At 59.2% G+C, this 199,383-nt stretch carries 177 protein-coding genes, 2 tRNA genes and 1 pseudogene (1 of these 180 running past the window's edge); 94 read left to right on the plus strand and 86 right to left on the minus strand.

The genetic code is table 11. The features are described from left to right. From CKW38_RS22450 to CKW38_RS22460, 3 genes are all read left to right on the plus strand, one after another. Positions 1-1,360 carry the 3' portion of a heavy metal sensor histidine kinase gene (locus CKW38_RS22450; RefSeq protein ID WP_095113902.1) on the plus strand. It extends 29 nt beyond the left edge of the window, so only the last 1,360 of its 1,389 coding nucleotides appear in the window; the start codon falls outside the window, past its left edge; the stop codon is at positions 1,358-1,360. A 110-nt stretch (positions 1,361-1,470) separates the two neighbouring features. Continuing rightward, positions 1,471-1,719, plus strand: a complete 249-nt coding sequence (locus CKW38_RS22455; RefSeq protein WP_007917667.1) for a helix-turn-helix domain-containing protein — start codon at positions 1,471-1,473, stop codon at positions 1,717-1,719. After that, the gene (locus CKW38_RS22460) at positions 1,712-2,935 is read left to right on the plus strand and encodes a type II toxin-antitoxin system HipA family toxin (RefSeq protein ID WP_007917665.1); all 1,224 of its coding nucleotides are present in this window, start codon (positions 1,712-1,714) and stop codon (positions 2,933-2,935) included. The genes CKW38_RS22455 and CKW38_RS22460 overlap by 8 nt, the downstream gene beginning before the upstream one ends. A gap of 3 nt (positions 2,936-2,938) precedes the next feature. On the opposite strand, the gene CKW38_RS22465 is transcribed toward CKW38_RS22460, so the two are convergent. Continuing rightward, a complete protein-coding gene (locus CKW38_RS22465; protein WP_095113903.1) occupies positions 2,939-3,943 on the minus strand; it encodes an AraC family transcriptional regulator in 1,005 nt (334 codons plus the stop codon). 100 nt (positions 3,944-4,043) lie between these two features. Between CKW38_RS22465 and CKW38_RS22470 the strand changes: the two genes are divergently transcribed. Then, positions 4,044-5,114 (plus strand): fatty acid desaturase, encoded by a 1,071-nt coding sequence (locus CKW38_RS22470; RefSeq protein WP_095113904.1) that lies wholly within the window; start codon positions 4,044-4,046, stop codon positions 5,112-5,114. 214 nt (positions 5,115-5,328) lie between these two features. On the opposite strand, the gene CKW38_RS22475 is transcribed toward CKW38_RS22470, so the two are convergent. The 3 genes from CKW38_RS22475 to CKW38_RS22485 are packed head-to-tail and all read right to left on the minus strand — an operon-like array spanning position 5,329 to position 9,364. Next, complete coding sequence (locus CKW38_RS22475; RefSeq protein ID WP_095113905.1) at positions 5,329-6,939, minus strand: arylsulfatase; 1,611 nt, start codon at positions 6,937-6,939, stop codon at positions 5,329-5,331. A 14-nt stretch (positions 6,940-6,953) separates the two neighbouring features. Next, positions 6,954-7,769, minus strand: a complete 816-nt coding sequence (locus CKW38_RS22480) for an ABC transporter ATP-binding protein (RefSeq protein WP_007917657.1) — start codon at positions 7,767-7,769, stop codon at positions 6,954-6,956. Further along, positions 7,766-9,364, minus strand: coding sequence for an ABC transporter permease (locus CKW38_RS22485; protein WP_095113906.1), 1,599 nt, complete (start codon positions 9,362-9,364; stop codon positions 7,766-7,768). Before CKW38_RS22485 ends, CKW38_RS22480 begins: the two co-directional genes overlap by 4 nt. Before the next feature lie 390 nt (positions 9,365-9,754). Here CKW38_RS22485 and CKW38_RS22490 point away from each other — a divergent pair, with 390 nt between their 5' ends. Beyond that, on the plus strand, positions 9,755-10,768 hold the full coding sequence (locus CKW38_RS22490) for an ABC transporter substrate-binding protein (RefSeq protein ID WP_095113907.1): 1,014 nt from the start codon (positions 9,755-9,757) through the stop codon (positions 10,766-10,768). A gap of 42 nt (positions 10,769-10,810) precedes the next feature. Here the strand turns inward: CKW38_RS22490 and CKW38_RS22495 are convergent, their stop codons facing one another. Then, entirely contained in the window at positions 10,811-11,731 is a 921-nt protein-coding gene (locus tag CKW38_RS22495; RefSeq protein ID WP_007917649.1) for a LysR family transcriptional regulator, read from the minus strand. Positions 11,732-11,912: 181 nt separating this feature from the next. Here CKW38_RS22495 and CKW38_RS22500 point away from each other — a divergent pair, with 181 nt between their 5' ends. Then, positions 11,913-12,821 (plus strand): TauD/TfdA family dioxygenase, encoded by a 909-nt coding sequence (locus tag CKW38_RS22500; protein ID WP_095113908.1) that lies wholly within the window; start codon positions 11,913-11,915, stop codon positions 12,819-12,821. Between the two features lie 167 nt (positions 12,822-12,988). On the opposite strand, the gene CKW38_RS22505 is transcribed toward CKW38_RS22500, so the two are convergent. Next, on the minus strand, positions 12,989-14,605 hold the full coding sequence (locus tag CKW38_RS22505) for an alkaline phosphatase family protein (protein WP_095113909.1): 1,617 nt from the start codon (positions 14,603-14,605) through the stop codon (positions 12,989-12,991). 190 nt (positions 14,606-14,795) lie between these two features. Beyond that, positions 14,796-15,740 (minus strand): LysR family transcriptional regulator, encoded by a 945-nt coding sequence (locus CKW38_RS22510; RefSeq protein ID WP_095113910.1) that lies wholly within the window; start codon positions 15,738-15,740, stop codon positions 14,796-14,798. A gap of 165 nt (positions 15,741-15,905) precedes the next feature. Between CKW38_RS22510 and CKW38_RS22515 the strand changes: the two genes are divergently transcribed. From CKW38_RS22515 to CKW38_RS22575, 13 genes are all read left to right on the plus strand, one after another. Continuing rightward, positions 15,906-18,266, plus strand: a complete 2,361-nt coding sequence (locus tag CKW38_RS22515; RefSeq protein ID WP_095113911.1) for a TonB-dependent receptor — start codon at positions 15,906-15,908, stop codon at positions 18,264-18,266. A gap of 23 nt (positions 18,267-18,289) precedes the next feature. Continuing rightward, positions 18,290-19,633 (plus strand): aryl-sulfate sulfotransferase, encoded by a 1,344-nt coding sequence (locus CKW38_RS22520; protein ID WP_095113912.1) that lies wholly within the window; start codon positions 18,290-18,292, stop codon positions 19,631-19,633. A 190-nt stretch (positions 19,634-19,823) separates the two neighbouring features. Then, positions 19,824-20,150: a hypothetical protein gene (locus tag CKW38_RS22525; RefSeq protein ID WP_007919145.1), complete on the plus strand. Its 327-nt coding sequence runs from the start codon at positions 19,824-19,826 to the stop codon at positions 20,148-20,150. Positions 20,151-20,533: 383 nt separating this feature from the next. After that, positions 20,534-21,343 (plus strand): energy transducer TonB, encoded by an 810-nt coding sequence (locus CKW38_RS22530; RefSeq protein WP_007919146.1) that lies wholly within the window; start codon positions 20,534-20,536, stop codon positions 21,341-21,343. 44 nt (positions 21,344-21,387) lie between these two features. After that, on the plus strand, positions 21,388-22,113 hold the full coding sequence (locus CKW38_RS22535) for a MotA/TolQ/ExbB proton channel family protein (RefSeq protein ID WP_095113913.1): 726 nt from the start codon (positions 21,388-21,390) through the stop codon (positions 22,111-22,113). A 1-nt stretch (position 22,114) separates the two neighbouring features. Next, on the plus strand, positions 22,115-22,516 hold the full coding sequence (locus tag CKW38_RS22540; protein WP_003220570.1) for a biopolymer transporter ExbD: 402 nt from the start codon (positions 22,115-22,117) through the stop codon (positions 22,514-22,516). A 366-nt stretch (positions 22,517-22,882) separates the two neighbouring features. Next, positions 22,883-23,464, plus strand: coding sequence for an alpha/beta hydrolase (locus tag CKW38_RS22545; RefSeq protein ID WP_007918704.1), 582 nt, complete (start codon positions 22,883-22,885; stop codon positions 23,462-23,464). A 53-nt stretch (positions 23,465-23,517) separates the two neighbouring features. Then, entirely contained in the window at positions 23,518-24,450 is a 933-nt protein-coding gene (locus tag CKW38_RS22550) for a sigma 54-interacting transcriptional regulator (protein ID WP_095113914.1), read from the plus strand. Between the two features lie 166 nt (positions 24,451-24,616). Further along, on the plus strand, positions 24,617-25,414 hold the full coding sequence (locus CKW38_RS22555) for a MetQ/NlpA family ABC transporter substrate-binding protein (protein ID WP_007918708.1): 798 nt from the start codon (positions 24,617-24,619) through the stop codon (positions 25,412-25,414). A 596-nt stretch (positions 25,415-26,010) separates the two neighbouring features. Next, positions 26,011-26,676, plus strand: a complete 666-nt coding sequence (locus CKW38_RS22560; protein ID WP_095113915.1) for an amino acid ABC transporter permease — start codon at positions 26,011-26,013, stop codon at positions 26,674-26,676. Beyond that, entirely contained in the window at positions 26,657-27,316 is a 660-nt protein-coding gene (locus CKW38_RS22565; RefSeq protein WP_007918714.1) for an amino acid ABC transporter permease, read from the plus strand. Before CKW38_RS22560 ends, CKW38_RS22565 begins: the two co-directional genes overlap by 20 nt. Next, positions 27,313-28,095 carry an amino acid ABC transporter ATP-binding protein gene (locus tag CKW38_RS22570; protein WP_095113916.1) on the plus strand — a complete coding sequence of 261 codons (783 nt, stop codon included), beginning with the start codon at positions 27,313-27,315 and terminating at the stop codon, positions 28,093-28,095. The genes CKW38_RS22565 and CKW38_RS22570 overlap by 4 nt, the downstream gene beginning before the upstream one ends. Next, a complete protein-coding gene (locus CKW38_RS22575) occupies positions 28,092-28,964 on the plus strand; it encodes a transporter substrate-binding domain-containing protein (protein WP_095113917.1) in 873 nt (290 codons plus the stop codon). The genes CKW38_RS22570 and CKW38_RS22575 overlap by 4 nt, the downstream gene beginning before the upstream one ends. 359 nt (positions 28,965-29,323) lie before the next feature. Here the strand turns inward: CKW38_RS22575 and CKW38_RS22580 are convergent, their stop codons facing one another. Next, positions 29,324-30,520, minus strand: a complete 1,197-nt coding sequence (locus CKW38_RS22580; protein WP_095113918.1) for an AAA family ATPase — start codon at positions 30,518-30,520, stop codon at positions 29,324-29,326. A gap of 200 nt (positions 30,521-30,720) precedes the next feature. Between CKW38_RS22580 and CKW38_RS22585 the strand changes: the two genes are divergently transcribed. From CKW38_RS22585 to CKW38_RS22600, 4 genes are all read left to right on the plus strand, one after another. Beyond that, complete coding sequence (locus CKW38_RS22585; RefSeq protein WP_007918719.1) at positions 30,721-31,824, plus strand: efflux RND transporter periplasmic adaptor subunit; 1,104 nt, start codon at positions 30,721-30,723, stop codon at positions 31,822-31,824. Further along, a complete protein-coding gene (locus CKW38_RS22590) occupies positions 31,821-32,885 on the plus strand; it encodes an efflux RND transporter periplasmic adaptor subunit (RefSeq protein ID WP_095113919.1) in 1,065 nt (354 codons plus the stop codon). Before CKW38_RS22585 ends, CKW38_RS22590 begins: the two co-directional genes overlap by 4 nt. Then, positions 32,882-35,947: an efflux RND transporter permease subunit gene (locus CKW38_RS22595; RefSeq protein ID WP_007918721.1), complete on the plus strand. Its 3,066-nt coding sequence runs from the start codon at positions 32,882-32,884 to the stop codon at positions 35,945-35,947. The genes CKW38_RS22590 and CKW38_RS22595 overlap by 4 nt, the downstream gene beginning before the upstream one ends. A gap of 90 nt (positions 35,948-36,037) precedes the next feature. Continuing rightward, positions 36,038-38,290: a glycoside hydrolase gene (locus tag CKW38_RS22600; protein WP_095113920.1), complete on the plus strand. Its 2,253-nt coding sequence runs from the start codon at positions 36,038-36,040 to the stop codon at positions 38,288-38,290. Position 38,291: 1 nt separating this feature from the next. Here CKW38_RS22600 and CKW38_RS22605 read toward each other — a convergent pair whose 3' ends face one another. The 12 genes from CKW38_RS22605 to CKW38_RS22660 all read right to left on the minus strand — a co-directional run bounded on the left by CKW38_RS22605 (position 38,292) and on the right by CKW38_RS22660 (position 50,619). Beyond that, positions 38,292-38,918, minus strand: coding sequence for a bifunctional 2-polyprenyl-6-hydroxyphenol methylase/3-demethylubiquinol 3-O-methyltransferase UbiG (locus tag CKW38_RS22605; protein WP_095113921.1), 627 nt, complete (start codon positions 38,916-38,918; stop codon positions 38,292-38,294). Positions 38,919-39,088: 170 nt separating this feature from the next. Next, the gene (locus CKW38_RS22610) at positions 39,089-39,733 is read right to left on the minus strand and encodes a methionine ABC transporter permease (protein ID WP_034151854.1); all 645 of its coding nucleotides are present in this window, start codon (positions 39,731-39,733) and stop codon (positions 39,089-39,091) included. After that, complete coding sequence (locus CKW38_RS22615; protein WP_095113922.1) at positions 39,723-40,844, minus strand: methionine ABC transporter ATP-binding protein; 1,122 nt, start codon at positions 40,842-40,844, stop codon at positions 39,723-39,725. Before CKW38_RS22615 ends, CKW38_RS22610 begins: the two co-directional genes overlap by 11 nt. A 2-nt stretch (positions 40,845-40,846) precedes the next feature. Next, the gene (locus CKW38_RS22620; protein ID WP_095113923.1) at positions 40,847-41,656 is read right to left on the minus strand and encodes a MetQ/NlpA family ABC transporter substrate-binding protein; all 810 of its coding nucleotides are present in this window, start codon (positions 41,654-41,656) and stop codon (positions 40,847-40,849) included. 119 nt (positions 41,657-41,775) lie between these two features. After that, complete coding sequence (locus tag CKW38_RS22625) at positions 41,776-43,134, minus strand: LLM class flavin-dependent oxidoreductase (RefSeq protein ID WP_095113924.1); 1,359 nt, start codon at positions 43,132-43,134, stop codon at positions 41,776-41,778. Beyond that, positions 43,134-44,327, minus strand: a complete 1,194-nt coding sequence (locus CKW38_RS22630) for an SfnB family sulfur acquisition oxidoreductase (RefSeq protein WP_095113925.1) — start codon at positions 44,325-44,327, stop codon at positions 43,134-43,136. The genes CKW38_RS22625 and CKW38_RS22630 overlap by 1 nt, the downstream gene beginning before the upstream one ends. 25 nt (positions 44,328-44,352) lie before the next feature. Further along, the gene (locus CKW38_RS22635) at positions 44,353-45,594 is read right to left on the minus strand and encodes an SfnB family sulfur acquisition oxidoreductase (protein ID WP_095113926.1); all 1,242 of its coding nucleotides are present in this window, start codon (positions 45,592-45,594) and stop codon (positions 44,353-44,355) included. A gap of 268 nt (positions 45,595-45,862) precedes the next feature. Next, a complete protein-coding gene (locus tag CKW38_RS22640; RefSeq protein WP_007918737.1) occupies positions 45,863-46,627 on the minus strand; it encodes a hypothetical protein in 765 nt (254 codons plus the stop codon). Positions 46,628-47,092: 465 nt separating this feature from the next. Next, the gene (gene tcyN, locus CKW38_RS22645; RefSeq protein ID WP_007918739.1) at positions 47,093-47,842 is read right to left on the minus strand and encodes an L-cystine ABC transporter ATP-binding protein TcyN; all 750 of its coding nucleotides are present in this window, start codon (positions 47,840-47,842) and stop codon (positions 47,093-47,095) included. A 2-nt stretch (positions 47,843-47,844) separates the two neighbouring features. Further along, entirely contained in the window at positions 47,845-48,510 is a 666-nt protein-coding gene (gene tcyL / locus CKW38_RS22650; RefSeq protein ID WP_007918741.1) for a cystine ABC transporter permease, read from the minus strand. Continuing rightward, positions 48,510-49,310 carry a cystine ABC transporter substrate-binding protein gene (gene tcyJ, locus CKW38_RS22655; RefSeq protein WP_095113927.1) on the minus strand — a complete coding sequence of 267 codons (801 nt, stop codon included), beginning with the start codon at positions 49,308-49,310 and terminating at the stop codon, positions 48,510-48,512. Before tcyJ ends, tcyL begins: the two co-directional genes overlap by 1 nt. A gap of 316 nt (positions 49,311-49,626) precedes the next feature. Continuing rightward, entirely contained in the window at positions 49,627-50,619 is a 993-nt protein-coding gene (locus CKW38_RS22660) for a D-cysteine desulfhydrase (protein ID WP_095113928.1), read from the minus strand. A 190-nt stretch (positions 50,620-50,809) separates the two neighbouring features. On the opposite strand from CKW38_RS22660, the gene epsC reads away from it, so the two are divergent. Together epsC and betT are read left to right on the plus strand one after the other, a co-directional pair. Further along, the gene (epsC, locus tag CKW38_RS22665) at positions 50,810-51,736 is read left to right on the plus strand and encodes a serine O-acetyltransferase EpsC (protein ID WP_007918747.1); all 927 of its coding nucleotides are present in this window, start codon (positions 50,810-50,812) and stop codon (positions 51,734-51,736) included. A 467-nt stretch (positions 51,737-52,203) separates the two neighbouring features. Further along, on the plus strand, positions 52,204-54,165 hold the full coding sequence (gene betT, locus CKW38_RS22670) for a choline transporter BetT (RefSeq protein ID WP_163030199.1): 1,962 nt from the start codon (positions 52,204-52,206) through the stop codon (positions 54,163-54,165). 24 nt (positions 54,166-54,189) lie between these two features. On the opposite strand, the gene CKW38_RS22675 is transcribed toward betT, so the two are convergent. Both CKW38_RS22675 and CKW38_RS22680 read right to left on the minus strand, forming a co-directional pair. Beyond that, the gene (locus CKW38_RS22675; protein ID WP_093440654.1) at positions 54,190-54,450 is read right to left on the minus strand and encodes a hypothetical protein; all 261 of its coding nucleotides are present in this window, start codon (positions 54,448-54,450) and stop codon (positions 54,190-54,192) included. Between the two features lie 189 nt (positions 54,451-54,639). Further along, positions 54,640-55,677: a LacI family DNA-binding transcriptional regulator gene (locus CKW38_RS22680; protein WP_095113929.1), complete on the minus strand. Its 1,038-nt coding sequence runs from the start codon at positions 55,675-55,677 to the stop codon at positions 54,640-54,642. Positions 55,678-55,882: 205 nt separating this feature from the next. On the opposite strand from CKW38_RS22680, the gene CKW38_RS22685 reads away from it, so the two are divergent. The 3 genes from CKW38_RS22685 to mgrA all read left to right on the plus strand — a co-directional run bounded on the left by CKW38_RS22685 (position 55,883) and on the right by mgrA (position 60,577). After that, positions 55,883-58,108: a TonB-dependent receptor gene (locus CKW38_RS22685; protein WP_095113930.1), complete on the plus strand. Its 2,226-nt coding sequence runs from the start codon at positions 55,883-55,885 to the stop codon at positions 58,106-58,108. Between the two features lies 1 nt (position 58,109). Then, entirely contained in the window at positions 58,110-59,429 is a 1,320-nt protein-coding gene (locus CKW38_RS22690; protein ID WP_095113931.1) for an LLM class flavin-dependent oxidoreductase, read from the plus strand. Positions 59,430-59,539: 110 nt separating this feature from the next. Beyond that, a complete protein-coding gene (gene mgrA / locus CKW38_RS22695) occupies positions 59,540-60,577 on the plus strand; it encodes an L-glyceraldehyde 3-phosphate reductase (protein ID WP_007917913.1) in 1,038 nt (345 codons plus the stop codon). 226 nt (positions 60,578-60,803) lie between these two features. On the opposite strand, the gene tauD is transcribed toward mgrA, so the two are convergent. The 7 genes from tauD to CKW38_RS22730 form a co-directional block, all read right to left on the minus strand. Continuing rightward, the gene (gene tauD, locus CKW38_RS22700) at positions 60,804-61,646 is read right to left on the minus strand and encodes a taurine dioxygenase (RefSeq protein ID WP_095113932.1); all 843 of its coding nucleotides are present in this window, start codon (positions 61,644-61,646) and stop codon (positions 60,804-60,806) included. 83 nt (positions 61,647-61,729) lie between these two features. Continuing rightward, entirely contained in the window at positions 61,730-62,569 is an 840-nt protein-coding gene (gene tauC / locus CKW38_RS22705) for a taurine ABC transporter permease TauC (RefSeq protein ID WP_095113933.1), read from the minus strand. Then, positions 62,566-63,360 (minus strand): taurine ABC transporter ATP-binding subunit, encoded by a 795-nt coding sequence (tauB, locus tag CKW38_RS22710; protein ID WP_007917917.1) that lies wholly within the window; start codon positions 63,358-63,360, stop codon positions 62,566-62,568. Before tauB ends, tauC begins: the two co-directional genes overlap by 4 nt. Before the next feature lie 16 nt (positions 63,361-63,376). Continuing rightward, positions 63,377-64,354, minus strand: coding sequence for a taurine ABC transporter substrate-binding protein (gene tauA / locus CKW38_RS22715; RefSeq protein ID WP_095113934.1), 978 nt, complete (start codon positions 64,352-64,354; stop codon positions 63,377-63,379). A 314-nt stretch (positions 64,355-64,668) separates the two neighbouring features. Further along, entirely contained in the window at positions 64,669-66,252 is a 1,584-nt protein-coding gene (gshA, locus tag CKW38_RS22720; RefSeq protein ID WP_095113935.1) for a glutamate--cysteine ligase, read from the minus strand. 246 nt (positions 66,253-66,498) lie between these two features. Beyond that, positions 66,499-66,882, minus strand: coding sequence for a PaaI family thioesterase (locus CKW38_RS22725; protein ID WP_007917925.1), 384 nt, complete (start codon positions 66,880-66,882; stop codon positions 66,499-66,501). Then, a complete protein-coding gene (locus tag CKW38_RS22730) occupies positions 66,882-69,206 on the minus strand; it encodes a Tex family protein (protein ID WP_095113936.1) in 2,325 nt (774 codons plus the stop codon). The genes CKW38_RS22725 and CKW38_RS22730 overlap by 1 nt, the downstream gene beginning before the upstream one ends. Positions 69,207-69,563: 357 nt before the next feature. On the opposite strand from CKW38_RS22730, the gene ompR reads away from it, so the two are divergent. Next, positions 69,564-70,304: a two-component system response regulator OmpR gene (ompR, locus tag CKW38_RS22735; RefSeq protein WP_007917928.1), complete on the plus strand. Its 741-nt coding sequence runs from the start codon at positions 69,564-69,566 to the stop codon at positions 70,302-70,304. 113 nt (positions 70,305-70,417) lie between these two features. Then, positions 70,418-71,731 (plus strand): ATP-binding protein, encoded by a 1,314-nt coding sequence (locus CKW38_RS22740; RefSeq protein ID WP_095113937.1) that lies wholly within the window; start codon positions 70,418-70,420, stop codon positions 71,729-71,731. Between the two features lie 323 nt (positions 71,732-72,054). Here CKW38_RS22740 and rimK read toward each other — a convergent pair whose 3' ends face one another. Both rimK and CKW38_RS22750 read right to left on the minus strand, forming a co-directional pair. Next, positions 72,055-72,960: a 30S ribosomal protein S6--L-glutamate ligase gene (gene rimK, locus CKW38_RS22745; RefSeq protein ID WP_007949201.1), complete on the minus strand. Its 906-nt coding sequence runs from the start codon at positions 72,958-72,960 to the stop codon at positions 72,055-72,057. Next, the gene (locus CKW38_RS22750; RefSeq protein ID WP_171057267.1) at positions 72,957-73,418 is read right to left on the minus strand and encodes an ATP-dependent zinc protease; all 462 of its coding nucleotides are present in this window, start codon (positions 73,416-73,418) and stop codon (positions 72,957-72,959) included. The genes rimK and CKW38_RS22750 overlap by 4 nt, the downstream gene beginning before the upstream one ends. Before the next feature lie 236 nt (positions 73,419-73,654). On the opposite strand from CKW38_RS22750, the gene CKW38_RS22755 reads away from it, so the two are divergent. Continuing rightward, a complete protein-coding gene (locus CKW38_RS22755) occupies positions 73,655-74,062 on the plus strand; it encodes an RNA-binding S4 domain-containing protein (protein ID WP_007917939.1) in 408 nt (135 codons plus the stop codon). Between the two features lie 111 nt (positions 74,063-74,173). Here CKW38_RS22755 and CKW38_RS22760 read toward each other — a convergent pair whose 3' ends face one another. After that, complete coding sequence (locus tag CKW38_RS22760) at positions 74,174-74,974, minus strand: phosphatase PAP2 family protein (RefSeq protein WP_007917940.1); 801 nt, start codon at positions 74,972-74,974, stop codon at positions 74,174-74,176. Between the two features lie 105 nt (positions 74,975-75,079). Between CKW38_RS22760 and hslO the strand changes: the two genes are divergently transcribed. Next, on the plus strand, positions 75,080-75,982 hold the full coding sequence (gene hslO / locus CKW38_RS22765) for an Hsp33 family molecular chaperone HslO (RefSeq protein WP_007917941.1): 903 nt from the start codon (positions 75,080-75,082) through the stop codon (positions 75,980-75,982). A gap of 181 nt (positions 75,983-76,163) precedes the next feature. Further along, positions 76,164-77,705 (plus strand): phosphoenolpyruvate carboxykinase, encoded by a 1,542-nt coding sequence (locus tag CKW38_RS22770; protein WP_007917942.1) that lies wholly within the window; start codon positions 76,164-76,166, stop codon positions 77,703-77,705. Positions 77,706-77,822: 117 nt separating this feature from the next. On the opposite strand, the gene CKW38_RS22775 is transcribed toward CKW38_RS22770, so the two are convergent. The 5 genes from CKW38_RS22775 to CKW38_RS22795 all read right to left on the minus strand — a co-directional run bounded on the left by CKW38_RS22775 (position 77,823) and on the right by CKW38_RS22795 (position 81,039). Continuing rightward, positions 77,823-78,422 carry a Fic family protein gene (locus CKW38_RS22775; protein ID WP_095113938.1) on the minus strand — a complete coding sequence of 200 codons (600 nt, stop codon included), beginning with the start codon at positions 78,420-78,422 and terminating at the stop codon, positions 77,823-77,825. Continuing rightward, on the minus strand, positions 78,422-78,592 hold the full coding sequence (locus CKW38_RS22780) for a YhfG family protein (RefSeq protein ID WP_007917944.1): 171 nt from the start codon (positions 78,590-78,592) through the stop codon (positions 78,422-78,424). The genes CKW38_RS22775 and CKW38_RS22780 overlap by 1 nt, the downstream gene beginning before the upstream one ends. A 292-nt stretch (positions 78,593-78,884) precedes the next feature. Continuing rightward, positions 78,885-79,184 carry a hypothetical protein gene (locus CKW38_RS22785; RefSeq protein WP_095113939.1) on the minus strand — a complete coding sequence of 100 codons (300 nt, stop codon included), beginning with the start codon at positions 79,182-79,184 and terminating at the stop codon, positions 78,885-78,887. 342 nt (positions 79,185-79,526) lie between these two features. Continuing rightward, positions 79,527-80,669: a hypothetical protein gene (locus CKW38_RS22790; RefSeq protein ID WP_095113940.1), complete on the minus strand. Its 1,143-nt coding sequence runs from the start codon at positions 80,667-80,669 to the stop codon at positions 79,527-79,529. 94 nt (positions 80,670-80,763) lie between these two features. Then, positions 80,764-81,039 (minus strand): hypothetical protein, encoded by a 276-nt coding sequence (locus CKW38_RS22795; RefSeq protein WP_007917948.1) that lies wholly within the window; start codon positions 81,037-81,039, stop codon positions 80,764-80,766. A 303-nt stretch (positions 81,040-81,342) separates the two neighbouring features. Here CKW38_RS22795 and CKW38_RS22800 point away from each other — a divergent pair, with 303 nt between their 5' ends. From CKW38_RS22800 to CKW38_RS22815, 4 genes are all read left to right on the plus strand, one after another. Further along, positions 81,343-81,846: a hypothetical protein gene (locus CKW38_RS22800; protein ID WP_007917950.1), complete on the plus strand. Its 504-nt coding sequence runs from the start codon at positions 81,343-81,345 to the stop codon at positions 81,844-81,846. 182 nt (positions 81,847-82,028) lie between these two features. Then, positions 82,029-83,957, plus strand: a complete 1,929-nt coding sequence (locus CKW38_RS22805) for an ATP-dependent DNA helicase RecQ (RefSeq protein WP_095113941.1) — start codon at positions 82,029-82,031, stop codon at positions 83,955-83,957. A gap of 213 nt (positions 83,958-84,170) precedes the next feature. Then, positions 84,171-85,397 (plus strand): 3-hydroxyacyl-CoA dehydrogenase, encoded by a 1,227-nt coding sequence (locus CKW38_RS22810; RefSeq protein WP_042705072.1) that lies wholly within the window; start codon positions 84,171-84,173, stop codon positions 85,395-85,397. A 213-nt stretch (positions 85,398-85,610) separates the two neighbouring features. After that, on the plus strand, positions 85,611-86,036 hold the full coding sequence (locus CKW38_RS22815) for a thioesterase family protein (protein ID WP_095113942.1): 426 nt from the start codon (positions 85,611-85,613) through the stop codon (positions 86,034-86,036). Positions 86,037-86,091: 55 nt separating this feature from the next. Here the strand turns inward: CKW38_RS22815 and CKW38_RS22820 are convergent, their stop codons facing one another. From CKW38_RS22820 to CKW38_RS22835, 4 genes are all read right to left on the minus strand, one after another. Beyond that, positions 86,092-86,574: a glycine zipper domain-containing protein gene (locus tag CKW38_RS22820; protein ID WP_007909074.1), complete on the minus strand. Its 483-nt coding sequence runs from the start codon at positions 86,572-86,574 to the stop codon at positions 86,092-86,094. A gap of 290 nt (positions 86,575-86,864) precedes the next feature. Then, positions 86,865-89,213: an FdhF/YdeP family oxidoreductase gene (locus tag CKW38_RS22825; RefSeq protein WP_007909075.1), complete on the minus strand. Its 2,349-nt coding sequence runs from the start codon at positions 89,211-89,213 to the stop codon at positions 86,865-86,867. Continuing rightward, positions 89,210-90,049, minus strand: a complete 840-nt coding sequence (fdhD, locus tag CKW38_RS22830) for a formate dehydrogenase accessory sulfurtransferase FdhD (RefSeq protein ID WP_007909076.1) — start codon at positions 90,047-90,049, stop codon at positions 89,210-89,212. Before fdhD ends, CKW38_RS22825 begins: the two co-directional genes overlap by 4 nt. Before the next feature lie 92 nt (positions 90,050-90,141). After that, entirely contained in the window at positions 90,142-91,029 is an 888-nt protein-coding gene (locus tag CKW38_RS22835) for a LysR family transcriptional regulator (protein ID WP_007909077.1), read from the minus strand. A 139-nt stretch (positions 91,030-91,168) separates the two neighbouring features. Here CKW38_RS22835 and lysM point away from each other — a divergent pair, with 139 nt between their 5' ends. Continuing rightward, the gene (gene lysM / locus CKW38_RS22840; protein ID WP_007909089.1) at positions 91,169-91,609 is read left to right on the plus strand and encodes a peptidoglycan-binding protein LysM; all 441 of its coding nucleotides are present in this window, start codon (positions 91,169-91,171) and stop codon (positions 91,607-91,609) included. A 100-nt stretch (positions 91,610-91,709) separates the two neighbouring features. On the opposite strand, the gene yrfG is transcribed toward lysM, so the two are convergent. Next, complete coding sequence (gene yrfG, locus CKW38_RS22845) at positions 91,710-92,372, minus strand: GMP/IMP nucleotidase (RefSeq protein WP_007909091.1); 663 nt, start codon at positions 92,370-92,372, stop codon at positions 91,710-91,712. 88 nt (positions 92,373-92,460) lie between these two features. Here yrfG and nudE point away from each other — a divergent pair, with 88 nt between their 5' ends. Both nudE and cysQ read left to right on the plus strand, forming a co-directional pair. Next, on the plus strand, positions 92,461-93,027 hold the full coding sequence (gene nudE / locus CKW38_RS22850) for an ADP compounds hydrolase NudE (protein ID WP_007909093.1): 567 nt from the start codon (positions 92,461-92,463) through the stop codon (positions 93,025-93,027). 5 nt (positions 93,028-93,032) lie between these two features. After that, on the plus strand, positions 93,033-93,866 hold the full coding sequence (gene cysQ / locus CKW38_RS22855; protein WP_095113985.1) for a 3'(2'),5'-bisphosphate nucleotidase CysQ: 834 nt from the start codon (positions 93,033-93,035) through the stop codon (positions 93,864-93,866). A 201-nt stretch (positions 93,867-94,067) separates the two neighbouring features. On the opposite strand, the gene CKW38_RS22860 is transcribed toward cysQ, so the two are convergent. The 4 genes from CKW38_RS22860 to rfbC are packed head-to-tail and all read right to left on the minus strand — an operon-like array spanning position 94,068 to position 98,298. Next, positions 94,068-94,523: a YiiD C-terminal domain-containing protein gene (locus CKW38_RS22860; RefSeq protein ID WP_007909095.1), complete on the minus strand. Its 456-nt coding sequence runs from the start codon at positions 94,521-94,523 to the stop codon at positions 94,068-94,070. After that, on the minus strand, positions 94,520-95,905 hold the full coding sequence (locus tag CKW38_RS22865; protein WP_007909097.1) for a sigma-54 dependent transcriptional regulator: 1,386 nt from the start codon (positions 95,903-95,905) through the stop codon (positions 94,520-94,522). Before CKW38_RS22865 ends, CKW38_RS22860 begins: the two co-directional genes overlap by 4 nt. Continuing rightward, positions 95,902-97,710 (minus strand): ATP-binding protein, encoded by a 1,809-nt coding sequence (locus CKW38_RS22870; RefSeq protein ID WP_095113943.1) that lies wholly within the window; start codon positions 97,708-97,710, stop codon positions 95,902-95,904. Before CKW38_RS22870 ends, CKW38_RS22865 begins: the two co-directional genes overlap by 4 nt. A gap of 42 nt (positions 97,711-97,752) precedes the next feature. Next, positions 97,753-98,298 (minus strand): dTDP-4-dehydrorhamnose 3,5-epimerase, encoded by a 546-nt coding sequence (gene rfbC / locus CKW38_RS22875; protein ID WP_095113944.1) that lies wholly within the window; start codon positions 98,296-98,298, stop codon positions 97,753-97,755. Between the two features lie 165 nt (positions 98,299-98,463). On the opposite strand from rfbC, the gene CKW38_RS22880 reads away from it, so the two are divergent. The 4 genes from CKW38_RS22880 to CKW38_RS22895 all read left to right on the plus strand — a co-directional run bounded on the left by CKW38_RS22880 (position 98,464) and on the right by CKW38_RS22895 (position 104,117). Further along, positions 98,464-101,376 carry an aminotransferase gene (locus CKW38_RS22880; RefSeq protein WP_095113945.1) on the plus strand — a complete coding sequence of 971 codons (2,913 nt, stop codon included), beginning with the start codon at positions 98,464-98,466 and terminating at the stop codon, positions 101,374-101,376. Positions 101,377-101,667: 291 nt separating this feature from the next. Beyond that, the gene (aguB, locus tag CKW38_RS22885) at positions 101,668-102,546 is read left to right on the plus strand and encodes an N-carbamoylputrescine amidase (RefSeq protein WP_095113946.1); all 879 of its coding nucleotides are present in this window, start codon (positions 101,668-101,670) and stop codon (positions 102,544-102,546) included. A gap of 5 nt (positions 102,547-102,551) precedes the next feature. Then, complete coding sequence (aguA, locus tag CKW38_RS22890) at positions 102,552-103,658, plus strand: agmatine deiminase (protein ID WP_095113947.1); 1,107 nt, start codon at positions 102,552-102,554, stop codon at positions 103,656-103,658. Between the two features lie 246 nt (positions 103,659-103,904). Continuing rightward, entirely contained in the window at positions 103,905-104,117 is a 213-nt protein-coding gene (locus CKW38_RS22895) for a hypothetical protein (RefSeq protein WP_095113948.1), read from the plus strand. Positions 104,118-104,304: 187 nt separating this feature from the next. On the opposite strand, the gene CKW38_RS22900 is transcribed toward CKW38_RS22895, so the two are convergent. Beyond that, a complete protein-coding gene (locus CKW38_RS22900) occupies positions 104,305-106,398 on the minus strand; it encodes a TonB-dependent siderophore receptor (RefSeq protein ID WP_095113949.1) in 2,094 nt (697 codons plus the stop codon). Between the two features lie 254 nt (positions 106,399-106,652). Here CKW38_RS22900 and CKW38_RS22905 point away from each other — a divergent pair, with 254 nt between their 5' ends. From CKW38_RS22905 to CKW38_RS22930, 6 genes are all read left to right on the plus strand, one after another. Further along, positions 106,653-107,321, plus strand: a complete 669-nt coding sequence (locus CKW38_RS22905; RefSeq protein ID WP_095113950.1) for a DsbA family protein — start codon at positions 106,653-106,655, stop codon at positions 107,319-107,321. A gap of 297 nt (positions 107,322-107,618) precedes the next feature. Next, positions 107,619-108,905, plus strand: a complete 1,287-nt coding sequence (locus tag CKW38_RS22910; RefSeq protein ID WP_007909120.1) for an OprD family porin — start codon at positions 107,619-107,621, stop codon at positions 108,903-108,905. Positions 108,906-109,137: 232 nt separating this feature from the next. After that, positions 109,138-109,884, plus strand: coding sequence for a 2OG-Fe dioxygenase family protein (locus CKW38_RS22915; RefSeq protein WP_007909122.1), 747 nt, complete (start codon positions 109,138-109,140; stop codon positions 109,882-109,884). Between the two features lie 79 nt (positions 109,885-109,963). Beyond that, positions 109,964-110,341, plus strand: coding sequence for an N-acetyltransferase (locus CKW38_RS22920; protein ID WP_007909123.1), 378 nt, complete (start codon positions 109,964-109,966; stop codon positions 110,339-110,341). Further along, positions 110,338-111,054, plus strand: coding sequence for an AzlC family ABC transporter permease (locus CKW38_RS22925; protein ID WP_007909125.1), 717 nt, complete (start codon positions 110,338-110,340; stop codon positions 111,052-111,054). Before CKW38_RS22920 ends, CKW38_RS22925 begins: the two co-directional genes overlap by 4 nt. Next, positions 111,033-111,350 carry an AzlD domain-containing protein gene (locus tag CKW38_RS22930; protein WP_007909127.1) on the plus strand — a complete coding sequence of 106 codons (318 nt, stop codon included), beginning with the start codon at positions 111,033-111,035 and terminating at the stop codon, positions 111,348-111,350. The genes CKW38_RS22925 and CKW38_RS22930 overlap by 22 nt, the downstream gene beginning before the upstream one ends. On the opposite strand, the gene CKW38_RS22935 is transcribed toward CKW38_RS22930, so the two are convergent. Continuing rightward, on the minus strand, positions 111,267-112,193 hold the full coding sequence (locus tag CKW38_RS22935) for a LysR family transcriptional regulator (RefSeq protein ID WP_007909129.1): 927 nt from the start codon (positions 112,191-112,193) through the stop codon (positions 111,267-111,269). The two genes, CKW38_RS22930 and CKW38_RS22935, sit on opposite strands and share 84 nt — an antisense overlap. Positions 112,194-112,890: 697 nt before the next feature. On the opposite strand from CKW38_RS22935, the gene CKW38_RS22945 reads away from it, so the two are divergent. Both CKW38_RS22945 and CKW38_RS22950 read left to right on the plus strand, forming a co-directional pair. Beyond that, positions 112,891-113,298 (plus strand): MbcA/ParS/Xre antitoxin family protein, encoded by a 408-nt coding sequence (locus tag CKW38_RS22945; protein WP_095113951.1) that lies wholly within the window; start codon positions 112,891-112,893, stop codon positions 113,296-113,298. Between the two features lie 11 nt (positions 113,299-113,309). Next, a complete protein-coding gene (locus CKW38_RS22950; protein ID WP_095113986.1) occupies positions 113,310-113,975 on the plus strand; it encodes an RES family NAD+ phosphorylase in 666 nt (221 codons plus the stop codon). 42 nt (positions 113,976-114,017) lie between these two features. Here CKW38_RS22950 and CKW38_RS22955 read toward each other — a convergent pair whose 3' ends face one another. Then, positions 114,018-114,299, minus strand: coding sequence for a DUF3077 domain-containing protein (locus CKW38_RS22955; protein WP_007909136.1), 282 nt, complete (start codon positions 114,297-114,299; stop codon positions 114,018-114,020). Positions 114,300-114,782: 483 nt separating this feature from the next. Here CKW38_RS22955 and CKW38_RS22960 point away from each other — a divergent pair, with 483 nt between their 5' ends. From CKW38_RS22960 to CKW38_RS22970, 3 genes are all read left to right on the plus strand, one after another. After that, positions 114,783-115,100: a hypothetical protein gene (locus tag CKW38_RS22960; RefSeq protein WP_007909143.1), complete on the plus strand. Its 318-nt coding sequence runs from the start codon at positions 114,783-114,785 to the stop codon at positions 115,098-115,100. Next, positions 115,090-115,374, plus strand: a complete 285-nt coding sequence (locus CKW38_RS22965) for a DNA-binding transcriptional regulator (RefSeq protein ID WP_007909144.1) — start codon at positions 115,090-115,092, stop codon at positions 115,372-115,374. Before CKW38_RS22960 ends, CKW38_RS22965 begins: the two co-directional genes overlap by 11 nt. 191 nt (positions 115,375-115,565) lie before the next feature. Continuing rightward, positions 115,566-115,991 carry a type II toxin-antitoxin system HicB family antitoxin gene (locus tag CKW38_RS22970; RefSeq protein WP_095113952.1) on the plus strand — a complete coding sequence of 142 codons (426 nt, stop codon included), beginning with the start codon at positions 115,566-115,568 and terminating at the stop codon, positions 115,989-115,991. 183 nt (positions 115,992-116,174) lie between these two features. On the opposite strand, the gene CKW38_RS22975 is transcribed toward CKW38_RS22970, so the two are convergent. From CKW38_RS22975 to CKW38_RS23010, 8 genes are all read right to left on the minus strand, one after another. After that, positions 116,175-116,399 (minus strand): hypothetical protein, encoded by a 225-nt coding sequence (locus CKW38_RS22975; RefSeq protein ID WP_095113953.1) that lies wholly within the window; start codon positions 116,397-116,399, stop codon positions 116,175-116,177. A gap of 385 nt (positions 116,400-116,784) precedes the next feature. Next, positions 116,785-116,860: transfer RNA gene (locus CKW38_RS22980), tRNA-Thr, on the minus strand. A gap of 75 nt (positions 116,861-116,935) precedes the next feature. After that, complete coding sequence (locus CKW38_RS22985) at positions 116,936-117,772, minus strand: FkbM family methyltransferase (protein ID WP_095113954.1); 837 nt, start codon at positions 117,770-117,772, stop codon at positions 116,936-116,938. 345 nt (positions 117,773-118,117) lie between these two features. After that, positions 118,118-119,353: a methyltransferase gene (locus tag CKW38_RS22990; protein WP_095113955.1), complete on the minus strand. Its 1,236-nt coding sequence runs from the start codon at positions 119,351-119,353 to the stop codon at positions 118,118-118,120. Beyond that, complete coding sequence (locus CKW38_RS22995; protein ID WP_007909164.1) at positions 119,334-120,023, minus strand: ABC transporter permease; 690 nt, start codon at positions 120,021-120,023, stop codon at positions 119,334-119,336. The genes CKW38_RS22990 and CKW38_RS22995 overlap by 20 nt, the downstream gene beginning before the upstream one ends. Beyond that, the gene (locus tag CKW38_RS23000) at positions 120,023-120,715 is read right to left on the minus strand and encodes an ABC transporter permease (RefSeq protein WP_095113956.1); all 693 of its coding nucleotides are present in this window, start codon (positions 120,713-120,715) and stop codon (positions 120,023-120,025) included. The genes CKW38_RS22995 and CKW38_RS23000 overlap by 1 nt, the downstream gene beginning before the upstream one ends. Positions 120,716-120,793: 78 nt before the next feature. Further along, a complete protein-coding gene (locus CKW38_RS23005; protein ID WP_007909166.1) occupies positions 120,794-121,543 on the minus strand; it encodes an ABC transporter substrate-binding protein in 750 nt (249 codons plus the stop codon). A gap of 13 nt (positions 121,544-121,556) precedes the next feature. Continuing rightward, positions 121,557-122,330 (minus strand): ABC transporter ATP-binding protein, encoded by a 774-nt coding sequence (locus CKW38_RS23010; RefSeq protein WP_007909167.1) that lies wholly within the window; start codon positions 122,328-122,330, stop codon positions 121,557-121,559. Between the two features lie 554 nt (positions 122,331-122,884). Here CKW38_RS23010 and gabP point away from each other — a divergent pair. Next, positions 122,885-124,276 carry a GABA permease gene (gene gabP / locus CKW38_RS23015; protein WP_095113957.1) on the plus strand — a complete coding sequence of 464 codons (1,392 nt, stop codon included), beginning with the start codon at positions 122,885-122,887 and terminating at the stop codon, positions 124,274-124,276. A gap of 70 nt (positions 124,277-124,346) precedes the next feature. On the opposite strand, the gene CKW38_RS23020 is transcribed toward gabP, so the two are convergent. The 4 genes from CKW38_RS23020 to CKW38_RS23035 form a co-directional block, all read right to left on the minus strand. Next, positions 124,347-124,799 (minus strand): hypothetical protein, encoded by a 453-nt coding sequence (locus tag CKW38_RS23020; RefSeq protein ID WP_007909169.1) that lies wholly within the window; start codon positions 124,797-124,799, stop codon positions 124,347-124,349. A gap of 6 nt (positions 124,800-124,805) precedes the next feature. Further along, a complete protein-coding gene (locus CKW38_RS23025; RefSeq protein WP_007909170.1) occupies positions 124,806-125,219 on the minus strand; it encodes a hypothetical protein in 414 nt (137 codons plus the stop codon). Between the two features lie 28 nt (positions 125,220-125,247). Further along, positions 125,248-126,222 (minus strand): alpha/beta fold hydrolase, encoded by a 975-nt coding sequence (locus tag CKW38_RS23030; RefSeq protein WP_095113958.1) that lies wholly within the window; start codon positions 126,220-126,222, stop codon positions 125,248-125,250. A 68-nt stretch (positions 126,223-126,290) separates the two neighbouring features. After that, positions 126,291-127,349 (minus strand): YhcG family protein, encoded by a 1,059-nt coding sequence (locus CKW38_RS23035; RefSeq protein WP_007909172.1) that lies wholly within the window; start codon positions 127,347-127,349, stop codon positions 126,291-126,293. Positions 127,350-127,608: 259 nt separating this feature from the next. Here CKW38_RS23035 and CKW38_RS23040 point away from each other — a divergent pair, with 259 nt between their 5' ends. Together CKW38_RS23040 and CKW38_RS23045 are read left to right on the plus strand one after the other, a co-directional pair. Beyond that, a complete protein-coding gene (locus CKW38_RS23040; protein WP_007909173.1) occupies positions 127,609-128,058 on the plus strand; it encodes a hypothetical protein in 450 nt (149 codons plus the stop codon). Positions 128,059-128,134: 76 nt separating this feature from the next. Further along, on the plus strand, positions 128,135-128,425 hold the full coding sequence (locus CKW38_RS23045) for a YceK/YidQ family lipoprotein (RefSeq protein ID WP_007909175.1): 291 nt from the start codon (positions 128,135-128,137) through the stop codon (positions 128,423-128,425). On the opposite strand, the gene CKW38_RS23050 is transcribed toward CKW38_RS23045, so the two are convergent. From CKW38_RS23050 to CKW38_RS23090, 9 genes are all read right to left on the minus strand, one after another. Then, on the minus strand, positions 128,422-128,775 hold the full coding sequence (locus CKW38_RS23050) for a hypothetical protein (protein WP_007909177.1): 354 nt from the start codon (positions 128,773-128,775) through the stop codon (positions 128,422-128,424). The two genes, CKW38_RS23045 and CKW38_RS23050, sit on opposite strands and share 4 nt — an antisense overlap. After that, positions 128,772-129,653, minus strand: coding sequence for an alpha/beta hydrolase (locus CKW38_RS23055; protein ID WP_095113959.1), 882 nt, complete (start codon positions 129,651-129,653; stop codon positions 128,772-128,774). The genes CKW38_RS23050 and CKW38_RS23055 overlap by 4 nt, the downstream gene beginning before the upstream one ends. After that, entirely contained in the window at positions 129,650-130,441 is a 792-nt protein-coding gene (locus tag CKW38_RS23060) for a TSUP family transporter (RefSeq protein WP_007909181.1), read from the minus strand. The genes CKW38_RS23055 and CKW38_RS23060 overlap by 4 nt, the downstream gene beginning before the upstream one ends. A gap of 75 nt (positions 130,442-130,516) precedes the next feature. Then, positions 130,517-131,596, minus strand: coding sequence for a hypothetical protein (locus CKW38_RS23065; RefSeq protein WP_095113960.1), 1,080 nt, complete (start codon positions 131,594-131,596; stop codon positions 130,517-130,519). A 581-nt stretch (positions 131,597-132,177) separates the two neighbouring features. Beyond that, positions 132,178-132,253 (minus strand) — tRNA-Phe (locus CKW38_RS23070). A 104-nt stretch (positions 132,254-132,357) separates the two neighbouring features. Further along, positions 132,358-132,630, minus strand: a complete 273-nt coding sequence (locus CKW38_RS23075) for an oxidative damage protection protein (RefSeq protein ID WP_016772129.1) — start codon at positions 132,628-132,630, stop codon at positions 132,358-132,360. Continuing rightward, positions 132,627-133,694 (minus strand): A/G-specific adenine glycosylase, encoded by a 1,068-nt coding sequence (gene mutY / locus CKW38_RS23080; protein WP_095113961.1) that lies wholly within the window; start codon positions 133,692-133,694, stop codon positions 132,627-132,629. The genes CKW38_RS23075 and mutY overlap by 4 nt, the downstream gene beginning before the upstream one ends. Next, entirely contained in the window at positions 133,691-135,916 is a 2,226-nt protein-coding gene (locus CKW38_RS23085) for an AsmA family protein (protein ID WP_095113962.1), read from the minus strand. The genes mutY and CKW38_RS23085 overlap by 4 nt, the downstream gene beginning before the upstream one ends. Before the next feature lie 78 nt (positions 135,917-135,994). Next, complete coding sequence (locus tag CKW38_RS23090; RefSeq protein WP_095113963.1) at positions 135,995-136,399, minus strand: acetyl-CoA sensor PanZ family protein; 405 nt, start codon at positions 136,397-136,399, stop codon at positions 135,995-135,997. 224 nt (positions 136,400-136,623) lie between these two features. Here CKW38_RS23090 and CKW38_RS23095 point away from each other — a divergent pair, with 224 nt between their 5' ends. The 7 genes from CKW38_RS23095 (at position 136,624) to CKW38_RS23125 (ending at position 142,442) form a co-directional block, all read left to right on the plus strand. Further along, on the plus strand, positions 136,624-138,288 hold the full coding sequence (locus tag CKW38_RS23095; RefSeq protein ID WP_007909202.1) for an OFA family MFS transporter: 1,665 nt from the start codon (positions 136,624-136,626) through the stop codon (positions 138,286-138,288). 264 nt (positions 138,289-138,552) lie between these two features. Beyond that, a complete protein-coding gene (gene hisB, locus CKW38_RS23100) occupies positions 138,553-139,146 on the plus strand; it encodes an imidazoleglycerol-phosphate dehydratase HisB (RefSeq protein ID WP_007909204.1) in 594 nt (197 codons plus the stop codon). After that, a complete protein-coding gene (gene hisH / locus CKW38_RS23105; RefSeq protein WP_007909206.1) occupies positions 139,146-139,784 on the plus strand; it encodes an imidazole glycerol phosphate synthase subunit HisH in 639 nt (212 codons plus the stop codon). The genes hisB and hisH overlap by 1 nt, the downstream gene beginning before the upstream one ends. Beyond that, positions 139,785-140,045 carry a DUF2164 domain-containing protein gene (locus CKW38_RS23110; RefSeq protein ID WP_003220751.1) on the plus strand — a complete coding sequence of 87 codons (261 nt, stop codon included), beginning with the start codon at positions 139,785-139,787 and terminating at the stop codon, positions 140,043-140,045. A gap of 42 nt (positions 140,046-140,087) precedes the next feature. Continuing rightward, positions 140,088-140,825, plus strand: coding sequence for a 1-(5-phosphoribosyl)-5-[(5-phosphoribosylamino)methylideneamino]imidazole-4-carboxamide isomerase (hisA, locus tag CKW38_RS23115; RefSeq protein WP_095113964.1), 738 nt, complete (start codon positions 140,088-140,090; stop codon positions 140,823-140,825). Positions 140,826-140,834: 9 nt separating this feature from the next. Beyond that, on the plus strand, positions 140,835-141,605 hold the full coding sequence (gene hisF, locus CKW38_RS23120; RefSeq protein WP_007909211.1) for an imidazole glycerol phosphate synthase subunit HisF: 771 nt from the start codon (positions 140,835-140,837) through the stop codon (positions 141,603-141,605). A gap of 81 nt (positions 141,606-141,686) precedes the next feature. Then, positions 141,687-142,442 (plus strand): ABC transporter substrate-binding protein, encoded by a 756-nt coding sequence (locus CKW38_RS23125; protein ID WP_007909212.1) that lies wholly within the window; start codon positions 141,687-141,689, stop codon positions 142,440-142,442. Here CKW38_RS23125 and CKW38_RS23130 read toward each other — a convergent pair. The 5 genes from CKW38_RS23130 to gpmI all read right to left on the minus strand — a co-directional run bounded on the left by CKW38_RS23130 (position 142,423) and on the right by gpmI (position 149,131). Beyond that, positions 142,423-143,799, minus strand: coding sequence for a Vps62-related protein (locus CKW38_RS23130; RefSeq protein ID WP_095113965.1), 1,377 nt, complete (start codon positions 143,797-143,799; stop codon positions 142,423-142,425). The two genes, CKW38_RS23125 and CKW38_RS23130, sit on opposite strands and share 20 nt — an antisense overlap. Before the next feature lie 117 nt (positions 143,800-143,916). Continuing rightward, positions 143,917-144,693, minus strand: a complete 777-nt coding sequence (locus CKW38_RS23135; RefSeq protein ID WP_007909220.1) for a divergent polysaccharide deacetylase family protein — start codon at positions 144,691-144,693, stop codon at positions 143,917-143,919. A gap of 2 nt (positions 144,694-144,695) precedes the next feature. Beyond that, a complete protein-coding gene (locus CKW38_RS23140; RefSeq protein WP_007909222.1) occupies positions 144,696-146,015 on the minus strand; it encodes a S41 family peptidase in 1,320 nt (439 codons plus the stop codon). Positions 146,016-146,046: 31 nt separating this feature from the next. Then, on the minus strand, positions 146,047-147,333 hold the full coding sequence (locus tag CKW38_RS23145; protein WP_042705011.1) for a murein hydrolase activator EnvC: 1,287 nt from the start codon (positions 147,331-147,333) through the stop codon (positions 146,047-146,049). 268 nt (positions 147,334-147,601) lie between these two features. Beyond that, positions 147,602-149,131, minus strand: a complete 1,530-nt coding sequence (gene gpmI / locus CKW38_RS23150; protein ID WP_095113966.1) for a 2,3-bisphosphoglycerate-independent phosphoglycerate mutase — start codon at positions 149,129-149,131, stop codon at positions 147,602-147,604. A 153-nt stretch (positions 149,132-149,284) separates the two neighbouring features. Here gpmI and CKW38_RS23155 point away from each other — a divergent pair, with 153 nt between their 5' ends. From CKW38_RS23155 to secB, 3 genes are read left to right on the plus strand one after another with little or no spacing between them, the layout of a single operon-like run. Then, positions 149,285-149,698 carry a rhodanese-like domain-containing protein gene (locus CKW38_RS23155; RefSeq protein ID WP_016986346.1) on the plus strand — a complete coding sequence of 138 codons (414 nt, stop codon included), beginning with the start codon at positions 149,285-149,287 and terminating at the stop codon, positions 149,696-149,698. 1 nt (position 149,699) lies between these two features. Next, positions 149,700-149,954 (plus strand): glutaredoxin 3, encoded by a 255-nt coding sequence (gene grxC / locus CKW38_RS23160; protein WP_038359971.1) that lies wholly within the window; start codon positions 149,700-149,702, stop codon positions 149,952-149,954. Positions 149,955-150,011: 57 nt separating this feature from the next. Next, positions 150,012-150,497, plus strand: coding sequence for a protein-export chaperone SecB (secB, locus tag CKW38_RS23165; protein ID WP_007909233.1), 486 nt, complete (start codon positions 150,012-150,014; stop codon positions 150,495-150,497). Positions 150,498-150,620: 123 nt separating this feature from the next. Here the strand turns inward: secB and CKW38_RS23170 are convergent, their stop codons facing one another. After that, entirely contained in the window at positions 150,621-151,076 is a 456-nt protein-coding gene (locus CKW38_RS23170; RefSeq protein WP_007909235.1) for a tRNA (cytidine(34)-2'-O)-methyltransferase, read from the minus strand. Here CKW38_RS23170 and CKW38_RS23175 point away from each other — a divergent pair. Both CKW38_RS23175 and CKW38_RS23180 read left to right on the plus strand, forming a co-directional pair. Continuing rightward, positions 151,075-151,515, plus strand: a complete 441-nt coding sequence (locus tag CKW38_RS23175; RefSeq protein WP_095113967.1) for a hypothetical protein — start codon at positions 151,075-151,077, stop codon at positions 151,513-151,515. The genes CKW38_RS23170 and CKW38_RS23175 overlap by 2 nt on opposite strands. 192 nt (positions 151,516-151,707) lie before the next feature. Beyond that, the gene (locus tag CKW38_RS23180) at positions 151,708-153,705 is read left to right on the plus strand and encodes a leucine-rich repeat domain-containing protein (protein WP_256588443.1); all 1,998 of its coding nucleotides are present in this window, start codon (positions 151,708-151,710) and stop codon (positions 153,703-153,705) included. Positions 153,706-154,202: 497 nt separating this feature from the next. On the opposite strand, the gene ntrC is transcribed toward CKW38_RS23180, so the two are convergent. The 5 genes from ntrC to glnA form a co-directional block, all read right to left on the minus strand. Next, positions 154,203-155,639: a nitrogen regulation protein NR(I) gene (gene ntrC, locus CKW38_RS23185; protein WP_007909238.1), complete on the minus strand. Its 1,437-nt coding sequence runs from the start codon at positions 155,637-155,639 to the stop codon at positions 154,203-154,205. Continuing rightward, positions 155,636-156,721 (minus strand): nitrogen regulation protein NR(II), encoded by a 1,086-nt coding sequence (gene glnL, locus CKW38_RS23190; protein ID WP_007909240.1) that lies wholly within the window; start codon positions 156,719-156,721, stop codon positions 155,636-155,638. The genes ntrC and glnL overlap by 4 nt, the downstream gene beginning before the upstream one ends. Positions 156,722-156,952: 231 nt before the next feature. After that, positions 156,953-157,576 (minus strand): DUF4124 domain-containing protein, encoded by a 624-nt coding sequence (locus CKW38_RS23195; RefSeq protein WP_007909242.1) that lies wholly within the window; start codon positions 157,574-157,576, stop codon positions 156,953-156,955. Beyond that, positions 157,573-158,088 (minus strand): DUF4124 domain-containing protein, encoded by a 516-nt coding sequence (locus tag CKW38_RS23200; RefSeq protein WP_095113968.1) that lies wholly within the window; start codon positions 158,086-158,088, stop codon positions 157,573-157,575. The genes CKW38_RS23195 and CKW38_RS23200 overlap by 4 nt, the downstream gene beginning before the upstream one ends. A 289-nt stretch (positions 158,089-158,377) precedes the next feature. Beyond that, positions 158,378-159,784 carry a type I glutamate--ammonia ligase gene (glnA, locus tag CKW38_RS23205; RefSeq protein ID WP_007909254.1) on the minus strand — a complete coding sequence of 469 codons (1,407 nt, stop codon included), beginning with the start codon at positions 159,782-159,784 and terminating at the stop codon, positions 158,378-158,380. 329 nt (positions 159,785-160,113) lie between these two features. Here glnA and thiI point away from each other — a divergent pair, with 329 nt between their 5' ends. Beyond that, the gene (gene thiI, locus CKW38_RS23215) at positions 160,114-161,568 is read left to right on the plus strand and encodes a tRNA uracil 4-sulfurtransferase ThiI (protein WP_007909256.1); all 1,455 of its coding nucleotides are present in this window, start codon (positions 160,114-160,116) and stop codon (positions 161,566-161,568) included. A gap of 139 nt (positions 161,569-161,707) precedes the next feature. Further along, entirely contained in the window at positions 161,708-163,528 is a 1,821-nt protein-coding gene (typA, locus tag CKW38_RS23220; protein ID WP_003220792.1) for a translational GTPase TypA, read from the plus strand. A gap of 87 nt (positions 163,529-163,615) precedes the next feature. On the opposite strand, the gene CKW38_RS23225 is transcribed toward typA, so the two are convergent. Both CKW38_RS23225 and CKW38_RS23230 read right to left on the minus strand, forming a co-directional pair. Next, entirely contained in the window at positions 163,616-164,143 is a 528-nt protein-coding gene (locus CKW38_RS23225) for a hypothetical protein (RefSeq protein WP_095113988.1), read from the minus strand. A gap of 188 nt (positions 164,144-164,331) precedes the next feature. Next, positions 164,332-164,769, minus strand: a complete 438-nt coding sequence (locus CKW38_RS23230; protein WP_038359983.1) for a YkgJ family cysteine cluster protein — start codon at positions 164,767-164,769, stop codon at positions 164,332-164,334. Between the two features lie 259 nt (positions 164,770-165,028). Between CKW38_RS23230 and CKW38_RS23235 the strand changes: the two genes are divergently transcribed. The 5 genes from CKW38_RS23235 (at position 165,029) to CKW38_RS23255 (ending at position 174,548) form a co-directional block, all read left to right on the plus strand. Next, the gene (locus tag CKW38_RS23235) at positions 165,029-167,479 is read left to right on the plus strand and encodes a glycogen/starch/alpha-glucan phosphorylase (RefSeq protein WP_095113969.1); all 2,451 of its coding nucleotides are present in this window, start codon (positions 165,029-165,031) and stop codon (positions 167,477-167,479) included. Between the two features lie 167 nt (positions 167,480-167,646). After that, positions 167,647-171,231 carry a DUF2339 domain-containing protein gene (locus CKW38_RS23240; protein WP_095113970.1) on the plus strand — a complete coding sequence of 1,195 codons (3,585 nt, stop codon included), beginning with the start codon at positions 167,647-167,649 and terminating at the stop codon, positions 171,229-171,231. Next, the gene (locus CKW38_RS23245) at positions 171,228-172,592 is read left to right on the plus strand and encodes a DUF3999 domain-containing protein (RefSeq protein ID WP_007909264.1); all 1,365 of its coding nucleotides are present in this window, start codon (positions 171,228-171,230) and stop codon (positions 172,590-172,592) included. The genes CKW38_RS23240 and CKW38_RS23245 overlap by 4 nt, the downstream gene beginning before the upstream one ends. 339 nt (positions 172,593-172,931) lie before the next feature. Then, positions 172,932-173,942: a class 1 fructose-bisphosphatase gene (locus tag CKW38_RS23250; protein ID WP_007909265.1), complete on the plus strand. Its 1,011-nt coding sequence runs from the start codon at positions 172,932-172,934 to the stop codon at positions 173,940-173,942. Between the two features lie 3 nt (positions 173,943-173,945). Beyond that, complete coding sequence (locus tag CKW38_RS23255; protein ID WP_095113971.1) at positions 173,946-174,548, plus strand: DUF924 family protein; 603 nt, start codon at positions 173,946-173,948, stop codon at positions 174,546-174,548. Positions 174,549-174,747: 199 nt separating this feature from the next. On the opposite strand, the gene CKW38_RS30705 is transcribed toward CKW38_RS23255, so the two are convergent. Together CKW38_RS30705 and CKW38_RS30710 are read right to left on the minus strand one after the other, a co-directional pair. Beyond that, on the minus strand, positions 174,748-175,512 hold the full coding sequence (locus tag CKW38_RS30705; protein ID WP_371260421.1) for a methyl-accepting chemotaxis protein: 765 nt from the start codon (positions 175,510-175,512) through the stop codon (positions 174,748-174,750). 93 nt (positions 175,513-175,605) lie between these two features. Next, positions 175,606-176,640 (minus strand): annotated as a pseudogene (locus CKW38_RS30710) (cache domain-containing protein); the annotation flags it as partial. A gap of 281 nt (positions 176,641-176,921) precedes the next feature. Here CKW38_RS30710 and CKW38_RS23265 point away from each other — a divergent pair. Together CKW38_RS23265 and CKW38_RS23270 are read left to right on the plus strand one after the other, a co-directional pair. Continuing rightward, positions 176,922-177,176: a hypothetical protein gene (locus tag CKW38_RS23265; protein ID WP_003220802.1), complete on the plus strand. Its 255-nt coding sequence runs from the start codon at positions 176,922-176,924 to the stop codon at positions 177,174-177,176. Positions 177,177-177,206: 30 nt separating this feature from the next. Continuing rightward, entirely contained in the window at positions 177,207-177,776 is a 570-nt protein-coding gene (locus tag CKW38_RS23270) for a lipocalin family protein (protein WP_095113972.1), read from the plus strand. Positions 177,777-177,896: 120 nt separating this feature from the next. Here the strand turns inward: CKW38_RS23270 and CKW38_RS23275 are convergent, their stop codons facing one another. Continuing rightward, positions 177,897-179,261 carry a formimidoylglutamate deiminase gene (locus CKW38_RS23275; RefSeq protein ID WP_095113973.1) on the minus strand — a complete coding sequence of 455 codons (1,365 nt, stop codon included), beginning with the start codon at positions 179,259-179,261 and terminating at the stop codon, positions 177,897-177,899. 146 nt (positions 179,262-179,407) lie between these two features. Here CKW38_RS23275 and hutC point away from each other — a divergent pair, with 146 nt between their 5' ends. The 15 genes from hutC (at position 179,408) to mdoH (ending at position 199,186) form a co-directional block, all read left to right on the plus strand. After that, complete coding sequence (gene hutC / locus CKW38_RS23280) at positions 179,408-180,118, plus strand: histidine utilization repressor (protein WP_162130175.1); 711 nt, start codon at positions 179,408-179,410, stop codon at positions 180,116-180,118. A 9-nt stretch (positions 180,119-180,127) separates the two neighbouring features. After that, on the plus strand, positions 180,128-180,697 hold the full coding sequence (locus CKW38_RS23285; protein ID WP_095113974.1) for a HutD family protein: 570 nt from the start codon (positions 180,128-180,130) through the stop codon (positions 180,695-180,697). Positions 180,698-181,145: 448 nt separating this feature from the next. Beyond that, the gene (gene hutU / locus CKW38_RS23290) at positions 181,146-182,828 is read left to right on the plus strand and encodes a urocanate hydratase (protein WP_095113975.1); all 1,683 of its coding nucleotides are present in this window, start codon (positions 181,146-181,148) and stop codon (positions 182,826-182,828) included. 122 nt (positions 182,829-182,950) lie between these two features. Continuing rightward, a complete protein-coding gene (locus CKW38_RS23295) occupies positions 182,951-184,423 on the plus strand; it encodes a cytosine permease (RefSeq protein WP_095113976.1) in 1,473 nt (490 codons plus the stop codon). A 70-nt stretch (positions 184,424-184,493) separates the two neighbouring features. Further along, positions 184,494-185,462 carry an ABC transporter substrate-binding protein gene (locus tag CKW38_RS23300; RefSeq protein ID WP_095113977.1) on the plus strand — a complete coding sequence of 323 codons (969 nt, stop codon included), beginning with the start codon at positions 184,494-184,496 and terminating at the stop codon, positions 185,460-185,462. Positions 185,463-185,545: 83 nt separating this feature from the next. Further along, positions 185,546-186,397: a proline/glycine betaine ABC transporter permease gene (locus tag CKW38_RS23305; protein WP_007949591.1), complete on the plus strand. Its 852-nt coding sequence runs from the start codon at positions 185,546-185,548 to the stop codon at positions 186,395-186,397. Continuing rightward, positions 186,394-187,224 (plus strand): glycine betaine/L-proline ABC transporter ATP-binding protein, encoded by an 831-nt coding sequence (locus CKW38_RS23310; RefSeq protein ID WP_007909304.1) that lies wholly within the window; start codon positions 186,394-186,396, stop codon positions 187,222-187,224. Before CKW38_RS23305 ends, CKW38_RS23310 begins: the two co-directional genes overlap by 4 nt. 188 nt (positions 187,225-187,412) lie before the next feature. After that, entirely contained in the window at positions 187,413-188,936 is a 1,524-nt protein-coding gene (hutH, locus tag CKW38_RS23315; protein WP_095113978.1) for a histidine ammonia-lyase, read from the plus strand. Positions 188,937-189,052: 116 nt separating this feature from the next. Further along, a complete protein-coding gene (gene hutH, locus CKW38_RS23320) occupies positions 189,053-190,585 on the plus strand; it encodes a histidine ammonia-lyase (protein ID WP_095113979.1) in 1,533 nt (510 codons plus the stop codon). 355 nt (positions 190,586-190,940) lie between these two features. After that, positions 190,941-192,146 (plus strand): imidazolonepropionase, encoded by a 1,206-nt coding sequence (hutI, locus tag CKW38_RS23325; RefSeq protein WP_095113980.1) that lies wholly within the window; start codon positions 190,941-190,943, stop codon positions 192,144-192,146. Positions 192,147-192,156: 10 nt separating this feature from the next. After that, positions 192,157-192,960: an N-formylglutamate deformylase gene (gene hutG / locus CKW38_RS23330; RefSeq protein ID WP_095113981.1), complete on the plus strand. Its 804-nt coding sequence runs from the start codon at positions 192,157-192,159 to the stop codon at positions 192,958-192,960. A gap of 171 nt (positions 192,961-193,131) precedes the next feature. Next, the gene (pip, locus tag CKW38_RS23335; RefSeq protein WP_008080611.1) at positions 193,132-194,103 is read left to right on the plus strand and encodes a prolyl aminopeptidase; all 972 of its coding nucleotides are present in this window, start codon (positions 193,132-193,134) and stop codon (positions 194,101-194,103) included. Next, positions 194,100-194,537 carry a D-aminoacyl-tRNA deacylase gene (gene dtd / locus CKW38_RS23340; protein WP_007909321.1) on the plus strand — a complete coding sequence of 146 codons (438 nt, stop codon included), beginning with the start codon at positions 194,100-194,102 and terminating at the stop codon, positions 194,535-194,537. The genes pip and dtd overlap by 4 nt, the downstream gene beginning before the upstream one ends. 274 nt (positions 194,538-194,811) lie before the next feature. Then, complete coding sequence (locus tag CKW38_RS23345; protein ID WP_095113982.1) at positions 194,812-196,623, plus strand: glucan biosynthesis protein G; 1,812 nt, start codon at positions 194,812-194,814, stop codon at positions 196,621-196,623. After that, entirely contained in the window at positions 196,616-199,186 is a 2,571-nt protein-coding gene (gene mdoH, locus CKW38_RS23350) for a glucans biosynthesis glucosyltransferase MdoH (protein ID WP_095113983.1), read from the plus strand. Before CKW38_RS23345 ends, mdoH begins: the two co-directional genes overlap by 8 nt. The last annotated feature ends 197 nt before the right edge of the window (positions 199,187-199,383 follow it).

Genomic DNA, 199,383 nt, shown 5'->3' on the forward strand with positions numbered 1-199,383 from the left:
GGCGCTGGCGTTCGCCATTGTTTGCGCCTTGGTACTGAGCACGATTGGCGTGTTTCTCTACCGCTCGCTGGCCTCGGAAATCGCCTACCGCGACGACCTCGCGTTGCTCGGTCGACTGGAGCAAGTGCGCGCCTTGCTCGCCGACAGCGACAGCCTCGATGCCTTGCAGGCACGGCCACGGCTGTATCAAAACATGCTCGGCAATCTCGACAGTCTGTTGCTGGTGCGCCGTGCCAACGGATCGAGCGTGATCGCGATCAATCCCCGTCAACGCGATTTGCCCGCGCTGAACGCCATCCCCCGCGAGCAAACGCCAAAGCGTCCCGATGTACTCACGTGGCAAGCGCCGGACGGTGCTGAACTGGCGCTGTTATCCGGCGAAGCGCAAGGGCCGAACGGCGAGCCGTTGACGGTCATCGCCGGCAAAGTGTTGAGCGAGCGCGAGCAGATGCTCGGCAGCTATCGCATGCGCTTGTACCTGTCGGTTGGACTGGGCGCGTTGCTCGCTTTTGCCTTGGGCTTGCTCTTGCTGCGCCGGGGCCTGCAACCGTTGCGGCAGTTGAGCGAAGCGGTGCGCGGCATCGATCTGCGTAGCCTTGATCAACGCCTGCCTGCCAATGGCACGCCGGCAGAATTGCTTGAACCGGTGCAGGCGCTCAACGGCATGCTCGCGCGGCTGGACGATAGCGTGCAGCGCCTGTCGCAGTTCTCCGCCGACCTCGCCCACGAAATCCGCACGCCGCTACACACCTTGTTGGCGAGTAACGGTCAGGCGCTGAATCATCCGCGCAGCACGGCGGAGTATCAGGAAGTCCTGGCCTCGAACATGGAAGAGTTCGAACGGCTCAAGCGCATGGCGGAAAACCTGATGTTCCTCGCCCGTGCCGAGCAGGCCGAGCGGGCGCTGAATTTGCAAATCCTGGATTTGCACAGCGTTGGCGGTGAGCTGTGTGATTACTTTGAAGCCTTGGCGGATGACCGTGACGTGCGGCTGGACAATCAACTGCACGGTGAACTGCTTGCCGATCAGCAACTGTTGCAACGGGCGCTCGGCAATCTGTTGGCCAATGCCGTGCGTCATGCCGATCAAGGATCGGTGATCAGTCTGCGTCGCCGCGACGAGTCGGGTGAGTGCTGGTTGCAAGTGCACAACCATGGCCCGGCGATTGCGCATGAACATCTGAGCAGACTGTTCGACCGCTTCTACCGCGTCGATCCTTCACGGGCAGAGCCGGGGGATTCGGGTGGCTTGGGGCTGGCGATCGTGCAGTCGATCATGCAGTTGCATGGGGGACAGGTGCGGGTGAGTAGTGATGCTGACGGCACTGTTTTTGAGCTGGGGTTTGTGGTGAGCAAGTGATTGCTTCGTGATCACTGGGAACTAGGCTAATCTTGTTCAGTGAGTGCATCAAATGCGATGCAAATTAAACATATATCTAAATTTGCACCATATTTGATGCAGGAAGCCCTATGGAACAGCTTGGCGAGTTGATCAAAGCCCTGCGCAAGGCGAACAAAATGACCCAGCAGGCACTGGCTCAGCAATACGGAATGAGCCGCGCGACGATTTCGGGGATCGAAAACAACACTATTTCGGAAATCGGCCTGCGCAAAGTCGAAGCGATCCTCAACGGGTTTGGCTATGAGCTGACTGCGGTTCCGCGTCAGTCCCGTCGACCGACACTCGATACGCTGCAAAAGGTCAACTTCCATGACTGAGTCGTCAGATCGATTAAATGTCTGTGTCGGCGGGCAAGCGGTGGGAACGTTGGCGCGCGGGCAAGATCGAGTCGACAGCGTCTTCAGTTACCGCGAAGAAACCAGTGCTGGAAATGCCGTGTCACTGACAATGCCGTCCCGGCTGGAGAGTTATCTTTGGGAGCATGGCATTCATCCGGTTTTCGAGATGAATCTGCCCGAAGGCGCCCTTCGTGATGAGTTGGTTCGGCGTTTCAGCAAAGCGGTTCGCGGCTTCGATGACTTTGCATTGCTGGCCATTGTCGGCCCCTATCAGCTCGGTCGGTTATCCATTGCCAGCCCATCGATGACGGATCGCCCGCCTGAAACGTCGCTGGCCGATCTGCTGGTGCACGATGGTGCGCAAGGCTTGTTCGAGGATCTGTTGCAAACCTATGGCCAGTATTCCGGAGTGTCTGGGGTGCAGCCTAAAGTGCTGGTACGTGACAGTGCGGCTGCGATTGATCGTCTGACGCATCGGGGATCGACCCATTTGGTCAAAGCTTTTCGGGCTGATGAATATCCGCATTTGGCGACCAACGAATACTTCTGCATGCGTGCCGCGCAACACTGCGGGCTAGACGTGCCGAACTTCGAGCTCAGCGAACATGGCAGGTTTCTGGTTATCGAGCGCTTTGATTTGAGCGCTACGGGCTACCTGGGTTTTGAGGACTTCTGCGTACTCAACGGTTGGCCGTCGAAAGCCAAATACGACGGCTCTTACGAAGGCGCGGCCCGGCAGATCAAAGCGTTTGTTTCGCCTGCATTGCTCAATCTGGCGCTGGAAGCATTTTTCAAGATTGTGGCTTTGTCCGCAGGCGTGAAAAACGGCGACGCTCATCTCAAAAACTTCGGCGTGCTTTACGAAAGCTGCGGCGAGGAATCGACAATCAGACTCGCGCCCGCATACGACATCATCACCACATCGGTCTACATAAAGAACGACAGTATGGCGTTGCTCTTGGGTGGCTCGAAGGCTTGGCCCAAGCACAAAATGCTGATGCGGTTCGGTCGTACGGCCTGCAATCTGACGGAGGCGCGTTGCAATGAATTACTGCAGCAAGTCGCTAACGGTATGCAGGTGGCAATGGGCGAAATGGCGGAGTACGGCGCCAGTCATCCGGCGTTCGCCGCGATGGGTGCTGCGATGATCGAACAATGGTCATCTGGTATGGAACGCAGTCTGGCTAAAGGCTGACGATCAGCGCAAGCCATCGCGAAACTGCCCCGGCGTCATCCCCGTCCAGCGCTTGAAAGCACGGCTGAAACTACTGGTGTCGGCAAACCCGAGCAGATAACTCACCTCACTCAACGAACACTGCGGATCGCGCAGGTGCAGCAGCGCCAGATTTTCGCGGCTCTCATTGAGCAATGTGTCGAAGCGACAACCCTCATCCGCCAGATGCCTTTGCAGGCTGCGCAAACTCAGGTGCAACGCCTGGGCAATCCGTTCTGCACTGGGTTCACCTTCCGGCAGTTGTTCTTCAATGGCATCGCGCACCTTGCGCTCCCAGGTCAACGGCTGGAGCTGAGCCATGGTGCGTTTGAGCACTGCCTCATTGTGTTCGGCAAGTTCCGGGTTGGCGTCGTCGAGGTGGCTGTCGAAATCGGCGAGGGCGAACTCCAGACGATCCTCGGCACAGCCGAAATGCACCGGGGCGCGGAAGACTTTGTGCCATTGGTGCACATCGCTCGGTTCCGGGCGTCGCAGGTAAACCGCCAGCGGTGCGTAGTCGCGGCCGAGGCGATTGCGGCAGGTGCGCACGTAGATCGCGGTGAACGCGTCGATGGCTTCGAAGGCTGGCGCCGGATTGCCTGACGGAATCTTCAGACGGAATTGATAGCGGTCGTCGCTGCGGCTCAGTTCCAGTTCCAGCGCATCGCTGACCACCGGGTGATAACGCACGATGCGCTCGAACACCTCGCGCAAACTGCCGCTGGCCACCAGCGCATAACCGAGGGCATGGAACGTGGTCGGGCTGACGAACCGCGACACGCGCAAACCAATCGCCGGGTCGCCGCTGACCTGCACGGCAATTTCCCACAGGCGCGTAGTGCCGGACAGCGGATAGCGTGCGTTGGGGTCGTCCATCAAATTCGGATCGAGCCCGGCCTGCTGGCACAGGGCAATGCTGTCCAGTCCCAGCGCGTCGAGTTGCTTGCGCAAGGCACGGGTCCAGCTGGCGAGGGAGGTCGGTTCCTTCATGCTGATTGGCGCTTCCGGTCAACAGGTTGGCGTTCTTGGCTACCGCAATTGAAGCCTTGGCGAGGCACGATGCGAACATCATAGACCCGAGGATGGAAGCATGGACGGTACTTCTGCAAGTCCCCAACGACACAAAGCGGCCCAGCGATCAGCGCATATTCGCCAAGTGGTGCTGGCCAAAGGCGTCGAACTGCGCGAGCGCTACCCGATTCTCAAGCATCAGGATGCGCTGGGTGCGGGGATTCTGGCGTTTGCCCTGATCGGGATGATGGGTTCGGCGGCGCTGTACATCAGCGGCCACATGGCGTGGTGGGTTTGCCTGCTGCTCAATGCGTTTTTCGCGTCGCTGACCCATGAGCTGGAGCACGACCTGATCCACAGCATGTATTTCCGCAAACAGCGCGTGCCGCACAACCTGATGATGGGCCTGGTGTGGCTGGCGCGGCCGAGTACGATCAATCCGTGGATTCGTCGGCATCTGCACCTCAATCACCACAAGGTCTCCGGCACTGAAACCGACATGGAAGAACGCGCGATCACCAACGGCGAGCCGTGGGGTTTTGCGCGCTTGCTGATGGTCGGCGACAACGTGATGTCGGCATTCATCCGCATGCTGCGGGCCAAGACCTGGGCGCATAAGTTCAGCATCATCAAGCGCACGTTGAAGGTCTACGCGCCGCTGGCGCTGGTGCATTGGGGCGCGTGGTATGTGTTTCTCGGTTTTCATGCGGCCAATGGCATCGCTTATCTGCTGGGCTCGCCGATCGAATGGTCAGCGACCACATTGTCGGTGATGCAGGTGATCGATATCGCTGCTGTGGTGATTATCGGTCCGAATGTGTTGCGCACCTTTTGTCTGCACTTCATCAGCTCGAACATGCATTACTACGGCGATGTCGAGTTGGGTAATGTGCTGCAGCAGTGTCAGGTGCTGAACCCTTGGTGGTTGTGGCCGTTGCAGGCGTTCTGCTTCAATTTTGGCAGCAGCCACGGGATTCATCATTTTGTGGTGAAGGAGCCGTTTTACATCCGTCAGATGACTGTGCCGGTGGCGCATAAGGTGATGCGTGAGATGGGCGTGCGGTTTAATGATTTTGGCACGTTTGGGCGGGCGAACCGGTTTGTTCGTCGGGATGAAGTTGCGGTGTCTGGTGAGGCGGTGGAGGCCTGACGAGTTGCCCTCACCCTAGCCCTCCCGAAACGTCGGACCGCCCATAGGGAGAGGGGACCGACCCGGGGATATTGAGGAGTTACACCGAAGTGAAAGAGCTTTGTCGAATCCATAATCGACCCGATTTTTCAGGTCGATGTTTGACGAAAGACACCTCGGTCAGTCCCCTCTCCCTCCGGGAGAGGGTTAGGGTGAGGGGCTTTTGACCTTGCCCTCAATCCGGCTGAAACGGCGACTCACTCAAGATCACCCCAGTCTCCTCGACATACTGCTGCCAATGCCCGATCAACGCGCTGAGCTTCTCCGGCTGACTCAGCGCCAGATCATGAATCTCCCCCGGATCATTACTCAAATCATACAGCTGCCAGGTCGCCGGCCCGATAGGCCCGGGAATCCACACCGCTTTCCACGACCCCTGGCGAATCGCCCGACGCCCGAACAATTCCCACCCCGTCACCGTGTGCTCGTCATGCACCTGCGCAGTCTCGCCGGACAAGAATCCCAACCACGATTTACCACGCAACGGCGCCACCGATTTGCCGTGCCACAGCTTGCCCGGATGACGCACGCCGGCCAGATCGAGAATCGTCGGCGTGATGTCCATCACCGTGCCGAAACCATGGCTGATCTGCCCTTTGATCGCCAATTGCGGATAGTGCAACAGCGCCGGCACGCGAATCCCGCCTTCCGTGGTAAACGCCTTGAACAACCGCGATGGCGCGGTCGCCACCTGCGCCCAGTTCGGCCCGTACCAGACATATGAATTGGCCCGACCAATGTTGTCGAGGCTGTTGTCGTAATGCTGGCTGAGGTATGTCACCAATTCCGGACCGAACTTCGGAAACGCTTCCAGCAGCGCACCTTCGGCACCGTTGTCAGACATGAACAGGATGAACGTGTTATCGAGCTGCCCTTGCTGGCGCAGGTAATCGACGACCCGACCGATGTTCCAGTCCATGCGTTCGACCATCGCCGCGTAGACCTCCATGGCCCGCGCGGAAATCTGCTTTTGCTCGTCGCTCAATGCGTCCCACTGCTGGGTCAACTGAATCAGTGGATGCGGTTCGACGTCCGCCTCGATCAGACCGAGGGCTTTGAGTTTTTCCAGGCGTTCCAGGCGCAACACTTCAGGGCCCGCATCGTAGCGGCCACGGTATTTCTCGACGATCTCGGCGGGTGCCTGCAACGGCCAGTGCGGCGCGGAGAACGGTAGGTAAGCGAAGAAAGGCCGGGTCTGGTCACGTTCCTTGAGGTACTGCAGCAACTTGTCGCCGAAGGCATCGGAGGAATAGAAATCCTTCGGCAATTCGTCGAGAAACGTATCGTCCTCGATGTACAGCGCCGGAGTGGATTTCAGCAGGCCGGGTGTTTGCTCATCGTAGGTTGGCTCGAAACCGTAATGGTTGGCCGCGCCCGGCAGCAGCGAAAACGAACGCTCGAAACCTCGCGCATGGGGCGCCAATTCAGCCTTCAAACCCAAGTGCCATTTGCCACTCATCAAGGTTTGATAACCGGCCTCGCGCAGCAACTCCGGCAGCGCCACCACGCGATCGTTGAGATAGCCCTCATAACCCGGTTTACCGATCAGTTCCGGCGTCAGCGTTTCGGCCATGGTGCCGATCCCTGCGATGTGGTGGTCGGTGCCGGTCAGCAGCATCGAGCGGGTCGGCGAGCAGGTCGGTGCAGTATGAAAATCGGTCAGGCGCAGGCCGTTGTTGGCCAAAGCGTCGAGATGCGGCGTGGCGATTTCGCCGCCGAACGCACCGATGTCGGAGAAGCCTAGATCGTCGGCCAGAATCACCAGAAAGTTGGGACGTTGCGGCATCGCAAAACTCCTGTTCAGCAGGCAATGAACGTCAGCGGCAGATCGCGGATCTGCACCGGCACGCTCGGTTGGTAATGGTCATCACTGGTCAGTTCGTGCAGTAGTTCTTCACGCAACTGATGGAAGTCGAAACTGCTGCGCTGGCGCGGGTGCGGCAGGGCGATGTCGACCACTTGTTTGATCCGCCCCGGACGCGGCTCCATGACCACCACGCGGTCGGCGAGGAAGATCGCTTCCTCGACGTCGTGGGTAACGAGAATCGTGGTGATTTTTGCGCGGGCGCGGATCGCCAACAGCTCGTCCTGCATTTGCTGGCGGGTCAGCGCATCAAGCGCGCCGAACGGTTCGTCGAGCAGCAGAATTCGTGGGCTGGCGACGAGGCCACGAGCAATCGCCACGCGCTGCGCCATGCCGCCGGAGAGTTGGTGCGGATAGGCGCGGGTGAAGTCGCGCAGGCCGACCAGATCGATGAAATCGTCGATGCGTTTTTGCTTTTGTGCAGCGCTCAGCGGCTCGTTGACCAGGCCGAGGCCGATGTTGTCGGCGACGGTCAGCCACGGGAATAAACGGTGTTCCTGGAAGACAATGCCGCGCTCGCCGCCGATGCCGCTGACGGCTTTGCCATCGACGGTGATCTGCCCGCGAAACTGCGTATCAAGACCCACCAACAAACGCAGCAACGTCGATTTGCCACAGCCGCTGGAGCCGACAATGGCGACGAATTCGCCCTCGGCAATGTCGAGGTTGAATTCGCGAATCGCCTCCAGTTCGAAACCGTCGACGTCAAAGGATTTGCCTACGTGGTTGAAGCTGACAATCGGTGCGTTCATGCGTGTCTCCAGCGGGTCGCGCGAATTTCCAGGCGTTGGCCAATGAGGTTGAGCAGGGCGCCGGTGAGACCGACGAAAAGCATGCCGGCCATGATCAGGTCCATACGCAGCAGTTGTTGTGCGCCGATCATCTGGCTGCCGATGCCGCCGTTGGACGGCATGAAATATTCAGCGCCGATGGTGCCGAGCCAGGCGTAGATCAGGCTCAGTCTGAGGCCTGCAAAAATCCCCGGCGCGGCGCCCGGCAGCACGAGTCGGCGCAGGCGTTGGCCGAGGCTCAGGCGCAACACTTGTGCGGCTTCGTTGAGTTGTGGTGAGAGGTTGGCGACGCTGCGTTGCGTGGCGATAAACAGCGGAAAGAACGCGGCGAGGGCGACGAACACCCACTTGGCCAGTTCGCCGAGACCGAACCACGCGGTAAGCAGGGGCACCCAGGCGAAAATGGCGATCTGGCGGATGGCCGCGAGGGTCGGGCCGAGCAGGCGTTCGCTGGTGCGCGACAAGCCCAGCAGCAAGCCGAAGGCGAAACCGAGTCCACCACCCAACAGCAAACCGCCGAGGGTGCGACCGAGGCTGAGCGCCATGCCGCTGATCAACGTGCCATCGAGCACGCCAGCCCATGCCGTGCTCAAAACGGCCAGCGGGCTGACCAGAATGTTGGCATCGACCCACTGCAGTTCGTTTGCCAATTGCCACAGAGCCAACAAGCTCAGCGGTAGCAGCCATGGTTGCAGCCGCTGCCAGCCTTCATAACGCGGGCCGCGACGAATTTCGGCGGTGGCCGGGTGCGGCCAGTGCACCAGTTTTTTGTCCAGCAGACCGATACCGCGATCCATCGCCACGCCGATCAAACCGATGACGACGATGCAGACGAACACGATGTCGAGCATGAACAGTTGTCGCGCCCAGACCATCAGGTAGCCAATGCCTTCACTGGAGGCCAGCAGTTCGACGGCCAGTAATGAGGTCCACCCTGCGGCCAGTGCCAGACGCACGCCAGCCATGAACGCGGGGAGGGCGGCGGGCAATACCAGGCGACGAATCAGCAGGCGTGGCGGCAGGCGCAAAACGGCGGCGGCTTCACGCAATTTTGGCTGTGCATCTCTTACGCCGACCAGTGTGTGCAGGGTCACCGGCACCACGATCGCTTTGATCAGCACCACCAGTTTCAGCACTTCGCCGATGCCGAAAAACACCATGAACAGCGGGATCCACGCCAGCGTCGGTATTTGCGAAAGTCCAGCGAAGGTGGGGAAGATCAAACGTTCAAGACGACGACTGAATCCCAGCGCTGCACCGAGCAATGCACCCGCAGAAACCCCCGCGAGCAGACCCCAGAACAAACGCTGCAAACTGATCCACAAGTGGCTCCATAACTCGCCTTGCGACAACTCGACAGCGCTGTTCCACACCAGCGAAGGCGCGGGCAGTATCTGCTCGCTCATCCATTCGTTGCGCGCGGCCAGCCACCATAGGGCGAACAAGCCAAGCGGCAGCAGCCATGGCAACAGGCGCTGGTTCACGCTTGGCCAGCTACGGCGGCTTTTCAGCGGCGGCGCGGGCAGGGGGAGACTGAGCAAGGATTGGCGGGCCATGGGTGACCTCCGTTGTCGGGTTGGCTCAAGATCAAAAGATCGCAGCCTTCGGCAGCTGCTACGGGGGAATGCGTCCTTGAATTGACCCCTGTAGGAGCTGCCGAAGGCTGCGAACTCTCGCGGTATTAACTAAGAGCTAATAGTTATAAATAATCGTCAATAAGTTAGTTTTAGAGATAAGCAGCGCCATTTAAGGCTTCCAACCCACACGCATCCAATGCATTCGAAGAATATTTTCGATGCTGTTAATGCATACGCCGCTGCAAGCCGCGCTACTGCTCGCTTAGCGTTAAAAGCTATAAAAATGTGCGTTTATAGTATTTAAGCGAAGGTGTGCATTCGGCCTACTTTCGGCTCCTCAACGCCCGTCGTGATCAAGGAGCTGCACCCATGAACCTCCCCTTCAAACGTGTTTTCAGTCTGTTTGCCGTGCCTGCTCTGGCGGGCTTGCTGGCGTTCACCGCGCATGCCGACGAACTCAAGGAAATCAGAATCGCCGTGCCCGACCTGAGCGCCGGCACCCAGCACAGCGGCGGCGGGGTGGTCGATGTGCTGCGCGATCAACAGATTTTTGAAAAAGCCTTCGCCGATCAGGGCATCAAGATTCAGTGGAGTTTCTTCAAAGGTGCCGGGCCGGTGATCAACGAGGCGTTTGCCAATGGTCAGGTTGATCTGGCGTATCTGGGCGATCTGGCGGCAATCATCGGCAAGTCCAATGGCCTGGATACGCGTTTGCTCAGCGCCAGTGCGCGTGGGGTAAAACAGTATCTGGGCGTGGTGCCGGGGTCAGGGATCAAGACTCTGCAGGATCTGAAAGGCAAACGCGTGGCGATCTTCCGAGGCACGGCAACCCAGTTGTCGTTTGATGCGGCGCTGGCCAGTCAGGGTCTGAGCGAGAAGGATCTGAAAGTGATCAATCTGGATTTCAATGCTGCGGTCGCGGCGTTGGCAGCCAAGCAGATCGATGCGTCATGGGGCAGCTCCGGGTTGACCGCATTGCAGGCCAAGGGGCTGGCCGAGTTGCCGCTGAACACCAAGGATCTCGGTGGCGCAGGCAGCGTGCAGTCGGTACTGGTCGGCACGGGCAAGTTTGTCGACGCGCACCCGGAAGCGGTGGCGAAATTGCTCAAGGCGCAGCAGCAGGCGGTTGAGTGGCTGACCGAGGACAGCAACAAGGCGGCTTACGTGCAACTGGTCTCGGGTTTGGCCAGTTATCCACCGGTGATCCTGACGCAGGATCTGCAGGATCAGAAATTGAGCGAAGTGTTCCCGTCGACACTGGATCCGGTGTTCCTCGGCAGCTTGCAGGACAAGGTGGATCTGGCGGCGCAGCAGAAGCTGATTCGCAAGTCGTTCAAGGTCACCGATTGGGTGGCGCCTGAGTTGGCAGCAGCCAAGCTCTAACGTACACCGATCGTTCCCACGCTCTGCGTGGGAACGAACCCTTTAAACGGCGACGCTGACTTCCTGCCGGTCCACCGCCACCAACGTCTCGATCATCGCCCGTGCCGCCGGCGACAGCCGAAACCCGGTACGACTGACAATCCCGCAGCGCGCATTCATGCTCTCCAGGTTCTGCGGCAGATTGCGCCAGTGCAGCAACACCAGCGAACCCTTGGCAATGTCCTCGACAAACGCCTCCTCCGTGCCCACGCCAATCGCATTCGATTGCAGCACCACTTTCACCAGCGCCGGAAAGTGCTCGGTCTCGATGGTCGGGGAAAAATCGATGCGGCCGCTGAGGTTCGCCAGCAATTTGCGAATTCCCGGCGGGATCAGCGTGGTCGCCAGCGGGTAGTCGAACATGTCGTTGGTCGACAGGCTTTCCTTGGCCAATAACGGATGCCCCGGCCGGCAGAAAAACACCCCACGCTTGGGCGTCAGTGCCTGGGTCTGGAAGTTCGGATCCGACTCGAAATGACGAATGTCGGCGATAAAGAACTCGATCTCTTCACGGCTCAACGCGCGACTGAGTTTTTCCCAGTTATCCACCTGAAAACAGGTGCGCACTTTCGGGTGCGCGTTGATGAATTGCGCCACCGCGTCCGGCACCAATTTCACCGCCGGCGCCGGACCGCAACCGAAGTGCACCTCGCCGGCATCGAGCTTGGTCATCTGCGTCACTTCGGCACTGAGCAGCGCCGCGCCCTGCACCAGGCTCAGGGCGTGCTGCAGCACCACCTGACCTTCAGGCGTGGGGCGCAAATCCTTGTTGCCGCGATCCACCAGCACGCAGCCGAACTCCTGCTCCAACCCCTGAATACTGCGACTGAACGCCGGTTGAGTGATGCCCATTGCGTCCGCCGCACGGACAAAACTGCGGTGTTCGTTGAGGGCGATGAAGTAACGCAACTGGCGAAGATCCATATGCTTTTCCGGCATCCTAAAAATAGCTCGAAGGCATTTGCGACGAGGGTTACTAGAGGTTTTAAATGCAAGCTCTTATTCCGTCAACGAAGCATGTGAATATCTATTAGATGTAAATGGAATATAGATAGAGCGTTGTTTCGCTGCCGCCAAACCGTAAGCAGTCGATGAGGGTCTACCCATGAGCAATGCCGCACTCGCAGTAAAACCCGCTGTCCACGCGCTGGAAATCCACCCGGTAGCCGGTCGTATCGGCGCCGAGATCCGTGGCGTGCATTTGTCCGGTGAACTGGACGCCGCCACCGTCGAAGCCATTCAACAGGCACTGGTTCAGTACAAAGTCGTGTTCTTCCGCGAACAGACCCAGCTCGACGATCAGCGTCAGGAAGCTTTCGCCCATCTGCTCGGCGAACCCGTAGCGCACCCGACTGTGCCGTCGCGTGAAGGCACGCGTTATTTGCTCGAACTGGACGGCGCTGAAGGTCAGCGCGCCAACTCCTGGCACACCGACGTGACCTTCGTCGACGCCTACCCGAAAGCCTCGATCCTGCGCTCCGTGGTGGCACCGGCATTCGGTGGCGACACCCTGTGGGCCAACACCGCGACGGCGTACAACGGCTTGCCGACCGAGCTGCGTGAGCTGGCCGACAAACTGGTCGCCGTGCACAGCAACGAATACGACTACGCCAGCGCCAAGCCGGACGTCTCGGCGGAGAAGCTTGAGCGTTATCGCAAAGTCTTCACTTCCACCGTTTACGAGACCGAACACCCGGTGGTGCGCGTGCACCCGATCAGCGGCGAGAAGAGCTTGTTGCTGGGGCATTTCGTCAAACGTATCAAGGGTTACTCGCAGGCTGATTCGGCGCATTTGTTCGGGCTTTTGCAGAGCCATGTGATCCGCCAGGAAAACACCGTGCGCTGGCGCTGGAAGGCCGGTGATGTGGCGATCTGGGATAACCGTTCGACGCAGCATTACGCGATTGATGATTACGGCACTCAGGATCGGGTGGTGCGTCGGGTGACGCTCAAGGGTGAAGTGCCGGTGGGCGCGAATGGGCAGCGTAGCCAGACCATCAAGGGTCGTGACTGAAGATCAAAAGCCCCTCACCCCAGCCCTCTCCCAGAGGGAGAGGGAGCCGATTGGGGGCTTTTCGAGCCTGAGTTCAACCTTGATATTTCAGGTCGGCGTATAGCTAAAAACAACTCGGTCAGTCCCCTCTCCCTCTGGGAGAGGGTTAGGGTGAGGGGCTCTTCCCACTACCAAACACCAATCTGAACAACCTTCTCGCTCTCCGGCTCACCATAACGAAACCGCTGCCCCCGCCAATCAATCTCCTGATGGCTGATGGTCGTGCGCCGCTTCAACCCCCGCACCCATTCAAACAAATACCCCGCATGCTCCTCGCGCACCGCCGCGAACGCCGGGTCATCCCCCAAATCACTCAGTTCCTGCGGATCATTGAGCAGATCAAACAACTGCGGTCGAAAGCCGTCGTACGCCAGGTACTTCCAGCGCTCGCTACGCACCATGGTCATCCGGCAACGATCGATCGGCTGACCCAAACGCTCCCGCGCCGGCGCCTGGAAGGCGTAGTCGTATTCACTGATCGCATAGTGGCGCCAGTCCGGGTTTTCGCCGTGTAGAAGCGGGATCAACGAATGCCCTTCAAGCCGATGCTCCGCCCCCGGCAATCCTAGTGCCTCAAGGAATGTCGGCAACGCATCAATGGTTTCCGCCAGTCGATCATCCACCGTTCCGCGCGTGACATCTGCCGCCGCCCGAGGATCGCGCACGATCAACGGCACCCCCACCGCCTGCTCCAGCAAAAACTCCTTCTCGCCCAACCAGTGATCGCCCAGAAAGTCGCCGTGGTCGCTGGTGAACACGATCAGCGTGTCATCCCAGCGGCCATTGCTCTGCAGAAAATCGAACAGCCGTCCGAGTTGATCATCCACCTGCTTGATCAGGCCCATGTACGTAGGGATTACAGTCAATCGTACTGAATCGCGGGAGAAGTTGAGGCTTTCCTCATGTTGGCGAAATGCCGTGTATACGGGGTGTTTGCTGGCTTCGGAGGGCGTCGCGCGGACCGCTTCGAGAATCGATTTCGTACTGTACAAGGCGTGGTACGGCGCTGGTACGATGTAGGGCCAGTGCGGTTTGATATAGGAAAGGTGTAAACACCACGATTTCTCGCCTTGCTCGGTGATGAAGTCGATGGCTCGATTTGTAGTGTAGACAGTCTCTGAGTGTTGCTCGGGTATTCGTGCTGGCAAATTCGCATGACGCATTTTCCAGCCGCTGAGGATTTCTCCGTTTTCGCCTTCGGCGGCATTGGCCCAGTCGTGCCAAGGGTTTTTGCCGTCGAAACCGTGTTCGCGCAGGTAATGGGTGTAGGGCGCGGATTCGCGTTTGTCGTCGAACAGCGGGTCGTCGGGATAGATGCCGTCATGGCGCATGTAGGGTTCGAAGCCGACTTCGTTGAGGATTTCGGCCTGTTCGCTTTCGGGATTGATCGCCAGGCGTTGCAAGGCATCGATATTCGCCGTCGCGTGGGTCTTGCCGACCAGGGCGGTGCGGATGCCGTGAGGACGCAGATAATCGCCGAGGGTCAGTTCTTCCAGCGGTAACGGCACGGCGTTCCACGCCACCTGATGGCTGCTGACGTAGCGCCCGGTATAAGCCGACATCCGCGACGGGCCGCAGATCGTGCCTTGGGTGTAGGCGCGGCTGAAACGCACGCCGGCAGCGGCGAGGCGATCGATGTTCGGCGTGTGCAAATGCGGATGGCCGTAGCAGGACAGGTAATCGCGGCGCAGTTGGTCGCACATGATGTACAGCACGTTGCGCACGGGGTTTGGCGGGGTGGGCATGGGGTTCACCGGTCAATGGGACAGGCGAGGGTTTTCGCTTTCGCCGGGGGTGTTCGGCAAGTGCATTTGGGGAATGGGTTTTATGCAGGCAGTGCATCGGTGCCTGAACTGACGCCATCGCGAGCAGGCTCACTCCTACAGGTGCGCGCATTTCAAATGTAGGAGTGAGCCTGCTCGCGATAGCGGTAGATCAGACAGCGAGTCCGTCCAGTGAACAGACCTCCTCATCTACCGCATCAATCGCCTTGATCTGCTCAATCATCGCCTCGGCCAACGGCGACAACCGATACCCCGCCCGGCTGACGATCCCGTAACGGGTGTACAACTCCTCAAGATCATCGGCCAACCCTTCGATGCGCAAACACATCAACTCTCCCTTGGCTTGATGCAGCGCATCGGAATATGCCCCGACAATCCCGATCGCATCCGAACGCAGCACCACACTGAGCAAACTGGAGCTGTTTTCACATTCGACATTCGGCGTGAACTCCGGCCGCCCACTGAGGTCGACAATGACCTTGCGCAGGTTCGGCGGACGAATACTTACCGCCAGCGGATAGCTCATCAATTGCTCGGCGGTGACCCGATCAAACCCGGCCAATGGATGCCCCGCGCGGCAACAGAAATGCCACTTGCGCGGTCGCAGCCGGTAGGTCAGGTAATCCGGATCGGCCTCGAAGTGCCGAGTGTCAGCGACAAAGAATTCAAACTCTTCGCTGAGTAATCGCTTGCTCAGGCTCTGCCAGTCATCGACCTGAAACTGCACCCGCGCTTTCGGATAGCGCCCGATGAAGCTGCCAATCGCCCGAGGAATCAAACCTGCCGCCGGCGCAGGCCCACATCCGAAGCGCAATTCCCCGGCCTCCAGCCCATTGAACTGGCTGATCTCGTTGGCCATCTGCTGCGCGCCGCTGACCAGCCGCCGCGCATGTTCGAGCAAGACCTGACCTTGTTTGGTCGGTGGCAATTCCTTGCGCCCGCGATCAACCAACTGACAGCCGACGCTGTGCTCAAGCGCCTGAATGCTGCGGCTGAACGCCGACTGCGACAGGTTCACCGCCTGCGCGCCGGCGACGAAGCTGCGTTGTTCAGCCAAGGCGATGAAGTGACGAAGTTGGCGCAAGTCGATATGCATTTTTCACATAAAAAATATCCGGGAAATGCATTGGATATGCATTACGTCGACTCCTTATAAAGGCAATCTCTTATGCAGTAAATCTTTGTAAAAACATAAATAAATAACCTAAAAGAATATACAGCATTGAAGATGTCTGTGTGTTTTTTGACCAGGAGCCGCGCCATGAGTCCGTTGAACCTTGCGTCACCCTTAACGCCACGACGGCTCAAACGCCTGCCTCTGGCCCTGTTGCTGGCAGGGAGCGCGAGCTGGACTCACGGCTACGCCGCCGATGCTGAAACCCCGGCACCAGTGCCGGCCGGCAAGCCTGCCGCAAACAATTCGCAACTGGAAACCGTGACCGTCACCACCCGCCGCCGCGAGGAAAGTTCGCAGGACGTACCGACGCCCATGAGCGTGGTCAGCGGGCAGAATCTGGAGACGCAGCGGGTCTACCGGATTCAGGATTTGCAGCAATTGGTGCCCAGCGTCAACGTCGCCTACATGCACGCACGCCAGTCCAGCGTGTCGATCCGTGGCCTGGGTAATAACCCGGCCAGCGATGGCCTGGAAGGCAGCGTCGGCCTGTACATCGACAACGTCTATCTGGGCCGCCCGGGGATGGCGGTGTTTGACTTGATGGACATCGAACAGCTCGAAGTCTTGCGTGGGCCGCAGGGCACGCTGTTCGGCAAAAACACCACCGCCGGGGTGATCAATATCAGCACCCGCGCGCCAACCTTCACGCCCGAACGCAGCATTGAAACCTCGGTCGGCGAGGACGGGTATTTCCAGACCAAGGGCACCATTTCCGGCCCGCTCAACGATCAACTGGCCGGGCGTTTTTCGGCCTACCGCACACGCAGCGACGGTGACATCAAAAACGAATACGACGGCCATGATTTGAATGGCGGCTCGCGCGATGGCTTCCGCGCGCAACTGCTATTCAAGCCCAATGAAGATTTCAACCTGCGCTGGATCGGTGACTACAACGAGGAGGATTCCAGCGCCGGCACCCGCGTGCTCTACAACACCGGGCCGACCATCAACGGCGTCAACCTGTACCAGTCGCGCGCCAACGCGGCCGGCGCAACATTGGTCAACGGTTCGCACCGCAAGGTCAATCTGGACAACGACCAGCACGTTACCGTGCATCAGGGCGGCACTTCGGTGGAGGCCAACTGGACGCTGCCGAGCGACTTCACGCTGACCTCAATCAGCTCCTATCGCTTCTGGAATTTCACCCCGCGCAACGACGACGGCCTCAACGTGCCGGCGAGTTACAACGCCGGGGTGTCGGTGGAGGACAAACAGTATTCGCAGGAATTTCGCCTGGCCTCGCCCAAGGGCGAGTTCTTTGATTACGTCGTCGGCGCTTACTACTTCGGCTCGGATCTGGACAATAAATCCTTCGCCTATTACGGACCGCAAGCGGATATCTGGAATGGCACGGCGCCCGGTGCGCTGGCCAACGTCACCAGTGTCGGCAACGGCCATATCAAGACCGACAGTTTTGCGTTGTTCGCCCAAGGCACCTGGCACCTCAGCGAGCGGCTGGATTTCACCGCCGGGGTGCGTGGCACGTATGAAGAGAAATCTGCCTGGGTCACGCGCGATGCGCCGCTGGGTGGCGCGACCGTAACGGGCGCTGCGGCCACGGCGCGACGCGGTCGTGCCGGCGCTTACGATTCCGGCGACTTGAATCAGTACAGCTCCAGTCCCTCCGGGCTGCTCAATCTTAGCTACCGGATCACCGACGATGTGCTCGGCTACGCCACGCTGTCCCACGGCGAGAAATCCGGCGGGGTTAACCTCGCGGTGGGTTCCGCTCCGGTGGCCGGCGCCGATTCACTGCTGATCGGCACCGAACGCGCGAACAACGCCGAACTCGGTTTCAAAAGCACGCTGTGGGATCACCGTCTGCAACTCAACGCCAACGTTTTCTGGACGCAGGTCAACGCTTACCAGACGAACGCCTACGACGCCGAAAACCGCGTGCAATACCTGACCAACGCCGGTTCCGTGCGTTCGCGCGGTGTCGAGTTCGAAAGCACGGTGATCCCGCTGCGCGGCCTGACCTTGAACATCAACGGCTCCTACAACGACGTCAGCTACCTCTCGTACAAAGATGCCCCATGCCCGCCGGAAGTCAGTCAGGCGCCGGGTGCTCCAGCGTCTTGCGACCTCAGCGGCCATCAAGTGGTCGGCGCTTCGAAATGGATCGGCAACGCCAACGGCGAATACAAATGGAATCTGGATAACGGCTTCGAACCTTACGTCACCGCGAGCTATGCATTCCGCTCGAAAGCCGTCGGTACGGTCGAGGATTCCGACTACGGGCAGATCCCGAGTTACGCCGTGGTCAACTTTTCCACCGGCCTGCGCGGCGACTTCAACCAAGGCCAGTGGGACGTGTCGCTGTGGCTGAAAAACGCTTTCGACAAAACCTATTACACAACCCTGTGGACGGGCGGCAACGGCGGCTATGAAGGCCTGCTCGGCACACCGCGCACGCTGGGCGTCACCGGTCGCTACGACTTCTGATTCGTCACTCAAGGAGCTGCATCATGTTGCGTATCAAAACCGCTTTGCCGGTGTTGCTGTCCGGCGCAGTGCTCAGCGCCGGCGCATTCGCCGCACCGAGTGTTTACCCGACCGGCGTGACCCGTTATGACCCGAACAAGGCCTTCAATCAGTACGTGATTTTCAGCGGCGCCGACAAACAGACGCACCTGATCGACATGAACGGCAACGAGGTAAAAACCTGGCCGCAGGCGGGTTTCCCGTCGGCGATCATTGATCCGAAACTGGTCGGCGGCGAGCGCGGTCACGTGCTGCTGCAACTGAGTGAAAAGGATCCCGGAAAACTCGGTTCGGCCGGCAACGGTCTGGGCAATCAGAGCGTCGGCGAGCTGGACTGGAATGGCAAAGTCGTTTGGCAGTGGGGCGACAAGGCGCCCGGTGGCGCGGCTCAGCAGCACCATGATCAGCGTCGTTTGAGCAACGGCAACACCGTGGTGCTGGCGAACAAGGTGCACAAGGTCAAAGGCTTCAAAGTCCCCGAGGTGATCGACGATGCGATCTATGAAGTCAGCCCCGAAGGCGCGGTGAAATGGCAGTGGCTGGCCTCGGAGCATCTCAATGAATTCGGCTTCACCGCCGAGCAGTTGAAGCTGGTGCGTACCAGTGAAAATCCGGATTACCTGCACATCAACAACCTCAGTCTGGTGGGGCCGAACAAGTGGTTCGATGCCGGTGACAAGCGCTTCAATCCGGATAACCTGTTGATCGACTCACGCAATGCCAACTTCATCGCGATCATTGATAAAAGCAGCGGCAAAGTGGTCTGGCGTCTCGGACCGAATTTGCCGCTGATCAACCCGAAAACCGCGCAGAAACTGCCGCGTCCTGTGGATCAGTTTGTCGGTCAGCATGATGCACACATAATCCCGGCGGGATTGCCTGGTGCCGGTAACTTGCTGGTGTTCGACAACCAGGGTTCGGCGGGTTATCCCAATGTCACTCTTGGGCTGATTTCCGGTTCGCGGGTGTTGGAAATCGACCCGGTGAAAAACCAGATCGTCTGGCAATACAGCGCAGCCAATTCGAAGCAACCGGGGTGGGCGTTCTACAGTTCGTTTATCAGCAGTGCTCGGCGCTTGCCCAATGGCAACACGTTGATCGACGAGGGCATGAACGGGCGGTTTTTCCAGGTGACGGCCAACGGTGAGAACGTCTGGGAATACGTCAGCCCGTATCTGGGCAAAGCGCCGGGCAGCGATGCGATCAGCAACTGGGTCTATCGGGCGTTACCTGTGAGTTATGACTGGGTGCCAGCGGGTACGCCACGCTCGGAGACGGCGGTTAATGTACCGGTTGTCAACGTGCAGCAAGCCAATGCCAGTCGTTAGTTGAATTGGAATTAGTGCTCGAACGAACGGCGATAAGTTATGAGCGAGTTGAAGGCTGCTTATTGCAATTTCGTTAGTCACTCGCGTGGACAATAGTTGAATGTCCAACCATCCTGACTGTCGTGAGTTTCCAGGAGGAAACTTGCTCTCATCGGAAGACACTTATCCCAACGATAAAGGAAATCGAATCATGTCGAGCATTAATGGCACTTATGTAAACGCCAACGCTGGCGCCAAACTGACGATTACCGATGGCAACGACGCCAACGGTACATTCAGCGGCACGTTCAGCCAGGGCGGCGTTAACTATGACGTCAGCTACGGGCATTACCATTTCCAGAACAGCACCGGACAACCTACCACCATCACGTTTGTCGGTCTGAATGGTAATAGCGGATTTCAAGCGTGGTCATTGTTTTCTCCTGATCACAATTACGCAAAAGTGCGCGCGGCCGGTTCCCGTACTAACTTTGACGGTGAAGTAGTGACCCTTGCAGGGGAATTCGTCAAACAATAACCCACGCGCAATCGATAAAGGCCGCCGCACGAAAGTGTGCCGGCCTTTTTTGTTGTTCCGGGAAAAAATAATAATCAACTATCTACTTGGTATTAGTTGTCCTGCAAAACCGGCTCAGGCGAATTTGATGCGTTGAATGAATACTTTCAATGCCTGAAAAGCATGCGTTTTTTCACCCATCGCTGCAGCCCGCGTGGCACGTGGCTTTGGCGGAATTGATCAATTCTTATATTCCATAAGGACCTATGCATAACGTTAAAGATTACTTTCGGAGATAAGCGACAAGCCCAATGATTCATCCATCGATCCACCGTGTGGGATTCAACAAACGGTCGATCGGCAGTTTTTGTAGAGAACGCAAAAAGACCGCAGGGAGTGAATCAATGGGCAATGTCCAGACCGCCGCCAGCGCAGAGGAATTGCTGTGGCGTCAGACGCCGGGTGGCGAGTTGGTCGATCTCGGCCGGCCGCATCGTGTGCCGCTGGGGCAGTTGCGTTTGCAGCGTGCGCCCAAGGGCATTCTGAGTCGGCGCGAAACTATTCTGCTTGGCGTGCTCGCGTTGGTGGTGCATGGCGCGGTGATCTACTGGATCAGCCAGAAGCCGACGCCGGTGCTGCCGATTGTGCCGCCGGAAATTCCGCCGATGACCATCGAATTCTCGCGCCCGGCGCCGCCAGCGCCACCGGTTGTCGAGCCACCGCCGCCCGCGCCTGTGGTTGAGCCACCACCGCCAGTGGAAGACGAACTGGCGGTAAAACCGCCGCCGCCCAAACCGGTTCCGAAACCCAAACCGGTGGTTAAACAGGCACCCAAACCAGCACCGAAAGCCGTGGAGCAACCACCGGCGCCGCCACAACCGGCTGCCCCGGTTGCCGCGCCAGCGCCACCTGCTCCCCCCGCGCCGGCACCGGTAACCCCGGCCTCAGCGAATGCCGCGTACCTGAAAAACCCGGCGCCGGAATACCCGTCGCTGGCTCAGCGTCGCGGCTGGGAAGGCACGGTGTTGCTGCGTGTGCATGTGCTGGCCAGCGGCAAGCCGGGTGAGATCCAGATAGCCAAAAGCAGCGGCCGGCAGCAGCTCGACGACGCGGCGCTGAACGCCGTGAAGCGTTGGAGTTTCGTCCCGGCCAAGCAGGGTGATGTCGCCCAGGACGGCTGGGTCAGCGTGCCCATCGATTTCAAGATTCATTAAACCGAAACCAAATTCGCGCGAAACGTTTACACGAGGAATACATCATGACGTTACTGGCATCTCCACTGGAATCCATCGAAAGCGCGGTGATCTGGCTGCTGGTGGTTTTTTCCGTCGCCACTTGGGGCCTGGCATTGCTCAAGGCTTGGCAATTCGGGCGTCTGAAGGCGCAGGACCGGCGTTTTCATAAACGCTTCTGGGCGGCGTCCAGTCTCGATTCCGCCGCTGAATTGAGCGAAACCCAACCCGGCGCTGCGGCGCGGGTGGCGCAGGCCGGTTACGCGGCGATTCAGGTGGGCGAGGCGCCACAGGCCAATGATTTGAGCCAGGCGATCAACCATCAGGATCGCCTCGAGCGCGCCTTGCGCCAGCAGATCGTCCGCGAACGCCGTTCTCTGGAAACCGGTCTGGCGGTGGTCGCAAGTATTGGCAGCACCTCGCCGTTCATTGGTTTGTTCGGCACGGTGTGGGGAATCATGGAAGCGTTGAAAGGCATCAGCGCGGCCGGTTCGGCGAGCCTGGAAACGGTGGCCGGCCCGATCGGTGCGGCACTGGTCGCCACGGGTGTGGGGATCGCCGTCGCGGTGCCAGCGGTGCTGGTTTACAACTACTTTTTGCGTCGGTTGAAACTGACGGCGGCGGATCTGGATGACTTCGCCCACGACTTCTACAGCCTGGCGCAGAAGAGTGCGTTCCGCGTATTGATCCACCCGACTGCGCACAAGGTCGCAGCAAGCGGCAACGCAGCAAAAGTGAAGGAGGCGTCCTGATATGGCCTTCTCCACGCAAGACAGTGATGAGGTACTCAGCGAGATCAACGTGACGCCGCTGGTGGACGTGATGCTGGTGCTGCTGGTGGTGTTTATCGTCACCGCGCCGCTGCTGACCAACGCGATCCCGATCAACCTGCCGAAGACCGAAGCGGTGGCGCCGGTCGAGCAGAAGGACCCGCTGGTGGTGAGCATCGATGGCGCCGGCAAGCTGTTTATCAACAAGGACGAGATTCAGCCGGACTTGCTGGAATTCAACCTCAAGTCGGCCAAGGCCAAGGACCCGGAAGTGCGCGTGCAATTGCAGGCCGATGACGGGGTGAACTACGGCGAAGTGGCGCGGGCGATGGCTTCGATTGAACGGGCGGGGATTACCAAGTTGTCGGTGATTACTGCGCGGTGACAGATTTTACGTTTTTCCGGGGCCGTCTCCTTGGCAGGGTGCGGCCCTTTTTTTATTTCTGGCATTAGAAGCAAAGCCCTCACCCTAGCCCTCTCCCAGAGGGAGAGGGGACTGACCGAGGTGATTGTTCGAGGTACGCCGACCTGAGATTTCGAGCCGAACTCAAGATTTGAACGGCATGAAGATCGGCTCCCTTCCCCCTCGCCCCCTTGGGGGAGAGGGTTGGGGTGAGGGGGAAAAGATTTCAAGCCATGCACAAATCGCATATTCAATTCAGATCTTAATAAATAGCTTCTTATTCCTTAACGAATATAAATCCCCTCCCTATACTCGTCCAGGAACAGACACGACGCAGGAGAGCTCCCCATGCGCAACGAATCAATCCGCTACCTGATTGTGCCGGGCTGGCAAGGATCGCCAGAAGATCATTGGCAAAGCCACTGGCAAAACAGCCTGCCGAACAGCGCGCGGGTCGAGCAGGCCGATTGGCTGACGCCGCGTCGTGAAGACTGGGTGGCGGCACTGGCCGAGGCTATTGCAGCCGACAGCACGCCGGTCATTCTTATCGCCCACAGCCTCGGCTGCATCACCGTTGCCCATTGGGCAGCCACGGCGCCGCTGCAATACCTGCGTCAGGTACGCGGTGCCTTGCTGGTCGCGCCAGCGGACGTCGAGCGTCCGGCCTGCGCGCCGGCGCTGCGCAACTTCGCACCGATTCCGACGGATCTGCTGCCGTTCCCGAGCCAGGTGGTCAGCTCCGATAACGATGCTGCCGTCAGTGCACCGCGAGCGCTTGAACTGGCGCGCAACTGGGGCGCCGAAGCGGGGATTCTTGCTGGCGCCGGACACATCAACGTCAAGTCCGGGCATCAGCGTTGGGAGCAGGGTTTTGCCTATCTCTATCGCCTGCAAAACCGCTTGGAACACCACGCCCGCCGCCGCGCCTGATTTTATTTCTTTCAACGCCCCCGTCTCCCGGCGGTTTTGGGCGGGAGTCTGCCATGAGTTTCGAAACCTTCGGTCAGCCGTTGCTGACCTTTCCCGATGCAGAAAAAAGCCCCCTGAGCATTCGCGCCAAGGCGCTGGTGTTTGTCGATCCGCGCTCGCGTCAGTTGCGTGAAGAGCTTGAGCAATTGGCGCCACGATCGGTCTCGGTGTTGATACGTGGCGAGACCGGTACCGGCAAGGAGCTACTCGCCCGGCACATCCATCGCGCCAGCGATCGTAGTGGTCTGTTCGTCTCTGTCAATTGCGGCGCCATCAGCCCGACCTACGCCGATGCAGAACTGTTTGGCTATGCCGCCGGCACCTACAGCGGTTCGGCGAGCAGTCGCGCGGGCTGGTTCGGTTCGGCCAATGGCGGCACCTTGTACCTGGATGAAATCGGCGACTTGCCGCTGCCGATCCAGATCAAACTACTGGCAGCGCTGGAAAACCACGAAGTCACCCGTGTCGGAGCGCATCAGCCGAGCCCGGTGGATGTGCGCCTGGTCGCGGCGACCAGCATCGATCTGGCGCAAGCGGTGGACGCCGGAAAATTTCATGAGCGCCTTTATCACTATTTGAGCGAAGGGCAACTGGAGTTGCCCGCCTTGCGCGCGCGCATCGGCGACATTCTTTCGCTGGCCGAGTATTTCCTTGGCATCTATAGCCAGCGTCTGGACTTGCCGGTGCCATTGATCAGCGAAGCGGCGCAGCATGTGCTCGAACAACACAGTTGGCCGGGCAACACCCGCGAGCTGGAAAACGTCATTCACTTTGCCTTGCTGGTGAGCACCGGCGACGAGATTCTCCCGGAGCACCTGAATCTGCCCGAGGTGTCTGGGCCGCAGTTTCAGATCGAACGGCTGGTTGCACAAATCAACATCGGCGGTAGCGTCGATGAGCGTAAGGCCTTGAAAGATTTGCTGATTCGTTTGAGTGAGGGTTTGTAACCGTTTCGTTCAACATGAACAAAATGGAATATGAAGCTGAATAAACGTTATTGTCCGGGAATAAAAAATCCCGGTATTGTCCGACCCACGCCAGCGATATCACTTCACTGGCACACGTATTAATGCCGTCGTCGATGACGACCGTGATTTTCGATAAGGACACTGCATGAAAAAGGTTCTGTTGTTTACCGCATTGGCGGCTGCTCTGACTGCTTCCCTGGCCAATGCCGGCGAGAAACTGGTGGTTGCTGCGACCCCGGTGCCGCACGCTGAAATCCTTGAACTGATCAAACCGACCCTGGCCAAAGAAGGCGTGGATCTGGAAATCAAAGTGTTCACCGACTACGTTCAGCCGAACGTACAGGTTGGCGAGAAGCGTCTGGACGCCAACTACTTCCAGACCCTGCCGTATCTGAACAGCTTCAACCAGGGTAAATACAAGGACGACAAGTCCAAGTACCTGGTGACTGTGCAGGGCGTGCACGTTGAACCGTTCGGTGGTTACTCGAGCAAGTACAAGACCCTGGCTGAACTGCCGGACGGCGCGACCATCGCCATCCCGAACGAAGGCAGCAACAGCGGTCGTGCGCTGATCCTGCTGCAGAAGGCTGGCCTGATCGAATTGAAAGACCCGAAAAACGCGCTGGCAACGCCGAAAGACATCGCCAAGAACCCGCACAATTTCAAGTTCAAGGAACTGGAATCGGCCCTGCTGCCACGCGTTCTGAAGGAAGTTGATCTGGACATGATCAACACCAACTACGCCCTCGAAGCCAAGCTGAACCCGCAGAAAGATGCGCTGGTGATTGAAGGCGCTGACTCGCCATACGTGAACTTCCTGGTGGCCCGTGAGGACAACAAGAACAGCGACGCGATCCAGAAACTGGCCAAAGCCCTGACCAGCCCGGAAGTCAAAGCGTTCATCGAGAAGAAGTACAACGGCGCGGTACTGCCGGCGTTCTGATCTGACGCTGGAACCACCCCCTTCAAGGTGTGAAAACGCCGATGGCCAGCGATGGTCATCGGCGTTTTTGTATGTACGCAATTTTTCGGCCGGTGATTTTGATCGTTCCCACGCTCTGCGTGGGAATGCCTCAATGGACGCTCCGCGTCCGCTTTTGGCAGGGACGCGGAGCGTCCCGGGCTGCATGCCCACGCGGAGCGTGGGAACGATCGGTACAGGCTTCAGGCAACCTGAGCCTTCAACGCCCGCCTCAACGCCACCAACAATTTCACAATCTCCTGCGGATCCAGTCGCTGCGGCACTTTTACGTCCATGTTCTCTTCCTTGTTATGAGTTTGGCCGGGTGAGTCTGGCCAAAAGCTGTTCGTCCTTGGAGGGCTTTCGTGAAAAAAAGATCCGTCCTACAGCGCAAAGAAAAATAGCCTTCTTATTCCTTCCCGGCAAACCCACAAGATAGTTTTTTGGGTGATATCAATATGCTTTAACGGTATTTAAATTCTTGTTTTTATATCTATAAAGTCGGTGTCTGCCGGACAGCCACCCGCTGTCCATGGAGTGCACCACCGTCGCTTACCGAGCGGCGTCCAGGACGTTTCATGACTTTTGATTACGCATTTATCCTCAGCACCCTGCCGGCGTTTCTCAAAGCCGTGGGCGTGACGCTGCAGGTCGGATTTATCGCTATCGGTACTTCGTTGCTGGTGGCGCTGCTCAACGCGACGATTCTGGTGTTCCGCACGCCTTACCTGCAAAAACTGGTCGGCCTGTATGTGGAACTGGCGCGCAACACACCGCTGCTGATCCAGTTGTTCTTTGTCTACTTCGCCTTGCCGGCAGTGGGGGTCCAGGTTTCCGGTTTCACCGCCGCGATCATCACCATGACCTTCCTCGGCGGCGCTTACCTCACCGAAGTGCTGCGTGCCGGCGTCGATGCGGTGCCGCAGGCGCAACTGGAATCAGGGCGCTCGATCGGCCTGTCCCACGGTCAGTTGCTGCGCTACGTGATCCTGCCGCAAGCGGGGATTCTCAGCCTGCCGTCGCTGTTCGCCAATTTCATTTTCCTGCTCAAGGAAACCACCGTGGTCTCGGCGGTGGCGGTGCCGGAAATCCTCTACACCACCAAGAGCTACATCGCGCTCTATTACAAAACCTACGAAATGCTCGCCGTGCTGACGCTGATCTGCGTGCTGCTGTTCTTGCCGCTGTCGCTGTTGCTCAGCCGTCTGGAAAGGAGGCTCCAGCATGGCCAGTTCGGGTCTTGAGTTGCTCTGGGTGTCGTTGCCGCAATTGGCCAAAGGCGCCGGGCAAACCCTGTCGATCTCGTTTCTGAGTATCGCCATCAGCACCGTTGGCGGCGTGCTCTACGGTGTGCTGCGAACGCTCAACGTGACGTGGCTGAACGCGATCCTGCGGGTGTATCTGGAGCTGTTCCGGGCGATTCCGGTGCTGGTCTGGTTGTATCTGTTGTTCTTCGGTCTGCCGATTTTCTTCGGCCTGAGCATTCCCAGCTTTTGGTGCGCGGTGCTGGTGCTGTCGCTGTGGGGCGCCAGCGAGGTGGGTGAAGTGGCGCGCGGAGCGCTGCATTCGTTGCCACGCGGGCAGCGTGAAGCGGGGCTGTCGATCGGTCTGAACGCCGCGCAACTTTATGGCTATGTGCTGCTGCCGCAAGCACTGAAGCGCATGACGCCGCCGACCATCAACGTCTACACGCGGATCATCAAGACCAGCTCGCTGGCGGTGTTGATCGGTGTGGTTGACGTGATCAAGGTCGGCCAGCAGATCATCGAGCGCACTTACGAATCGGTGCTGATCTACGGCGCGTTGTTCCTGTTTTTCTTTTTCATCTGCTACCCGCTGTCAGCCGCCTCGCGCGTGCTGGAGCGGCGCTGGACGCAAGCATGAGCGCATTGATCGAGTTTCACGGCTTCAACAAATTCTATGGCGAGCAGCAGGTGCTTAACGGCATCGATCTGCAGGTGCAGAGCGGCGAAGTGATCGTCATCCTCGGCCCCAGCGGCTGCGGCAAAAGCACCTTGCTGCGTTGCCTCAACGGTCTGGAAGAGGCTCACAGCGGCAGCCTGAAATTTGTCGGCCGCGAGCTGCTGGGCAAGTCCACTGACTGGCGCGAGATCCGTCAGCAGATCGGCATGGTGTTCCAGAGTTATCACCTGTTCCCGCACATGAGCGTGCTCGACAATCTGCTGCTCGGCCCGCTCAAGGTGCAGAAGCGCCAGCGCCGCGAGGCGCAGCAGCAAGCCGAAGCGCTGCTCGAACGCGTGGGCCTGGCGGACAAGCGCGATGCTTTCCCGCGACAGCTCTCCGGCGGCCAGCAGCAACGCATCGCCATTGTCCGTTCGCTGTGCATGAACCCGCGCGTAATGCTCTTCGACGAAGTCACCGCTGCCCTCGACCCGGAGATGGTCAAGGAAGTTTTGCAGGTCATTCAGGGCCTGGCCCGCGAAGGCATGACCCTGTTGATCGTCACCCATGAAATGGCCTTCGCCCGCGCGGTGGCCGACCGCATCGTGTTCATGGATGCCGGGCGCATCCTTGAACAGAACCCGCCCGAGATTTTCTTTACGAACCCGCAAACCGCACGCGCGCAGCAGTTTCTGGAGAAGTTCTCCTTCGTGGCAACACTGCCAAAAACGAATCCGACAAAGGAACTGGAACTGTTATGAAAACTGCCGCTTTTTTACTGCCCCTACTGAGCCTCGCCTTGCTTGCCGGTTGCAGCAAGACCGAAGAACCGCCGAAGCCGAAGGTTGCCAGCGAAAGCACTGCGCCGGCTGGTTATCTGGACAAGATCAAGGCTCGCGACAAACTGATCGTTGGCGTCTTTACCGACAAGCCGCCATTCGGTTTTGTCGATGAGGCCGGGCGCTACGTCGGCTTCGATACCGACATTGGCCGCCGTTTCGCCAAGGATCTGCTCGGTGATGAAAACAAGGTCGAGTTCGTTGCCGTCGAACCGGCAAGCCGTATCCCGTTCCTGCAAAGCGACAAGGTCGACCTGATTCTCGCCAACATGACCGTAACCCCGGAGCGCAAGGAAGCGGTGGAATTCACCAACCCGAACCTCAAGGTTGCGGTGCAGGCGCTGGTGCCGCAGAGCAGCTCGGTGAAAAACCTTGATGACCTGGCGTCCCGCACCACCATCGTCACCACCGGCACCACTGCCGATATCTGGCTGACCAAGAATCACCCGGACTGGAAACTGCTGAAGTTCGAGAAAAACTCCGAATCGCTGCAGGCCCTGGCCAATGGTCGAGGCGATGCTTATGCACAGGACAATCTGGTGTTGTTCAGCTGGGCCAAGCAGAACCCGGGTTATCGTGTGCTGGATGACAAATTGGGTGCAGAAGCGCCGATTGCGCCGGCGGTGAAGAAGGGCAATATCGAGTTGCGTGACTGGGTGAATACTGAGCTGGCCAAGCTGGGTGAGGAGAAGTATCTGCTCAAGCTTTATGACCAATATGTGCGCAAAGAGCTGAGCGATGACACCAAGCCTGAGAGCGTGATTGTTGAAGGCGGCAAGTGGCAGGGGTGATTGCCTGTTGAATCAGTGGTGAGGCCTGCCCCTCACCCCAGCCCTCTCCCGAGGGAGAGGGAGCCGACCGAGGTGTCCTGCATTAGACATCGACCTGAAAAGCCGAGTCGATTATGGATTCACAACAGCATTTTCAGGTCGGCGTAATTCCCGAACATCCGCGGTCAGGCCCTCTCCCTGTAGAGAGGGAGCCGATCTCTGGGCTTTTCAAAAACCTGCGTTCAACTCGAGACTTACATGTCGGCGTAACTAGAAAGAACAACTCGGTCAGTCCCCTCTCCCTCTGGGAGAGGGTTAGGGAGAGGGTTAGGGAGAGGGTTAGGGAGAGAGTTAGGGTGAGGGGCTTTTGCCTGAATCACTCAATCCGGCCAATGCCACGCCGGCTCATCCAGCACTCGCTGCCCGACAATCCCGGTCTGCCCCAGGGTTTTCTCCAGCACGATGCAATTGCACTCCGGGTCTTCCTGCAACGCCGAAATCAACCGCCGCGCATGCGACACCACCCACACCTGACACTGCTCCGACGCGCGAATGATCAGCCGCGCCAGCGCTGGCAACAGATCTGGGTGCAAACTGGTTTCCGGTTCGTTCAATACCATCAGCGTCGGCGGTCTCGGCGTCAGCAGCGCGGCGACCAGCAGCAGATAGCGCAACGTCCCGTCCGACAGTTCCGCCGCCGATAACGGCCGCAACAAGCCTTCCTGATAAAACTCGATGGCAAACCGTCCGCCGGCCTGCGCTTCGATATGCACCCGTGCGCCAGGAAACGCATCGGTAATCGCCGCACGCATGGCGTCGCCATCACCAATCTCGATGATGGTCTGCAATGCCGCCGCCAGATCCCGGCCGTCGTGATGCAGCACCGGCGTGCGTGTGCCCAATTGCGGCTGGCGCACCGGTGCATCGGCATCGCTGCGAAAGTGATCGTAAAAGCGCCAGCGACGAATGAACTCACGCATCTGGAACACTTCCGGTGAGCTGCGCAGGCTGCCGACCTGATCGAACAGACTGTCAAAGTTCGGCGTGTGTTGCGCCAGTACATCCCATTGGCGCTCGGTACGTGCGCGGATCATCGGCCCGTCACGATCCACCAGCAGGCTGGCGGGACGGTAAAGCGCGCCGGCCCAGATGCACTCGCGCTTGATCTGCGGGTCAAGGCTGAAGCGCGAGGGTATCGGCCGTGAATGTTCGGGCAACATGAAGTGCCCGTTAGAGTCGGGCAGCCCGAGGCTGATCGAATAACTGAAGTCTTCCCCGGCGAACCCCAGGCGCAGTCGCTTCACAGCCTGACGCACCGTCGACTGAATGGGCACTTCGCCGTTGCGCATACGCCGGCTGATGGTTTCCGGCCCGGCCCAGAAGGTCGACTCCAGTCCACCCTCACGGGCCAGCGCATTGACCACCCCGCCCTGAGCGGTTTCCGCCAACAGGCGCAAGGCTCGGTAGAGATTGGACTTGCCGCTGCCGTTGGGGCCGGTGATCAGGTTCAGGCGGCCGAGCGGGATCACCAGTTTGTTGATCGAACGGTAATTGGCCACCGCGAGAGTATTGAGCATGGAATTCCTTCTCTTCAGGCGCCTATTGTAGGAGCTGCCGGAGGCTGCGATCTTTTGATGTTGTTTTTAAAAGATCAAAAGATCGCAGCCTCCGGCAGCTCCTAGAGGAAATATGGGGGACGAACGGGCGAACGTTGAACCCTGTTCTAAGCTCACAGTCGTATCGTCACTTGCACGTTCGTACACAGGAAGGAGTCTGCATGGCGAGTCCCGGTTTGAAAACAGCGGTCATGCTGAGTCTGTTCACCTTGGTGACCGCATGCGGCGAGAAAAAAGCCCCTGAGGAATACCTGCCACGGGTCTTTGTACAAGAGGTCAAACCCACGGATTACGCGGCTTCGGTGACATTGACCGGTGACGTGCAGGCGCGCGTGCAGACTGAATTGTCGTTCCGCGTCGGCGGCAAGATCATCCAGCGCATGGTCGACGTCGGCGACCGGGTCACCGCCAAACAGGTGCTGGCCAAACTCGATCCCAAGGATTTGCAGACCAACGTCGACTCCGCCCAGGCTCAGGTAGTCGCCGAACAAGCCCGGGTGAAACAGAGTGCCGCGGCGTTCGTACGCCAGCAAAAACTCCTGCCCAAGGGCTACACCAGCCAGAGCGAATACGATTCCGCCCAAGCGGCGCTGCGCAGCAGCCAGAGCGCCTTGAGTGCGGCGCAGGCACAATTGGCCAACGCCAAGGATCAGCTCAGCTACACCGCGTTAATTGCCGATGCGCCGGGCGTGATTACCGAGCGCCAAGCAGAAGTCGGCCAAGTGGTGCAGGCCACTGCGCCGATTTTTTCGCTGGCCCGCGACGGCGACCGTGACGCGGTGTTCAACGTCTACGAATCGCTGCTGGCCGAGCGTCCTGCGGATCCCTCGATCGTCGTCAGCCTGCTCGATAACCCTGCCATCAAAACCACCGGTACGGTGCGTGAAATCACCCCGGCGGTGTCGGCGCAGTCCGGCACGGTGCAAGTCAAAGTCAGCCTCGACAGCTTGCCACAAGGGATGCAGCTGGGCTCGGTGGTCAGCGCCACGGCCAAGGGCAGCGGCAAGTCGGCAGTCGAATTGCCATGGTCGGCGCTGACCAAAAACATCAGTGATCCGGCGGTGTGGATGGTCGACGATAAAGGTGAAGCGCAGTTGCACAACGTGACCGTCGGCCGCTACCTGATCGGCAAGGTCATCATCAGCGAAGGCCTCAAGGGCGGGGAAAAAGTCATCGTCGCCGGTGGGCAGTTGTTGCATCCCGGCATGAAAGTCGAAATCGCTGAAAACACCTACAAGGATCTGCAACCGGGAGCACAGCCATGAAGCGTCTGGGGCTGTTATCCGTGGGTGTGTTGCTGGCGGCCTGCTCGAAAAGCGAGCCACCTCCGGAGCCGGTCCGTCCGGTGTTATCGGTCAAGGTTCAAGCGCTGAGCGAGGAAAGCCTCGGGCGTTTCGCCGGCAGCATCCAGGCGCGTTATGAAAGCAACACCGGTTTCCGCGTCGGTGGCCGCATCGCCAGCCGCAACGTCGATGTCGGAACCGAAGTGCAAAAGGGCACGCTGCTCGCCACCCTCGATCCGTCTGATCAGCAGAACCAATTGCGTTCGGCCCAGGGCGACCTGGCCAAGGTTCAGGCGCAACTGATCAATGCCCAGGCCAATGCCCGCCGTCAGCAGGCGCTGTTCGATCGTGGCGTCGGGGCGCAGGCACAACTGGACATTGCCACCACGGACTTGAAAACCACCCAGGCCTCGCTGGACCAGGCACGGGCGGCGGTCAATCAAAGCAAGGACCAGCTCGGCTACACCGAACTGCGTTCCGACCATAAAGCCGTGGTCACCGCGTGGAACGCTGAAGCCGGGCAAGTGGTGACGGCGGGCCAGCAGGTCGTAACCCTGGCGCAACCGGACATCAAGGAAGCGGTGATCGATCTGCCGGACACCCTGGTCGATCAGATTCCCTCCGACGTGGTGTTTCTGGTGGCCGGGCAACTCGACCCGAGCATCAACACCACGGCAACCCTTCGCGAGATCGAACCGCAGGCGCAAAGCGCCACGCGTACTCGTCGCGCACGCCTGACGCTGGCCGAGACACCGGACGGTTTCCGCCTCGGCACGGCGATCAGCGTGACCCTCAGTTCGGCGATCAAACCGCGCATCGAATTGCCGGCTACCGCTTTGCAGGAGGTCGACGGCAAACCACGGATCTGGGTCATCGACACCCAGAGCAAAACCGTCAGCCCTCGCGACGTCAGCGTGATCAGCCGCACCGACAGCAGCGTAGTGCTCGCGGGCGGCGTGAAGAATGGCGAGCGCGTGGTCAGCGCGGGCGTCAACAGCCTCAAACCCGGACAATCGGTAAAACTTGACGAGGACAGTCAATGAAAGGCTCTTTCAACCTCTCCGAATGGGCCCTCAAGCATCAGTCATTCGTCTGGTACCTGATGTTCGTCGCATTGCTGATGGGTGTGTTCTCGTACTTCAATCTGGGCCGCGAAGAAGACCCGTCGTTCACCATCAAGACCATGGTGATCCAGACCAAATGGCCGGGCGCGACCCAGGAGGAAACCCTTGCGCAGGTCACCGATCGCATCGAGAAAAAACTCGAAGAACTCGACTCCCTCGACTACGTGAAAAGTTACACGCGCCCCGGCGAATCGACGGTGTACGTGTACCTGCGCGACACCACCAGCGCCAAGGACATCCCGGAAATCTGGTACCAGGTGCGCAAGAAGATCGACGACATTCGCGGGCAGTTCCCCAAAGGTATTCAAGGGCCCGGGTTCAACGACGAGTTCGGTGATGTGTTCGGCTCGGTCTACGCCTTCACCGCCGATGGCCTGACCATGCGCCAGTTACGCGATTACGTGGAACAGGCGCGGGCCGAGATCCGCAATGTACCGGGGCTGGGCAAGATCGAAATGATCGGCCAGCAGGACGAAGTGATTTATCTGAACTTCTCTACCCGCAAACTCGCGGCGTTGGGTATCGATCAGCGTCAGGTCGTGCAGAGCCTGCAATCGCAGAACGCCGTGACCCCGGCCGGTGTGATCGAGGCCGGCCCTGAGCGGATTTCCGTGCGCACTTCGGGGCAGTTCGCCTCGGAAAAGGATCTGGCCGAGGTCAATCTCAAACTCAACGACCGTTTCTATCGCCTGGCTGACATCGCCGACATCACTCGCGGTTACACCGATCCGGCTACCCCGGAATTCCGCTTCGACGGCAAACCGGCCATCGGTCTGGCGATTGCCATGCAGAAGGGCGGCAACGTTCAGGAGTTTGGCAAGGCGTTGCACCAGCGCATCGATGAACTGACTGCAGACTTGCCGGTTGGCGTGGGTGTGCACACCGTGTCCGATCAGGCGGTGGTGGTGGAAGAAGCGGTCGGTGGCTTTACCAGTGCCCTGTTCGAGGCGGTGATCATCGTGCTGGTGGTCAGCTTCATCAGCCTCGGCGTGCGCGCCGGCCTGGTGGTGGCGTGCTCGATTCCGCTGGTGCTGGCGATGGTGTTTGTGTTCATGGAATACAGTGGCATCACCATGCAGCGGATTTCTCTCGGCGCACTGATCATCGCTCTCGGCCTGCTCGTCGACGACGCGATGATCACCGTGGAGATGATGGTCACGCGCCTGGAAATGGGCGAGACCAAGGAGCAAGCCGCGACGTTCGCCTACACCTCGACGGCGTTCCCGATGCTCACCGGTACACTGGTGACCGTCGCCGGTTTCGTGCCCATCGGCCTCAACGCCAGTTCCGCCGGTGAGTACACCTACACGCTGTTTGCGGTGATTGCCGTGGCCATGATTGTGTCGTGGATTGTCGCGGTGTTCTTCGCTCCGGTGATCGGCGTGCACATTCTCAGCGCCAACGTGAAACCCCATGAAGCCGAGCCTGGCCGCGTCGGGCGTGCGTTCAATGGCGGCCTGTTGTGGGCGATGCGCAATCGCTGGTGGGCGATCGGGATCACCGTACTGCTGTTTGTTCTGTCGATTTTTTGCATGCGCTTTGTGCAGAACCAGTTTTTCCCGGCGTCGGACCGCCCGGAAATTCTCGTCGACCTCAACCTGCCGCAAAACGCCTCGATCGACGAAACCCGCAAGGCTGTCGACAAGCTCGAAGCGACGCTCAAGGGGGATCCGGACATCGTGCGCTGGAGTACTTACATCGGTCAGGGCGCGATCCGTTTCTATCTGCCGCTCGACCAGCAATTGCAAAACCCGTACTACGCGCAACTGGTGATCGTCAGCAAAGACTTCGAGGCCCGTGAGGCACTCAGTCAGCGTCTGCGCGAGCGCTTGCACAAAGACTTCGTCGGCATCGGCAGTTACGTCCAGGCGCTGGAAATGGGCCCGCCGGTGGGGCGTCCGATCCAGTACCGGGTCAGCGGCAAGGACATCGATCAAGTGCGCAAACACGCCATCGACCTCGCCACCGAGCTGGACAAGAACCCGCACATCGGCGAGATCATTTACGACTGGAACGAGCCGGGCAAAGTCCTGCGCATCGACATCGCGCAGGACAAGGCGCGGCAGCTCGGGTTGTCCTCCGAAGACGTGGCGAACCTGATGAACAGCATCGTCAGCGGCGCGCCTTTGACCCAGGTCAACGACGACATCTATCTGATCAATGTGGTCGGCCGGGCGGTGAATTCGGAGCGCGGTACGCCGGAAACCCTGCAGAATCTGCAGATCGTTACGCCCAACGGCACATCGATTCCGTTACTGGCGTTCGCCACTGTGCGCTATGAGCTGGAACAGCCGCTGGTGTGGCGTCGCGACCGTTTGCCGACCATCACCATCAAGGCTTCGGTGCGCGACGAGATCCAGCCGACCGATCTGGTGAAAATCCTCAAGCCGTCGATTGATGCCTTCGCTGACAAATTGCCGGTCGGCTACAAGGTCGCCACCGGCGGTACGGTCGAGGAAAGCGGCAAGGCGCAGGGGCCGATTGCCAAGGTCTTGCCGTTGATGCTGTTTTTGATGGCGACCTTTCTGATGATCCAGTTGCACAGCGTGCAGAAGATGTTCCTGGTGGCGAGTGTCGCGCCGCTGGGGCTGATCGGCGTGGTGCTGGCGCTGGTGCCGACCGGTACGCCGATGGGCTTTGTGGCGATTCTGGGGATTCTCGCGCTGATCGGCATCATCATCCGTAACTCGGTGATTCTGGTGACGCAGATCGATGAGTTCGAGAAGAAGGGCTATGCACCGTGGGATGCGGTGGTGGAGGCGACTGAGCATCGGCGTCGGCCGATCCTGTTGACCGCGGCAGCGGCGAGCATGGGCATGATCCCGATTGCCCGGGAAGTGTTCTGGGGACCGATGGCGTACGCGATGATCGGCGGGATTGTGGTGGCGACGTTGCTGACGCTGCTGTTCCTGCCGGCGCTGTATGTGGCCTGGTACAAGATTCGCGAGCCGAAGAAGGACGCTTCGTCATCGACCCGCTGAGTGCGTTTGTTACACCTTTGGGAAAGGTCTGACTTACAACTGTGATGCCTTGCGTTACCGTCCTTCCTCCATTTGGAGGAGGGACGCCTGATGTCGACTGTCACTTGCTGGCTGCGCCAACTGCTGTTATTGGCCGGCCTGTGCCTGTCGCCCTCATCGCTGGCCGACATCCTTTTGGTGAACCCGCTGTGGCGCGTACAACTCGACCCCGCAACCCTCGCCGTGCGAGTCACCCCGGCCAACGGCGCGACTGTACAGGCATCGACGGGTGTCGCCGCGCACAGGGTCAGCAACCTGGTGCAACGCGACAATCGCGTCGACTGGCAATGGAACGATGGCGCCTGGTCACTCAGCGTTGATCTCGATCAACGCGACCTGACGTTCTCGATCACCGCACGCGCCCCGGCTGAACTTGAGTTCTTGCGCCAGCCCGGTAACGCCATGGGCAAGGGCCTGATCTGGCCGTTGGCCGAGGGGCATTATGTGCCGCGCGGCGATCCGGTGTGGCAGGCGTTTCTGGTGCGTCAAGGGGTGCTCAATGCCACTCAGGACATGAGTCTGCCGATCTGGGGTGTCGAGCATGAGGGATTCAGCCTCAGCTGGTTGCTGACCAATCCCTTTAACAAACAACTGCAGTTCAACGCTGAAGGCGATTCGCTGGCTTTGTCGGTGCGCCACCAATTCACCTCACTCAAGCCGTCGACACCGCTGACGTTCAGCCTGTTTTTGGGTGACGCCGACCCGCTGGCCGGCGCCAAACGCTACCGGCAATGGCTGATCGACACCGGCCGTTACGAAAGCCTGAGCAGCAAGCTTGAGAAAACACCGGCGTCGCGAAAGCTGTTGGGCGCCACTCATGTCTACCTGTGGGGCAACGATCTGCTGGGGCAAAAGGATGTGCGTAACTGGCCGGTGTTGCTTGGCAAGTTGCGCGGCCCGAGCCGCCTTGCCGGCGCATTGCGCGAAGGCATGGATCGCGAAGGCTTGCAGTTGCTGGCCACCGAAACGGTGCTCGATCGTTATCAGCAAGACGTGCTGCTGCGCAGCCTCAATCACGCGCTGAACACCCAGGCGCGCAAAACCTGGCAAGCCCGCGCGGTGCCGGACATGCACGCACTGGCCAACGGTTATGTTGCCTTGCGCGGGCAACTGGCCCGCGAGTTCGCGGGTGCCGTGACAGCCAATTCCGAGCAATGGGGCAGCACTTTGTCGCTGGATACGATTGAGCGATTGCAGAACGCCGGGCTGTCGCGCCTGTGGTTGGGGCTTGGCGAGGGCTGGGAGGGCGGCCTCTGGCATCCCGAGGCGGTTCGCGCGGGCGTGCAGGCGGGGTATCTGCTTGCACCGTATGACTCTTACGAGACCGCGCTGAGGCGGGATGAGAATCCAGACTGGACCACCGCACATCTGGGTGACACGGCTTACCGTGAGTGCGCCATCTTGCTGGAAGATCGCACGATGAAAAGCGGCTTTCAGCAGTCGGGTCATTACACCGACCCGCGTTGCGTGCGCCCTTTGTTGGAGCAACGGGTCAAAGCGGTCAGCGTCGCCGCTGGTTTCAACAGCTGGTTTCTCGACGCCTACGCCACAGGCATGGTGTTCGACAGCTACCGTGCGGACGCCCCAATGACACAGGCACAGAACGCCGAAGGCAATGTCGCGGCGTCGCGCTGGATCAATGAAGTGCTGCAATTGCCCAGCGGCTCAGAAGACGGCAATGCAACGACGGCCCAAGGCGTACTGTTCGCTCATGGCATGCAGACACCGGTGATCGGTTGGGGCGATGCCGACATGAGTAAAAACCCGGATTCCGAATATTTTGTCGGCAAGTGGTTTCCGCCGGAGCAACCGGCCCTGTTCTTCAAATCCGTGCCAATAAAGGAACCGTTGCGGCGCATACACTTTGACCCGGCCAGCCGTTTGCCGCTTTATCAAGCGGTGTTCCACGGTTCGCTCATCACCACCCATCACTGGTTGTTCGACAGCCTTAAACCAGGCAACGCAAGGGTGGAAAACGAACTGACGCAATTGCTGTACAACGTGCCGCCGCTGTACCACCTGAGTGCAGCAACGCTGGCGCAGCGACTGCCGCTGATGGCTCGTCAGGATGCATTTTTCCGTCCGCTGCATGAGCGCCTGGCGACGCAGGCGTTGACCGGTTTCCAATGGCTGAGCGGGGATCGGCAGGTGCAGCAGACTTCATTTGAAGACGGCACTCGGCTGCTGGCCAACTTCGATCCAGCCCCGCGTGAAGTGGACGGCCGGACCCTGCCCGGCGAGAGCATCACGCTGCTGCTGCCGGAAGGTACCGTCAGCCACTACCGGGTGCAGGCAACTCCCTGACTCAGACTTTGCGCCAGACGCTGGCCAACCACGGCTGCTGTTCGCGCGGCAGGCCTGCGGGACGGAAGTAGTGTTCAAGTTCGACGAATCCGGCGCGGGCAAGCAGCCCGCGCCATGCCTCCAGATCGTGATACGAGCCATAGCGCGGCCCGTTCCAGCCCTCGCGGTTATCCCCGCGCGGGTTAGAGCTGAACAGCACACCGCCCGGTTTCAAGGTATCGCGCAGCTGTTGCAAAACCCGTGGCAATTCCTGCAATGGCACATGAAACAGCACCGCATTGGCGAAGATTCCGTCGAAGCGTTCAGCCGGCAGATCGAGTTTCAGAAAGTCCTGTTGCAGCACCTCGCAACCACTGTCCTCACGGGCCATTCGCGCAAACTCTTGGGAACCGTCGAGACCCACGGCGATGTGCCCCATACGCGTAAACGTCTGCAAATCCCGCCCCGGCCCGCAGCCGAAATCCAGAACCGTGAACGGCGCCACACCTTGAATATGCCGCAGCAGCGCATCGATGTTCTGGCTGACATCGTGGTCGCGGGTGCCTTCACGGAAGTCTTCAGCCACCGAGTTGTAGTGGCCGAGGGTGGTGGTGGTGATCTGTTCGAGATCGTTGGGGGTCTGCTTCATGGTGGGGATACGCGGGCAATTGGGATTTGCCGAATATACGCCATCGAGTTCGGGGCTGCTGCGCAGCCATTCGCGAGCAGGCTCGCTCCCACAGGGGAACGCATTCCAAATGTGGGAGCGAGCCTGCTCGCGAAAGCGGTTTCAGAGGCGCGGCATGATTCCGGATGAGCTCAGCGCTTGTTCAACCCCCGCGCCAACCGGTCCCCACCCAACTGGATCACCGCCACCAGAGCCACCAGCAACACAATCACCGTCAGCATGATCTGGCTGTCAAAGCGCTGATACCCATAGCGATAGGCGATATCCCCCAACCCACCCGCGCCAATCGCCCCGGCCATGGCCGACGAGTTGATCATCGTCACCAGCGTAATGGTGAAACCGCCGACAATCCCTGGCAGCGCCTCCGGCAACAGCACATGCCAGACGATATGCCAACGCCGGCAGCCCATCGCCTGCGCAGCCTCGATCAAACCATGATCAACCTCGCGCAAACTCACTTCAGCAATCCGTGCAAAGAACGGCGTGGCGGCAATCGTCAGCGGCACGACGGCAGCCCAGACACCGTAGGTGGTACCGACAATCAACCGGGTAAATGGAATCAGCGCGACCATCAGAATCAGAAACGGGATCGAGCGGAACAGATTCACGAACGCGCCCAAGGCACGGTTCAACACCGGCGCTTCGTAGATCCCGCCCTTGTCGCTGGTGACCAGAATCACCGCCATGGGAATCCCCACCAGCAGCGCGATCAGCGAAGATACGCCGACCATCAGAAACGTATCGATAAAGCCCTGCAGCAAGCGATCAAACCACATAACCCACTACCTCCACTCGTTGCGCCCACGGTGCGGCGCGCTCGCGCAATTGTTCGGCGCTGAACGCTGAGTCGCTGACAGCCAACAACAGTTGCCCCAGCGCGTGACCCTGAATCCGTTCGACGCCGCCCTGAAGCAATTTCACCCGCCCGCCGAGCGCGGCGAACAGTGCGCCCAGATCCGGCTCGTCGCTGGCACTGCCGGTGAATTGCAGGCGCAGCACCACAGCGGCGTCGGAGGAGGGCGGCAGCGTGTGCAAGCGACTTTGCAATTCTTCCGGTAACGCGTGTTGCAGCGGCGCAAGCAAGGTCTGGCTGACCTCGTGCTGCGGATTACCGAACACTTCCCAGACCGGGCCTTGTTCGACCACCCGGCCATGCTCCAGCACCACGACGCGGTCGCAGATTTCGCGAATTACCGCCATCTCGTGAGTGATCAGAACGATGGTCAGGCCCAGGCGTTGATTGATCTCGCGCAGCAGGCCAAGGATCGACTGAGTGGTCTCCGGGTCGAGTGCCGATGTGGCCTCGTCGCAGAGCAAAATATCCGGGTCATGCACCAACGCGCGAGCGATGCCGACACGCTGCTTCTGTCCGCCGGAAAGCTGCGCCGGATAGGCTTTGTGCTTTTCCTGCAGGCCAACCAGTTCGAGCAGTTCGCGGACCTTTTTTTCACGTTGTTCCTTCGCGACGCCCGCGACTTTCAGCGGCAATTCAACGTTCTGCCAAACGGTCTTGGCCGACATCAGATTGAAGTGCTGAAAGATCATGCCGATGCGCCGGCGCAGAGCAACCAGACGGTCTTCATCGAACCCGCCAATATCGACCTGATCGATCAACACCCGTCCTGAGGTCGGTTGTTCCAGACGATTGATCGTGCGGATCAGCGACGACTTGCCGGCGCCGCTGCGGCCGATAATGCCGAACACTTCGCCGCGCTGAATTGCCAGATCGATGCCTTGCAACGCGGCGACCGGGCCTTGCCGGCCGTTGTAGGTTTTACCCAGGCCGATGAAACGTACGTGGGCGCGATTCAACTCGGGGTGCAGTTCGGTTTTTTCAGCATTGTGGGGCTCTGGAAACTCCAGTCGCCGTTGGATCGCGGCCGTCATGCTCAGCTTTCCCAACCGGCTTGATACAGCTTGCCGTGAGCCTTATCCAGTGCGGCGCGAACAACCGGCGAGTGCTGGTAAATGTCGACGAATTTGATCAGGCGCGGATCGGTTTTGCTCTTCGGCTGGATGACGAACTGGATCACGTACTCCTTGTGGTCGAGGCCGTCGAACAGCAGTGCCGAACCTGCATCGAAGGTCTTCGCCAAACGGATGTAGGCGGGGTAACCCTGAACCAGATCGGCGTCGTCGTAGGCGCGTACCAATTGCACGGCTTCAACCTGGAGGATTTTGATTTTCTTCGGGTTGGCGACGATGTCGTCTTCGGTGGCCTTGTAGCCGACGCCCGGTTTCAGGGTGATCAAACCGGCCTTGGCCAGCAGTTGCAGACCACGGCCGCTATTGATCGGATCGTTGGCGATGGCGACGCTGGCGCCTTCGGGCAACTCGTCGAAGCTTTTGTATTTTTTCGAGTAGAGGCCGACGTTGTTGATGATCCCCGGCGCGAACGGCACCAGATCAAAACCCGACGCGGCTTTGGCGTTTTCGAGGAACGGGATGTGCTGGAAGTAGTTCACGTCGATGTCGCCGGCGGCGAGGCTGACGTTCGGCGCGATCCAGTCGGTGAACTCCACTAACTCAACTTTGAGGCCTTGTTTGGAGGCCTCTTCGACGGCGGCTTCCAGCGGAATGGCGAAGGCGGCGGTGGTGCCGATTTTCAACGGTGCGTCGGCGGCGAAGACTGCCGAGCTGAACAGGCCGAGGGCCAGGGCCAGTGCTTTGACTGGGTGTGACAGGATTTTCTGGGTCATGATGGTTTTTCCAGTCAGTGCATGAAATTTGTGGTGTTTGTTATGGCCTCATCGCGAGCAGGCTCACTCCTACAGGGGAACGCATTCCAAATGTAGGAGTGAGCCTGCTCGCGATGCTTTTAGCGGCGAAACGCGGAGCCGGTGTGTTGCTCCGGCAACTGCGCCCCGCCGTGAAACAGCTTCTCGCGCAAGCTGCCGTTGTCGTACGCGGTCTTGTACGACCCGCGCCGCTGCAACTCCGGAATCACCAATTCAATGAAATCCACATAGCTCTCCGGCGTAACAATCCGGGTCAGGTTGAAGCCATCGAGGCCGGTCTCGGCGATCCACGATTCCAGCTCATCCGCCACTTGCTCCGGCGAGCCGACGACGGTGATGTAGCGACCACCGAGGGCGTGCTGGTCGAGCAATTTGCGCCGGGTCCAGTCGTTGTTCTGCAGGTTTTTGGTGGCGGACTGAATGGCGTTGCTCTTCACGTACTGGATCGGTTCGTCGATCTCGTACTGCGAAAAATCGATGCCGGTCGACGCGGAAAAATGCGCCACGCCAGCTTCGGCGCTGGCGTAACTCAGGTACTCGGCGTGCTTGGCCCACGCGGCTTCTTCCGTTGCGCCGACAATCACGTTGAGGCCCATGAACACCTTGATGTCCTCGGGATTGCGGCCCGCTTCAACGGCGCTGGCGCGGACCTTGTCGACCTGAACTTTGGTCGACGGTTTGTTCTGACCGCTGATGAACACGCACTCGGCATGGCGTCCGGCGAAGAGCAAACCGCGTTCGGAACTGCCTGCTTGAAACAGCACTGGCGTACGCTGTGGCGAAGGCTCGCAGAGGTGATAACCCTCGACCTGATAGAACTCGCCTTTGTGCTCGACCTTGTGCACTTTTTCCGGGTTGGCGTAGATCCGCTGCTCGCGGTCGTTGAGCACTGCGCCGTTTTCCCAGCTGCCTTCCCAGAGTTTGTAGAGCACCTCCAGATACTCGTCGGCCTGATCGTAGCGACGGTCGTGTTCCACCTGTTCGCTGAGGCCCATGGCTTTGGCGGCGCTGTCGAGATAACCGGTGACGATGTTCCAGCCAACACGACCACGGCTCAAATGATCGAGCGTCGACATGCGTCGGGCGAACAGATACGGCGGCTCATAAGTGAGATTCGCGGTCAGACCGAAACCAAGATTTCTGGTCACGGCAGCCATCGCTGAAACCAGTAACAACGGATCGTTGACCGGCAGCTGGATCGACTCTTTCAGCGTGACGTCGACCGAGTTCTGATAGACGTCATACACGCCGACGATGTCAGCGATGAACAAACCGTCGAACAGCCCGCGCTCCAGCAATTGCGCCAGTTCCGTCCAGTATTCGAGGGTGTTGTAGCGCGTCGAGGTGTCGCGCGGATGCGTCCACAGGCCATGGTTGATGTGGCCAATGCAGTTCATGTTGAACGCATTCAGCAGGATCTTCTTTTTCGCCGCGCTCATCAGATCGTCCCTCGCAACGGAGGGTTTTCGTCATTGAGGTAGTAGTTGCCCACCGCGTGATATTTCCAGCGCACCGGGTCGTGCAGGGTGTGCACGCGGGCGTTGCGCCAATGGCGGTCGAGGCCATGTTCGATCAGGGTCGCCTGGCTGCCGGCCAGTTCGAACAGCGTGCTGCCGGCGGCCAAAGAGATTTCAGTGCTGATCGCCCGTGCTTCGGCGACGGCAATCGAAGCGGCGGCGACGGTTTCTGCGTTGGTCTCGGCTTGCGCGGCGTCAAGGAATTCGCCGGCACGTTCGAGCAAGGCTTCGGTGGCGTGCAAGCGAATGCTCAAATGGCCGAAGCTTTTCAGCGTCAGCGGGTCTTCGGTGGCTTTGTCGTTGCCGGAATCGATCCATGGCCGGGTTTTGCTGCGCACAAAATGCAGCGCGTCTTCATAAGCGGCGCGAGCAATACCGGTGTCGATGGCGGCGTGAAGGATCTGCGCTAACGGGCCGACAGTGGTCGGGCGTTCGAAGGCACTTTGAAACGGCAGCACGTCTTCGGCGGCAACGAATACATCTTCGAACACCACAGAACCGCTGCCAGTGGTGCGCTGGCCAAAGCCGCTCCAGTCGTCGATCACCGTCAGGCCTTTGCTGTCACGCGGGACGAAGGCCAGTTGCTGCACGCCGTTTTCATCCACCACAGAAGTAGGAATGCGCTGTGCGTAAATCGCGCCTGTCGCATAGAACTTGCGACCGTTGATGCGATAGCCGTCACCGGCGCGCTTGAGGCTGGTGACGCGGTCGTGGGCGGTTTTGGTGCCCAGTTCTGCCAAGGCATTGCCGAAGCGTTGGCCGGCGAGAACCTCGGCGTACAGCCGTTGTTTTTGTGCGTGGCTGCCGTTTACGCGCAGCACTTCCAGTGCGTAGAAATGGTTCTGCGGAATCTGCCCGAGCGAGCCGTCGGCCTGGGCGATCAGGGCAATGACTTTGGCCAAAGTTACGTTGGACACGCCAGCGCCGCCGTATTCCCTGGGCACGCTGATGCCCCATAGACCGGAGCGGGAAAATACATCGAGTTCCGGCAGTGGCAAGCGACGTTCACGGTCGCGCAGGGCGCTGTCGCGTTTGAAATCTTCGGCCAGATCGCTGGCGACGATCAGGGCTTGCTCATCGCTGGTGATGACCGCGACGTGATGGGATAGCGTCATGTTTTTCTCCAGATGTCTGGTCGTCTCAGATCCAGGAATGGCGAGCCGGTAAAGTGCCGTTGAGGCGATAGGCGCCGACCGCGTGATATTTCCAGCGCACCGGGTCATGCAGCGTGTGCACGCGGGCGTTGCGCCAGTGACGGTCGAGGTTGAATTCGGCGAGGGTCGCGTGGCTGCCGGCCAGTTCGAACAGCTTTTCGCTGGCGAGCAAGGAAATCTCGGTGGTCAGCACTTTTGCTTCGGCCACGGCGATCGAAGCGCGGGCGGCAGACTCGGCAGTGAGCGGCGCGGCGTGCACTTGATCGAGCACTTTGCCGGCCTTGCGCAGCAGCGCTTCGGCGGCGTGCAGTTCGATTTTCAGTTTGCCGATGTCAGCGATCACATAGAGGTCATCGCTGGCGCGATCAACCTTGGCGTCGATCCACGGCCGTGCACGGGTTTTGACGAACTCGATAGCGTCATCAATGGCGCCACGGGCGATGCCGGCGTCGATGGCCGCTTGAATCAACTGCGACACCGCGCCTTGGGTGTTAGGGGTTTCGTTGATCTTCCAGTTGTCGACCACCAGGCTCGATTCGACACGCACGTTGTTCAGCAGAATCGTGCCGCTGGCGGTGGTGCGCTGACCGAAACCCGACCAGTCATCAACGATGCGCAAACCCGGCGTGCCGCGACGGACAAAGGCCAGCACTTGCTTGCCGTCATCGTTGAGCGCCTTGACCGCCACCCAATGCGCAAACAGCGCACCGGTGGAATAAAACTTCTGGCCGTTGATCACGTAATCATCAGCGTCGGCGGTGATTCGCGCTTTCAGCTCCAGGGTGTTTTTGGTGCCGCGTTCCGGGCCGGCATTGCCGATGCGCCAGCCTTCCAGAACGCTCTGGAACAGCTGTTTTTTCTGCTCCTCGGTCGCGCTGCCGAGTACCAGATTGATAATGCCGAACTGGTTCTGCGGAATCTGCCCCAACGCCGGGTCGGCGGCGGAGATGATCGCGAACACTTCGGCCAAAGTGACAAAGGAAACCTGCGGGCCACCGTATTCGCGCGGGATGGCGATGCTGCCTAATCCGCTGCGGGTGAACTGTTCGATTTCCGACCACGGCAACTTGCGCTGGCGGTCGCGTTTGGCGGCCTGCACGCGGGCGACTTGCGCCAGTTCATGGGCAGCCTTGATGGCTTGGGCGTCGTTGCGCAAGACCTGCGCGGGCAACAACAGTGGGGCGATGTCCAGATCCGACTGGACGTTTGCATCTGCCAGACTGGACATCAGTGCCGCTCCTTGGCTGCACGCAATGCCCTGGCGATCTGCACTGGGGTGATTGTGTTCCGGACCATACTACCTACCTCACATCTCATGAAAAACGCCGCAAAAGTGCGGCGAACGAAAGAATGTCCGGTGGTCCGGTTCATATACCCTAAGCGTGTATAAAACTTAAATAAACTAACTTTTAGGAATATGTATAGAAGGGGTGATGGTCAGGTTGGTTAAGAATTTTCGGGTAAGGGGGCCGGGGCCCCTTATCCGCTGAAGAGGATCAATCTTTACGCGATTCGGCAGCCATGAGTTTTGGCCTGAGGGGCACTTTCAGATAAGGGTTTGCACAACCGATCTTCAACGTTCTTGGCGGCGCCCAGCGCGAGTTGTTGCCGACCCGATCGAGAATGCAGTACGTCACGTCCAGCCGCAGATCTTCGCCCGCTTCGACAATCACCGAGGGAGGCACCCAGACTTGAATGGGCAGCCCGATATCCGCGGCGGTGATCGGTGCCAGGTCCATGCGTACATCGCCCCAGCGTAAGGTAATGGCGTCATCTTCGGCCATGTTCAGGTAGGGCTCGATGGTCAGCGGTACGCCGCGTTTGATCTGGTTTGGATTCACCCCCTGACGGCGAATGGTGTCGGGGATGGTCACGGGGGCCAGTTGCTGGTTTTCGTCTCCGCTCAGCGCTGAAGGTTGCCCGCCGGGGCAGTCCAGTTTGACCTGCACGCGCGTCGCCGCCGATAACGCCGGCCCCTGACCGACCTGCATCACCCGGTAGTGAATGCGCGTCGTGCCGTTGGCGATGAAGCTTTCCGGCACCCGAAGGCTGATTGCCGTGCCGACGTCATCCGCTGTCAGCACCCTGGAGGCGACATAGCATTTGTTCCAGAACAGCTCGATCAGGTCTCCGCTATCCATGTCGGGATAGGGTGACACCTCGACCACCAGATGGGCGGCGGCGGCCAGATTGATGCCGGTTTTTTGCGCTGGCGCTACGGTCGGCGCTGCCAGTTCGGGGGTATGCGAAGTTCGGGTCATCGATTTCTCTCCTTGAAGCCTTGCAGCGAAGTCCGTTTCTGGAAGAACAAAAGGCGTGAATAAACTGGCAATAAAGCTTTGAACTTTTATTCAAGTTGAATACGGGTTGGTTAAACTAAGTGGTGCCGGTTGGCGACTAGATAAGAGTCTGCGGGATGGGGTGTCAATAGATGATGTTAGTTAATTCGTGAATTACGAATTAATCAGAATCTTCCTACGCTGTTGAGGCCTGATGCCTAAGCGCCAAGACGAAATGAGCCACGGAACTAACGGTTTTTTTGCGTTTTTTGCTTGGATTTATTCGAGCGCTGTCATGCTGGGTGGAGCGGGTAGCAGGCGGGCATTATCTGTTGCAGAACATATATATGTAGCGCATCGAATATGTTTTGTCTGAAGGGATAAAGCTGGTGTTTGTTGAAGGTAACTTCCATCCGTGGAAGTTTCCGATGCAGCGATAAAAAGTACTCAGGCGTGATTCAGAAACTTGCTGAGAAACTGTTTAGTGCGTTCTTCTTTCGGGTTGGCGAACAATGCTTTGGCTTCGCCTTGTTCAACGATCACGCCTTTGTCGAAAAACACCACACGGTTGGCCACATCGCGAGCAAAACCCATTTCGTGGGTGACGATCACCATGGTGCGTTTCTCTTCCGCAAGGCCACGGATGGTCGCCAGCACTTCGCCGACCAACTCCGGGTCGAGCGCTGAAGTCGGTTCGTCGAACAGGATCACTTCCGGCTCCATCGCCAGCGCCCGGGCAATCGCCACGCGCTGTTGCTGACCGCCGGAGAGACGACGAGGATAAGCATCTTCCTTGCCGGCGAGACCCACCTTGGCCATGAGCTTTTTGCCCAGGACAATGGCGGCATCGCGTGGCATCTTCTTGACCACGATCGGGCCTTCAATGACGTTTTCCAAAGCGGTGCGATGGGGGAACAGGTTGAAGTTCTGGAACACGAAGCCCACGTGCTGGCGCAGGTTGCGCACCAGGCTTTGCTGCTGGTTCAGCGGGCGGCTGGTATCGATCTCGATATCGCCGACCTTGATCCGGCCGCTGGTGGGTTGTTCAAGAAAATTCAGGCAACGCAGAAACGTCGTTTTCCCCGAACCGCTGGGGCCGATGATCGCGACGACTTCGCCTTCCTTGACCTCAAGGTCGATGCCGTTGAGCACGACCTGACCCTTGAATTGCTTGGTCAGTTTTTCCACGACAATCATCGTCAGGACTCCTGGTCGTGCCGATTGACCCGCTCTTCCAACTTGTTCTGAAAGTGCGAAAGCACTGTGGCCAGAATCCAGTAGATCAGCGCGGCGGCAAGATACATGGTGAAGACTTCAAAAGTCCGGGCGGTAATCAATTGCGCCTGACGGAACAGCTCCGGCACCTGAATGGTGGCGGCCAGTGCCGTGTCCTTGACCAGCGAAATGAAGCTGTTGCCCAGCGGCGGCAACGCTGTGCGCATCGCTTGCGGGAGGATGGCCCGGCGCAGGGTTTGCGCGCGGGTCATGCCGATGCTTGCTGCGGCTTCCCACTGGCCACGTTCGATCGAGCCGATCGCGGCGCGCAGAATTTCACAGGCGTAAGCGGCCATGTTCAGCGAGAAGCCGATCAGCGCCGCTGGCAGCGGATCCAGTTCGAGACCCAATTGCGGCAAGCCGTAATAGATCACGAACAGCTGCACCAGCAACGGCGTGCCGCGAAAGAACGACACGTAGATGCGCGCCAGCCAACTGACCGATTTGAAGCGCGACAGGCGCATCAATGCCAGGCCGAAGCCCAGCAGCAAGCCGAAGAACATCCCGCCGAGGCTGAGGACTACCGTGTAATACGCGCCCTTGAGCAGAAAGGGCGCGGAGTCCAGTGCGAGTTGGAAAGCTTCTTCCATTATTTAGTGACGTCAGCGTTGAAGTACTTCGTGGACAGCTTCGCAAGGGTGCCGTCGGCACGCAGTTCGTCGAGGGCCTTGTTCACTGCGGCCAGTAGTTCAGGCTCGCCTTTACGCAGGGCAACACCGGCTTCCTGGCGGGAGAAGGCTTCGCCGGCAGCGACGGTTTTCGGCGCTTTCTTGGCGTACTCAAGTGCGGCCAGACGGTCGATCAGGATGGCGTCGGTGCGACCGTTGTTGAGGTCGGCGAACTTGGTCGGATCATCATCGTAAGTGCGCACGTCAGCGCCCGGCACGTTGGCGCGAACCCATTGTTCGTAGTTGGTACCCAGGCCCACACCGACTTTTTTGCCGGACAGGTCAGCGGCGGTCTTGATGTTCAGTGCGGACTCTTTGCTCTTCAGCACCAGCGCCTGAATCCCGGAAACGGTGTACGGCTCGGAGAAGTCATACTTCTTTTTGCGCTCGTCGGAGATGGTCACCTGGTTGACCACGACGTCCAGACGCTTGGATTCCAGCGCCGCGAGGATGCCGTCCCACTTGGTCGGCTGAATCTTGGCTTTGACGCCGAGTTTTTGCGCCAGCGCTTCGGACAACTCGACTTCGAAACCGGACAGCTTGCCGTCGGCATCGACGAAACTGAACGGAGGGTAGGTGCCTTCCAGGCCGACGTTGATAACGCCTTTGTCCTTGATCTGTTGCAGCTGCTCACCGGCCACTGCCTGGCCGATCAGACCGGCGCTCAGCGCAAGGCCTAGCGAACCCACCAGCAGATTGCGACGTAGTGCGGAAAAATTCATGACAAGCCCCTGTGTTTTCTTATGGAAGACGCTTAAGGAAAGTTGGCGAATTTGTGATTCGTGCGCCTGCGTTATCGTGCCCTAAAGCAGCTTATGCGTCTTGCGCGAAATTCGCCTGCGGCGAGACTATAAGATGTCTGCTTTAGACTTGAAAATACTTAATATTTAATCTGTTAGATCTAATTTGAATATTAAGATCTTTCCCACGCTCTGCGTGGTAATGCCTCTAGGGACGCTCCGCGTTCCAGCGCTCAAAGGGACGCGGAGCGTCCCGGGCTGCATTCCCACGCAGAGCGTGGGAACGATCAGCGATCTCTCAGAGGAAATCCTTGTAGGCGAATAACGCCGGCGCGCCGCCGGTGTGCAAGAAAATGATCGGGCCTTCATCAAAACGCTGACGTCCGATGCCATCGAGCAAGCCCGCCATTGCCTTGCCGGTGTACACCGGATCGAGCAACAGCGCTTCCTGACTCGCCAGCAACTTCACCGCCGCCAACGTCCCGGCATTCGGCTCGCCATAACGCGGGCCGAAATATTCGTCCCACAGCTCAACCTTGAAACTGGCCGGCAGCTCGACGCCGAGCAGGTCCGCCGTACGTTCGGCAAGGCCCTGAACCTTCGGCCGCTGGTCTTCTTCACTGCGCGAAACGGTCACACCAATCACCGGCAATCGGGGCAATACTTCGCTCAACGCCAAGGCCAGACCGCTGTGCGTTCCGGCACTGCCCGAGGCGAGTACCACCGCAGCGAAATCCAGACCGGTGTCCTTGATCTGCTCGGCCAGTTCCAGACCGGCACGCACGTAACCGAGCGCGCCGAGGGCATTGGAGCCGCCGATTGGCACCAGATATGGCTTCTTGCCGTTGCTGCGCAGACGTGCGGCGAGGGCGGCCAGTTGGTCGTCGGCGTTGTCGAGGTTGTCGACCAGTTCGACCTTGGTGTCGAACAGATCCAGCAGCAGGCGATTGCCGTTGCCTGTGTAGTTGCTGTCGTCAGTGCCCAGCGGATTTTCCAGCAGCGCCACGCAACCTAGGCCCAATTTGGCGGCGAGTGCGGCGGTCTGGCGAACGTGGTTCGATTGCAGCGCGCCGGCGGTGATCAGCGTATCGGCGCCTTGCGCGAGAGCGTCGGCAGCGAGGTATTCGAGCTTGCGCAGCTTGTTGCCGCCCATGGCCAGCGGCGTCAGGTCATCACGCTTGATGTACACCTCGCGGCCGAGCCAGGCGGACAGGCGTTCGAGTTTTTCCAGCGGCGTCGGGTGGCCGAGCAGGTCGAGACGGTTAAAGCGGTCCAGCTGTTGTTTGATCATGAGTCCGTACTGGAGGAGAAAGATGAAAGGACTATAGGCACGGGCTTTTGCAGGGGCAACCGTGAATCGCTTATAGCCAAATGAACTGAGGCCAGCACTATCGGTTCTTAATTCGCTCTCGCGACCATGCCGTAAAGTAGTCGCCGTTGACGCGGCCAGACAGTCCGGCCGCCCGTGAGGAGTCTTTACCGTGAGCGAGCGTTCCAGCCATTGGCAATTGCAGACCATCGTCAGTCAACTGCGCAGCGCGCGGGATCAGTGGCGGGCACAGAACGGCCGGGCGTCCGGCGAGCAGGGTGGTCGCGAGTTGCCGTCGCGGGCGGCGATGGCGGAGATTCTCGAAGCACTGTGTGGGGCGTTGTTCCCGATGCGTCTGGGGCCAGTGGATCTGCGTGAAGAAAGCGAAGACTTTTACGTCGGCCACACCCTTGATGTGGCGTTGAATGCGCTGCTGGCGCAGACCCGTCTGGAGCTGCGTTACGTTGCCCGCCACAGCGCGCAGGCCGATACTGAAGTCGAGGCCCGCGCCATTCAGATCGTGCAGGATTTTGCCTTGGCTTTACCGGGCCTGCGCGCGCTGCTCGACAGCGATGTGTTGGCGGCCTATCACGGTGATCCGGCAGCGCGCAGTGTTGATGAAGTGCTGCTGTGCTATCCGGGGATTCTGGCGGTGATTCACCATCGCCTCGCTCATCATTTGTATCGTGCCGGGCTGCCGCTGCTGGCGCGGATCAGCGCGGAAATCGCCCATTCGGCGACCGGTATCGATATCCATCCGGGCGCGCAGATCGGCCGTAGTTTCTTTATCGATCACGGCACGGGTGTGGTGATCGGCGAGACCGCGATCATTGGTGAGCGCGTGCGGATTTATCAGGCCGTGACGTTGGGCGCCAAACGCTTCCCGGCGGATGAAGACGGGCAGTTGCAGAAAGGTCATCCGCGTCATCCGATCGTTGAAGATGATGTGGTGATTTATGCCGGGGCGACGATTCTCGGGCGGATCACCATTGGCAAGGGGTCGACCATTGGCGGCAATGTGTGGCTGACGCGCAGTGTGCCGGCGGGGTGCAATCTGACTCAGGCGAATTTGCAGCATGATGACGGGACGCAGAAGTAGGGCTATTAAAAGCGTCCCTCATCGGAACGCCGCCCGCCCAGCCCTCTCCCGGAGGGAGAGGGGGCCGACCGAGGTGTCTTGCGTCATACATCGACCTGAAACACCGAGTCGATGATGGATTCGGTACAGCAGGATCATGTCGGCGTATCTCCCAAATATCCCCCAATCAGTCCCCTCTCCCTCCGGGAGAGGGCTAGGGTGAGGGGCTATTGAACGAATACCCTCAAACCCACGTCATACCCATCCTTGAGCTAGCGTAGGAAAACTACCGCCTAGCCGTACGATTAGTCCTTACCACCCCATCCATGTTTAACTTGAACGTTCATTCAAGTTAAACCGGTGGTTCGCTGCCCGCTCACAACAGGAGGCTTGCCTTTGCTGAGTCCGATCATTTCAGCCACGTTTCAACCCCTCGAGGTGCACGTTTCATGAGTGCATCGTCTACCCCCGCCAGCGGTCTGGTGCGCATGAATCCGCCGGTGTTCTACTTCGCCGCGACGGTCATTCTGCTGTTTGGTCTCGTTGTTATCGCCATGCCTGAGCAGGCCGGCGCCTGGCTGCTGGAAGCGCAAAACTGGGCGGCCAATACGGTCGGCTGGTATTACATGCTCGCGATGACCCTGTATCTGGTCTTCGTGGTGGTCACCGCCTTATCCGGCTACGGCAAGATAAAACTCGGTGCCGACCACGACGAGCCCGAATTCAGTTACCTGTCCTGGGCCGGCATGCTGTTCGCCGCCGGGATCAGCATCACGCTGTTCTTCTTCTGCGTCTCTGAACCGCTGACCCACATGCTGCAGCCACCGCAAGGTGAGGCGGGTACGGCGGATGCGGCGCGTCAGGCCATGCAGATTCTGTTTCTGCACTGGGGCCTGCATGGCTGGGGCGTGTTTGCCTTCGTCGGCATGGCGCTGGCCTATTTCGCTTACCGCCACAACCTGCCGCTGGCCCTGCGGTCGGCGCTGTATCCGCTGATCGGCAAACGCATCAACGGCCCGATCGGTTACGCGGTGGATGGCTTCGGCATCATCGCCACGGTGTTCGGTCTGGGTGCCGACATGGGTTTTGGGGTACTGCACCTCAACTCCGGTCTCGACTACCTGTTCGGTATCGCGCACACCCAGTGGATTCAGGTCGGCCTGATCACGCTGATGATGGGCGCGGCAATCATCGTGGCCGTCTCCGGCGTCGATAAAGGCGTGCGGGTGATGTCCGACATCAACATGCTGCTGGCCTGTGCGCTGCTGCTGTTCGTGTTGTTCGCCGGGCCAACCCAGCACCTGCTCAACACCCTGATCCAGAACTTGGGCGACTACCTCGGCGCCTTGCCGATGAAGAGTTTCGACCTCTACGCCTACGACAAACCGAGCGACTGGCTCGGTGGCTGGACAGTGTTCTACTGGGCCTGGTGGATTGCATGGTCGCCATTTGTGGGCCTGTTCATCGCACGGATTTCCCGTGGCCGCACCATCCGCGAATTCGTTTTCGGTGTGTTGTTGATTCCGCTCGGTTTCACCCTCGCGTGGATGTCGATTTTCGGCAACAGCGCGCTCGATCAAGTGCTCAATCACGGCATGAGCGCGTTGGGCATGTCGGCCATCGACAACCCGTCGATGAGCATTTACCTGCTGCTGGAAACGTATCCGTGGAGCAAAACCGTCATCGCTGTGACGGTGTTTATCAGCTTCGTGTTCTTCGTCACGTCTGCCGACTCCGGCACCGTGGTGCTCTCTACGTTGTCGGCCAAGGGTGGCAACCCGGACGAAGACGGGCCGAAATGGCTGCGGGTGTTCTGGGGCGCGATGACCGCGCTGATCACCAGTGCGCTGCTGTTCTCCGGCAGCATCGATGCACTGAAGTCAGCGGTGGTACTGACGTCGTTGCCGTTCTCGCTGATTCTGTTGCTGATGATGTGGGGCCTGCACAAGGCGTTCTATCTGGAGTCGCAGAAACAGATCGCGCAGTTGCATTCGCTGGCACCGGTCTCCGGTTCGCGGCGCGGCACGGGCGGCTGGCGCCAGCGCTTGAGTCAGGCTGTGCACTTCCCGTCGCGGGACGAGGTGTACCGCTTCATGGACACCACGGTGCGTCCGGCGATTGAAGAAGTGACGGCGGTGTTCGTCGAGAAAGGCCTCAACGTGGTCACCCAGCCGGATCCGGCGAATGACAGCGTCAGCCTGGAAATCGGCCATGGTGATGCGCATCCGTTCATCTATCAGGTACAGATGCGCGGTTACTTCACACCGTCGTTCGCGCGTGGCGGGATGGGCTCGAAGCAGCTCAACAATCGTCGCTACTACCGCGCCGAAGTGCATTTGAGCGAGGGCAGTCAGGACTACGATCTGGTCGGTTACACCAAAGAGCAGATCATCAACGACATCCTCGACCAGTACGAACGCCACATGCAGTTCCTGCACTTGGTACGTTGATCGACGCCTGAGCGTCGGGTCCGTTCAGGACTCGGCGCTCAGCACCATGAACAACACCATTGCCGCCACCGGCACACCGAACACCGCACTGCCAATCGCTATTTCCGAACCCACGGACTGGCCGGCATGCACCACTCCCACCGCGCCATTAATCACCGTCAATGCCAGCCACAGGGCGGCGAAGCCGTAGGCCATGGTCTGGCGGCTGAAACCGATGCGCTCGCCGATGTAGAGCATCAGCGCGAGCAGGACCAGGCCGAAGAAAATGATGATGGCGGTGTGCATGGGGCGTTCTGCCTGATGGAGGTGCAGTGCCGGGAAGAGCCCCTTCGCGAGCAGGCTCGCTCCCACAATGAAACTCGGCTGGACATAAATTTCATGTACACAGGAAATCCCTGTGGGAGCGAGCCTGCTCGCGAAAGGGCCACCTCGGTGTTCTTTAGAGCATAGCCAATCCAGCCTCTGCCATATTCCTCAGATGCTTTCCCGTTCGATCACTTGGCACTGCAACAGATTCAGCCGCTGCACCTCGTCGCTCGGCAACACGCCAAGGCTTTCCAGTACGCGGGTTGCAGCCAGTACGCCGATCTCCAGTGCCGGTGGTTTGATTGTGCTCAGACTTGGTAGCAGCATCTCGGCGAACGGGTAATCGCCGAAGCCGAGAACGGCACAGTCTTCTGGGATTTTCAAACCCGCGCGTTGCCCGGCGAGCAGGCCGCCGGCGGCGAGGTTGTCGTTGGCGAAGATGATCGCGTCGGGGCGCGCTGAGGCGCTCATCAGGGCGTCCATCGCCTGTTTGCCGGCCTCGAATGGTGCGCGATCAGCGTCAGGGGCGAAGACCCAAGGATCTAGGCCGGATTCGCGCAAGGTCGCCGCGTAACCGTCGCGGCGCTCCAGTGCGCTGAAGTCGCCCGCAGCGCTGTTCTGCACGAAGGCGATACGTTGGTAGCCTTTTCCGAGTAGATATCTGGCGGCCGTCACGCCCACTTCAAAATGCGAAAAGCCGATCTGCATCGGCTCACGATCCGGCTGGTAATCCCAGGTTTCAATCACCGGAATATCCGCTTCGGCGATCATCTTTTCCGTGCCGGCACTGTGAAAGTGACTGGTCAGCACCAGCGCCGCCGGCGACCAGCCGAGAAACGCGCGCACGGCGTTTTCTTCCTGCTCGGTACTGAAGTAACTCGACGCCAGCAACAGCTGATAGCCATGGCGACTAAGCGTATCGCTGAAACCCTGAATGGTATTGGCGAAGATCGGCCCGGAGATGTTCGGGATGACCATGCCGACGATTTTGCCCCGCGCCGAAGCCAATCCGCCGGCCACCAGATTCGGTACGTAACCCAACTCCGCCACCACCGTCGCAATCCGCTCGCGGCGCTCGGGCGAAACCTGTTCGGGCTGATTGAAATAGCGCGACACGGTAATCGCCGAAACCCCAGCCTCACGTGCCACAGCATTCAAGGTCACGCGTCCGGCGCCACGGCGTTTGCGGGGTTTTTCTTCGCTCAAGGCTCGATCCTTCTTAAAAACCAAATCGCATATAAAAGTAATTTTTCAGTATTGGACGCTCTATGTGCGGCTTGCCAATACTGTCGATGGTAGCGCTAACAAAGCGCGCTGTCTGCTACTCGCTCGAGCGAATGCCCAAGACACCGATTCAGGCGCTGTCGTCGCAGAACGGCAGCGGTTAAGGGCTAATTTCGAGCGGGCAAACATGCACAACATTCCTGGGGCGACACACACACTGGCGCAGTCGATCCGTGCGGCTGGCTGGTTATTCACGGGGTTGGCGGCACTGCCGCTGCCTAACGCATTCGCTGCCGAGAGCAGTGATCAGGAGCCGACTCTCAAATCGGTGACCGTCACCGCCACGCGCCGCGAAGAGTCGCTGCAAAAAGTGCCCGTGGCGGTCTCGGTGATCGACGGCGAACAGCTTGAGCGCGACAACCGCAACGGCGTGGCCAGTATCGTCCAGCAAGTGCCGTCGCTGAATTTCCGCACCGGCGCATCGAACAAGGACACCTCGTTATTCGTGCGCGGCGTCGGTACGATTTCCACCTCGCCTGGCGTCGAGCCGACCGTGGCGACGGTGATCGATGGCGTGGTGTATGCGCGGCCGGGGCAGTCCACGCTCGATCTGCTGGATCTGGAACGCGTCGAAGTATTGCGTGGTCCGCAAGGCACGCTGTTTGGCAAAAACGCTTCGGCCGGTGTACTCAACATCACCAGCAAGGCACCCACCGCCGAGACGCACGGTTACATCGATCAGTCGTATTACAGCGGCAACGAAAGCCGCACCCGTTTCGGCATTGGCGGCAGCCTGATACCGGACACGCTGAAAGGCTCGATCAGCACGCTGTTCGGCACCTACGACGGCAACGTCGACAACCAACACAACGGTCAAGAGGTCAACGGCTACAACCATCGTGGCGTGCGCGGAAAACTCGAATTCACCCCGAATGACGACGTCACCTTCACCTTGATCGCCGATTACATGCAGTCCCACGACGACGGTCCCAATGGCGTTGTCAGCAAGTCGCTGACCCCGGCCTTCGCCAATGCGCTGAGCCCGGTCAATGCGAGCAGCCACAACCGTGACATCAACACCGACACCCGCTCACACGTTGAGGACATCAACAAAGGTCTGTCCGGCCAACTCGACTGGCAACTGGGCGAATACACCCTGACGTCGATCACCGCATGGCGTGGCTGGGACAACACCCAATATCAGGACGGCGACCGTCTCGGCACAGTGACCGCCGCGTTCCCCGGCACCGCGGACAAGGGCGATCTGGCCTTCGATCAATACTCGCAAGAGTTGCGTCTGGCCTCGCCGAAGGGCGAGTTCCTCGAATACGTCGGCGGTCTGTTCTACATGCACGGCAAGGACGACGAGACCTATCAGCGCACGCTGACAACGACCACGCGCACCGATCGCGGCGTCGCTGATTACAGCACCAGCAGCGACAGCTATGCGGTGTTCGGGGAGAGCACGCTGAACTTCACGTCGGACTTTCGCGGCATCGCCGGCCTGCGCTACACCCACGATGATCTCGAATACGATCACCGCCGCGTTTCGACCTCCGCGACCACGGTCAGCGGTATCCAACCGGCGACCAGCAGCTCAGGTTCTGTCGACGAAGACGGCTGGTCCGGCCGCCTCGGTGTGCAGTACGACTTGAGCGACGCCGTCACTACGTATCTGACCTATTCGCGCGGTTACAAAGGCCCGGCCTACAACGTGTTCTTCAATATGCAGCCGCGTGATACCGAAGCACTGAAACCGGAAACCTCCAACACCTGGGAAGCGGGGATCAAAGCGACGAGCTGGAACAATCGCCTGACCACCAACCTCGCGGTGTTCCACAGCGAGTACGACAACTATCAGGCGAACTTCTTCGACACCGTCGCCGGCCAGGTTGTGACGCGTCTGATCAACGCCGGCAGTGTCAGTACCGAAGGCGTCGAACTCGATTACGCCTTGCAGGCCACTCAGCAATTGAAGCTGTCCGGAGCGCTGGCTTACACCCGCGCGCGCATCGACGAATTCGCCTGCCCGGCGGGCGCGGCGGCGTCGTGCAACGTTAACGGCAAACCGCTGCCGTTCAGCCCGGACTGGAAAAGCTACGTGCGCGCCGACTACAGCATCCCGCTGGATAACGGTCTGGATATCGAACTCGGCACCGACTACAGCTGGCAGAGCGAAGTGCAGTACGACATCAGCCAGAATCCCGACACCAAGCAGGGCGCCTACGGCCTGTGGAACGCCAGCGTCGCTCTGGCCGATTACAGCAACGGCTGGCGCGTCGCGCTGCTGGGCAAGAACCTCACCGACAAGTCCTATTCGCCATTGCTCGCCAGCGGCGGCAATTACATTTATCGCGCCGTGCCACGGGATGACGAGCGCTACTTCGGCGTGCAACTGCGCAAGGATTTTTGAGATGAGCAGACAGTTGAAACTCGGCGCGTTTCTCATGGCCACCGGGCACCACGTGGCGGCGTGGCGTCATCCGGAGGTGCCGGCCAACGCCGGCCTGGATTTCACCCACTACAAACAACTGGCGCAGATTGCCGAGGCGGCGAAGTTCGATGCGTTGTTTGTCGCTGACAGCGTCGCCGCGCCGACTCAGGACATCGCCAGTCGTATGGCGCGGTCGGATCATTTTGAACCGCTGACGTTGCTCGCGGCCTTGAGTGCGGTGACCGAGCACATCGGCCTTATCGCCACGGCGACCACCAGCTACAACGAGCCGTATCACGTGGCGCGCAAATTCGCTTCGCTCGATCACCTTTCCGGTGGCCGTGCGGGGTGGAATCTGGTGACCTCGGACAATGCTGCCGAGGCGCTGAATTTTGGTCGTGATGAGCATATCGGCCATGCCGAACGCTACAGCCGTGCGCGCGAATTTCATCAGGTAGTGACCGGGCTTTGGGACAGTTGGGAGGATGATGCGTTTGCGCGCGACAAGGCCAGTGGGGCGTATTACGACCCGTCGAAACTGCATGTGCTGGATCACGTTGGTGAACACTTCAGGGTCAAAGGTCCGCTGAACGTTGCGCGTTCGCCGCAGGGGCAACCGGTGATTGTTCAGGCTGGCTCTTCGGAAACCGGGCGCGAATTGGCGGCGCAAACCGCTGAAGTGGTGTTCACCGCACAGACTTCGCTGGCCAGTGCCCAAGCGTTTTACGCCGACCTCAAGGGACGTCTGCCCAAGTACGGGCGCAGCGCCGATTCGCTGAAAATCATGCCCGGGGTTTTTGTCGTGGTCGGCGGCAGCGAAGCCGAAGCACAGGAAAAATGTGAAACGTTTCAGCAATTAGTCGAACCCGAGGTTGGCGTTGCCTTGCTTGGGCGTATGCTGGGTAACTTCGATTTGTCGAAGTACCCGCTGGACGGGCCGTTGCCGGACTTGCCGCTGACGGAAAACGGTCAGCAGAGCCGGCAGAAATTGCTGACGGAATTGGCGGGGCGGGAGAACCTGAGCCTTGCCGAGCTCGGTCGCAAGATAGCCGGCGGGCGTGGGCATTACAGCCTGGTTGGTACGCCGGAGCAGATCGCTGATCGCTTGCAGGAGTGGTTCGAACAGGGCGCGGCGGACGGCTTCAACGTGCTGGTACCCCACTTGCCGGGCGGTCTCGAAGACTTCGCCAATGGCGTGGTCCCGGAACTGCAACGACGTGGGTTGTTCAGAACTGAATACGAAGGCCGGACGTTGCGCGAGAACCTTGGCCTGGCTCGACCCGGCAATAGATTTTTGTAGCACCCAATCGCTAGCAGGCTAGCTCCCACAGGAGACTGCATTCCAATGTGGGAGCTAGCCTGCTAGCGATGAAGTCGACACCCATTTCAAGACAGACAAGAGAGGATTCGATGACTTACACCGCTGCCGAAAACCGCTACGACTCCATCCCTTACCGCCGCGTCGGGCGCAGTGGTCTGGTACTGCCGGCGCTGTCGCTGGGTCTGTGGCACAACTTTGGCGACAGCACGCCGATCGACACCCAGCGCGCCTTGCTGCGCACAGCGTTTGATCTGGGTATCAACCACTTCGACCTGGCCAACAATTACGGCCCGCCGTATGGCAGCGCCGAGATCAATTTCGGTCGTCTGCTGCGCGAAGACTTCAAGCAGTACCGCGACGAACTGATCATCTCCAGCAAGGCCGGTTGGGACATGTGGCCCGGCCCTTACGGCCAGGGCGGTGGCTCGCGTAAATACGTGCTGGCCAGCCTCGACCAGAGCCTGCAACGCCTCGGTCTGGACTATGTGGATATCTTCTATTCGCACCGCTTCGACCCGGACACCCCGCTGGAAGAAACCGCCAGCGCCCTGGCTACAGCCGTGCAGCAGGGCAAGGCGTTGTACATCGGTATCTCGTCGTACTCGGGGGTGAAAACCCGTGAGATCGCGGCGCTGTTGAAAGAGTGGAAAGTGCCGCTGCTGATTCATCAGCCGGCTTACAACCTGCTCAATCGCTGGGTGGAAAAAGACCTGCTGGATACCACCGATGAACTCGGTACTGGCGTGATTGCTTTCACTCCACTGGCGCAAGGTCTGCTCACCGACAAATACCTCAATGGCGTGCCGGCGGATGCGCGGGTCAATCGTCCGGGCGGTGGTTCGTTGCAGGCTTCGCACCTGTCCGAGGCCAACATTGCTCATGTGCGGGCGTTGAATGAAATCGCCAAGCGTCGTGGCCAGAGCCTGGCGCAATTGGCGTTGGCGTGGACGCTGCGCGATCCTCGGGTGACGTCGGCGCTGATTGGTGCGAGCCGGCCGGAGCAGATTATCGAGAACGTCGGGGCGTTGAAGAATTTGAGTTTCAGTGCTGAAGAGTTGGCAGAGATTGACCGGTTTGCCCAAGAGGGCGGGATCAATCTTTGGGAGAAGCCTTCGACGGCGGAGTGATGAAGATTGGGTTGGGTCAGCAAGATCCAACCCCCTCACCCCAGCCCTCTCCCCCAGGCGGGCGAGGGGGAAAGGGAGCAGATCTTCATGCCTTTCAAAACTTGAATTCAACCCGACATTTCAGGTCGATGTAGCTCGTACAAACACCTCGGTCAGTCCCCTCTCCCTCGGGGCGGTCCGACGTTTCGGGAGGGTTAGGGTGAGGGGCTTTTGGCTTTAAAACGTCTCAACGAAAAAACGGCACATCCCCCAACACCGTCGCCCGCTGCATCACCCGCCGCTCCGGCCGATAATCATCCACCGCGTAATGCTGCGTCACGCGGTTATCCCAGAACGCAATGTCGTCCTTTTGCCAGCGCCAGCGAATGGTGAATTCCGGCCGCGTCGCGTGGGCAAACAGAAACTTCAGAATCGCCTCGCTCTCGGTTTCCGACAGCTCATTGATCTTCGACGTAAACCCTTCATTGACGAACAACGAGTGCCGCCCGCTGACCGGATGCGTACGAATCACCGGGTGCGACAGCGGTGGATTCTTGCGTCGAGCTTCTTCCCACTGCGCCAGCGCTTCAGGCGTATTGCCGTAGCGCTCCAGCGGAAACGAGCGAGTGAAATCGTGAGTCGCGGTCAGCCCTTCGAGCAAGCCTTTCAGCGGCGCTGACAGCGCTTCATAAGCTGCAATCCCGCTGGCCCACAAGGTATCGCCACCGAATTCCGGCAACAGCTTTGCACTGAGCACGGCGCCCATCGCAGGTGTCGGCAGGAAGGTCACGTCGGTGTGCCAGATCGCGTTGTCGCGCACGTCGGTGACGGCGGTGTCGAGGATCAGCACTTCCGGTTGTTCCGGTACGTTTGGGTAGATCGGGTGAATGTGCAGGTCGCCGAAATAGGCGGCGAAACGTGCCTGTTGCGAAGGCTCGATTGGCTGGTTGCGGAAGAACAACACTTGATACTTGAGCAGCGCCTGTTCGATGGCGTCGCGGTGTTCCAGGGTCAACGGCTGGCTGATGTCGACGCCGCTGATTTGCGCGCCTAGGGCCGAGCTTAACGGGGTGATGTTGAGGCTGCTCATGGTCTTTCTCTTAAATTCCGGATAATCACCCCCTGTAGGAGCTGCCTGCGGCAGCTCCTACAGGGGGTGATTCAAAAAATGCTTTAGTGGGCCTGGCCGTGCCACGGCACCAGTTTGCGCTGCAGGGCGCGCAGGCCCATTTCCATGGTGAAGGCGATCAGGGCGATGACCAGAATCCCCAGCACCACCACATCGGTGACCAGGAATTGCGCGGCCGACTGCACCATGAAGCCCAAACCGCTGGTGGCGGCGATCAGTTCAGCCGCGACCAGCGTCGACCAACCAACCCCCAGACCAATGCGCACGCCCGTCAAAATGTCCGGCAACGCGCTCGGCAAAATCACATGACGAATCAGCTGCAAACGCGTCGCACCTAACGACTGCGCCGCACGCAATTTCGCTGGATCAACCGTGCGCACGCCGGTGGCAGTAGCGATGGCAATCGGCGCGAAAATCGCCAGATAAATCAGCAGCACTTTCGACAACTCGCCGATGCCGCACCAGATCACGATCAGCGGCAGATAAGCCAGCGGCGGAATAGGGCGGTAGAACTCGATCAGCGGATCGAGCACGCCACGGGCGATACGGTTGGCGCCGATCGCGATGCCCACCGGTACGGCAGTCAGAATCGCAAAACCGAGGCCCAGACCGATGCGGCTCAGGCTCGCGCCGAGGTGCTGCCACAACGTCGAATCCATATAGCCCGTGGTCGCCAGCAACCAGCCCTTTTGCAGCACGGCGGAGGGGGGTGGCAGGAACAGCGGTTCGATCAATCCAGTAGCAGTCACCGCCCACCAGATGGCCAACAAAGCGAACAACGTCAGCAGGCTTATCCAGCGTGTACTGAGGCTGCGGCGCAGCGGAATCGCCACCGACACGGTGGCGGGTTTTACCGCCGCCGAGGAAACGTCGTAACTGCTCATGCGCGCTCCTGCCGTTGCCCGGCGCTGCGTTGCGAGAACACTTTGCTCAGCACGTGTTCGCGGGTTTCGATAAAACGCGGATCGGATTTGATCGCGCGGGCGGACTCACCGGCGGCGTAACGCTGACCGAAGTCCAAGTGCAGACGCTCCACGATCTGCCCCGGATTCGGCGCGAGCAGAATCAGGTCAGTGGCGAGGAATACCGCTTCTTCAATGTCATGGGTAATCAGGAAAACCGGCTTGGCCGTGCGCTGCCAGACTTGCAGTAATAACTCCTGCATCTGTTCGCGGGTGAACGCGTCGAGGGCGCCGAAGGGTTCGTCCATCAGCAATACGCGCGGATCAGCGGCGAGGGCGCGGGCGAGGCCGACGCGTTGTTTCTGGCCACCGGAAAGCTGCCAGATACGACGGCTTTCGAAACCGGAGAGGTCAACCAGTGCGAGCATTTCGCGGGCGATCTTTTCGCGCTTGTCTTTGGCGACACCAGCCAGTTCCAGACCGAACGCGACATTGGCCAACACATCCTGCCAGGGCAGCAAAGCATCGTCCTGGAACACCACGCCACGTTCGGCGCTCGGGCCTTTGACCGGTACGCCGTCGAGGGTGATGCGCCCGGCACTCGGTTCGACGAAACCGGCAATCAGGTTCAACAGCGAAGTCTTGCCACTGCCGGACGGGCCGAGGGCGACCAGCAATTGCTGAGGCCCCAGGGTCAGAGAAATATCCGCCAGCACCGGTGTCGGGCTGCCCGGGTACTGTGCGCTGATGCGCTCCAGCTGTAGCAAGGCCATCGCAGTTAACTCCCGATCAGTTGGTGATGTATTTGGCGCTGACGTACGGCGCGTAGTCCGGCAGAACGGCTTCGACCTTGCCTTGCTCCTTGAGGAACGCGGCGGTGTCGGTGATGGCTTTGGTGGTCGGCGCGCCGAGGCTGACGACCTGATCCGCCGCCAGCGGGTAGACGTTGCCTTGCAGCAGCAACGGAATGTCGCTGGCCTTGGCGCCGGAGAGTTTCACCAGTTTGTCGACGTTGGACTGATTGGCGAGCCAGGCTTTCGGGTCTTTGCGGTAGTCGGCGTAGGCGTCGAGGGTGACCTTGGCGAAGGCGGTGACGATTTCCGGATGCTTCTCGGCGAAGTCCTTGCGCACGATCCACGCGTCGAAAGTCGGCGCGCCGAACTTGGCCAGCTCGCCGGAAGTGATCAGTACTTTGCCGTTTTCCTTGGCCACGCCCAGCGCCGGATCCCACACGTAAGTGGCGTCGATGTCACCGCGTTTCCACGCCGCGATGATCGCTGGCGGCGCGAGGTTGAGCACGGTGACTTTCGCTGGATCGATGTTCCAGTGTTTCAGCGCGGCGAGCAGGCTGTAGTGACCGGTGGACACGAACGGCACGGCGATTTTCTTGCCGATCAGATCTTGCGGGGTCTTGATGCCGGAACCGTCGCGAGCGACCAGTGCTTCAGCGGCGCCGATCTGCGTGGCGATGAGGAAGGTTTCGACCGGGACTTTGCGGGTGATCGCGGCAGTCAGCGGGCTGGAGCCGAGGTAGCCGATCTGCACGTCACCGGAGGCGATGGCGGCGATGATGTCGGCGCCGTTATCGAACTTGCGCCAGGCGATGTCGGCTTTGGTGGCTTTTTCGTAAGCGCCGTCGGCCTGAGCGACTTTTGCCGGGTCAACAGTGGTTTGGTAGGCGACGGTGAGGTCGGCGGCCTGAGCCAGGAAACTTGCGGCAGCCAAGGAGGCTACGGCGAGCAGGCGAAGCGGGAAATTCAGTTTCATTGAACAGCTCCATATCAGGCGACCGAGCGTCGGCGTGAAAGGAGACTAAATGATCTAAGAATCAGTAAATAAATAACTTTTTAGAATGAGCTTATGAGTGGAAAAATCTAAGCGGGAGATGTGTTCGAGAAAAGTTGTGTCATTGAGATCCAGCCCCTCACCCCAGCCCTCTCCCAATGGGAGAGGGGGAAAGGGAGCAGATCGGGGGCTTTTCAAATCCTGAGTTCGACTTGGTCGTTCAGGTCGGTGTAGCTCGAACTGACAACACGGTCAGTCCCCTCTCCCTCTGGGAGAGGGTTAGGGTGAGGGGCTCTTCAGTTGCTGATCGCCAAAATACTCGCCTGATACGACCCAACAAACACGTCAAAATCCCCCACCTCGTTCTGCTCCAGCTCAGCCTGCGCTGCCAGCGACGTACGCGCCAGCTCCTCGAACTTCGCCTGCTCATCCGCCGCCAAAGGCTCACTACGGAAAAACTCGGCATGCGCCTGGCTCTGACGCAACGAGAACTGCGCAAAGCTTTCCTTGTGCTCAGCCATCGCCGCCAGCACTTGCGCGGATGGCGTCAGGGACGGGTCGTTGACCTTGGCCAGTTGTGCATCCAGCGCCTTGCTGTGCGCATCACCGCCATGGCTCTGATCCAGCAACGCCGCCAATGGAGCAATTTGTTCCAGCAGTTCGGCTGCCCAGGTCTTCATCTCCACCGACTCACCGTCACGCTGCAATTGCAGACCCGGACGACGACCTTCCTTGACCACGCTGAGGAAGTTCGATGTGGCGTTGCCGCACGACGTGTTGGTCAGCAGCGGACTATCGTTCAGCGCGCAATACAGCAGGAACGCGTCGAGGAAGCGCGACTCGGTGAGGTCGATGCCCATTGGCAGGAACGGGTTGATGTCCAGGCAACGCACTTCGACGTACTGAATGCCACGGGCCACCAGCGCCTGAATCGGCCGCTCGCCGGTGTAGGTCACGCGTTTCGGGCGGATGTTGGAGTAGTACTCGTTTTCGATCTGCAGGATGTTGGTGTTGAGTTGCACCCACTCGCCATCCTGGTGCGTGCCGACTTCAACGTACGGCGCGTACGGCGTGGCCACGGCTTTGCGCAGGCTGTCGGTGTAGCTCGCCAGATCGTTGTAGCACGGGGTCAGACCGGCCTGGGCGTTGCTCTGGTAACCGAGGTCGCTCATGCGCAGGCTGGTGGCGTACGGCAGATACAAGGTGTCCGGATCGAGCTGTTCCAGCTGATGCGAACGACCACGCAGGAAACCGGCGTCCAGCGCAGGCGATGCACCGAACAGGTACATCAGCAGCCAGCTGTAACGACGGAAATTACGGATCAGCGCGATGTAGGAAAACGACTGAAAATCGCGATCAGTGCCGACAAACCCTTCGGTCTCGCGCAGCAGCGGCCAGAGCTTTTCCGGCAGGGAGAAGTTGTAGTGAATCCCGGCGATGCACTGCATGGTCTTGCCGTAACGCAGGGCCAGGCCCTTGCGGTAGACGTATTTGAGCTGACCGATGTTGGAGGTGCCGTAATAGGCGATCGGGATGTCTTCCTCGGCCGGCAACGGGCACGGCATCGATGGACTCCACAGGTACTCGTTGCCGAGTTTGCTGTAGGCAAAACGGTGAATCTTGTCCAGGCTCGCCAAGGTATCAGCCGGATCCGGCAGGGCGGGCGTGATGAATTCCAGCAGCGACTCGGAGTAGTCGGTGGTGATCTGTTCGTTGGTCAGCGCGGAACCCAAGGCTTCGGGGTGCGGCGTTTGCGCCAGGCGACCTTCGCTGGTCACGCGCAGGCATTCACGTTCGATACCGTGCAGGCACTGCTCGAGCAGAGAGAGGTTAGCGCGCTCGCCGAGCAGAGCCAGGCGGCGGTTGAGAAGTTCGCTCAATTTGGATTCCTTCACGCGTCAGTCGCCCCAATATGGGGGTGGGCAGGACGGTCTACAAGGGTGAAGTTGAAACTGGCGTTATCGCCTGGTTTTTCTAGCCGGTCAGCCGCACACATACCTGTAGGAGCTGCCGCAGGCTGCGATCTTTTGATCTTGCTATTGAAAAACAAAATCAAAAGATCGCAGCCTGCGGCAGCTCCCACAGGATTCGTTGCGCCGAAATTAACTCAAATTGATGGCGTCTAGCTACAGGACAGCGAACGTGCCTTGCGCTTTTGCGACCAGTTTGTCGCCCTGCATCACGTCGGCTTCGACCACCAACGTGCGGCGGCCCGGGTGAATCACCCGCGCCGTGCACAGCACCTCACCGTCGGAAACGGCGCGGATATAGTTGATCTTGCACTCGATGGTCGCGCTCTGCTGATCAAAGCCGTGGGTGCTGGAACAGGCCAGCCCCATGGCGATGTCGACCAGACTGAACAGCGCGCCACCGTGCAATTTGCCGCCGCGATTGCGCAGTTCCGGTTCCAGCACCAGGGCGACTTGCGCCACCCCGGTTTCCAGGCTGTGCAGGCGGCAGCCCAACAGCTTGAAAAACGCGCTCTCGACGAGCCCGGCCGGAATCTCCATCAGCGTTTCTTCAACTGCTTGGCGTTGGCGAACAGCGAGGCCATCGCGTTGTTCACTGGCGCTGCGGTCGCGGTTTCCTTGCGTGGTGCGTTGTTCGAAGGCTGGCGTTGCGCCGAGCCCGGACGCGAGCCACGGGCACCGTCGATTTTCTCGCCCGGGGTGTCGCCCATGCGCATCGACAGGCCAACGCGTTTGCGCGGGATGTCGACTTCCATGACCTTCACTTTCACCACGTCACCGGCCTTCACCGCTTCACGTGGATCCTTGATGAACTTCTCCGACAGCGCCGAAATGTGCACCAGACCGTCCTGATGCACGCCGATGTCGACGAATGCGCCGAACGCGGTCACGTTGGTCACCACGCCTTCGAGGATCATCCCCAGTTGCAGGTCTTTCAGATCTTCGACGCCTTCCTGGAACTCGGCAGTCTTGAACTCCGGACGCGGGTCGCGGCCGGGTTTTTCCAGTTCCTGGATGATGTCGGTGACGGTTGGCAGGCCGAAGGTTTCGTCGGTGAATTTCTTCGGATCCAGACGCTTGAGGAAGCTTGCATCACCGATCAGCGAGCGGATGTCGCGGTCGGTTTCAGCGGCAATGCGCTGCACCAGCGGATAGGCTTCCGGGTGAACCGCCGACGAATCCAGCGGGTTGTCGCCGTTCATCACGCGCAAGAAACCGGCGGCCTGTTCGAAGGTTTTTTCGCCCAGACGTGCGACTTTTTTCAGCGCCGCGCGGGTTTTGAAGGCGCCGTGCTCATCGCGGTGCGTCACGATGTTCTGCGCCAGCGTCGCGTTGAGGCCGGAGATCCGCGCAAGCAGTGCTACCGAAGCAGTGTTCACATCAACGCCGACGGCGTTCACGCAATCCTCGACCACTGCGTCCAGGCCACGCGCCAGTTTCAACTGCGACACGTCGTGCTGGTATTGGCCGACACCGATGGATTTCGGATCGATTTTCACCAGTTCTGCCAGTGGATCCTGCAGACGACGAGCGATGGATACGGCGCCACGGATCGACACGTCCAGATCCGGGAATTCCTTGGCCGCCAGTTCCGACGCCGAGTACACCGATGCACCCGCTTCGGAAACCATGACCTTGGTCATCTTCATCGCTGGATACTTTTTGATCAGCTCGATGGCCAGTTTGTCGGTTTCGCGGCTGGCGGTGCCGTTGCCGATGGCGATCAGGTCAACCGAGTGCTTGGCGCACAGGGCGGCCAGAATGGCGATGGTCTGATCCCACTTGTTGTGCGGCACGTGCGGGTAAACCGTGGCGTGATCCAGCAGCTTGCCAGTCGAGTCGACCACGGCCACTTTGCAACCGGTACGCAGGCCCGGGTCGAGACCCAGAGTCGCGCGCGGGCCTGCTGGGGCGGCCAGCAGCAAGTCGTGCAGGTTGTGGGCGAACACGTTGATCGCTTCGGTTTCGGCGCCGTCACGCAGTTCGCCGAGCAGGTCGGTTTCCAGATGCGTGTAGAGCTTGACCTTCCAGGTCCAGCGCACCACTTCGCCGAGCCATTTGTCGGCCGGGCGGTTCTGGTTCTGGATGTTGAATTGCTGGCCGATCATGCCTTCGCACGGGTGCATGGTCCCCGGCAGTTCATCGCCGACTTTCAGCGCGGAGCTGAGGATGCCTTCGTTGCGGCCACGGAAAATGGCGAGCGCGCGGTGCGACGGCATGCTTTTCAGCGGTTCGTCGTGTTCGAAGTAGTCGCGGAACTTGGCGCCTTCTTCTTCCTTGCCAGCGATGACGCGGGCACTGAGGGTCGCTTCCTGCTTGAGATAGTTACGCAGTTTTTCCAGCAGGCTGGCGTCTTCGGCGAAGCGCTCCATGAGGATGTACTTGGCGCCTTCGAGGGCGGCTTTGACATCGGCCACGCCTTTTTCGGCGTCGACGAAGCGTGCGGCTTCGGTTTCCGGGTTCAGGTTCGGGTCGTTGAACAGGCCGTCCGCCAAGTCGCCGAGGCCGGCTTCCAGGGCAATCTGGCCCTTGGTGCGGCGCTTCTGCTTGTACGGCAGGTACAAGTCTTCGAGGCGGGTCTTGGTGTCGGCGAGTTTGATGTCGCGCTCGAGGGCAGGGGTGAGTTTGCCTTGCTCTTCGATGCTGGCGAGGATGCTGATGCGCCGTTCGTCGAGTTCTCGCAGGTAGCGCAGACGTTCTTCCAGATGACGCAACTGGGTGTCATCGAGGCTGCCGGTGACTTCTTTCCGGTAACGGGCGATGAAGGGAACGGTAGAGCCTTCATCGAGTAGCGCGACGGCCGCTTCGACCTGTTGTGGGCGTACACCGAGTTCCTCGGCAATGCGGCTGTTGATGCTGTCCATAAAACCACCTGACATATTGTGAAAGCAGGCTCGCAGGCACGGAAATAAAGGCCCGGAGTCTGGTTGAGCGGCTAGAAAATTGCCGCTGCCTGGGTCAAAAGGCAGCCCATTGACCCGTGAAATCGAACAATTACTGCGCTCGGCAGGAAAAAAGCCTGCCACCTGCGGTAACGATTCAGACGTTGCCTGGCACAAAACGCCGCGCATTATAACCAGCGTTCTGTCGTTCGGGGGCGTTGCAGTCTGTAGGCATAAACCCCGGTTTTCTGGCAGTGAAGGAAAAATCTGCTAACAATGCACACGGTGCGTATAACGGCAGCTACGCCATAATGCGCGCCGAGCTAAAAGGAGCATCCAATGAGCAGCACTGCACAAACTGCTGAAGGCGAAAAAATTCTCATCGTTGACGACGATCCGGGCCTGAGCAGCCTGCTGGAGCGTTTTTTCGTCAGCAAGGGCTACCGTGCCCGCACCGTACCGAACACCGAACAGATGGATCGTTTGCTGTCGCGTGAAGTTTTCAATCTGGTCGTCCTCGACCTGATGCTGCCCGGCGAAGACGGTCTGACCGCTTGCCGCCGTCTGCGTGGCGCGAACAACCAGATTCCGATCATCATGCTCACCGCCAAGGGCGATGAGTTGAGCCGCATCAAGGGCCTGGAACTGGGCGCCGACGATTATCTGGCCAAGCCGTTCAACCCGGACGAACTGATGGCCCGCGTCAAAGCCGTGTTGCGTCGTCAGGCCACACCGGTACCAGGCGCACCGGGCAGTGAAGACGAAAACGTCACGTTCGGTGATTACGTCTTGTCGCTGGCCACCCGCGAACTGAAACGCGGCGACGAAGTGCACATGCTCACCACCGGTGAGTTTGCGGTACTCAAGGCTCTGGTGATGAACGCACGTCAGCCGCTGACTCGCGACAAGTTGATGAACCTGGCCCGTGGCCGCGAGTGGGATGCCCTCGAGCGTTCCATCGATGTGCAGATTTCCCGTCTGCGCCGCATGATCGAGCCGGATCCATCGAAGCCGCGCTACATCCAGACCGTCTGGGGCGTGGGCTACGTGTTTGTACCGGATGGCGCCGCCACCAAGTGATCGGCGATTTGTAGGAGCGAGTCTGCAGGTTTTGGTCGAACGGCCAGGCCCGCAGACTCGCAATCCGCAATATGCGAGCATTGCTCGCTCCTGCAAGTGTGTAGCGGTTATAGATGAAAACCCCTGTCTGGTTCCCCCAAAGTTTTTTCTCTCGCACCCTCTGGCTGGTGCTTATCGTCGTGCTGTTTTCCAAGGCGCTGACCCTGGTTTATCTGTTGATGAACGAGGACGTGCTGGTGGATCGCCAATACAGCCACGGCGTCGCCCTGACGCTGCGAGCCTATTGGGCTGCCGATGAAGAAAACCGCGCGAAGATCGCTGATGCCGCCACCCTGATTCGGGTCGTGGGCGCCGGTGTGCCGGAAGGCGAACAGCACTGGCCGTACAGCGAAATCTACCAGCGGCAGATGCAGGCGGAACTGGGTGCCGACACCGAAGTGCGCTTGCGCATGCATTCACCGCCAGCGTTGTGGGTGCGCGCACCGAGCCTCGGTGACGGTTGGCTCAAGGTGCCGTTGTATCCGCACCCGTTGCGCGGCCAGAAAATCTGGAACGTGCTTGGCTGGTTCCTTGCCATTGGCTTGCTGTCGACGGCATCGGCGTGGATTTTCGTCAGCCAGCTCAACCAGCCATTGAAACGCCTGGTCTATGCCGCCCGGCAACTCGGTCAGGGTCGCAGCGTACGTCTGCCGATCAGCGATACGCCGAGCGAGATGACCGAGGTGTATCGCGCCTTCAACCAGATGGCCGAAGACGTCGAGCAGGCCGGACGCGAGCGTGAGTTGATGTTGGCCGGTGTGTCCCATGATTTGCGCACTCCGCTGACCCGGTTGCGGCTGTCGCTGGAGTTGATGGGCGATCGCAATGACCTGACCGACGACATGGTGCGCGACATTGAAGACATGGACGCGATTCTCGACCAGTTCCTCGCGTTCATCCGCGACGGTCGTGACGAGTCGGTGGAAGAAGTGGATCTGACTGATCTGGTGCGCGAGGTTGCAGCACCGTACAACCAGAATGAAGAGAAAGTGCGTTTGCGTCTGGAGCCGATCCAGCCGTTTCCGCTGCGTCGGGTATCGATGAAACGCTTGCTGAACAACCTGATCGGCAACGCCTTGAACCATGCCGGCGGTCACGTTGAGGTCGCCGCTTATGTGTCCGGGGACGTCAGTGCGCCGTATGTGGTGCTGAGCGTGATGGACCGAGGCGCGGGGATTGACCCTTCGGAGCTGGAGGCGATCTTCAACCCGTTTACCCGTGGTGATCGTGCGCGGGGCGGGAAGGGCACTGGCTTGGGCTTGGCGATCGTGAAGCGGATTGCTTCGATGCATGGCGGCAATGTTGAATTGCGCAATCGGTCCGGTGGTGGACTGGAAGCGCGGGTGAGGTTGCCTTTGGGATTGTTGCTGCCGCGAGATGCTGTGTAGGTCAAAAGCCCCTCACCCCAGCCCTCTCCCAGAGGGAGAGGGAGCTGACCGAGGTGTTTTGCGTCATACATCGACCTGAAAGACTGAGTCGATTATGGATCCGGTACAGCAAGATCAAGTCGGCGTATCTCTTAATCATCCCCCAATCGGCCCCTCTCCCAGAGGGAGAGGGAGCCGACCGAGGTGTCTGGCGTCATACATCGACCTGAAAGACTGGGGCGATTGTGGATTCGGCACAGCAGGATCAGGTCGGCGTATCTTTTAAGCATCCCCCAATCAGTCCCCTCTCCCTTCGGGAGAGGGCTAGGGTGAGGGGCTCGCTTTTAGCCCTTGCCTTTGGTCCGGGTCATATTCGGCCCGCCATTCTTCTCAAGATGCTCAATGATGATCCCCGCCACATTCTTGCCGGTGGTGGTCTCGATCCCTTCCAGCCCCGGTGACGAATTCACTTCCATCACCAACGGCCCGTGATTGGAACGCAGGATATCCACACCCGCCACTGCCAGGCCCATGACCTTGGCCGCGCGCAACGCGGTCATGCGTTCTTCCGGGGTGATTTTGATCAGGCTGGCGCTGCCGCCGCGATGCAGATTGGAGCGGAACTCACCCGGTTTGGCCTGACGCTTCATCGCCGCGATCACTTTGTCACCGACCACGAAGCAACGAATATCCGCACCGCCCGCTTCCTTGATGTACTCCTGAACCATGATGTTCTGCTTCAGGCCCATGAACGCCTCGATCACCGATTCTGCGGCCGTGGCGGTTTCGCACAGCACCACGCCGATGCCCTGCGTGCCTTCCAGCACCTTGATCACCAGCGGTGCGCCGTTGACCATGTCGATCAGATCGGGAATGTCATCCGGCGAGTGAGCAAAACCCGTCACCGGCAGACCGATGCCGCGCCGCGACAGCAGTTGCAGCGAACGCAGCTTGTCCCGCGAACGGGCGATGGCCACCGACTCGTTGAGCGGAAATACCCCCATCATTTCGAACTGGCGCAACACCGCGCAACCATAAAACGTCACCGACGCACCGATCCGCGGGATCACCGCATCGAAGCCTTCCAGCGGTTTGCCGCGATAGTGGATCTGCGGCTTGTGGCTGGCGATGTTCATGTAGGCGCGCAGGGTGTCGATCACTACCATTTCATGCCCGCGCTCGGTTCCGGCTTCGACCAGACGGCGGGTGGAATACAGACGCGGGTTCCGCGACAGCACAGCGATCTTCATGCAACACCTGTGGAAGAGGTAGATACCGGGAACACCGGCTTGTCTTGTACATATTTGATGCCCGGATTGACCACCAACTGGCCATCGATCAGGGCTTTGGAACCGAGCAACAGGCGATAGCGCATGGACTTGCGGCAGGCGAGCGTGAACTCGACCGGCCAGACCCGATCACCGAGGGCCAGGGTAGTGCTGATGACGTAGCGCACCTGCGCATGGCCGTTGGAGCTTTTGATGGTTTTGCGTGTTACCAGAGGGGCTTCGCAGCGGCGGTGGCGCAACTGCACCACCGTGCCCAGGTGCGCAGTGAATCGCACCCACTTCTCGCCGTCGCGTTCGAACGGCTCGATGTCGGTGGCATGCAGGCTGGAGGTGCTGGCGCCGGTGTCGATTTTTGCTCGCAGGCCCGCAACTCCCAAATCCGGGAGCGCCACCCACTCGCGCAGACCGACAACGGTCAAATGGTCAAATGTCTTCAAAAAAATGCTCAACCGTGACAACCGCTTCAGCCCGCACGAGGCCGGATTCGCGGTATTCACGCAGAATAAGGGTTAAAAGGCGACAGATTTCTACAGCCCGGATTTCCGGCCCCGGAAGCAGGCGCCGAAACGCGCGCATTGTAATCCGGGACGCGGTCATTCATGACATGAGTGAAACGGTAGTACAGTTCATCAATATTTCAGAATGAGGAAATGCCATGGCACAAAAAAGCGAAGAGGACGACAAGGTCCGTCTCGACAAGTGGCTGTGGGCCGCGCGTTTTTACAAAACCCGTGCCTTGGCCAAAGCAGCGATCGAGAGTGGCAAGGTGCATTGTCGCGGCGAGCGCTGCAAGCCTGGCAAAGAGCCACGCATCGGCGATGAGTTCGAGATTCGTACCGGCTTTGAAGTGCGTACGGTGAAGGTCGAGGCGTTGTCGATTGTTCGACGCGGCGCACCCGAAGCGCAGACGTTGTATGCGGAGACCGAGGCGAGTATTGCCAAACGTGAAGCGGCTGCGGCAATGCGCAAGGCGGGGGCGTTGGGCGTGAGCACCGACGGCAAACCGAGCAAGAAGCAGCGGCGGGATTTGTTCAAGTTTCGCGGCAGTAGTAACGACGAATAATCGCGTTGTTGCTGCTGGCCTCTTCGCGAGCAGGCTCACTTCCACAGGATAATGTGGGAGCAAGCCTGCTCGCGAATCGAGGGCGCAGCCCTCGCCGAAGACCGCTCGGTATCAGGCGCTACGCACCACACTCATCCGCGCAACCAGCGGCAACTTGCCCAGCAACACAAAGATCGGCGCCGTCACCTTCAGCCAGAAGTTCGAGGCGTGATATGCAAACGGCGTGTAGTAACCCCAGCCCAACGCCCACACCGCGAGTAGCACACCGCCGATGTAATCGTCCTGACCCCAATGCGCACCGGCCACCAGGCGCGGCAGCATGAACAACAGCGCCAGGCCCCAGATCGTCACGAACTGGCCGGCCGTACGGCTGAACACGCCCATGAACAGCGCCCAGATCAACAACACCGAAGCGTGGTCACCGGGAAAGCTCTGGCTCGAGCGATCCTTCACTTCCCAGGTTTTTTCCAGATTCGGGAAGTAATCGCTGATGTGCACAGCTCCCTCAAGCATCATCGACGGGCTGCTGTGCTGCCAATCCATATGGTCGGCGAACTTGGAAAACAGTGCGCGAATCACCACCATCAATAGCAGGATCGAAAGAAAACCGAAAAAAGCCCGGCGCACGTCAATCGCCTTGAACACCCAGTCGCCCTTGATCAGCAGCGTCAGCAGGATCAAGCCCACGACGATGTCGAACGGACGCATACTTGCAATTGCCCAGATGTGGAGCCATATGGGGTTGCTGGCCAGCGGTGCATTGAGTGAGCGAAACAGCCACTCGTCGAAAATCACACACAGCGAGTTGCCCGTAGGCCATAACCAGAAAGCCAGTAGCGCTAATGGCACTATGTTGCACAGAACCAGCCGGCCGAGGTTCCACCTTGATTGGAACAAACCCGGATTGTTCATAAAATGCCTCCCATGGCAGAGCAGTCGGCACCAAAAAGAGTGCCAAGAAGTGCAAATTTTCACGTCTTGTAACCATTTTGTCACCACATTCAGATACCCAAAATTATGACCGACCTACCGGATACCGATTTCACCCAACGTTTCATCTTTGATGACAGCGACACACGCGGCGAACTGGTCGCACTTGAACGCAGCTACGCCGAAGTCCTCGCCAAGCACCCGTACCCGGAGCCGGTTGCACAACTGCTCGGCGAATTGATGGCGGCGGCCTCGTTGCTGGTGGGCACCTTGAAGTTCGACGGCTTGCTGATTCTGCAGGCGCGTTCCGAAGGCCCGATCCCGATGCTGATGATCGAGTGCTCCAGCGAGCGCGACATCCGTGGTCTGGCGCGTTATCACGCTGACCAGATTGCTGCGGACGCTACCCTCGCCGATCTGATGCCCAATGGCGTTCTGGCGTTGACCGTCGACCCGACTGTCGGCCAGCGCTATCAGGGCATTGTCGATCTCGACGGCGAAACCCTGTCCGATTGCTTCACCAACTATTTCGTCATGTCGCAACAGGTCGGCACCCGCTTCAAGCTGTTTGCCGACGGTCGTCGCGCTCGCGGCCTGCTGCTGCAGCAACTGCCGGCTGATCGTCTGAAAGACGAAGAAGATCGCGCCGCCAGCTGGCAGCACATCACCGCACTGGCCACCACCCTGACCGCCGATGAATTGCTCAGCCTGGACAACGAAACCGTACTGCATCGCCTCTACCACGAAGAGCAGGTTCGTCTGTTCGATGTGCAGAAACTGCGCTTCCGTTGCAGCTGCTCGCGGGAACGCTCCGGCAATGCGTTGGTCAGTCTGGGTCTGGAAGATGCGCAGCAATTGGTGGTCGAGCACGGTGGCAACATCGAGGTTGATTGCCAGTTCTGTAACGAGCGTTACCTGTTCGATGCCACGGATGTTGCTCAATTGTTCGCTGGCGCAGGCGTCGACACGCCGTCAGATACCCGGCACTAAAACGGTTCAGCGCAGGTAAATTCACTGCGTAACGACGGAATTTCGCCGTTACGACGGGAGGACCCTACTCTTTTTGGGCTTTTCTGGCATAATCCGGCCCACTTTTTTCGCGGTAGTAGTGCACGACTTTCTACTACAAAACGTTTGGAGCACACTCGGCCACTGGCCGACGGGGAACCTCATGACGCAAGCCAATAACGCCGTGTACACCGATCTGAGTGTTGATGATCTGGTAAAAGAAGCCCTGAACCGCGGTGAGGGCGAGCTTGCCGATACCGGCGCTCTGGTTGTTCGCACTGGTCACCGCACCGGTCGTTCGCCTGTTGACCGTTTCATCGTTGAAGAGCCTTCCACCCAGGCCGCTATCGCCTGGGGCCCGATCAACCGCAAGTTCCCGGCCGACAAGTTCGATGCGCTGTGGGCTCGCGTTGAGGCGTTCAACAACGCGCAAGAGCACTTTGTGTCCCACGTGCATGTAGGCGCGGCGGAAGATCACTACCTGGCCGTGAAAATGACCACCCAGACTGCCTGGCAGAACCTGTTCGGTCGTTGCCTGTTCATCAACCCGGCCCAGTACAACCCGGCCGGTCGTGAAGAGTGGCAAGTGCTCAACGTCGCCAACTTCGAGTGCGTGCCTGAGCGTGACGGCACCAACTCCGACGGTTGCGTGATCCTCAACTTCGCACAGAAAAAAGTGCTGATCGCCGGCATGCGTTACGCCGGTGAGATGAAGAAAGCCATGTTCTCCGTGCAGAACTTCCTGCTGCCGGCCGCTGACGTGCTGCCAATGCACTGCGCTGCCAACATCGGCGAAGAAGGCGACGTGACCCTGTTCTTCGGTCTGTCGGGCACCGGTAAAACCACCCTGTCGGCCGACGAAAGCCGTTACCTGATCGGTGACGACGAACACGGCTGGGGCGAAGGCGTGGTGTTCAACATCGAAGGTGGTTGCTATGCCAAGTGCATCGACCTCTCCGAGAAGAACGAGCCGGTTATCTGGAAAGCCATCAAGCACGGCGCGGTGCTGGAAAACGTCGTGATCGACGACGCCAAGCACGCCGACTACGCCGATGTCAGCCTGACCCAGAACAGCCGCGCCGCGTATCCGCTGGAGCACGTAGCCAAGCGTTCCGAGCACAACCTCGGTGGCGAGCCAAACGCTGTAATCTTCCTGACCTGCGACCTGACCGGCGTACTGCCGCCAGTGTCGATCCTCAACGAAGAACAAGCGGCGTACCACTTCCTGTCCGGCTACACCGCGCTGGTGGGCTCGACTGAAATGGGTTCGGGCAGCGGCATCAAGTCGACCTTCTCCACCTGCTTCGGCGCACCGTTCTTCCCGCGTCCGGCTGGCGAATACGCCGAGCTGCTGATCAAGCGCATCCGCGGTTTCGGCTCCAAGGTCTACCTGGTCAACACCGGCTGGACCGGCGGCGGCTACGGCGTCGGCAAACGCTTCAACATCCCGACCACCCGCGCAGTGATCGCAGCGATCCAGAGCGGCGCGCTGATCGGTGCAGCCACTGAACACCTCGACACTATCAACCTCGACGTGCCACTGGCCGTACCGGGCGTTGAAACCAACCTGCTCAACCCACGCAACACCTGGGCTGACAAGGCTGCGTACGACGAGGCTGCGAAAGCACTGGCCGGTCTGTTCATCGAGAACTTCAAGAAGTTCGAAGTGAGCGACGCGATCAAGGCTGCAGGGCCGAAGTTGTAAGATTGGTTTGTTGTGAATGAAAAAGCCGCCTTTAGGGGCGGCTTTTTTGTGGGCGAAAACAAGACTAACTGGCAATATTCCCGCAGAAAATGGCCTTAACTACCAGAATACTGCCACTTAAAGAGCCAGCTTTTCGCCAATGCAGCGGTCAAAGATCGCCACTAGCCCCCGATAATCACATGACACAGCATCAATGTTTGCTGGGACCCAAGCGTCATCTTTAACCAGCCACCAATCGACTGGGAAGCCTGCGTTAATAATGATTTGTTCAAATAATAGGCGTTGCGCTCGGCCATTACCTTCGCGAAAAGGATGGATGACATTCAAATCGCCATAAGCCTCAGCGATGTTCACCACAAGTTCTGGTTTGCCCATTCCCGCGAACCACGCCGAGCGCTCCATCACGCTAAAGATTTTTTGCGCTTCTGGAAGAATTCGCTCTGCAGTGCAGAAAAATGTTTGTTCCTTTTTGATGTTAACGGTACGCAACTGCCCGGCCCAATCGTAAACATCGCAAAAAAGAGTTTTATGGGCGTGCTGCAGGACACTTAAATCATAAGGAGGGGGGAGAAGACGAAATCGACTGATCGCGATTTCCGAGAGCTCTCGCTCTGCTTTTTGCAGTTCTTCTTCAGAATGGATGTCGAGCAAGTTACGCAGAACATCACTATGAGGGTAGCAATAGGGGTCTTGTCCGACCCCATATTTGTTCGTCATTAACGTGCAGTCTGACGATATTTTTCAATGACCGATTCCCTTGATGGAAGCGGTTTCTCGGCATCGGCACGGCTGGTATCGAAACCTTCCAGACGTAAGCTCGCCAGATAGTTTGACCGGCGTACTTTGTCGTAATAAGCCTGCTTCTGCTGGAACGTCAATTCGCTCATTTCATAGGCCTCTTGGTGCAGGACTCCAGTGTAGCGCAATCGTGTGGAGTGATAGGTCGGGATTTTCGATCCTTAAAGCGAGGCTGTTCATCGAGAGTCTGTTGGTTTTTTTGAATCATTTTGCCAGCCTTGGATATACGCGATGGTGCACATTCACCACGCAGAATTTCGTCCATTTCTCGCACGCTTTCCATCAGCTCATCAAAGAGTTTGCTTATGGTTGCTCCCATGGTTGATTACCGTTTTTTGATCGCTCTCACAGAGTGCATAAGAGCGATACGATCACTCGATTTCAGGCTGGAGCCTTCCAGTTGAGCATCCGCTGCTGCGCAACCTGCAGCAGGTCGCAGCCGTCCTGCGTCAGCAGATAGAGGGCGTGGGTGATGTGGGGGATGTCTTCGACGTCGGCTTGTTTGAAATTGAGGCAATAGAGGGTGCGTAGCAGATCGCTTGAAGCGCGCAGGCGCTGGACGGCGCATTCGAGGATGTCTTGGGGATTAGCCTCGGTGTCGATGAGCAGAGGCTTGGTGTCTGTGAGATTGGATTCTAGTGGGCGGTAGCGTTCGGTAAGAAACTGATTCCATGTTTTCATTTTAGATATCTCTGAAGGTATCGAAAAACCGCTGCTACCGTGACCAAGCGGTGGAGGCGGGCTGTGTTCAAGTTGGTCAAACCGGCAGAGATAACCCGGTACGCCGAAGCGTCCCAAACACAGCCGCCATAAAAAGCGTGCCGACAGAATGTGCTGGCAGCATACAAGGGCATGCATCAGTTATCTCTGTTTTCAGGTGACCAAACCTGAGCCGCTGATTGCTTAGCGACAGTCACGACTATAGGTTCGCGCCCTCAAGTGGCGATAGGCGACAAAGCGTCTGGTTGCGTAGGAACGGGACGAAGATTTCATCAGACGTTCCTACCAACGCTTCATCTTTTTTCAACGCAGGTGTTTATACGCAGAAACATCCAACAAACTCGTCGTCAGCCCCGTTGCCGGCGCGTAGATCGAACCCTTCACCGCCGAAAACGGTACGCCTTTGCTACCCAGCGAAACGTAGCGCTCACCTTGATCCAGTTCGGTGAAGTAGGTGTAGGAAACGCTGTGCATCTGCTTGTAGCGCGATTCGTCGGCGACGATGGCGCCAGTCAGGCGCAGCAGATCTGTTTCGCTCAGGTTCAGGGTTTTGTTCAGTTGCACGCCCCAGCGCTTGAGGCAGGTTTCGGCGAGGTGGCGAACGATGCGGCCAGGCTCGACCAGCGTTTTCAGGTCGCCGCTGCTGGTGGGCACGCCACCGTCAGCTGTGGCGTTGCCGGCCATGGTCGCGTGGCGGCCGGCCATGGGGTAGACGCTGGTTTTGGTGCCGGTGGCGGTCTGCGGGATCACACAGCTGAAACCTTTAGAACGTTCATCACGGGCATAGAACGCAACATATTCTTTGACGTTGGCGCCAAGTTTTACGCGCTGATCCTGGAAGTTGCCGATTCCCGGTACTGGATCAAGAGCAAATATATTCACCGGAATATTGTTCAGCTCTCGATCATTTAACATCGCATTGGCCAGCATGTGGCAACTTATGCCGCCGCGACTCCAGCCCACCAGATTGACCTGAGTGGGAATAACGCCATCCTTGCGAAACGTCTTGATGATCTGCTCCTGTAACTTCTGTTGGGTCACGCAGCGATCGCCATAATTATATTTACGCCAGAGCCACGAACCTTCGATTTTTACATCCTCAATAGGAATGCCAGCCGCTTTAAGGCGGTTGTATTCGGCCTCGGTGAGTTGTTCGCGCTGCCAGTCGCATTTGCCCTTGATGATATTGATGGCGTGCCGCACGTTTTCCTCCCAGCCTTTGCCAAACAGCGTGCCGGTAAGACCGTACTCCTCGGTCTTGGTGAACAGGTCGTCGGCTTGCAGGTTGCCGCTGCCAGGGCCGTCGACCACGATCCACTCGGCGAATTCCCGGCCGGTATGGTTGGATGCCAGTGTGGAAACCAGTTCGCCGTCCCAGAAGTTTTCATGGGTGGTGTCAAACTTGTTGGATCCGGTGCCGCAAAAAAATATGGTTAAAACTGTCATGGTGTTGCTCTCGTTTAGTTGTAAGAGCGAACAAGTTAGTGTCAGTTGCATGTATAAATAAAGCGTGGTGGTGTTTCCGTATTTGTAGTGTGGTTCAGTTGTATGTTGTTTGCGGTGGTTTTTGTTTGGCAACTTCAAGTAAGTCGCAGCCATCCTGCACCAACAGATAAAGTGCATTGACGATGTTGGGAATATCTTTCACGTCAGCCTGCTTGAAACATAAGCAGTAGAGCGTTTCCAGCAAATCCCCGGCCGCCCGTAAACGCTGATCGGCGGCATTGATCAGATCCGTCTGGCTTGAGTGGCTGTCGATAAGCAGTACCGGGTTTTCGCTGTAGCAGGTCTTGAGGGGGCGATAGCGGTTGATCATGGTGAGGCGTGTCCTGTTCGAAGGCGCTGGGGCGGGCCGGCAGCGGGTTTGCAGCCGCGCCGGCCACTATAGAAGGGCGTTTCTCTGTGGGACAAGACAGCTGCAATGGACAGTATTCGTAGGGGTTTTTCCGTGTTTTGAGGAAATGCCCTACGTGTTTTCGCAGCTTTTTCAGGCCAAAACCCTTAGGCGTAATAATTCCTACGTGATTGTCAGGCGATTCGCAGTAAACCGCTGTATCGTGCGCGCCAGAATCTGTAGGGCGTTTCCAAACGTCTGACACGCGCTTAAAGGGAATTAGGTATGCACTGGCTACGAATGGCCGCAATTTTATTGCTCGGGCTGGGCACTTGCCGTTTGGCCATGGCCTCTGAAGTTGGCAATGCATGGGTGCTGGATCGTCTCGATCGTACCGACTGGCCGGAGGCCCTTATCAGCCAGGCGAACATGGACACGGCTTCACGCGGTGAGGTGTTGATGTTCGCTAAAGCCCTGCTGGCCAGCGAGGCGCTGGATGAGGAAGGGCTTGAGCAGCGACTCGGTGTGCCCCACGTGCAACTGAAGTCGATTCGCCACGTGCGCGACGGCCTCTGGGAGGGATTGCTGAGCACCTATCGCAACGCCAGCCAGAACTGTGATGAGCAACCGTTTTGCCCGCGTGTGCGCAGCGTCGCTGACTTGCGTCAGTTGGCGGCAGCGTTTACCGGCGACATCAGCCCGGCCCATGCGTTGTGGGCGAGCAAAAGTCAGGGCGTGCATGAGCAGATGCTGAATGAGCAGTTGCGGGTGGCGGTGTTGCGTCCCTGATTTTTTAAGCTTTGTGATGTGGCGACTGGCCTCTTCGCGAGCAGGCTCGCTCCCACAGAGTGCCACGGTGTTCGTGACATCCGCTGTATCATTCCGAATCGATTTGGCCCCGACCTTTTCTCGACTCGCTGCGATCGCCCGCTAGGCTGTTGGCATGGCAGCAGTCAATGGAGTGACAGCGAATGCACAACACCCTGGAACAGGTTTTTGGTTTTCCACAGTTTCGACCCGGTCAAGAAACCGCGATCAGTGCGGTGCTGGCCGGGCGCTCGGCGGCGGCGATTTTCCCCACCGGTTCCGGCAAGTCGATTTGCTATCAATTGCCGGCGCTGATGCTGCCGCATCTGACGTTGGTGGTCTCGCCGTTGCTGGCGTTGATGCAGGATCAACTGGCCTTTTTACAACGTCACGGTATCTCGGCGGGCAGCATCGATTCGGCGCAGAGTCGCGATGATGCCAATGACGTGATGGCTCGCGCCCGTTCGGGTGAATTGAAGATTCTGATGATCTCGGTGGAGCGCTTGAAAAACGAGCGCTTCCGCAACTTTCTGCAGCAGGTGCCGATCTCGTTACTGGTGGTGGACGAGGCGCATTGCATCTCGGAGTGGGGCCACAACTTCCGCCCCGACTACCTGAAGCTGCCGGACTATCAGCGCCAGTTCAACATCCCGCAAACTTTGCTGCTGACAGCCACCGCAACGCCTAAAGTCATCGCCGACATGCAGGCCAAATTCGCTATCGCCGCTGACGATGTGGTGACCACCGGTTTCTATCGGCCCAACCTCAATCTACTGGTGGAACCGGTACGTGGCCAGGACAAGCGCCGGCGTCTGGTGGAGTGGATGGCCGAGCGGCCGGGGCAGCCAAGTATCGTCTATGTGACCTTGCAGAAGACTGCTGAGCACATCGCCGAACACCTTGAGCGCAACGACATTCAGGCCGAGGCGTATCACGCCGGTTTAGCCCACGACAAACGCGAAGCTATCCAGAAACGCTTCATGGCCGGGCAATCCAATTGCATCGTCGCGACCATCGCGTTCGGCATGGGCATCGACAAAAGTGACATCCGCAATGTCGTGCACTTCGACCTGCCGAAATCCATCGAAAACTACAGCCAGGAAATCGGCCGCGCCGGGCGTGACGGGCAGCCGTCGGACTGTCTGGTATTAGCCAATCGCGACAGCCTCAATGTGCTGGAAAATTTCGTCTACGGTGATACGCCGGAGCGTGACGGCATTCGTTATGTGCTCGACGAACTGAAGGCCTCGGTGCCGGACGGGCAGTGGGAGTTTCTGCTTGGGCCATTGGCGGATCAGAGCAATATTCGCTCACTTCCGCTGAAGACATTGCTGGTGCAACTGGAACTGCGCGGCTTGATCGCGCCGCGCTACGCCTACTACGCCGAATACCGTTTCAAATACCTGCTGGAACCCGAAGCGCTGCTTGAGCGCTTCGAAGGTGAACGCAGGGATTTCGTCGCTGCGATCATTCAGACCTCGGCGCGCGCACGCACCTGGGCCACGGTGAATTTCGAGGCGATGTACTCGCAGTATTCCGCCGAGCGCAATCGAGTGGTGAAGGCGCTGGATTATTTTCAGGAGAAGGGCTGGGTCGAGCTGGAAAGCAAGCAGATGACCGAGGTCTATAGCCTGCTGAATAGTGACTTTGACAGCGATGCCCTGAGCGCTGAGTTGCATGACTATTTCACCCGGCATGAGCAGGCCGAAGTGGCGCGCATCCACACGATGCTTGAAGTCTTCGCCAGCGAGCGCTGCCTGGGCTATCGCTTGGCCGAGTATTTCGGTGATCACAATGCGCCCGAGCAGTGTGGGCATTGTTCAGTGTGTCACGGCCAGGTTGCGCGGTTGCCGGCGCCACCGGAGTTGCCAGCGCTTGTGGATAAAAACTTTGCGGCGTTATGTGGCGATTTTATCCACAGGCACGAGCAGCACACTGGGGTGATTCCAACGGCTGAGCGGCTGACGAGGTTTCTGTGCGGGATCAGCGTGCCGCTGTTCACCAAGCTCAAGGCGCGTGCGATTCCCGGGTTTGCGGTATTGGAAGAATATCCCTACGCCGAAGTCCGCAGCTGGGCGCAAGAGCACCTCTGATCGTTGTAGGAGCTGCCGAAGGCTGCGATCTTTTGATGTTGATTTGTTCAAGATCAAAAGATCGCAGCCTTCGGCAGCTCCTACATTAAGTGTCATCAAGGCGGGGGCTCTATCCATCCGCTGAATGTCGATCATCACGGTAATAAACTTCAAAAACTGTCGTTGGCTGACTATGGTTGAGGTCTGTCTTTGGATCGCCAACAAGAGAACAACATGAGCCAGACATCCTTCGATATTCAGCAGGCCGCAGTGATCGGTGCGGGCACGATGGGCCGGGGCATTGTCATGTGTCTGGCCAATGCCGGCGTGAACGTGCAGTGGGTGGATAACAATCCACAGATGCTTGAACAGGCGCTCGCCACAGTGGCCGAGACTTATGCACACAACGTGCGCCAGGGCCGGATTGATCAGGCCGAAGCGGATGCACGTATCGCTCGGGTCAGTGCGGCGGCGGATTACCCGGCGATTCGCAATGTCGATCTGGTGATCGAGGCGGTGTACGAAAATCTTGAGCTGAAGCAGAAGATCTTTCGTGAGCTGGATGGCTTGCTCAAGCCTGAAGCACTGTTGGCGAGCAATACATCGGCGCTGGATATCGATGCGATTGCTGCGGCGACAAGGCGTCCGGAGCAGGTGCTGGGTCTGCATTTCTTCAGCCCGGCGCACATCATGAAATTGCTGGAAATCGTTCGCGGTGCGCAGACTTCCGCGGCGGTGCTGGAAGCGGCGCTGGCGCTGGGCAAGCGCATGGGCAAGGTCAGTGTGGTGTCGGGCAACTGCCACGGCTTTATCGGCAATCGCATGTTGCATCCGTATGTCCTGGAGGCGCGCAAGATGCTGCTCGAAGGCGCTTATCCACAGCAGGTCGACGCGGCACTGCAAGGTTTCGGTTTTGCCATGGGGCCGTTTCGCATGTACGACGTGGTCGGCATCGATCTGGAGTGGCGTGCGCGCGAATTGGCCGGCAAGGGCCAGGATGCGCCAGAGGTTCAGGTGGACAACCGCTTGTGCGAGATGGGCCGGTTTGGCCAGAAGTCTGGCAACGGTTATTACCATTACGAGCCGGGCAGTCGTCAGGCCGAGCACGATCCTGAGGTCGATGCGCTGGTATTGCAGGTCAGCGAAGGGTTGGGCTTCCAGCGCCGCGAGATCGGTCCTGAGGAGATCCTGGAGCGCAGTCTTCTGGCATTGGTCAACGAGGGTGCGAAGATTTTGCAGGAGGGCATTGCCGAGTCTGCACACGACATCGATCTGGTGTACCTGAACGGCTACGGCTTCCCGGCGGACAAGGGCGGGCCGATGGCCTGGGCGGATCAGCAGGGGCTGGCGGATATTCATCAGCGCTTGCTGGCGCTGGAGACGCGTCAGGGCGATCAGTGGAAACCGGCGCGGTTGATTGGTGAGTTGGCGGCGCAGGGTAGGCGGTTTGCTCAGGATTAGTGTTGAAGTCAAAATCTTACCCCCTCACCCCAGCCCTCTCCCCCAAGGGGGCGAGGGGGAAAGGGAGCCGATCTCTGTGCCTTTCGCGTTCGACTCGACAGTTCAGGTCGGTGTATTTCGAGAGAACACCTCGGTCAGTCCCCTCTACCTCTGGGAGAGGGCTAGGGTGAGGGCAAGCAGCCTCACTGAAAAAACAAGAGAACCAGCACAACCATGTCCACTCCTCAGCGCACCGACTACCCACACTTCCAGCCCATCACCACACGCTGGCACGACAACGACGCCTACGGTCACGTCAACAACGTCACCTACTACAGCTTCTTCGACACGGCGGTGAACACTTACCTGATACAGGTCGGTGGTCTGGATATCCATGATGGCGAGGTGGTGGGGTTTGTGGTCAGTTCGGCGTGTGATTACTTCGCCTCGATTGCCTTTCCTGATCTGATCGAGATCGGTCTGCGGGTCGGCAAATTGGGCAACAGTTCGGTGCAATACGAGTTGGCGGTGTTCAAGGTCGGCGATAGCGAGGCCTGCGCGGCCGGGCGCTTCGTTCATGTATTCGTCGATCGGGCGAGTAACCAGCCAGTGCCGATTCCCGCCAAGCTGCGGCAGGCACTGGAATACCTTGTGGTTTAAAAAAGGCAAAAAAAATCGCAGCCCTCGGGCCGCGATTTTTTTTCAAGCATTCGCCTTAACGGTGACGATAGTACTTGTGATGCTTGCGGTGGCCGTAGGCATGGCCGCGACCTGGGTGGCCGTCGCGGTAGTAGCGACGATCATCATGACGACGGTCGTAACGACGATCATCGTCATCGCTTTTGTTGCCCATGTAGTTACCCAGCGCGCCACCGGCGCCGCCACCTGCTGCGGAGCCGATCAGGCTGCCGGTGGTGCCGCCCATGCTGCGGCCGACTACGTTACCGCCGGCTGCGCCCAGCGCACCACCGATGGCGGCTTCGCCACGGCTGCGTTTGTCGGCGCCGACCGCGCTACCACCCGCACCGCCCAAGGCTGCGCCGATGGTGGAACCTGTATTGCCGCCTAACGACTGACCGACGACCGAGCCAAGAACCCCGCCCAATGCGCCGCCCACACCTGCTTCGGTGGTGCCGCCAGCAGACGCAAAGCCACTGACCAGGCCAAGGGACAACAAGAGAATCGAGGAGAACTTCATAGAGGAGCCTCAAAGGGATGACGGCGCCGATCCTGAGGCTGTGTAACAAGCGTGACAATCGAAATCCGACGAATAACACGACTTGTATACAATTTTGCAAGTTGCTGTTTTATCAGCGGAACTTAACCGTTTTTCGCCGGTCTTTAGCTACTTCGGACAGGCCGCTTTTGTGAAAAAGCGGCCTTTTTTGTGGGCGTTTGAAAAGCAGTAGCGAAAAGATCGCAGCCTTCGGCAGCTCCTACAGGAATCGGTGTAGGAGCTGCCGAAGGCTGCGATCTTTTGATTTTGAATTAAGCAGATTTGGCCATGATCAACCCAGTCTCACTCGCTGATTCCAATCGAATCGCAATGAACTTAGACGTCGGCGTATGGCTGCCATCCCCGGTGCTCTCCAATGGCACCAGTGGGTTCACTTCCGGGTAATAAGCCGCCGCTTGCCCGGCCGGAATATCAAACGCCAACAAAGTGAAGCCCTTCACCCGACGCTCACGACCATCGTCCCACAGCGACACGATGTCGGCCTTTTGCCCCGGACGGAAGCCCAGACGAATGATGTCGGCCTCGTTGGCAAACAGCACATCACGCTGGCCCTTCACTCCGCGATAACGGTCGTCGAGACCATAAATCGTGGTGTTGTATTGATCGTGGGAACGCATCGATTGCAAGATCAGGTCCGGTAGCTGCCCGGTGGCGCGGGTGCGTTCGTGTACCAGATCTTTGGGCAGCATGTTCGCGCGGAAGTTGGCCCGGCCCGACGGTGTGTTCCACTTGCGCGCGCCAGCGCTGTTGCCGAGGTAGAAGCCGCCTGGGTTTTTGATCTTCTCGTTGAACTCTTTGAAATTGGGAATGGTGTCGGCGATCAGTTCGCGGATGCGCCCGTAATCGGCCACCAGCCAGTTCCAGTCGACCGGTTTGCTACCCAGTGTGGCGGCAGCGATGCCGGCAATGATCGACGGCTCCGAGCGCATCTGGTTCGACAGCGGTTGCAACTGCCCGTTGGAGGCGTGAACCATGCTGAAGGAGTCTTCCACGGTGACCGCTTGCGGGCCTTCGGTCTGGATATCGATGTCGGTCCGGCCGAGGCACGGCAGGATCAGCGCGTCTTTACCGTGAGCCAGATGGCTGCGGTTGAGTTTGGTGCTGATCTGCACGGTCAGGTCGCAATTGCTCAGTGCGGCGAAGGTACGCGGGCTGTCCGGCGTGGCTTGGGCGAAGTTGCCGCCCAGACCGATAAAGACTTTGGCGCGTCCCTCGGCCATCGCATGGATTGCCTCGACCACGTTGTGGCCGTTATGACGCGGCACCTTGAACTGGAAGCGTCGTTCCAGCGAATCAAGGAACGCCACTGGCGGACGCTCGTTGATGCCCATCGTGCGGTCGCCCTGCACGTTACTGTGGCCGCGCACCGGACACAGACCAGCACCGGGTTTACCGATGTTGCCGCGCAGCAGCATCAGGTTGGCGATTTCCTGGATGGTCGGTACTGAATGGCGATGCTGGGTGATGCCCATCGCCCAGCACATGATGACGTTCTTGCCTTTGGCGTACATGCGCGCCGCTTGCTCGATTTCGACGAGGGTCAGGCCGGATTGCTCGACGATCTGTTCCCACGGCGTGTCATCGACCACGCCGAGATACTCCAGCACGTTAGCGCTGTGGGCGTTGAGGAAATCGTGATCGAACACGGCAGGTTCGCCAGCCTTCTGCGCATCGCGCTCCCACTGCAGGAGAAACTTGGCCATGCCGCGCAGCAGCGCCATGTCACCGCCAAGTGCCGGGCGGAAATACGCGGTGTTGGTCGGCTTGTCACCGTTGGTGAGCATTTCGATCGGGTGTTGCGGGTGCTGGAAGCGTTCCAGGCCACGCTCTTTCAATGGGTTGATGCACACCACTTGCGCGCCGCGTTTCACCGCTTCACGCAACGGTTCGAGCATGCGTGGGTGGTTAGTGCCCGGGTTCTGGCCCCAGACGAAAATCGCATCGGCGTGTTCGAAATCGTCGAAGGTCACGGTGCCTTTGCCGACGCCGACACTTTGCGCCAACGCCACACCGCTGGCCTCGTGGCACATGTTCGAGCAGTCAGGGAAATTGTTGGTGCCGTAGGCGCGCACGAACAGTTGATACAGGTAAGCCGCCTCGTTGCTGGCACGACCCGAGGTGTAGAACTCGGCCAGGTCCGGACTCGGCAGGCTTTGCAGGTGTTTGGCGATCAGGGTGTAGGCGTCGTCCCAACTGATCGGCTTGTAGCGATCGGTTTCGGCGTCATACACCATCGGCTCGGTCAGGCGCCCCTGATACTCGAGCCAGTAGTCGCTCTGCTCCAGCAACGAAGTGACGCTGTGCTTGGCGAAGAACTTGGCGTCCACGCGGCGCTTGGTTGCTTCCCAGTTCACCGCTTTGGCGCCGTTCTCGCAGAACTTGACCATGCCGCTTTCCGGCGAATCGCCCCACGCGCAACCCGGGCAGTCGAAGCCGCCGTTCTGGTTGGTCTTGAGCATCATGCGCAGGTTCTTCAGCGCGTTGTCGCTGGTCAACCAGGCCTGAGCCACACTGATCAGGGCACCCCAGCCGCCGGCGGCACCTTTGTAAGGCTTATAGCGCGGGACAGGTTTCTGGTCGGCTTGATGATGTTGGCTCACGCTTGATTCTCCATCGCGGGGCTGTACACCCGCGGCGCACTTTTCTGCGGCAGGTGGATGAGATTGAGGTTGTGTCGACGGGCCCATTGCACGGCAAGGCCCGTGGGCGCGGACAGGCTGACCAGCGTCTGGATGCCGGCACGCAAGACTTTCTGGATCAATTCGAGGCTGCAACGGCTGGTCACAATCGCTAGGCCGCCTTCTGTGGATATCTTCTGGCGGATCAGCCCGCCGATCAGCTTGTCGAGGGCGTTATGCCGGCCGATGTCTTCGCGGCCGAGTAGCAATTCGCCGCTGGCGTTCATGAATACCGCCGCGTGCACCGCACCGCAGTATTGGCCCAAAGGTTGAAATGCACTGATGCGCTGACGCAAACCGTCGAGCCATTCAATCGGCGGCAACGGCGCACCGGGCAACACCTTCAGATCGGGCAGTGCTTGCTCGACCGCTTCAACGCCGCACAATCCGCAACCGCTGGTGCCGGCCATTTGTCGACGTTGTTGCTTGAGGTTCCAGAACGCGCGATTGGCGATGGTTACTTGCGCATATTGCGCGGAGCCGGCGCCGGTCAGTTGCAGGTCATAAATGTCAGTAGCGTCGATGATGATGCCGCTGCCGAGGCTGAAACCGACGATGAAGTCTTCAAGGTCGGTCGGCGTCACCAACATCACCGCCTGGCTGATGCCGTTGTAGGCGATCGCCAACGCGACTTCCTCGGCCAGCGCGGTGCTGGCCGATTCCTCACGGGGTAAATCGCTGTAACTGTAGGTCTGGCTGGCGGCTGGCGCGGGCGTTTCGAGTGCAGGCGCCGCGCAGGCTGGGCGCTTGGCGTTCATGGCATCACCGACGGTTTGATCAACGTTAAGACTAGGCGCGGCAAGTTGTCGCGTCTAATCGCTAGTGTCGATCTATCGATAGATGCCGTCGATCAAGAGGCTGTTGGTGATTCCCGATACAGCGCGAAACAGGCTTCCGCCAGCGCGGAACGTGGGGCGCCGCGACGCATGATCAGGCCCAGCGGGGCGAGGGTCTGGGCGTCTTCGATCGGTTGCAGGCGCAGGTGATCGGTGAGTTTTTCCAGGCCGCCGTCCAGCGGCATGATCGCGCAGCAAAAACCGCCGTGCACGGCTTGTAACAATTGATGCACGGCATCGGTTTGTAGCAACGGTTGTGGAGTCAGGCCGCGGCTGTGGAAGTTGTGGTCGATGGACTGGCGAAAATGCATGCCGCTGGTGAGCATGCCCAACGGCAGTTCGATCAGCGACTGCCAACTCAACGCGGCGTCGCCAAATGTGAATGAGCGCTGATCGTAGAGCAGGCCCATGCGCGTTTCACTGAAGGCCAGGGATTCGAAGCGCTCGTTATCCAGACGATCCAGATAAGACACGCCGAGATCAATGCGGTTATTCGCCAAATGCTCGAGGATCTGCTCGGAACTTAGCGCCGACATTTCAAAGCGCAAATTCGGGTGGGCGCTGTGCAGGCGTTGCATCAACGGCAGCGGATCGAAACTCGACAGCGGCACCACGCCCAGCCTCAGCGTGCCGATCAGATTGCCGCGACACGCCGCCGCTTCCGCGTGCAAACCGTCATACGCCGCCATCACCGAACGTGCCCACGCCAGCACGCGCTCGCCCGGCGCGGTGAAACCTTCGAAACGCTGGCCACGGTTGACCAGTGGCAGGTCGAGTTCTTCTTCAAGACTGCGCAGGCGCATCGACAGCGTTGGCTGGGTGATATGGCAACGCGCGGCGGCCTGGCCGAAGTGGCGGGTTTCGTCGAGGGCGATGAGGAATTTCAGCTGCTTGATGTCCATCTTCGCTCCGGGCGCTGGCAGGGGTGGGGGATTCTACCGCTTGCGCGGTGGCAGGGTCATTGGTCGGCTTGGAACCGGGTTTGTCTGCGGTGGTCTAGGCTTGGACGACTGATCCTTTTATTCCATGGAGAGAACCACGATGAGTCTTTTAAGTTTTGTAAAAGAAGCCGGTGAGAAGCTGATCGATCTGCTGACCCCGGGCAACGCCAATGCCAGTGAGCAGTTGAAGGAACACATCAGCAAGGTCGGCTTGGGCAATCCGAATGTGCAGGCAACGGTGGATGGCGACAAAGTGACCGTCACCGGTGAAGTCGCGAGTCAGGAAGAGAAAGAGAAGATTTTGCTGGCGGTGGGCAATATTGCCGGAGTTGGCAGCGTGGATGATCAGATCACCGTGACCGGCCCGGTGGTGGCTGCAGCAAAGTTTGTCGTGGTGAAAAAAGGCGACACCCTCAGCGCGATTTCCCTCGCCGTGTATGGCAATGCCAACCAGTACAACAAGATCTTCGAGGCCAACAAGCCGCTGCTGTCTCATCCGGACAAGATCTATCCGGGGCAGACACTGCGTATTCCTGAGTAACACAACACTCCTGTAGGAGCTGCCGCAGGCTGCGATCTTTTGATTTTGATTTTTCCAAACAAGATCAAAAGATCGCAGCCTTCGGCAGCTCCTACAAAGATCAAAGGCCAGCGATCAGATTGCGATAATCCTCAACCGCCGCAAACTCAGCCGTGTCCTTCGGCCCCTTGCGGCTGTCCGGCTCTTTCACCGCCAGCAAATGTGCCACGCCAAAATCCCGCGCACTGCGCAGAATCGGCAAGGTATCGTCGATAAACAGACTGCGCGCCGGATCAAAGCCGATGTCCGCCTGCAAGGCATCCCAGAACTGCGGGTTCTCCTTGGGAAACCCATAATCATGCGAGCTGATCAGCCGTTCGAAATACGGCGCCAGCTCAATCCGTTCCAGCTTCAGCGACAGTGAATCGCGGTGCGCGTTGGTGATCATGATCACCCGTTTACCGGCGCGCTTGATCGCTTCCAGAAAGGTGTCGGCATCCGGCCGCAAGGCAATCAGGTGCGCGGTTTCCAGCTTCAATTCACGTACCGACAACTTCAACTCGGCACTCCAGAAGTCCAGGCAGTACCACTGCAACTGGCCGGCGTGGCGTTCGAACAGCGGCTGCAATTCCATCTCGGCCATGGCCCGGCTGACCCCGTGCAGTTCGGCGTAACGCTGGGGCAGGTGTTCCAGCCAGAAATGATTGTCGAAGTGCAGATCCAGCAGCGTGCCGTCCATGTCCAGCAGAACGGTATCGATGTCGGACCACGGTAATGAAGGCATGGCAACGTCTCGAACGGTAGAAAGATATCCGACATAAACAATCGGGAAAGCCGCGTTATAGTAGCGCGTTCACGCCAAGGAGCTTTGCATGCGCCAGAAACCCACCGTACTTGCCCGCGAGATCGTCGCCACCAGCCGTCTGTTTTGCGTCGAAGAACTCAAACTGCGCTTTTCCAATGGCGTGGAACGCACTTACGAGCGTCTGGTCGGCAAAGGTGCGGGCTACGGCGCGGTGATGATCGTGGCGATGCTGGATGCCGAACACGCGGTGTTGGTCGAGGAATATTGCGGCGGTACCGATGAGTACGAACTGTCCTTGCCTAAAGGTTTGATCGAACCGGGCGAAGACGTATTGGCGGCAGCCGAGCGGGAGCTCAAGGAAGAAGCCGGATTTGGCGCGCGACAACTGGAGCATCTGACCGAGCTGTCGCTGTCGCCCGGTTACATGAGCCAGAAGATCCAGGTCGTTCTGGCTACCGATTTGTACGAAGAGCGGCTGGAAGGCGACGAGCCCGAGCCGATGCGCGTCGACAAGGTGAATCTGCGCAAATTGTCGTCGCTGGCGCTCAATCCGCAGTTTTCCGAAGGCCGTGCATTGGCTGCACTGTATTTGACCCGCGATCTGCTGACCGATCGCGGATTCTTTCCAGCATGAGTGAAATGTCGATGAAGTTTCCCCATCCGTTGATGGCGCCGGTGATTGAACTGGCCTTGCAGGCCGGCGAGGCGATCTTGCCGTTCTGGCGCGCCGGCGTTGAAGTCACGGCCAAGTCCGATGAATCGCCGGTGACGGCGGCGGATCTGGCCGCGCATCACCTGATTCTCGCCGGGCTGACGGCGCTGGATCCGAGCATTCCGGTGTTGTCGGAAGAAGACGCCAACATTCCCCAGAGCGTACGCGCGGGTTGGCAGCGCTGGTGGTTGGTCGATCCGCTGGATGGCACCAAGGAGTTCATCAGCGGCAGCGAAGAGTTCACCGTGAACATCGCGCTGATCGAAAACGGTCGCGTGGTGTTTGGTGTGGTGTCGATGCCGACCAATGGTCGTTTCTACGTTGGCGGTGCCGGGCTTGGTGCGTGGCGCTGCGACGAGGGCGGCACGCCGGTTGCGATTCAGGTGCGAGACGTGCCGGGGCCGGGCGAGGCGTTTACGGTTGTGGCCAGCCGGCGGCATTCGAGTCCCGAGCAGGAGCGTCTGCTGGCAGGGCTGAGTGCAAGTCTGGGCGAGCTGCAATTGGCGAACATTGGTAGCTCGCTGAAATTTTGTCTGCTGGCGGAAGGCGCAGCGGATTGCTATCCGCGACTGGCGCCGACTTCGCAGTGGGACACGGCGGCGGCGCAAGGCGTGCTGGAAGGAGCGGGCGGTGAAGTGTTGGATCTGCGCGGGGATGCGTTCTGCTATCCGGCGCGGGAATCGCTGTTGAACGAGTTCTTTTTGGCGCTGCCGGCGAAGGCGGCCTGGCGTTCCAGATTGTTGGAGTTGGCTCGCGGTTAAGTGGGCTGATCGGCAATCGCCCTCACCCCAGCCCTTTCCCCCAGGAGAGGGAGCCGACCGAGTTGTCTTGCGTCATCGACCTGTAAGATGAGGTCGATTAAGGATTCAGCAAAGCGCCATCAGGTCGGTGTACGTCTGAAGCATCCCCCAATCAGTCCCCTCTCCCTCGGGGAGAGGGTTAGGGTGAGGGGCCGTTGATCTTCAGCGGTGCAAAACGTACTGCCCGGTAAATGTCACGGCGTCTTCTTCGCTGCCCTGATTGACGATCCGCGTACTCAACGTCAACCGCGCCCGCCCATAACGCTGATACATCGCCAGAAATTTCCTCCACACCTTCGCGTCCGGCGCCGGGCAGATTGCCGTGGCGTCGCCCGTGACCGGCAGCGGATAACTGATCTGCCCCTCCTGAATCACAATGTGCCCGTCGGTGATGCCTTCTTCCTTCAAACGCAGATGCAACCAGCCCCAACCGGCCAGCACCGCACCGCAGTAAAGACTGCCGCCGAACATCGTGCTCTTGTGATTGACGTTCGGCTCGAGTGGCAGATGCAGACTCAATTGGTGTGCATGCCAGTCGAGCACCTTCAGCCCCATGTCCCGTGTCAGGGGAATGTCGTGATGCAGGACCGATTCCAGATAGCGACTGTCAGTGCTCATTCGTTTTCATCCCCATGGCTGCTGTCGCCAAAGTTGAGGCCATGCTTGCGCAACTTGTCATGCAGGGTCTTGCGCGGCACGCCCAAGGCTTCGGCGAGGCTGCGCACTGAACTGTGAGAGCGCGCCAGTTCGGCGGCAATCAACGATTTCTCGAAGTTTTCCACTTGCTCGCTGAGACCGCCGTTGATGACTTCAACCGGTGTGTTGCCAGTACCTTCGGCGCCGCTGTTATCCAGTGCCAGTTCCAGACCGAGGGCGAAACGTTCGGCGGCATTCTGCAGTTCGCGCACGTTACCCGGCCAGGTGTGGCGCAACAGCAAGGCGCGTTGTGCCGGTTGCAGTTCGTGGGGCGGCAGGCCGTGGCGGGCGCTGGCTTCATCGGCGTAATGCTGGAACAGCACCAACGCATCTTCGCCGCGTTCGCGTAGCGGTGGAATGCGCAGTGGCGCGACATTGAGGCGGTAATACAAGTCGGCGCGGAAGCGGCCTTGATCGGCGGCCTGACGCAGGTCTTCCTTGGTTGCGGCAATCACGCGGATGTCCAGCGGGATCAATTGATTGCCGCCCAGGCGTTCGACCACGCGTTCTTGCAGCATGCGCAGCAACTTAACCTGCACGTCCATGCTCATGCTTTCGATTTCATCGAGAAACAGCGTGCCGCCATTGGCGAATTCGAATTTGCCGATCCGGCGCTTCTGCGCGCCGGTGAAGGCGCCGGGTTCGTGGCCGAACAGTTCGCTTTCCACCACGGACTCGGCCAGTGCGCCGGCGTTGATCGCCACAAACGGGCCATTACGACGGCTGGACAAATCGTGCAGCGCACGGGCGACCACTTCTTTGCCGGCGCCGGTTTCGCCGAGGATCAGCACGTCAGCCTTGGTCGCGGCCAGCGCACCGATCTGCTCACGCAAGCGCAGCATCGGCGTCGAATGGCCGACCAGACGCGCGCTCAATTCATTGCGGTCGCTGAGGGCCAGACGCAGGCTGCGGTTGTCCAGCACCAGGCGGCGCAGGGCCAGCGCGCGGCGTACGCTGTCGAGCAGCGCATCGCTGGCGAAAGGTTTTTCGAGAAAGTCATAAGCGCCGGCACGCATGGCCTGCACCGCCAGCGGTACATCGCCGTGGCCGGTGATCAGCAGCACCGGCAGTTCGGGATCCTGCGCGTGTAATTCGCTGAGCAATTCCAGGCCGTCCATACCCGGCATGCGGATGTCGCTCACCACCACGCCCGGCCAGTCGCGTTCAAGCTGTGCGGCCAGCCCCTTGGCTTCGGACAGCGGCAAAATTTTCAGACCGGCCAGATCCAGTGTCTGGCCGAGGGCCTGACGCAGATGTGGATCGTCGTCGATCAACACCACCTGAATGCGATTGTCGATGGTCATGCACTTCGATCCTCGGACGGTTGCAGGCTGACCCCGGGCGCACCGGCGCGCAGTCGCAGGGTAATCAAGGCGCCACCTTGCTTGTGGTTGGCGAACGACAGTTCACCACCGAAGGCGCGCATCAGCGTTTCACAAATGGCCAACCCCAGCCCCAGACCCTGAGTACGGGTCTTGGTGGTGTAAAAGGGCTCGCTGGCGCGGCCGAGGGCCTCCATGCAAAAGCCCGGGCCGTTGTCGCGAATGTACAGATTGACGCCCTCGGCGGTGGATTCGGCACTCAGCCAGAGTTTGCGCGGCGGACCTTTTTCGGTGAGCGCGTCGAGGGCGTTGGCGAGCAGATTGCCAAGCACCTGACGCAGGCGCGTTTCCCCGGCCTCGACCCACAGCGTGGCGGCCGGCAGATCGCGGATCAGCTCGACTTCCATGCTCCGGCGCCGTTTGGCCAGCAGCGCCAGGGCATCGTCGAGCGCTGGTTGCAGGGCAACGCTTTCCGGCGCGTGGCGATCGCGGCGGGCAAAGGCGCGCAGGTGGGCGATGATCGAGGCCATGCGCCCGGTCAGTTCGCTGATCAGTTTGAGGTTGCCGCGCGCATCGTCGGTGCGCTGATGATCGAGCAGCACTTCGGCGTTCTCCGCGTAGCTGCGGATCGCTGCCAACGGCTGATTGAGTTCGTGGCTGATGCTCGCTGACATCGTCCCCAGCGCCGACAGCTTGCCGGCCTGGACCAGATCATCCTGGGCACGCACCAGTTCCTGTTGGGCTTGTTCACGCTCCAGCACTTCTTCCTTCAAACGTCGGTTGAGGCCTTCGAGGTCGCTGGTGCGTTCCGCCACGCGGCCCTCAAGTTCGCGGCGTGCCTTGGCCTCGAACGCGATGCGCTCCAGATAATGCCGGCGGCGCTGCATCATCAGACCGAGCAACAACATCAGCACCAGCAGCGTGGCGCCGCCGATGGCGACCACGGTGCGCACCGGACGGTCGATCAGCGTGCGCGGGGCAAGGATGCTGACGCTCCAGCCGGTTTCGGCAATGTCGTGGGTCTGGATCAGCCACGCCGTCGGGCTAAGGTTAAGTGGGCGCGGCTCGCGGGTCGGGTAAGGCTGGATCGCGGTGATCGCCGAGCGCTCGCTGTCGCTCAAATTACGGGTTGAGCGAAAACGCCATTCCGGGCGCGAGGTGAGGATGACCACGCCGTTGTGGTCGGTGACCAACAGTTGTTCCGGGGTTTTGCCCCAGAGGCTTTCGGTGTGGTCGAGGTCAACCTTGATCACCAGCACGCCGATGATTTTTTCGCCGTTACGCACGGCGGCGGCAAAGAAATAACCGCGCTTGGCCGACGTGGTGCCGAGCCCGAAGAAGCGCCCGAGGCGCCCGGCCATGGCTTCGCTGAAGTACGGACGGAAGGAGAAATTACGGCCGACGAAACTGTCGTGCTTGTCCCAGTTCGACGCCGCCAGCGTCTGACCGCTGGTGTCCATCAGGTACATGACTTCGGCACCGGTCTGCGCGGCGATGTTCTTCAGCAGGCGGTTGGCATTGCCTTGGGTGACGCCGTCGTCCGGTGCGCCGAGTACCGAGCGCAGGGCCGGCAGGTCGCCGAGAATCTGTGGCAACACTTCATAGCGGTGCAGGGTGCCCAGCAGGTTGGCGACGTACAGATCGAGGGTCTGGCGGTTCTGTCCGGCCAGTTCGCTGCGGTAATAGCGCTCGGCGAGATGTTCCAGCGGCCACAACAGCGGCGCCAGACACAGGGCCAACAGCGCGAGGCTGCGCCAGCGAGGTCTGCGGGGAAGGGTTGGTTTCATGAGCCGGAAGCGCCTGTAGGGACAGGCGCATTATGCCCGGCCTCAGGCGAAGACGTCAGCGTCCTTGAAGAAGGCTGCAGCCTGATCCTTGGCGGACAGCTTCGGGGCTTCGTCCAGTTGCCAATCGATGGCCAGATCCGGATCGTCCCAGCGAATACTGCGTTCTGCCGACGGCGTGTAGTAGTCGGTGGTCTTGTAGAGGAATTCGGCGAACTCGCTCAGCACGACGAACCCGTGGGCGAAACCTTCCGGGACCCACAACTGACGATGGTTGTCTGCCGACAGGCGCACGGCCACCCATTTTCCGAAGTGCGGTGAGCTGCGGCGAATGTCCACGGCGACATCCAATACTTCACCGACCGTTACGCGGACCAGTTTGCCCTGAGTGTTTTGCAGTTGGTAATGCAGACCACGCAATACGCCTTTTTGCGAGCGCGAGTGGTTGTCCTGAACGAATTGTGTGTCCAGCCCCGTTGCGTCCTGAAAAGCCTTGGCATTGAAACTTTCGTAGAAAAACCCGCGCTCGTCACCAAACACCTTGGGTTCGATGATCAGGACACCGGGCAGGTCGGTGGTGATTACATTCATGGGGTTTCCATAGGCCAGTGTTAATGGTCGACATTCTTGCGCAAAGTGCTGGAGGGCGCGAGTGCAGGAAGACAAATAGCCCTGACGCCTTTTCGTGGATGGGGGTTGCGGATCCTGCCAAGCAATGGCGATATAGGCGCCTAATAAAATTTCAGGGGTCGTTTCATGCCGCTCGCCACGTTGATTCATCGCGCCAGTTTGCCCAGCCCGCAGGTTTCTGCAGAGCAGGCCCAGCAATGGCTGGCGGAGCATTACGGGCTCAGCGGCAGGTTGCAGGCGCTCGGCAGCCAGCAGGATCTGAATTTTCGCGTCGACAGTCCGCGCGGTCGGTTCGTGCTGAAAATCTGCCGTGGCGATTACGCTCTGGTGGAGCTGCAAGCCCAGCATGCCGGCCTCAAGTACCTGGCCGAGCACTCGGCGGTGACGGTGCCACGGGTGATCGCGGCCAATAATGGCGAGGATCTGCTGTCACTCGAGGTCGGCGGCGAAGCCGTCCATGTGCGGCTGCTGGATTACATCGAGGGCCAGCCGCTCACGCATCTTGATCACTTGGGGCGCGACGTAGTGGCGGGGTTTGGCCGGCTCTGCGGTGAGATGGATCTGGCGCTGGCCGGGTTCGACCATCCGGGCCTTGAGCGCACGTTGCAGTGGGATGCCCGCCACGCCAGTGCACTGATCAGCCATCTGCTGCCGGTGATCAAGGATGAGCAACAACGCACATTGATCGCCGATGCCGCCGAACAGGCCGAGCGCCGTTTGCAGCCGTTGCGGGGCAAGCTGCCGGTGCAGGCGATCCATATGGACATCACCGATGACAACGCCGTCTGGGCGCGCGATGCCCAGCGTCACTGGCAGTTGCAGGGCGTGATCGACTTTGGCGATCTGGTGCGCACCTGGCGCATCACCGATCTGTCAGTGACGTGTGCGGCGTTGCTGCATCACGCTGGTGGTGATCCGTTTGTCATCCTGCCGGCGGTGCAGGCCTACCACGCGGTCAACCCACTGCAACACGAAGAGTTGCAAGCGCTGTGGCCTTTGATTGTGGCGCGCGCGGCGGTGCTGGTGCTCAGTGGCGAGCAGCAAGTCAGCATCGACCCGGCGAATACGTACAGCCGGGACAACCTTACCCACGAGTGGGAGATTTTCCGCGTGGCGACATCGGTGCCTCAGGCGTTGATGGAGGCGGCGATTCTGGCGGCGGTGGGACAGGCTTTGCCGGCGATTGAGAGTGAAGGTTTTGCGCCATTGTTGCCCGGTCTGGTCGGACGCGAATTTGCGCTGATCGATCTTGGCGTGCTGAGTCCGCATTTCGACGCTGGAAATTGGGAGCAGGAGGGTATCGACCAGCGCCTGCTGACTGAAGCGGCTGTGGCGCATGGTTTGGCGGCGAGCCGTTATGGTCAGTACCGTTTGTCGCGCACTCGTCCCGACAGTGCCGTTGAACCGGACACCTTCCCGCTGCACGTGGAATTGCGCGTGCCCGATGGCAGCGCCGTGGAGGCGCCGTTCGCAGGCGTCGTGCATCAGGCCGCAGACGGTGTGCTGCAACTCGATGGCCCGCAACTCAGCCTGCGGCTGTGGGGCGTGACACCGTCGCTGCACAGCGGTGCGGCGCTGGTCAAAGGTCAGGTGCTGGGTGCGGTCAGCGGCCCGTTGCGGGTGCAGTTGTGTCGGGGCGCGCAGCTCGATGCACCGTTGTTTTGCACCCCGGCGCAAGCAGCGGCTTGGCAGGCGCTGTGCCCATCGCCGGCCGCATTGTTGGGGCTGGCCTGCGATGCCGAGCCGGAGCTGGACGCGAAAACGTTACTCGAACGCCGCGATGCCAGTTTCGCCCGCACCCAGAAACACTACTACGTCGATCCGCCGCGCATCGAACGTGGCTGGCGCAATCATCTGATCGACATGCAGGGCCGCTCCTATCTGGACATGCTCAACAACGTTGCGGTGCTCGGTCACGGTCACCCGCGCATGGCGGCGGTCGCGGCGCGCCAATGGTCACTGCTCAACACCAACTCGCGGTTCAACTATGCGGCGGTGGCGGAGTTTTCCGAGCGCTTGCTGAAACTCGCGCCGGAAGGCATGGATCGGGTGTTTCTGGTCAACAGCGGCAGCGAGGCCAATGACTTGGCGATTCGTTTGGCGTGGGCCTACAGCGGCGGGCGCGACATGATCAGTGTGCTTGAGGCCTATCACGGCTGGACGGTCGGCGCCGATGCGGTATCGACCTCGGTCGCCGACAACCCGAAAGCCCTGGAAAGCCGTCCGGACTGGGTGCATCCGGTGCCTGCGCCAAATACCTATCGCGGTGAATTCCGCGGCCTCGATTCGGCGCCGGATTACGTGCGTAGCGTTGAGCATCACCTGGCAAAACTCGCCGAGCAGAAGCGCCAATTGGCCGGGTTCATCTGCGAGCCGGTGTATGGCAATGCCGGGGGCATCTCGCTGCCGCCGGGATATTTGAAACAGGTTTACGGGCTGGTGCGCGCGCAGGGCGGCGTGTGCATCGCCGACGAAGTGCAGGTCGGTTACGGGCGCATGGGCCATTTCTTCTGGGGCTTTGAAGAGCAGGGCGTGGTGCCGGACATCATTTGCATGGCCAAGGGCATGGGCAACGGTCAACCGCTGGGTGCAGTAATCACTCGCCGGGAAATCGCCGAAGCGCTGGAGGCCGAGGGCTATTTCTTCTCTTCGGCGGGTGGCAGTCCGGTGAGTTGCCAGATCGGCATGGCGGTGCTGGATGTGATGGAAGAAGAAAAGCTCTGGGAGAACGCGCAGGTGGTCGGTGGCCACTTCAAGGCGCGACTCGAAGCGCTGATCGATAAACATCCGCTGGTGGGCGCGGTGCACGGTTCCGGGTTCTATCTCGGGCTTGAGTTGATCCGCAATCGCGAGACGCTGGAGCCGGCGACCGAGGAGACGGTGTTGCTGTGTGATCGCCTGCGCGAGTTGGGGATTTTCATGCAGCCGACTGGGGATGATCTGAACATTCTCAAGATCAAGCCACCGATGGTGACGTCGCGTAAGAGTGTGGATTTCTTTGTCGACATGCTCGATCGGGTGCTCACCGAGGGCCTTTGACACTCACCCCTGTAGGAGCTGCCGAAGGCTGCGATCTTTTGATCTTGTTTTTCAAGAGCAAAATCAAGAGATCGCAGCCTTCGGCAGCTCCTACAGAGGTTCGGAGCTAATTCGATTTGTATCGGTATTTTGTGGTTAAAATTAGACGGAATTCATTTTTTTAGCTTCTAAAGCCGATATTTATCGGCTATAAAGTCGCCATTGCTCCGGCTTGGTGATCTCATGTCCGGTGCGCGCGTTTTCTTTTCGGTCGAATTGTCGACCGTCAAAGCACTTGCCCGGAGATGATTCATGAGCCGTATCGTTACCGTTGCCGCCACCCAGATGGCCTGTTCGTGGGATCTGCAAGCCAACCTCGAAATCGCTGAACGGCTGGTGCGCGAAGCCGCCGCCAAAGGCGCGCAGATCATCCTGATTCAGGAGCTGTTCGAGGCGCCGTATTTCTGCCAGAAGCCGAACCCGGACTACCTGCAACTGGCGACGACGGTGGAAGACAACGTCGCGATCAAGCATTTCCAGAAAATCGCCAAAGAGCTGCAAGTAGTCCTGCCGATCAGCTTCTACGAACTGGCCGGCCGCGCGCGTTTCAACAGCATCGCGATCATCGATGCCGACGGCAGCAACCTCGGGATTTATCGTAAAAGCCACATCCCGGATGGCCCGGGCTACCACGAGAAGTATTACTTCAACCCGGGCGACACCGGTTTCAAAGTGTGGAACACCCGTTACGCGAAGATCGGCGTGGGTATCTGCTGGGACCAGTGGTTCCCGGAAGCCGCGCGCAGCATGGCGCTGCAAGGTGCGGAAATCCTGTTTTACCCGACCGCAATCGGCAGCGAGCCGCACGACAAGAGCATCTCCTCGCGCGATCACTGGCAGCGCGTACAACAGGGCCACGCCGGCGCCAACCTGATGCCGCTGATCGCCAGCAACCGCATCGGCAATGAAGAACAGGACGGCTACGACATCACGTTCTACGGCTCTTCGTTCATCGCCAACCAGTTCGGCGAAAAAGTGCAGGAGCTGAATAAAACCGAAGAAGGTATTCTTGTGCACACTTTCAACCTCGACGAGCTCGAACACATTCGCAGCGCGTGGGGTTCATTCCGTGACCGCCGTCCGAACCTGTACGGTGCGTTGAAAACCCTCGACGGTTCCCTGGAGTCCTGATCCCGATGACCACCTTGAAAAGTACCCCGCGCGCCGACGGCTTTCACATGCCGGCCGAGTGGGCGCCGCAAACGCAGACCTGGATGATCTGGCCCGAGCGCCCGGACAACTGGCGTCTGGGCGGCAAACCGGCGCAAGCCGCACACGCTGCGGTGGCCAAAGCCATCGCACGTTTCGAACCAGTGACCGTGGCCGTGTCCGCCGGCCAATACGAAAACGCCCGCGCGCGCCTCGACGTACCGAATATCCGCGTAGTCGAGATGTCCAGCGATGACGCCTGGGTACGCGACAGCGGCCCGACTTTCGTCATCAACAACAGCGGCGAAGTGCGCGGTGTGAACTGGGACTTCAACGCCTGGGGCGGTTTCGACGGTGGTCTGTATTCGCCGTGGAATCGTGATTCGCAGGTCGGCGGCAAGATCCTCGAGATCGAGCGTAGCCCGCGTTATCGCACTGAAGGTTTTGTGCTCGAAGGCGGTTCGATTCACGTCGACGGCGAAGGCACGCTGATCACCACCGAAGAATGCCTGCTCAACCGCAATCGCAACCCGCACTTGGGCCGCGAAGAAATCGAAGCGGTGCTCAGCGCCAATCTGTCTGTGGATAAAATCATCTGGCTGCCGGACGGTTTGTTCAACGACGAAACCGACGGCCATGTGGATAACTTCTGCTGTTACGTGCGTCCGGGTGAAGTATTGCTGGCGTGGACCGACGATCCGCAGGATCCGAACTACCCGCGCTGCCAGGCTGCGATGAAAGTCCTGCAAAGCAGCACCGATGCCAAAGGTCGCCCGTTCACGGTGCACAAAATGCCGATTCCGGGGCCGCTCTACGCGACCGAAGAAGAGTGCGCCGGTGTCGATCCGATGGACGGTACGCAGGAGCGCAATCCGTCCGTGCGCCTGGCCGGCTCCTACGTGAACTTTCTGATCGTCAATGGCGGCATCATCGCGCCGAGCTTCGACGATCCGATGGATGCCCCGGCCAGGGAAATCCTGCAGAAACTATTCCCGCAGCACGAAGTGGTAATGGTGCCGGGCCGCGAACTGTTACTGGGTGGCGGCAATATCCACTGCCTTACCCAACAGCAACCCGCACCACACAAAGAGTGAGTTGAGTCGTAACAGCTTGAGTTGATTAACAAATCGGCCGAGCAGTGATTAGCTCGCTATGCATGTGAAGAAGCCCGCAGCCCGGTTGGATTGCGGGCTTCTTTGTATCCGCTTGTCGACAAATGCGAAACCTTGGCATAGCTCTTGTATTCATCACCCGTGCACTAGGGAGGGGGGAGAACTTCAACAGTTCTGTCATAAACCTTGGATAACTTAGCCGCTCATGAACGGGGAGAGAGCGCTGAAATGAACGCCGAAGTGAACGTAGTCAGCGAGCGGACGTTGCATCCCATGGCCGTTAACGGCGAAGCGCTCCAGATTGTCGCGCACTGGTTAAAGTCCAATGGAACGCGTCAGATCAGGGAACCTGATCCGCGCCGGACGATGATCGAGCGTTACCCCGCTGGCCTGTTCAGCGAGGCCGAACTGGATGCATTGTGGGCTGTAATGGAAGGATAAGAAGAACAACAGGGATTGGTCAAAGCGCTGCCGGGATGGCGGCGCTTTTTTATGCACGACTATTTTGTACACACCCATTCAATGTGGGAGCGATCCTGCTCGCGAATGCTTCGGGTCAGTCGACATCGTCGTAACCTGATCCACCGCATTCGCGAGCAGGCTCGCTCCCACAGGGATTTGTGTGAAATCAGAAGCTGTAGGTGCCGGTCATCACGACGCTACGCGGCGCACCCGGTTGAATCTGATACTGGCTGGTTGCCGATGCGTAGTACTCACGATCGGTGATGTTGTTCAGCGCCGTGCGCAAATCCCAATCCTTGAAGCGGTAACCGACCAGTGCATCCCAGCGACCATAACCCGGCAGCACGGTGGTGTTGGCGTTATCGGCATAGCGTTGGCCAACCAGGGTCAGACCGGTTTCACCGTACCAGCCCATCTCCGGTTTCCAGGTCAGGAACAGGCTGCCGTTGTGCTTGGCGACGTTGTTGATGCGTTTGCCTTCCAGGCCGTTGTTGTCCTTCTCGATCTTCGCATCCTGCATACCGACGCCACCGCGCATGTACCAGTTGCCGACGATGTTACCGGTGGCGGTCAACTCGATCCCGCGCGATCGTTGCAGACCGGACATGACGGTCAGGGTCGGGTCGTTTGGATCGGTGGTGCGGCGGTTGTAGAGCTCCAGGTCATAGATCGCCAGCGTGGTGCTCAAGCGGTCATCGAACCAGTCGCTCTTCACGCCGATTTCTTTCTGCTTGGTCAGCTCAGGACTGAGGTCGTTGGTGTTGCCGGCCGCACCCGGGGTGATGCCGATCAAGCCACCACCCACGGGCGAAAACGTCTTCGACCACGAAGCGTAGAACGAGTGGTTCTGCAACGGCGTCCAGACCAGGCCGACGCGCGGGCTGGTGCTGTGGCTGTCGCGGTCTTCGGAGATGTTACGCAGCTTGTTGGTCGACTCGATATCGAAGGTGTCGTAACGCAAACCGCCAAGCAGTTGCCACTGATCGTTCAGGCGCAGTTGATCCTGCACGTAGACCGCACGGCTTTCGACTTCTGTATGGCTGCTGCTGGAGACCTGCATGCTGCCGGTGTGGCGCAGATTGCGGTTGGGGTTGTAGAGGTCGAGCGATGGCACGGGCTGCGCGCCCGGGGTTCTGCCAGTGGCGGCGTTGTACAGCGTCGGATCGCGGCGCTGACTGCCGATCTCGACGCCAGTGAGCAGACGATGTTCTAGGCCAAAGGTATCGAATCCGCCCTCGAGTTCAACGTTGTTATAGACGTTGCGGGTGGTCAGATCCTGCTGCCAGTGCTGACGCGTGACCTTGTTGGTCGCCGGGGTGTAACCGGTGAGGTAGGTGTTGTCGAAATCACTGTCGAGCTTGAACACGCCGAGGGTCTGGCGCAGTTGCCAGTTGTCGTTGATCTCGTAGCTGAGTTTGGAGCGCAGCGATTGCGACTTGTCGTCAATGAAATCGTGATCGTTGCCGTAGGTGGTGTCACGACCGACATCGGCCGGGCGCCCGTTGACGCCGGGAATGCCGCGATCTGGCGTGCGGTTGTAGCGGCTGTATTCGTATTGCACCAACCAGTTCAGGTCCGGCGTCAGTTGCCAGCTCATCGACGGTGCGAACAACTGACGATTGCCGCTGACGCCATCACGGAAGCTGTTTTCATCCATGTTGCCCATGTTCAGGCGCAGGCTGATGTTTTCGCTCGGATCGGTGCTGAGGTCGGCGTAAAGACTGCGCAAATCTTCGCTGCCACCCTGGGCTTCGATGGTCGAGCGTCGGCCGAACTCGGGCATTTTGCTCACGCGGTTGACGATCCCGCCCTGACTGCCCCGACCGTACAGCACGGCGGCCGGGCCTTTGAGCACTTCGACGCGTTCGATGTTGTGCAGGTCGCGCTTGTATTGGCTGTCGTCGCGAATGCCGTCGAGATAGAAATCGTTGCTGGCATCGAAACCGCGAATGCGCAGGCTGTCGAAACGGGTGTCGGCGCTGCTGCTGACGTTGGGCATGCCGCTCAACGCGTCGCCGATATCATTGGTGCCGTAGTTGGCGACGTTCGCGGTCTTGATCGAATCGATCGCCTGCGGCACGTAGCGCACCGGGGTTGAGGTGCGGGTTGCGGTGTTGCTGAGCTTCACGCGCGGGTCATCGGCTTGCGCTTCGGCGCTGATCGCGGTGGCGGGTAACTCGGTCGCGGAGTAGGCAAAACCACTGGACAGAAAAACAGAAAGCCCAAGGGTGACGGGCGTAAGACGGAACGGGGCAGGCATTTAACAGCGCATCCGAAAGGGTGGAAGAATTCGATCGCGCGAATGGTAATGCTTTGCATTTACTTCCGTTAATTATTCCTTATAAGTTCCCTGATCTGATTGTTTCAATTTGTGTCGCATTCGACACAATCTGCCTGAACGGCAATTTGACCGATTCATGAAACAGACTGAAAGCCATTCTGGCGTTTTTCCGCAAGAGTACGGGCACTAATCTGCCGCCATCGATTTCCCTCACTTTTTGCCGGAGTTTTCCCATGATCCTTCATTACGTCTACGACCCGTTATGCGGCTGGTGTTACGGCGCCAAGCCGCTGGTGGAAGCGGCGCAGGCAGTGCTGCCAGTGATCGCGCATGCCGGGGGAATGATGAGTGGCGCCAATCGCCAGCGCGTTTCGCCACAACTGCGCAATTACGTCATGCCCCACGACCGACGCATTGCCGAGTACACAGGCCAGCCTTTCGGCGAGGCCTATTTCGACGGTTTGCTGCGAGATCAATCGGCCGTGTTCGATTCGACGCCACCGATTGCTGCGGTCATGGCGGCCGAAGCCATCGACCGAGGCGGTCTGCGCATGTTGGGGCGGTTGCAGAGCGCGCACTATGTGGAAGGGCGACGCATTGCCGATTCAGCCGTGCTGTTGGAATTGGCGATGCAGATGGGCTATGCGCAGGACGATTTCCACATTGCGTTTGAGTCCGTTGATAGCGAGAGGCACGTAAAAGCCAGTCGCCAGTTTTTGGCGCAATTGGGCGGCCAGGGTTTTCCGACCATGGCTCTGGAGCAGGATGGCACATTCCAATTGATCGACATTAGTCCGTGGCTGGGCAAGCCGCAGGCATTTGCCGATTGGTTACAACAGGCAATCGTCCTCGATGAAAGCGGTAAATCTTCTGCATTCTGTTCTATTGATGGTTGCGCCTGATACGCACTGGATTCACTGGCTGTGTGCATTTCCCAGCAAGGAGTCAGCGCAAAATTTACGTTTCTTAGACGATTTTTACCTATTTAAAGACGATTCTTGAAATTGACACATTGTTCAGGGCGCGGCTACGATTCGGCCCAACGCCTGTGGCCAACCGCCATGACTCAAAATAAGGAGCAGGCCCGCCATCACGTTATCGTGGGCGGGCCTTTTTGTTTCGGGGTGAATAAAAGAGTGCAAAAGCGCCGTTTCCGCCGTTCGACACAGCGCGTTTCAACCCGTAATAAGGAAAACAAAATGTTGAACAAGCGAATCAGTCTGATCGCACTGGGGATGTTGAGCGCCACTCAGGCCATGGCTAACGACCAGGCCGAGTCCAAGGGTTTTGTTGAAGACAGCAGCCTCAAAGTGCTGCTGCGCAATGCCTACATCAATCGTGATTACAAAGACGGCAACAAAGACAAAGCCGAGTGGGGCCAAGCGGCCATCGGTACGTTCTCGTCCGGCTTCACCCAAGGCACCGTGGGTGTCGGTGTCGACGCTTTCGGTCTGTACGCACTGCGTCTGGACGGCGGCAAGGGCCGTAGCGGCGCCGGTGGTATCGATTTCTTCAAGCAGGAAAATGACGGTCGCGCGAACCATGACATAGCCAAGGGCGGTGCCGCGGTGAAGTTCCGCTTCTCCAACACCGTGTTGACCTACGGCGACCAGATGCCGGCCCTGCCAGTGCTGAGCTACGACAATGTGCGCCTGCTGCCGGAAAGCTACACCGGTACCCTGATCACTTCTAAAGAGATCAAAGGCCTGGAACTGAACGCCGGTCGTTTCACCGCCGAATCGCGCAAGAGCGACGAAGGCCGTGACAGCGGTGGTCTGAAGTCGATCAACGTGTTGGGCGGTAGCTACCAGTTCACTGAAAACTTCAAAGGCGCGCTCTACGCGTCCGACGTCGAAGACGTATTGAAGAAACAATACGTGAACGCCAACTACGTGTTGCCGTTCAACAAGGATCAGTCGCTGACCCTGGACTTCAACGGTTACCGCACCAAGCTGGACAACTCTTATGTCCGCGAAAACGGGGTAACCGGCGACGACAACAAGATCTGGAGCCTGGCCGCAACCTTCGCTACCGGCCCGCACTCGTTCACCGTGGCGCACCAGCGTTCCACCGGCGACAGCAACCTCGGTTACGCCTACGGCGGTTACCAGAAAGATCAAGGTCGTGTCGGTGACGGCGGTAACTCCATCTACCTGGCCAACTCCTACTGGTCCGACTTCAACGCTGAAGACGAACGCAGCTGGCAGCTGGGCTACGGCCTGGATTTCGGCGCATTCGGCGTACCGGGTCTGAGCTACAACTTCGCTTACGTGCGTGGCGACAACATCACCACCTCCACCAGCGAAGGCGGCACCGAGCGCGAGATCTTCAACCAGTTCAAATACGTCGTGCAGTCTGGCCCGGCCAAAGACCTGAGCGTGAAATTGCGCAGCTCGATCCTGCGTGTTTCGCAGAAATCCAGCGAGTACAACGTCAGCGGTAACGAACTGCGTGTATTCGTGGACTACCCGATCAACATCTTCTGATGCCTGATCAAGTGTAAGAAACATGAGAAAAACCCCGACTGGTTCGGGGTTTTTTTTCGACGGTTTTTCGATGAAAACCGGAAAAAACCTGTGTTTTTGTCATGTAAAAGTTGTTTTTAAGTGGCTGTAAACGCCGTTTCAAACAGGGCTTTAAATGCCTGAAATTCTTTCTCATGGACGCAATTTCTCCACCTAATAGATTAGGCCGCTCAACGCAGCGGAGAATTTGGTAATGATCGTTTTGAACAGAGAAGTGGGCGAATCGCTACGGCGCGACAAATATGTCAACGTCCAGGGTGGTGACTTCAATCTCTACGGTCATTTTGCCGACTTCGTCAGACTGACCAAAAGTTGGGAAAACATGGAGCCTGACAGTTACTACGGTCAGGCCGAAGCCGGCATGCGTTACCGTCGTTACAGCGACTTTGAGTACAACCCGAAAACCCGCGAGCTCAAGCAACTCGAACATCGCGCCTACGTGCAGTCGAAAGAGAACAACGCCTATGTCGGCGGCCTCGTGCGACACTTTCAGGACTTCTCCGACGAAGTGATTACTTCACCGGTGATGCGCAGCCTGATCGACACCGATTTCGAAGTGTACAAAAGCGTACTGCCGGAAGAGCTGCACGATGAAATCTGGCAGTGCCAGATCCATCAGATCCGCATCGAGATCAAACCCGGCAAACAACTGGAAATCACCCCTGAAGGCATTCACTGCGACGGCTATCCGTTCAGCGGTGTGCACTTCTGGGGCCGCAATAACGTCGAGGGTGCGGAGAGTCGTCTGTACGACATCCACGAGCATCAACTGGCGTCGACCACTTACCAGGAAATTCTCGACACCACCTACTTCCTCGATCGCGATATGCGCCACTACGTGACCCCGGCCCGCAACCCGCACACTCATGCGATGGCGTACCGGCAGATTCTGGCGATTTCCTTCTCGCGGCCCGGGACCGCTTTCGACATTGTTCGCTAATCAGATCACCCCAATCGATGGCGTCGAATGCTCGACGCCGGTGGTGCTGCGACGCGCCACGGCCAAGGATGCGCAGCGCATGGAGCGCTTCTTCCGCCAGTTCGACGAAGTGTCCTTCTGCGAATGGCAGGACGCCAAGTGCCTGCGCGGCGTGCTGATCCAGAAAACCACCACGGCCTATCTCGCCTTCGACATCGCCGGCGAAATCGTCGGCGCGGTGCTCGGCGGCATGCTCGGCAGTCGCGGCACCATCAATCATCTGGCCGTCAGCCCGCGCTATCGCAGCCAGGGCGTCGGTCAACGTCTGGTTGAAGCGGCGTCTTCCGACATGAAGCGTGTCGGTGTGTTGCGGATGTTTCTGTTCGTTGACGATGCTAACCTCGCGGGCAAGCGATTCTGGACTGCCCAGGGTTTTTGCGAGCCTCATGGCGAACGGACATTTGAGAGGGATCTATGAATGAAACGTCCGGCAGTGCGCCGCTGATGGCTGCCCATCAGCCATCGCGCACGTTTGCCGAAGCCAGCCCGGTCGTCGCCGGCTACTTCACGGTGTCATTCGTGTTCGGGCTGATGGCCGTCAACGCAGGCTTGCCGATGTGGCTGCCGGTGGCGATGTGTTTGTTCGTGTATGCCGGCGCTTCGCAATTCGCCGCATTGGCGCTGATCTCAAGTGGAGCGTCGCTGACCACCATCGTACTGACCACGTTCCTGATCAACGCGCGACACATGCTGATGTCGGTGTACATGGCCAAGGCCCTGCGCGCACTCGGCTTGAGTCGCATGGAGCGTTGGGCTTACGCCGGTGGCCTGACGGACGAATCCTTCGCTTTCCACAGCGTTAAACTCGGCACGGGTGCGCCGGTCAATGTGCGTTATCTGATCGGCTTCAATCTGTTCTGCCACACCTCGTGGGTGCTCGGCGGTTTGCTTGGCGCGGTTTGCGCGCAGTACGCGGCGCACCTGATCAAATATCAGCTCGACTACGCCCTGACGGCGATGATGCTCTACGTGCTGGTGTCGCTGTGCAACACGCGCAACAAACTCATCGCCGCCGCTGCTGCCGTGCTGTGCATGGGCGCGCTGAGCCTGGTCGGCAGTTCGCCGTTCAATGTGTTTATCGCCACGTTTGTGGGCTGCGGAGTGGGTGTATGCCTGACCAAACGTTCCTGATTCTGGTGGTCGCGCTGATGATGGCCGTGACTTTCCTGCCACGCGCCTTGCCCCTGCAAGTCAACACCGAGCACTGGCCGCCGTTTATTGCGCGGGCGCTGGAATACCTGCCGGTGGCGATCGTCGCTGCGATCAGCCTGACACCCTTATTGATCAAGGATCAGCACATACAGCTCGATCGCCCGGAATTCTATGCCGCGATTCCGACGTTGCTATGTGCGTATTTCAGCAAAAACCTCTTTCTCAGTGTGGCGGTTGGGACGGCTGCGTACATTGCGCTCGGCTCGTTCATGTAACGGCAGATCGACGACGTCGCTCAACGCCTGATTGGACAATTCCGGATTGTTCACTGCCAGGCGCACTTCGAGGAAATCCTCGAACCCGGGGAAAATCGTCAGGCCGTTCTTTTGCGCGGCCTCACGCGAAACCATGCCGACCGCGTCCATCTGCGTGATCAGCGACAGCGTCAGGGTCTCGCTGCACGAATAGACCATGCGCTGACCGTTCTCGTGATTGCCCAGCCCGGCGTCGAGAAAACGCAAAAAGCTGTGGGAATACGGACAATCTTCTGCAGGACGTACCTGGAACTTGTTGCCCAGCAAGGTCAGCGGATCATTCTCCTGACCGCAATGCGCACCGACCACCTGCACCTGCACATCCGGCAAGACAATGCTCGGTAAACCTGGCCGCTGCGGACCGATCAGCACCGCCAGGTCGAAGTCTTCATTCTTCAGCTTACTGAGGTTTTCCATCGACTCGGCGTAGCTGAACTCCATCTGATAATCGGGAAACACCTCGATCAGGCGCCCGATCATTCGCCGGTTGAAGTCAGTTGATAAGGTGTTGTTCAACGCAACCTTCAACGTCCGCTGCCCCGGCACTTTCAGCGCCTCGACCTTTTCTTCCATCTGTCGCGTGGCAATCAGCACTTTGTCCATATACGGCGTCAGCTCAGTGCCTTGCGGCGTCAGCGTCAGCCCTTTGTTGGAACGTCGAAACAAGCGGAAACCGAACTGCTCTTCGACCTTGTTCAACTGCGCGGCCAGCGCCTGCACGGTCAGGCACGAATGCTCGGCTGCGGCCGACAAAGAGCCGGTCTGCACGATGCGCATGAGGTTGCGTAAGGTTCTGCTATCCATGGGTAATGCCCTCTGAAGTGGGCTGGGTATTGTTGTTTACGAGACTGCCGGTCAGGCGCCATATGCTGGCTATATTCCTGTACCTGAGCATAGTTGTCGCGGGTTTAGTAGCGAATTGATGCCCCCGCCGATGGCTGGAGGCTGACACAGGATCGGGGTTTTTAGTGACGTGGGGGTGATGGGGGTCAAAAAAAGTGCTTGGTTTTGGTGCGTAGCGGCGATTTTTCACGGGGAAACGGCTGACAACGTTAGTGGTTTTGGCCTGCGAAATACGTGGATGCGTCTTAGGCGAACTTGCGACCGAGCTGATAGCGGCGACTCGTCAAAGCAGATGAAGTAGCAGTGGGGAGGCATCATGCCTATGTGGCTACAGATCTGTGTGAGGTAAGCGAAGTGATTGCATCAAAAGAAGCGGCCGATATGGAGTGCCAAGTTGGCAACAGGCTTCATCACGTTATTGAAATTCAAGAGCAACCGTCCATTGCACGAATTCCTACGGACAAGACTGCCCAAGCCATGTTGGAAGCACGAACTATTCGGCAGCGGTTCGATTCGGTCGACGAAATGCTCAAATCCGGTCATATCCGAATCCCAATCAATGGGGAATGTGGTAACCAGTAATACGCTTACGGAGCTTTTTTATCGATTTATTCGTATATGTACTAGTATCAAAGCAAGACAAATCTGGAGAGGCTCAATGACTACCTCATCCCCAGCCCTCACTCCACGCGAACAACTCGACGCCCCCGAAGCCGGCCGCGTTGCGCTGAAGTTCTTCTTCAACCTTATGGAGCGTTGGGGCTGCAGCGCAGAGCAGCAACGCACATTACTCGGCGGCGTTGGTAACACCACGTTCTACAAATACAAACATCTGCCGAACATACGTCTGCCTAACGACACCCTTGAGCGCATCTCCTACCTGATGGGCATTCACAAGGCGTTGAGCATCATCTTCAGCAATAACCGTGAGCGCGCCTATACGTGGGTCAGCAGTCCAAACACAGCGGCGCCGTTCAACGGGCAAACTGCATTGGATTACATGCTGGCGGGGAGAGTGATCGACATCGCCGATGTGCGTCGCTATCTCGATGGGGTACGCGGTTGAAGGCGCCCGATTTGGTTGATGTGGCGTGGACGCGAGCCTATCGGATCGTCAACAGCAGCTTCCCGCCGATTGCGTTGTTCGAAGACGTGCTCGATCCCGAAGATCTGGAAGTTGCCTACGCAATTGAAGCGCTGACCAATGATCGTCTGATCGAGCAGGCCGGGGTACTTGCCCGAGTGCGACCCGAAGACCGACTCTCTGGCCCCGGCTCGACTCCGGTGATGGCTGCGTTTACTCATATTGGCAAACGCAGTCGTTTCTGTGACGGCACCTTCGGCGTTTACTACGCTGCGAGCAGTCAGGCTGCGGCCATCGCCGAGACCTGTTATCACCAGGAGCGATTTCTTGCGGCGACTCGGGAAGCGGATCTCGAGTTGACCATGCGGACTTACGTCAATCGGGTGGTTAAACCGCTACACGATATTCGCCACGTTCACCCCGAGCTGCACAATCCGGATCCGGAGGCTTACGGGCGGTCTCAGCTATTCGCCCGTCAACTGCGCGAAACCGAGTCGTGGGGACTGCTCTACAACAGCGTTCGCCAGCCTGGCCATGAATGCGTTGCCGCGTTTCGGCCGCCAGCGGTATCGATTCCGAAGCAGGGCAAGCATCTGCGTTATGTGTGGAGCGCGAGTCAGCAGAAGATTTCGTTTGTGCTTGAAATCAGTCAGGTCTGAAACGCAAAAGCCCTCGCATCGGCGAGGGCCTTACACCGGTGTTTACATCAACGGTTTGTCCGGCGGCGCATCCATCACTTTCACCACATCATCGATCAGCGCTTTGCTCAATTCCTGCAAATACTGCGAGGCATAAGCGTGAAGATCAGGATCGCGCGAGACTGTGGAATCTGCGGTCAGTAGCTTGGAAATGTGAAGTAAATGTGAGGCGTGCGAGAGAGCGGCGATCACTGGAACGCCACGATTGGTGCGGAACAGCGCTTGATTGGCCTGGAAGGAAAAGTGCGTGAGGCCTGGGGTTTTCAAATGGAGGTAGTCGGTCATTTCGCTTCACCTGCCGTAAGGAAGTGTCGTGAGGTGACCGTTTCTGCAGCTCTGTGAATTGCTGATGGATCAATGGCATTCATTTGTGAACTCCCTGTATCAAATGAGAGCCGCCATTTTCGTTCTCAGGCGAAAGGGTGGCAGCTATGCGCAGGCTGAGAAACCGGAGATACAGGAACCCGGCAGACCCGAAGGTCTCCCACGCACAGCCGCCATTACACGTGGATGCGGGCACAAAAAAGCGCCGGCAATCGTGATTTGGGGCGCTGGTGCGCCTGTATCTTACGCGGGTTCTCAGGCCCGGTCGCTGAATAGGCAGCGACGAACTGAACGGTAGCTTTGCGAGGGGCGAATGAGCAACGGTGGCTAGTAGTGGCTTGTCGTTACAACAGATTTCACAAGGCTTCGCGCCATGCATTTCGTCGATCTGTCCCTATAAACGTTTATGGTTTGTTTGTACGGCGTAGCCGTATAGTCAGGTTCATGTATACAATCATCGAAACGGAAATGTTCAAGCGCTATGCAGACGCCATATGGGTCGATGGTGAGCGCCATGAATTCATAAATTGGCTTGCTGCAAATCCTCTGGCTGGTGATGTCGTGCCTGGCAGTGGAGGTTTGCGCAAGGTGCGGTGGACTCGCACCGGCATGGGTAAGCGAGGCGGTACACGTGTCATTTATTACAACACGCTTTCTGAAGGTTCGATTTGGTTGCTCATTGCCTACACCAAGGCAAAGCTCGACAACTTGCCCGTAGCCTTCCTTAAGCAACTGAAGGAGGAAATCAGCGATGGTCGATGAACTGGAGCAATTCCAGCAGGACTTGCTGGAATCTGTACGTCAGATGAAGGCTGGAAAGGCTGCGCGCGTGACTCAAGTGCCGCTCTCTGCGGCAGCAGAAGCGCGTGCCAAAGTGGGCGTTTCTCAAAGTGCGTTTGCCAAACTGATCGGTGTGAGTCTGCGGACTTTGCAGGATTGGGAGCAGGGTCGCCGGCAGCCGACGGGTGCGGCTCAAACTCTCCTTAGGGTCGCCCGCCAGCATCCGGAAGTTTTGCGGGATCTGCATCCTGCTTGATACCACTTAAAACCTTTGGGCAGACTTCTGCTACAGAAAACAACAAAGCCCCTGCATTTCTGCAGGGGCTTCGTTTTGTATGGCGTCGGCACCAAAATCGTAAAAAAGAATTCAGGTTACAACTCTCTATTAATTGAAAAACGTGGTCTGTCTCCAATTCTCCTCAGCTGTACCCCATGAGAGGAATCGTGATGTTCGAATATGCGTTGGAAGTTCACGAAGAGCCGGACAGTGTCTGGTTGTCCTGCGCAGAAATTCCAGAGATGCACGCCGTTGGCGACACCCTTGAACAGGCGCTCGACAGTGCTATCGATGCCATCGAGACCGCCCTGTCGATCTACGTCGATGATCGTCGATTGATTCCGACGGGGCAGGCGGGAGAACAGAAAAGTGACGTCGTGTTGCGTCTGCCTGCGTTGACCGCGGCGAAGGTTGCGCTTTGGAATAAGCTCTTGGAGTCCGGTGTGAGCAAAGCCGAACTGGCGCGTCGTCTCGGCGTGCAACGGCCGCAGGTAGATCGACTGGTGGATTTTTTGCACCACTCCAAGATCGAGAATGTTGAACGTGCGTTGCAGCAGCTTGGGCGAAGGATTTCGCTTTCGGTTGAAGCAGCGTAGGTTCCGCATTTAACGTTGGGAAACGCCGCAATAGCCTCAGCTTCAGAGAATCTGTTCGGAAAACGAGGTGTCCGGTGTTTTTTACAGCAGACTCATTAATGTTCAATTTGGTAGCTGACCGCTTTTAATTAGGCAAAGTCAGCAACCTGTCCGTAGTCTTCCTTAAGCAATTGAAGGAGGAAATCAGCGATGGTCAATGAAGTCGTCTCGTGTCTCGTCTAGGCTTCGCAGCCCGCTTTCGGCGTCTTCAAAGCTCTTCATGCAGGTTTTGCCATAGGCCGACAAGGCCAATTTGCTGCGTTGGGTGAGTTGAACGTCGGATGTACACAAGTCGATGAATAACGAGAGTGAGTGCCCTGCCTCCTCAAATGCTTCGCGGATTTCCATGGCGTTTTTTCGTTTTGACATCACTTGCTCCGTGGGCGACGTTGTCCGTGGCGAGTTTATGCGTAAATTTCCGCGTCAAAACCAACTTCGCGTATCAACTTGTAACGGATCAGCAAGCTTGAATACTGGCGGTGGGACAGTTCGAGATCTCAACGACTGACAAGGGATTGAGTGGAGTCTTTTCAGATTTTCGTTGTTGCTCTATCGGCGAGGATTTCTGCAGGATGATGAAGTAAGGTGGTCTTGTGGTGGATTGCCGATCTACTCCAAAGATCTTTTTAGATCTTGAGGGGGGCACCGTTCACAAGCTGAGGGGCAACGCAGTTACCACTCGGCTATTGCGCTTCCGTATTCAAACGCCAGAAACAACAAAGCCCCTGCATTTCTGCAGGGGCTTCGTTTTGTATGGTGCCGGCACCAGGAGTCGAACCCGGGACCTACTGATTACAAGTCAGTTGCTCTACCAACTGAGCTATACCGGCGTGTGGGCGACGATTATAGCGACTGGATAATTTCTGTAAACCCCTGAATTCTGACTATTTTTGCATCTTTGCAAATCAAGCCCTGCGCAGCACATTTCGCAGCGTTTGCAGCGCCTTCAATGTGCGGCTGTTTTGCAGGGCCGCCAGTTGCGCTTCGGCCTGTTCGGCGCGTTGCAGAGCGTTGGCCAGTTGTTGGGCGGTGTCGACTTCGCTGGCGCTGATCGGGTGAGCGAAGGCGTGGCCTTTGCATAATTGGAAGTTGTCGAGGTTGCACGGCGGGATGTCGAACGCGGGTTTGAGGTTGTGGTGTTCGTCGGCGAGGAACCAGGTGTTGAGGCCGTCGAACAGGATCGATTGATAGCCTGCGTCGGTGATCAGGTGTTCCCACGTGTGATCGCGCAGCCATGGGGTTTCGACGACGATGACCCAAGGGCGGAAGCGACTGAAGTCCATGCCACGCAGAACGGTTTCTTCGTGGCCTTCCACGTCGATTTTGAGGAAATGGATCGGGCGGTCGGCGGCGTATTGTTCGCAGATCGAGGTCAGCGTGCGAGCCTTGACCGTGAGGCTCTGCACGTTCATGCCGAGGTCTTTGCGTTGCTGGGCGACGGCGGGGTCGGCGGTGGAGAGGCCTGTGCCGGGAATGCCGTAGAAGGTCGTTTCGCCGGGTTGGTCGCTGGCGATGCATTGGACGGTGGCGTCGCGCGGGCGTTGTTGGCAGAGCGCGTCGTAGTAGTTTTGCATCGGCTCGACATTAACGCCGTGCCAGCCGTGGTCGTAGAAGGCTCTGGTGACAGAGTCGTGGCTGGGGTCGTTGGCGCCGACGTCGATGTAGAAACCGTGCTCGAACTGTTTAAGCGCGCGCCACAAGCGGACGTCTTCAAAATTTTGCGCATAAGAAATGAACGTCACGGGCGCTTCCTGTCGGTCTGATTGTTCTTGTTTGGAGACGCGCTGGCGGCACGCTGTGGACTTGTATAGCAAGGCTGGCGATGCGCCGCAATTATTCGCTTCGGACCGGTGAATTTCGGCGGTTATGTCGTTTTGATTGACGGCTTATGCACAACGGGCTGGCACGAGACCATGCTTAGGCAGTTATTTGTGGACGCGTTCTCATTTTGTTCGCAAATCCCTGTTTTATTGGTTTTTTATCAATGTGAACAAAAAATGACCAGTGCTGTTAAGGGCTCGAAACAGGCATGGATATTGGATCCACGAAGAATTCATCAACAGAGTTATCCACAGGAAGTCGATGAATTATTCGCGTTCGGCCAATAGCAGCAGGTTACGTGGTGTGAGGGGGGCCTCGCAGAAAGTGCCGAGGCGTACGACGTATCCCTGTTCTGCGAGGAAAAGTGCCCGATCCAGATTCAGCCAAAGCTCAAGTGGCCGTCGGAACAATCCGCGAAGCAATTCCAGGTTGCGAACTTCGGCCAACCGCAGCCAACCGGCTGCTTCGAGTGCGGGCCAATCTGGCGAGCCGATTGTGGATAACTCTTTTAGCGCTGCGAGATCGCGACAGTATTCAGCGAACGGTCTGTCCAGCCAGGCGCTGGGCAGGGAGGGCGTTGGCAGGTATTCGTCGACGCCGCGCACTTGCCGTTGCAGCAGGTCGAAGGCCAGGCGACGGGCCATTGAGGTGTCACGCTGACGTCGGACGCGGGCTCCGGCGGTGACGGTTTCGCTCATTGGCAGCGCCAGATCTTCGACTGAGAGCTGTAGGAGCGATGCCAGTCCGGCGTGGGACAACGGCTGATATTCGCTGCAACTGATGCGGTTGTAGCAGCAGGGCGCGATCGCCATTTGCTGGCAACCTGCAGCACTGGCCAGTTGCATCAGCCGAACATGTAGATCGCCACACGCGTGGAGGGCGACGGGCGTATGAGTCGCGCTCAACACGGCAGAGGCATTCGCCGCCAGTACATCCTGTTCCACGTGCAAGGCATGGAGGTGATGACGCTGGCTCAATGCCTGACCGCTGGCGACCAAAAGCGGATCGTATTCAACGCAAGTCAGTTGCTGCCCCAAACCCAACAAGCGCCGCCCCAAATGACCCTTGCCCGAGCACCAATCCAGCCAGTGCGTCGGCTGCGAAGCAAAGGACAATCGACTGGCAAACGCCTCGATCTGCTGCCACTTGCGCCCCGGCACATCGACATTCAGTCGATGGCCCGCAGCTTTCAGCGCATGTCCCGGCAACTCACCGACCGCGCTCAGCTCAGCCGACAACGCCGCCAATGAAGCAAACGGCTCCGGCGCATCGACAAGATCAGCGGGCTGGTTGTGAGCGTTTTCCGCGTCTTCCAGAGTGCGCCCGCGTAGCCACAAGGCTAACTCCGGGCAGGACGCTTCCCAGGCAAGAGAACGGTGAGTGAACGGCCGAGGTTTCCATAACGCCTGATGCGTTGTCAGAAAAGCATCCAGCGCCGTGAAGCGGGCGAGTAAGTCCTCGCCCGTCAGCACGTGGGAAGGATCAACGCCCTTGGCAGGCATCGACGCGCAGCCAGCGCTCCAGCAGCTTGAAGCCGCGCACGAGCACGTAAGCCATCAGCAGATAGAACACGCCAGCAGCGAAGAAGATCTCCACCGGCAGGTAGGTGCGGGCAATGATCGTGCGCGCCATGCCGGTCAGTTCCAGTAAGGTCACGGTGCTGGCCAGCGCACTGGCCTTGAGCATCAGGATCACTTCGTTGCTGTAGGCCGGCAGGCCGATGCGCGCGGCACGCGGCAGGATGATGTAGAACATCGCTTTCGGCTTCGACATGCCCAGGGCTCGCGCGGCTTCGATCTCGCCCGGTGGAATCGCCTGAATCGCCCCGCGCAGGATCTCGGCGATGTACGCCGCCGTGTGCAGCGTCATGGTCACGGTCGCACACCAGAACGGATCGCGCAGGTACGGCCACAACGCGCTTTCACGCACCGCATCGAACTGCGCCAGGCCGTAATAAACCAGGAACAGCTGCACCAGCAGCGGCGTGCCACGGAAAAAGAAGATGTAAGCGTACGGCAGCGAACGCACGTACCACAGCTTCGAAGAGCGGGCGATGCCCAGCGGAATCGCCAGCAGCAGACCGGCAATCACGGCGATGGCCACCAGTTCCAGGGTCAAGGTTGCGCCCTGCGCCAGTTTCGGCAGCCACTTGATGATCACTTCCCAGTTCATTAAGCGCTCCTCGCAAAGCCGCGAGCGGCGCGTTTTTCCAGGAAGTGCATGCCGGTCATCGCCAGCACGGTCAGGCCCAAATACATGATCGCGGCGACCATATAGAAGGTGAACGGTTGTTTCGACACGGTCACGCCGATTTGCGCGTGGCGCATGATTTCTTCCAGGCCAATGACCGAGACCAGCGCGGTGTCTTTCATCAGGATCATGAACAAATTGCCCAGGCCGGGCAGGGCGATGCGCCACATCTGCGGCATGATCAACCGGGTGAAGATCCGCCATTTCGACAGGCCCAGGGCCTGGCCGGCCTCACGGTGGCCTTTGGGAATGGCGAGGATCGCGCCGCGAAACACTTCCGTGGCGTAGGCGCCGAAGCACAGGCCCAGGGCGATCACGCCAGCGGCGAAAGCGTTGAGTTGCAGGTCGGGGTTGCCGAAGAACTCACCGAGGGTGCGCATCAGGTTGACCGTACCGAAGTAGATCAACAGCACCCAGAGCAATTCCGGGACGCCACGCACCAGGGTCGAATAAGTGCCGCCAAGCCACTGCAGCGGCTTGTACGAGGAAGTCTTGGCCAAGGCGCCGAGCAGGCCGAGCACCAGTCCCAGGCACAGGGCGGTGAGAGCCAGTTGGACGGTCATCAGCGCGCCGGCAGCGAGGGCCGGGCCGAATCCGTAGAGGTCGATAATCATGGAGTTCTGTTCAAATTGCGGCAGGCAAAGTCGGGAGCCGGCGCCGTGCAATCACGGCGCCGGTCCCACAGGTCAGGATCAGTAGATGCTGAACGGGAAGTACTTGTCGTTGATCTTCTTGTAGGTACCGTCGGCGACGATTTCCTTCAGGGCGGCGTTGAGCTTCTCACGCAGCGGGTCACCTTTGCGCACAGCGATGCCGATCTTGTCGCTCTCTACGACCGGGTCGCCTTTGAACTCGTAGTTCTTGCCGGCGTCGCTTTTCAGCCAGTCATAGTTTGCGTATTTGTCGGCGAGGATCGCGTCGACACGACCGGAAGTCAGGTCGAGGTAGGCGTTTTCCTGGGTGTCGTAGAGGCTGACTTTGATGTCGTCGGCGTAGGTGTCTTCCAGCCAGGTACCGGCCAGGGTCGCACGCTGGGTACCGATGGTCTTGCCTTTCAGCGAGTCCTTGTCGGTTTTGAAGTCGACGTTTTTCGGTGCGATGAACTGCAGCTTGTTCGAGTAGTACGGGTTGGTGAAGTCCACCGCGCCTTTGCGCTCTTCGGTAATCGACAGCGAGGAGATCAGGAAGTCGAACTTCTTCGCGTTCAGGGCCGGGATGATGCCGTCCCAGTCGGAAGTGACTACGGTGCATTCGACTTTCATCTTCGCGCACAGCGCGTCGCCGATGTCTTTGTCGAAGCCGACCACGTTACCGCTGGCATCTTTATTGTTGAACGGCGGGTAAGCCGCTTCGATGCCCATCTTCAGGGTTTCAGCCATGGCACCGGCGCTGAACGCGAGGGTGACAGCGGCGGCCAGGAAGACCTTCTTGAAATTCTGCATGCATGTTGCTCCGTTAGCGGTTGCTGGACATGAATTGTTTGCAGCGCGCCGAAAGCGGGTTTTCGAACACCTGCTGAGGCGATCCTTGCTCTTCTATAAGGCCTTGGTGAAGGAACACCACTTCGCTGGAGACCTGACGGGCGAAGCCCATTTCGTGGGTCACGAGCAGCATGGTGCGGCCTTCTTCGGCCAATGCGCGGATGACACTAAGTACTTCCTGAACCATTTCCGGGTCAAGCGCCGAGGTGGGTTCGTCGAACAGGATCACCTTCGGTTGCATTGCCAGCGTGCGGGCAATCGCCGCGCGCTGTTGCTGACCGCCGGACAATTGCGCCGGGTAGGCGTGGCGCTTGTCGGCGATGCCGACCTTGGCCAGCAGCGCTTCGGCGACTTCGATCGCCTCGGCTTTGCTCTGGCCGAGCACGCGACGCGGTGCCTCGATGATGTTGTCGAGGATGCTCATGTGCGGCCACAGATTAAAGTTTTGAAACACAAAACCAATCTCGGAGCGCAGACGGTTGATCTGTTTGCCATCGGCGGCAACCAGTTCGCCATTCTTGGCGGCCTTGAGCTTGAGTTCTTCACCGGCCACCAGAATCTGGCCCTGGTGCGGGTTCTCCAACAGGTTGATGCAACGCAGGAACGTGGACTTGCCGGAACCGGAGGAACCGAGGATCGAGATCACATCGCCGTCGCGGGCGGTCAGCGAGATGCCTTTGAGCACCTCAAGCTGTCCGTAGCGTTTGTGCAAGTTGCGGATTTCAAGCGCGGGCGTGGCCTCAGCCATGTGCGTTCCTCATATATGTTGCGCTCCAGCTGTTGGATGGCCTTCCTGGCGAGGCGGCCAAGCTAGCATAGCGTTTCAATGGCAGCCAACAGCGCTACGAGCGGTTAACGGGTGGCATGTGGCAGGTTGTCGCATCGGCACAGCAGACTGTCGCCCCATCAACAACCGAACGGGTGTTTGATCGTGCAAACCCGTGGGTGTCGCGTAAAAAAAGGCGCGATGTTGCCAGCTTTGGCGGGGTGTTGGAAGCGCTATCCGGCCGAACGTTCCTGATTCGCCCTTTTATTGTGCATCACACACTTTTTCAGTGTGTTTCTGGTGCGCCAATTCGTCTTGAAAGTGAGTCGCAGGGTAACGCTCTGGCGAATAGCCATTAATCTCAAGGACTTGCGATGACCGTCCGGTCGTGCGCAAAGCCCCGAGCCAGAAGACTTTGAAACATTTTGGCGCATTTATTGCGTGCAGAATCCGGAACGCCCTGTTGGTTTCTTTTTACGAGAAAGAACACACCAGGCAGGACGGACTGAATCGCTTTCCTCGCAAAGGTAGTTTCGATGAGCAGTACCCCAAGCTCCAATGGCCTCGAACAGGGGCTCAAACCGCGTCATGTGACCATGTTGTCGATCGCCGGTGTAATCGGCGCCGGTCTGTTCGTTGGCTCTGGCCACGCCATCGCTGCCGCCGGCCCTGCCGTGCTGCTGGCTTATGCCGCCGCCGGTACCCTGGTGGTGTTGGTGATGCGCATGCTCGGCGAAATGGCTGTTGCCTCGCCGGACACCGGTTCGTTCTCGACGTACGCCGACCGTGCCATCGGGCACTGGGCCGGTTTCACCATCGGCTGGTTGTACTGGTGGTTCTGGGTCTTGGTGATTCCACTGGAAGCCAACGCCGCCGCAACCATCCTGCACGCATGGTTCCCTGATGTCGGCATCTGGGCGTTCGCGCTGGTCATCACCCTGTTGTTGACTGTCACCAACCTGTTCAGCGTAAAGAATTACGGCGAGTTCGAATTCTGGTTCGCGTTGATCAAAGTGCTGGCGATCATCGGCTTCATCATCCTCGGTCTGGCGGCGATCTTCGGCTTCCTGCCGAACAGTCAGGTCAGCGGCGTTTCGCACCTGTTCGACAGCGGCGGCTTCCTGCCAAACGGCATGGGCGCGGTACTGGGCGCGATTCTGACCACGATGTTCTCCTTTATGGGTACCGAAATCGTGACCATCGCGGCCGCGGAATCGAAGAACCCGGGCAAGCAAATCTCCAAGGCCACCAATTCGGTGATCTGGCGGATCGGTTTGTTCTACCTCGTATCGATTTTCATCGTTGTGGCCCTGGTGCCATGGAACGATCCTACGCTGGCCAACCTCGGCTCCTACCAGACCGTGCTTGAGCGCATGGGCATCCCGAACGCCAAGATGATCGTCGACATCGTGGTACTGGTCGCGGTGACCAGCTGCCTGAACTCGGCGCTGTACACCTCGTCGCGCATGCTCTTCTCCCTCGGCAAGCGTGGCGATGCACCGGCCATGGCGACACGGGTGAACAAAAGCGGTACGCCTTACTGGGCCGTAATGCTGTCCACCGGCGCGGCATTCCTGTGCACCTTCGCCAACTACGTGGCCCCGGCGGCGGTGTTCGAATTCCTGTTGGCCAGCTCCGGTGCGATCGCCCTGTTGGTGTACCTGGTGATCGCGTTCTCGCAACTGCGTATGCGTAAACAACGCATGGCGCGCGGCGAGAAAATCGTTTTCAGCATGTGGCTGTTCCCAGGCCTGACCTACGCGGTGATCATCTTCATCGTCGCGGCGCTGACCATCATGCTGTTCCAGGAAGCGCATCGCGTAGAGATCCTCGCGACTGGTTTGCTGAGTCTGATGGTGGTGGCAGTCGGTTTGTTGGTAGCACGCCGTCGCAAGCTGGAAAAACGTGGCGCGGTGGTGTTGAACTGATCCGTTACGCGTAATGCAAAACGGCCGCTGTCAGTGATGACAAGCGGCCGTTTTTGTTTGTGAGCGATGTTTATTCGCTCTTGTCTTCCTGTGCTTCCACCGACTTGCCATAAGCATCCAGCGCAACCCCGAAATCGGTGATGAACTGCGGTTCGCTCAGCCAGGCCTGGGCCTCTTCGATGGTTACGCCTTCGGACCACATGCGGTAGTCGATCAGCATGTCGGCGGCCAGGTGAGTGGCGGCCATGCCTTCGTTGTCGGCGTTTTCCATGTCCAGCAACTCTGGATGGTCAACGATGACGAACGCCAGTTCGCGCAGCAGGGTCAGCAGCATCTCGTTGCGGCTGATGGCTTCGGCGTCGCGCATTTTGCTGAACATCGCCAGGGTGTATTCCGGGATCGGCTCGGCGAGGTGGTCGAGGTCTTCGTCCTGCTCCAGCGGCTTGCGGCCGACCATACGGATTTGCTTGGCTTTGGCCTTGGCGCGTTTGGCGCGTTTCTGTTGCTTGTTCAGGGATGCCATGGGAACTCAGTTCTTCTGTTGGGTTTGCGCGGCGATCGCGTCGGACGCCGCTACATAGTCGGCCTGGAAGGCCGGGGATTCGATCCACGCCAGCGCGCCGGCTTCGTCGGTTTCCTGCGACCACTGGCGATACTCGATCAGTGCGGCGAGGATGAAATCCATCGCGCCTTCTTCGCCTTCCTGTTCGTAGACCAGCTCCAGCAGCGGGTCTTCGAGGAATGCGCTGCACAGCGCTTGCTGGCTGATCTTCTCGGCGTCGATCATTTTCTTGAACAGCTCGGTCAGGTCCACCGATTCGAAGTCGATGCGGTCGTCGTTCGGGTCCAGTTCGACCGGCGTTTCAGCGCGTTTGGTGCGGTTTTGCTTGGCCTTGGCTTTGGCCCGGGTGGCGCGTTTCTGCTGCTTGTTGGCGGAGGCCATGATGTGTTCCGTCGTGCGTTGAGAGGGCTCAGCTGCGCGGGACTTGCCGCCCGGGTGTATCGGGGGCCAGTGCGCCGGTTTGCAGCCAGGTCAGAGCGATGGGCCATAGTGTGGCTTGGTATGCGCTGCGAAAAAAGGCGAAATGTCCGACTTGTTGTTCGCCGATGTCCTGCGGTTCGATGCGCAGGTGGGTTTTTGTCGCGTTGCTGAAGTAGCCGAGCAGGCGTTCGATGGCTGGAATGGTGCCGTAGGGATCGTCGCTGATGCTGATGGCCAGAGTCTGCGCGCGGACATTGGCGAAGGGCAGGGCGCCGGTCTTTTTCATCAGCGCGCGACCACTTGGGCGCTGTTCGTAACGCGCGGCAGGCGTGCTCCAGTCGCGTACAACGCCGGTCGGCGTATCTTCCAGCCAGCCGAGTCGCTTGCCGGGGAAGAAGCCGCAGAACAGCGTCAGCAACGGCATCACCACATGCCATTTACCGAACATGCGCCAGCGATGTTCGGGCGCGTAATCGCGCCAGTAGGCGAACTGCGCACCGACGGTGACCAGCCGTCGGATAACCCGCCCGGATTCGCCCAGACCTGCCGCGCAACCGCCGAAGCTGTGGCCGACCACATCAATCGGCTGACCGGGAAACTCTCGTTGCGCGCGTTTGAGCATCGCTTCGAAATCCAGTGCGCCCCAATCTGTCCACGAGGCGTTCAAGCCTTTGATCGACGCGGATCGTGATTCGCCGATGCCGCGGTAGTCGTAGGTCATCACGTCGAAATCGTTGGCGAACAGATAAGCCGCGAAACGCGAGTAGTGGCGGCAACGTACCGACGTGGCGGCGCTGATGATCACTACCGGGCGTTGGCTATCAGGCAAGAACTGACGCCAGGTGAAACCGCCAAGTGCAAAACCGTCGGCGGCAGCTTCTTTGAAAGGCTCACCTTGCTCAGCAGGCAAGGTTGGCGACCTTGACTGCATGCCTTGCCTTGCGGGCGTGTCCTGACAGCTCATGACGCTCGACCTTGAAGAGTAAGCTGACAACGATAGTCTCAGCGCCGCCCGGCAACAATGCGCAAGTTTTACTCGGTGGATTGAGTGAGCCTGCGCTCTTCGATCAACGCCTGCTCGCGATTGAGCTCCGCGCGTAACTCGTCTTCACTCGGCAGGATCGTCTTGTAACTGCTGGCAAACAGTTGCTCATTGCCCTTGAGCATTGAGTAGCGCGCCACCGAGTCGTTGCTCTCGGCAGACAGAATAATCCCGACTGTCGGCTTGTCGCCCTCGCTGCGCATGAGTTCGTCGTACATGCGCACATACATGTCCATCTGCCCGACATCGCGGGCGCTGAGCTTGCCGCGTTTGAGATCAATGATCACAAAGCATTTGAGCAGGTAGTTGTAGAACACCAGATCGATATACAGATCGACGCCGTCGGTACTGATGCGTTGTTGGCGGGCGACAAAGGAAAAGCCTTTGCCCAGCTCAAGCAGAAAGCCCTGCAGATGGTCGATCAGAGCTTGTTCGAGACCGCTTTCCCTGACCTTGCCTGCCGAGGGCAGACCGAGAAATTCGAGCATGACGGGGTCGCGAATGAATTCACGCGGGTTGCATTTCAGCGCTTCGATGTTGGTGGTGGCTTCTTCGATCACATCGGCTTTGTCGCGACTCATGAGAAGCCGCTCGTAGTAGAGCGTGAGGATCTGGCGGTCGAGGGCGCGGCTTGACCAGTTCAGATTGGCGCATTCGTCCATGTACCAGTGGCGGGCTTTTTCATTGGTCACGCCCAAAAGCCGACGATAGTGGGTCCAACTCAATTCGGAACGCACTGCGTTCCAAATTGGAAACAACTGATAAAAGCTGCGCATGTATCGCAGATTACGATCGTCAAATCCTTTACCAAACTGCGCCGTCAGATTCTTCGCCAACAACGCCAGTAACTGTTTTCCATACCCCGCACGCTGAGCTCCCTCTTGTTCAAACTCGACAATATGCCTGCCGATCTGCCAGCAGGTCTGCACTTGAATCGTGTCCACCGCACGCAGCACTTTTTGCCGCGCCTGGCGAATCAGTTCGCCCAGCTCCCCCAGCAACGAATCGATTTTCGGGTCTTGCGTGTCAGCAGGTTTTAGCGGGCTCATCGGCTCTTCCACATCGTTGGATACAGGCGTCAAAGCATGCCAAGAGTCGCCGCGTGGGTATGTCGGGCGAGCCGGTTAAATGGGACGGAAGAAGGGATTGATGTTGCAGGACGTTGCCGCTGAAAGATGCGTCAGAGAGTCATGGTCTGTAGTCCATTTCGTACACGCGCCAAGTTCCAAACAATCTAAAACCCGCCCCGATACGCAAAATCTAAAAGGAGTAATGGTTGGGTTCTACAAGAACCCGGGAGTCGTGATCATGAAACGCGTTCTTTCATTCATGCTGCCCATCGCCGCCGTCGCCGCATTGCTGTTCCCGGTGATGTTGCAGGCAGCCAGTCTTGAACCCATCGACAGTGCCGGGGTGCAAGTTCAGCAGCAACAACAGAACGGCATCGCTTATCTAGCCGGCGGGATTGGTGAGGATGAGGCGAAGGCCATTCAACAAACCGGCGGTTACAACCTGCACATGACGTTCGCTGTGGGCGCACAAGACGAGTACACCGCTGATGTTGATGTGATGATTCAAAAGTCGCCAGGGCAAACCATATTGACGCTCAACCAGACGGGCCCGTTGGTATACGTGCAACTACCACCCGGCAAGTACACGGTGGTAGCCACGCGCAAAGGCGAAACGCGGCATGATGTGACCGACGTTGGCAGCGGCACGGCGCGCAATCTGGTGTTCCACTGGAATGACGCTGGATAGCGATGGATGTGATTGCAAAGTCGAGGCGCAGGTACAATCCCGCGCCTCCTGTTTTGTGATGTAAGGAAGCGCTGGTTTGAAAGGGATTTTGCGTGCTGTTTGTGTCATCGGCCTGGTATCGCAGTTGACCGGCTGTGGAACGTTTATCGGGCGTTTGAATGACGGTTTGTCCGATGCCCAGTACTACCGAGGGGTTGATGGCAACCTTCACCTGCTGGGTGTGCGTGGTGGTGGTAGCGATGGCATGCCGGCGGCGATCGTCTGTTACATGATGATTGTCTGCCCGGTCATCACCGTCGTATCTCTGCCAGTGGATGCCGCGCTGGATACGGTTCTGCTGCCGATCGATTACATCAATACGCTTTAGGTTTTCTTTGCGCGGCGCTTGCTCTTTGGCGTGTGCACGGGCTCTTGAGCCTTGCGATAGATCCACACGCCGAACACACCCACTGCCAGCAGAAACACTGTGCCAACGCTCTGCCAGACAAACTCGAACCAGAACTGCTGCGGTTGCTGGGCCAGGGTGTAAGTGCTGCGCGGGCCGCGGTTATTGGTGGTGATAGAGCCGCTGATCCAGCTGTCGACCAGCATCCAGATCGACAACCCGATGGCTAAAGTGATCAGCAGAGCAACGAGAACAGTCAGCCAGTAAGTCACACGACTTGGGCGATAGGGCGGCGGGTGGGGCAGGGGGATGCGGGTTTTCCTTTGATTCATGACGCTTGGGACCTGTTTCCGGTATTGATGAACTGCGCTATCTCGCTCGCCAATTCCGCTGCGCGCGGCGGGTTTTCCCTGAGCCACGTTGATACAGCGTGGTCGCACCCCGGCAGTACGATTTTTCTGAACTGATGGGGATCCAGACTCTTTTCAATGGCCTCGATGACCTCATAGGGAATGGCGCTATTGATCACGCGCGCGCCCATTTGCTGCGTCCCGGCAGACGTACCGGGAATCCCGCCAAACGCGTTTGATCGAAGGCCATCGTATTCGCCGATCACCAGCAAGACCTTCCCGTCGAACGTACGCAGGAAATCCAGCGATGGCGAATCGAGAAAACCGTGAGGCACCGAAATGGCGTTTTTAAAGGGTGATCCAAACGGTTGCTGCCAGGCTGCCTCCGCATACAGGGCGGGACAGAACAGCACGATGCGCCTGACTGAAGCGCGATGCGCTTGCGCCACCTTGAGCGCCAGTGCACCGCCCAGACTGTGACCGATCACCGTGCTGAGTTCGCCGCCAAGATGACCGGCAAACTGCAAAGCCTCCTGAAGGTTGTGCGTCAGTGAAGTGTCTTCAAGGGCAACGTCGGTGTCGGGACCGTGGCCGGAAAGATTGAAGCTCAGGCTGGCTATTCCCTGCGCCTGCAAGGGATACAGGATGGCGTTGAGTCGCGAATAGTCAGAGCGGGCGCCGTGAATGGCCAGCACCTTTGGCGTTGACGCTTCTGCGGCGGAGCCGGCCAATACGCGACCCTCCAGTTGGTAGCCGGCGAAGGTTTGCGCAAAGAAAAACTCAGGGCCGGTTGGCGCCTCGTCGAACTGCAATCGAGACTGAGGTCGAGACGCGCCGGTCAGCGCCAACCGATTGATCACAGGGCCGCCAGGGTGTGCAGGACTGCAACACGCAATGGATTGGTCTCCACGCTCAACAGTTTGATCGCCAAGGCGCAGCAGACCACGATCAACATGGGTTTGATCAAGCGTGGGCCGACCCGGACCGCCGCTCTTGCGCCCAGTTGTGCGCCGAGGAAAGCTGCCAGCGCCATGGCAATCGCGATCGGCCAGATGATCACGCCTTTGGTGATGAAGACTGACAGCGAACCCAGGTTGCACGACGCGTTGGCCAGTTTGGTGAAGCTCATGGCCCGCATCATGCCAAGCCCGCAAAGCAGCACGAAACCAACGATGAAGAATGAACCTACACCCGGACCGAAGATACCGTCGTAGAAGCCCAGGATCGGTGCCACGGTGAACGAGAACAGCAGAATGCCGATTCGTTTGCGTCGATCCTCATTGGCCAGTTTCGGCGAGAGCGCGAAGTAGATCGCCACCAGAATAAGCATCACGGGCACGCACACTTCCAGATAGCGCTTATCAATTGAACTGACCAACAGTGCCCCGCTGGCGCCCCCCAGGAATGCGCAGATAACCAGAAAGCGCCCCTCCCGCCATTCAATCATGCCCTTGCGGGCAAAAGTGACCGTGGCCGAAATAGTCGCCGACGCGGCCTGAAACTTGTTTGTAGCAATCGCACTGATCGGGTCGACGCCGGCCAGAAACAAGGCAGGCAAAGTAATCAAACCGCCACCCCCGGCAATCGCATCAAAAAAACCGGCGCAAAAAGCCACGAGCGCCAACATGCCAATTACATCCCAAGCCATTACATTTTCCCTTTTATAGTTATTGGCCAGGCATTTACATGACTGGCCATTCAACAGCTTTGCGTGCAGTGAGTTTCAGCCCTGTATCAGCAGCGGATCGTCTGAAATGACAATTGGGGACGAGAACTTCGACAGGCCGAAGATGCGCACCAATACACGTCGATTGTCTTTGATGACATCGCGACAATGCAGGGCCCGGACGTTATTGATCACCATGGCCGACTCTTGCGTCAGTGTGTATTGAACCGGTGTTGCTTTACCCACGCTTTGGCAAAGTGCGGAATAAGCCTCTTTGACAAAGTCCGAGGCGTTGTCGTTGACGGAAAAACGGTACGAGTTGAATCGCGCGGCGAATCCGACGTTGTCATCGAACTCCAGAATCGAAACATTACGACCGTCTTCGCCCTTGCCGTTGACGAAAGAGTCGCTGCGGGTGAACTGGAAGCTACCCGTTGTGAGTGCGAGGCATCCGGTGACGCCGATTTCGTCCAGCAGGGGCGGCAACGGAATCACCGAGGTGGGCTCCAGGCCTGGATTCCACAGCGCCGACAGGATCAACGACGATGGCGAGGGCGAATGCCCGTCTTGCGCGTTCACAGCGCACCAGTACGGCGCTTCGGTGTGCGGGCCGAGGGCGAGACCGGAATGGGAGCTGAGTTCTTTGATTTCCGGTTCGTCATTGATTTTGGTCAGTCCACCGCCCTTGAAGTTGGCGACGAGACGGACCAGTTTGCCTTCGTTGTCCATGTCGTAGGCAAAGGAGCTGTTATCCACCAGTTTCAACAGAATTTGATTACGTGCCGCCAGACACAGTACGTCGTGACGATTCTCCAGAGCGGCCAGGTCGGGCAGTTCATCCGGAGGGCTGGTGTCGGTGACTTTTTGCATCCCCTCAAAAATCAGCAGGGAAACCAGGCCGTCGGAATAAGCGCCAAGCAGTTCGCATTGATCCTTGGAAAACGAAAACTTCAACTCAGTCGCTGCCAGCGAGGCTTTGGACTTTGCGCCTGCGGCTTGTGGCCCGCCCATGGCTGCCAGTTCTTCAGAGAAGGTGTGCAGCAGCGTTGCTTGTTGCGTATCAAAACTGAAAGTTCTGACTTCCTGTTCAACTAAAGACTCAACGGTTTTATAAGTGTGTTGTAGGACTTCGGTCATTGTTTACATCCCTGTCGTATCGGCTCCCTTTGTATTTTTTTGTGGGAGCTGTTGGCTGTTTCGATGATGCAATGCGTGCCGAGCGCACGCACAGATCCGGACGTGGGCGAGTTGATACAGGTTTGATTTTTTCGCGAGGGCACAGGGCGCTGTGACGCGACAGTTCAAACAAGTGTTGAATGCCGGGTCAGTGTTTGCTGTCGCTTGCCTGACAGTTGAAACAACAGCAGATGACCTGCGCTGAGGTCTTGTCCTCCATGACAACTTTCTGAGGGGGCTTGGTTCTGCGAGCGATCCTGCTCGCAGACGCAACTCTCCTGCTGCCAGCAATAACCTCAGTAGGTTCCGAGGGTTCCGGGGCGCGGAGTGCGTTATTTGAGTAATGCGTTAAATGCCGGTCATCAGGACTGAAGTACGCGGCGATTATTTTCGACAGTCAGCAATGACCTGCCGTAAAAAGCTGACGGAGCCTAACATCAAAATAATGGCCAGCAAAAGCACTGGGAGAGGGGTGAGGTGTGGCTTAGCAAATCGCAGGCATAAAAAAACCCTGAATCTTGCGATTCAGGGTTTTCGGTATGTGGTGCCCAGAGACGGAATCGAACCGCCGACACGGGGATTTTCAATCCCCTGCTCTACCGACTGAGCTATCTGGGCAACGGGGCGCATTAAAAGGGTTTTTCGGATTTACGTCAACGACTTTTTTAAAATTTCTTAAATTAATTCCGTCGCTTACGATCCGACCCCCGATTTTGCGGGGTTTACTCTGCAGGCGGAACGTAGCCTTCGGCCTTGGCGTATTCCTCGCCGGAGAAGTACTTGTCCATTTCGCCCTGAAGATATTTGCGGTCTTCGGCGTTCATCATGTTCAGACGCTTTTCGTTGATCAGCAGGGTCTGGTGTTTCTGCCAGTCAGCCCAGGCCTTGGCCGAGACGTGGTCAAAAATATCCTGACCTTTGGCGCCCGGGAAAGGGGCGCGTTCCAGCGCGGGCAATTCTTCTTTGTACTTGCGGCACATTACGGTGCGGGTCATGGCGACTCTCCTGCATTCAAGACGGCGGCCGCGCGTTCGAGCAAGGTTTTGACCGGGGCGGCGAGGCCCAGGCGCGGCGGGGTGGCGAGGTTATACCAGAGCCAGTCGGCCTCGGCCACGTGATGGGCGGCCTCCTGTACCTGAACCAGCCAGGGTTCGATGGACAGCTGGAAATGGCTGAAGGTGTGGACAAGGCTTGGCAGCGCCTGCTGCTCGCCCATGGTCAGCGAGTGCTGAGCGGCGAGATGTTGCAGATCGTCGAGGTCATCGAGTTCCGGCAGGCTCCACAGGCCGCCCCACAAACCGCTCGAAGGGCGACGATAAAGCAGAATTGCACCTTCGCCGTTGGCGAGCATCGGCATCAGCGTGCGCTTCTGCGGGATGGTTTTGCGCGGCTTGGGAATCGGGTAGCGGGTCTCGAGGCCGAGCATGTGCGCTTCGCAACCACGCTCCAGCGGGCACAGCAGGCAACTCGGCTTGCTGCGCGTGCAGAGTGTGGCGCCGAGATCCATCATCGCCTGGGTGTAGGCGTTGACCCGATCGTGCGGCGTAAAGCGCTCAGCGTTGGCCCACAGCTGTTTGGCGACCTTCGGCTCGCCGGGATAACCCTCTTGCGCAGTAAAGCGCGCCAGCACGCGTTTGACGTTGCCGTCGAGAATCGGCGCGCGCAGGCCCATGCTGATGCTCGCAATGGCGCCAGCGGTGGACAGGCCAATGCCTGGCAGATCGGTGAGCTTTTCGACGTCACGCGGAAACTCGCCGCCGTACTGGCTGACGATGATCTTCGCGGTCTTCTGCAAATTGCGCGCTCGGGTGTAATAACCGAGGCCGGTCCACAGGTGCAGCACTTCGTCTTCCGGCGCTTCGGCCAGCGCTTCAACCGTCGGCAGCGCGGCCATGAAGCGGTCGAAGTAATTGAGCACGGTGCTGACCTGGGTTTGCTGCAACATGATCTCTGACACCCACACCCGATACGGGTTGATGTCTTGCTGCCAAGGCAAATCGTGGCGGCCGTGGCGGTCGAACCAATCCAGCACCGCCGTGGAAAACTGCTCCGCTCTCATCGCTTGAACAGCCCCTTCAATGCGTTTTTCAGTTCCGGGCTGACTTTGTCACCCAGTTTTTCGTCGATCTTTTCACTGAGCTTGTCGCCGGCCAGTTTGGTCGCGACCTGACCGAGGCGATCATTGTCGACGCGGCAAGCCTTGGCGCCCAATTCCAGTGGGCCACGGCAGCGCAGCGGCCATTCGACACCGACGAATTTTTCGCCGACCTGACACGCTGGATCCGGCATGGCGCTGGTGTCGCCTTCGACGATGATGCCGACGCGATAGTCCATGCCGAGCACGCGCAGGTCGATGTCGCCATCACCGTTGACGGTCATGCCGGGGATGCGCACTTTCAGGTCCGGATTGCTGGCGACGCCGTTGCGGAAGGTCAGGTTGCCCTTGAGTTCCTGGAATGGCGTGTCTTTGCCGCGTGGCTCGCCGCTGAGGGTTTTGCGGTTGAGCGTGGCGATACCTTTGCACAGTTGCTGCTCAAGGTTGGCGTTGAGCAGCACGCCGTTGTTGATCACGAAACTGGCGTTGCCGTTGAGCGTATCGATCAATGCCTGCTGACTATTGCCGCTGCCGGTCACGTTGCTGGTGAGGGTCACCAGACCTTTGACGGGCGGGTTCTTGCCTTGGCTTTCGAGGATTTTTTCTACAGGCACGCGATTGAGTCTGGTCTGCAGATTCAGTACTGGTGCGCTTGGGCGTACATCGAGGGTGCCGTTGGCTGCAAAGCCGCCGTTGTACAGTTCACCGCTCAGGTTGGTCAGGGTCAGCAGGCCACCCTGGCCGGTGGCTTTCAGTGCGGCGTTTTCAATCGGCAATTTGTCGAGGGTCAACTGGCCGAAGGTCAGGTCGGCGTCTACGTCGAGTTTGGCCAGGCGTTCAACCGGCAACAGACGCTCAGTGCTCCAGGCGGTTTTGCTCGGTTTGTCCGGCAACGGTGTGGAACCGGCACCGGCCATGGCATCGGCCTCGGTGCTGGCGACTTCGGCCTGACGCACTTGTGTGGCGCTGTTGGCTTGCGCCGATTTCGGCGGCAGGTAGCGGTCGACGTTGAACGTGTCAGCCTTGAGCACGGCGCGCAGCGATTGCTTGGCGAAGTCTTCGACAGCGATGCGGCCGCTGAAGCTGCTGTCGTCGAGTTTCAGGTTGATGTTGTCGAAGGCGACGCTGCTTGGCGTGGCCGCCACGCGGCTGACCAGTTCGACCTTGCTCAGACTGCCTTCGGCCATGGCCGGGAGTTTCTGACCGATGCTGTCGACGAACTTCGCCAGATCGAACTGGGCGATGGAGATACCGCCGGTGATCTGCGGAGTCTTGTCGAGGTCGTTGGCTTTCAGTTCGCCCAGCGCGCGCAACTGGTTGGCGGAAATCTTGATGCCGGTCCATTCGGCGACGTTCGCGGCTTTATCCAGTAACAATTGACCTTGGGCAGCGAAGGTCATGGTCTTGCCTTGCAGCGGATCGCCAGCCAGTTCGCCAGAGAGCTTCATATCCTCGAACTTGTAGCGTTGCAGAGCGCGCTCGATGCGCAACTCGCCGGTGAGTTCGGTGCGCACGCGCAGAACCGGCTGGTTGGTGCCGAGGAAGGCGGTGGCTTTCACCGGAATATTGGTCGAGTCGTGAACCGGACCGGTGCTCAGCTGGATACTCTCGGCACTGAACTGCTTGCCGGTCTTCTCGTCGTTGTACTCAACGCGGGCGTTGTTGACGGTCAGGCTATCGATGTCGAGGCGGATCGGCTGCGGTGGCTTTTCCACCGCAACAGGGGTTTCGCTGGCCGGTTGGCCTGCAGTAGCGGCTGGCGGCGTTGCTCCGGCCGGGGCCGGCACCTTGCCGATGTCTTCCCAGTTGCCGTGGCCGTCCTTGTCGCGGTTGAGGCGCAGGTTCAGGCCTTCGACGCGCACATCGCTCATCTGCACTTCGCGGCGCAGCAGCGGCAGCACCCGCACTGACAGACCGAGCATCTGCAAATCGGCAAACGGTTCGGCAGGTTTGACCAGGGTGGCGACGCTGGCCTCGTGCAATTCCAGGCCAAGCCACGGGAACAGGCTCCAGCCGATATCGCCATTGAGCGTCAGCTCGATGTGGGCCTTGTCACGGGCTATCTGGCGGATCTCGTCTTTGTAATCGTTGGGATCGAAGAGGTGGGTCAGGGCAAAACCTGCCGCCACAATGATCAGCAACAACCCGAGAAGTACCAGACCCAGGATTTTGCCGAACGCTTTCATGGGCGAGTCCTTGTAGTTAGTCGAATTCGTAATTTAGCCGGGGAGTATAGCGCTGCAATTGCCCGGTTCGTTGTGACGTCATGTTGCCAGGACGTCCAGCGGTATCTGCAACCTGGCGGCGAGTGCTTGCGCCTCGGGATGTTCCACAGGGGCCAGCAAGCGCAGTTCGGCCCCCGCTTGCGACGCCATTTTCTGCGCTTGGTTCACCAGTCTCTCGGCGACCCCACGGCGACGGGTAACTTTTCGCACGCATAAATGGGACAAGTACCAGACGTCTTGATGCCTTTGCAGAATGCCGGCGCCCAGCAAGCGGTCGTTGAAGCGGCCAGCGATAAAAGAACCGTCCGCGAGGGCACCTTCGATCAGGTCAGCCTCCGCAGAAAATGGCGCGAACAGCCATTCTGGCGCATCGCGATAAATCTTCTGCAAATCCTGCTGATCCTGATAACTGGCGTCTTTCAGGGCTTGGACAATGATCGGCATGGCGCTTTCCTGAGTGGTACGAGAACAGATGACATAAAAAAGGTGATATCAGTTTGGTTTTTCTGTCACGTGCAAATGGTAACCTTCGCCCGTTCGTCCGTCCTTCTGCGACTTAACGTCGCGCCTTCAAGGAGCTTCACCCAAAAAAACGGTCATGCCTGCGTGCATAAAGGCCGGGGGTGAACAGTGGCTGGCGAACCATACTAATAATTGGGGGATACACAATGAGCACGAGCATCACGGCGGACGGCTTCAAAGCCGATCAGCCCGCGTTCCTGTCCAAGGAACGCATCATCGCCAAGCCCGGTTTCAACCGTTGGCTGGTTCCACCGGCCGCTCTGGCCATCCACCTGTGCATCGGCATGGCCTACGGCTTCTCGGTGTTCTGGTTGCCGCTGTCCAAGGCGCTGGGCGTTACCGCTCCGGTGGCTTGCGCACCGGACATGAGCTTCATCGCACAAGTGTTCTCGTCGCAATGCGACTGGCCGATCTCCATGCTCGGCTGGATCTACACGCTGTTCTTCATCTTCCTCGGCTGCTCGGCAGCGATCTGGGGTGGCTGGCTGGAACACGCAGGGCCACGCAAGGCTGGTGTGGTATCGGCACTGTGCTGGTGTGGCGGTCTGCTGATCTCGGCGCTGGGTATTTATACCCACCAGATCTGGCTGATGTGGATCGGTTCCGGCGTGATCGGTGGTATCGGTCTCGGCCTGGGCTATATCTCACCGGTCTCGACCCTGATCAAGTGGTTCCCGGACAAGCGCGGCATGGCCACCGGTATGGCAATCATGGGCTTCGGTGGCGGCGCGATGGTCGGTGCACCGTTGGCGACTGCGCTGATGAGCCACTTCGCTTCGCCGACCGGTGTCGGTGTCTGGCAAAGCTTTGTGGCCATGGCCGCGATCTACTTCGTGTTCATGATTGGTGGCGCTCTGGCTTACCGCGTGCCGCCAACCGGCTGGAAGCCTGAAGGCTGGACCGCTCCGGCGAAGAAAGCCTCGAACTCGATGATCACCCACCGTCACGTGCACGTGAATGTGGCGTGGAAAACCCCGCAATTCCGTCTGGTGTGGCTGGTGCTGTGCCTGAACGTATCGGCCGGTATCGGCATCCTCGGCATGGCTTCGCCACTGTTGCAGGAAGTGTTCGGCGGCAAACTGCTGGGTGTTGATGTGCCGTTTGGCCAGCTCGATGCCGGCCAGTTGGCTTCGATCGCGGCGATTGCTGCCGGCTTCACCGGTCTGCTGAGCCTGTTCAACATCGGTGGTCGCTTCTTCTGGGCTTCGTTCTCGGACTACCTGGGTCGTAAAAACACCTACTTCGTATTCTTTGCGCTGGGTTTTGCCCTGTATGCGCTGATTCCGAACATGGGCCATCTGGGCAACGTTGCGCTGTTCGTGGCGGCGTTCTGCATCATTCTGTCGATGTACGGCGGTGGTTTTGCCACCGTTCCGGCGTATCTGGCCGACTTGTTCGGTACGCAGATGGTTGGTGCGATCCACGGTCGTCTGTTGACCGCCTGGGCGGCGGCTGGCGTGCTGGGTCCGGTATTGGTGAACTACCTGCGTGAATATCAGCTGAGCATCGGCGTTGAACGCGCTGCCGCTTACGACATCACCTTGTACATCCTCGCTGGCCTGCTGGTGCTGGGCTTCCTGTGCAACCTGATGGTGCGTCCGGTGGCCGACAAGTACTTCATGACCGACGCTGAGCTGGCGGCCGAACAGGCGCTGGGCCATGACAAGGGTGCTGATGCCAGCACGGTTCTGGAGTGGAAAGCCGCGCCGGGCAGCAAGCCGCTGGCAATCGCTGCGTGGTTGGTGGTGGGTATTCCGTTGGCGTGGGGTGTGTGGGTGACCCTGCAGAAGACGGCGGTACTGTTTCACTAAGTAAAAACGCAGTACCCCTGTAGGAGTGAGCCTGCTCGCGATAGCGGTCTGACAGTCACAGAAATGTTGATAGTCAGGCCCTCATCGCGAGCAGGCTCACTCCTACAGTCGTTTTTGGGGTACCTGTAATGGCTTGTATGGACATGTCTACCCGCGACAGCCGGGCGTTCTATCCGTCAGCCATCTCACCTCTCGTGTTTCTGTTTCGGCCCCGCGTGCCTATAATGGCTGCCTTTTTCGCCCAATGATTTTGCGGAGCTGGTGATGGCCGAACGTAAGGCGTCTGTCGAGCGCGACACTCTGGAAACCCAGATCAAAGCCTCGATCAACCTTGATGGCACCGGAAAGGCCCGATTTGATATCGGTGTTCCTTTTCTTGAGCACATGCTGGATCAGATTGCCCGTCACGGGTTGATCGACCTGGATATCGAATGCAAGGGCGATCTGCATATCGACGACCACCATACGGTGGAAGACGTCGGTATCACCCTCGGCCAGGCATTTGCCAAAGCCATTGGCGATAAAAAAGGCATCCGTCGCTACGGTCATGCCTACGTGCCGCTCGATGAAGCGCTATCGCGCGTGGTCATCGACTTCTCCGGTCGTCCAGGCCTGCAGATGCACGTGCCGTACACCCGCGCCACCGTCGGCGGTTTCGACGTTGACTTGTTCCAGGAATTCTTTCAGGGCTTCGTCAACCACGCGCTGGTCAGCCTGCACATCGACAACCTGCGTGGCACCAACACTCACCACCAGATCGAAACCGTGTTCAAGGCTTTCGGCCGCGCGCTGCGCATGGCCGTCGAGCTGGATGAGCGCATGGCCGGGCAAATGCCATCGACCAAAGGCGTTCTGTAATGCAGACGGTTGCAGTTATCGATTACGGCATGGGCAACCTGCACTCGGTGGCCAAAGCCCTCGAGCACGTCGGCGCCGGTAAAGTGCTGATCACCAGCGATGCGGCGGTGATTCGTGAAGCTGACCGTGTGGTGTTCCCCGGTGTTGGCGCAATTCGCGATTGCATGGCAGAGATCCGTCGCCTCGGCTTCGACTCGCTGGTGCGCGAAGTCAGTCAGGATCGTCCGTTTCTCGGCATCTGTGTCGGCATGCAAGCCTTGCTCGACACCAGCGAAGAGAACGACGGCGTCGACTGCATCGGCCTGTTCCCGGGCGCGGTGAAGTTCTTCGGCAAAGACCTGCATGAAGACGGCGAACACCTGAAAGTCCCGCACATGGGCTGGAACGAGGTGAAGCAGAAGGTCAGCCACCCGTTGTGGCACGACATTCCGGACATGGCGCGTTTCTACTTCGTGCACAGCTACTACATCGCTGCCGCCAATGCGCGGCAGGTGGTTGGCGGCGGTCACTACGGTGTCGATTTCGCTGCGGCGCTGGCCGATGGCTCGCGTTTCGCCGTGCAGTTCCACCCGGAGAAAAGCCATACCCATGGCCTGCAATTGCTGCAGAACTTCGCCGCGTGGGACGGTCGCTGGTAAATGGCTGCCAAGAAGTCCAAACCGCCGATCCTGACCCTCACTCCCGAGCAGGAGAACGAGGCCAATCGCAAGATTCAGCGGTTCATGGAAGACCGTTTCGAACTCGATCTGGGTTCGTTCGAAGCGGCGGAAATTCTTGAGCTGTTTACCCGCGAAATTGCTCCGCACTATTACAACAGGGCGATTTTCGATGTGCAGACCCACCTCAAAGAGCGGTTTGAAAGCATCGAAAGCGACCTGTGGGCGCTCGAGAAAAACTGATTTCCGAGCCAAGCTGAACATTCAAATTTGAAGGTTTGCCAGATGCTGATTATTCCCGCTATCGATCTTAAAGACGGTGCCTGCGTACGTCTGCGCCAGGGCCGCATGGAAGATTCCACAGTGTTCTCCGATGACCCGGTGAGCATGGCTGCCAAGTGGGTGGAGGGCGGTTGCCGCCGTCTGCATCTGGTCGATCTGAACGGCGCGTTCGAGGGCCAGCCAGTCAACGGCGAAGTGGTCACCGCAATTGCCAAGCGCTATCCGACTTTGCCGATCCAGATCGGCGGCGGCATCCGTTCGCTGGAAACCATCGAGCACTACGTCAAGGCTGGCGTGAGCTACGTAATCATCGGCACCAAAGCCGTTAAAGATCCGGCGTTCGTCGCTGAAGCGTGCCGTGCGTTCCCGGGCAAGATCATCGTCGGTCTGGATGCCAAAGACGGTTTCGTCGCCACCGATGGCTGGGCTGAAATCAGCACCGTGCAGGTCATTGATCTGGCCAAGCAGTTTGAAGCCGATGGCGTCTCCTCGATCGTTTATACCGACATCGCCAAAGACGGCATGATGCAGGGCTGCAACGTACCGTTCACCGCTGCGCTGGCCGCTGCCACCAAGATCCCGGTGATCGCGTCCGGCGGCATCCACAATCTGGGTGACATCAAGTCGCTGCTCGAAGCCAAGGCGCCGGGCATCATCGGTGCAATCACTGGCCGGGCGATCTACGAAGGCACCCTCGACGTCGCCGAAGCGCAAGCTTTCTGCGATTCGTACCAAGGCTGAGGACTGACCATGGCGCTGGCCAAACGCATCATCCCTTGCCTGGACGTGGACAACGGCCGGGTCGTCAAAGGTGTGAAATTCGAGAACATCCGCGACGCCGGTGACCCGGTGGAAATCGCCCGTCGCTATGACGAGCAGGGTGCCGACGAGATTACTTTTCTCGACATCACCGCCAGCGTCGATGGCCGCGACACCACGCTGCATACCGTCGAGCGCATGGCCAGCCAGGTGTTTATCCCGCTGACTGTCGGCGGTGGCGTGCGTACCGTGCAAGACATTCGCAATCTGCTGAATGCCGGCGCGGACAAGGTGTCGATCAACACCGCGGCGGTGTTCAACCCTGAGTTCGTCGGCGAAGCCGCGCAGCATTTCGGCTCGCAATGCATCGTTGTCGCCATCGATGCGAAGAAGGTCTCCGGCCCGGGCGAAACCCCGCGCTGGGAAATCTTCACCCACGGCGGGCGCAAGCCAACCGGCCTCGACGCGGTTGAGTGGGCGAAGAAAATGGAAGGCCTCGGCGCTGGCGAGATCCTGCTGACCAGCATGGATCAGGACGGCATGAAAAACGGCTTCGACCTCGGTGTCACCCGCGCTATCAGCGATGCGCTGGGCATTCCGGTGATCGCTTCCGGCGGTGTCGGTAACTTGCAGCATCTGGCCGACGGCATCCTTGAAGGCCACGCCAGTGCAGTCTTGGCGGCGAGCATTTTCCACTTCGGCGAATACACCGTTCAGGAAGCCAAGGCCTACATGGCCAAACGCGGCATCGTGATGCGCTAAGCTCAAAATCGATACAGGCCAGTGGACACCATGGCGCACCCAAGGCACTCTTGGGCACGCCATGGATTCCGGTAGCCCGACATGATCAAACGCCTGCTTCTTGTTCTCGCCAGCGCCTCGATGTTGTTCATCAACACGGCCCGCGCCGAAACCAGTCCCGACACCGATCTGGTGCTCCTCACCGAAAATTTCCCGCCGTACAACATGGCGAAAGATGGCAAGAACTTCGCCAAAGGCGAGAACATCAATGGCATCGCCGCCGATATCGTGCGCGAGATGTTCAAGCGTGCCGACGTCACCTATAGCCTGACCCTGCGTTTTCCATGGGAGCGTGTCTATAAGCTCGCGCTGGAAAACCCCGGTTATGGCGCCTTTGTGATGGCGCGCTTGCCGGACCGCGAAAAACTCTTCAAATGGGTTGGCCCCATCGGTCCTGATGACTGGATCATGCTGGCCAAGGCTGACAGCAAGATCACCCTGGAAACCCTCAATGACGCGCGCAAGTACAAGGTCGGTGCCTACAAGGGCGACGCAATTGCCGAGACACTGACCAAACAAGGCCTGAAGCCGATTGTGGTGCTGCGCGATCAGGACAACGCGAAGAAACTGGTCAATGGACAGATTGATCTGTGGGCTACCGGCGATCCTGCCGGGCGCTATCTGGCTCGGCAGGATGGGGTCACCGGCCTGAAGACCGTGCTGCGCTTCAACAGTGCCGAGTTGTACCTGGCGCTGAACAAAGATGTCTCCGACGAAGTCGTCGCCAGGCTTCAGGCTGCGCTGGATCAGTTGCGCAAGGAAGGTGTGGTCGACGAAATCATGGCGCGCTATCTATAGCGACAGCCAGGTCCGGTGATTGCTGCGCGCTGGCGTTGGCGTCATCGATGTGCGGTGCTGCCGGGGTGTCTGTCGTCAGTGGCGGGCACCCACTGACGACCTCGACGGATTCCGGCGGATACTGCGTCAACAGAACGCTGGAATCATCGGTGTAGCCAAAGTCGACCGCCACTTGAGTGCCGTCTTCCCGTACCAACTCGTAATGGCTCTGCAGCTGATAAACCGCGACGGCGGTTTGCTCCGGCGCCATGACAATCACCACTTGAGGTCGTAGCTCGTTCCAGCCGCTGGAAGACGTTTCGGTGTGGGTCAAAGTCTTCGGCAGGCAGGCTGAGAATTTTGTAATGCGGATATCACTGAGAGGCACGGTCGGCCAGGCTTTGACGATTTCAATGGCAGTAAAACGATGGAACATACGCATCGTCACCGCGTTTTGCGAACGTGGCGCGGTCCATTTGACGGCCCGATACTTGTCCGATTCATTGTGCTCGTGACCAATGAGCACGTATTCGTCAGTTCTTTTCAGTTCGTAGTAGGGCGAATTGCGAAATTGTTCGCCGGAATGAACATGATCTCGCACTGCAAACCATGGCAGCCGGGCAATCTGGGTGACTGTGGCGGGTTCGCGTGCGGCGGGCTTCGCGTAGCCGGTGAGGGTTGGAATTTGCGGCGATGCGCTGACTTGCAGCGGGATTTGCATGCGCAAGCCGTAAGCCGTTGAAGGCGCAGCAGGCTTGCTGTAGCCCTGGACGCCCACGAAGGTGCCGGGTGCAAAATGGATGTCGCCTGCGGCGGCAGTCGACGGTTCGATGCCAAAGGCGCTGAAACTGAGCTTGGCACCGCTGCCCTTGTCATTCCAGATCAGCTCGCCGACGTTCGCTGCGATAACCAGGTCGAGCCTGACGCAGCGTACCGAGTTCAACGAAGGTTTGTAGTGATCGTTGGAACACACCAGCCCCAATGCGACGTAACCGACAGGGGCCAAAGGTCGCCAGATCGACATGCGCGTGACACTCGGCGCTCCGGTTTCTTTCCAGACCAGTTCAAAATCGACAGGGCGGGCCAGTGCCTTTCCGTTAGGGCTTACGGCCCCTTTCATATCTTTCTCGCAGACCACGGCGGCGACCATTTCGCCATTGATACTGGTGTCGCCGGGAATGAGCACATCGCCCAGCGGAAAGTAGCCTGGCAATGCATCCGGAGCAGGGGTGGGGCGCCAGAACGTGGCGGGTTTTGCTTTTGATCCGTTGGTGCTCCAGACCCGGTGAAACTCCGTAGTGAAGTTGATCAGCAGATTGTCCTGCATGATCGGTTCCATCTGCTTGGGATGCGCTGCGGTGTTGTCTTCGATAGTCATGATGATTCCTGATAGTTGAAAGCGACGCGAGGGCGTCACGACCTGTTGCAGGTCGCACTATCGGGAAAGGGGATGGTTGTCGGGTGGTAACTATGTATGTGTCAGCGTCACAAAGTGCTACCGATACACGCCGTCCTTGCCATGGCCAGCCATGGCGCGATTGCTGCGTACGCTGATCATCTGTTTGATATCGATCCACTCGATGCCCTGAGCCTTCAACTTCGGCAATTCGCGCTCCAGCACCGCCAGCGTCTGCGGATACGGATGGCCGATCATCACCGCCGAACCCTGTTTGCGCGCCAGGTTGATTGCAGTTTGCAGTTGCGTGTAGATCGCCGCTTCAGTGCGTTCGTCATCGAGAAACACGTCCCGTGACACACTCGCCAGATCGATCTTCTGCGCCTGCTGCGCGGCGACGGTCTGTGCGCTGGTGCGGCTGTCGACGAAAAACTTGTGACGGCGCTGCAATTCGCCCATCAACCATGCCATCGCCACTGGCTGCGCGGTCATGCGGCTGCCCATGTGATTGTTGATGCCAGCGGTATAGGGGACCATTTTGAACGCGGCGTTCAGGCGTTTTTCCAGTTCTTCGAGCGGGAGTTCGGGGTGCCAGGCATATGGCCCAGTGGCCGGGTCCATCGGCATGTGCAGGATGACGATTTTGCCAGCGCGATGGGCTTCGCGGGCAAACTCGGTGGCGTGTGGGGTGTCGGGCATGATCGCCGTGGTCACCGGGCCGGGCAGGGCCAGCACGCGGCGATCCCGGGGCAGGTTTTGCCCCAGGTCGTCAATGATCAGTGTCAGGAAGGCTTTGTGTGGCTTTGGGCTGGCGGGCTCTGCGTGAGCAGCACCCGCCAGACAGCACAACAGAACGAAGACGAAACGCAGTGACATCCTCAACGGCCGGACGTAATGCTCAGGCCTTTGAGCAGGCTCAGGGCCTGGGCCAGTTGGTAATCGTCATCCTGCGGCATCGCTTTGGCCTTGCCGCCGGAACCGCTCGGTTTGTCCGCACCGCCGTTGCCGTTGCCCAAGTGACCTTGCAGGTCGGCTTCCTTGAAGTAGTCGCCATCGGCCTCGCTGGTGATCTTGGCCTTGCGCACTTCGATGTCCGGAACGATGCCCTGCGCCTGGATCGAGCGACCATTTGGCGTGAAGTACAGCGCCGTGGTGATCTTCAGTGCGCGGTCGTTGTTCAGCGGCAGCACGGTTTGCACCGAGCCTTTGCCGAAACTGGTGGTGCCCATGACCACGGCACGTTTCTGATCCTGCAGGGCGCCGGCGACGATTTCCGAGGCCGAGGCGCTGCCACCGTTAATCAACACGACCATCGGCACCGCTTCGCTTTCGTCTTTACCGGTGGCCGAGAAGCGCAGCTCGGAGTTGGCGATGCGGCCTTTGGTGTAGACGATCAGGCCTTTGGTGATGAAGTGGTCGACCACTTCGACCGCCGCCTGCAACACGCCGCCCGGGTTGTTGCGCAAGTCGAGAATGATGCCGTTGAGCTTCTTGCCGTTGTCCTTGCGCAGCTTGGCCAGAGCCTTGGAGACCTCTTCGCCGGTCTTGACCTGGAACTGGGTGATGCGGATATACGCATAGCCGGTTTCCAGCAATTGCGCCTTGACGCTCTTCACCTGAATCACTGCGCGGGCGAGGGTCACGTCGAACGGCGTGCCGCCATCGCGTACCAGCGTCAGAGTGATTTTCTGGCCGATCTTGCCGCGCATCTTGTCGACGGCTTCGGTCATGGTCTGGCCGCGCGTTGGCTGGCCGTTGATCTTGACGATGAAGTCGCCGGCCTGAATGCCGGCCTTCGACGCTGGGGTGTCGTCGATTGGCGAGACGACTTTGATGAAACCGTCTTCGGCGCCGACTTCAATGCCCAAACCGCCGAATTCACCGCTGGTGCTTTCCTGCAGCTCGGTGAAATCTTCCGGGCCCAGATAGGCCGAATGCGGATCAAGGTTGCTGAGCATGCCCTTGATCGCGTTTTCCAGCAGGGTCTTGTCGTCCACCGGCTCGACGTAAGCGGCTTTGATCCGGTCCATGACCTCGGCAAAGGTGCGCAACTCTTCCAGCGGCAGCGGTGCCTTGGAGGTCGCGGCAGTGCCTGCCGGAGCGACGGCCGGGGCCGGTTGCGCGGCAAACGCCAGAGGCGCGCCGATCACCAGAGCGATCGTCAGGGCCAGCGAGGTAAGGCGGGACAAATGCAGCATGTCGAACGAACTCCTGAATTAGGCGGCACGCTTATCCTTGCGCGCGGCACCATTGTGCTGGATCACTCGGGTGACCCTGCTGACGAATTGCGAAATACAGCGCTGGTGTGTCCTGACCGCCACTGTTACCGACAGTGGAGATCGACTCACCGGCTTTAACCACGTCCCCAGCCGACTTGAGCAGCGTCTGGTTGTGACCGTAAAGACTCAGAAAACCGTTGCCGTGATCAAGGATCACCAGCAGCCCGGCACCGCGCAACCAGTCGGCGAAGACCACGCGACCGCCATGCACGGCATGCACCTGGCTGCCGGCGGAGGCGCTGATCATCACGCCGTCCCACTTGGTCCGGGCGTCGTCGCCACGGCTTTCGCCGAAGCGTGCCAGCAGTCGACCATCAACCGGCCAAGGAAGTTTTCCCCGGGTTGCAGCAAAAGGGCCACCGAAGGTCTCGCCGCTGCTGGAAACCAGCGCGCCGGGAGTGGATCTGACTGGTTTTCGTGGGGCGTCGCTGTTTTCAGCCTGCGCCTCACGCAAACGCTTTTTTTCCGCTTCCTGCTGGGCGATCAGCGCTTTCTGTCGCGCTTCTTCTGCCTCACGAGCCTGGCGCGCCAGGGTTTCTTCAATGGTTTTAAGGACTTTAGACAGATCTGCCTGATCCTGCTCACGCGCGGCGAGTTTCTGATCGCGGGCCTTCACGTCGTCGTTGAGCTTGGCGAGGACTTGCTGACGTTCCTTGCGAACATTTTCCAGTTCGTCGCGCTGGGTATCGAGGCTGCTTTTCTGCACCAGCAATTGCGCCTGCTGGGCGGCAATGTCTTTTTCGACATTGGCCAGTTGGCGCAGGGTTTCGTTGAAGTTCTTCAACTGCTCCAGGCGGGCCTGGCTCAGGTAATCGTAATAGGTGAGGGTACGGGCGAATTTCTCGGGATTCTGCTGGTTGAGCAGCAGCTTGAGGTATTCCTGCCGACCGTTCTGATAGGCCGCTCGGGCCTGAATGGCGATCAGTCGCTGCTGTTCAGTGCGCGCGCTCTGGAGTTTTTTTTTCTCTGCATCGAGCCGCTGCAGCTCGGATTCGCTTTTCTGCAGTTCTTTCTGCAGCGCATCGACCTGTTTCTGCAGCTTGCCCAACTCGGTTTCAGTGCCCTTGAGCTCTTTCTGTACGCCGGACTTTTCTTCCTGGACTTTGCTCAGCAGCTTTTTCAGCTCGGCAATGTCCTGACGCGTGGCGTCCAACTGCTGTTGGGTTTGCGCGCGCTCGTCAGCGAAGGCCGGTTGGAGCAGGCAGGTCAGAGCGAGGGCGATCAGGACGCGGAGCATAGAGGCGGGCGGCACCAGGGTAAGGGACGGCCTAGTATGCCCGCCCGAGGCTGCAAAAAAAACGCCCAATTGGGGCTGTGTGATAACTGGACCAAGCAATACACCGAATTCCATTTCGAAAACTCCATAAACCACTGTGGGAGCTGCGGTGCGACGATTCGACTTGCCAGCGATGGCGTCTGCACATTCAACATAGATGTTGGCTGTCAGATTGCTATCGCTGGCAAGCCAGCTCCCACAGGGTTTTGCGGTGTTTTGGCGATCGAGGTCAGACCAGGATAGAAGTGCCGGTCATTTCCGCAGGTTTTTCCAGGCCCAGCAGTTTCAGCATGGTCGGCGCCACATCCGCCAGCACGCCGCCTTCACGGACTTTCAGGTCGCGCTTGCCGACATAAATGAACGGCACCGGCTCGGTGGTGTGCGCGGTGTGCGCCTGGCCGGTGGATTCATCGGCCATTTGCTCGACATTGCCATGGTCAGCGGTAATCAGCGCTTCGCCACCCACTTTTTCCAGTGCTTCGACAATGCGACCGACGCAGGTATCGAGGCATTCCACCGCCTTCACCGCTGCGTCAAACACGCCGCTGTGGCCGACCATGTCGCCGTTGGCGTAGTTGACCACGATCACGTCATAACGCTGGTTTTCGATGGCGTCGACGATACGGTCGGTGACTTCCGGTGCGCTCATTTCCGGCTGCAGGTCGTAGGTAGCGACTTTCGGCGACGGAATCAGGATGCGCTCTTCGCCCGGGAACGGTTCTTCGCGACCTCCGGAGAAGAAGAAGGTCACGTGGGCGTATTTTTCGGTTTCAGCGATGCGCAGCTGGGTTTTGCCGTTCTTCGCCAAGTAGTCGCCCAGCACGTTTTCCAGGCTGCCCGCAGCGAATGCCGACGGAGCCGGAATGCTGGCGGCGTATTGGGTCAGCATGACGAAACCGGCCAGTTTCGGCTGGCGTGCGCGTTCGAAATCCTTGAAGTCGTCTTCGACGAATACGCGGGTCAGCTCACGGGCACGGTCGGCGCGGAAGTTCATGAACACCACGGCGTCGCCGTCTTCGACTTTCACTGGCTCACCGATGGACGTGGCTTTGACGAATTCGTCGCTCTCGCCACGGGCATAAGCGGCTTCAAGGCCTTCCTGCGCCGTGGCAGCGTTGAATTCGCTGTTGCCATCGACGATCAGGTTGTACGCCTGAGCGACGCGATCCCAACGGTTGTCACGGTCCATGGCGAAGTAACGGCCGATGATGCTGGCGATGCGGCCCTTGCCGAGCGCCTGGAAGGTCGCATCAAGCAGCTCGATCGACGATGCCGCGCTTTTCGGCGGTGTGTCGCGGCCATCGAGGAAGGCGTGCAGGTAGATTTTTTCGGCGCCGCGCTTGAACGCCAGTTCGGCCATGGCGATCAGGTGATCCTGATGGCTATGTACGCCGCCATCGGACAGCAGACCCATGAAGTGCACGGCTTTGCCAGCGGCCACGGCTTTATCCACAGCGGCGCAGATGGTCGGGTTCTCGAAGAACTCGCCGTCGCGAATCGATTTGGTCACACGCGTGAAGTCCTGATACACCACGCGACCGGCGCCAAGATTCATGTGGCCGACTTCGGAGTTGCCCATCTGGCCGTCCGGCAGGCCGACGTCCATGCCGCTGCCCGAGATCAAGCCGTTTGGCACGCTGGCCCAGAGGCGATCGAGAACAGGCTTCTTCGCCGCGAAAACGGCGTTGGATTCGGGGCTGTCGCTGTGACCGAAGCCGTCGAGAATCATCAGGACCAAAGGTTTAGGCGTAGTCGTCATGGAATCCACTCGTGGCTAATAAAGAAGAGGGCGATGGAAAAGGGAGTTGGAGTTTAAAGCTAAGTTCCGACCGCGTCACCGCCGGACGGGGTTTGGCCGACCATAGTGGCTGTGTATACTGGCCGACATTTTAACGCCCTGGAACCTCCTTCGATGGTTGCTCACCTGATTGAATTTGCCACTAACCACTACATTCTTGTCGGTATCTTCGTCGTACTGCTGGCTCTGCTGCTGGCGCACACGATGCAGGGCGGCGGTAAAAGCCTGAGCACCGGCGAGCTGACCGCGCTGGTCAACAAAGATGCAGGCGTGGTGGTGGACATCCGTCCGGCCAAGGATTTCGCTGCCGGCCATATCGTTGGCGCGGTGAACATTCCCCAGGACAAACTGGCTGCGCGCGTTGCCGAGCTGGAAAAGCACAAGGCCAAGACCATCATTCTGGTCGACGCCCTGGGCCAGACCGCCGGCACCCACGCCCGCGAACTGATGAAATCCGGCTTCACCGCCGCCAAGCTGTCCGGCGGGATTTCCAGCTGGAAAGGCGACAACCTGCCGCTGGTGAAGTGATATGAGCGAAGTCATCGTCTACTCCAGCGACTACTGCCCTTATTGCTCCCGAGCCAAGTATTTGCTCGAGAACAAAGGCGTGGCCTTCAAAGAGATCAAGGTCGATGGCAAGCCGCAGGTGCGCGCCGAAATGACCCAGAAAGCCGGACGCACGTCCGTGCCGCAGATCTGGATCGGCAGCAAGCACATCGGCGGTTGTGACGATTTGTATGCCCTGGAGCGCGCCGGCAAGCTCGACGCGCTGCTCAAGGCCTGAACGGCTGCACCCACGTACAGCAATCCCTTAAAGACCCGAGATCAGAAAGGATCTGAGATGACTGACCAACAGAACACTGCAGCCAGCGAAGAAGAAACCGCACCGCAATTCTCCTTGCAGCGCATCTACGTACGCGACCTGTCCTTTGAAGCCCCGAAAAGCCCGGCGATCTTCCGCCAGCAGTGGGATCCGGCGGTCGCACTGGATCTGAACACTCGCCAGAAAGCACTGGAAGGTGATTTCTACGAAGTTGTGCTGACCCTGTCCGTCACCGTGAAAAACGGTGAAGAAGTCGCCTTCATCGCTGAAGTGCAACAGGCCGGTATCTTCCTGATCAAGAACCTCGATGCGGCTTCGATGAGCCACACCCTGGGTGCGTTCTGCCCGAACATTCTGTTCCCGTACGCGCGCGAAACCCTGGACAGCCTGGTGACCCGTGGTTCGTTCCCGGCGCTGATGCTGGCCCCGGTGAACTTCGACGCCCTGTACGCGCAAGAGCTGCAGCGCATGCAGGAAAGCGGCGAGACGCCAACCGTTCAGTAAGACGGTTCAGCAACACCCCATGTGGGAGCGAGCCTGCTCGCGAAGAGGCGTGTCAGATGACAGTTTTGTCGACTGATACACCGCTTTCGCGAGCAGGCTCGCTCCCACATTTGTTTTGTGATGTTACTTGAAGTCGTTCTGGCGCCAGGCTTCGTACACTGCGACCGCAACGGTGTTGGACAGGTTCAGGCTGCGGCAGCCTTCGCGCATCGGCAGGCGCAGGCGCTGTTCCGGCGGCAGCGCGTCGAGCACTTCCGGCGGCAGGCCACGGCTTTCCGGGCCGAAGATGAACGCATCGCCAGGAACAAACGCGGCATCATGAAACGGCCGCGAGCCTTTGGTGGTGAACGCGAACAGCCGCGGGTTGCCAAGGCTTTCCAGGCAACTGGCCAAGTCTGCGTGACGCTGCAGCGTGGCATATTCGTGATAGTCGAGACCGGCGCGGCGCAAGCGCTTGTCGTCCATCTCGAAGCCCAGCGGTTCGATCAAATGCAGGTGGCAGCCGCTATTGGCGCACAGCCTGATAACGTTGCCGGTATTCGGCGGAATTTCTGGTTGAAAAAGGATGACGTGAAACATGCACGGCTCCGAAGGTAAAGATGAGCGGCATTCTACGCCGCCTGTGGACAACCGTTCGAAACTATTGCCGCGAGTCATCGGTTCGCTGGCGATTGTCGGCGTGATGATCGGTTTGATGATCGGCCGCCTGACCACGCCGGATCCGACTGTGCTGCAACAAGTCGAGGTGTCAGAGCAGGGGTTGGTGGTGTGGTTCAACAACGAACCCAAGCTGCACGGTGAAATCATCGATGGCACGGTGGCGCTATTGTTTCAGGCGGATGGCCAGGCGCAGAAGGGGCAACTCAAGCTCAACGGCAGGGACGTGAACTGGCGCACGCGAATGAGCGATGGCGGGTTGTTGTTGACCGTATTGGCAGCGCGGCCGCTGCAGGGTAATTGGGTCGGCAGTGAGGTCGATGACCGCTGGCGGCTGGAGATACGCTTGCAAACGAACTGATCGGAGTACTGCTGTCCTTCTCGACGTACTCCTACGCTTATTGACGTCGTTTCCCACTACGCTTGTCTGCCTTTCTACTCTCCTTGAATGCTTGCGCACGCTATCGTGCGTTCCTCTTTTAAGCCGGCAGGATGCCGAAAGTCTTCGCCCCTTGCACGACTGCCAGGGGCGATTTTTTCAAGGATGAAAAAAATGCCAATAAAACCACCTGTCGGGGGCAGCACCCACGTGAAAGTGGATGCTTCGACCAGTCCAACCCGACCGGCCGACGTGGACATTCCGCTCCCCGGCCCATCGGGCCGCAGAGGTTCCGGTTCAGGACTCTCCGCCGATGATTCGCAGCCGCGTGCCGGGTCGTCCAGGGCTGTTGACGCAGATGCCACTGGTGCGACTCCGGCGGTTATTATTCACGCGACCCCCGTTGACGCACGTTTGCTCGCGCCTCAACCGACGCTGGACCATTACGTAATCAATGCCCGGGCGTTACTTCCAGAAGCCAACGGCGAAGGCTTGAGGGTTTTTAACAATCGCACCTACGCTGAAGTGGCCGATGGCGATTTTGTCCATGTCGCCGTGGACCCCGAGACGGGACTGCATCGGGCCCGACGGCCAAGTGAGTTGCTTTTGGGGCCGGTGATGCTGCGTGACGCCGATAGCGGTTTTTGGTACCCGCGTACGGTCGTTGAGCCAACTACCCGAGCGCAGGTTCGAAGCTACCTTCCGAAAGCGACCGATCAACACGCGGATGACTTTATCGCCCGGTTTGGTGACAAGGATGTGGCAGATGTGGAACTCAAGCGGATTCAGCTTGGGCTACTGCAACTGGACTACGAACACGTCAGCATCCCGGACCACCAAAATCGCATTCTAGGGAAACATGGCGTAGATGAGGCGTTTGCCATGTGGAGTACGCTGCGCAAATTGTACAAGTGGAAAAGTAAGCCTGATCAGCGGGTCTACAGCGATGGGCGGCTATCGGGTTTCAAGCTGGATATCAATCTCACGCTATGGCCAGTCGATAAGCTGCTTTCATTGAAATTCAACTCAGTCGTTTCTCTTACGTTAAGAGGTCATGCGCCGCTGAACCCTGAGGTGTTTTTTGCGCAATTTCCCAACATTGAAAGTCTGACGGTCACAAGCCAGATGATCACCAGAAGTACCTCCGATGCCTCTATGTATGAGCATGCTTACTCAAGATTCGATCTGGGTTCGCGCTTTGCCGAGCAATTAGCGAGGCTCCCCCGTTTACGAGAGTTGAACCTGCAGGATTGTGATTTTCAGGATGACTTTTCGCTGAGGGGCATGACCAGGCTGCAGGTGTTGAGGCTAGGTAAAATACAGGCGGCGAGGCTGAATCATTATCCTGACGACTTGCGCGCTAGGTTGTCTCTTCAACACCCGAGCGTCGTTTTACTAACGGATCCTGACATCTCCGGGATGACCGAGTTGCGCGTGTTGGAACTGACAGGCTCCGGAATACACCGAATCCCTATCGGGCTTGATGCCGACAACGGGCCGTCAAGGCTGGAGGTATTGCGACTGGGCGACAACGCGTTTTCTGTTGCACCTTCACTTAAAGCAATGACTGCGTTGCAGGAGCTGGATCTTTCCAACATGAGGTTGGACAGGTTTCCGGACGGCATCACCGATAAGATTCCCGGGAAAGTGTTGAATCTGGCGAACAATCGAATTGCCGCGATCCCGGAATCCATCGAACTCAGAGCGGGCTTCAGTCTCAGCGGCAATCCCATCACGGATCCGGCTTCCCTGCGGCGTCTGATACATGCGCGTATAAAAACAGGCGCCGACATCTGGCTGGGAGAGGAAAGCGCTGATCGGTCGGCAAACCTGTGGCTGCGAAATGTGCCGCCATTGGAATTACCTGAAAAACTGAAGCTCTGGGACAGCTTCGGCGGTGCAGCAAGTGACGTGATCAATGGGATTCGGAAGCTGAGTCGTACGCCTGAATTTCACGTCGAGCATCCGCTTTTGCAGCGGCGGGTGTGGTGGTTTCTGGATGCCTATACGAAGGCTGAGCCAAGCGAACAGGCAAGGATGAGGGACATTCTGCTCAATGAACCCAGCCCCGGAAAAATGCTCGACAGGCTTGAAGCACAAATACGGGAATATGACTCGGGGCGGCAAAATCAGCCCCTGCATCATTTACCCAAACGTCCGAAGCTTAATTAACGCCGGGCTGAACACCTCGGCGATTGGTGTAAAAGCGGGAATCCCTGACCTGCCTGTATCAGGGTTCCCAAAACGGGTGGACTTCGCTGTGAGCGTCGGTCCGGTGTAAAGAGGGAACCCCCGGCCTGCCTGTACCAAGGATCCCAAAAGGGTGGGCTCGTCGCGTTGCGGTATGAGCCCGGTGTAAAGAGGGGAATCCCCGGCCTGCCTGTACCAAGGTCCCCGAAACGGGTGGTGAATCGAATCACCTGTAAGGGTTATTGCAGGGGGCGTGCCAGGTTTTAATGTGTTGAAACAAAAAAATCTGATCAGAAACACGAAAGCCCCGGGATTCGGGGGTTTCGTGCATTTGGGTAGTTGATTTTTCAGTGGTTTCAGAAGCGAATGTGGCGATGCGGCTGTGCGCGATCGCGGGTCATTGTGCATTGATGCGGTGCACGGCGTTCCGATGAGGGGCTGGATTTTGAATTCACAACAACCCTCAAGCGAACAAACCGTTAACCCTCATCCCCCTCATCATCATCGCCACCATCGACCTTCATGCCCAATTCCTTGATTTTGCGCGTCAGGGTATTGCGCCCCCAACCGAGCAAAACCGCGGCATCACGCCGGCGCCCGGCGGTGTGCTTCAGGGCCGTCTCGATCATGATTCGCTCAAACGCCGGCACCGCACTGTCGAGCAGGCTCGACTGACCGCGCGCCAGCGCCTGATCGGCCCACTGACGCAACGCCTGCTCCCAATTGGTCACTGGCGCCGAGTCCTGCGGCAGGTTCAGTAGCTCCGGCGGCAGGTCGCTGATGTGTACTTCGCGCCCGGAGGCCATCACGGTGATCCAGCGGCAGGTGTTTTCCAACTGCCGCACGTTGCCGCCCCACGGCAGGTTTTTCAGGTATTCCTCAGTCTCGCTCTTCAGCAGTTTCGGCTCGACCGCCAATTCCTGCGCGGCACGGCTGAGGAAATGCTTGGCCAGGGTCGGGATGTCTTCACGACGGTCCGACAGGCGCGGGATGTGGATACGGATCACGTTGAGGCGATGGAACAAGTCCTCACGGAATTTCCCGGCGTGTACCAGGGTTTCCAGATTCTGGTGCGTCGCGGCGATGATGCGCACGTCGACCTTGACCGGCACATGCCCACCCACGCGATAGAACTCGCCATCGGCCAGAACCCGCAGCAGACGGGTCTGGGTATCCGCCGGCATGTCCCCGATTTCATCGAGGAACAGCGTGCCGCCGTCAGCCTGTTCGAAGCGCCCGCGACGCAGATTCGCCGCGCCGGTGAACGCGCCTTTTTCATGGCCGAACAGTTCGGACTCCATCAGATCCTTGGGGATCGCCGCCATGTTCAGCGCAATGAACGGCGAGGCCGCGCGCGGGCTGTGGCGGTGCAGGGCGTGGGCGACCAGTTCTTTGCCGGTGCCGGATTCGCCATTGATCAGCACGGTGATGTTGGAGTGGCTCAAGCGCCCGATGGCGCGAAACACTTCCTGCATCGCCGGCGCTTCACCGATGATTTCCGGGGTGCGCGTCAGCGCCGGAACGACTTCCAGACCTTGCTGTTCTTGCGCGTGCTGGTTGGCACGCTTGACCAGCGACACCGCCTCGTCAACGTCGAACGGCTTCGGCAGGTATTCGAACGCGCCGCCCTGATACGAGGCGACAGCGCTGTCCAGATCGGAGTGAGCGGTCATGATGATGACCGGCAACCGTGGATGCTGCTCGCGAATCCGCGCCAGCAGATCCAGACCGCTGGCACCGGGCATGCGAATGTCGGAAATGATCACGTCCGGCTGCTGACGGGCCAGGCGACTCATCACGCCATCGGCGCTGTCGAAGCTCTGGGTGGTCATGCCTTCCTGTTGCAAGGCCTTTTCCAGCACCCAACGGATAGAACGGTCGTCATCGACGATCCACACGGTTTCACTACGGCTCATGTCGATGTGGCTCCTTGTTCCAGTGGCAGAAAGATCGAGAAGGTGGTGTGACCTGGATGGCTGTCACACTCGATCAGGCCCTGGTGCTGGCTGATGATGTTCTGGGTAATGGCCAGGCCCAGCCCGGTACCGTCCGGGCGACCGCTGACCATGGGAAAGAAAATGGTTTCCTGAAGTTCCGCCGGGATCCCCGGACCGTTGTCGATGATCTCGATCTTGGTCACCAGACGATGGCGGACGTGGCCGATGGTGAACTGGCGCATGGTTCGGGTGCGCAGACTGATGCGGCCCAGACGCAGTTCGTTCTGGCTGCTGATCGCCTGCATCGCGTTGCGCACGATGTTCAACACCGCCTGAATCATTTGCTCGCGGTCGATCAATACGTCGGGAATGCTTGGGTCGTAATCGCGCACCAAGGTGATGCAGCCCTGACTTTCGGCTTCAACCAGTTGGCAAACGCGCTCCAGCACTTCGTGGACGTTGCACATGGCCAGCGACGGCAGCTTGTTCGAGCCGAGCATGCGGTCCACCAGATTGCGCAGGCGGTCGGCCTCTTCAATGATCACGTTGGTGTAATCGCGCAGGCTGTCTTCCGGTAGCTCGCGGGCCAGCAGTTGCGCGGCGCCACGGATACCGCCGAGCGGATTCTTGATTTCATGGGCGAGACCGCGCACCAGCATCTTGCTGGTTTCCTGCTTGGACAGCTGCGCCTCTTCCTTGGTGATCCGCAGCAAGCGGTCACGCGGATGAACCTCCAGCAGGAGCATGGTCGCGCCGTTGCTGAGGATCGGCGTCACCGCGTAATCCACGGTCAAGGTCTGGCCGGTGAGGGCGGTGAGCATCGCTTCGCGTTTGGTAAACGGGTGCGCCTGCTCTACCGCTTGGCGCAACGAATTCAGCGCCTCGGTGGATTCGGTGAACAGCTCGCTGATGAATTGCCCATGGCTACGCTGCCCGCTGATGGCGAGCAGCATCTCCGCCGCCGGATTCATGTACTCGAGGCGCAATTCGGCGTCGAGCAGGATGGTGGCGGTGGTCAGGTTGTCGAGCAGCAAACGGTGGATTGCGTCGCTAATAGTCATCGGAGCCTCTTTTGGGGGCGGAGCGTGCGCAAATAACAAGCGTCGGTGAACTGAAAATGCAAAAACCAAACCAAGGCTCTGAAAAGAAGCGTTCAACGCCTGAAACAGGCGTTTGACGCTCGTTTGAGTGGCAGGGTGCCAGCTCGAACGGGAAGTTTCGAACCAAAATGGGTTGGATTGTGGGTACGGTGCAATCTATTGCACCAATATAGTGCGCAAAGCTGAACGGCGTTAGAAGAAACGCAGGAAGGGATTTTTCGGCTCTTCGGGTTTGTCTTTCAACGGGCATTCCGGACGTACGCCGTAGTCGTCGGCGACGCAGGGTTTGACCTGGCGTTTCTGCGCGAGAGAGATGCGCAGCATGTGGAACGGCTGGTTGGCGGTGCGTTCGACGGTGCGGCCCTCGGCATCGAGTATTTCCACGGACAGGTTATGGCTGCCACGATCAATGTTGTTCAGCGGGAACACCGGACTCAGACCGGGTTCGCCGGTGGCTTGGCCATCCAGCAACAGGCGATAACGGTGGCCGCGTTGCAGGCCGGGTTCGCTGGTGACGCTGACGATGATCTCGCCGGCACTGCTGCGAATTGTGGCATCGGGTTCGGGCACCAGAATGCGCAGCATGTCGTAGTGGAACGGTGGTTGTTCCGGGGATTTTTTTGCGGTGGTGATCGGCGCAGCGGCGCCGGGGTTGGCCGACATGCGATTGCTGGTCGCGATCGGTACGCGCTTGGCGTTGCTGCGCGGTTGATCGGTGTAGACGCGATTGCCCTGAGCATCGGTATAGGTGAAGACCTCTGCTGAGGCTTGCAGCATCAGCAGCGCCAGCACGACGAACAAGCTTGCGCGGATCATGGCTTGTGTACCCGCTGTACGCTGAGAGGTACTGGCGGGCTCTGCTGGATGACCGTTTGCCCGTCAATCACCTGCACCGCTAAACGATGTTCGCCGCGATCTACGTTTACCAGTTGCAGGATTGGCACGTTGCTCGGCTGACCGTAAGGCTCATCGTCCAATACCAGCCTTAATTGATGGGGCGGTCGAAGGCGCGGCTTGATCAGCACATTGACGGTGAAGGTGCCGTTGTTGGCGCGCAATGCCTCTTCGGTGGGCAAACCAGCGAGTTCAAGAATGTCATAGGCGTTGTGCGCAGGTTCACGGTTGTCGGTTTCGGGCGCGGGTGGTGCGCTGGGCGCCTGAGGCTCGACCCGATTGAGCGGCGGCAATTCCACCGGTTGTGCCTGCACGCCGTCCGGCGAGTGATCGCTGTACACCGTGTGGCCGTTGGCATCGGTGTATTTGTAGATCTGCGCGGCGGCGGGCAGGGCGATCATCAGCAATAGAATGTAGAGAAAGGTGCGACCCATGAAATCGACCGGGATTGAAAGCGATGGGGTGCAGCATAGGACAGGTGTGGCGGTTGGCCCAACCCTGCACACATCCAGAGATCATTCATACACCACAATTGATCGTTCCCACGCTCTGCGTGGGTACGCCTCAAGGGACGCTCCGCGTCCAGTGACGCGGAGCGTCACGGGCTGCATTCCCACGCGGAGCGTGGGAACGATCAGCATCACGTCATAAATGGCAGGCAATAAAAAAGGCCTCCCGAAGGAGGCCTCTTTTTGTCACGCCGAAAAACGCGGCGCTACCGGATCAGCAGCTGTAGTACAGCTCATATTCCAGTGGGTGTACGAAGGTGCGAACCTTGATTTCTTCTTCCGATTTCAGCGCGATGTAAGCGTCGATGAAGTCGTCGGAGAATACGCCGCCCTTGGTCAGGAACGCGCGGCCCTTGTCCAGCTCTTCCAGGGCTTCTTTCAAGCTGCCGCAAACTTGCGGGATCTCTTTCGCCTCTTCAGGCGGCAGGTCGTACAGGTTTTTGTCAGCAGCGTCGCCTGGGTGGATCTTGTTCTGGATACCGTCCAGACCGGCCATCAGCAGTGCTGCGAAGGCCAGGTACGGGTTGGCAGCCGGATCCGGGAAGCGGGCTTCGATACGGCGGGCTTTCGGGCTCGACACGTAAGGAATACGGATCGAAGCGGAACGGTTGCGAGCCGAGTAGGCCAGCATCACTGGAGCTTCGAAGCCTGGAACCAGACGCTTGTACGAGTTGGTCGCCGGGTTGGTGAAGCCGTTCAGGGCCTTACCGTGCTTGATGATGCCGCCGATGAAGTACAGAGCGGTATCGGACAGGCCGGCATAACCTTCACCGGCGAAGGTGTTCTTGCCGTCTTTCCAGATCGACATGTGCACGTGCATGCCCGAACCGTTGTCGCCGTACAGTGGCTTCGGCATGAAGGTCGCGGTGCGACCGTAAGCGTCAGCAACGTTGTGCACAACATACTTCAGGGTTTGGGTTTCGTCGGCTTTCTTCACCAGGGTGTTGAACTTGACGCCGATTTCGTTCTGGCCGGCAGTCGCCACTTCGTGGTGGTGAACTTCGACGGTCAGGCCCATTTCTTCCAGTGCGTTGCACATGGAGGTACGGATTTCGTGGTCGTGGTCGAACGGCGGAACCGGGAAGTAGCCACCTTTGACGCCTGGACGGTGACCCTTGTTGCCGCCTTCGATGTCCTGGTCGGACATCCACGAACCTTGCTCGGAGTAGATCTTGAACATCGAGCCGGAGATGTCCGACTTGAATTTCACCGAGTCAAAGATGAAGAACTCAGGCTCAGGACCGGCGAACACGGTGTCACCGATACCGGTGGCTTTCAGGTGTTCTTCGGCACGCTTGGCGATCGCACGTGGGTCGCGGTCGTAGCCTTGCATGCTCGAAGGTTCGATGATGTCGCACACCAGGATCAGGGTGGCGTCTTCGGTGAACGGGTCGAGTACGGCAGTTTCGTCAACCGGCATCAGGATCATGTCGGAGGCTTCGATGCCTTTCCAGCCAGCGATGGAGGAACCGTCGAACATTTTGCCGACTTCGAAGAAGTCTTCATCCAGCGCATCGCGAGCCGGCATGGTCACGTGGTGCTGAGTGCCTTTGGTGTCCGTGAAGCGCAGATCAATCCACTTGACGTCATGATCTTTGATGAGTTGAACCGTCTTCGACATATGTCCTCCGGGTGGCTTCGGGCTTAGTAGTGGATGCCCTTAGAATTTGGGTGATGCCGGCGCGAATACTCTGCCAAGGCAACCTGCCTCACAAGGGAGCAAATTGCATGCCAGTGCCCCAGCATGGGTTTTTTGCCCCAAATTCACGCTTATAAAGGTGCAAAGCGCCTGAATGCGGAAAATCTCGCCCCCTAATGTAGCGCCACAAATCGAAAATGACCCGTTTTGGTGCATGCAAAACCTTCTGCACATTAACTGGTTAAACCTTGAGCAATTTCCGCTATAATCCGCGCCCCCCTTTTTCGGCTGGCCGTTCGCGCGCTGTTTTCATGAAACTAATCGTAAAAGTCTTCCCCGAGATCACCATCAAAAGCCGACCTGTCCGGACGAAATTCATCCGCCAGTTGGCCAAGAACATCCGCACCGTGCTCCGCGACCTGGACCCGGCCGTGGTGGTGAACGGTGTGTGGGACAATCTCGAACTGGAAACCCGCGTTACCGATCCCAAAGCCTTGAAAGAGATGGGCGAGCGCCTGACCTGCATGCCGGGCATCGCGCACTTTCTGCAGATCGACGAGTACCCGCTGGGCGACTTCGACGACATCACCGAGAAGTGCAAACAGCACTACGGCGATGCACTGGCCGGGAAGATTTTCTCGGTGCGTTGCAAGCGTGCCGGCAAGCACGCATTCAGCTCGATGGATGTCGAAAAATACGTCGGCAGCAAGCTGCGCCGTGAGTGCGGTGCTGCCGGGATCGACCTGAAAGCGCCGGAAATCGAAGTCCGCATCGAAGTTCGCGACAAACGGTTGTTTGTGATTCACAGCCAGCACAACGGCATCGGCGGTTACCCGCTCGGCGCCCTTGAGCAGACGCTGGTATTGATGTCCGGCGGCTTTGACTCGACCGTTGCGGCCTACCAGATCATTCGTCGCGGCCTGATGACGCACTTCTGCTTCTTCAATCTGGGCGGGCGTGCCCATGAATTGGGCGTGATGGAAGTCGCGCATTTCATCTGGAAGAAGTACGGCAGCTCGCAACGCGTGCTATTTGTCAGTGTTCCGTTCGAAGAAGTGCTGGGCGAAATTCTCGGCAAAGTCGATAACAGTCATATGGGCGTCGTATTGAAGCGTATGATGTTGCGCGCGGCCTCCAATATCGCCGACCGCCTGCAGATCGAGGCGCTGGTCACCGGCGAGGCGATCTCCCAGGTGTCGAGCCAGACGCTGCCGAACCTGTCGGTGATCGACTGCGTGACCGACAAACTGGTCCTGCGTCCGCTGATCGTGGCGCACAAGCAGGACATCATCGACACGGCCAACGAGATCGGCACTGCCGATTTCGCCCGGCACATGCCGGAATACTGCGGGGTCATTTCGGTCAATCCGAAAACCGCCGCCAAACGCGGTCGTGTTGAACACGAAGAGAAAGAATTCGACATGGCAGTCCTCGAGCGTGCGCTCGAAAACGCCAAACTGGTGCCGATCGATCGGGTGATCGACGAATTGGGCCAGGACGTACAGATTGAAGAAGTCAGCGAAGCACTGGCCGGCCAGATCGTGATCGACATCCGTCACCCGGATGCCGCCGAGGATGAGCCGCTGGAACTCGCTGGCGTAGAAGTACAGACGATGCCGTTCTACGCAGTGAACGCTCGTTTCAAGGAGCTGGATCCGACTCGCCAGTACCTGCTGTATTGCGACAAAGGCGTGATGAGTCGCCTGCATGCTCACCATTTGCTCAGTGAGGGGCATGCCAATGTGCGCGTTTATCGACCGAGCTAAGTGCCCGGGGCTGTTTGCCTGTGGCCTGCGTCACCGGCCCCCCGACACCGCCGTCAAGCTGTAACGGCCATGCCGGACACTACTGCTAATCGCTGCCAAGACTTGTCAGCAAACCGAATCCTCTGATCGAGATACACAAGTGATCGAAAATCTACGCAACATCGCCATCATCGCCCACGTTGACCATGGTAAAACCACCCTGGTAGACAAACTCCTGCGTCAATCCGGCACCCTGGAGCGCAACGAGCTCAACGACGAGCGCGTGATGGACTCCAACGACCAGGAAAAAGAGCGCGGTATTACCATTCTGGCGAAAAACACCGCCATCAACTGGAACGGCTACCACATCAACATCGTGGACACCCCGGGCCACGCCGACTTCGGCGGCGAAGTTGAACGCGTAATGTCGATGGTTGACTCCGTTCTGCTGCTGGTTGACGCTCAAGACGGCCCTATGCCGCAAACCCGTTTCGTGACCAAGAAGGCTTTCGAAGCCGGCCTGCGTCCAATCGTGGTAATCAACAAGGTTGACCGTCCAGGCGCGCGTCCGGACTGGGTTCTGGATCAGATCTTCGACCTGTTCGACAACCTCGGTGCTACCGAAGAACAACTGGACTTCCAGGTTGTTTACGCTTCGGCCCTGAACGGTATTGCCGGTCTGGATCACACCGCCATGGCGGAAGACATGACCCCGCTGTACCAAGCGGTAGTCGACCACGTTCCGCCTCCGGCCGTTGACCGTGACGGTCCGTTCCAGATGCAGATCTCCGCTCTGGACTACAACAGCTTCCTGGGTGTTATCGGTGTTGGCCGTATCGCTCGTGGTCGCGTCAAGCCGAACACCCCGGTTGTCGCTATCAGCGCCGACGGCAAGCGCCGCAACGGTCGTATTCTGAAGCTGATGGGTCACCACGGTCTGCACCGCATTGACGTTGAAGAAGCAGCAGCCGGCGACATCGTCTGCATCAGCGGCTTCGACGAGCTGTTCATCTCCGACACTCTGTGCGATATCAACACCGTCGAGGCGATGAAGCCGCTGACCGTTGACGAGCCAACCGTTTCCATGACCTTCCAGGTAAACGACTCGCCATTCTGCGGTAAAGAAGGCAAGTTCGTGACCTCCCGTAACATCAAGGATCGTCTGGACAAAGAGCTGCTGTACAACGTTGCACTGCGCGTTGAAGAAGGCGACTCGGCTGACAAGTTCAAGGTTTCCGGCCGTGGTGAGCTGCACCTCTCGGTACTGATCGAAACCATGCGTCGCGAAGGCTTCGAGCTGGCCCTGGGCCGTCCTGAAGTGATCATCCGTGAAGTTGACGGCGTGAAGCAGGAACCGTTCGAAAACGTAACCATCGACATCCCTGAAGAATCGCAGGGCAAGGTCATGGAAGAGATGGGTCTGCGTAAGGGCGACCTGAGCAACATGGTGCCGGATGGCAAGGGCCGTGTTCGTCTGGAATACAACATCCCTGCTCGCGGTCTGATCGGTTTCCGTAACCAGTTCCTGACCCTGACCAACGGTGCTGGCATCCTGACCTCGATCTTCGACCGTTACGCTCCAGTGAAGTCGGGCCACATGTCCGGCCGTCAGAACGGCGTTCTGGTTTCGGTTGAAACCGGTAAGGCACTGACCTACTCGCTGGAAACCCTGCAGGCTCGTGGCAAGTTGTTCGTAGAACACGGCCAGGAGATCTACAACGGTCAAATCGTTGGTCAGAACAGCCGCGACAACGACCTGGGTGTAAACCCAACCAAAGGCAAGAAGCTCGACAACATGCGTGCTTCGGGTAAAGACGAAACCATCGCTCTGGTACCACCTGTTCGCTTCACCCTGGAACAGGCTCTGGAATACATCCAGGAAGACGAGCTGTGCGAAGTTACTCCTAAGTCCATCCGTCTTCGCAAGAAGATCCTGGACGAAAGCGAGCGTACCCGCGCTGCCAAGAAAGCCAAGGCGTAATTTAGCCCGCGCTTGAAAAAACGCCCCCGGTCGCGAGACCGGGGGCGTTTTTGTTTGTCTGCGATCAACAGCGAAGCAATGGGCAAATCAAGCGTCGAACCAGCGAAACGCGAGGAAGGTTTCCGCGATCTTGCGCAGTACAGCCTTGTCCGCTTTGTTGGCTATGCCATCGCCGTTCACATCGGAGTTAGTGAAGGAGTCGAGGCTGCCGTCATTGTCACCATCGTACGCGGCTGCGCGTCGGATCTTGATGGGTTTGCTCAGCTCGCCATCGTCTTCACTGAATTGAAGCGTGACCACATTGGGTGTGCCGTCCTGATGATGGTCGGTTGCGCCAATTTTCAGATAGCGCTCCCAGTTATCGCCGGCATTGAACCAGTTGAGCTGCAGGAAGACCTCGGCAAAGGCCGTGAGTAGCAACTGATCCTGAAAATTCTGCAGTCCGTCGCTGTTGATATCACCCGCGAAGCCGAACTCAATGCAGCCATCGGCGGACATATCCAGTGCAAAAGCTTCGTGGACGAGGTTGGCAGAGCCATTGTGGAAGTGCAGCTGCACGGCATCGGCTTTGCCGTTACCGCTACGATCCTGGGCTGTCACTTTTAAATAACGCATGAGCATCTTCTCTGAGGGAGTGATGCTCCACACTAGTGTTGGGGAGAGATACTTTCTGTCGGGTGAATGCTTGATAAGCATAGGAAATTGCGACAAGCGGGTAGGGTCGAGTTACCCGTTCCTGTAAGAACAATCTACGGATGGCACTTTCAGTACGGAGCTCGCCTTTGGCCAACTCCGGGGTTGGGTTAGAACTTCTCAATCGCCCGGAAATTCTGCTCGCGCACCACTTCCTTTGGCTTGTACGCGCAATACCCAGGCCGCGGCCCGATCTTCGGGTGATTGCGGCAGGTATCCGGGCGCTTGTCATAAATGGTGCACAAGCGGCTCTTACGATCCAGGTAGTAGCAATCGTTGTTGCTCATGCGCTGCAAGGTGAAGATGCCGGACTTCTGGTTGAAGCGTTCGACCAGGCCTTCCTTTTGCAGGCGCTTGGCGATGTTCTTCGGCGGATCGCCCAGTTCGAACTCGTCGACCACACCGATGCGCACCAGATCCTTGATCTTCACCTCGACCGGCAGCGTGCAGCAGCTGGACACGCAGGAACCGCACATTGGGGCTGAGTATTTCGCCCACGTATCGAGACGATCGATCTCAGCGGCGGCAATCAGGTTGGGCTTCATCATCGGGAGTTACCAGGCGTGTGTGCATCAGGGCGCGCGATCATACCGGGACTGGTGGATTTTTGAACAACCTTTCGCCAGATTTTTTCTGCATACAGGCACATTGCCGGACAATTCGGCACGGCCCCTGCATTCATTAGCTCACTCGCCAAGGTAATGCCGGGCTATCTCACAGTCTCAGGAAATACTGCCGAACCAGAGCCCTCACCGTCGGTCAGACCGTCTAGGCTCAGACAATTCCCGCTCGCTCGAGGTCCTATTGATGACTCAAGAACCACTAGTTCGCGAAGCAGAGGTGGCCGCATTCCGCGACGCCGTCCTGACCAAGCTCACCTACGCGGTGGGCAAAGACCCCGATCACGCCTTCGACCATGACTGGTTCGAAGCCATTGCGTTGGCGGCGCGTGATCACATGGTCGAACACTGGATGGACCACACCCGGCAGATCTACCGCAAAGGTCAGAAACGGGTGTATTACCTCTCGCTGGAATTTCTTATCGGCCGCTTGCTCTATGACAGCCTGAGCAACCTTGGTCTGCTCGACGTCGCCCGTGAAGCATTGACCGAACTCGGTGTCGATCTGGAACGCATCCGCTTGCTGGAGCCCGATGCGGCGCTCGGCAACGGCGGTCTCGGGCGTCTGGCGGCGTGCTTCATGGAAAGCATGTCGACCCTCGGCATTGCCGGCCACGGTTATGGCATTCGTTATGAACACGGCTTGTTCCGCCAGGCGATTGTCGATGGCTGGCAGCAGGAGCAGACCGAGCACTGGCTGGATTTCGGTAACCCGTGGGAGTTCGAACGGCCAGAAGTCGTGTACTCCATCGGCTTCGGCGGCAGCGTTGAAACCGTCACCGACATTTCCGGCAAGTCCAAACAAGTCTGGTCGCCGGCGGAAACCGTCCGCGCCATTGCTTACGACACGCCAGTGGTGGGCTGGCGCGGGGCGAGCGTCAACACTTTGCGGCTGTGGCGTGCGCGCGCCATGGAAGATTTGCACCTGGAGCGTTTCAACGCCGGTGACCACTTGGGTGCCGTCGCCGAGGTTGCCCGCGCGGAAAGTATCTCCCGCGTGCTCTACCCGGCGGACAGCACTGAAGCAGGGCAGGAGCTGCGCCTGCGCCAGGAATACTTCTTTGTCGCTGCTTCCTTGCAGGATTTGCTGCGCCGTCACCGCAACATGCACACCTCGGTGCTGACCCTGGGCGATCACGCGGCGATCCAGCTCAACGATACGCACCCTTCGATTGCCGTCGCCGAACTGATGCGCCAACTCGTCGACGTCTACGACGTGGCGTGGGATGCCGCGTGGCAAGTGACCGTCGACACGCTGTCATACACCAACCACACGCTGCTGCCGGAAGCACTGGAAACTTGGCCTGTGGGCTTGATGGAACGCATGCTGCCACGGCACATGCAGATCATTTACCTGATCAACGCCCAGCACATCGACGCGCTGCGGGCCAAAGGCATTCACGATTTCGACGTACTGCGCGCGGTGTCGCTGATCGAAGAAGACAACGGTCGCCGGGTACGCATGGGCAACCTCGCTTTCCTCGGTTCGCACAGCGTCAATGGCGTGTCTGGCTTGCACACGCAACTGATGCGCAAAACCGTATTCGCCGAACTGCACAAGCTCTACCCGGAGCGGATCAACAACAAAACCAACGGCATTACCTTCCGCCGCTGGCTGTATCAGGCCAACTCGGAACTGACTTCGATGCTGGTCGATGCGCTCGGCCCGGATCTATTGGATAACCCCGAAGAGCGTCTGCTCGATCTTGAGCCGTTCGCCGAAAAAACCGCGTTCCGCAAAGCTTTTGCCGAGCAACGGCTGCACAGCAAAAAAGCCTTGGCCTATCTGATTCACGAACGGCTGGGTATTGCGGTCAATCCGGCGGCGATGTTCGACGTGCAGGTCAAACGGATCCACGAATACAAACGCCAGTTGCTCAACCTGATGCACACCGTGGCGCTGTATCAGGCGATTCGCGCCGAGCCGGAAGTCGACTGGGTGCCACGGGTGAAAATCTTCGCCGGCAAGGCTGCGGCGAGTTATCACCAGGCGAAACTGATCATCAAGCTGACCAACGACATCGCCCGGGTGGTGAACAACGATCCGACCGTGCGCGGCTTGCTGAAAGTGGTGTTCCTGCCCAACTACAACGTCAGCCTGGCGGAGAGCATTATTCCGGCGGCGGACTTGTCCGAGCAGATTTCCACCGCAGGCTTCGAGGCGTCAGGCACCAGTAACATGAAGTTCGGCCTCAACGGCGCGCTGACCATCGGCACGCTGGACGGTGCAAACGTGGAAATGTGCGAACGCATCGGCGCCGAGCACATGTTCATCTTCGGCCTCAGCGCCCAGCAGGTCGAAGCGCGCAAACAGAACCACGAGTTCAGCGCAGTGCCGGACATCGCCGCGTCCCATCGTCTGAACGATGTGCTGCAAGCGATTCGCGGCGGGGTGTTCTCGCCGGATGACACCTCGCGTTATACCGGGCTGATCGATTCGCTGGTGGATTACGACCGCTTCCTGGTCTGCGCTGACTTCGACTCCTACTGGGAAGCGCAGAAACGCGTTGAAGCGCATTGGCACGATTCCAACAACTGGTGGCGTTCAGCGGTGCTCAACACGGCGCGGATGGGCTGGTTCTCCTCGGATCGGACGATTCGCGAGTACGCCACGGATATCTGGAAAGCGCTGGAGTAACTTTCCGTTCGGCTCGATATAATCGCGTGCCGGAAAAGATCGCAGCCTTCGGCAGCTTCTACACAGGTGTTCGCATAACCCTGTAGGAGCTGCCGAAGGCTGCGATCTTTTTGGGTCAGGCTGCGCTAATCTTCCCGGATTGGCCTTTGCGCTTAGGGATATCGACCATGCAATGGATGTTCATGTTGATCGGGCTGGTGCTCGGCTGGCTGCTCGACGAGTCGTTCAGTGACGCGCTGTTGGGCGCGTTGTTGGGGCTGGCAATCGGGCAGACGATCCGCATCGCTCGGCTTGGCTCGCTGGCGGCGGCGCAACAGCAGCAACTTGAGCAGGCGAAGGTTGCTTTGCAGGGCGTCGAACAGCGCCTGTTTCTGCTCGAAGGCGTGCCCCTTCATGCTGCGCCGCCACCGACTTCGGCGCCGGCCGCCGAACCTGTCGTCGAACCGCTCAAAGCAGTCGAAGAAGCCCCGGCCCCCGAACTGGTCTGGGAACTGCCGCCCGAACTCGAACCGATTTCCGCCGTCGCCAGCGAAACCAGTCAACCGCTGCCTGCTGATGTGTGGCGCCTCGATGCCGTCACGCCCGAACCGTCAAAACCCGCCGAACCCCGTGGCCCGAACCTCATCGAGCGCGGCATCAATGCTGCGCGTAACTGGCTGTTCGGCGGCAACACCGTGCTGCGCGTTGGCGTGGTGTTGTTGTTTTTCGGTCTGGCGTTCCTGCTGCGCTACGCCACCGAAGGCATGATCGTGCCGATCGAGTTGCGTTACTCCGGTGTCGCGGCGGCCGCGTTGGGCTTGCTCGCGCTGGGTTGGTGGCTGCGCCGGCGCAACAGCAATTACGCGTTGATGCTGCAAGGCACCGGGATCGCGGTGCTGTACCTGACGGTGTTTGCGGCGATGCGCCTGCACCCGTTGCTCGATCCGTCGGCCGCGCTGGGACTGCTGGTGGCGGTGACGATTTTCTCGGCGATTCTCGCCATTACCCAAGACGCCTTGGGGCTTGCCGCAGCGGCGGCGCTGGGCGGTTTTGCCGCGCCGATCCTGACTTCGACCGGCGCCGGCAACCACGTCGCGCTGTTCAGTTATTTCGCGCTGCTCAACGCCGGCATTCTCGCCATCGCCTGGTTCAAGGCCTGGCGTCTGCTCAACCTGATCGGCTTCGTCGGCACCTTCGGTATCGGTTTCGCCTGGGGTTTGCGTTCGTATACGCCGGAGCTGTTGTGGAGCACCGAGCCGTTCCTGATTCTGTTTTTCCTGATGTACCTCGCCATCGGCCTGCTATTCGCCCGGCGCAAATTGCTCGACATGCCGGACGCGCCGGCGGCGGACGACCGCGAGGCGTTGCTGCACTGGTCTGCGCGCAAGGGCGATTACGTCGACGGCACGATGCTGTTCGGCCCGCCGATCATTGGCTTCGGTCTGCAGTTTGCGCTGGTGCAGCATCTGGAGTTTGCTGCCGCTTTCAGTGCGCTGGCGTTGGGCATGATCTACATGGCGCTGGCCAAGGTGTTGATGGACGGGCGCGCGGTGCTGCTGGGCGAAACCTGTCTGGCGCTCGGAGTGATTTTTGCCAGTCTGGCGATCCCGCTGGGGCTCGATGCGCGTTGGACCTCGGCGGCGTGGGCGGTGGAAGGCGCGGGGATTTTCTGGCTCGGTTTGCGCCAGCATCGACCGTTCGCCCGCGCGTTTGCCTTGCTGCTGCAACTGGGTTCCGGGTTAGCCTTCCTCAGTCAGTTGCGGGTCGGCGAAAGCAGTCTGCTCGACGGTGCGCCGCTGGGCGCTTTGATGCTCGGGATTGCCTTGCTGTTCAGCTTCTATCAATTGCGCAAGGCCTCGCCGCAACAGGCATCACTTTGGGAGCGTCAAGGCTTGCCGGTGTTGGCGTGCCTGGGCCTGACCTTCCTCTATCTGCTGGCGCCGCTGTTCTTCTTCGTTCAGGCCACGGCCATCAGTTGGGCGCTGGCCGGTCTGGTGACGTTGTTTGTCGGTCTGCGGATTCAATCGCGCACCTTCCTGTTCACCGCGTTTGCCGTGCAGTTGCTCGGCGGTGCGTTGTTCCTGTTGCGTCTGCAAGGCGCGGGCGAGGATTCGGCAGCGGTGTTCAGCGCCGGCTGGAGTGGCTTGCTCAGTGCTTCGCTGATCGGTCTGGCGTTGATCGCCGGCATGCTGTTGGCGGCCCGTGATGAAATGGTGCGCGGTGATGTACGTCTGCTGCGCGGATTGTCGGTGGTGCTGTTGGCTGGTCTGGTGCTGATCAATCTGGCGGTGCTGTTTGTCCTGCCATGGCAGACCGCGAGCGCGGTGTGGGCGGCCAGTGGTTTGCTGATTATCTGGTTGAGCCTGTACCTCAAGCAGCGCGTGAGTTTTGTTTTCGGTTTGTTGTTGCAAGTGATCGGTGGCGCGGCGTTTTTGCTGGCCGGTCCGGAGTTGCTCGGGCCACTGTCCAGCGAAGGTTTGAAACCGCTGGCCCATGGCGGATTCTGGACGCCGCTGGTACTGGGGCTGGCGGCGATGATCGGTGCGTGGCGCCTGCAACTGGGCAATCACGCCTCGGCATTCGATGCGTTGAGTTTGCAGCGCTTGTCCGAAGTATTGCTGGTGTGGGGCGCGGGTTGGTGGGCGCTGGCGTGGGTTAGCGAGATGCTGCGTTTTGCTGCTCCGAATTTGCAAGGCACGTTGCTGCTGTTGGTAGCAGCCGTAAGCGTGGCGGTGTGGACTGTGTTGGCGCTACGTTTGAAATGGCCGGCGCTGGGCTTGCTCTGCACCTTGCTGATTCCGGCGGCAGGTCTGGTGTTGCTCGCTGCTTGGCATTCGCGTTATCACCCGGCGACGGATTTCGGCTGGCTGGCGTGGGCGGCGGTGTTCGCCGTGCACTTCTTCAGTCTGCGGCGCCTGGCGCCGATGTTGCCGGCGCGCGCCTTGAGTACGGCGCATGTATTGGGCTGTTGGTTGCTGATTGGCGTGCTGGCGCTGGAATTGCGTTACGGGCTACTGCTGTTGTCCGAGCAATACAACGCCTGGCGTTGGTTGGGTTGGGCGATTCTGCCGAGCGTTTATCTGCTGCTGGCAGCGGCCCCGCGCTCTTGGCCGTGGCCGGTCGCAGCGTTTGCCCGCGAGTACCGCTTGTACGCCGCCGCGCCGCTGGCGGTGTTGATGCTCGCGTGGTTTTGGTTGGCGAATGGCGTCAGCGATGGCAACGCCGAACCGTTGCCGTATGTGCCGCTGCTGAACCCGCTGGAGCTGGGTCTGTTGTTTGCTTTGTTCGGCGTTTATGTCTGGTCGCGCAGTGCAGTTTCGCAGCTGTCGATTCGTCAGGACTACGCCGAATACGCGACGCAACTGATCGCCGGGGTATCGCTGTTCGCTTTCTGCACCGCGCTGGTCACCCGCGCGGCACACCATTGGGCCGGGATTCCGTTCGAGCTCGATCAACTGCTCGGCTCGATGCTGGTGCAGGCCGGATTGTCCATCGTCTGGACGTTGATGGCGCTCGGGCTGATGATCGGCGGGCATCTGCGTCATCGTCGCGAAGTGTGGTTGATCGGCGCGGCGCTGATTGCGCTGGTGGTGGCCAAACTGATTTTTGTCGAACTGAGCAACCGTGGCGGCCTTGCCCGGATCGTCTCGTTTATCGGCGTCGGCGTGTTGCTGCTGGTGGTTGGCTATTTCGCGCCGCTGCCGCCCAAACGCGTCGACGCTGACCCGGCGGCGGACAAACCGGCCCCGAACACCGAAGGAGTTTCATCTTGAGTCGCATGCGAAATCTGGGTTGGTTGGCGTTGGGCGTGGTGATGGTGGCCGGTGCTCAGGAAAAACCGGCGGACTTCGCCACGCAGGTGCCGCTGTCTGTGAGCGGCAACGGCCCGTGGTATCGCCTCGACTTACCGTTGAGCGTGCAATTGCAGGCGCGCCAGACTGATCTCAGTGACTTGCGGGTATTCAACGCCGCTGGCGAAGCGCAGGCCTACGCCTTGGCGCGCGAGTCGGCGCAGACCCGCGATGACGGCCAGTTGCACGAGGTGAAATGGTTCCCGCTGTACAACGCCGCCGACGCCAGTGAGCGCGCGCCGAATGTGCGCGTGCAATCGACCACCAACGGCACGCTGGTCGAAGTGCAGCCGTCCAGCCAGTTGGAGGCGGGTGAAGAAGTGCTGCGTGGCTGGCTGCTGGATGCCAGCGCGATCAAGGCGCCGTTGCAGCAATTGATCCTCGACTGGACCAGTGAGCGCGACGGCTTTCAGCGTTTCAGCATTGAGGCCAGCGATGACTTGCAGCACTGGCAGCCGTGGGGCGAAGGTCAGGTCGCACGACTGACTTTTTCCGATGAGCGCATCGAGCAGCACGAAGTGACGTTGCCGGGGCAATCGGCGCGTTATGTGCGGCTATTGTGGGAGTCGCCGAACTCGGCGCCGATTTTGACGGCGGCACAATTGAAAAGCAGTGATCCGCGCGATTTGCCGCTGCCGTTGGTCTGGTCGCAGGCATTGGCCGGCAGCAGCACCAAGGCCGGGGAATACACCTGGCAGTTGCCGATGGGGCTGAATGTCGAACGCGTGCAGGTTGAACTCAAACAACCGAACAGTCTGGCGCCGGTGATATTGGCGGGGCGACGTGAAAGCAGCCTGCCGTGGCAGGAACTGAGCAGCGGCTTGCTCTATCGCCTGAGCCAGAATAATCAGGATGTAGTGCAGAACGAATTGCAGCTCTACGGGCAGACCGTGCAGCAGTTGAAGCTGACGGTCGATGAGCGTGGCGGTGGTCTGGGCGCGCAGGCGCCCAGCGTGAAGTACGCGGTGCGGGCGACTCAGGTGATCTTCCTTGCACGCGGAGAGGGGCCGTACAGTCTGGCGCTGGGTAATCCGACGGTGAAAACGGCGAACTTGCCGCTGGCGACGCTGATTCCGGATTTCAAGCCGCAGAAGCTGGCGTCGTTGGGCAAGGCGTCGGTACAGGGTGAAGCGGTTGGTACGCAGACATCGACGGCGACCACAGCGGCGGTGGCGGAGACCAATTGGAAGAAGATTGGGTTGTGGGCAGTGTTGTTGTTGAGTGTGGTGTTTTTGGGGGCTATGGCGTTTAGCTTGTTGCGCAAGCCTCCAACCAACACCTGAGAATGGCTGGCGCTGCGCGCCAATCGCTGGCAAGCCAGCTCCCACAGGTTATTTGGTGTACACAAAATAGATGAACGACCGAAGTCCTTGTGGGAGCTGGCTTGCCAGCGATGACGGCCGATCAATCAACAAAAATCCTCTAACCGCCGCTATCACTCAACCACCATCCGTCCCGAACCGGTCTACGCTAAACCCGCTACCTGAACTCTCCACCCACATTCACGTCTCATGCAGGCAATTACACCCCAACGCACGTTACCGGGCGTCTTCGCTCGCTACGTTTTCAGACTCCCTGTAAACTGCGCGGGTTTTTAGCCCCCCATTCCACCGGAGCCGTCCATGTCCCGCGTTACCCTGAGTCGCTATTTGATTGAGCAGACCCGCAGCAATAACACTCCTGCCGATCTGCGTTTCCTGATCGAAGTGGTGGCGCGTGCTTGCAAAGAAATCAGCCACGCCGTGTCCAAAGGCGCCCTGGGTGGTGTTCTGGGCAGCATGGGCACTGAAAACGTCCAAGGCGAAGTGCAGAAGAAACTCGACGTGATCTCCAACGAGATCCTGCTCGAAGCCAACGAATGGGGCGGTCACCTGGCCGGCATGGCGTCCGAGGAAATGGACAATGCCTACCAGATCCCGGGCAAATACCCGAAAGGCGCGTACCTGCTGGTATTCGACCCACTGGACGGTTCGTCGAACATCGACATCAACGCCCCGGTCGGCACCATCTTCTCGGTACTGCGTTGCCCGAACGAATACCTGAGCCAGAACGAGCCGCTGAACGAAAAAGCGTTCCTGCAGCCAGGCACCCAGCAGGTTGCCGCCGGTTACGCGATCTACGGCCCGCAAACCATGCTGGTACTGACCCTCGGTGACGGCGTCAAAGGTTTCACCCTGGACCGCGAAATGGGCAGCTTCGTGCTGACCCACGAAGACATCACCATTCCTGAATCGACCCAGGAATTTGCGATCAACATGTCCAACCAGCGTCACTGGGAAGCCCCGGTACAACGCTACGTGGGCGAGCTGCTGGCCGGTGAAGAAGGTCCGCTGAAAAAGAACTACAACATGCGTTGGGTCGCGGCGATGGTTGCCGACGTACACCGCATCCTGACCCGTGGCGGTCTGTTCATGTACCCGCGCGACAGCCGTGAGCCGTCCAAGCCAGGCAAACTGCGTCTGATGTACGAAGCCAACCCGATGTCGTTCCTCGTTGAACAAGCGGGCGGCGCGTCCACCGACGGTCATCAGCGTATTCTCGACATCCAGCCTGAAGGCCTGCACCAGCGCGTAGCAGTCTTCCTCGGCTCGAAAGAAGAAGTCGCTCGCGCTACGGCTTACCACAAGGAATAAACCATGACCGCGCCCTGGCAGCCGTTGCTCGATTGGTGGTTCGGACACGCCGAATCCCCCGACGAGATAGCGGCTGACAAGGGCAAGTTGTGGTTCGGTAAGCGAGACAGCCAAGACCTCGAAGCGCAGACGCGTTTCGGGGTCTTTGTCGATCAGGCCCTGGCCGGCGAATTGACCGAGTGGACGCAACGTCCCGAAGGTTGGCTGGCGCTGGTGCTGTTGCTCGATCAATTGCCGCGAATGATCTTTCGCGACACTCCCAAAGCGTTTTCCGGTGATCTGCGCGCGCAGAAACTCGTTGCCCAAGGCATTGCGGCGGATTTCGATCGGCAGTTGAAACCGATTCAGCGTGTATTCATTTATCTGGTGTTCGAACACTGCGAAAACCTCGCGGTGCAGAATGAGGCGGTTTCCAGATTTATCGAGCTGGTGGCTGAACAGCCGGAGTCGGAGCGGGCGGTGTTTGCGGATAATCTGGATTATGCCGAGCGGCATCAAAAGGTGATTGCGCGGTTTGGCCGGTTTCCGCATCGCAATGCGGTGTTGGGGCGGGAGTCTACGGCTGAAGAGTTGGTGTTTCTTTCTGAGCCTGGGTCAAGGTTTTAAGGGCTTACCCTCACCCTAGCCCTCTCCCAGGGGGAGAGGGGACTGACCGAGGTGGATGTTGGAGGTACATCGACTTGAGAGACCTGAGTCGAACTCAGGTTTTGAAAGGCTTGAAGATCTGCTCCCTTTCCCCCTCGCCCCCCTGGGGGCGGTCCGACGTTTCGGGAGGGCTGGGGTGAGGGGGTAAAGCCCTTGATCTTTAAATCCTGAAACTACCCACCAACTGCTTCAACCGCGCCGCCTGCTGCTCCAGATCCGAACACGCCCGCAACGTTGCCTGCAAGTTCTCCACACCTTCCTGATTCAGCGTGTTGATCTCGTTGATATCGACGTTGATCGACTCGACCACAGCGGTCTGCTCTTCAGTCGCGGTGGCCACCGACTGGTTCATCCCGTCGATCTCACCGATACGCTGAGTCACGCTGCCCAACCGCTCACCGGCCTGGTTGGCGATGCCGACGCTGCTTTCACTCTCGCGCTGGCTCTCGGTCATGATGCTGACCGCCTGGCGCGCGCCGACTTGCAGCTCTTCGATCATCTTCTGCACTTGCTGCGCCGAATCCTGGGTGCGGTGCGCGAGGTTGCGCACTTCGTCGGCAACCACGGCGAAACCACGACCGGCTTCACCGGCACGCGCCGCTTCGATCGCGGCGTTGAGCGCGAGCAGGTTGGTCTGCTGGGAAATACTGGTGATCACTTCGAGAATCTGGCCGATGTTCACCGTGTTGCTGTTCAGGGTTTCGATGTTGCCGCACGAATCGCTGATCTTCGCCGACAGCTGCTGCATGGCGTGGATGGTTTTATCGACAACCTGCTGGCCGTCGACCGCGAGGCTGCGCGCATCGCTGGAGTGCTGCGAGGCGAGGGCGGCGTTCTGGGCGATTTCCTGCGCGGCGGCGCCGAGTTGGTTGATCGCCGCGGCCACGCTGTTGGTGCGCGAGGCTTGCTGATCGGAGTTGTACATCGACGAGTTCGACGCTGCGACCACGCGCAGGGCGACTTCGTTGACCTGGCCGGTGGCCGAGGACACTTCACGAATCGAAGTGTGAATGCGCTCAACAAAACGGTTGAATGAGGTGCCCAGTGCGCCGAACTCATCGTTGCCGTGGATCACCAGACGTTTGGTCAGGTCGCCTTCACCTTCGGCGATGTCGTGCATCGCGCGGCCCATGGTCAGCAGCGGTTGCATCAACACGCGAATGAGCATGCCGAGCAGGGCGATGATGATTACCACGGCAATAACCATGGCGATCAGCGCCGAGGTGCGGAATTCGCTGAGCATGGCGAACGCGGTGTCTTTATCGAGCACCAGCGCCACGTACCAGTCGGCCGACGGCACGCCGTTGACGCGGGTGAAGGAGATCAACTGCGTCTTGCCGTCGAACTCGACTTCTTTCAGGCCCGGGCTGACTTTTGGTGCGCCGTTCGGGTAGGCCTCGGCGAGGGTCTTGAGCACCAGTTTACTGTCCGGGTGGATCAGGATCTTGCCATCGGCACTGACGATGAACGCGTGGCCGTGGCCACCGAAGTTCAGCGAGTTGATGATCGCGCTGACGCTGGTCAGGTCGATGTCGGCACCGGCGACGCCGAGCATCTGGCCTTGGCGCTGCACCGGGGTGGCGACAGTGATTACCAGTTTGCCCGAGGACGCGGCGATGTACGGTTCGGTGACGATGGTCTGTTGCGCGCTGTTGGCGGCTTTGTACCAGCCGCGTGCGCGTGGATCGTAATCCGGCGCGCGATTGCCGGCCGGCACGGAGAACATCACGCCGTCGGCGCCGCCAAAATAGCTGAGCTGGAAATTGCCGGTGTAGGCGGGCAGGTCGATGATGCGTTTCAGGCTGGCGGGGGCGTTGCCGTCGACAGCCACTTGCTGCGACAGCGATTGCAGCAATTGAATGCGGCTTTCCAGCCAGGTCTGGATGTTGCTGGTGGTCAGGCTGCCCAGTTCCTGCATCGAGGCTTCGGTGCTGCTGCCCAAGGCTTCGCGCTGTCGATAGTCGTTGAAGAAAATGAAACAGGCGAACGCAACGGCCACCACGAGGGCGGCAGCCAACAAGATCTTGTGGCTGAATTTCATGTTTCTGGTCATCGAATGAACTACCGCGAAGGGGCTGGTCAAGAAAGGGCGGCAATTTGCCACACTCGGGGGCTTTGCGCTGCTCTTATTTCGACCGCGACGCGCCAAAGATTAGGCGTCTTTGGCGAAAGGCGACGAAATGCTCAATAGCCCTACAAAGTGTCTGATTTATCGGCAAATGCCAGACAGGCGGGCTAATAAATAGCCGTCCGCCCACGGAACCAGATGAGGGTTTTCTCTTCTAAGCTTCTGGTTGGCACCATGCCATCCCCCCTCGTTCCAGGAGTTACACCATGTCGCTGCGATCTATCGCCCTTCTGACGTTTTGCGTGCTGTTGGCCGCATGCAGCAAGGTCAATCAGGAAAACTATTCGAAGCTTTCGGCCGGTATGGCCAAGGCCGAAGTCGAGACTCTGCTCGGCAAGCCCACCGATTGCTCGGGCGCGCTCGGCATGTCCAGTTGCACCTGGGGCGACAAGAACAGCTTTATCAGCGTGCAGTATGCCGGTGACAAAGTGCTGATGTTTTCCGGCCAAGGCCTGAAGTAAACCGGGGCTTCGCGCCCACGGAGAAGAAAAATGAAGCGGTTATTGCTGATCCTTTTTGCCGGCCTGGTACTGGCCGGCTGCGCCACTTCCGGCGTAGACCCGTTGGCGCCGAAAACCGTCAACAGCGTCAATCTCAAGCGTTATCAGGGCACCTGGTATGAGCTGGCGCGCTTGCCGATGTACTTCCAGCGCAATTGCGCGCAGTCCGAAGCCCATTACACCCTCAAACCTGACGGCAATGTCGCGGTGCTCAATCGCTGCCTGACGCCGCAATGGCAGTGGGAAGAGGCCAAGGGCACGGCTTATCCACAGGTGCCGGGCAAGACCGATAAACTCTGGGTCGAATTCGATACCTGGTTCTCACGCCTGATTCCGGGTGTGGCAAAAGGCGAATACTGGGTGTTGTACGTCAGCGATGACTACAAGACCGCCATCGTCGGCGACCCGAGTCGCAAGTACATGTGGTTGCTGTCACGCACGCCGACCGTCAACGGTGTGGTGCGTGAAGAGCTGCTGAGCAAGGCGCGTCAGCAGGGTTATGACACGACGCGACTGATCTGGCGTGCGACTGATCGACAGATGGCCAAGACTTCAAACTAAAGAACACCGCCAACCCCCTGTAGGAGTGAGCCTGCTCGCGATAGCGGTTTGTCAGCCATAAATATGTGACTGATACACCGCTATCGCGAGCAGGCTCACTCCTACATTGGGTTATGTGTGTCAGCCTAAAAGGTCGCGCAGGACTTGGGTGAACGCGCGAGCACTGTCTTCTTCGCCAGCATGCCGGCCATCACGTACAACCCACTGGCCGTTGACCAGCACATCGCGCACCTGCCGATCGCCGCCGGCAAACAACCAGCGATTCAAAATCCCGTCACCCGTGGCCGTCGCCAGATACGGATCGCTGCCATCGAGCACAATCCAGTCCGCACGCTTGCCCACCTCCAGCGCACCAACCGGCTGCCCCATCGCCTGCGCACCACCGTCCAGCGCCGCATCATACAACGTACGTCCAACCATCGGCTGATCCGCGCCATACAAGCGATTACGCCGCTGATCACGCAGGCGCTGGCCGTATTCCAGCCAACGCAATTCCTCGACCACACTGAGCGAGACATGGCTGTCGGAACCGATACCCATGCGCCCACCCTGGGCGAGGAAATCCACCGCCGGGAAAATTCCGTCGCCGAGATTCGCTTCGGTGGTCAGGCACAGCCCGGCGATGGCGCGACTTTTGGCCATCAGCGTGACTTCTTCCGGGTTGGCGTGGGTGGCGTGCACCAGACACCAGCGTTGATCGACTTCGGTATTTTCGTAGAGCCATTGCAGCGGACGCCGACCGCTCCAACTCAAGCAGTCATCGACCTCTTTCTGCTGTTCGGCGATGTGAATGTGCACGGGGCATTGCTTGTCGCTGGCCGCCAAGACTTCGCTGATCTGCTGCGGGGTCACCGCGCGCAACGAGTGGAAGCACAGGCCCAACGACTGCGCCTTTTGCTGCGCCAGTAACGGCTGCAAACGCGATTGCAGATTCAGGTAATTTTCGGTGCTGTTGATGAAGCGGCGCTGGCCGTCATTCGGCGTCTGGCCGCCAAAACCGGAGTGGCTGTAGAGCACCGGCAACAGGGTCAGACCAATGCCGCTTTCGCTTGCGGCCTGACTGATGCGCAACGCCAATTCAGCCGGATCGGCATACGGCTGACCATTGCTGTCGTGGTGCACATAGTGAAATTCAGCGACCGAAGTGTAACCGGCCTTGAGCATTTCGATGTACAGCTGACGGGCAATCACGCCGAGCTGATCCGGGCTGATTTTTCCGACGAGCCGATACATCAGATCGCGCCAGGTCCAGAAACTGTCGTTCGGATTGCCGGCCACTTCAGCCAGACCTGCCATCGCTCGCTGGAAGGCATGGGAGTGCAAATTCGGCATGCCCGGCAGCAGCGGGCCGCTCAGCCGTTCAGCGCCATCTGCGGTGGAATCGGCCTGGATTCGGGTCAGCAAGCCCTCGGCGCTGACCTCAAGACGTACATTGTTGGCCCATCCGTTAGGCAGCAGCGCGCGTTCGGCAAAGAAGGCGGACATGGTTCAGCACCCCATCGTGTGTTATTTGTATATACATATACAGACGTTTGCCTGCCCGGTAAACTCCGGCAAGCTAGCCACTTTCATCCAATGAACAGGGATCAACCGTGCCGACTCCGCCTCCAGTCTCCCCGTTGGCCGCGAACATGGGCGACAGTCCGGCGCCCTTGTACGCCCGCGTCAAACAGATGATCACCCAGCAGATCGACAGCGGAAACTGGCCGCCGCACTACCGCGTGCCGTCCGAGAGCGAGCTGGTCAATCAACTCGGTTTCAGCCGCATGACCATCAACCGTGCCCTGCGCGAGATGACCGCCGACGGTCTGCTGGTGCGCATGCAAGGCGTCGGCACGTTCGTCGCCGAACCGAAGAGCCAGTCCGCGCTGTTCGAAGTGCACAACATCGCCGACGAAATTGCCTCCCGTGGCCATCGCCACACCTGCCAGGTGATCACCCTCGAAGAAGAGGCCGCCGGTTCCGAGCGTGCGCTGGCGCTGGACATGCGCGAAGGGCAGAAGGTCTTCCACTCGCTGATCGTGCATTACGAAAACGACATTCCGGTGCAAATCGAAGACCGTTTCGTCAACGCGCTGGTCGCTCCGGAATACCTCAAACAGGATTTCACTCTGCAAACGCCGTACGCCTATCTGAACCAGGTGGCGCCGCTGACCGAGGGCGAGCACGTGGTTGAAGCGATCCTCGCCGAATCCTCAGAGTGCAAGTTGCTGCAGATTGAAAAGGGTGAGCCGTGCTTGTTGATTCGTCGCCGCACGTGGTCGGGGCGTCAGCCGGTTACCGCTGCACGATTGATTCACCCGGGTTCCCGTCATCGTCTGGAAGGGCGGTTCCATAAATAGAGAGCATAAATGAATGGTTTGAAGGTTTTACGCGCCGAAGGCTACCCGCGCATGCCGTGGAAAAACGGCGGCGGCAGCACTGAAGAAATCACCCGTGACGCGGGTGCCGGGCTGGACGGTTTTGGCTGGCGTCTGTCGATTGCCGACATCGCCGAATCCGGTGGTTTTTCAACATTCGCCGGTTATCAGCGGGTGATCACCGTGTTGCAGGGTGACGGCATGACCTTGTGCGTTGACGGCGACGATACGCGGCCGCTGTTACCGCTCGACCCGTTTGCCTTTAGCGGTGAAAGCCAGGTGTCGTGCACGCTGCTCGGCGGTGCGATTCGCGATTTCAACCTGATCTATACGCCGCAGCGTTACAGCGCGCGGTTGCAGTGGCTGGACGGTGAGCAGCGTTTCTTCAGCTCGGCGGGGACGGTGTTGGTGTTCAGTGTCAGTGAGTTGCTGGAAGTCCGGATCGGTGACAGTGTTTCGCAGTTGGGGCGACATGATTGCCTGCAACTGGACGGCAACAGCGGTCTGGCCGAAGTCTCCACCAATGCGGGTTGCTGCGTCATTGAACTGACTGGACGCTGATTCAGAAATCTTAAAGGATCGCAGCCTTCGGCAGCTCCTACAGGGTGTACATCAAACCCAGTGTAGGAGCTGCCGAAGGCTGCGATCTTTTGCTTTTGGGGTGTTTCCAACCACGCACCAACTTGTTACCGAACGCCCCAGCGTGGCGCAAAACCACGCTCATGTAACAAAGCCCCGCCTCCCTAAATCATCCCCAGGAAAAAATTCATCCACGCCTGAACCCTTGATTCAGGCGCTCTCCAGCCTTGCCGGCGATTTTTCTTGAACGACCCTCCAACAAGTTGGCCGCTTGATTGCATATGCTTGTATGTACAAGTAAAGACGTATGCGTATGAGTCGCTCGAGACTCTCCGCAGCGTCCACTGATTCGCTTGTCGCGCATCGAAGCGCACAGGCTGCTTGCCCACTGCCAGGGTTGGTTTGAATTGATCGCTGAGGAGTCTTTTTCGTGACTGACAATAAGCCTACAAAGTTTCGCAACGTTGAGATCCGCGCCGCCCGCGGCAACAAGCTGACCGCCAAGAGCTGGCTGACCGAAGCGCCGCTGCGCATGCTGATGAACAATCTCGACCCGGAAGTTGCCGAGAACCCGAAAGAGCTGGTGGTCTACGGTGGTATCGGTCGCGCCGCGCGTAACTGGGAGTGCTACGACAAGATCGTCGAGAGCCTCACCAACCTGAATGACGACGAGACCCTGCTGGTGCAATCCGGCAAGCCGGTCGGCGTATTCAAGACCCACGCCAATGCGCCACGCGTGCTGATCGCCAACTCCAACCTCGTCCCGCACTGGGCCAGTTGGGAACACTTCAACGAACTCGACGCCAAAGGCCTGGCCATGTACGGCCAGATGACCGCCGGCAGCTGGATCTACATCGGCAGCCAGGGCATCGTCCAAGGCACCTACGAAACCTTCGTTGAGGCCGGTCGCCAGCACTACAACGACAACCTCACCGGCAAGTGGGTTCTCACCGCTGGCCTCGGTGGCATGGGCGGCGCACAACCTCTGGCGGCAACTTTGGCCGGCGCGTGCTCGCTGAACATCGAATGCCAGCAGGTCAGCATCGATTTCCGTCTGAAAAGCCGTTACGTCGACGAGCAAGCCAAAGACCTCGACGACGCTCTGGCGCGCATCGATAAATACACCAAGGAAGGCAAAGCGATCTCCATCGCCCTGTTGGGTAACGCCGCAGAAATTCTCCCGGAACTGGTAAAGCGCGGCGTGCGCCCGGACATGGTCACCGACCAGACCAGTGCCCACGATCCGCTCAACGGTTACCTGCCTGCCGGCTGGACCTGGGACGAGTACCGCGCCCGCGCCAAGACCGAACCGGCCGCTGTGATCAAAGCCGCCAAGCAGTCGATGGCTGTGCACGTCAAAGCCATGCTGGAATTCCAGAAGCAAGGCATCCCGACCTTCGACTACGGCAACAACATCCGTCAGATGGCACAGGAAGAAGGCGTCGAAAACGCGTTCGATTTCCCGGGCTTCGTACCGGCCTACATCCGTCCGCTGTTTTGCCGTGGCATCGGTCCGTTCCGCTGGGCGGCACTGTCGGGTGATCCGCAAGACATCTACAAAACCGACGCCAAGGTCAAAGAGCTGATCCCGGATGACGCCCACCTGCACAACTGGCTGGACATGGCCCGCGAGCGCATCAGCTTCCAGGGTCTGCCGGCACGTATCTGCTGGGTTGGCCTGGGCCTGCGCGCCAAGCTCGGTCTGGCCTTCAACGAGATGGTTCGCAGCGGCGAGTTGTCGGCGCCAATTGTGATCGGTCGCGACCACCTCGACTCCGGCTCGGTCGCCAGTCCGAACCGTGAAACCGAATCGATGCAGGACGGTTCCGACGCCGTGTCCGACTGGCCATTGCTCAACGCATTGCTCAACACTGCGAGCGGGGCGACCTGGGTTTCCCTGCACCACGGCGGCGGCGTTGGCATGGGCTTCTCGCAGCACTCGGGCATGGTGATTGTCTGCGACGGTACTGACGAAGCGGCCGAGCGCATCGCGCGCGTGCTGCACAACGACCCGGCTACCGGCGTCATGCGCCACGCCGATGCCGGTTACCAGATCGCCATCGACTGCGCCAAGGAACAGGGCCTGAACCTGCCGATGATTACCGGCAAATAAATGCAAAACCCCTGTAGGAGCTGCCGCAGGCTGCGATCTTTTGATGTTGGTTTTTCAAGATCAAAAGATCGCAGCCTGCGGCAGCTCCCACAGAGAATCTAACAATCCACAGAGGTTGAATCATGGCTGTCAACACCGATCGTGCAGGCAACAAACCGTTGATCGAAAGGCGTTCGATCGACTACATCCCGGAAGCGGAAAGACACGGTCGTCTGTTTAGCCAGTTCACCCTGTGGATGGGCGCCAACCTGCAAATCACCGCGATTGTCACCGGGGCCTTGGCCGTGGTGCTCGGCGGTGATGTGTTCTGGTCGTTGATCGGTCTGTTGATCGGTCAATTGCTGGGCGGCGGGGTGATGGCGCTGCATGCCGCGCAAGGCCCGAAGCTGGGCCTGCCGCAGATGATCTCCAGCCGCGTGCAGTTTGGCGTTTACGGCGCGGCGATCCCGATCGTGCTGGTGTGCCTGATGTACCTGGGTTTCACCGCGACGGGCACCGTGCTTTCCGGCCAGGCGCTGGGGCAGTTGTTTAACGTCAGCGACAGTGTCGGCATCCTGATTTTTGCCAGCGTCATCGTGCTGGTGACGGTGCTCGGTTATCGGGTGATCCACTGGATCGGCCGCGTTGCCAGCGTCATTGGCGTGATCGCTTTCGTGTTCCTGTTCTGGCGTTTGATGAGCCAGACCGACGTCGGCGCACTTCTGCAGATCCGTCATTTCAGTTGGAGCAGCTTCCTCCTCGCGGTGTCGCTCGCGGCCTCCTGGCAGATCGCTTTCGGCCCGTACGTGGCTGATTATTCCCGTTACCTGCCGAGCAATACCTCGGCGGTCAAAACATTCTTCGCCGCCGGTGCCGGCTCTGTGGTTGGCGCACAAGTGGCGATGATCCTCGGCGTGTTCGCCGCGGCTTCCTCCAACGGTCAGTTCGCCGGTCACGAAGTCGCCTACATCGTCGGCCTGGGCGGCACCGGTGCCACCGCGGCGCTGCTGTACTTCAGCATCGCGTTCGGCAAGGTGACCATCTCGACGCTGAACTCCTACGGCAGCTTCATGTGCATCGCGACCATCATCAGTGGTTTCAAAGGCCATCTGACGGTGACCCGGATGCAGCGGCTGGTGTTTGTGCTGGTGATCGTCGGCGCCGCTACTCTGATCGCGCTGCTCGGTCAGCACTCGTTCCTCGGTGCGTTCAAGTCTTTCATCCTGTTCCTGCTCGCCTTCTTCACCCCGTGGAGCGCGATCAACCTGGTCGACTACTACTGCATCACCCGTGAGCGCTACGACGTGCCGGCGCTGGCCGACCCGAATGGCCGCTACGGTCGCTGGAACCTGCTCGGCATCAGCGTCTATGTGTTCGGTGTGCTGGTGCAGTTGCCGTTCATCTCCACCAAGTTCTATACCGGTCCGCTGGTGGCCGCCCTCGGTGACGTCGATATCTCCTGGATCATCGGCCTGGTGCTGCCGGCCGTCGTCTACTACGTGTGTGCAAAAAAATGGCACAGCGCGGTGCCCGATCAACTGATTCTGCCGGTCGAGCAGAACAGCGTTGTACAACCTAAAACAAGCGGGGCCGGTCGTGCTGCGGCGCAGGCCTGATTTGGACGTGGACAGGGCTGGATGCCTCTTGACTGCCGTAAGCCAATTCATGATTAGGAGCGTCACAACAATGAAATCGAACAAGACCCTGCTGACCACATTGCTGTCCATGGGCCTGCTGGCCAGTGCCGGTGCGACCCAGGCCGTGGGCTGGTGCGAATCGGGCAAACCGGTGAAGTTCGCCGGGTTGAACTGGGAAAGCGGCATGCTGCTGACCGACGTCCTGCAAGTGGTGCTGGAGAAAGGTTACGACTGCAAGACCGACAGCCTGCCGGGTAACTCCATCACCATGGAAAACGCCCTGAGCAGCAACGATATTCAAGTGTTCGCCGAAGAATGGGTCGGCCGCAGCGAGGTCTGGAACAAGGCCGAGAAGGCCGGCAAGGTCGTCGGCGTCGGCGCTCCGGTAGTGGGCGCGGTGGAAGGCTGGTACGTGCCGCGCTATGTGATCGAAGGCGACGCCAAGCGCAAGCTTGAGCCGAAAGCTCCAGACCTGAAAAACATCGCTGACCTGGGCAAATACGCCGCCGTGTTCAAGGACGCTGAAGAGCCGTCCAAGGGCCGTTTCTACAACTGCCCGGCCGGCTGGACCTGCGAACTCGACAACAGCGAAATGCTGAAAAGCTACGGCCTCGAAAGCAGTTACACCAACTTCCGCCCGGGCACCGGTCCTGCGCTGGATGCAGCAGTGTTGTCGAGCTACAAGCGTGGCGAGCCGATCCTGTTTTACTACTGGTCGCCAACCCCGCTGATGGGCCAGGTGGATCTGGTCAAACTCGAAGAAAAACCGGGCGTCGACAAGACCGTGAGCATCAAGGTCGGTCTGTCGAAAACCTTCCACGACGAGGCCCCGGAACTGGTCGCCGTGCTGGAAAAGGTCAACCTGCCGATCGATCTGCTGAACCAGAACCTGGGCCGCATGGCCAAGGAACGTATCGAGTCGCCAAAACTGGCGAAAATCTTCCTCAAGGAACATCCTGAAGTCTGGCATGCGTGGGTCAGTGCAGACGCTGCCAAGAAAATCGACGCGGCGCTGTAGGTCGATACCTCCCGGTCAACCGTGAGGCTGGCCGGGGGATATGCCGTAAACGCTTGATTGAGATTTCTGATTGAGAGCCGCTTATGTTTCCCGAAAGCTTTACCTTTTCCATCGCCGACTGGGTCAACGGTTGGGTCGATTCGCTGGTCACCAACTACGGTGATGTGTTCCGCCACATCTCCGACACCCTGCTCTGGGCCATCGTCAACCTCGAAGGCTTGCTGCGCGCAGCGCCGTGGTGGTTGATGCTGGCGATCGTTGGTGTGGTTGCCTGGCATGCCACGCGTAAAGTCGTGACCACAGCAGTCATCGTCGGTCTGCTGTTCCTCGTCGGCGCCGTTGGCTTGTGGGACAAGCTCATGCAGACCCTGGCGTTGATGATGGTCGCGACGATCATTTCGGTGCTGATCGGCATTCCGCTGGGGATTCTCTCGGCGCGCAGCAATCGCTTGCGTTCGGTGCTGATGCCGCTGCTCGACATCATGCAAACCATGCCGAGTTTCGTGTACCTGATCCCGGTGCTGATGCTGTTCGGTCTGGGCAAGGTCCCGGCGATTTTCGCCACGGTGATCTACGCCGCGCCGCCGCTGATTCGCCTGACTGATCTGGGCATTCGCCAGGTCGACGGCGAAGTGATGGAAGCGATCAATGCGTTCGGCGCCAACCGCTGGCAGCAACTGTTCGGCGTGCAACTGCCGCTGGCCCTGCCAAGCATCATGGCCGGGATCAACCAGACCACCATGATGGCCCTGTCGATGGTGGTGATCGCCTCGATGATCGGTGCCCGTGGTCTGGGTGAAGATGTGCTGGTGGGGATTCAGACCCTCAACGTCGGACGTGGCCTCGAGGCCGGTCTGGCGATCGTGATTCTCGCAGTGGTCATCGACCGCATTACTCAGGCGTACGGTCGGCCACGGCATGAGGTGAGCAAATGAGCAACGCAACCGTGAGCAAGATCGAAGTCAAAAACGTCTTCAAGATTTTCGGCAACCGCGCCAAGGATGCGCTGGCCATGGTCGGTCAGGGCAAGACCAAGGATCAGGTGCTGAGTGAAACCGGTTGCGTGGTCGGCGTTAACGACCTGTCGCTGAGCATCGGCACTGGCGAGATCTTTGTGATCATGGGCCTGTCCGGTTCCGGAAAATCGACACTGGTGCGCCACTTCAACCGGTTGATCGACCCGACCAGCGGCGCGATCCTCGTCGACGGCGTCGACATCCTGCAATACGACATGGATGCCCTGCGCGAATTTCGCCGGCACAAGATCAGCATGGTGTTCCAGAGCTTCGGCCTGTTGCCGCACAAGACTGTGCTCGACAACGTCGCCTACGGTCTGAAAGTCCGTGGCGAGAGCAAGCAAATGTGCTCGGAACGCGCGCTGCACTGGATCAACACCGTCGGCCTCAAAGGCTACGAAAACAAATACCCGCACCAGCTCTCCGGCGGCATGCGCCAGCGTGTCGGCCTGGCGCGCGCCTTGGCGGCGGACACCGACATCATCCTCATGGACGAAGCGTTCAGTGCGCTGGATCCGCTGATCCGCGCCGAGATGCAGGACCAGTTGCTGGAGCTGCAAAAGACCCTGCACAAGACCATCGTCTTCATCACCCATGACCTCGACGAGGCGGTGCGTATCGGCAACCGCATTGCGATTCTCAAGGATGGTCGCCTGATTCAGGTCGGTACGCCGCGCGAGATTCTGCATTCGCCGGCGGATGAGTATGTTGACCGGTTCGTGCAGCGGCGGGCGGCGGTGGTTTGATCTGAATTATGCAGTGCACTGACTGGCCCTATCGCTGGCAAGCCAGCTCCCACAGGGGTTGTGTGAACAATGAGGGCTCGCAGGCCCAGTTCCTACAGAGATTGTGTGAACACTGGAGATCCTGTGGGAGCTGGCTTGCCAGCGATGAGGCCGGTAAAGCTGCATCAATATTACGGTTGAGGTTTTAGATGTTCCAGGCTGAAAAAATCGTTATCACCGGCGCCCCTCTGCGCTGGCAGGACTTGGTCGCCGTTGCCCGTCATGGCGCGCTTCTGGAGCTGTCCAGCGACACCTGGGCGCGCATCGAAAACGCCCAAGGCATCGTCCAGCGCATCGTCGCAAGCGGCGAGCGCGCCTATGGCGTCAACACCGGCCTGGGCGGTTTGTCCAACGTCTCGCTGCAGGACGAACAACTCAGCCAGCTCTCGCGCAACACCTTGCTCAGCCACGCCTGTGGCGTCGGCCCGGTGCTTGCCGACGAGCAGACTCGCGCGATCATCTGCGCGGCGATCCACAACTACAGCCACGGCAAATCCGGCCTGCATCGCCGGGTCGTCGAAGCCCTGCTGGCGCTGCTCAATCGCGGCATCACCCCGCAAGTGCCGTCGCAAGGTTCGGTGGGCTACCTGACGCACATGGCGCACATCGGCATCGCGTTGCTCGGCGTCGGCAATGTCAGCTATCGCGGGCAGATCACCTCGGCGCAACAAGCGCTGGCCGAAGAGGGGTTACAACCGGTTCAGCTCGGCGCAAAAGACGGTTTGTGCCTGGTCAACGGCACGCCGTGCATGACCGGCCTCAGCTGTCTGGCGATTGCCGACGCGACGCGTCTGGTGCAATGGGCCGACGTCATCGGCGCGATGAGTTTTGAAGCCCAGCGCGGCCAGATCGATGCGTTCGACGCTGAAATCATCGCGCTGAAACCGCATCCGGGCATGCAGCAGGTTGGCGTCAATCTGCGCGCCTTGCTCGATGGCAGCGAAGTGATTGCGTCGAGCAAAGGCATTCGCACTCAGGATGCGCTGAGCATCCGTTCGATCCCGCAAGTTCACGGCGCCGCGCGCGATCAGCTCGATCATGCAATCAAGCAGGTCGAGGCCGAACTCAACGGCTGCACTGATAACCCATTGTTGCTAGGCACGCCGGACAACTTCCGGGTGATGTCGCAAGCCAACCCGCACGGGCAGTCGGTGGCGATGGCGGCGGATCTGCTGGCGATTGCCATGGCAGAAATCGGCTCGATTGCCGAACGTCGTCTGGATCGTCTGGTGAATCCGCACGTTAGCGGTCTGCCGGCATTTCTGGTGGCCAATCCGGGGGTGAACTCCGGGATGATGATCGTCCAGTACGTCGCTGCGTCACTGTGTGCGGAAAACCGCCAATTGGCGCAACCGGCGGTGCTCGACAACTACATCACTTCGGGCCTGCAGGAAGACCATTTGAGCATGGGCACCAACGCTGCGCTCAAGCTGCATCGTGCGCTGGAAAACTGCACGCAGATTCTCGCCATCGAATATCTGCTGGCGGCGCAGGCCTTTGAATTTCTCAAGGAACAGCGCTTCGGCGCGGGCACTGACCGCGCGTGGCGACTGCTGCGCGAAACGGTCCCGGCCTACGATCAGGATCGCTGGCTGGCGCCGGATATCGCCGCCGCCGCGAGCGTGTTGAAAGCCCCGAATGTGCTGGGCAACGTTTTACCGAATTTGCACTGAAAAATACCCACGCCAGCGTGCCAAGGCGCGACTCCCCAAAAGGCGAGACGCGACGGACAACGGACATCTCCGGAGCGTCTGGCGAGTTAATAACAAACTCTCAAAAGGAGCACAAAATGACTGCGCTGAACCTGATTCCCGGCCAACTGAGCCTGGCCCAACTGCGTGACGTCTACCAGAACCCGGTCAAGCTGACGCTCGACAACAGCGCCTCGGCGCAGATCGAAGCCAGCGTCGCTTGCGTCGAGCAGATCCTCGCCGAGAACCGCACCGCCTACGGCATCAACACCGGTTTCGGCCTGCTGGCCTCGACGCGCATCGCCAGCGAGGACCTGGAAAACCTCCAGCGTTCGCTGGTGCTGTCCCATGCCGCCGGTGTTGGCCAGCCGATCAGTGATGAGCTGGTGCGGCTGATCATGGTGCTTAAGGTCAACAGCCTCAGCCGTGGTTTCTCCGGTATTCGCCGCGTGGTGATCGATGCGCTGATCGCGCTGATCAATGCCGAGGTTTATCCGCATATTCCGCTGAAAGGTTCGGTGGGCGCTTCGGGCGATCTGGCACCGTTGGCGCACATGTCGCTAGTGCTGCTGGGCGAGGGCAAGGCGCGCTACAAGGGTGAGTGGATGGAAGCCACCGAAGCGCTGAAAGTGGCTGGCCTGACGCCGCTGACGCTGGCGGCGAAAGAAGGTCTGGCGCTGCTTAACGGTACTCAGGTTTCCACGGCGTTCGCGCTGCGTGGTCTGTTTGAAGGTGAAGATTTGTTCGCGGGCGCGCTGGCGCTGGGTGGTCTGACGGTTGAAGCGGTATTGGGTTCGCGTTCGCCGTTCGACGTGCGTATCCATGCGGCTCGTGGCCAGAAAGGTCAGATCGATGCTGCCGCTGCGTACCGTGATCTGCTCGGCGAGCGCAGCGAAGTCTCCGACTCGCACCAGAACTGCGAGAAGGTGCAGGATCCGTACTCGCTGCGCTGCCAGCCACAAGTCATGGGCGCCTGCCTGACCCAGTTCCGTCAGGCCGCTGAAGTACTGGCGGTCGAAGCCAACGCCGTATCGGATAACCCGCTGGTCTTCGCCGCTGAAGGCGATGTGATTTCCGGCGGCAACTTCCACGCCGAACCGGTGGCCATGGCTGCTGACAACATGGCCCTGGCCATCGCCGAGATCGGCTCGCTGAGCGAACGCCGCATCTCGCTGATGATGGACAAGCACATGTCGCAGCTGCCGCCGTTCCTCGTCGCCAATGGCGGCGTGAATTCCGGTTTCATGATCGCTCAGGTGACAGCAGCGGCGCTGGCCAGCGAGAACAAGGCCTTGTCGCATCCGCATTCGGTGGACAGTCTGCCGACCTCGGCTAACCAGGAAGACCACGTATCGATGGCCCCGGCGGCTGGCAAGCGGCTGTGGGAAATGGCTGAAAACACCCGCGGGATTCTCGCGGTGGAATGGCTCGCGGCGGTGCAAGGACTGGACCTGCGTAACGGTCTGAAGACCTCGGCGAAGCTGGAGCAGGCCCGGGCGATTCTGCGTAAGGAAGTGCCGTTCTATGAGAAAGATCGGTTCTTTGCGCCGGATATCAATGCGGCGACTGAATTGTTGGCTTCGCGGTGCCTGACCGAGCTGATTCCAGCGAAACTTTTGCCTAGTTTGTAAGTGTTTTTTCAGGGAGAGCTTTGTTGTTACTGACATCGATCCCCCTCACCCCAGCCCTCTCCCCCAAGGGGGAGAGGGGGAAGGGAGCCGATCTTCGTGGTTTTCAAAGCCTGAGTTCGGCTCAAGATTTCCAGGTCGATGTACCTCGACAGAGCAACCCGGTCAGTCCTGCTTCTTCCTGGCGAGAGCAGGGAGCCGATCTTCATGGTTTTCAGAACCTGAGTTCGGCTCAAGACTTTCAGGTCGGTGTACCTCGACAGAACAACCCGGTCAGTCCCCTCTCCCTCCGGGAGAGGGCTAGGGTGAGGGGCTTTTCAGAGGCTACCCACCAAACCAAACACAACGGAGGCCAACAGTGAAAACCCTCTGGCAACACTGCCACGTCGCAACCATGGCGCAGGGCGTCTACTCGATCATCGAGGATGCGGCCATCGTGACGTCCGGTGCGCTCATCGAGTGGATCGGCCCGCGTAATCAACTGCCATCCGGCGAATACCCGGCGGTCAATGACCTGCAAGGCGCGTGGGTCACGCCCGGCCTGATCGACTGCCACACCCACACGGTGTTCGGCGGCAACCGCAGCGGCGAATTCGAAAAGCGCCTGCAAGGTGTCAGCTACGCCGAAATCGCGGCTTCCGGCGGAGGCATCGCCAGCACCGTGCGCGCGACTCGCGAGGCCACTGAAGACGAGCTGTTCGCCAGCGCCGCCAAGCGCCTGAAAAGCCTTATGCGTGACGGCGTGACCACGGTTGAAATGAAGTCCGGTTACGGCCTCGATCTGGTCAACGAACGCAAAATCCTTCGTGTCATCCGTCGCCTGGAAAAAGAGCTGCCGATCAGCGTACGCAGCACCTGCCTGGCCGCCCACGCGTTGCCACCGGAATACAAAGATCGTGCCGACGACTACATCGATCTGATCTGCAGCGAGATGCTGCCCGCTCTGGCTGCCGAAGGACTGGTCGATGCCGTGGATGCGTTCTGCGAATACCTGGCGTTCTCGCCAGAGCAAGTCGAGCGCGTGTTCATCGCCGCGCAAAAACTCGGTCTGCCGGTGAAACTGCACGCCGAACAATTGTCGTCGCTGCATGGCTCCAGCCTCGCCGCGCGTTACAAGGCGTTGTCCGCCGATCACCTGGAATTCATGGACGAAGCCGACGCCATCGCCATGGCCGAGTCCGACACCGTCGCGGTGCTGCTGCCGGGCGCGTTCTACTTCCTGCGTGAAACCCAATTGCCGCCAATGGACGCCCTGCGCAAGCACAAGGTGAAAATCGCCATCGCCAGCGACCTCAACCCCGGCACTTCGCCCGCGCTGTCGTTGCGGCTGATGCTGAACATGGCCTGCACCTGCTTCCGCATGACTCCGGAGGAAGCCCTGGCCGGTGCGACGATTCATGCCGCGCAAGCGCTGGGCATGGCCGACACCCACGGTTCGCTGGAAGTCGGCAAGGTCGCGGATTTCGTTGCCTGGCACATTGATCGTCCGGCGGATCTGGCCTATTGGCTCGGCGGTGATCTGGACAAACGCGTCGTGCGTCACGGCGTCGAATCAAATCTGTAGGAGGGCGGTTGTGGATAAGGTTCTGAACTTCAAACAAGGACGCGTGCCGCTGCTGATCAGCATGCCTCACGCCGGTGTGCGCCTGACCCCAGCGGTGGAAGCCGGGTTGATCGCCGATGCGAAAAGCCTGCCTGACACTGACTGGCACATCCCGCAGCTTTACGATTTTGCTGAAGAACTCGGCGCCAGTACGTTGGCTGCCGAGTACTCGCGATTTGTCATCGATTTGAACCGGCCGTCCGACGACAAACCGTTGTATGCGGGCGCTACCACCGGGCTCTACCCGGCGACGCTGTTCGACGGCATTCCGTTGTTCCGCGAAGGCCACGAGCCGTCGAAAGAAGAACGCGCGACTTATCTGGAGCAGATCTGGACGCCGTATCACCGTACGCTTCAGGAAGAGCTGGCACGGCTGAAGGCCGAATTCGGTTACGCGCTGCTGTTCGACGCGCACTCGATCCGCTCAATCATCCCGCACCTGTTCGACGGCAAACTACCGGACTTCAACCTCGGCACCTTCAATGGCGCCAGTTGTGATCCGCAATTGGCCGCGCAACTGGAAGCGATCTGCGCTGGTCATAGCAACTACAGTCATGTTCTGAACGGACGCTTCAAGGGCGGCCACATCACCCGTCATTACGGCAACCCGGCCGAGAACATCCACGCGGTGCAACTGGAGTTGTGCCAGAGCACCTACATGGAAGAGTTCGAACCGTTCCGCTATCGCCCTGACCTCGCCGAGCCAACGCGGGTGGTACTAAAGGAATTGCTGCAGGGCTATCTGGCCTGGGGCGAAAAACACTACCGCGGCTGACTCACCCCTGTAGGAGCTGCCGAAGGCTGCGATCTTGATCGTTCCCACGCAGAGCGTGAGAACGATCAGGCCCCGGAGCATGCTCATTGACGTAAATCGGGTTTATGATGCCCAACGGCAGAATAATAGAAGTCCCCCCAGGGATGACCTCGACCCCTTACGGAGCGCGCAATGCAGACTTTGTTTCCGCAGATCAAACCTCACGCCCGGCACGATCTGGCTGTCGATGACACCCATACGCTGTACGTCGACGAAAGCGGTTCACCGGAGGGTTTGCCGGTTGTGTTCATTCATGGCGGCCCCGGCGCCGGTTGCGACGCGCAGAGCCGTCGCTATTTCGATCCGAACCTGTATCGCATTGTAACCTTCGACCAGCGCGGTTGCGGGCGCTCCACGCCGCACGCCAGCCTGGAAAACAACACCACCTGGGATCTGGTTGCCGACCTTGAGCGCATCCGCAAACACCTGGGCATCGACAAATGGGTGCTGTTCGGCGGCTCGTGGGGCTCGACCCTGGCGCTGGCCTATGCGCAAACCCACCCTGAGCGTGTTCACGGTCTGATCCTGCGTGGGATCTTTCTCTGCCGTCCGCAGGAAATCGAGTGGTTCTATCAGGCCGGTGCCAGTCGTCTGTTCCCCGATTATTGGCAGGATTACATTGCGCCAATCCCGCTGGACGAGCGCGACGATCTGCTTAGCGCATTCCACAAGCGCCTGACCGGCAACGACCAGATCGCCCAGATGCACGCGGCCAAGGCTTGGTCGACGTGGGAAGGGCGCACCGCGACCCTGCGGCCGAACCCGCTGGTGGTCGATCGCTTCTCCGAGCCGCAGCGCGCGCTGTCGATTGCGCGGATCGAATGCCATTACTTCACCAACAACGCCTTCCTTGAGCCGAACCAGCTGATTCGCGACATGGGCAAGATCGCCCATCTGCCCGGCGTGATCATTCACGGTCGCTATGACGTGATCTGCCCGCTCGACAACGCCTGGGAACTGCATCAAGCCTGGCCGAACAGCGAACTGCAGGTGATCCGTGATGCCGGCCACGCCGCATCCGAACCGGGCATCACCGATGCACTGGTGCGCGCCGCGGGCAATATGGCTCGGCGCCTGCTCGACCTGCCGCCCGAAGAAGCATGAAGGGGCTTTTACAGCGGGTACGCGGTGCGCGGGTTGAAGTCGCGGGTGAGGTAGTCGGGGCGGTCGATCACGGTTTGCTGGTGCTGGTGGCGGTCGAACCCGACGACACGCGTACCAGCGCCGACAAACTTCTGCATAAGCTGCTTAACTATCGGGTATTCAGTGATGCGGAGGGCAAGATGAACTTGTCCCTCGCCGATGTCGGTGGCGGGTTGCTGCTGGTCTCGCAGTTCACCCTTGCGGCCGACACCAAAAGCGGGTTGCGCCCGAGCTTTTCGACAGCCGCGCCACCGGCGTTGGGCGAGGAATTGTTCGACTATCTATTAAGCAGTGCGAAACAGGTGCATGGCACTGTGGCATCAGGTAGATTCGGCGCCGATATGCAGGTGCATTTGGTCAACGATGGCCCGGTTACCTTTTTGTTACAGACCTGAAAGCGCTTGAAACACCTTTTTGGGAAATTTCGACCGTTTTTAGGGTGTTTTCGCGATAAATACTTTGTTACCCCTGATGCGTTGTCATGCGGGCTACTAGATAATCGCGCGCACTGGGATCAGCGTTCGCTGATCCATTTTCACTTAGGTAGAGACTTGTCCGGATCCGATTGGGGAATCATTTTGCCCCAGCGGAGTCGGAACAATGCTCGCCAACCTGGCATATAGATAGCTGGCCGTTGGTTTTTTGATCTGTTTTCGGCGAGGGTTGCTCGTGATTGTTAGTCCCTGTAATGCAGCAAAAATGTCTGCCAAACGCATGCGAAGTGCCCTGGTAGCGGGTTCGGCGCTCCTGTGCCTGCTCAGCGCCGGCCAGCTTTGGGCGTTCAATCTTGACGATGTATCGGCGAAGGCGAAAGAACTGGCCGGGCAGAAGTTCGAAGCCCCGCGCAGCAATCTGCCGAACGAATTCCGCGACATGAAGTTCGCGGACTATCAGAAAATCCGCTTCCTCACCGAAAAGGCTGAGTGGGCTGATCAGAAAACCCCGTTCAAACTGTCCTTCTATCACCAAGGTATGCACTTCGATACACCGGTGAAAATCAACGAAATCACAGCGAACACCGTCGAAGAGATCAAATACGATCCGACGCGCTTCGATTTCGGCGACCTGAAATTCGATCCGAAAGCCACCGAACAACTGGGTTATGCCGGTTTCCGTGTGCTGTACCCGATCAACAAGGCTGACAAGCAAGACGAAATCATGACCATGCTCGGCGCGAGTTACTTCCGCGTTGTCGGCAAGGGCCACACCTACGGCCTCTCGGCGCGTGGTCTGGCGATTGATACCGCGCTGCCGTCGGGTGAGGAATTCCCGCGTTTCCGCGAGTTCTGGATTCAACAGCCGAAGCCGGGCGACAAGCATCTGGTGATCTTCGCCCTGCTGGATTCGCCGCGTGCCACCGGTGCCTACCGTCTGATCCTGCGTCCGGGCAGCGACACCATTGTCGACGTCAAAGCGCAGATGTTCCTGCGTGACAAGGTCGGCAAACTGGGCATCGCGCCACTGACCAGCATGTTCCTGTTCGGCGCCAACCAGCCGTCGAAAGTCCTCAACTACCGTCGTGAACTGCACGACTCCAGCGGTCTGTCGATCCATGCCGGTAACGGCGAGTGGATCTGGCGTCCACTGAACAACCCGAAACACCTGGCCGTGAGCAACTTCAGCATAGAGAACCCGCGTGGTTTCGGTCTGCTGCAACGTGGCCGCGACTTCAGCCACTACGAAGACCTCGACGACCGCTACGACAAGCGCCCAAGCGCCTGGATCGAGCCGAAGGGCGAGTGGGGCAAGGGCACCGTTGATCTGGTAGAAATTCCGACCGCCGACGAAACCAACGACAACATCGTTGCGTTCTGGAGCCCGGAAAAAATGCCGGAGCCGGGTCAGCCGCTGGAATTCGCCTACCGCATGCACTGGACCATGGACGAAGCGGCGATTCATGCGCCGGACAGCGCCTGGGTTTCGCAGACTCTGCGTTCGACCGGTGACGTCAAGCAATCGAACCTGATCCGTCAGCCGGATGGCAGCGTTGCCTACTTGGTCGACTTCGAAGGTCCATCGCTGGCCGCGCTGACCCCGGATGCCGACGTGCGCAGTCAGGTCAGTGTTGGTGACAACGCCGAGCTGGTTGAAAACAGCGTGCGCTACAACCCGGAAACCAAAGGCTGGCGCTTGACCCTGCGCATGAAGATCAAGGACGCGAGCAAGTCGACCGAGATGCGTGCCGCCCTGGTTCAGCCAGTCGTGACTGCTGATCTGGCGAAATCGGTGCCGGCGTCCAACTCGTCCGTTGCCAAGGCCGACAAGGTTGCCGCCAAGCAACAAGAGAAACTCGACAAGGAAGCCAAGGCCGCCGAGGCCAAACAGGCCGACGCCAAGCCAGCTGCAGATGCCAAGGACAAGGCCAACAAAGACGCCAAGCAGCCTGTTGCTGCCGACGCGGCCCCAGCCACACCGGAATCGGCACCGACTGAAGAAGTCCTGACCGAGACCTGGAGCTATCAGTTGCCTGCCGATGAGTAACTCTCAAGTACAGCCAGAGACTCTTTCCGAGTATCTGGCGCATCTGCCGATGACCGACGAGCAGCGCGCGGAACTCGCGGGCTGCCAGTCGTTCAGCGAGTTGCATGAACGCCTGTCGTCCTCGACGTTCGACGCCCCTGCCGAAGCCGCCCAGGCTTCGGTGGGCAAGCGCCTGACCCTGAGCACCGCCGAAGAACTTGAAGACGCGGAGATGCTGGTGCTCGACGCCAGCGGTCGCGTCAGCATGAAGGCGACGCCGCCGATCCGTCGGACCAAGGTCGTGCCGGAGCCGTGGCGCACCAATATTCTGGTGCGTGGCTGGCGCCGTATGACCGGTCGTACCAACCCGCCGCAGCCGCCGAAGGACGAAAACGTCTTGCCGGCCGCGCGCTGGCGCACCGTCGGCTCGATCCGCCGCTACATTCTGTTGCTGCTGATGCTCGGTCAGACCATCGTCGCCGGCTGGTACATGAAAGGCATCATGCCGTACCAGGGCTGGTCGTTCGTCGATCTGGAAGAAGTCCTGCATCAACCGCTGCTGCAAACCGCCACGCAAGTGCTGCCGTATGCGCTGCAAACCAGCATTCTGATTCTGTTCGGGATTCTGTTCTGCTGGGTGTCGGCTGGTTTCTGGACGGCGCTGATGGGCTTCCTCGAGTTGCTCACCGGTCACGATAAATACCGTATCTCGGGCAAAAGCGCCGGCAACGAGCCGATTGCCAAAGACGCGCGTACCGCGCTGGTGATGCCGATCTGCAACGAAGACGTACCGCGTGTATTCGCCGGTTTGCGAGCAACGTTCGAATCGGTTGCTGCCACTGGTGATCTGGACCGCTTTGACTTCTTCGTGCTCAGCGACAGTAATGACACAGACATCTGCGTCGCCGAACAACAGGCCTGGCTGGATGTCTGCCGCGAAGCCAAAGGTTTCGGCAAGATCTTCTACCGTCGCCGTCGCCGTCGTGTGAAGCGCAAGAGCGGCAACCTCGACGACTTCTGCCGTCGTTGGGGCGGTGACTACAAGTACATGGTCGTGCTCGACGCTGATTCGGTCATGAGCGGTGAGTGCCTGACCAGTCTGGTGCGCTTGATGGAAGCCACGCCGGACGCCGGGATCATCCAGACCGCGCCGCGTGCGTCGGGCATGGACACTCTCTATGCGCGTATGCAGCAGTTTGCGACCCGCGTGTACGGCCCGCTGTTTACCGCCGGTCTGCACTTCTGGCAGTTGGGTGAATCCCACTACTGGGGTCACAACGCGATCATCCGCATGAAGCCGTTTATCGACCACTGCGCCTTGGCGCCGTTGCCGGGTAAAGGCGCGTTCTCGGGTGCGATTCTGTCCCACGACTTCGTTGAAGCCGCGTTGATGCGCCGTGCCGGTTGGGGCGTGTGGATTGCCTACGACTTGCCGGGCAGCTACGAAGAACTGCCGCCGAACCTGCTCGACGAACTCAAGCGTGACCGTCGCTGGTGCCACGGCAACCTGATGAACTTCCGTCTGTTCCTGGTCAAAGGCATGCACCCGGTGCACCGCGCGGTGTTCCTCACCGGCGTGATGTCGTACCTGTCGGCGCCGTTGTGGTTCTTCTTCCTGGTGTTATCGACCGCGCTGCTGGCGGTGAACACGCTGATGGAGCCGCAGTACTTCCTCGAACCGCGCCAACTCTATCCGCTGTGGCCACAATGGCACCCGGACAAGGCGATCGCGCTGTTCTCGACGACCATCGTGCTGCTGTTCCTGCCGAAACTGTTGAGCATCATCCTGATCTGGGCCAAGGGCGCGAAAGAGTTCGGCGGCAAGTTCAAGGTGACCCTGTCGATGCTGCTGGAGATGCTGTTCTCCATGCTGCTGGCGCCGGTGCGGATGATTTTCCACACGCGTTTCGTCCTCGCCGCGTTCCTCGGCTGGGCCGCGACCTGGAACTCGCCGCAGCGTGACGACGACTCGACGCCTTGGAGCGAAGCGGTCAAACGCCACGGTCCTCAGACCCTGTTGGGCTTCTGCTGGGCGCTGCTGGTGATCTGGCTGAACCCGAGCTTCCTCTGGTGGCTGGTGCCGATCGTCGGTTCGCTGATGCTGTCGATCCCGGTGTCGGTGATTTCCAGCCGCGTTGGTCTGGGCCTGAAGTCCCGTGACGAGAGCCTGTTCCTCATTCCTGAGGAATACAATCCGCCACAGGCGCTGCTGGCGACCGACCAGTACACCCACGAAAACCGTTACCACGCCCTCAACGACGGCTTTGTCCGCGCGGTGGTCGATCCGCAGCAGAACGCTTTGGCGTGTTCGCTGGCGACCTCGCGTCACGGTCAGGCCGAGCCGATCGAATGGCTGCGTCAGGAGCGTGTGCGTCACGCGATCAAGGTTGGCCCGGCCGGGCTGAATAATCATGATCGCTTGCAACTGCTGAGCGACCCTGTTGCCTTGGCGCGTTTGCATGAGCAGGTCTGGGCCGAAGGTCACGCTGAGTGGCTGGATGCATGGCGGGCTTCGGTGAAAGCCGATCCCCATGCGCCGTTGCTGCCGCTGCGACCGGTGAGTATGCAGGCGCAACCGGCCTGATGAGAAAACCCCGCTGATTCAGCGGGGTTTTTTTATGGCGCCGAAAAGCCCCTCACCCTAGCCCTCTCCCTGTATGTACCGGAGACATGGTGGACAGGTGTTCGGAGACATGGTGGACACATTTTAATAGACACATTGCTCATCGCGAAGGAGATGGCCTGTGTCTTGGGAAGAGGTGTCCACCGTGCAGCTTCGTT

The organism is Pseudomonas sp. Irchel 3H7 (assembly GCF_900187605.1).
Classification (GTDB): Bacteria; Pseudomonadota; Gammaproteobacteria; order Pseudomonadales; family Pseudomonadaceae; genus Aquipseudomonas.

Bases quoted from the DNA above. Each gene is read 5' to 3' on its own strand.
- CKW38_RS22545 (WP_007918704.1), top strand. From the start codon at position 22,883: ATGCGCAACGAATCAATCCGCTACCTGATTGTGCCGGGCTGGCAAGGA.
- tauB (WP_007917917.1), bottom strand. From the start codon at position 63,360: ATGGCCTTGCTACAGCTGGAGCGCATCAGCGCACAGTACCCGGGCAGC.
- CKW38_RS23255 (WP_095113971.1), top strand. From the start codon at position 173,946: ATGACCGCGCCCTGGCAGCCGTTGCTCGATTGGTGGTTCGGACACGCC.
- CKW38_RS23130 (WP_095113965.1), bottom strand. From the start codon at position 143,799: ATGACTATCGAAGACAACACCGCAGCGCATCCCAAGCAGATGGAACCG.
- CKW38_RS22800 (WP_007917950.1), top strand. From the start codon at position 81,343: ATGCACTGGCTACGAATGGCCGCAATTTTATTGCTCGGGCTGGGCACT.
- tauD (WP_095113932.1), bottom strand. From the start codon at position 61,646: ATGAGCAGCCTCAACATCACCCCGTTAAGCTCGGCCCTAGGCGCGCAA.
- CKW38_RS22595 (WP_007918721.1), top strand. From the start codon at position 32,882: ATGAAAGGCTCTTTCAACCTCTCCGAATGGGCCCTCAAGCATCAGTCA.
- yrfG (WP_007909091.1), bottom strand. From the start codon at position 92,372: ATGCCTTCATTACCGTGGTCCGACATCGATACCGTTCTGCTGGACATG.
- CKW38_RS22500 (WP_095113908.1), top strand. From the start codon at position 11,913: ATGAGCAATGCCGCACTCGCAGTAAAACCCGCTGTCCACGCGCTGGAA.
- CKW38_RS22915 (WP_007909122.1), top strand. From the start codon at position 109,138: ATGATCGTTTTGAACAGAGAAGTGGGCGAATCGCTACGGCGCGACAAA.
- hutC (WP_162130175.1), top strand. From the start codon at position 179,408: ATGGGCGACAGTCCGGCGCCCTTGTACGCCCGCGTCAAACAGATGATC.
- glnL (WP_007909240.1), bottom strand. From the start codon at position 156,721: ATGACTATTAGCGACGCAATCCACCGTTTGCTGCTCGACAACCTGACC.
- CKW38_RS22565 (WP_007918714.1), top strand. From the start codon at position 26,657: ATGGCCAGTTCGGGTCTTGAGTTGCTCTGGGTGTCGTTGCCGCAATTG.
- CKW38_RS23270 (WP_095113972.1), top strand. From the start codon at position 177,207: ATGAAGCGGTTATTGCTGATCCTTTTTGCCGGCCTGGTACTGGCCGGC.
- CKW38_RS22480 (WP_007917657.1), bottom strand. From the start codon at position 7,769: ATGAACGCACCGATTGTCAGCTTCAACCACGTAGGCAAATCCTTTGAC.
- CKW38_RS23230 (WP_038359983.1), bottom strand. From the start codon at position 164,769: ATGATGAAGCCCAACCTGATTGCCGCCGCTGAGATCGATCGTCTCGAT.
- CKW38_RS22930 (WP_007909127.1), top strand. From the start codon at position 111,033: ATGCCTGACCAAACGTTCCTGATTCTGGTGGTCGCGCTGATGATGGCC.
- nudE (WP_007909093.1), top strand. From the start codon at position 92,461: ATGCGCCAGAAACCCACCGTACTTGCCCGCGAGATCGTCGCCACCAGC.
- CKW38_RS23125 (WP_007909212.1), top strand. From the start codon at position 141,687: ATGATCAAACGCCTGCTTCTTGTTCTCGCCAGCGCCTCGATGTTGTTC.
- CKW38_RS23000 (WP_095113956.1), bottom strand. From the start codon at position 120,715: ATGATTATCGACCTCTACGGATTCGGCCCGGCCCTCGCTGCCGGCGCG.
- CKW38_RS22785 (WP_095113939.1), bottom strand. From the start codon at position 79,184: ATGAAAACATGGAATCAGTTTCTTACCGAACGCTACCGCCCACTAGAA.
- CKW38_RS22570 (WP_095113916.1), top strand. From the start codon at position 27,313: ATGAGCGCATTGATCGAGTTTCACGGCTTCAACAAATTCTATGGCGAG.
- CKW38_RS22525 (WP_007919145.1), top strand. From the start codon at position 19,824: ATGTCGAGCATTAATGGCACTTATGTAAACGCCAACGCTGGCGCCAAA.
- CKW38_RS22810 (WP_042705072.1), top strand. From the start codon at position 84,171: ATGAGCCAGACATCCTTCGATATTCAGCAGGCCGCAGTGATCGGTGCG.
- tcyJ (WP_095113927.1), bottom strand. From the start codon at position 49,310: ATGAATTTTTCCGCACTACGTCGCAATCTGCTGGTGGGTTCGCTAGGC.
- CKW38_RS23235 (WP_095113969.1), top strand. From the start codon at position 165,029: ATGACTCAAGAACCACTAGTTCGCGAAGCAGAGGTGGCCGCATTCCGC.
- CKW38_RS22865 (WP_007909097.1), bottom strand. From the start codon at position 95,905: ATGACCATCGACAATCGCATTCAGGTGGTGTTGATCGACGACGATCCA.
- glnA (WP_007909254.1), bottom strand. From the start codon at position 159,784: ATGTCGAAGACGGTTCAACTCATCAAAGATCATGACGTCAAGTGGATT.
- CKW38_RS23050 (WP_007909177.1), bottom strand. From the start codon at position 128,775: ATGAATCAAAGGAAAACCCGCATCCCCCTGCCCCACCCGCCGCCCTAT.
- CKW38_RS23065 (WP_095113960.1), bottom strand. From the start codon at position 131,596: ATGACCGAAGTCCTACAACACACTTATAAAACCGTTGAGTCTTTAGTT.
- CKW38_RS23170 (WP_007909235.1), bottom strand. From the start codon at position 151,076: ATGTTTCACGTCATCCTTTTTCAACCAGAAATTCCGCCGAATACCGGC.
- CKW38_RS22575 (WP_095113917.1), top strand. From the start codon at position 28,092: ATGAAAACTGCCGCTTTTTTACTGCCCCTACTGAGCCTCGCCTTGCTT.
- CKW38_RS22780 (WP_007917944.1), bottom strand. From the start codon at position 78,592: ATGAGCGAATTGACGTTCCAGCAGAAGCAGGCTTATTACGACAAAGTA.
- CKW38_RS23140 (WP_007909222.1), bottom strand. From the start codon at position 146,015: ATGCTGCATTTGTCCCGCCTTACCTCGCTGGCCCTGACGATCGCTCTG.
- CKW38_RS23020 (WP_007909169.1), bottom strand. From the start codon at position 124,799: ATGGCATCCCTGAACAAGCAACAGAAACGCGCCAAACGCGCCAAGGCC.
- tcyL (WP_007918741.1), bottom strand. From the start codon at position 48,510: ATGGAAGAAGCTTTCCAACTCGCACTGGACTCCGCGCCCTTTCTGCTC.
- CKW38_RS23155 (WP_016986346.1), top strand. From the start codon at position 149,285: ATGGTTGCTCACCTGATTGAATTTGCCACTAACCACTACATTCTTGTC.
- aguB (WP_095113946.1), top strand. From the start codon at position 101,668: ATGAGCCGTATCGTTACCGTTGCCGCCACCCAGATGGCCTGTTCGTGG.
- CKW38_RS22615 (WP_095113922.1), bottom strand. From the start codon at position 40,844: ATGACGGCCGCGATCCAACGGCGACTGGAGTTTCCAGAGCCCCACAAT.
- CKW38_RS22590 (WP_095113919.1), top strand. From the start codon at position 31,821: ATGAAGCGTCTGGGGCTGTTATCCGTGGGTGTGTTGCTGGCGGCCTGC.
- CKW38_RS22935 (WP_007909129.1), bottom strand. From the start codon at position 112,193: ATGGATAGCAGAACCTTACGCAACCTCATGCGCATCGTGCAGACCGGC.
- CKW38_RS22625 (WP_095113924.1), bottom strand. From the start codon at position 43,134: ATGAGCGCGGCGAAAAAGAAGATCCTGCTGAATGCGTTCAACATGAAC.
- CKW38_RS23010 (WP_007909167.1), bottom strand. From the start codon at position 122,330: ATGGCTGAGGCCACGCCCGCGCTTGAAATCCGCAACTTGCACAAACGC.
- CKW38_RS22475 (WP_095113905.1), bottom strand. From the start codon at position 6,939: ATGCCGCAACGTCCCAACTTTCTGGTGATTCTGGCCGACGATCTAGGC.
- CKW38_RS22605 (WP_095113921.1), bottom strand. From the start codon at position 38,918: ATGAAGCAGACCCCCAACGATCTCGAACAGATCACCACCACCACCCTC.
- lysM (WP_007909089.1), top strand. From the start codon at position 91,169: ATGAGTCTTTTAAGTTTTGTAAAAGAAGCCGGTGAGAAGCTGATCGAT.
- CKW38_RS23040 (WP_007909173.1), top strand. From the start codon at position 127,609: ATGAAACGCGTTCTTTCATTCATGCTGCCCATCGCCGCCGTCGCCGCA.
- CKW38_RS22775 (WP_095113938.1), bottom strand. From the start codon at position 78,422: ATGACGAACAAATATGGGGTCGGACAAGACCCCTATTGCTACCCTCAT.
- CKW38_RS22755 (WP_007917939.1), top strand. From the start codon at position 73,655: ATGGCACAAAAAAGCGAAGAGGACGACAAGGTCCGTCTCGACAAGTGG.
- CKW38_RS22510 (WP_095113910.1), bottom strand. From the start codon at position 15,740: ATGCATATCGACTTGCGCCAACTTCGTCACTTCATCGCCTTGGCTGAA.
- CKW38_RS22690 (WP_095113931.1), top strand. From the start codon at position 58,110: ATGAGCAGACAGTTGAAACTCGGCGCGTTTCTCATGGCCACCGGGCAC.
- CKW38_RS23265 (WP_003220802.1), top strand. From the start codon at position 176,922: ATGTCGCTGCGATCTATCGCCCTTCTGACGTTTTGCGTGCTGTTGGCC.
- CKW38_RS22520 (WP_095113912.1), top strand. From the start codon at position 18,290: ATGTTGCGTATCAAAACCGCTTTGCCGGTGTTGCTGTCCGGCGCAGTG.
- dtd (WP_007909321.1), top strand. From the start codon at position 194,100: ATGAAGGGGCTTTTACAGCGGGTACGCGGTGCGCGGGTTGAAGTCGCG.
- aguA (WP_095113947.1), top strand. From the start codon at position 102,552: ATGACCACCTTGAAAAGTACCCCGCGCGCCGACGGCTTTCACATGCCG.
- CKW38_RS23145 (WP_042705011.1), bottom strand. From the start codon at position 147,333: ATGCTCCGCGTCCTGATCGCCCTCGCTCTGACCTGCCTGCTCCAACCG.
- CKW38_RS22955 (WP_007909136.1), bottom strand. From the start codon at position 114,299: ATGACCGACTACCTCCATTTGAAAACCCCAGGCCTCACGCACTTTTCC.
- pip (WP_008080611.1), top strand. From the start codon at position 193,132: ATGCAGACTTTGTTTCCGCAGATCAAACCTCACGCCCGGCACGATCTG.
- CKW38_RS22635 (WP_095113926.1), bottom strand. From the start codon at position 45,594: ATGTCCAGTCTGGCAGATGCAAACGTCCAGTCGGATCTGGACATCGCC.
- CKW38_RS22990 (WP_095113955.1), bottom strand. From the start codon at position 119,353: ATGCCTGCCAAGGGCGTTGATCCTTCCCACGTGCTGACGGGCGAGGAC.
- CKW38_RS22740 (WP_095113937.1), top strand. From the start codon at position 70,418: ATGAAAACCCCTGTCTGGTTCCCCCAAAGTTTTTTCTCTCGCACCCTC.
- rfbC (WP_095113944.1), bottom strand. From the start codon at position 98,298: ATGAATGTAATCACCACCGACCTGCCCGGTGTCCTGATCATCGAACCC.
- CKW38_RS23110 (WP_003220751.1), top strand. From the start codon at position 139,785: ATGGCTGCCAAGAAGTCCAAACCGCCGATCCTGACCCTCACTCCCGAG.
- grxC (WP_038359971.1), top strand. From the start codon at position 149,700: ATGAGCGAAGTCATCGTCTACTCCAGCGACTACTGCCCTTATTGCTCC.
- betT (WP_163030199.1), top strand. From the start codon at position 52,204: ATGAATCCGCCGGTGTTCTACTTCGCCGCGACGGTCATTCTGCTGTTT.
- hisA (WP_095113964.1), top strand. From the start codon at position 140,088: ATGCTGATTATTCCCGCTATCGATCTTAAAGACGGTGCCTGCGTACGT.
- CKW38_RS23030 (WP_095113958.1), bottom strand. From the start codon at position 126,222: ATGAGCTGTCAGGACACGCCCGCAAGGCAAGGCATGCAGTCAAGGTCG.
- CKW38_RS23180 (WP_256588443.1), top strand. From the start codon at position 151,708: ATGCCAATAAAACCACCTGTCGGGGGCAGCACCCACGTGAAAGTGGAT.
- CKW38_RS22820 (WP_007909074.1), bottom strand. From the start codon at position 86,574: ATGAAGTTCTCCTCGATTCTCTTGTTGTCCCTTGGCCTGGTCAGTGGC.
- CKW38_RS22455 (WP_007917667.1), top strand. From the start codon at position 1,471: ATGGAACAGCTTGGCGAGTTGATCAAAGCCCTGCGCAAGGCGAACAAA.
- CKW38_RS22770 (WP_007917942.1), top strand. From the start codon at position 76,164: ATGACGCAAGCCAATAACGCCGTGTACACCGATCTGAGTGTTGATGAT.
- CKW38_RS22760 (WP_007917940.1), bottom strand. From the start codon at position 74,974: ATGAACAATCCGGGTTTGTTCCAATCAAGGTGGAACCTCGGCCGGCTG.
- ompR (WP_007917928.1), top strand. From the start codon at position 69,564: ATGAGCAGCACTGCACAAACTGCTGAAGGCGAAAAAATTCTCATCGTT.
- CKW38_RS23085 (WP_095113962.1), bottom strand. From the start codon at position 135,916: ATGAAAGCGTTCGGCAAAATCCTGGGTCTGGTACTTCTCGGGTTGTTG.
- ntrC (WP_007909238.1), bottom strand. From the start codon at position 155,639: ATGAGCCGTAGTGAAACCGTGTGGATCGTCGATGACGACCGTTCTATC.
- CKW38_RS22730 (WP_095113936.1), bottom strand. From the start codon at position 69,206: ATGGACAGCATCAACAGCCGCATTGCCGAGGAACTCGGTGTACGCCCA.
- thiI (WP_007909256.1), top strand. From the start codon at position 160,114: ATGAAACTAATCGTAAAAGTCTTCCCCGAGATCACCATCAAAAGCCGA.
- CKW38_RS23075 (WP_016772129.1), bottom strand. From the start codon at position 132,630: ATGACCCGCACCGTAATGTGCCGCAAGTACAAAGAAGAATTGCCCGCG.
- CKW38_RS23240 (WP_095113970.1), top strand. From the start codon at position 167,647: ATGCAATGGATGTTCATGTTGATCGGGCTGGTGCTCGGCTGGCTGCTC.
- CKW38_RS23305 (WP_007949591.1), top strand. From the start codon at position 185,546: ATGTTTCCCGAAAGCTTTACCTTTTCCATCGCCGACTGGGTCAACGGT.
- tauC (WP_095113933.1), bottom strand. From the start codon at position 62,569: ATGAGCAGTTACGACGTTTCCTCGGCGGCGGTAAAACCCGCCACCGTG.
- CKW38_RS22895 (WP_095113948.1), top strand. From the start codon at position 103,905: ATGAACGCCGAAGTGAACGTAGTCAGCGAGCGGACGTTGCATCCCATG.
- CKW38_RS23225 (WP_095113988.1), bottom strand. From the start codon at position 164,143: ATGCGTTATTTAAAAGTGACAGCCCAGGATCGTAGCGGTAACGGCAAA.
- CKW38_RS23035 (WP_007909172.1), bottom strand. From the start codon at position 127,349: ATGAGCCCGCTAAAACCTGCTGACACGCAAGACCCGAAAATCGATTCG.
- CKW38_RS22495 (WP_007917649.1), bottom strand. From the start codon at position 11,731: ATGGATCTTCGCCAGTTGCGTTACTTCATCGCCCTCAACGAACACCGC.
- CKW38_RS22530 (WP_007919146.1), top strand. From the start codon at position 20,534: ATGGGCAATGTCCAGACCGCCGCCAGCGCAGAGGAATTGCTGTGGCGT.
- CKW38_RS22725 (WP_007917925.1), bottom strand. From the start codon at position 66,882: ATGGAGATTCCGGCCGGGCTCGTCGAGAGCGCGTTTTTCAAGCTGTTG.
- CKW38_RS22870 (WP_095113943.1), bottom strand. From the start codon at position 97,710: ATGAAACCAACCCTTCCCCGCAGACCTCGCTGGCGCAGCCTCGCGCTG.
- hutH (WP_095113978.1), top strand. From the start codon at position 187,413: ATGTTCCAGGCTGAAAAAATCGTTATCACCGGCGCCCCTCTGCGCTGG.
- CKW38_RS23285 (WP_095113974.1), top strand. From the start codon at position 180,128: ATGAATGGTTTGAAGGTTTTACGCGCCGAAGGCTACCCGCGCATGCCG.
- CKW38_RS22555 (WP_007918708.1), top strand. From the start codon at position 24,617: ATGAAAAAGGTTCTGTTGTTTACCGCATTGGCGGCTGCTCTGACTGCT.
- CKW38_RS23095 (WP_007909202.1), top strand. From the start codon at position 136,624: ATGAGCACGAGCATCACGGCGGACGGCTTCAAAGCCGATCAGCCCGCG.
- CKW38_RS23200 (WP_095113968.1), bottom strand. From the start codon at position 158,088: ATGGGTCGCACCTTTCTCTACATTCTATTGCTGATGATCGCCCTGCCC.
- CKW38_RS22560 (WP_095113915.1), top strand. From the start codon at position 26,011: ATGACTTTTGATTACGCATTTATCCTCAGCACCCTGCCGGCGTTTCTC.
- cysQ (WP_095113985.1), top strand. From the start codon at position 93,033: ATGTCGATGAAGTTTCCCCATCCGTTGATGGCGCCGGTGATTGAACTG.
- CKW38_RS23310 (WP_007909304.1), top strand. From the start codon at position 186,394: ATGAGCAACGCAACCGTGAGCAAGATCGAAGTCAAAAACGTCTTCAAG.
- CKW38_RS23300 (WP_095113977.1), top strand. From the start codon at position 184,494: ATGAAATCGAACAAGACCCTGCTGACCACATTGCTGTCCATGGGCCTG.
- CKW38_RS22585 (WP_007918719.1), top strand. From the start codon at position 30,721: ATGGCGAGTCCCGGTTTGAAAACAGCGGTCATGCTGAGTCTGTTCACC.
- CKW38_RS22945 (WP_095113951.1), top strand. From the start codon at position 112,891: ATGACTACCTCATCCCCAGCCCTCACTCCACGCGAACAACTCGACGCC.
- CKW38_RS22860 (WP_007909095.1), bottom strand. From the start codon at position 94,523: ATGAGCACTGACAGTCGCTATCTGGAATCGGTCCTGCATCACGACATT.
- tcyN (WP_007918739.1), bottom strand. From the start codon at position 47,842: ATGATTGTCGTGGAAAAACTGACCAAGCAATTCAAGGGTCAGGTCGTG.
- mdoH (WP_095113983.1), top strand. From the start codon at position 196,616: ATGAGTAACTCTCAAGTACAGCCAGAGACTCTTTCCGAGTATCTGGCG.
- CKW38_RS23135 (WP_007909220.1), bottom strand. From the start codon at position 144,693: ATGTCACTGCGTTTCGTCTTCGTTCTGTTGTGCTGTCTGGCGGGTGCT.
- fdhD (WP_007909076.1), bottom strand. From the start codon at position 90,049: ATGAACGCCAAGCGCCCAGCCTGCGCGGCGCCTGCACTCGAAACGCCC.
- CKW38_RS22535 (WP_095113913.1), top strand. From the start codon at position 21,388: ATGACGTTACTGGCATCTCCACTGGAATCCATCGAAAGCGCGGTGATC.
- CKW38_RS22960 (WP_007909143.1), top strand. From the start codon at position 114,783: ATGTATACAATCATCGAAACGGAAATGTTCAAGCGCTATGCAGACGCC.
- CKW38_RS22505 (WP_095113909.1), bottom strand. From the start codon at position 14,605: ATGCCCACCCCGCCAAACCCCGTGCGCAACGTGCTGTACATCATGTGC.
- CKW38_RS22920 (WP_007909123.1), top strand. From the start codon at position 109,964: ATGGAGCGCTTCTTCCGCCAGTTCGACGAAGTGTCCTTCTGCGAATGG.
- CKW38_RS22815 (WP_095113942.1), top strand. From the start codon at position 85,611: ATGTCCACTCCTCAGCGCACCGACTACCCACACTTCCAGCCCATCACC.
- CKW38_RS22965 (WP_007909144.1), top strand. From the start codon at position 115,090: ATGGTCGATGAACTGGAGCAATTCCAGCAGGACTTGCTGGAATCTGTA.
- CKW38_RS22880 (WP_095113945.1), top strand. From the start codon at position 98,464: ATGCCGCTCGCCACGTTGATTCATCGCGCCAGTTTGCCCAGCCCGCAG.
- rimK (WP_007949201.1), bottom strand. From the start codon at position 72,960: ATGAAGATCGCTGTGCTGTCGCGGAACCCGCGTCTGTATTCCACCCGC.
- CKW38_RS22790 (WP_095113940.1), bottom strand. From the start codon at position 80,669: ATGACAGTTTTAACCATATTTTTTTGCGGCACCGGATCCAACAAGTTT.
- hslO (WP_007917941.1), top strand. From the start codon at position 75,080: ATGACCGACCTACCGGATACCGATTTCACCCAACGTTTCATCTTTGAT.
- CKW38_RS22975 (WP_095113953.1), bottom strand. From the start codon at position 116,399: ATGTCAAAACGAAAAAACGCCATGGAAATCCGCGAAGCATTTGAGGAG.
- CKW38_RS23275 (WP_095113973.1), bottom strand. From the start codon at position 179,261: ATGTCCGCCTTCTTTGCCGAACGCGCGCTGCTGCCTAACGGATGGGCC.
- CKW38_RS30705 (WP_371260421.1), bottom strand. From the start codon at position 175,512: ATGTACAACTCCGATCAGCAAGCCTCGCGCACCAACAGCGTGGCCGCG.
- hisF (WP_007909211.1), top strand. From the start codon at position 140,835: ATGGCGCTGGCCAAACGCATCATCCCTTGCCTGGACGTGGACAACGGC.
- gabP (WP_095113957.1), top strand. From the start codon at position 122,885: ATGAGCAGTACCCCAAGCTCCAATGGCCTCGAACAGGGGCTCAAACCG.
- CKW38_RS22835 (WP_007909077.1), bottom strand. From the start codon at position 91,029: ATGGACATCAAGCAGCTGAAATTCCTCATCGCCCTCGACGAAACCCGC.
- CKW38_RS22600 (WP_095113920.1), top strand. From the start codon at position 36,038: ATGTCGACTGTCACTTGCTGGCTGCGCCAACTGCTGTTATTGGCCGGC.
- CKW38_RS23090 (WP_095113963.1), bottom strand. From the start codon at position 136,399: ATGCCGATCATTGTCCAAGCCCTGAAAGACGCCAGTTATCAGGATCAG.
- CKW38_RS22460 (WP_007917665.1), top strand. From the start codon at position 1,712: ATGACTGAGTCGTCAGATCGATTAAATGTCTGTGTCGGCGGGCAAGCG.
- hutH (WP_095113979.1), top strand. From the start codon at position 189,053: ATGACTGCGCTGAACCTGATTCCCGGCCAACTGAGCCTGGCCCAACTG.
- hisH (WP_007909206.1), top strand. From the start codon at position 139,146: ATGCAGACGGTTGCAGTTATCGATTACGGCATGGGCAACCTGCACTCG.
- CKW38_RS22465 (WP_095113903.1), bottom strand. From the start codon at position 3,943: ATGAAGGAACCGACCTCCCTCGCCAGCTGGACCCGTGCCTTGCGCAAG.
- CKW38_RS22970 (WP_095113952.1), top strand. From the start codon at position 115,566: ATGTTCGAATATGCGTTGGAAGTTCACGAAGAGCCGGACAGTGTCTGG.
- CKW38_RS22620 (WP_095113923.1), bottom strand. From the start codon at position 41,656: ATGACCCAGAAAATCCTGTCACACCCAGTCAAAGCACTGGCCCTGGCC.
- CKW38_RS23295 (WP_095113976.1), top strand. From the start codon at position 182,951: ATGGCTGTCAACACCGATCGTGCAGGCAACAAACCGTTGATCGAAAGG.
- hisB (WP_007909204.1), top strand. From the start codon at position 138,553: ATGGCCGAACGTAAGGCGTCTGTCGAGCGCGACACTCTGGAAACCCAG.
- mutY (WP_095113961.1), bottom strand. From the start codon at position 133,694: ATGAGAGCGGAGCAGTTTTCCACGGCGGTGCTGGATTGGTTCGACCGC.
- CKW38_RS22610 (WP_034151854.1), bottom strand. From the start codon at position 39,733: ATGTGGTTTGATCGCTTGCTGCAGGGCTTTATCGATACGTTTCTGATG.
- CKW38_RS23005 (WP_007909166.1), bottom strand. From the start codon at position 121,543: ATGCAGAATTTCAAGAAGGTCTTCCTGGCCGCCGCTGTCACCCTCGCG.
- CKW38_RS23060 (WP_007909181.1), bottom strand. From the start codon at position 130,441: ATGGCTTGGGATGTAATTGGCATGTTGGCGCTCGTGGCTTTTTGCGCC.
- CKW38_RS22550 (WP_095113914.1), top strand. From the start codon at position 23,518: ATGAGTTTCGAAACCTTCGGTCAGCCGTTGCTGACCTTTCCCGATGCA.
- CKW38_RS22660 (WP_095113928.1), bottom strand. From the start codon at position 50,619: ATGATCAAACAACAGCTGGACCGCTTTAACCGTCTCGACCTGCTCGGC.
- CKW38_RS22925 (WP_007909125.1), top strand. From the start codon at position 110,338: ATGAATGAAACGTCCGGCAGTGCGCCGCTGATGGCTGCCCATCAGCCA.
- CKW38_RS23250 (WP_007909265.1), top strand. From the start codon at position 172,932: ATGTCCCGCGTTACCCTGAGTCGCTATTTGATTGAGCAGACCCGCAGC.
- CKW38_RS22805 (WP_095113941.1), top strand. From the start codon at position 82,029: ATGCACAACACCCTGGAACAGGTTTTTGGTTTTCCACAGTTTCGACCC.
- mgrA (WP_007917913.1), top strand. From the start codon at position 59,540: ATGACTTACACCGCTGCCGAAAACCGCTACGACTCCATCCCTTACCGC.
- CKW38_RS22540 (WP_003220570.1), top strand. From the start codon at position 22,115: ATGGCCTTCTCCACGCAAGACAGTGATGAGGTACTCAGCGAGATCAAC.
- gpmI (WP_095113966.1), bottom strand. From the start codon at position 149,131: ATGACGACTACGCCTAAACCTTTGGTCCTGATGATTCTCGACGGCTTC.
- CKW38_RS22685 (WP_095113930.1), top strand. From the start codon at position 55,883: ATGCACAACATTCCTGGGGCGACACACACACTGGCGCAGTCGATCCGT.
- CKW38_RS23175 (WP_095113967.1), top strand. From the start codon at position 151,075: ATGCACGGCTCCGAAGGTAAAGATGAGCGGCATTCTACGCCGCCTGTG.
- CKW38_RS22640 (WP_007918737.1), bottom strand. From the start codon at position 46,627: ATGACCCGAACTTCGCATACCCCCGAACTGGCAGCGCCGACCGTAGCG.
- CKW38_RS22675 (WP_093440654.1), bottom strand. From the start codon at position 54,450: ATGCACACCGCCATCATCATTTTCTTCGGCCTGGTCCTGCTCGCGCTG.
- CKW38_RS22905 (WP_095113950.1), top strand. From the start codon at position 106,653: ATGATCCTTCATTACGTCTACGACCCGTTATGCGGCTGGTGTTACGGC.
- CKW38_RS22795 (WP_007917948.1), bottom strand. From the start codon at position 81,039: ATGATCAACCGCTATCGCCCCCTCAAGACCTGCTACAGCGAAAACCCG.
- CKW38_RS22630 (WP_095113925.1), bottom strand. From the start codon at position 44,327: ATGACGCTATCCCATCACGTCGCGGTCATCACCAGCGATGAGCAAGCC.
- CKW38_RS22900 (WP_095113949.1), bottom strand. From the start codon at position 106,398: ATGCCTGCCCCGTTCCGTCTTACGCCCGTCACCCTTGGGCTTTCTGTT.
- CKW38_RS22995 (WP_007909164.1), bottom strand. From the start codon at position 120,023: ATGAACTGGGAAGTGATCATCAAGTGGCTGCCGAAACTGGCGCAGGGC.
- CKW38_RS22485 (WP_095113906.1), bottom strand. From the start codon at position 9,364: ATGGCCCGCCAATCCTTGCTCAGTCTCCCCCTGCCCGCGCCGCCGCTG.
- CKW38_RS22910 (WP_007909120.1), top strand. From the start codon at position 107,619: ATGTTGAACAAGCGAATCAGTCTGATCGCACTGGGGATGTTGAGCGCC.
- CKW38_RS22490 (WP_095113907.1), top strand. From the start codon at position 9,755: ATGAACCTCCCCTTCAAACGTGTTTTCAGTCTGTTTGCCGTGCCTGCT.
- secB (WP_007909233.1), top strand. From the start codon at position 150,012: ATGACTGACCAACAGAACACTGCAGCCAGCGAAGAAGAAACCGCACCG.
- CKW38_RS22515 (WP_095113911.1), top strand. From the start codon at position 15,906: ATGAGTCCGTTGAACCTTGCGTCACCCTTAACGCCACGACGGCTCAAA.
- CKW38_RS23025 (WP_007909170.1), bottom strand. From the start codon at position 125,219: ATGGCCTCCGCCAACAAGCAGCAGAAACGCGCCACCCGGGCCAAAGCC.
- CKW38_RS22580 (WP_095113918.1), bottom strand. From the start codon at position 30,520: ATGCTCAATACTCTCGCGGTGGCCAATTACCGTTCGATCAACAAACTG.
- CKW38_RS22470 (WP_095113904.1), top strand. From the start codon at position 4,044: ATGGACGGTACTTCTGCAAGTCCCCAACGACACAAAGCGGCCCAGCGA.
- tauA (WP_095113934.1), bottom strand. From the start codon at position 64,354: ATGAAACTGAATTTCCCGCTTCGCCTGCTCGCCGTAGCCTCCTTGGCT.
- CKW38_RS23195 (WP_007909242.1), bottom strand. From the start codon at position 157,576: ATGATCCGCGCAAGCTTGTTCGTCGTGCTGGCGCTGCTGATGCTGCAA.